Source organism: Zhongshania sp. R06B22, assembly GCF_040892595.1.
In the GTDB taxonomy this organism is placed as follows: domain Bacteria; phylum Pseudomonadota; class Gammaproteobacteria; order Pseudomonadales; family Spongiibacteraceae; genus Spongiibacter; species Spongiibacter arctica.
Genome location: NZ_JBFRYB010000001.1, coordinates 115,343 through 346,028 on the forward strand (window position 1 = coordinate 115,343; position 230,686 = coordinate 346,028).

Consider the following 230,686-nt stretch of genomic DNA (forward strand, 5'->3'; position numbering starts at 1 on the left):
ATCGCTAGATTGGCCTGGATTTCAGGCCCGGTCCGGGGGTTTGGGAAAGGTAGCCCGCCGACCCAGTTCCCACCTTTGTTAGTCTTAACATTGCCCGTCTTATCAAAAACGGCAGATATACCATTATTCATGTTGTACAGCGTTCGCTCATAGAACTCTGTAGGGAACATCGCACTAAAGTCTTTGGTAGTTGGACGAATTTTGATTCGTCTTCCCATTGTCTTAATTTGGTCAAATACGATCGGGTCTAGGAGTTCTTTGGCGTGATCCACATTTTCAGCAGTCAGAAAGTCACCCGTACTTATTTTTCCCTTGGTATACATGTCTATCGACATCAGCTCGTCGGGATAGACTTTTGCTAGATCACCATTTGAAGCAAAAATTTTATTCAAGGGCATTAACACGCCAGCTGCTGCGCCGGCAGCCAGATTTTTCATAAGCTGGCGACGGCCATAATCATGATCGTATTTTCTAATTATCATATTTATTATCTCCAATATTAATTTTTATTCTATCTACATATCACATACTAAACGTCACGCTTCACACCTTCTTTTTAACGAGCTACAAGTACTGCGTCTCCTCCTTGATAGTCGATAATTTCTTCTGATTTCTTCTCAGTATCTTTATCTTCCAAGAATATACTTAGATCAATTCCCTCTCCGATCATAAGGTCATTTCTGCTAGCAAAATGGGGCTTGATCAGCCAAACAAGCAGAGGAAGAACAACTAAGGAGAGAACCATATTGATAAGCATAATTGCGACTAACAGCAGCCCCATATCAGCCATAAACTTAAGGTCAGATAGCAAGTACCAAGGCATTATGCCAATCAACATAATTGTTGCCGTGAACATGATTGCCTTGCCGGTAGTTGTAATTGACCGCGTAATTGCATCGGCCCAGCCAACTTCCGGGGTGTATTCCTCGCAAATCCTGGACATCAAATAGATACCGTAATCGATACCTACCCCGACGCCGAGCACCGCTACCATTACCGAATTTATATCTAAGCCAATACCCAATACATGCATAGTTGCCGATAACATGAAATTTGAGATATTAACCGGGATAAGTATGATCAGCGCTGCCACAATAGACTTGTATGCATATGCAACAACGCCAAATATAGCGATGTTCAAGAGACCGAGAATTAACCAGTGATAGCGGCTTACTACCGAGTTCATCGCCTGCTGAAGCGCGATAGTTCCAGAACCCATTCTGACGGTGAAGTCGGCGTGCTCCACACCTACGCTATCAACCGCACGCTGAGCACTCGCCAGTGCAGCATCAACTGTTTCCTGTTTATTATCTTTATACCAAAGCGAAATGGTTGAGTTTTGAAATTCGAAATCTGAAATGTGAGAGAAGTTTACGGGGTTAGTGCCAAATACCACCGCTGTGCCTGCCGCTCTTACAGCTGCCGCAGTAGGATCTAGCGGCAACCATTTTGGATCGCCCCCGGAAAACAATCGGTTTGACTCCATCATATAATCGGCAAACGACAATGTTGCTCTGGGAGCCAGCACCTCATCCGACTCAACCATAGACTGAATCGCCAAGGAAACCCGAACAGCCTCCGGTGTTCTGACCACGCGATTATTAATATCGCGAGTTTTCGATTCAAGAATTATTTCAAGTGTGTTAACCCCAGGAAAGTGGCTATTCACAGCGCGTATTGCGGTATTAAAGTCCGAGTCCTCCCAAAGGATATTTGAGCCCTCAACAGGATTACCAATTTTAATCTGCATGGCGATACCAATTGCCACCACCGTGGCAACCGTTGCAACAACCGCCGTCACCTTGGCACGCTTTCCGTGAGTAACCTTGGCTATCGCGTTTAGTAATTTAAGCTGAAGACCCTGAACACCCGATGAGACTTCATCCTGGGAAGTCAAAGCGTCAATATTTTTTGGGGTTGGTAAGTACGACAGCACAATAGATATAAGAAACACGCCGGTGGGGATAATGCTAATAGCCCAAAACCCGGTAAACAGCGCAAACCTTTCCATAGCCGGGATCGGCGCCAACGCAATAAATACAATGCCCAATGTATCCGTGACAACGCCGAGAATCGAAGGCGCCATCATGACCCCCATCGTCACTTCGGCCGCCTTCTTCTTATCTTGTAAGTGGGCGTAGATTTCGTAATAACGCTCACTAAATTGAACGCAGTGAGAGAATGATCGAGCCACCAGCAGAAGGGGCACAATCATTAATAGCGGTTCGATAGGTGACGATATCCAACCAACCATACCAAAGCCCCATACTGCGGCAACGGTACTACAGATTATCGGCGTTAATGTACCTGCGATATTGCGCATATATAAGGCCAGCGCAATAATTAGCGCACATACCGTAATACCGAAAATCATATAAGTTTGATTTTGTAGCTTGTACACCCATCCTGTCAGTATTGGCTGACCGACGACGTAGACTTCGTGATTGTCATCTCGATATTCCTTAGCCAGCATTTGCACGGACTTGAACACCACATCGTAATCTAATAGATCTTCTATAAACGCCGCGGTAATCAAGGTGGCCGACTCGTCGCCAGACACATAGAAAGTGCGGACATTGGGGCTCTGCTCAACATTTAGGCGGAATTTGTCTAACTCTTTCTGGCTCGACGGCACCGAGTCGCCCATTAACGGCTTCATATCAATACCGTAAGGCGTCGCCTCCGCGTAACGCGCTTTCTCGGTCGCTATTGAAATCAGAGAGTCGTGGTTTATGCCGGGGGTTAAATCAATGGCGCGGGTGAAATCCCATACCTTTTGAAGGGTATCGGTATTATATATATCGCCATCCTTACGCTTTATCATGACCGTGACGGTTAGTGGATTACCGAAGTTTGGGTGATCCTTAAAAACCTGAACATATGGATCATCTGCCGGCAGCAGATCTGAGAATATCGTCTTTATTGTTAAGCCTTGAATACCAACTGCGAAAAAAACGGTTATAGCAAGAAATATAAGCGCCACCACCAACCTGTGGCGCATTATCAACGCCGCAAGTCGAAAACGATAATTGTCCATTCCCCATCCTCATTTATTATATTTTGGTAAATGCTAGGAATTTATTTCAACCAATTTCTTATTATCGATGCCGGGCTGAAATACCATCCCACATTGCCATATTCTTATCATATTCACTGATAACCGAAGCTCGGTGCTTCTTTCGGTCGACCCGACAAAGCACCGACACAGCGCATTATCAGTAGTGATGACCCAGCTTTTAAGCAAGCCCCAGTCATCGCTCTTGCACACTAATAGAGTTAACCGTGACTCTTTCAGTTGCTCAGATACGCATACCTAGCCTTGGCTTTATAGTTGCACATCAAATTACGCGGCGCCCAAACCTTTTGATGGGGTATTGGTGAAAACTTGCTATGAGAGCACCTATCTAATGATAGGTATTTGAAGAGAAATACAGAAAAGAAGCTTATCGCAGCTTTTATCCTTGCATTATCACGGAAGAGACATTAAACATAATATTCAGCGCCGTGCAGATTACAGCGACCGCAGTTACCAAAAGACAAACAATTGTCCCAATAAGATAATATGATTTTTTGTTTTTAGTATTTACTAGGCCCATGCACTGACCTGCGTTTACTGCATAAAGAAGAATAGTTAGATTTAAAAAATTTCCATATAAGGGTGGCCCGCTGTTGAGTATCTGACATCCTAGTTTTCAGCTGTGATCAGTTATTATTTTTTATAACACGCCACTGAATTCTGAGAATTGAAGATGATTAGTCTCATGGAATATTTCTAGTGATACTTATTAGTATCATTTCCTCAAGACTGAGTTCACTAGAACCACTTTCACTTACAGGACGATTATGATGATAAAAATAAATTACATTGATCACACCGGCTCCACATTTGAGATTGGCGCGTCTGAAGGCGAGACATTGATGAGCGCAGCAACGAACAACCTAATCCCAGGCATTGATGGTGATTGCGGGGGAAACTGCGCCTGCGGGACATGCCATGTCATTATTGACGAAAATTGGACTAGCCGACTTGATAGCCAAAATTCCGAAGAAATCTCATTACTGCAAATGACCCCAGATTTCAACGAACGCTCAAGACTTGCCTGCCAAATAGTCATCACCAAAGAGCTGCACGGAATTGTCGTCAACCTCCCAGAACACCAAATGTAAAAGACTTTCCAAAAGGAGCATAACATGAACATCCCTATAAAAACTCCGCTCGTGCCAGACCCCTATTCATTGGATTTGGAAGAACTCGATTTTAGTAGCGGCCGCCTCTTTGAAAGCGATGCATGGCAGGCTTACTTCTCACGCCTTCGAGATGAAGACCCAGTACATTTTCAGAACGAGAGTCCATTTGGGCCTTTTTGGTCGGTTACTCGTTACGAAGACATTCTATATGTCGACAAACATCATGAGATATTTTCTTCTGAGCCGGGGATACTTATCGGCGACTTTGAGGATGAAATACCGCTCGAAATGTTTATCGCTATGGATCCACCTAGACACGATCAGCAGAGAATGGCCGTGCAATCCGTAGTGGCGCCTAAGAATCTCGCCGCAATGGAATCATTAATTCGGACTCGTGTTTGCAAGATTTTAGATGACCTACCATTAAACGAGGAGTTTAACTGGGTAGATAAAGTATCTATCGAGTTAACCTCGCAGATGCTAGCCACTCTGTTTAACTTTCCATTCGAAGACCGCCGCAAACTAACCTACTGGTCGGACTTGGCGACAGGCACACCCGAACTTACAGACGGAGATTTTACTACAGAAGAACGCGCCGCTGGCTTAGGTGATTGCTTAGAAACCTTCCAGAAGTTGTGGATGCAGCGCCTGGCAGAGGATAAGCCCGATGGCGAAACTGGTCTAGATTTGATTTCATTAATGCAAGCAAACGATGAAACCAAAGATATGATGGACCGGCCTATGGAATTACTCGGCAACTTAGTGCTCCTCATTGTAGGCGGCAATGACACTACCCGAAATAGCTTAACCGGTGGCGTTTTTGCGCTAAATAAATTTCCTGATGAATTCAAGAAACTTAAGGCCAATCCATCCATCATCCCAAATATGATTTCAGAAATCATCCGCTGGCAAACACCGCTGGCCCACATGCGCCGGATAGCCAACCATGACGTTACCCTTGGCGGTAAGTCGATTAAAGCGGGCGACAAGGTGGTCATGTGGTACGCGTCGGGTAATCGTGACGAAAGCGTTTTCGAAAACCCCAACGACCTCATCATAGATCGTAAAAATGCGCGTAGCCATCTGTCTTTCGGCTATGGTATACACCGCTGCATGGGTAACCGACTAGCGGAAATGCAATTGCGAATTGTCTGGGAAGAGATCTTGAATCGGTTCTCGAATGTTGAGGTGGTTAGTGGGCCCGTAGGCATAAAATCGAACTTTGCCAAAGGTTATAGTTATATGGGTGTTAAATTGTCGCCTCTTAGCTAGACGGCGGCCATGGTCTCTGTGCACGGCCCAGCTGCGCGCAGAGACTAACTATTTTCCATAAAAATAACGATGTGCCGTATTTTATATTGATTCACTAATTTTTACTTCTCTCAGGCTTATAAGTAAATGGCCAACACACTCACAGTAGTTGACTGGAAGTATGAAAATGGCCTCTGAGGCTAATTTAGGTTTTCAGTGCTAACGGTTCACGAGCATCTTATTTCACGCTCCGGACTTGTAGAAAGTTTTCCATTTTATCCATGGAGTTAATAATAATGACCCTAAAATTTACCCGCTTGCATGGGGGCACTATCGCACTTAGTCTGTTCTCACTGCTGCTGCTTGCCTGCTCTTACGTTCCCTTTCCAAAGCTTACAACTGAAGCGTCTGAACCCGCTGTGGAATGGAGTAAACACGGGGGCGGCGATGCCGAACAGCGTTTTTCGCCCCTACAAGAAATTACCCCTGAGAATATTTCCGATCTTGGCCTGGCATGGTCTTTCGATCTTGGCGTTAGTCGCGGCATCGAATCAACACCGCTGGTCATTGACGGCATTATCTATGTTACGGCGACATGGAATATCGTGTCAGCTCTGGACGCCAGAACCGGCACCATGCTCTGGCAGTTCGACCCCAAAGTCGATCGTAGTAAAGCCGCAGATGCGTGCTGCGACGCGGTGAATCGCGGCGTAGCCTATGCCGACGGAAAAGTAATTACCGGCACTATTGATGGCCGCTTGCTAGCCCTAGACGCCAAAACTGGCGCTAAATTATGGGACGTGGTGACGGTTGATCAAAGCAAGCCTTACACCATTACCGGGGCACCCCGTATTGTTAAGGGCAAGGTCTTTATTGGCAACGGCGGCGCAGAATATGGCGTACGTGGATATATGTCCGCCTACGATATTAACAACGGCAAGATGCTTTGGCGCTTTTACACTGTACCCGGTAAGCCGGCGGACGGGTTTGAGAACGCTGCCATGGCTAAAGCGGCCGAGACGTGGACGGGAGAATGGTGGAAGTTCGGCGGCGGTGGCACGGTGTGGGATTCTATGGCCTACGACCCGGAGCTAGACCTACTGTATATCGGCGTTGGGAATGGCTCGCCTTGGAATCAAAGCATACGCAGCCCAGATGGTGGCGATAATCTCTATCTGTCGTCGATCGTTGCGCTACGCCCCGATACCGGTGAGTATGTTTGGCACTATCAAACCACGCCGGGTGATTCTTGGGACTACACCGCCACTCAACACATGATTCTTGCGGATCTAGAGATCGACGGCAAAGCCCGTAAAGTTATTATGCAGGCGCCTAAAAATGGCTTCTTCTACGTGATAGACCGGGCCACTGGCAAATTACTGTCGGCGGAAAATTACGTGCCGGTGAATTGGGCAACTCATATTGATCTAGCGACCGGTAGGCCGGTGGAGAACCCCGACGCACGCTATGGAAGTCAAGCACCACATACTCAAATGCCCGGTCCATTTGGCGGACACAACTGGCACCCCATGGCCTTTAGTCCCGATACCGGTTTGGTATATATACCAGCCATAGAAACGCCGTTCGTATATGCCAAAGATGAGGATTTTAAATACACAGAAGGTCGCTGGAATACCGGCGCCGACATGACTAAGACATCGCTACCCTCGGATGAAGCTGACTTCAAGGCTATTAAAGCGCTGCTCAAAGGGCGCTTGATCGCTTGGGATCCAAAAAAGCAGCAACGTGCCTGGCAGGTTGAGCACGATAGTCCCTGGAACGGCGGCGTGCTTGCCACAGCCGGGGGGCTAGTATTTCAGGGCAACGCCGGTGCCAAGCTAGTCGCCTATCGCGCAGACAATGGCGAGCCGCTCTGGGACTTTTTTGCACAGACTGGCATCGTTGCACCACCGATCAGCTATGAACTGGATGGCGAGCAATATATCGCCGTTGCGTCGGGCTGGGGCGGCACATTTGCCTTGCTGTATGGCGGAGTACTTCCCCAAGAGGAAGCCACACCCGGTGTTAGCCGAGGAGTGGGGCGATTAATGGTCTTCAAACTGGGAGCAAAAGCCGAACTGCCAGCCCTGCGAAATTTAGTGGTCAACAAACCAACACCACCAAAGTCTGAGGCTGACGCCGCAACTATTGCGAGTGGCAAACAACTTTATGATGTTAACTGCGCGGTCTGTCACGGCGATCACGCTATTTCTAGTGGCCTAGTACCTGACCTGCGCTGGACACCTTATCTTAGTAGCGATCAAGCCTTAGGCCTTGTTGCCCATGAAGGTATCTCAAGTGCCAAAGGTATGCCGTCATTTAGTAATGTACTTAACAAAAATGACCTAAATACTATACGAGCGTATATTGTATCTCGTGCCCACGAGAGTTTTGAGGGTAAAGAAAGCACAAGGCAATAACGTAGATCCTTAGTCCTTATCCCAACTATTGCTCTGCATGAGACTTCCACCTTCCATAAGAAGGATGGAAGTCTCAGCACAGATAGATATTGCAAAGACTATCAAGACCCTGATTTGGTATTTCACAGTCAATATCGGGCTCCGACCTTCCTTAGTCCTCAAGGTTTCCGTGCGTCGCCCGAGACATGTATTCTCTCGGCGAAACACCAAACCACCTCTTAAATGCTCGGTTGAATGAACTTTGCTCGCTGTAGCCAAGCGCTCCGGTAATCTGCGACATCGGAATATGTTGAATCTTCAGTAATTTCTCGGCTTCTTGCTTGCGAACTTCATCGACGAGGGAATCAAAGGTGTAACCTTCCATTTGAAGCTTGCGGTGTAGCGACCTACCCTGCATGTTCATTTTCTCGGATACCAACTCACGGGTAACATGCCCCGTTGGCAGCAGCTTTTTAATTAAATGACGCGCTTGGTGGCTTGCGAGCACGATCGGGCGGGAGATGGAATCAGTCTCTATTTCCACCATCGACAAGTAGTTGGAGACCAGTTTGTGAAGACTTGGGTTCTTAGAGCTAAGCTTTAACTCCAGACATTGGGTATCTAGTTCAATTTCATCATGGTGTTGATTGAAAAAAACAGGACAATTGAAAATCGCTTGATACTGCTCTTGCGTTGAAATCATAGCGTGGCGAAAATTCACTGTGATCGGCTGTAAAAGACCACCCGTCAATAACGAAATGATGTTATAGGTACAGCCCACAGTGTGCTCAACCACTTGCTCATGACTGGAGGCATGCAAGCCGACAAAATCAAGGCAGGCATAACTCCTCTCACCCTCTTTTAAGGAAAGTACGATCGCTGGCGTATAGTGATAAAGAAACTGTCCAACGCTATTTATAATTTCTCGCACGTCAGCAGACGCCAAAGCAAGAAACGCAACCGGACCGAGGATTTCTTGATCCTGAATAGCCGCTAAGCGTAGTCCGAAGTCACTGCAATTTAGCTTGCTCGCACTATCAGAAAGTAGGCGAGTAAAATCGCCAAACGGGAAAAAATAATCCTCATCGGATAAGCGGCTACAATCGATCCCCGCGCCCGTTATGAGAGATTTATCGTCTCCGTTTAACTCACTGACAAGAGCATCAAACCCTTTTAGACAGCTACTTCTTATGCGTGCAGTCATCAGGCCTCTTACAAATCATTATAACTATTTTATTGAAACCGCTATACAAACGCCTGAAACCCATAGTGCCTGAACGACCATATTGATAGGCGCAAGTTACGGCCCTACAGGCCAATACTTTCGCTCAGTATACTTACATGGCCACTTGTGTACTAGGATCTTTGCGCGTATTAATAGTCGTGCTCCCAATAGGATTTAGGTGCTTATTCATTGTGACCTTGGCTTAGGAAGATGCATTGGGCCGGCTCTTGCTGGACTTGAATGCGCAAGCATTTTCAATAGCACGCCTCATTAAAGGACGAACATAATCAGGGGGGATACGGCCCCTGCTACGCAGATAGCAATCTAGCTCAAACTATGCCAAGCCAAGGAATAGCGACGAAATTTCTGCCCTTAATCATCGCTTCGGCAGACTTATAAATATCACCTAAAATATGCTTTAGCGATGAGTATTTAGAATCCGCTTTTCAGTCATACAAGAACTGATTTTAGCGCCGACACCTAGGCTAGACTGATGCTACTATAAGCAACAAATACAGAACGTTTATACTTTTTAGCTAATAATATATAAGGTTTTTTATCGTGAGCGCTATTACTCGTCTGGCTAGCCAATATCGCTTGATAGAATCGAAGCTGAGACCGCCGTTTCTTCGAAATGCTATTCTCTACCGCGAGCAATTAACACGCTCTATCATGCACGAGCATTCCACTTCAGGCGTGCTGACATTAGTTGCATCTGCAGGTTCTGGCAAGACCACATTGATGGCGCAGATTTTCGAGGAGAGCGAGAAAGCGGGCGAACAATGCTTCTGGTTAAGTTTAGATTCTGACGATAATGAGCCAGCGATCTTCGCCAAGTATATACTCGCCAGCAGCTGTGATATCGGCCAGAATTTTCAGGAAAGCGAGTCCGCCTTCCGCGATGCAGGACAGTCCCGAAACTATGAGCAATTTTTGGATATATTATTAACTAGATTAGTCAATGTTCAGCTTGAGACGGCGATCTTTATTGATGATTTTCAGTTCATAACAAATCCCACCATTATCAAATTCTGGAATAAGTTGCTGCAGTACTCTACACCCCTACTTCGAATTGTAATAGGGAGCCGAAATCAGTTATCTCTAGACCTTGGCCGAAAAAAGATATCTGGAATGATCACTGAGGTTAATCAAAGCGATCTCAACCTTAGCGCTAGCGAAGTTACAAGATACTTGCGTGAAGTTCATGAGACAAACGTTCCTGAACACGCAGCCGCACTACTACAGTCACTTACCGAAGGTTGGATTGCCGGCATTCAACTTGCAGCACTGGCAATTGGTCGAGATCGAGTCGACGCCGTGAGTTACATTGAAAGCTTTACAGGCAAAGATAAAATTTTAACCGAGTATCTTCTACAAACAGTTTTGCGCGAACTTCCTGTGCCAGTTCGCGAATTCTTACTCGATACTGCACCGCTAACGAGATTCACCGCAGATCTTTGCAACCATGTCTGCAAACGCAGCAATGGCAGGGAGATGCTTGAATATCTTAATCAGAGCAACTTATTCATTGTTCCAGAAGATAATGTTGAGCATTGGTATCGCTACCACCATCTATTTTCTGATTTTTTAAGGAGCGAGCTAAGGAAATCCAATCTAGAAAAATACGACATGATTTGCATCAGCGCAGCGACGTGGTGTGAGAGTGAAGACTTACTTAATGAAGCGGTTCAGTATTGCCTATTAGCAAGGGATTTTAATAAAGCAGCTGGGCTAATAACCAAAAGAGGACCAAATTTAGCCCAGCTCAGTGGCGATCACTCTACAGTACTTGATTGGATGCGCAGACTTCCTGAGGAATACCATACCTCAAGCCCCCAATTACTGCTGGTGCACGCATGGTCAAGCACCTTCTCTCGCGACCCAAAGCTGGCCGTGACTCTGTGCAGAAAAGTCTTTGCGGGGATACACGACCCCGATCTTTATGGCTGGACGTTGAATAAAGATCAGAGCGACGATGCTTTCTGGCTCGCCAAATCAATAGAGGCCATTGCAACAGTCGTATCAGATGAATTAAGTAAAAGTATAATCTTGTGCGAATCCATAATAGAAATGGCACCACCGCTGCAGTTACTCGCACTGGCGACAACTTATTCAGTGATGGCCTATGCTTGCCTGGGGCTTAGGGAGTATCAAAAAAGCGTTAATTACGCCGCAGAAGGGTATAAATATAGCATTCAGGCCGGCTCTAAATTCGCCGCAGTCTGGGCAGACTTTATTTCTGGCCTTGCCAATATTGAATTGGGCCGCCTACATAGTGCACTTGAGGATGCTGATCGCGCTTCCGCTACCGCTGGGATTGAGCATGCTCACAATGCGTATTTGCGCGCAATGGCTGACTTTATTCATAATGAAGTTAATGTTCAAAAATGCAATTTTGATGTGTTGCAACATCGATTAAAATTTACCCATACCTTTACCTCGCTATACGGGCCCGCCGAACCGCTCCTCACATCGATACGAGGGGATGCTAGACATCTCTTTTGGGTTGGAGAATTCGATAGTGCGCGCAAGATTTTGCGCAATGGTCAGGATCTCGCGCTTAGTACTAATCAATTTCGACTGCACTTTGCTTTACTCGCAGAAGAGATCGAGTTGCAACTTAGATTTGATGGCATTGACTCGGCCAAAGAAACAATCAGAAGGGTGAATTTCTATTCGTCCGATCACATCAATCTACCTATCGAATTTAAACCTTGGATCGAGGAAACAATTGCGGTTATCGAGATCCGCGTCTTGATGGCTGGCGGTAAAGTCGATGAAGCACTTGAGAGAATAAGTAATATTATTAAATCGACCATACAGACCGGCGACACAAGGGTTCGATTTTTACATAAAATGCGGTCACTCAGAGCACTTGGACTATGGCGAAACGGCTCAGCAAGAGAAGGCGTGAGGGAATTGGCGCGAGTAGTAGACGCCGCTGCTCCGGAAGATCACGCCTATGAGATAGTGATGGCTGGAAGTGAAATTCTCGCAATTCTTAAGGAGATTCAGCCTAAGAGGAAAAACCCACTAGTAGATAAGGATTTATCAGTGAAGTACGATTTTATCGAAAGGATCATATCCTCTATCAACGGTGATCTAGATACTCCCAAGCGTAAAATGGTGCTCGAAAACAGCAATATCGATGTTACCAAGTTACTAACTGGTAGGGAGCTTGATATTTTAAAACTTATCGTTCCTGGGCTTGATAATAATCAGATCGCCGGAGAGCTGCAATTATCGGTCGCCACCGTTAAATGGCATATCCACAATATATTTCAAAAGATTGGTGTTCGTAGTAGAACTGCTGCCGCTGCCTATGGACACAATGCGAACTTAAGATAGATTGACCTTCGATGCTTACTTTTAACTATGCGTATTTACTTGCGCGAATACTTGCAAGCACGCCAGTCTGGCAGCACGCTAGCCATGCTAGTTTGGACTTACCCCGCCCCACTGACTCTCGAAGGTGCTTTAGACGACCCAAGCAGGGCATAGCTAAAACCTCCGCCTGAGTGATCGTTATTGTCTTTGCCTAATTAAAGAGATCGTGTAGTTAGCAACAACTAACCGTCAAAATTATAAGTGAAACTAATACCTGCGGCATATTGATACATATGTATCATTAAGGTCTGCCCAGGCCCCAGTGGGTTGGGAGCCTTCAAAACGCCTTTTTCGACAAAATATAAAACACCGTTAATTTTCCATCTTGGCGATAACTGCTCACTGATACCCAGGGTGTAATGCCACTCAGTAATAGCCGGAGACATCAAATTCAAGAAAATCTCGGAGTCGCGAACAAAATGCTCACCATAATTCAAACCTGCTCGTAAGCTGGTAGTAGGGCGCACATCCCACTGGTAACCCAGTTTATAAATTGTCATATCTTTCCAGCCGAAGCCCGCACCACCGTCGTCGCCCAGCCGACTCGCCTTTAAGTTTGGCAAAAACCGATTCCCGGTGGATTTCACATCAGAGTAAGCGATTCGCTGAATATCAAAAACCACATTATGACTACCGCCCCGCCATGCTATGCCCACTATCAAGTTTGCCGGGATATCACGACCACCTTGCTCCGCTAGTAGCCCCGAATATTTACTCAACTTTCCCATGCGAATTTCTGATCGATAGCTGGCGCCGGCGTGTATCGACTTACTTAAACTCCCCTGCCATCCGACAGCAAGACCGTAGCCCCAGCTTTGATCTGGGCCGCGATCACTCATTTTATCTCCATTCGAGGATAATCCCGAAAATTGGGACACGCCACTGAACTCGAAGGTCTGATAGGCTAGAGTAGGAGATACACCAAAAGCATGATTTTCATTCAGGCGCCAAGAGTAGGTAGGTACAACAAATATCTGGCTCAAATCAATCCCCGCATCACCGCCGGAATAGGTGTTACTAGAATAATCCGTATTATTGCCGCTCATATACACAGAGACCCCAAGGGACGAGCCGCTTTCAAGCATTTTATTGTATCCAAAGCTTGGGATAATAAAGTATAAGTTCTTACTTCTTTGACTACCCTCAGATAGATAAAATGTACCCTCACCCGGCGACTCCACAGCGCCACCCGTGACCGTGTAGCCGCGGTGAGACGAGAATATTTCGGTACCGAAATCTAGTTTATTGCCAACCGAATTCATACCTGCCGGATTTGTTGCCCCCGCCAGGGAGTCCTGAGACCAGGCAACACCAGCACCACCCATACCCTTGTTAACAATGCCATATCCATGGGATGACAAGCCATTTGTTGCATAGCTCTCCGGAACCACAAAAAAGCACATCAACGGAATCACTATTCTAAGCCACATAACACTTATCTCAAGTTTAAGCATATAAGAACGCCAGATCTTATTTAGGGTACAGCTAGGAAAATATAGTCTTTTACTAAAGACCCTAGGAGGGTGCACTTCGGCAATTCAAATAGCTTGCCTGTAGAGGACAAGGTTTTATCATCTAAAGACATGCATTAAGATGATGCTTAACTCCTAGCTAAATTTTAAAAATAGAATTTAAATTTAAATCGGCTTTCTAATATGAGTATTGAGCAGTTATACTCATTGTGCGTAGACATTCCTGCTGCCACTTAAAACCGACAATTATAAAAAGACGGTTATTACGGGGATGCAAAGCAGAATTTTCAGTTAAAATTATCTCAGACGTACGATCTTATACGTCATCAATTACTTGCAGAGATTATTTATGGGTATCGGCGGAATCAGTATCTGGCAACTACTTATAGTTTTAGCCATAATTGTTTTACTATTTGGCACAAAAAAAATTGGCACCTTGGGCAGCGATCTGGGCAGCGCATTACGGGGTTTCAAAGACGGCATGAAAGGATTTGATCAAAAAACAAAAGAAGATGACGAGCAAATCAACTCGGCGGAAGTGTTAAGCGAGAATAAGAATCGTCCAGAATAGCAAGCTACTCCTCTGCGTCACATTTGGAACTAATCAACCATGTTCGATATGAGCTTCCTTGAGCTAATAGTCATCGCCGTAGTCGGCTTGCTTGTTCTTGGCCCGGAGCGACTTCCAGGCGCTATTCGCACCGGATCGCTCTATATTGGCCGAATAAAGCGCACCGTCAACAAACTGCGCTATGAAATTGAACATGAAATTGGCGCAGGGGAAATACAGAGTACATTAAAGAATGAAGCAACAAACCAAATAGAGTCCGACATTGCAGAGCTAAAGAAAAACTTCCAGCATACTATTTCCTCAGTACAAGGCGATATAGCAAAGGACAGCACGCAAATCCTAGAGCAAACAGAAGCCGATACATGTATAGCTGAAAATCAGACTTCCACAAAAAATGACCCTCAATCATTATGACTTCAAATACCGCAGGCACTAGTAGTAGCTCTAATCTGACGAACCGCGTAACCGAGCTAAGAAACCGACTTCTACGTGTTTTGGCGGCAATGTTAATATCATCGCTGTGCTTAATACCATTTTCTGACGATATATATAGTCTTGTTGCCGGGCCGCTTCTGCAGTACCTACCAGAGGGAGGAAGTATGATCGCTACCGATGTGACATCCACTTTCATGGCACCCTTGAAGCTAGTACTTTGTGCAGCCTTCGCCCTATCTATGCCTGTCTTTCTGTTCCAGCTGTGGAGCTTTATCTCCCCAGGACTCTATCGTAATAAGAGACAACTTGGCATTACGCTATTAATATCAAGTGTGATCCTGTTTTATATTGGTATCGCCTTTGCGTTTTACGTGGTCTTTCCACTAGTATTTAGCTTTTTCAGTAGCGTCACACCTGACGGCGTATCCTACACGCCAGATATTTCACTATATCTAAATACCGTGCTGAAATTATTTCTCGCTTTTGGCCTAACCTTCGAAATCCCCATAGCTACCGTGCTTCTAGTAAGCAGTGGCATAACAAGCAGACAGGCATTAAGTGAAAAGCGCCCTTACGTCATTGTTGCCTGCTTTATCGTAGGAATGATTTTGACTCCCCCCGACATAATATCCCAAGCATTGCTTGCAGTTCCCATGCTAATACTATTTGAACTTGGTCTACTCTTTAGTTTTTTCATTACAAAAATAGAAACGCAATAATTCTAATTGCGCTTAATTCCAAGATAATATTCACGCTTAGGGGCGTGGGCTTAGATTAGCATTTAAAGTTCTGCCCAGAGATCGCGCCAAGCAAGCAAACGACATTTGCGGCCTTTGTATTTGCGCCCCGCACTATCTTCATCGGCATCAGCCTAAAAAGTCATTGGCTGATCTGCTTAAATAGCGGACGTAAGCGACAGCGACCACCATACCAACATTGCCACCTGCGCGAGGAACGCGGGGAAGCGCACCACGAAGATCATCAGGTGGTGAACGGAGATGATGTGCGAGACCGACTGTATTATACGAGCGCCGACATACGTCATTGCTAAACCATCAGTTACTGCTGATTGATCACTAACATTGGCAAGTAGAATAACACCAAAGAATAACGGCGCAGTTTCCAAACTATTGCTAAGTGCATCACAAACTCGCTTTAATAGCGGGCCATCTTGAGTTTCACCACCACGCGTCCAAGCATCTGCCTTGCGCTTAAAACTCATTACCATAAATCCGCGATAGGCAATAATAGTAAGTAGTAGCAGTAGTACCCAGCCAGTATAAGCGGCCATTGCGATTAGGGACGTTGTCATTTTATTATCTCCATTAGGAAGCTAAGTACATCAAGGTATTATTATCATTGTTCTAAAATATCGCTTCGGCGTGATAGCAAACTCCGAAGCATTCAAACATATCAGTTCATTCGATTTGAACGACCACTCATAAGCCTTTCTATAACTTCCGCATCCAATCGGCCAGGGCTTCGCCGATCTCATGTGGGGAATCTTCCTGAACAAAATGGAGACCCGAAACAGTTACTTCCGAGATATTAGGCCAAGATCTGACAAGATCCCTGACCGGACCAGCGAGAATTGCACCTGGCTCGACGTTCACGAAAAGCTTAGGAATATGCGTTTCCGATAGCCAAGCACTGTATGCAGTAACAATGTCTACTACGTCCTCTGGCTCGCCCTCAATCGGAAGTTGACGTGGCCATGTCAACGTCGGCCTGCGCGACTCCCCGGTCTCGGTAAACGGTCGACGATATTCCGTCATTTCGACGTCGGTTAATACTCTCAGTACTTGGCCTGGCAGAACCTTCTCAACAAACAGATTGTCCTCTAAAATTAATTGCTCTCCCTCAGAAGACCGGAATCTTTTGAAGATATCCTGCTCACTTTCGGGAAACAGATCCCAGCTGGGGATTGGCGCCACGATCGCCTCCATAAATGCGATACCTTTTACCGCGTCTTTATGAGTGTGCGCCCAATGAAATCCCAATCCAGATCCCCAGTCATGAATAACCAAGGTCACATTCTTATCTGCACCTATAGACTCCAGTAGAGCAAATAAATACTTGCGATGCTCCACATAGGTGTAGCTCTGAGGGCCACTATCATCAAGCTTTTCGGAATCACCCATGCCAATTAGGTCCGGTGCAATTAGGCGGCCAGCCCCCTCCAAGAAAGGCATAATATTTCGCCACAGATATGAGGAGGTAGGATTTCCATGAAGGAAAACAATTGGATCACCACTGCCATGTTCGACGTAGGCCATACGTTTTCCGTGAATAATTTTATACTTTTTTTCGTAAGGGTGTTTATCTGATAGAAGCGTCATTTTATATTTCCCAGCTAATTTCAAGTCGGACGTAGATTATCTAAAGTTCACCCCAATAAAATGGCGGATAGCTAGCACCTCGAAATCATACTTTATCAAGACGAATTACTATCTCACTACCGCTTTATTGAAACTCGTACGACACAGATAATCCTTCGCGCCATATTTAGAATCATATTCAGGCATAGCTTATGCGCTATCCCAGCCTGCATAAGCTATGCACAATGACTTCATATCGCATCTTATTACACTCACACTAATTCTTATTCTAGATAGCGACATCAAGCGTTTTCCGAATTTAATTTTAAGATTGTGGCACCTTTATAGGTTTTCTACTGAAGATACCGAGAATTGGCGTTCCATGGGCTCGGAGTATTGGTTCAATCTCGCGGTGAAGAGCATGGTAGCGATAGAACGGTACCCGTGGAAATAGGTGGTGGATGGAATGGATATTCTGCCCCAACCAAAACCATTCAAAAGGGCGCATCCAAGAGGGCATGATCAGGCTACTGGTATTCTGATAGCGTTTAGTATTGTCATAGGGGAAATGTGGTCGATAGGCAAACCAGTAGCTCACACACCACGCGCCAATAAAATAACCAAGGATCACAACGACAGAAATACCTGGCCGGTCAACAATTGCGATAATTAGACCGCGCCAACCAAGCGACACACACAACTCAGTTACGTAAAGGACACGATCTTTTAACTTAGCTGAGTGCCAATTGTTTTTTGCAAAAAAAGCATTCTGCGCGAAGAAAAACCACAGTACGGTTAACACAGCCCTTACAGGCCCCTTACCCATTCCACTTATACGAAAATCCGGATCTTTGTCTTCAACATTAGTGAAACGGTGATGCGTGAAGTGCTCATGTTTATGAGAGGCATAAGCGATACCAATTATTGGCGCGACAGCGTAGCCACAAAGTCCATTGAGCCATCGTAAGTGCGGTTTATTACCACCGATATTGCCATGCACGGCCTCATGTAAACTTGTATATGAAATATAGGTGAGTATGCCAATTAGAAGTGTGGCAAGCCAAACTGACATGTAGCCATAGGCGAAAAGTACTAAACAGGGAATAAAAAGACTACAAACTAAAAATGTAAGTACCAATGTCGGCCACGCAACTTTTCCCATATGTCCTATGGCCGCGGCAATCGCCTGCTTGTTTAAATCAGCTAATTCTTCCTGCATATTCATTCCCTTATCCAGATTGACAACTTGAATTATTTAACAGTACATTAGCGCTGAACAAATAAAAATAACACCGCAGATATGTCCTTTTACACAGCACTTACGGCCATATTCAATTGACGACCAAATCGAGCTATCTTAATGCTAGAAATAGAAAATACGCTTCGACCCGTCGCTTTCAGCAAGGTAATGATAAATTTCGCATCCGGGCATGGTGTCGATATAGAAACCTGCTTATGTGGTACCGATATTTCTGAGCATAAACTAAACGACGGCGGCGCACTTATTCGCCGCGAACAGGAAATGCGGCTTATTGAAAATCTAATACTTGCTCTTCCAAATGTGGCGGCGCTCGGCTTTAAAATTGGACTTTGCTATAACATAGCCACATTCGGAATTTGGGGATTCTCTCTACGAACTTGTAGAACATTAAGAGATGCTCTTCAAACTGCATTACGATTTTTGCCCTTAAGTACCGCGTACTGCGAGATCAACTCCTTCGAACAAGGTGACTATTTTGGTTTGCGCTTGAACCCTCAGTCGACTCCCACTCATCTCCGCCAATTTCTATTGGAGCGCGATATGGCGACCAGTATCGCCGTTATTAAAGAGCTTAGCCTGAATGAAATTCAAAATTTAAAAACCAACTTCACTGGGCCGCCTACCGCTGATACAAGCTATATCGAGTCGATCTGCGGCATCAAACCGAATTTCCGAAGCGCATACAACGCCATTCGTATACCTCTAAACTATGTTGATAGACCGCAGCCTACTTACGACGCCAAGCTGGCCCGCGCACTGGCGGATCAATGTGCTCGGCAGCTACGGCAACGTCAACCCGGCGGAATATCAGATCGAGTTCGGCAACAAGTTTTGGGTCCATTAGGACTAATGGCGTCACTAGACGATGTCGGTGCCGCACTTACAATCTCTAGCCGGACGCTACGGCGCAAATTAGATCGTGAAAATACCAGCTTTCGCATATTAGTTGAGGAAGAGCGCAAGCAAATGGCGTTTCAACTACTAATAGATAGCGATATGAAGATCGAGGAGTTGGCAGCACATTTAGGCTACACCGACACAAGTAGCTTCACTCGCGCTTTTAAACGCTGGAGCGACTGCTCACCAAGAGATTATAGGGACAACTCAAGCGCAGGCCAGGCTCCATCAGATTTCATCGTAGACTAGTTATTTAGTCGCTAAGTGCGATTCCAAAATCGCCTGCAACTGCCATCACATCATAGTAATTTTTTATTTTCACTCCACGACTTTTATTTTTATCCCGTCAAATTGTTTTGTGACAGCTATCTGGCATCCTAACCTTTGACCTGGATCCCCGTCGGCTGCGAATTCAAGCATATCCAGCTCCATTTCTTCGGGATTTTCAAGTAGGCCAGGAATACTCACATCAGCAAATATTCGACAGGTACCGCATGCACAAGATCCGCCACAGTCACCGTCAATGCCTACCACCATATTATTGGTGGCAACCACCATTAAACTTTCTCCAATTTTTGCAGTGGTCACTTTCTCAATACCGCTACTTTCTATGAACGTGATTGTTACGTCTCCAGCACTCGCTACCACTATATGTATTTCCTATATGTATGTTTTTATATTACTTTCCGAAATTCATTATTTCAGCCAGTCGCTGATGGTTTATCTCTAGAACGTCTGCGCCAGCGCGCTCAAATCGACGCCATGCGATTTGAATCGGATTTTGCTTGGTGGTGACCATAGGATGTCGCCGCGGATGATAGTCTTTTTTGAACACCGGCAAAGCGGATTTCAGAAACCGACTTAGCATTAGAAGACAAAACCCCACCTTTTTAACGGCAGTAAACGGATTTCTAGTCCAGCCTTCTACTTTTGCCATTATCCAATAGCTCTGAATGGTTTCTTTAGCAATATGGCTAAGTGCGAATAAAACCATCCACTTGCGATACCACTCGTGTTCGCCATACAAGTGCTGATAGACATCAAACGCCACAGCACCATGCTCAACTTCCTCAACTTGATGCCATATCCACAAAGCGGTCATTACGCCATCGCTGTCTTTAAACCACTTCTCATGATTATCAAGAACGATCATCCCCCCCAGGAACGTAAATGTTTCATATCCTGCAGTGAAGGCAAGCAAACGCTTCATGTCATCATTTTTAGCGTGCTTTGCGAAATAATCTTTAGCCTGCTTATCCTTACTAGCAATTTCAGGATATCGCTTTGACAGCCAACGATTGACGCTAATAAAATTCTTTGCATGATGACCTTCTTGGCCAATGATATGAGAAACGTCGCTCAGCAAGCCCTCATCGTTTATGAGCTTTTTAGCGCCGGATAGGGCTTTGATTAAATATCGCTCAAAGTAGGGCACGTGAACGCCAAGAGCATTGATGAACATGGAAAACTCTGGCTTAGTCTGACTCCACAGTGGGTCCTGGAACTGCACATTGTCCAAATTGAATTGAAGTGCTCTAACAGGAATCTCGTCCATTGGGTGAATCGAAGGAAGTGTGTTCATAGCTACTATCTCCAACTAATATATTGTTAGGATCACACACTCGCTCCTTGTCAGAGCCGATCTATAGGTTGGGTTTCGCAAGTTTTTTACTGGGAACCAGTTAAAAGGATGGCCCACCAGTATTGCGGGCATTTATTTTTTATGTATTTAAATCAAATCGTTAGGACAGGAAGATATCAGCGCCAATGGTATCAGCACGGTTAATGCCAAAGACTACTGGGTGGCGGATGGCACCAACGGGTAGTCGGCGGGAAGATTCTGCGTTTCACTCACGACCTTAGAACGGCACTTGCACGCCAGCAGGGCCTAGGATCTATATCAAACTTATTTTACGCGCATAAGCCGCAGCAGCTGTTCGACTTTTCACATCAATTTTTTGATAAATATTATGTAGATGCCACTTTACGGTCGCTATAGAAATCACCAGCTCGCCAGCTATTTCGCTATTCGCCATACCAGCTCCTATCAGCTTAAGTATGCTGATTTCTCTACCGGTGAGCTCATATCGCCCGGCAACATTGGCATTAGTAGGCTTAAGCTCAACGACTGACTCAGCAGCTTCGCCGCTTAATAGCAGGAGCAGTCGATTAACAAAGTTATTCTTAACTTTTAACTCGTTGCTATCTATACCCTGGTGATGCCTTGATTGAATTTCTTCCAGAATAGGCAAAAGCTGACGCCCAGACACTAAGATTGGATAAGCGTGGTCCTCCTGTGCGGCATCGTTGATGACCTTATCTAATTCCCGAACACCCTCTTTCTTTTGATTGTTGTTCCATAGCGCAACCGCCTTCATGGTTGCCAGAGCTCGCAGTAGCCGAACACGGCTATCATTTTTTATTCTTGTCGCATTGATAAGTCTTACAATGATCTTAAGAGCTTTTTCAGCTTGATTTTCAGCCAAGAGGACTCTTGCCAAGATCAGCTGTGTCGTGTCCTGAATCGCCGGAATTAACTCTGCAGACAAATCACTGGTATCAAAAGTAAAGAAATGCGTTCTCGTTACCGTTTCCTTAGCCTCAGCAACTTGGCCACTCCATATTTGAAGCTCGATCTCCTCAGCAACAAGCCCAAAATGTAAGCGCCCCTGATTAGTCGACAGCGCTATCTCTTGACCGTGATGCAAAACCTCCCAGGCTAAATTAAGTTGCCCCCCCCAGACCAATTTCCTAGCTTCATTTCTAATTGCAGCTAGCAGCGGCTCGACAGGACCATACAAGGATATAAAGGAGCGTCCCAGACCGGAGCTTTCAGCTGGAACATTAAAGTTACACTTCTGAACATTTATTTCCGAGCGTATAAAATCAGCCATAGCACATAGCGAGATATTATTGTCGCTTGCGGGGCCGGCTTTTTGGGAGGCTTTACTGGCGTTCTCTGAGGCAGCCCTCAACTTTCCCATTTCGACATTAGCTAGACCACCAAGAAACTCAGCCCAAACTGATCCATAGTTTGATCCAGACTTAATCGAGAATTTGTATGCTTCCGCGGCGTAGTGAGCACTCTGTACATATTCTCGCTGGCCAAGCATTGAGTAAGCCAAACAGTTATATATAGATGAAATATCAAATAGCTCGGTCTTTGGTATTGAATCTAGGATTTGCTTACATTTATCCGCACTTTTAATCAACTCATCAGAAGCGACTATCGCTATTACCTCGGTGGTCTTCGCCTGCCAGTAGCATGTTTCTATCGTAGCCTTATCTAAATCCCAAGCAAATAGAGTGGCGTCCTCTAAGCCAGCAAGCGCTTTGTGACAAAGTTCGATCGCTCGCTCAGGATCTCGACTAAACGTACATGACCACGCGTGATTTAATACTAACTGGGGCTGACTAGTGTGATACTTCTCCGGCAACCTCCGCATCCAATCCAATATCGTAGAGTGATCTCCTCGCAGCAAGGCAATATCTGGCGCCCTAGCGGTAATCAAGTCGGCGGCCTTGTCAAAATTGTTGGCCGTTAAATAATACTGGATTGATTCTGTTAATAAGTCTTGCGACTCCCACCACTGAGCAGCTCTAATACAAATTTCATTATACCGAAGGGGATTTTGTTTTTTTAACTCTGAACGAAGAAAATCCTCGAATAAATGGTGGTAGCGATACCATATTCCGTCGCGATCTTCAGGAACGACGAAAATATTGTTTTTATCCAGATACTCTATTATTTGATGCCCATTGTCTGCTTCGTTTATATGATCGCAAAGAACGGCGGAAAATCGAACGAGTGGCGATGAGGACAGTAAAAATGCTCGCACATCGGAAGGTAATTCACTAAGCACTGTTTGCAGGAGATATTCAGTCAAAGACTTGTCTTTGCCAGTGAACCCCTCTACAAAATCTGCCGCAGGCGTATTAGAGCTTGATATTGCCAACGCTGCCAACTGTACACCGGCCACCCAGCCCTCAGTTGAATGGTGCAGAACCTCTGCGGATTTAATTTCGCAAGGTATATTGTGCGCTTGATCCAAGTAACGCTGGATTTCAGTGGCCGTCAAATTTAGATCATTTTGGGTAATATCCGTAAGCATTCCGGAAATCTGACGCCGACTTAGATCCAAAGGCAGTCTATTTCGGCCGGCGATGACGACACACATGGTCGGCGGCGCATGCAATATCAAACGATTCCAAAATCGAATAATCTCTGGATTACTAATATACTGAAAGTCATCGATGAAAATCGTTATTTCTATGCCGATGGAAATTATTCTCGCTAAAAGCGTATCAAATAATGCACTGTAATCTCTGTTCGAGCTGTATTTAAGAAATGCCAGCTCACGCTCTGCACTTTTAATATCGAGACCGTAGGTACAAGCTATAAAGTACTTTGAGAAAATAGCCGACTCATTATCATCAACATCCAAACTTAGCCAGCAACAATGCCGCCCACTGCTTAGCGCGCCATTATATAGTTCTGCCATCAAGGTACTTTTCCCCGACCCTGCGGGAGCAATAAGGGTAAGCAAGCGCGTCGCGGCAGCCTCAGCCTCAACACGCCGGGTTAAAGACTCTCTCGCAAACGCTTGGGCCCGCAGATACGGCGGCTTTAACTTTGTTTCCAGTATTTGAAATTGGCTAAATATTGATCGAGCGGTGTCCACTGCCGGAGAATCCTTATTATTATTTTCAGGTATTTAAATCTGTCGAAAGGCATGACAATAAAACTATTTGAGATATTTATAACTGTCAATACCAACACTTTGATTGGGTTCACAACACCCACAATTAGGTAGCATATCGCTGTTAAAGCGAAATTCAGTATGTAACAAAAACCTTACTATGCATGAATTTACGCTCGAGCGCCTCCTAACAATAATATGTGGATCAATAACCATGCAGAGTTACTACTCTAACAAGCTAATCCGCCAAGGATTTTTCGGCATCTTAGTCTCCCTAGTATCGGGATTCATTCTTATTTTCTCTATGATTGGCGGCGCTTCACTCAGTCCAATCCCGCTGCTTATCGAATTCGACGTGCCTGGCACCGCCGCCGGCTGGCGTGGAGTACATATAGGCATGATGATGAACGGCATAATGGCGATAAGCTTTGGGGCCGCTATGCGAGCCTTTTATCTTAATGACACCCAGGCTTTCCGTGTATTCCTGGGTACAGTAATCGCCGTTTGGGGTAACTTCATGTTCTATTTATTTGGCATGTTTGCACCCAATCACGGACTCACTCTAGAGGCGAATGCCATGGGTGAAGCCAGCCTAGCCGGGGCCTTCGCATTTTTTCCCGCTCTTGTGGGAGCTATCACGCTGTTTTATGCGGTGATATCGATGCTTAGGGCAGAATCGCTAGATTAATTTCACCATTGCACAGAATCGATGAGATACCGGATTACGGTCTTATAAGGGAGGAATTATGAGTATTAGTCAAGCACACGATTTAGTTCGCGAGCTACCATCCAACGCTAATTTCAATGCTATTTTTGAAAATCAAAAAGCCGCCTTTGAAAGCAATAAATTTCCATCTCTGACACAGAGACGGCAGCACCTGAAGGCACTTAAGAATCTGCTAACAGACAATAGTGATCTTATTATCACTGCATTATGTAAGGATTTTGGCAATAGATGTACCGAGGAGACTCGCCTCTCTGAAATCAGCAATAGCATTAACAATATCGACTATGCCAGTCATAAGCTAAGTACTTGGATGCGGCCTCACAAACGAGGCACTGGAATTTGGTTTTTACCCGGAGAGAATCAAATAGTGCCACAGCCACGAGGCGTAGTTGGCATTATTGTACCGTGGAACTACCCTATTAATATCGCGGTATCCGGCCTGGCATCTGCCATAGCCGCGGGAAACCGGTGCATGGTGAAAATGTCGGAGTGCACCCCGGCAACAGAGAAATTACTTCGCGAACTTATTGCCAGTAAGTTTAGCCCCGACCATATTTCAATAGAAGGCGGTGAAGCCGACGCCGCGGCTACTTTTTCGGCGCTGCCATTCGACCACTTAATGTTTACCGGCTCCACCCGCGTTGGCCATTTTGTGATGGCGGCCGCCGCAAAGAACCTAACACCCGTCACCCTTGAACTTGGCGGCAAGAGCCCCGTTATTGTTGACGAAAAATACCCGATTGACGAAGTTGCAAAACGCGTACTTTGGGGAAAGACCTACAATGCTGGTCAAACCTGTATAGCACCGGACTATGCCCTTCTACCGACAGGAAGTACTGAAAATTTTATCGTGTGGATTTCCCGCCACTTTCGGGCGCATTTCCCAAATGGGGTGGCGTCCAATGACTACACCTCAATTATCAACAAGGCACATTACGACAGGCTAACAGCCCTAGTAAACGATGCCGAGGCCGATGGCGCTCGGATCGTCAGGCTAGAAGAGCCTAGCCCTGAACACGTAAAAAATCGTAAATTTCCGCTGACACTGGTTATTAATCCCTCACCTGGCAGCCGGGTAATGAAGGAGGAGATTTTTGGCCCAGTATTACCAGTTTTAGAGACTAAGTCAGTGAATGACGCAATCAATTTTGTCAACGCAAGAGCCAGACCGCTCGCCCTGTATTTATTCTCGAACTCAAACCGTTTGCAAGACGAAGTGCTTAAATCCACCCATGCAGGTGGCGTCACTATTAACGACGTTTTGATGCAATATTTGCAGGCCGCGCAACCCTTCGGCGGTATTGGTAGCAGTGGCTTTGGGTCTTATCACGGCAAAGAAGGCTTTTTGACTTTCTCGCATATGAAGCCGGTGTTTAAGCAGCGTGGTATAGGACGATTTACTGGGGTCAAATTACTTTACCCTCCCTACGGCAATATTGGTCGACGCCTTATTTCCCTAATGGGGGGTTAGTACTACGATGCAAATACATCCATTTTCAGCTATTGACTACCAATGTGATTCCGCACCGGAAAGCATTGCTATTATTGACGATAACAACGCATACACCTTCGCAACATTGCGCCGGAATGCCTGGCAAGCAGTAAATGGTTTCAAGGCTCTAGGTCTGAGCTCTGAAGATCGCATTTCACTGGTATGTAAAAATCGCTATGAAGTTCTCGTACTGCTTACTGCCGCCCTACTGGGCGGCCCCGTTATCGTCCCTATCAACCGGAGACTTAGCCAATCAGAGCTTATCTGGATAATCGGTGACGCCAAATCTCAATGCCTCATTATGGACGTGGAAACGGCGGCTACACTAGGCGACATTAACCTTAGTCAGCACTTTATTCTCAAGGACAAGGGCAATACAAAAGACTTAGCAAAACATGAACACTGTTTTTCCGATTGGCTTGAGCAACAGTCATCCGTGCCGGCTGCGATTAGCTTTGCTGCCGATCGCGGCTATTTACAAGTCTACACCTCTGGCACCAGCGGCTTCCCAAAGGGGGTCGTGTTAACGCAGGGCAACTGTGTATCTCAGCTAGTGGCAGTAACACTTACCCTCGACGTTTCGATCTTAGCCGGCGAAAGCATGTATCAAGCTTTACCACTTTTCCATGTTGGTGGAATCTTCGTTTCACTAATGTGCTTGAGCAGAGGCGCCACGCTTCAACTGCGAAGTGAGTTCAACCCCGAAACGACACGCCAGCTATTGAGTTCTGGACAAGTAGAGCACGCGGCTCTAGTACCGGCAATGATTCAAGCTTGTACGACGCTGGAGTCTGCTAGCGACACTCACTACCCTAAATTAAAGTCTATCTTTTACGGTGCGTCACCAATATCCGAGTCTGCACTGCGTGCAGCATACCGACACTTCGGCTGCAATTTCGTACAGATTTACGGTATGACAGAAACCCACAGTGTTATTTCCATACTTGGCGCTAGAGATCACAGAGCAATCTTCAGCTCAGAGGACTCGCCGTTAATAGGATCAGCAGGCAGACCAATAATCGGAACCGCAATCAAGTTGACAGACATCGATGGCAATACCGTTACTAAAGGTGGCGCGGGAGAAATTTGCGTTCAATCTGACCTAGTCATGAAAGAGTATTGGAATAATCCTAGCGGTACTCAGGAAGCCATCCAAAATGACTTTCTACTTACTGGCGATGTCGGCCGAATCGGTGATAGCGGGCATCTCTTCGTTGTCGATAGACTAAAAGATATTATCGTTTCTGGCGGCGAGAATATTTCGTCACTGGAAATTGAATCAGTGCTTATGCAACACCCAGCCATCGCAGATGTAGCCGTCATTGGATCACCCGATGAAAAATGGGGCGAAATTGTGGTCGCCGTTATCGTCGCCAATAGTGCCGTCGATACAAGCGAAATTGGGGACTTCTCCAGAAAGTATCTCTCTGGATTTAAACTCCCCAAGAAGATCCTATTTACCGATACTATTCCACGCAATGCCGGTGGAAAGATACTTAAGAAACAACTACGAAAAATGTATGCGGAGCCTAGTCTGGGTTGACTATCTGTTATAAACACCCAGAAGCACCCCATCCCTTGAATATGGCTGATGCGGCGCTTCTAATATTTACTCCCGCTGGTCTGGCAACGCTAAAAATATAAGAGTGGGTCGCCGCCACACACTCACAGACAATTACTATTTTATTACTTTAAATTCGATGTATTGCCGATAAGTTTCAATAAGTATATTCATGATGACGTTGCGCAACGCTAAGGAAGCTCGCAACGCCAATCAAAACTTATATTAATCAGACGCCCGCAGGGAGCGATACGCTATTACTAGCAAGATATACATAACCATAAGAATGCCGACGTAAAACAGGAAAAAAGCAATATTATTAGTTAGTGGACCACCATATGCGAGTCCCCGGCTATCTGTAAATAGGGCGTCCATTGATGAGGCAATAGTGAACATCCAGCCAACCGAGATCATGGCGACGCTCATTCTACGGATAGTTTTTATAGTGAATGGCAGCAAGGGCAGTAGCAAGGCAAAAATCCAATGAATTACCCCACCTAAAACTCCTTCTAAATGCGTCATTCTCCACGCTTTTACGGAACCCGGCATCTGATATTCAATAGTCGGGAACGGCCACAAGCGAATTTCACCCAGCAGATAAAATAGAAATCCAAACCCGGCAACCCCAGCAAAGAAGATTAGCAAGGCACCACTTGCGATTAACATTCTTTGAGTACCTATTAATTCCTTAGACGACTGCATGGTTTACCTCTGTTTTTATAAATTTCATTTTTGGCACTGGCATGGCGGGAGTGCTGGTATCGACAAGCGGTGCTTCGGCAAGGGTCATTTCTGATGGATAGCTTCTCAGCCACTCTTTAACCCACTCGGAATCTTTTTCGGAACGCGGCGTATGCCCCGGCATCATGGATCTAGCGATGTAGGGAAGAACGTATTTTAAGAAACTTGCCACATATTTATAAAAGTTTAGCCGTGAGCGCCAGTTATACCAAAGACCGTCCTTTTTTAGCATAAGCGCTGCAGCTTTTATTCCCGGCCAGAAGACACCCCATGTCCCATGCAAAACACCAAAGGCTCTAGTGAAATAACCTCCGCACGCAGCTTGATAAGCGTCGTAAGCACAGTTTTTATGTTCAGTTTCCTCAACCATATGCCACAGCCAAAAAGACGCCACTCGACTGTCTGCATTGAGAAAGTTTTTTGACCGCTCTTCTATAATAAAGCGCGTCGCCCCTAGGGTCATCGATTCGAAGCCAGCGCTATATGCCATTCTATGCGCAAGCGATTTCTTACTCAGTCGCGCATAGTATTTTTCCATCCCTTTTTCAATTTCAGCTAATTCCGGATAGCCATTATTTTTTAGCATATCGTTGAAGCGCTGATGAACTTGATAATGCTGACCTTCTTGGGCAATAAACGCAAAGCCATCAGCGAGCACCGCAGGGTCGTCTACCCGTTTCAGGCCTTCACGCATTGTACGAATAAGATAGGGCTCTAAATATGGCATGGTTAGCGATAAACCATTCCACATATGTGCAAATTCTGGCCTATCTGGCGTCCAGTGTGGGTGTATATCATCGGGGAATTCAAAAGGAACTCGACGAGTGACAATGTTAGATTTTATTTTTTTATTCATAACGATACCTCTTATTATGCCCTAGCTCTCAAACTCATCGGATAGCAACAGGCACAACAGATAGTAATCAACTTTTATCTAGATCACCCCAACCGAAAGGATAGATTTTTCCGGGGACCGACTTTGAAACAAGATCACATTTTGATAGCGTAAGATCCGCTAAAGTAAAATTACTTTCGGCCATTGGCTTCTAAGTCTTATTAAGTATTGGCCCTTGCGTTGAGCCTTGTCATGACCGCTGCCGGAAATTTTGTCTTCAAGGGCCATAGTGTTTGTTTCGTACCGTAATTATTGGCCAGATAAATCCCAATCAACGCTCCCGCTTTTGCCTCCCCCTATACCTCTAGTAATATCACCAACATTTTTAAGTAATATCCAGCCAGCTTGCAGTAACAGCCGTACCTTATTTTTACCGAGTTCCGGCAATCTCCGCTCACCCGAACTGAAGCGGTGAATACGCCTCAATCACCCAAGGAATTGATTCCGCGTGAGGATTACTACTCTACGGTGAGTGGCAAATAAGGCGATGCCGCAGGTATCGTCCAGTGAGACCCACCTCACAGCAACTGTCCTCATACGCCACTCATACTGTCGCCTTAGATCACAATTGCGCGCCAGCGAACATGCAAATGCCACTTCTTAGTGCTACATTCAATGCTTGTAAAAGCTATAGCTCTATAACCATTGAGATTAGCAAGTTCACAATAAAAATGATGGAAGGTATACGATGCCCCAACGGAACACTGCAAAAGCACATTTTCTCAGCAAGGCCATCAGGTATTTCAGCACGACAGCACTTGTCGCGACTGGTGCCGGCCTACTTAGCAGTCCGCTCTATGCGGCGCCACGTATTATTGAAGAAGTCATTGTAACCGCCAACAAGAAGGCCGAAAGCGCGCAGGATGTGCCGTTGTCGATCTCTGTCATCGGAGCCGATTTCATCCAGGAATCAGGCTTATCGGATGTCGGTGAGATTACCCGCTACATTCCCAACGTGAGCTTTGATTCGTCACTTGCGCTGTATACCAGTATCACCATTCGCGGTTTTGGCACCCCACCACTGGGCGTTGGGTTTGAGCCGTCTATTGGCCTTGTTATCGATGATGTTCCCTATGGTCGATCTACCTTTGCGCAAGATGCGGTATTTGATATCGACCGCCTAGAAGTACTGCGAGGCCCACAGGGAACGCTATTTGGCAAAAACACGTTGGGCGGCGTACTTAATTTCCACACTATGGACCCAACCTCAGAGCCAGAGGGGTACATCAAGTACGGTCACGGTGAGAATATTGAAAGCAACAATATAGAAGGGGCAATCTCTGGCCCACTGTTAGGCGAGAACTTTTTAGCTCGATTGGCATTTCGCTACAACGATGCCGACACGCTTGAGTACAACAGCACCCGGGATGAACAACAAACTCAGGAAGATAAGGCTCTCCGCCTTAAATTAAGCTGGTTTTTAAGCGACACGCTTACTGCAAATTTCACCGGGCTCTATGCAGAATCACTGACCAAGGGTTATACCCAGTCGCTCTTTATTGCCAGCGATCGCAGCCTGCGGGTATTCCGAGAATTTGATCCGCAAACCGAGGCCGATGCCTACAACCAAAACACCTCGACCGATGCGCCAACACGTTCAGACCGCGAAGTAAAAGCCGCATCTTTAGCCTTAATTTGGCGCCCCGATGACATGATGGGCATTATCGCCCCCGAACTCACCACCATCGCCTCGTGGTCTGAAGTTATTACGCCCTACTCACTAGATGTTGACTATTCGCCAGTGCCACTGGTGGCATTTAACGAACCACCAGAAGGTAACCCCTATTCAGCAACGGCGATAGAAGTGCGTTTGGCCGGCGGCCTTGATGCCCCCTTCGACTGGGGCGAAGGTATGGATTTCGTGTTTGGGGTGTTCGCACAAGAATCAACTAATGATGTTTTCCAAGATATTGATGTCAGCCTGAATGGCCTTATTGCCTTCGCCCGGGCTGGCGCTATTGTGCAAAATATTCAATTGCCCTTTGACCCATTACTTATTGATCTGCCAATCTCGCTACCCGATTTAATTCCGGGCTTTATTGATCGTGAACGCTATATTTCTGCGACCGAATCAACAACCCAATCCTTTGCAGTTTTCTCGCAATTTAACTGGATATTAACTGACCGCCTGACGGCAACCGCAGGGATTCGCTATGGCGAAGATGAGTCAGAAGGTTCATCTTATTCTGAAGTGGCCGCAGGTCTCAGTATCTCTGGAGGCTCACTCAATCAACGTGATTTTGACGCGCCCAATCTAAGTATTAAAGAAAGTAATGTGTCGCCCAAGGTGGCCTTTAATTACGAAATACTGCCTGACATTAATGTATATGTGAATGCGGCAAAGGGCTTTAAAGCCGGCGGTTTCGACCCCGCGCCACTCAACGACGACAACCTTACTTATAAAGGAGAGGAAACCCTCACTTATGAAGCCGGTGTGAAGTCTCGCCTACTCGGCGGTTCTCTAACCTTGAATATGGCCGTATTCGACAGCGACGTAAAGAATCTGCAAATTCGTACATTCTCCGGTGTCACCCTGACCACATTTAACGCACCTGAGTCGTCTAGCCGCGGCGCCGAAATGGACTTCTTTTGGCTACCGCCCATTGACGGTGTTAGCTTGGCAGGTAGCCTTGCCTACCTAGATGCGAAATACGACAGCTTCACCGAAGGCCCACCGCTTTTCACCTCTGAGCAAAATGAGACGCAAGATCTAAGCGGCAGGCCGCTCCCTTATGCACCGCGCTGGTCTGGCTCACTGTCACCACGCTGGGAATTCCCGATATTTGGAAGTGCAGACATTTTAGGCAGTGTTCGCATGAATATTTCCTACAGCGGTCAGCGCTATCTTGACTCAGATATAGACCCAAACACCCTGCAAGAGGCGATCACCCGCATCGACGCCGGCTTGGGACTGCGCTCCGAAATGAACGGCTGGTCAGTGAACTTCCAGGCCCGCAATCTAAGCCAAGAACAGGATGCGGTTCTAATCCTCGATCAGCCTCTTATTCCAGGCAACTACACGAAAACGCCTCATCCAGATCAAACAACCTACCAGCTTGATTTTAGAGTCGGTTTTTAAAGACAAAAAAACGGGGCTTTCGCCCCGTTTTTTTATACCTTAACAAATACTAATACCGCTGGCTTTAGCAAGGTCGGCTCTAGCAAGGCGGGTTCCAGTAAGGCAGCCTTATTTAATAAGGCACTTTCTGAAACAACACATCGGTGATTTGAATCGTTCCCGCCAGACGCTGATCGAAGGCGACATTAATATTAGTCAGCTTGCTTAAGTCTAATTCAGAATCAAACAAAGCTTGAGCATCCAGCCTGAATGGCACCATATTGATTACCGTCTTCGCGCCGGTGTCCCGCGCAGCTACTGTCAGCCCCGGTGGAAAATACAGTGCATCGGTAAAGTCACTAGCCAATAAGCTGACTGACACCCCATTTATATCCGTCAAGGTCAACGTGAAGTCCTGCCCAAAGGCATTTTCGGGCGTCACACTAACCCCCACGCGCAGGGTTAAGAAATCTTTATCACTGACATCGAGCCCCTCAGTAGGCAGCGCATAATTAATACTTGCAAACCTACCTACATAACCACCAAAAATCTGTGGCGCCTTAGAAATTGTTGCGACTGACGGGCAACGGTCAGGATTCATACCCAGCAGGTCCTCAAGACTGCCGCCGTTGGGCGCACACCAACCTGTAAAGATAAATCCATCAAGACTATTGGCAAGACCAAACTCGTTCTCGGTCAACGACTTATCAGTAAGGGTGGTATCGACAACCGTGAGGTTTTCCTTAGACTGATGAAACGACATATGTAGGCGTTCATCGCAGGTGTCTACGCCCTCGGGACACGCACTGCTAGGCGCGCGCTCATAGCCGCTCCAATAACCGGCGAACTGCGACTCGGCTCCAACAAACAAGCGCAGAAAGCTCGCAATTAGAAATTCACCGTGACGTTTTTGGTCTGTACGAGAATAGCGGCCAGTGACCGGCGACGCCTCAGTACAATAAGGGTCAAAGCCATTGAGCGTAGCGTCATCATTAAACCAAAAATCATTGTAGTAATTATGATTTGCCCCCATCGAGGTCACCATAAATTGCGGCTGAGATACATCATTGGCGTTGTAGCGAACGTTGTCGTACATATACACCCCATGCAGGGTAGATACATCGCCATCGCAATACGGTGACAAAGTCACCCACGCGGTATTCAAGGGCAATTCAGAATCAAAATCGGTCGGCGCCAAAGAGAACACCGCTTTGATTTCATGGGGCAAATCAAAGTTGCTACTACTGCGGAAGCGCGCATCCTGATTATAGGTAATCGCTTTAGCAACACCGTTACCGCCCCGGGAATGGCCCATCAAACCGATGCTTGAAAAATCCATAAAGCCATATAATGAGCTGAAATCATTGCCATTCGCGTCTACAGCAAAGGTAGACGCTGGGTTTTCCGCAATATCTCGAAAGATATCGAGATGGTGCAGAATCACCTCAGCGCGCGCGGTAATACCTTGATCATTTGAGCCCGAGTCCAGCGCATTAATGTCATTTACATCAATGGAGATAACTACATAGCCATTTGAAGCCATGGTCTCTGCAATATAGTCGTAGCCTTTATCCGACCGTATTGGCACCAAGCCATTGGCTTCGCAATCCGTACCGGAGGACTCATCGCCGTTGGCATCGCCTGTCGTCGAGCAAGTGGAATGACGGCCATGCTGAAATAGAATTATTGGGAATCCCGCCATCGGCGCCGGGGTATCTGCGCTAACTAGCGGATAGTGAATCACACCAAGTACATCGATCAGGTCGTCAAAGGTGCTTACTCGCTCGCCGCTACTTCCATCCACATTTTTTGTGGCTGGAATGGCCGCGTATTTGAAATCAATTGCACCGGAAACGGCATACGGGCCCTCTGCGTCTGCATCGGCCGCGGTTGCATCGAAGCGCTCTGGCGCTCCTTTGGGTTCCTCTCCAGTATCTCCACCGGTATCTCCGCCGGTATCTCCACCGGTATCTCCGCCGGTATCTCCACCGGTATCTCCACCAGTATCTCCACCGGTATCTCCACCGGTATCTCCACCGGTATCTCCACCGGTATCTCCACCGGTATCTCCACCGGTATCTCCACCGGTATCTCCGCGGGTATCTCCACCGGTATCTCCACCGCTATCTCCGCCGGTATCTCCGCCGGTATCTCCGCCGGTATCTCCACCGGTATCTCCACCGGTATCTCCGCCGGTATCTCCACCTGTGTCACTATTCTGACTGGGCCCAGTGCGCTCCACTGAATTACCACCACAAGCAGAAATCACGCTTAGTAAACCGGCGATCAGTAATATCCTGAAAATAAATCTCACATTCACACTAAATCGCATAGAAAATCCCTACCTTGTAAAACGAATTGTGATGCCAAACGAGAACACGACTTGGCCGTACACTAAATATCAAGGGAGGGAATTGCAGACTTGATGCCAACTACACAAAAGCATCAATATGTTACCTTATGTCACAACATTGTGTGACTCAATCGACCTATGTTGTTCACGCAGGAGCACGAAAATGGTGCGCAAACATAATAACGACCCAAATGTGTTCGGCAACCACATCGCATAAAAACACTTCACTATGTCGTATTATTGCAAATTCAAAGACTGACCCTGTCATCTTTTTACTCACTATAGACAATGTAAGCGCAGGATTTCGCTAACAAACAGTCCCAAGCGGGAGGCAATCGCCGCCTTAAAAACTGCACTGAGTTTCAGTTGACGCGAATCGTCACACAAAATGCACCGCAATAGAGTGCCTCTCATCTTGTTATTTCTAAGCGCAGCTCGCCCTTATACAGTCTTGCTATATCAAAACCAAACTCGCAAAAACATCGTAAACTGAGCCATAGTGGATCGCTGCAACAGCTACCAGCGCTTCTCTATCATCATTGAAGCACTTAATAGAGGGAACGATTATGTTAAATAGCAAGGATGACGCTACTTTGAAAAACACCCTTAACACCCATCTAGCGATACTGGTCAGCGTGATGGTGATACTGAGTCTTTTTATTATAGATATCAGCTAGTTACCAATCCGCACCGGCGCAATTATTAGACGTAGGCATTATCCCGAAGCCGCGCCGTTTAACATTCTCAGCGAAACCTTGGAGCCACATTCCTCAGGGCCGAGCGAGGCAGTTCGCGGCCACACACCACTGATCTGGAAATCATATGAGTTCGTAAGTAGCAGGTAACGCAAAGGCAATAGTGCCCCAGCGAACAACCGCACAGTCCATTTCGACGCTAAACTAATCAGAGACATTATCCCGATGAAGTACACTCTCCACGAGAAGATTATTATTAACCGCCCCATCGAGGAGTGTTTTTCCTACCTAAAAGACTTTTCAACCATCGAGCAGTGGGATCCCGGTGTGTATCGTTCGAGCAAGTTGACCCCGGGTAGCCCTCAGGTCGGCGCAGAATATGAAGTTATACTCAAATTACCAGCCAACAAGCTGTCGGCGATGCGCTACACCCAAGTAGCGATCGACGAGCCCAATCAGCTAATTTTACAAGGCCAAGGCGACAACTTCACGGCGTTCGACACCCTTAGCTTCAGCGCAATAGACGATGCCAAAACCTGTATAGACTATCGCGCCGAGCTCGACTTGGAATGGCTACAGCCGCCATTCGCGTGGATGTTCAAACCACTGCTAAACCGTCTTGGTAAAAAAGCGGTAAGCGGCTTAGAGCAGGCGCTTACTAACCCCAGCTCTCCCGCAGACCGCCGGCTTAAAAACGATCTCTGCGACAAACTTATTGTGCCCGCAACCCTTTCTTTTGGTAAACGCGGCTATCTTTCGATGCCCCGTAAATCACACAGTAATAGAATGGATGGCAAAGTTGTTGCCATTACCGGACCGACCGCCGGCATAGGCTTAGACGCTGCCTGCGAGCTTGCACGCTTAGGTGCCACCCTGATTTTAATCGGCAGAGACACTTCAAAACTCCAGAAGGCCGCCAAGCAAATTGAAGATTTCAGTGGCTGCGATCCACATGCGCTGCGCGTGATTGAAGCTGACATAAGCTCACTGCAGGCGACAGCTGCTGGTGCTCGTAAAATAGTAGAAACTCAGCCCCGCATTGATGTATTAATAAACAATGCCGGTGCCTTGTTTTCATCAAGAGAAGACACTGAGGAAGGCTTTGAACGCGCTCTCGCGGTAAACTTTCTCGCCCCCGTTCTGCTAAGTAAATTACTTCAGGGTCACCTAAACGACGCCAGCCGCATTATTAATGTGGTATCTGGGGGCTTGTATTTTCAAGGCCTTAAGCTAAATGACATGCAGTTTCTAAAAGAAGCTTACGATGGCAGCAAAGCCTATGCTCGCGCCAAACGCGCCCTAGTGTATATGAGCCAAGAAAGCACTGCCAAAACGAATTACTACACCATGCATCCCGGCTGGGCGGCCACACCCGGAGTCGCTAAATCCTTGCCCGCCTTCGACAGAAAGTTAAAAAACTTTATGCGAGATGGCCGCATGGGTGCCGACACAATGATTTGGCTGGCTACAGCACCTGAGCTTAAGGACTACCAAGAACCTCAGCTATGGTTTGATCGCCACCCCCATGCCTACGACGTATTGCCTAACACCAAAGCTAGCGCCAGCGAAAGACAGCAGCTTGAACGCTGGACACAGCAAACCTTATCTCCCTTTGAGGCTAGCGTCACCAGTGAGTCTATATAACGGGGGGCACCTATGGTGGGGCAAATCGCCCGTGCGCTTCGTCTCACGCGTTATGAGAAATGTCTTACACGCACACTAGCTAATCGCGACTTCACAACAGCGCAGAAAAAACTAAAATAAAGTAAGTTAAGGATGGCTATGGTGCAACAGGGATGTGCTGCACCGCTGATCAACAAGATATAAAAAAGGCCCCGATGGGGCCTTTTTTTTGCTTCGCGAAGTGACGAATTTACTTCTCGTCGTCGCCCGCAATACTAATTAACTCAACATCAAAGATTAACGCTGAGTTAGGGCCGATCATTTCGCCCGCACCACCTGGGCCATATGCTAAAGCGGGTGGAATAAACAATTTCCACTTAGAGCCTACTGGCATCATTTGCAGGGCTTCAGTCCACCCAGCGATAACACCACCAACTGGGAAGCTTACCGTTTCGCCGCGCTGATAAGAGCTATCGAAGACGTTACCGTCTAACAATGTGCCGTGATAATGGACTTCTACAGTGTCGTCCGCAGTAGGTATTGCTCCATCACCCTTCACCAACACCTGATACTGCAAGCCAGTTTCAGTGGTTTTCACGCCTTCCTCAGTACTATTTTTAGCAAAAAACGCGTCGGCTGCTTTTTGGTTCACTGCGCCCGCCTGTTGAGATTCTTCCTGGCGAACCGCCAACTGCTTCTGCTGATAAGCTTGCAGCGTGCTCATAATATCTTCTTCACTCATCTGCAACTCACCACCGGCGAGAGCATCGCGCACACCCGCGCTGAACGCGGCAACATCTAAAGGAAGATCATCGCCAAACCGAGCGCCGATATTAGCGCCAATACCGTAGCTAACCTTAGAGATTTCGGTATCAAGATCTGCTTTAGACGCAGTATCACCGCCGCAAGCTGTTAGCAGGCCACTCATTACCACCGCACAAACCAGTGTCTTATTCATGTAACTACCTTATTTATTGATAAAAAATACTGCCGCGAATTCGACATGCATACTCAGACCATAGTCTGCCACAAGCGTTCCTAGAGACACAGTGCCACAGGATATAAATCCATTATTGATTGGGGAGATAGATTCTCGGCGGCAAGTTTGTATAATGAAGATTGATGGTTTTTTGAACATTCCTAGGGTTGAATCTCATGTTTGGTAATAAAAACAAAAGTAAAACCGCCAAAACACCACTTGCTGAGCTGCAAAACCTGCAATCGGAGCTGCACTCACTTAGGGAAAAACACATTGCGGCGCTTGATCAAGAGCTGTTACTCCTTGAAAAAGAAGAAGTTTCTCAAAAATCGAGAATAGATAAAACTCGCGACCAGCTGGCTCAGGCAAAACTGCGATTGAAAGAGCAAAAAGACGCCAAGCCCAGCATCCAAGCTCGCACCCAAGCAAGTATCGACACTCACCAAGCGCATTTTGATAATCATCAGGCCGAATTAGCCCAGCTGCGCAGTAGGATATTCGAGAAAAAACTGGAAAGCCGCAAAGAAAAGGCAGTTCTAAAAGCGATTGTCGATGCGGAAACCGCGCTAGCAAGACCAGAAAAAACCCGACCTGCGGCTAAACAGGCAGCCGCTACCCCCGCTGCCAAAAAAACCATACCGAAGGCCGCCGCGGCAAAAACAAAAACGCCAAGTTCCGCCTCACCCCAGCCGAGCCCAAAGGAATCGGCAGCGCAAGCGCCAAAGGATGATGACAAACCAATTGCAAACAGCGCGACAACTGCCGCCAAAGACAAGTCCCCGACTCCCACCGCCGTCAAAACAACGCCAAGTGCGGTAACTGCGTCACCACCGAAAGCCGTCGAGAAAGAATATAAAGCTCCCCGGCGACGAGTGCGACGCATGAGCGACATCCCCAGCCACCCAGACAAGCCGGGCGATCGACTTGCCAGCCTTTTCGATGACTTTTAACGAATTTCGGCAAACTTAAGGGCTAAGTCTCGACATACAGACAGGAGCTGACCTTGACTTACATCCGCGTGCACCGCAGCGTAGGCCAATAGATTTTCTAAGTAGCTGTCGTCATCGTCACTTACAGCTGTTAGCCCTGCGATCCCGTTCGCCAACAACGCCACCTCCGCGCGCTCAGCTTCAATCTCTGCCGTTTTTAGCGCCCCATAAAGCTCGCCACTTCCCTCAGCCTGACGGCGCAATGCCCTCAGGGGAATGACGTAAGTCTCCCGAATAGGGGCCACCAAAGTAATCAGCTCCTGACAAAAAGGTGAGCTCCAAAGCATGTTTTGCTGACCGCAGAACCCTGCCGCTAACAACATATTTACATCCATTTGGTAATGGTCCTGCAAATACAAGCAATGCCGTTGTATTATGGGCTCCGAATACGCCGCTAGGGCAAACTCCCACATTTTACTTAGCGTCTTAGGTGGTTTCCCGCCGGCACTATATTTTCCATTCATTACTCGGTACTCACGCTATAATCGCGCCCCATCATGATTGAATTCCAGAACCTCAGTTTACAACGCGGCGGCAAAGCATTGCTCGAATCAGCTGACCTGCGCGTAAATCCCGGCGAACATATCGCCCTTGTCGGCGCCAACGGCACCGGAAAATCTAGCTTGTTCCAGCTTATGTGCGGCAAGCTAGTACAAGATAGCGGCGACCTGAGCTTCCCCGCTCAGTGGCAAATAGCCCAGATGCGGCAGGAGGTCGATGCCAGTGATCGCCGCGCTATCGACTACGTTATTGACGGCCATCATCGCTTTCGCGACATTGAAGCGCAAATAGCCAGCTGTCAGGATGATCATCGTCTCGCCGAATTACATGGCGAATTAGACCTCATCAATGCCTATCAAATACACAGCGATGCCGAGCGCTTGCTCACCGGCCTAGGTTTTAAACTTGAAGAATTAGAGCGCTCCGTCAACGACTTCTCCGGCGGCTGGCGAATTCGTCTAAATTTAGCACAAGCGCTCATGTGCCCCTCGGATCTGATGCTATTAGATGAGCCGACAAATCACCTCGACCTCGATGCCAGCCTTTGGCTGGAGCAGTGGTTAAGCCGCTATGAAGGCACTTTATTTTTAATTTCCCACGACCGCGACTTTATCGATGCCTGCTGCGACCACGTCGTGCATTTAGACCGCCAATCCCTAATGCGATATCGCGGCAACTATACGGCATTTGAAAAGCAACGCGGCGAGCGCCTCGCCCAACAGCAGCAAGCATTTGAACGCCAGCAAGTCGTTCGCGCTCACATGGAAGACTTTGTACGACGCTTCCGCGCCAAGGCCACCAAGGCCAAACAAGCGCAAAGTCGATTAAAGGCGCTGGAGCGGATGGCCGACATCGCCCCCGCGCATATCGATTCACCATTTAATTTTCGCTTCTATGAACCCAAGCAGTTTTCAGACCCGCTGCTGTCTTTATCTCAAGCCACGCTGGGTTATAACAGCCCCATCCTCAACAAGCTCAATATCAGCATTCACCCTGGCACTAGACTTGGGCTGCTGGGCGCAAATGGCGCGGGCAAATCGACATTGATGAAGACCCTCGCTGGTACTTTGCAACCCCTAAGCGGTGAGCGTCAGCAAGGCGAACATTTGCACATGGGTTATTTCCATCAGCATCAGCTGGAATCTTTGGATTTAAGCGCCAGCCCAATAACGCAACTACAAAGACTCCGTCCAGATGCTCGCGAGCAGGAAATCCGCAATTTTATCGGTGGTTTTAATTTTCATGGCAAGCACGCCGAGCAAAGCTGCGAGAATTTTTCAGGCGGCGAAAAAGCCCGCCTCGCCCTAGCCATCATCGTGTGGCAGCGCCCGAATGTATTACTGCTCGATGAACCGACCAACCACCTAGACCTTGAAATGTGTCACGCGCTAACCAGCGCCCTGCAAAATTTTGAAGGCGCGATGATATTGGTCAGCCATGATCGCCACTTGCTGCGAAATACCGTTGACGAGTTTCTACTCGTCGATAGCGGTCAAGCCCAGCCCTTCGATGGCAGCCTTGAAGACTATCGACACTGGTTGCTAAACCGCGATAAAAGCGCGCCGAGCGGAAATGAAACGGCAGCAAGTAGCAGCGTACCTCTGGTCGACAAAAAGCAAGCTCGCCAACAAGCCGCAGCACGCCGTGCGCAACTCGCACCACTGACCTCAAAGCTCAAAAAGTTAGAACAGAGCATGCAAAAGTTTGCCGAGCAATTGACGCGCATAGAAAACCAGCTCGCCGATACCGGCCTTTATGAAGAGAGCAATAAAGAAAAACTCAAGAAACTACTTGCCGAACAAGCAAGCTTACGCGAACAGAATGACGACACCGAAGAGCAGTGGTTGGCAATTCAAGAAGAGCTAGACGCGCTGGAAACTGAGTCTTAAAAAAGTGGATCAAGGCGGCAAATGACTGCCGCCTGATAAACGAATACTTAGGCTTTAGCCTTTACGGCTTCTAAAAATGCCCCCATCCCTTCTTGCATGGCCGAATCTAGTTGTTTCGAAATATCCGCCGACGCCATCATCTCATCCCATGCACGCAGACCAGGCACTTCTGCCAATACATCCCACTGATAAACTGCCCCTGTGGCCAACTTACAGGTGAGCATGCAATAACGTAGCACAACATCTGCCATGGTCATCGCATCACCAAACATATAGGGCGAAGGCTTAGCGAGCTGTGCCAAAGCCTGACAACCCTTGGTAATGGTTTCGCGCACTTCGGCTTTAATATCGTCACTTACCTTCTTACCGGCGAGCACTTCAGGGAATAAGCGACGCGCAGGCAGTTCAAAATACAGCTCCGCCATTTTCATCAGCTCACTAACCTTTGCCCGCTGCCATTCATCTGCGGGTAACAGTGGTTTAGCCGGATAAGCGGCATCAATATAATTTAAAATAACACTAGTCTCGGCCAAGCAGCCGTGTTCGGTCTCTATGCAAGGCACCTTACCCATCGGGCTTTTATGGTTATAAGCGGGGTCCATACCGGGAAAGGTCAACACTTCCTCGAACTCTATACCCTTGTATAGCAGCACGTGCTTGACCATATTGAAATAATTGCTAACTGCAAAGCCGTATACTTTGAGCATAATTGCCCTTCCTATTTACTGTTATTGTGATGTATCTAGCAGTATAACCAGCATTGAATTGCTGGCACCAGCGCCAAGATCAATCAACTGTATCTAATAATAAAACACACCACCCGGCAAAGCTGACAATTTCGTAAGTTGCCGTGAAGGCCTAATTTGGCTACTGTTCGCGCTCAGATTTTTGCCGCACGAGAAAGTTATGGAAATTGCGCTTCCCCCTCACATAAACGACGTTAAAGGCTTTTTAGCCGACGATGAAGCAAAGGCCCTGTATGAACAGGCCCTTTCTGTGGCAGAGCGCGGACCAGTTTTAGAGGTTGGCAGCTATTGCGGCAAATCGACCATTTATCTAGGCCTAGCCTGCCAGCAAAAAAACAGCGTGGTTTATGCGGTAGATCACCACGTTGGCTCAGAGGAACACCAACTGGGCGAAATGTTTCACGACCCTGATCTCTACGACGCAGGCGAAGGACGCTTCGACACCTTCAAAGAATTTCGACGCAATATCCGCCTAGCCGGATTAGACGACACCGTTGTGCCCATTGTTGCGACATCAGAAGTCAGCGCGCGGCACTGGCACACACCACTCGCCATGGTCTTTATCGACGGCGGTCACAGCCTCGATGCCGCACTGTGCGACTACCGCTGCTGGGCAGGTAAAATCATCACCGGTGGCGTGCTCGCCATTCACGATTTATTCCCCGCCCCAGAAGAAGGCGGCCAAGCCCCCTATGCCATTTATAAAATGGCGCTAGCTTCTGGCTTATTTGAACCCATCGCGCGGGTGAATACTTTGGGTTTGTTACGGCGGATTTAGGCTAAGCCACAACTCTATAATGTCCCGGCATACCGCCGAAGATTTGGATTCTTTAGTATCTCGTCATACCCGACCCCGATCAGGTATCCATATGAGCGCAGCGAACGCCTTTGGCTCTAACAAAGCACGCAGCGGTTCAACGTCCGCGGTCTATGGATCCTCAATCGAGTTGAGGATGACAGAATAAAGTGGGGCGCAAGCAAAGACCTCCGTCATACCCGACCCCGATCGGGTATCCATGTGAGCTGATTGATTGCCTTTGGTTCTAGCGGAGCACGTCGCGGCGCAAAGTCTCCGGTCTATGGATCCTCAATCGAGTTAAAGATGACAGAATAAAGTGGATCGCAAGCAAGGACCTCCGTCATACCCGACCCCGATCGGGTATCCATGTGAGCGCAGCGAATGCCGTTGTTTCGATATCTGATCATCGGAATGTTTTTTGCGCCGACTGCTAGCCTCGATTTCGCCCAGCTGGGCGACTCAATTTATTTTTGCTTGGCCCAAAAATAAAGCAAGCAAAGAAAAAGAACACCCTGCATCACCGTCGATGGCTAAAGACGCCATTGATGTAGCTCGGGGCATCCTGCCACTCGGCCTAAAGGCCGCCCCTACGGGCGTTCAAAACAGCTATTCTGCTGTTCTGTCTTGCGCGCTTCACAAGTAACGGCGCGGCCAACGTGCCCCGGAAAAAACTCGCCTTCGGCTCAAACAGTTTCCCGCTTAAGCCGTTACTTGCTGCAGTGCTCAGCGGCGCTGAAGGGAGATGGCGTAAGCTGAGAGTTTCTTATCAAAAACAACCAGTAATCAGATGCCAGATTGCAGGACGATTTTAAGTCACACTTTCGAACTCACCGAGCATCGCAGAAATTCAATGGGATGCTTTTAGCGAGGACTGTCTGAGCCGAAGGCGAGTTCCGCAGCGATCCCATTGGATTTTTGCGAGGTGAGGGTACCCGAAGGGAGAGTAATAGCGGGCGAATTTCTTGCTTACTTCTTTTTCCACAAAAAGACAATTCGCTTTTTAATTGATCGCCGCTTTTTGGCGACTCGTCGGATGAGGCACCTAGTGCCAAATAACTATGTCACCCAGCGAGAGCCAAAAAAAATACATCGAAAATCCGCAATTGCGATAGCCACTACAGCACTTATTCGATCAGCTTGAAGTCAATTAGCACCTTGGATATATTGACCACAAGTCGATAGAACTGAGCGCTTTAGGCAAAGTTTATTCAGTAGTTCCCAATACACAGCAGCGCGCATCACTTATTATTGCTACTAATAAAAAAGACCAACTAATATGTTTTATGCATAGCTTTCACGCTTTTCCCTTAATTCATAAGCTATGCTACCATTAAGCTGTCTAACAAAAAAAACAAGGTTCGAAATCACTACCCAAAACCTAATTTACCACAGCTCCTTTCAACGAAATCGATATATCAGATTTCCTAGCTAAGTATAGCAGTGTATTAACAAAGAGACGTGCAGCGAGTCTGGACCAAGCCAACTCCGAACTATCTCTTTTAAACCCTCAAGAAAGGCATATTAATTGTGCATGAAATCCGCATGATATCTATCGCATTATTAATCACAATGACACTGCTTGGCTGTACTTCTCAAACCATGAGCACCCAAGTTCAGTTCCAAGATGTGGGCAGCATTCCTCCACCGCGCAATGGCCCAGTGTATGTTGGCTTAAAAGGCCAAGCTACTGAGTTAACAGATGCGATCAATTCCAGCGCACACTTAACTACGCTCCCCCCTAGCGCTAACTCAACGCCAGTATTCTACATTAACGCTGAACAGCAATTTTATGCACGCAGTGAAGATGACTTCATATGGATTCCTGCCTTCCTTGCGATGATTATCCCAGCATCTGGAGTGCAAAGTATCGAGTGGCAGATTGACTTACAATCTAGTTCGGATAAATATCCTTCGCGAAGCACATACCTTTTCAAAAGAAGGTGGTATCTATCTTTTTTCCCCCACGTCTACCTCTTTGGGAAATACGCAAAATTTGGCGAGAGCTCTCAGATCACACCAGATGCTATAGTTAAAAGTGAGAAAGCTCATGTCGTTAGTAATATTATTTACGAAGCAAATAGGAAAGGCTTTCTAAATATAAACAAATAACAAACTGGAGTGGACTCAGTGTTCGGAGCGATAAAAAGATTAACCGTATTATGCTGCGCCATAGCACTTTTTGGCTGTGTTTCGCAAAACATGAGCTCCCAAGTTAAGTTTCAAGATGTTGGTAGTATTCCACCGCCTCGCAATGGTCCTGTTTACGTTGGTTTGATAGGTCAAGCAAAACAACTAGAAACCTCCGTAAACTCCAGCACTCATTTAACAACAATCCCCCCTCACGCGAATGCGGCCCCAGTATTCTATATCGATGCTACACAGCGCACGTACGAACGCCGACAGGATGCTTTTGTATGGATTCCAGTATTTGTCGCTACGATTATTCCAATTTCTGGAATTACAAATCAGGAATGGGAGATCGCCATAAAATCTGAACAGGAACGCTATCCGTCGCGCTACACGTACACGTTCAAAAGAAAATGGTATCTGTCCTTTTTCCCACATGTCTACCTCTTTGGAAAATACGCTAACTTTGGAGAAACTTCTCAAGTAGCGCCTCCCGCAATAGAGGAAAGCGAAAAAGCTCATGTCGTTAGCAATATTATTTATGAAGCGAATCTAAGGGGTTTGTTAAACACAAATAAATAGCGAGAGGCGGGGTTAGATTCAATGTTCAGCTCTATCAGAAAATCAACAACAATAGGATTCGCCTTGATGCTTTCCGGCTGTGCAGCTCAGAATATGAGCACGCAAGTTACATTTCACGATGTCAGAGATATTCCAGCACCTCGTAATGGAGCTATTTATGTTGACCTCCGTGGCGATGCAAAAAAATTGGCGCCACTTATAAATTCCAGTGGCCATTTAACCACCTTAGCTCCCAATGCCAACGCCGAGCCAGTCTTCTATATCGACGCTACGCAGTCAAACAGAAACCTGCGGCACGAGTCCAATGTGCTCGTGCCAGCATTATTGCTCACTATTGTTCCTGCATCCGGCGTAGATCGTATCGATTGGGATATTAAAATTGCGGCTGAGGGTGCACGAAACCCATTGAGGTACTCCTATTCATTTCGACGCAAGGGCTATATATCACTTCTGCCACACGTCTACCTCTTCGCTCGCCCGCTCTGGGTAACCAATGTCAAAAAAGGCGGCGAGACTATAGTACAAAGCGAAATGGCACACGTCGTCAGTAATATTATTTATGAAGCAAGTCGGAAAGGACTTCTCAACCAGAATAAATAGGCTACTCAATGTTAAAATTAAAAATATCCCTAGCTCTCGTCGCCACTATTTTAATAAGCGGCTGTGCTTTGAAGTCCTACGAAACTCAACTTGCAGCACCAAATAGTAGTGGCAGCGCCTCTAAAAATAACGCTGCCAATGAGATCATTTACGGAAACGGCGATAAATACACAGGGGACATTGTAGCAGGCCGTCCCCATGGCAACGGCAGCCTAAACTTTGCCAATGGTGATCGCTATCAAGGGTCCTTCGCGAACGGGGCAATGTCGGGACAAGGTATACTTACTTACAAAGACGGCACTGTTTTAAGCGGTGTATTCATTGACGACGCACCGTCTACAGAGCACGCCTTTAAACTTGCAGGGAATCGCTCCTTTAAGGGAGAGTTCAAGAACCGTCAACCTTACAAAGGTGAACTTACCGTCAGTAATGGCAATCGCTATACCGGCGAGTTCAACAACGGCCAGCTTAGCGGCCACGGCCAATTAATATTCAAGAATGGTGAAAGTTATAGCGGCCGCTTTGCCGATGGCGTACCCGATGGGATTGGTGTGTCAACGCGCGGTAATTCAGATTTTGTACAAGGCTGGAAAAATAGCGAGCTGATTTACGAGGGGCCAGGGCCGCTGACAGTCGCGAACGCAAAAGACGCAGCAATATGCCAGCCACTTAAAAACATTCCATTTAAAGACTATATCCTTGTCAATGGCAACTGCGACAGCGGCACATTACAGGGGCCTGCGATTGTTGCCAAGCAAGGCAGTTCCGCCTACGTAGAGGGCGATTTCAAAGATGGCATTCTGACCTCCGGTCTTCTGGCCCGAGCAGACGCCGGCACTATTTACGAAGGCAGCTGGAATCAGCAAGCTGCATACCATGGTCTTGGTGCGGCGTACGCAAACAACGAGATCGTATATCAAGGACAATTTGTCAACGGTGTCTCGCACGGCAAGGGCTACTGCCTTCACAACATGGTTTTAGAACCCTGTGAAACTAAAAATGGTGCGCGCTCAGATGAGCTTCACCTTATGCGTCTTGAGCAAAAACGAATTCAGGCTTGGGAAAACAGCTGCAACAATGCACAAAGGAACTTAGATTCCTACGCGCAAAAAATGGTTGATGAGCTAAATAATTTTTGCAGCGAAGCGTACGCAAATATCGACGATACTGTCGACTGGGTGTTTAAGTTTGAAGACACTATGTATTACTCCACAATGGACGGCGGCTCTAAATGGATAGAAGCAAAGGTCGATGAGGCCCGCGATTGTAAGCGTGCGGTCATTAACAATATACGCTCATATGACCGCTCTATGGCCAATGCCGAAGCCACCCTCAAGCAACAACAGTGCCCAGGCCGCACGCAAATAAGCCACTATCAAAATCTGCGCCGCAGTGTTGTCGACGATGCAGAACGTCAAGCATCGAGATACGCTTCCAGTGAGAGAGAATACATTCAATTAGAGCGTAAAACCCGCGGGAAAGTGCTCAGGCGTATACGCCAAGAGAGTGCCCAAGTGTGGACTGATGCCATTAGTCAGTTTCAAAATGAGATGCAACAATTCTCACGTGAAATGTCGCAGATAAGCTCCGAAACCGCCCGTTTAACAAATCAAGCCTATAAAACATCCAATGCCCGCAAGCAGGAACAGCAGAGAATTCAACAGCAGGCCTACCAAGCAACGGTTCAACAGTTTAAAACCGGCTATGCCGCCAATCAGAAGCGCAAGCTAAACACCATAAATGCCCAGGTAGCCGCCAAGACAAAAATGATCGATGATCGTATCGCCGCAGAAAAGGCGAGTTGCATACAGCGTGGGCATAGCTGGAACGATGGCGGAAACAACTGCCTGCAGCAACATAACATCAAGGTACAAGGTTGGGGCAATACGGAGTGGCAGGCAGGCTCTGCAGAGACCGGTATTTACCAAAAACCTCGCGGCACACAGGTGGCGGAAGGTGGCTCAGCTGCCGGCTCGCGTACTGACGCCACTGCTAAAAGCACTGTTAGCGGCGGCAGGTCGCGTGATCCCAGTTCGTCCAACTCTAATAGCAAGCCTGACTGTAATGGGCAAGAAATGGAGAACTGTACTCGACTAATCCCGGTATTTGTTCAGGACTATGAGAACCCCCAAGCTTGGCAAACCGAAGACGCGGCTTGCAAATATGCCACGGCAGCCGCAATCCGTGTCGCCGAAAAACAGTGTCGAAGCGAGTTTGGCGGCAGAAAAGCTTACAGCAGTGAAAGTAGCCTGCCAGTAAATGCAAGCTGCACCTCATGCCGAGACATAAAGTCCGGCTGGAGCAAAGACATTCTAGAATACAAATGCATGAGTAGCGTCAATATGCAGTGTAAATTGCCCTGAAACAATCAGTCCCACTACTGCGGCGGGTCAATATGCGGCCCGAGCGTGGCGTTAACCCGAAACCAGCCAGCAATGCTGTAACGCAGACGGCTGGCGGTGGTGACTTCGTGGGGAAAGCGGTCACTTAGAAAAACTACCAAGGTGCCCATTAAGGGCGAGATTTTTGCGATGGGCTCAATACCTTCTTCGTACATGAGGAGATGGCCGCCATCCGCCAATGACCAATTCGGATTTAAATAGCAGACCGTAGAAAGCACGCGGTTAGTGCGGCCCTTAAAAGCATCTACATGCTTTTTATAAAAAGCGCCTGGCGCATAGCGGGCAAAATGGGCCTCGTAATCGAATAGCCCCATGAACAAGCGTCGATTCAATCCCGTGCGGAGTTTTTCCATCCACGCCAAATAGCTCGCCTCAACCTCATCAGTTGGTGCCAGCCAGCGGATTTCGTCATTGCGTACAAAGGGGTTTAATTGAAATTCGCCAGCGCGACCAACACCAGCCGGTCGAAATACCTCGTCTTCAAAACTGGCAATGCGCGTAAACAGAGTGTCGCTCATGACGGCGGGTAAGGCAGCGGGCAACACAACGTAGCCATTTTCAGTTAAGGCATCGGCGATACGGTCAAAAAGTTGCTCGGTATCCAGCGCAGATAACAGTACTTCAGCTTCCACTGTGGAGCCCCTGAGAAAACTGCATATTTACCCTTAACCGCGGCGCTGTCACCAATTAGTTTTAGTTAAGAGCGACATTTTGTAGCAGAGGGTATTAGCGGAGGTGCCGCAGGGTCATCACCAAATCCGGAATAAACTGCAAATAGCTGCCGTACTGCCATAACTGCGCCGATACCGTCGGCCGCATTTCGCGTTCAACCTTATCTATTAAATTATGTAGACGACGACGCCCCTGCACGCGATTTACCCCAACTTCAATAAGGGGAGCAAGTAGCGGTGTCGCCAAAAACATCACCGCAAACCCAGCGATTGCACCACTAACCGCTACCCACGCAGGCACACCAAACCATCCCGCCCACAGGGCCGCCCACGCGCTTTGCTGACTGAGATACACCGTGCTTGCCGCCGACATACCAATCATCGACGCGCTGCCAAAGGCAATTTTGTCGCTCACACTCCGGCCCAGCAAGCCCACACCCAAGAACATTAATACATCGCGACTGCTGTCATGATGTAAGCCCATTTGCGCCACCGCCGCTTGCAAGCGTTTTGCGGCGACGTCACTGTCGTAGGGTGCTAAAACCTCACGCAATTTTTCGATATCACCTTGCTGATAATCCGGATGAGCACGCAGCTGCTCGAACAAAAGCGTCTGTAAGGCGGGCAGGTCTAGAACCTGCTCCGCCAAAATATCTGCTATCGCCTGTTCCTTACCCGTTAACGATCTATGTACTGACTGGCCTTGCCGCCCAAGGCCGCGCAACAAGCGCCATAGTGCTCGGGGAATATTCATTAAATCTGCGGGCACATCGCCTTTATTCCGCCAGTGCCTGGCCGCAACCGCAGAGAGGGAGTGGAAGTAACGAGACTGTACATCGTCTACCCGCGCGTGGGCGGCAGCGAAATGCGCAGCGATCGCCTCGCGTAGCGCCGCCTGCCATTGCGCCTCGGCATCGCTGATTTCGACTTCTTGCTTATCCACACTCACAAATCCCTACTCCGCAGAATGCGCGCAAAAATGGCTTGTAAGCCTATGACATTACACACAAAATGAGGGCTCAAACTCATAACACACACTGCTGCCATGTCAGAACATACCGATTACGTAAAATGGTTTCGCAACTCTGCACCGTATATTAACGCTCACCGCGGCAAAACATTTGTCATTATGTTTGGCGGCGAGGCTGTTGCGCATCCTAATTTTGCCAACATTGTGCATGATATTGCACTTCTCAACAGCCTCGGCGTAAAACTTGTACTGATTCACGGTGCACGCCCGCAGATAGAAGACCGGGTACGCGACGCCGGCATCGAAAGCCGTTACCACAACGATTTGCGTATCACCGACGATGTCGAATTGCGCTGTGTCACCGATGCAGCGGGTTCGCTGCGCGCGCACATTGAAGCGCTGCTATCGATGGGAGTCGCAAACTCACCCATGCATGGCGCGGCAATACGGGTGTGCTCTGGCAATTACGTTACCGCCAGGCCCATTGGCATCGTGGACGGAGTCGACTTACATCACACCGGTATCGTCAGAAAAATTGACGCCCACGCAGTTCAGCAACAGCTGAATAATCAACATATTGTTATGCTATCGCCACTGGGTTACTCCCCGACCGGGGAAATTTTTAATCTCACCGCTGAAGATGTCGCTGTGCACACTGCGGCGGCATTAAAAGCCGACAAGCTCATTTTATTTACCGCCGACGCCGGCCTGCTCGATAGCGAGCAGCAATTAATACGGCAGTGTGAATACCGCGATGTTGATCGCGAAATAGCGCAGCAACTAACACTGCGTAGCGATAGTATTGTGCAAGCCGTTGTTGACGCCGGTGACCTTGGTATCAATCGCTGCCACATGATTTCCTTCCAACAGGACGGCGCGCTACTGCAAGAGCTGTTTAGCCGCGATGGCTCCGGCACGCTTATCACCCAAGAACATTACGAACAGTTTATGACCGCCCGCATCGATGATGTTGGCGGCCTGCTCGCTATTATTGAACCGCTAGAAACTAAGGGCGTCTTACTAAAACGCTCGCGGGAACTATTAGAAAATGAAATTGACCATTTTAAAATTCTGGTCCGCGACGGCATGGTCATCGCCTGCGCAGCGCTATACCCCTACCCAGAACAAGGCAGCGGTGAAATTGCCTGCGTGGCCACCCACCCAGACTACCGAGGTGCCGATCGTGCCGAACGGCTATTGGAATTGCTGGAGAAAGAAGCTCGCAAGAAAGGCTTAAATTCGGTCTTTGTACTCACCACACAAACCGCACACTGGTTCCAAGAACAGGGCTATGTGGAATGCCAGATCGACGATCTACCGCCGACTAAAAAGCAGCTTTATAATTTCCAGCGTAACTCCAAAGCTTTTATAAAGAACTTAATTTAGGTCAGACACTAGCATTATGCGTGTACCGCGAATTTATGTAGAACAAGACCTAGCAACCGGCCAAGCGCTAAGCCTAGACGAACGCGCAGCCCACTATGTTGCTCAGGTACTGCGGATGCGTGCCGGCCGTGAACTCATTCTGTTTAATGGTGACGGCTCAGCGTATCCGGCAGTCATTACTGAAGCGAGTAAGAAATTAGTTAGCTGCCAACTTGGCGAAGACCTCCTTGCGTCATCGCCACCCTCGCCCCTCAAAATTGAGCTTGCCGTGGGTATCTCCAAAGGCGATCGCTTCGACTGGGTTATTCAGAAGGCCACCGAGCTTGGCGTCAGCAAAATTACCCCGCTCTTTACCGAGCGTTGCGACGTGAAACTAAGCGGTGAACGGCAAGATAAAAAGCAGCGGCACTGGCAGCAAATTATGGTCAGCGCCTGCGAACAAAGTGGCCGCAACGATTTAGTCGACATCCAAAACGCCTGTCGCTTGCAAGAATGGTATGCCACCGTAAACAGCCAAGTTAAATTGGTTTTATGTCCCAGCTTAAATGAAGAGATTGCCGTCGATGGCCCTGTAAATCACATCACCTTGCTGGTCGGACCAGAGGGTGGGCTCAGTGATGACGAGATCGCTTATAGCATTAAGCAGGGGTTTTCCGCCCTGCAGTTAGGGCCAAGAGTGTTGCGCACAGAGACAGCGCCCGTCGCCGCCATTAGTATTGTTCAACATCGCTGGGGAGATATGGCGTGGTATTAATCCAAGCGCTTTACTATTAGAAGCCAACTACAATACGGCGATAATTTCTTCTTCAAACCTGTCCCAATCAGGAATCATTAGTTTTAAATCTACCGCTCTAACCTGGCTGTGAATCAGTGGGTTAGCCTCGGTCTCCATAGGCACAATATCACTGTCGCGCAAGCGCACAAGACGCGGCACCGCGCTTAAAGCCAAGGCAAAAAATGGCATCTTTTGCCTGTCAGTAATTCCGTGCAAAATCGCCATTTGGCGCAGCGCCAAACCTTCTGGTAAGTGGCCATCCAAAAGACCTTCAAAACTAACAACCGGAATCTCCTGCTCGCGCCACACCATATAGCCCAGTAAAAAGGGTGACGACACCGCTGAGTTCAGCTGCCCAGCTAATACCACTTCTGCCACTGCGGCATTGGGAACCAATAGGCCACGGCTCACTAAAGGCAATACAATATTTGCTAATACTGAAGACGGCGCTTCTGCCACTGTATTCATGCATCCACCAAATTAGAGGTCACGTCATCAATCGCCTTTAATAATTGTATCTCCTGATAGGGTTTACCGAGGAAATTATGCACACCCAGCGCAAACGCCCGCTGTCTATGTTTTTGACCAGTACGAGAGCTAATCATAATAATGGGGATATCTTTGGTCCTCGGGTTGCTGCGCAATCTGCTCGCTACTTCGAAGCCATCCATACGTGGCATTTCGATGTCCAGCAGAATCACATCCGGCAAGCGCGTGCTGTCTTGCAACTGATTCACCGCATCGAGTCCGTCGCGCGCGAGTGCAACCTCCATATGCTGACGAGCAAGTAGCCGCGAGGTCACCTTTCTCACTGTCACCGAATCATCGACCACCAACACTAAGCGGCTGTGTTTTCTGGCGACAACGGATTGCGAGAGCGGCGTGCTACCCGCCAAACGTCTGGCAACATCGGCGCGAATGCTCGCCAACATATCCAAAATAACCACAACACTGCCATCGCCCAATACCGTCGCACCCGACAAGCCCGGCACCGCAGCAAATTGTGGTCCTAATGTTTTTACTACAACTTCACGCGAGCCCAGCAAGGAGTCTACTTGGATCGCCGTAGGAGGCTCCGCGTTCCGGATCAATAATACCGGCCGCGACTCCAGCTGCCCCTCAAGATTGGGTACCCGTCCCGCATCGAGTAAATTACCCATATAGCGTAATTTATACTGCTGCCCTGCGTATTCGAAATCTGGCCCCCCCTCTTGATAATACACGTCTAGCTCGTAGGGACTGACCCGCACAATACCCTCAATATTGTTCAGGGGTACTGCAAATATTTCACCGCCCACACTCACCATCAATGCGCGGTTTACCGACACCGTAAAGGGCAGTCTAATTTCAAAGCGCGAGCCACGGCCGAGCTCTGTTTTAATCTCAATCGCACCGCCCAGCTGCTTGATCTCGCTGCGCACCACATCCATGCCAACACCGCGCCCGGAGATTTGAGTAACATTCTTTGCGGTACTAAAACCGCCATCAAATATATATTCTAATAACTGCCGTTCGCTAAGCTCAGCATCAACCGTTACTAGCCCCATTTCTTCCGCTCGACGGCGCACGGCCTGCAAATCAATACCGCCGCCATCGTCGCTGATAATAATGACAACATCGCCGCCCTGGCGGTCAAACCGCATATTAATTTCGCCAACCGCAGGCTTGCCCGCCGCCTCGCGTATTTCCGCCGATTCAATACCGTGATCTATGGCATTGCGAAGCATATGCTCTAGGGCGGGGATAATCCGCTCCAACACCCGTCGATCCATCTCACCTTCGGCATTATAGACATTGAACTCAACTTGCTTATTCAGCTCACTGCCAATCTGTCTAACACCGCGCCGCAGCCGCGGCACCATCCGCGAGAAGTAGACCAACTGCGAGCGCATCAAGCCTTCTTGTAATTCAGTATTCACTCGCGACTGCTGAACCAACAGCGTCTCCATGTCGCGACTTTTCTCCAACAAGGTGCCGCGCAAATCGACCAAATCAGACGCAGACTCTAATAGGGATCGCGACAACTGCTGCAATTGCGAATAGCGGTCAAATTCCAGCGGATCGAAACCGTCGGCGCCTTCACTTTCAACTTGTTCTTGACGGAAAATAATTTGTGCTTCGGTTTCTATGTCCATGCGCCGCACTTGGCCTTGCAAGCGCTCGACGGTAATTTCCATTTCTTCCAGAGAGAAATTGATTTCACTCACCTGCTCCTCAACCCGGCCGCGAGCGATAGACGTTTCACCAGCAAGATTAATCAACCGCTCAAGTAGAGGTGATGGCACCTTAATCATTTCTTGGGGCGCGACTCGCGCCATCGACGACGCCAGCGAAGCATCTTCACGCGGCGCCGCAGCGCTTGGCGTTAGCGGTGCTAAGGCTTGATCCGAGCTTAAGACCTCGGTAGAACTTTCTGTGCGCTCTGCAAGCTTATCTATAGCAGCATCACTGCTGCCAACCGGATTGACGGCGGGCATCACAAAGGTCGGATCATCTATTGCCGCAATGGAATTGACGAGTTGATCCTGAAACTGCTGAACCTGATTAAAGAATACTTCACCGCCGGTATCGCGATGGGCAACTGCGGTCGAAATAGCGGTTTCAAAATTATGACTAAGGTCGCCCACCGCCATCAGGCCCGACAGGCGAGCCCCCCCTTTTAAGGTATGCAGATAACGTTGAATATTGTCGAGATGAAGCAATTCCTCACGCTCGCTAGACCATTGATGGATAGATTCATCGAGACCTTCTAGTAAGTCTGCGGCCTCTTCTAAAAATATTTCTAGTATTTCAAGATCAATACCGTCATCAAGCGGCTGCAACTCCGCGGCAGACGTATCAGCGCCCACTGCATTCTCGTCATTGCTACTGCTTATACCCGCCGACTGATCACTCTCAACACGGTCATTCTCAGCCAAGCCAACAGCGCTATCTTCACCGTCTATAGCACTACTATCTTCAGCAACGGCGACACTAAGATCGACGTTGCGAAGGCGATCAATCAAGTCGGTATTCTCTAGCACTGTTTGTTCGGCAGCTAACTGATTCAAATAATCCATCAGCTGCTCTAATGCCTCGTTAACCAAGACCGTATACTGGCCTGGTAGAGGGTCCTGCGCATGGCTGAGGAAAACCTGCAGAGCCTGGGCAAGTTCGGCCACCGGCTCACAGTTAATATCTTCGGCTCGCTGAGCAAATACGCCCATAATTTGAGCGTGCTCAACCAAGGTAGCGGCGCCAATATTGGTATCATCACTGAGAAGATCCAACAGGCCCGAAATGCTGTCGCTGTGATTTGCTAAGAACGAATCCAGTGCCCCCGGTGCCAATTCACCACGCGCGGCGCGATCAACTGCGAACTCGGCTTCATGAATAAGCTGGAGAGATAAAGCATTAATGGAAGACAGCAGGGTAGCAGGGGTATGCAGCGACGACACCGGAGTGTCAGCCAACTGTTTAACCATAAGTCGAACTTGGCGCACCACATCGGAGATCAAGGCAACTAAATTCTCCCCCGCAGCAACCCGCATCGAACGCAGCTCTTTTACCAAGCCCTCCAGCGGCGTAATGATGTTCGCGACTGGCCATACCTCAGCCATTTTTGACGAGCCCTTGAGGGTGTGCAAGGCGCGCTGCACTTCATCATTTAATTGCGCCGGGTAACTGTCTACCGACTCAACATAGGCTTCCAATACCCGCAAATGGGTATCTGCCTCACCCATAAAAATTGCCGTCAAACCATCTTCGTCGGCACTAGAACCAAGATTTGATTGTGGAATTTGCTCCTGCGCCAAGGCCCCCGCAAACGTCATCAAGCCATCGACCGAGGACGCAGGCAACTCTCGCCCCGCAGCGAGCTCTGACACCATATCAGGCAGCAAAGCAGTGACATTCTCAATTAATTGCAGACGGGCATCGTCCATCACAAAGTGGCTATCCACCACCTTATTTAGCATAGCTTCAACTGACCACGCGAGCTCGCCAATTTGCATCGCCCCAACCATCCGGCCACTGCCCTTGAGGGTGTGAAAAGCCCGGCGCACCACCGCTAGGTAATCCTCAGAATCAAGACGCTCCTGCCAGATTGGCAAGGTCTCATTCAGCAGCGCCAAGACGTCTTGAGATTCCTCAAGAAAGACATCAATAATTTCTGGGTCTAAGTCGACCTTGGCACCGATATCAACAGGCTCAGGGACGGTGGAATTAGCGACCTTACTCGGCCAGTGCAATATATTCGCATCTTGCGCACCGCCGCGCAGCGGATAACCCAAGCGAGCCACACAGGCTTCCGCACCAGCTAACAAAGCCTCGTCATCATATTTGCGGCCATGACTGCTGCGTTCGAGATAATAATCTACTGATGTTAGTGCGTCGGCTAAGGCATCAAGGCTTTGCCAATCGGGCACTAGCTGCTGGGCTATAATATCGTTGGCAAGGTAGTCGGCGCAGTGTTCCAAAATCGCTGCCGGCACAGCAAACCCCACCGGCGCCAACTGCGCGGCTAAGCCCCGCAATTGCTGCGGAACGTCCTGTAGATGTGCGCTCTGCCACTGCTCGGATACATAGGCAATAACCGCCTCTTGGGCATCAAATAACACCGAGCGACTTTGCGCTATCACCCGCGCCACACTCGCTTCTACCTCAGCTTCACTGCTGAGCAAAGCGTCTGGACGCGAAGAATCCGCCATCTCTGCAAGCCGCTCGGCCAAGCGCTGCAACGATGTCGCGACCGCCTGCATCTGCTGGCCAGCCAAACCCTGTGTTACCTGTTCAATAATCGCCTTTAGAGGATACAGCGACTCGACCCAACCCAGCACTGCCAAGGCATCCCCAACATTGGCGCAGCGACTAAGCAGTTGTTCATTGTCGGTCACAGCCCTTGAGGCTAGCCGCAATTCAGCAACCACCGCTTGGCGCGCCAAGTCAGCAAATTCACTGTGATTCGCGACACTATCAAATACCGTCGCCAAACCGTGTTTTTCGCGCTGATCGCTAATGTAGCGTGACGACGACGGACTACTCGCGATGTAAAACAAGATATCTTTTAACAGTGGCAAGGCAACCGCGTTTCGCGCTCCCGCCTGACCATGCTTAACCAGCGCCTGTAACTCGACACCCAAACGACTGAGTAAATTACGCACAGCAAAATGGTTGGCGATTGACTCGTTGAGCAGGCCTTCTAATAACGCAAGTGCCGACAACCACAGCACTTGCTGAGCTTGACCAGTGCAGAGCTTGGCTGCGCGTCCCGACACCTTGCCGAGATACACCAAATTTTGTTTATCATCATCGCGCAGCAAATATGCCTGAAACGCGATTTGATACATCTTGAGCAACTTGCCAGCCAGCTCATTAAACGTCTCTGGTGCTAAACTCGATACCTCCCCAGCGCTGTCTGGAGTCAAATTTATTTGGGGATTAAACAATACCGACGAGGATAGTAAGGGCTGGTCGTTGGCTGCCCGAAGGTCGTTAAATATCATTATTAGCGACGCCGGTAATTCGTTCTTACTATCGCCAACGCGTCGCAGATACGCCGGCAATTCGTCGGCACAGGTCTGCACGGCCTCAAGCACATTGCGCTCCCGTCCGTCCCCGTACGAAGCGGCGCTGACAGCGGCAATACTGCGCTCCATTTCATCAACTAACAGGGCGGCGCCACTAAACTCAATCATTCGCAAGCTGCCCTGCACCTGATGCAAGAGCATACCTGCCCGGTTTAACGACATCGGGTGAGCATTGTGAAGGTAATCGTCTATCAGCGGCACACACTGAGCTAGGGCGTCGGATATTTCTCCGGCGACCCAGTCAAGCGCAATATAGTCTCGGCGATCAGTCATATGATTGGACTCTACATTCCCTTCTCATCGCGATGTCCGCAACGCCGCCAAACCCCGCAATGGCTGCGCCCTTCAAATAGGGCCGCAGAGTTACTGGCTCGATGACGCGATAACCTGGCAATCAGCCCTGCTGTTTGGGCAGGGTGAAACCTGCCACAGAACTGCGCAAATCGTTAGTCATTTCCGCCAAAGCACCAATAGATCGAGCTGTCTCTGTAGAACCGGCTGACGTTTGCGAGGTGATTTTCTGAATGACCTGCATCGTTGAAGATATTTGCCCCGCAGAGACGGCCTGATCGGCAGCGGCACTGGAGATATTTTGAATCAGCGCCGCCAATTCCTGCGAAACCGTTTCGATTTCGGTCAATGCAGTACCTGCATCCTGAGCTAGACGGGCCCCGCGCACCACTTCAGAGGTGGTCTGTTCCATCGATATAACCGCCTCATTGGTGTCTGATTGAATCGTTTTTACCAGAGCCTCAATCTGCTTGGTCGCACCCGATGAACGCTCTGCTAGGCGCTGAACCTCATCGGCAACCACCGCGAAACCACGACCGGCATCACCCGCCATCGATGCCTGGATCGCCGCGTTCAAGGCCAAGATATTAGTTTGGTCGGCAATGTCATTAATCAGCGAAACAATATCGCCAATCTCCTGCGAAGATTCACCCAAGCGCTTGATCCGCTTGGACGTTTCCTGAATCTGCTCACGGATATTGTCCATGCCTTTAATGGTGTTCTGCACCACCTCAGACCCCGTATTAGCGATCGTCACCGAGCGCTCTGCTACCGCCGCCGAATCGCGAGCATTAGACGATACCCTATCGATAGTTTGAGCCATCTCTGAAATGGCCGCGGATGCCCCTGCAATTTCTTTTGCCTGACTTTCCGACGCTTCTGCCAGAGTTAAGGCCGTTGACTGCGAACTCTGCGCCGCAGACGACACCTCTACCGCGGTTTCGTTAATCTGCGATACCAATACCCGCAATTGGTCAATCGTGTAGTTAATCGAATCGGCAATCGCCCCGGTGAAATCTTCGGTCACTGTTGCCGACGTGGTGAGATCGCCATCGGCAAGATCCGCCAATTCGTCGAGTAAACGCAAAATCGCGGACTGGTTTCTTTCATTGGCATCGGCGGTTTCACCCAAACGCATCTGGGTATTGCGTATTGACTGCCACGCCAATGCAGCTAGACCAATTAATATCACGGCGACAAAAATCAAAGCGCTGGCAAAAGACAGCGGGCGCTTCTCAGGTAACTTGCTAATTGCCGACGACAAACTGCTGGTCACTTGGGTGATTTCAGGAACCCTTTTAGCAATCAAAATAGCAGCTTGCGATGAATTTAAGAGCTCAGGCGAAACCTCAAAGATACTTTCCATTGAGCCACTCAATTGCTGAAAAGAAGCGGCAATCGCTCTCAAAATTTCAGGCGCCTTGCCCGTGCTTACCCGCTCGACCCCAATGGCGCTGTTTCCCGTGAGCATGCCATTTAACACTGTCGCAAATTCGCTAGCATCAATAGTGAATCGCTCTGCAGCCAAGGTGGCAGCTTCGCCGCCCCCAATCATGCGATCCACATGGCGACCGATACGCTCGGCCAACCAAGACTGACGCTGAGCCATGGCAACCTGTTTAGCAGAAGCGCCACTTTTCAATAATATTTCGACAACCCGATTGTTGTTTTGCTGCAGCTCAGGGAGCTTTTGATTAAGGCTTTCGGCAACCTGATACAAGAAAACAATACGCTCACTATTGCTGGTAATCGTATTCGCGGCGCTGTCTACCTGAGCCCACAAAACATTTAAGCGATCAATATCCGAGCCCAGCATGTCCGCCGGTGATGGCAGCCCCTTGCTTCCGTCTACTAATTTACTGCGCGCCTGTTCAAAATTTCGCTGCGCTCGCGCCAATGCATCAAAACTATCTTGATCGCCTAAGGCGGCCTCTCTGGAGGTATTCGATATTTGCTGCGCGTAAAGGCGCATTTCACTGGCCAGCTCCAAATAGCGCTGGTCATAATCGGCATCGCGCAAAATAATAAAGGTATTTAAACCGGCGCCAATAAAACCCGCCAATATAATTACAACGAGAACGCTCACTACACGGCTGGTTCGCAAACGTGCGAGGGCGCCTTGATTACCTGCTTTCATTTACCCGAACTCCCGGAACTCTTATTTAGGTATTGGTTTAAATTCCGGGCTTATGCTGCCACGGTATAAAAATTATTATCTTCAATTAATCGCTCAGGACGAAATACCACCCAGTACCGCTGGTCTTGTTGGTATCCGCCCTGAATATAGTTCGCCATAGCGGCAACATCCAGGCCACCATCAAGCCGAAACGTGTCCACATTAAAGTGCTGCATACCAAACACGTCATCCACAATAAGACCGAGGTAGATCTCACCTTTCTCAATAACCAGCACCCGTCGCTGGCTTTGCTCTGGCGCTGCCTGCTCACCAAGAAAAGCGCTTAAATCCACCAGTGGCAGCAAGCGCCCACGCACATTGGCCACGCCCCTCACCCAGGGCTTAACACCCGGCAGACGAGTGGCAGCAGGTTCAGTTAACACTTCGGCAATATCATCCATTGCTGTTACACAATACTGCCCGCCGATACGAAAGCCGACACCATTCCACACAATCGCGCGATTATCACGAGCACTTGGCAACACCGTAAACCCCGAACGGCATCTAGCGGCGAGGCTTTGCAAATACTCAAAGGACGAGATCTTAGACATAACTCACTCAATTCCGCGACTAGTTAAGTACGGCGTCAATGGCCTTGAGCAGGCCCTTACTATCAACCGGCTTCGTTAAATAGCCCTTGGCACCTTGGCGCTGCCCCCACAGACGATCGGTTTCCTGATCTTTGGTGGTAACAATAATAACTGGGATACCGCTGGTGTCGGGGTCACGACTAAGCTGCCGTGTTGCTTGAAAACCATTCAAGCCAGGCATAACAATGTCCATCAAAACTACATCCGGCATCTTCTGTTTTGCAATATCTAGACCTAGCTCACCACTTTCGGCCGTTAAAACGTCATAGCCATTTTTACTCAGAATCTGAGAAATTTTAAAAATCTCAGTCGGTGAGTCATCAACAATAAGAACCAGTGGCATTTATCTTCCTCATTCAAAGTACCGCAGCCGCGGCACACGGCAGAGCCTTAAACCGATCTCCACGACCGATTCTGCAATTTATTCAAGTGGGTAAATACGCGAATTAAACGTTTGTAAGCTGCACATGATTCTGAATTGCTTCAAGCAACTCACCCTTGCTGAATGGCTTAGTCAAATACTGGTCTGAGCCAACAATACGGCCTTTCGCTTTATCGAACAAACCATCTTTACTGGACAGCATAATGACTGGCGTCGATTTGAATTCAGTATTATTTTTAATCAAGGCGCAGGTTTGATAACCGTCAAGCCGCGGCATCATAATGTCGACAAAAATGATGTCGGGCTTAGTATCGGCAATCTTTGCCAAGGCGTCAAAGCCATCCACCGCCGTGACGACGTTGCAGCCTTCTTTCGCCAATAGGGTTTCCGTAGTGCGACGAATTGTTTTGCTATCGTCGATAACCATTACTTTTAGATCGGAATAATTAACTGCCATAGGAGCTGATGACCTTAAGAAGCTTATAATGATGCGCCAACAATCCGATGTCTCTTCGCAGTGTGTTGGTTTTTTACCACGTAAAGACCGCTGACACCATCATCTAGTCATATCAGTAAAGCAAAATTGCTGGAATAGGCAAACTTTGGCGGTTTTTGCGGTATTCTATCAGCGGTAATTATTAAGCCTACCTGGCTATATAATATGACCTATTTACACCGTTTTAGACACAGGTAACAAAATGACTATTCGCCTTGGCGTAGTGATGGATCCCATCGAGCACGTCGCTTACAAGAAAGATTCGACCCTAGCCATGCTCTGGGCAGCTGCAGACCGCGACTGGGAACTTAGCTATATGACGCTCGCCGATCTGCATGTGACGGGGGGTAAGGCGCGGGCCTCAGTGAAAGCGCTGAAGGTGTTTAAAGATCCCGAGCACTTTTATGAGCTCGGCGACAGTATTGATATCGACCTGGGCGATCTCGACGTTATTTTAATGCGCAAGGATCCTCCTTTCGACAATGAGTTTCTCTACGCAACGCATATTCTTGAATTAGCTGAAACCCAGGGTGCCTGGGTCGTTAACAAACCCCGCAGCCTGCGTGACTGCAACGAGAAGCTGTTTGCACTGCAGTTTCCGCAGTGCGGCCCAACACACCTCGTCAGTCGCGACCAAGCCCGATTGCGGGCCTTTCACGCCGAGCACGGCGACGTCATCATGAAGCCCTTAGACGGCATGGGCGGCAGCTCCATATTCCGACTAAAACACGATGACCCCAATGTGGGCGTTATCTTAGAAACCCTCACCAACCACGGCCAAATCAACATCATGGCACAGGTGTATTTACCCGAGATTCGCGACGGCGACAAACGTATCTTACTGATCGACGGCGAGCCGGTGCCATATTGCCTGGCCCGCGTACCCGCAAAAGGTGAAACCCGCGGCAATCTCGCTGCCGGCGGCACCGGCCGAGCACAGGCACTCAGCGACGATGATCGTCGTATCGCGGCAGCAGTGGGCCCCATCGCCAGGGAAAAAGGCCTGTTGTTTGTGGGCTTGGACGTTATCGGCGATTCCCTTACCGAGATTAACGTGACCAGCCCAACCTGCATTCGCGAGATTGACACCCAATTTGGAACCGACATTGGTGGTCAGTTAATGGATTGCATCGCCGACAAACTCGCCAACGCGAAGCACCGCGGTCAATGACGGCATCGGCGACCCCGCTCATTGAAGACCAAGCTCCACCCGAAAGGCTGGGGTTTATCGTAGCGGTCGCCACTGCCATGCATCTCGCGGTCATTTTGGGCATCACTTTTGTGCCGCCAGACCCGCGCATAAAAATACCCAGCCTAGAAATTACCTTAGCGCAGTACCAAAGCAACAAGGCCCCAGACAAAGCCGACTATCTAGCCCAGTATGATCAGCTTGGCAGCGGCACTCTGGCAGATAAGGCCGAGCTCAGCACGACCACTGAAAGCGCCTTCCACGACAACACCCTGCCGGATGAAGAAGCGCTTAAAATCGCCAAATCCGTTCTAGAACAAAACAGCTCGTCACTGCTTAGCACCACCGCCGCGTCTGCGCACAGCACTAATACCAAGCAAACTCGTATGCTACACCAGCAACAGCAATGGAATGGCAGCGATAGCAGCAACCAACTCAGCGACAATATTTCTGCCTTAGAGGCGCAGCTGGAGAAATACCAGCAAAATTATGCACGTATGCCGCGACCGAAATTTATTACTTCAGTGGCCACCAAAGGCTCGCCAGACGCCCTGTATTTAAACCGCTGGGAAAAGCGAGTCGAAACCGTAGGCAATGCCAATTATCCCGAAGAAGCCCGCCAACAGGGCATTGAGGGGGAGCTACGACTGCTGCTTATGCTGATGCCCGATGGCCGTATAGACGAGGTGCGAATACTCAGTAGCTCTGGCAGCGCCATACTAGACCGCGCCGCACATCGCATTGTGCGCTTAGCTGCGCCTTATGAGGCAATTCCCAGCGACGTACTAGATGGCAAAAATCGCCTCGGCATCGTTCGTACCTGGCGCTTTGAACGCCAGTCACTCAAAACTAATCAAGGTTGAATTCGGCCCTATTATCAGCAAGCGCCTTGTGTTTGCGGTAATTTCGCCGATACTTACCAGCATGACAAATACTGCGTTCGTATCATTTAAAAATCACTTTCTGATCGCACTTCCTGCGCTCAAAGACGGGATTTTTACCCATAGCATTACCTACCTCTGCGAACATGACGAGCACGGCGCCATGGGTATTATTATCAATCATCCATTAAACATGGATGTCGATGAGATACTTGAACAACTGGAGCTCGACGGCTGTAGCTATGACCACCAACAACCGGTATATGCCGGCGGCCCCATTCACACCGACCGCGGTTTTGTATTGCACCGTCGCGACGGCAAACAGTGGGAGTCCAGTATTGACGTCACTGACACCGTTACTCTTACCACCTCGCTAGACATTTTGGATGCGATCGCCCGCAATTGCGGCCCCAGTCAAAGTATCATCGCATTGGGCTATGCGGGCTGGGACGCGGGTCAACTTGAAGAGGAGCTACAGGACAACATCTGGCTTACGGTCGCCGCCAGCGATCATGTTATATTTGAAGTGGAAGCTGAAAAGCGCGTCGACGCCGCCCTCGCCAGTCTTGGCATCGATTTCTCCCAAATCTCCCCCCACAGTGGTCACGCATAATACCGATGAACGATAAACCCCAGACCCTGCTCAGCTTTGACTTTGGCCTGCGCTGGATCGGCTGCGCCATTGGCCAAACATTAACCGGCACTGCGAGCCCCCAGGCGTCGCTACAAGCCAAAGACGGCATTCCCCGCTGGGAAGACATCGATAAACTACTGGCAACCTGGAAGCCAGATGCCGTAGTGGTGGGGCTGCCCTTGAATATGGACGGCAGCGTATCGGAGATGTCATTGCGAGCGCGCAAATTTGGCAACCGCATTCATGGCCGCTTTGGCATTGCCGTGCATTTTGCAGATGAACGCCTAAGCAGCTTTGAAGCCCGCGGCGACATCATTGAGGACACCGGTTCCCGCGACTTCAAAAATCAATCCGTCGACAGCCGCAGCGCCGCCATCATTCTCGAAAGCTGGATGCGCGAATAAGATTCACACTTCGCAACCGACCTAAATTAGCGACGATATCCTCCCGAACCTGGCTTGCCCTTAGTCTCTTCTTGCATGGTCAAGCCACCCGCCATTTTCTGGGTATGCTCGGGGTTATTATCTGCCCCCAACTTAATCAGCAAGCGCAAATCATTGGCAGAATCGGCGTGTGCGATAGCATCTTCGTAGGTGATTTCGCTATCCACGTACAAATCGTATAGCGCTTGATCGAAGGTCTGCATACCCTGCTGACTCGATTGCCGCATCAGGTCTTTTAGACCCGCCACATCACCTTTGCGAATTAAGTCTGAGGCCAGCGGCGTATTCAGCAAAATCTCTACGCAGGCGCGGCGCCCCTGACCATCGCGGGTTGGAATTAGCTGTTGCGCCACCATCGCCTTGAGATTTAACGACAAGTCCATCCACAGCTGCGGATGCCGGTCAGCGGGGAAAAAGTGCAGAATACGGTCGAGAGCCTGGTTGGCGTTGTTCGCGTGCAGGGTACACAAACACAAATGCCCGGTTTCAGCGAAGGTAATCGCCTGCTCCATTGCCTCCCGGGTGCGGACCTCGCCAATCATAATGACGTCAGGCGCCTGCCGGAGCATATTCTTTAATGCTACTTCAAAAGACTCGGTATCAATGCCAACCTCGCGCTGAGTAACTATACAGCCGCGGTGCTGATGCACGAATTCGATCGGGTCCTCTACGGTAATAATATGACCGCGTGAATTTTCATTGCGATGACCAATCATCGCCGCCAAGGACGTCGATTTACCGGTACCGGTGGCGCCAACAAAAATAATCAGCCCTCGCCGAGTCATCGCCAGCTCTTTCACCTGCTCCGGCAAGCCCAATTCATCGGTTGTCGGAATATTGGTTTCAATCCGCCGCAGCACCATGCCGACCAAATTGCGCTGGTAAAATGCGCTTACCCGAAAGCGACCAATTCCCCTAGCACTGATGGCGAAATTGCACTCTTTGTCGCGCACAAACTCGCGCCGCTGCTGCTCATTCATTACCCCAAATACCACTTCACGGGTTTGCTCCGGGCTCAAAGCATTACTGCTCATCGGCGCCATCTGACCATTAATCTTGATCGACGGGGCCACCCCGGCGGAAATAAACAAATCCGAGGCACCTTTTTCTTGCATAACACGCAATAGTTTTTCAATTTCCAAGGTGTTTCTCCCTAGCGCAAACTAGCAATGTCAGGCGCATCAGAAATTCTCAGGAAAACGGGCTTTAAGACGGGCCGCATCGCGGTTTATCAGACGTTTTTGCAATAGCGTTTTCAAACATTGATCCATGGTTTGCATACCCAAGGCAGCACCAGACTGGATTGCAGAATACATTTGCGCCACCTTGTCTTCCCGAATCAAATTACGGATAGCCGGGGTCCCTATCATGATCTCGTGCGCCGCAATCCGGCCACCCTCCGGCTTTTTCAGCAGCGTTTGTGAAATAACACCCTGTAGCGATTCCGACAACATGGAGCGCACCATCGATTTTTCATCACCGGGGAATACGTCCACCACCCGGTCAATGGTTTTTGCTGCTGATGTCGTGTGCAAAGTACCAAACACTAAGTGCCCGGTTTCCGCTGCCGTTAATGCCAGCCTAATAGTTTCTAAATCCCGCAACTCACCCACCAGAATAATATCGGGGTCTTCACGCAGCGCCGAGCGCAATGCTTCATTAAAGCCGTGAGTATCACGGTGGACTTCACGCTGATTTAGCAGGCACTTTTTAGACTCGTGAACAAATTCTATGGGGTCTTCAATGGTGAGAATATGCTCAAACTTATTGTCGTTAATAAAATCAATCATCGCCGCAAGCGTGGTTGACTTGCCCGACCCAGTAGGCCCCGTCACCAAGACCAAGCCGCGCGGCAGCATAGAAATATCTCTAAACACCTGCCCCATGCCAAGGTCTTCCAAGGACAAAACCTTAGAGGGAATAGTACGGAATACCGCACCGGCGCCGCGATTGTGGTTAAAGGCGTTAACCCGAAAACGCGCTACTCCCGGCACTTCAAAGGAGAAGTCAGTTTCTAAAAACTCTTCGTAATCGCGGCGCTGGCGGTCATTCATGATTTCATAAATCAAACTATGCACTTCGCGATGTTCCAAGGGCGGCAAATTAATGCGGCGCACATCGCCATCTACCCGAATCATGGGCGGCAAGCCCGCAGACAAATGTAAATCTGAGGCATTTTGTTTGGCGCTAAAGGCCAGTAATTCTGTGATATCCATGAAAATCCTCAAAGGCATCAAAGCGTCGGTGGGCAAAACCCCGACTAAAAACCAACTTCACACCAAAATAAGCAGTAGATATAGCCAATGGCGCATTTAACAAGCCGAATTAATGTCGACTCAAAACTGTATAACGCGCCGTCACTGCCGTACAGCACAAAGTTTTATTTTAAGAGCCTGCAGCAGACCAGAGCTCCATCAGGCATAATCTTAACCATGAGCAATCAAACCAACATACTAGCCAATATAGCAGCTATTCAGGCGCGGATAGATGCTGCCTGCCAACTTTATCAACGTGATACACCACCAACCCTGATGGCAGTCACCAAAACCCGCAATGCGGCAGAAATCACTGCCGCCATCGACGCGGGTATCACCGACATCGGCGAAAACTACCTTCAAGAAGCCCTTAGCAAACAAGCGGAGTTGTCGACCCAACCCGAGTACTGGCATTTTATCGGCCCCATTCAGACCAATAAAACCCGCGCCATCGCCAGCCATTTCGACTGGGTACACAGCGTCGACCGCGCCAAAATCATCACCCGTCTCAACGACCAGCGACCCAATGAGCTACCACCATTGAATATTTGCCTGCAAATTAACATTAATGATGAAAGCAGCAAGGCAGGTGCGACTATCGACGATATTCCCGCCCTTGCCGAGTTGGTAAACAGCCAAGCCCGCTTGAGGCTGCGAGGCTTGATGGCTATTCCCGCGAATACCAGTGACATCCAACAACAGCGACGTAATTTCGCTGCCCTGCGTGGCATTTTGACGTCCCTGCAAAAACAATTTCCCAGCGCAGCCATAGACACCCTGTCTATGGGTATGTCCGGAGATATGGAATCTGCCATAGCCGAAGGCGCAACTATCGTCAGGATTGGCAGTGATATTTTCGGCCCTAGACCAACACCAAAGCCATGATAGGACGCTTGCCGACTGCCAGTATCAAAACGGGACTGATATACTGCCCGCGGATTTTACAGCCCGCGCTTCATTTACGAGGCGGCGGGTATAGAGTAAACGGGGACATAAAGTGGAAGAGATGAAAATTGGCTTCATTGGCGGCGGAAATATGGCCTCCAGCATCATCGGTGGCTTAGTTGCCAGCGGTGTGAGCGCGTCAAATATCTGGGCCAGCGATCCCAATGCCGACAGTTTAGCCAAGCTCAGAGAGGTCGCAGCGGTTCATACCGGCAGCGATAACAACGCCCTTATATCCCAAGTAAACGTGGTGATTCTGGCGGTGAAGCCCCAGCTTATGAAAGTGGTTGCGCTCGACATTGCCGCCGCAGTCCAAACACACCAGCCACTAATCATCACCATTGCAGCTGGTGTTGCCAGCGCCAGCCTCGCGACATGGCTGGGAGGCAGCCCTGCCATTGTCCGCTGTATGCCGAACACCCCCGCACTGGTTCGCAGCGGCGCTACCGGCTTATACGCCAACGACCAAGTCAGCGCAGCGCAGCGCCGGCAAGCAAGCACCATTTTAGAAGCGGTGGGCTTGGCATTATGGGTAGATAATGAAGCCCAACTCGACGCCGTCACCGCCGTATCAGGCAGTGGTCCGGCATATTTCTTTTTGGTGATGGAAGCCATGCAAGCCGCCGGTCGAGATATGGGCCTAAGCGCCGAAATAGCCCAACAGCTCACCCTGCAAACCGCATTGGGCGCAGCCAAGATGGCAGTAGCCAGCGATGTCGACGTCGGCGAATTGCGCCGTCGGGTAACATCGCCCAAGGGCACCACTGAACGCGCTATTAACATTTTAGAAGACGGCGGCCTACGCCAACTATTTGCACACGCACTCGAAGGGGCCCGCGTCCGCGCCGAAGAACTCGCTATTGAACTCGAAGGAGAATAAGCCGCATGTCAGCCGCTGCCGAAATCACCACCATGTTACTAAATACTCTAGTCAGCTTAGCGATTGCCGCATTTCTGTTACGGATGATCCTGCAATTAGTGCGCGCCGATTTTTACAATCCGATCTGCCAATTTTTGGTTAAGGCCACTAACCCGCTGGTGATACCGCTGCGCAAAATTATTCCCAGTGTTGGCAAAGTCGACACCGCCTCACTGCTACTGGCGCTCATTGCCCAAGCTATCGGGATCACCCTGTTATTCCAAATATACGGTGGCGGCTTTCCCAACCCCATGCAGCTAATAATATGGTCCGTCATTGGCCTGTGCAGTGCGGTACTAAATCTGTACTTCTTTGCCATTATCGGCAATATCATTTTGAGCTGGGTTGCCCAGGGAACCAGTAATCCCGGCGCTCAAATTCTGTATCAAATCACTGAACCGGTAATGGCGCCATTCCGCAAACTGCTGCCGGCAATGGGCGGCCTAGACTTATCACCGATTTTTGTTTTTTTATGCATCAATGTACTTGAAGTCATGCTCCGTCATGTCGCTGCCAGCGCCGGCCTGCACCCTGCCTTAGTTATGGGGCTGTAAATCGTGGCTGAGCTGCCCGCGTTTTTTCGCTGGCATGGTGGTAATTTAGTGTTGCTCTGCCATATTCAGCCGGGCGCAAGCGCCAATGAGTTTGCCGGCCAGCATGGTGATCGCTTAAAAATCAGGATTCGCTCAGTGGCGACAGACGGCAAAGCAAATGCCTGCTTAATCGCATTTATAGCCAAAGAGTTTGGTCTTAGTAAACAGGCGGTGGAACTCACCGCGGGCGCGCAAAGCAGACAGAAAACACTTAAAATTTCAGCGCCCGTAAACATACCAAGCGCGCTGAATATAGTGATAACAGCACAGTAAGTCCGTTTTTAACGGCCGACAAAAGCTCAACCCGCCGGCGACACGCAAGCCCATGCCGGTTAATAAGGATATCGGTGCAAATGACAGAAGCTCCGCCCAGCACACAAAATGCGGATAACAATAGCGTTGGCATTGTTACGCCACAAACGCTGCACTTCGACCAGCCCCTGCTACTGGCCTGCGGCCGCGCCCTGCCAGAACACGATATTATTTACGAAACCTATGGCACATTAAACGCCGACAAATCCAATGGCATATTAATTTGTCACGCCTTGAGCGGCCACCACCACGCCGCGGGCAAACACAGTGAAAAGGATCGCAAAACCGGCTGGTGGGACAGCTGTATCGGGCCCGGCAAGCCCATAGACACGAATGTCTTTTTCGTCCTTAGCATCAATAATATTGGCGGCTGTCATGGCTCTACCGGCCCCACCTCCATCAACCCAGAAACCGGCCAACCCTGGGGGCCAGACTTTCCACCACTGCGCTGCAGGGACTGGGTAGAGAGCCAGTTTTTGATGATGCAACACTTTGGCATCAGCCAGTGGGCAGCAGTCATTGGCGGCAGTTTGGGCGGCATGCAAGCCATGCGCTGGGCACTTGAACATCCCGACGCCCTGCGCCACTGCATCGTGATTGCCTCTGCCATGAAGCTGTCGGCCCAGAACATCGCCTTCAATGAAATTGCTAGACGCGCCATTACCTCAGACGCCAATTTCCATGATGGCCGCTATCTTGAACACAACACTCTGCCCAAGCAGGGCTTGGGACTGGCGAGAATGGTGGGTCATATTACCTATCTGTCAGAAGACGGCATGAAGCAAAAGTTCGGCCGCGATCTCAAAACCGGTACTCTCTCCTTGGGTGCTGGGTCAGAAACTGCAGTGGAGTTTGAGGTAGAAAGCTATCTACGCTATCAAGGCGAGGCCTTCTCAGGCAGCTTTGACGCCAACACCTATTTGCTCATGACCAAGGCGCTGGACTATTACGATCTGGCTAGGGAGTATAACGACGATCCTGCTGAAGCCTTTAAACACGCCAAGTGTTCCTTTATGGTCATTTCGTTTACAACTGATTGGCGTTTTGCTCCTGCGCGGTCACGGGAAATAGTTGACGCCCTGGTCGCCGCTAACAAAGCTATCAGCTATGCAGAAATAGCTGCGGATCACGGCCACGATGCATTCCTCATTCCCATTCCGCGCTATATGGACGTCTTCCACGGCTATATGAAACGACTCAAACAGGAGCTTGGCCATGCGATTTGACCTCACCCTGATTCAGCCGTGGATTAATGCCAATAGTCGCGTTCTCGACCTCGGTTGTGGCGATGGCATGTTGCTGGAAACCCTGGGTAAAGAAAAAAATGTATCGGGGGTGGGGCTAGAAATAGATCCTGACAATATCACCCTTGCATTGGCACGCGGCGTCAACGTCATTGAGCACGACCTCAACGTCGGTTTGGGCAACTTTCGTGACGACAGCTTTGACATGGTGGTCATGACCCTAGCTCTGCAAACCCTGCGCTATCCGCATTTAGTCATAGACGAAATGCTGAGAGTGGGCCGGGAGTGCATTGTTACCTTCCCAAATTTCGGTCACTGGCGCAGTCGCTGGTACTTGGGACATCGGGGTAAAATGCCGGTATCCAAATATCTTCCCTATACTTGGTACGACACGCCAAATATTCACTTTTGTACGGTCAAGGATTTTGAAACCCTGTGCGCCGACAAAAACATCCGGGTACTGAACAGCAGCGTAATAGCTGCTGACAATAGCCAATCAGCATTAGCCAATCGCTTCCCCAACTTACTGGGTGTCACGGCGGTTTATCATATTAGTAAATAATACTGCGCATACAGAGCATCACTATGAAAGTACATTTGAACTACGCCGCAATTTTCACCTTGGTTTTCACTAGCTTACTTAGCTTAGCAAGCCAGGCCCAAGACGCACCGCCAGTCACTGAAACCAGCTCAAGCTTCGGCAAAGACACCGTGCATTACAGCGTCTTAAACACCACTTTTATTAGCCCACAGGTAGCCAAAAGCTACGGCATTGTTCGCGGCGAAGATAAGTTTTTAATTAACGTCTCGGTTCGTCGCCAACTCGATACCAGCAATATTGCCGTGCGCGCTGATGTAAAAGGCACTAGCTCTGACCTGATCTACGTCAACACCTTGGAGTTCCGAGAGATCATTGAGCAAGACGCCATTTACTACATTGCCGAGTTTGATATCAGCAATGACGAGCGCCAAAACTTTCGCCTGTCTGTGAGCGTGGACAATCGCCCGAGTTACGACATCCAATTCAATAAAATGCTGTATCTCGACAAATAAGAGTAGGCACCGTGTCCTCATCGTCTGAAAATATTGTTGTACTGGCCAGTGGCAACCGGGGAAAGCTGCTTGAACTCGGCCAGCTGCTTGAAGGCGTGGGTATAACGCTGCGCAGCCAAGCAGATTTTGAGGTAGTAGAAGCAGAAGAAACTGGGCTCAGTTTTATAGAGAACGCTATTCTCAAAGCCCGCAATGCCGCTCGCCAAACTGGCTTTGCCGCGCTGGCCGACGACTCCGGTCTGTGCGTAGACGCACTCGGCGGCGCACCCGGTATTTACTCGGCGCGTTACGCTGGCGCCAATGCCAGCGAAGCCGACAACAATGCCACCCTGCTCACGGCGCTAGCGGATCAAAGCAATCGCCGCGCCCATTTTCACTGCGCACTGGCTTTTGTTCGCCACGCCGACGATCCGGCGCCCATAGTATGTGAGGGGCTTTGGCAGGGCGAAATTCTCAGCGCGCCACGGGGCAGCAATGGCTTTGGCTACGACCCGCTGTTTTATGTCGCCGAGTTAGCACTGTGCTCGGCAGAACTCAGCAAAGCCCAAAAAAATCAGCTCAGCCATCGCGCATTGGCACTGAAGCTATTGCTGCCCAGATTACACTCTGAATATCTCGGCAGTTAGTCGTGGCCCCACCAAGACTCACCATTGTCGACGCCGCCCTCAGTCTTCCCATTCGCCATGATCATACTCTGCTGCAACACTGCCTAGCCGCAGAGTTAGCCGTCAGCCGCAGCTGCCGCAACGGCAACTGTGGACGCTGCGACAGCAGCTTGCTAAAAGGTCGGGTAAAACTTCGCAATGGCAATACTGTGGAGGCGCCGGCGACAATCCCTCTGTGCATTGCCTTTGCATTAGATGAGGTTGAAATCAGTAATTTACCACTCATCAAACTGCCTATATTTTGGCGCTGCCAGTGGCAAAATTCGCGAGTATTGGTCCTGCCTGCTGGAAGACAAACTCCACCGCACGAAGGGGATATTTGCGCGGTTCTCTTTGAAGGCTCTGTAGAGCTTAATGAAATAGCTGAGGTCAACGGCCGCAACATAGTGCTGCTCAAACCTGCGGCCAACACCCCCGAGGTAAACAGCGTCAGCCTGATCACCATAGACGCTGAGCATGAAGGTCAATATACACTTTGGCGCGAATACAAAAGCCAGCGCCAAGTGGTGTGGCAAGGCATTAATCATGTCACCGCCCGATCTGCCCAAACGGCGTATCAAGCAAATACATGCAAAGGCAGCTACCACATTATTCACGACGCCAGTACAAAGAAGCCATAGTGTTTCTGGCTTTAAATCTAGACTCACCAAATTGCACTAAATACCATAAGCGCAGTCTGAACCGCATGCGGTTTATGTGACTCAACTACACGTTATAATGACTCACTAGCGCTAAGCTGAACGCTAAATTATGGCGGCTAAGTATTACGAATAACCACAGCGCCACATCATGAAAGTTGTTCAGTGAAATAATTTTCTGCAGGTATCCGCGCCTTCCGCGTTTACCTGCTCACAAAATCTGGAGAAGAAGTCTCATGTTCAAACGGATTATGCAGGGTATTGTCGTCCTGCTAGTAATTGCGGTCGTCGGTGTTGTTTTTGCCCTTGAGCCCATCGCCAAGTTTATGATTGAACGCGAAGGCAGCAAGCAAGTTGGCGCCCGAGTCGATGTCGATAGTGTGGATATAAGCTTCTACCCCACCCACGTTGCTCTCAATGGCCTGACCGTTGCCAACCCGCAAGAACCTATGCGGAACCTGCTGCAAAGCGAGAAAGTCTCCGCTGATGTAGACGCCAAAGCCCTCTTTAAAATGCAGGTGATTGCAGATCAAGTTCTGCTATCCGGCCTGCAAATGTATACCGAGCGCAGCACCCCAGGCACCTTGGACGGCAGTATGCCCCCAGCCAAGGACGAAAGCGCCAGTGGTATGCCCAGTATTTCCCTGCCCGACCCCAGCGCATTACTGGCCGAGGAGAAAGCCACTATCCAAGCCGAAGTAACTGACATTCAAAACGGCTTTAGCGAGATCGAATCACGCTGGAAAATCAAGTCAGAAAAAGTGCCCGACCAGGCCCAATTCGATCAATATAAACTGCGATGGGATGAACTCAAAAATAAAAATGTTATTGAACGTATAGCGGGCGCCAAAGAATTACGTGACGATATAAAGGCCGAACTGCGTCAATTTGATAATCTCAAAGACGACCTTTCAACAGACTCTGCCGCGGTTAAATCACTTAGTGCGCGCGCCGCTAACCTCCCCGCCGACCAATCTAAACGTATGATGTCTAAATACGGCCTAGATCAGGGCAGCGAAGGTATGCTGCGCTTTCTACTCGGCGATGAAGTAAACGCTCTCGTGCAGCGTGGACTCAGCCTATACCAAGAAACCATGGGTAATATAGCGAGCAAAGAAGAAGCCGCACCCAGCAGTGAACCCGCAGCCGAATTACCTGTGAATATTTTAATTCGAAAAATTCTCATTGACGGCTACCAAGTTATCGGCGGCGAAAAACTGGCCTATTCAGGCGAAATTAACGACGTCACTGACAAGCAAGATTACTGGAACAAACCGATCACCATGGCACTGCGTGGTGGTATGGAACAACAATCGCAGCTGGTAATTGATGGCATTTTTGACCAGCGCAATGACACCGTTAAAAGTGTGTTCAATATGGCCCTAAAACAGCTGGCGCTGTCTGGTGTGTCGCTATCACAAAGTCCTGAGCTACCCCTGCAACTAGAAAAGGGCATTGCTGATATTGCCGCCAACTTCTCAATTGATGGCGACAATCTAAAGGGATCGGTGGCCGGTTTGGTAAACCAAGCCAAACTATTAGTCGCCCAAACTGCCACCAACAATAAAACCGCCACCCTGCTTGCCGCGGCATTAGAAGACGTCTCCAAGCTGGTTATGGACCTGAGTGTTAACGGCACCGTCAATGAACCTGCCATTAAACTAAAATCCAATCTCGACGGTATTTTGGGTGATGTGCTCGGCGCCGAGCTCAAGTCGCAACTTGGCGATGTGCAAGAAAAACTCAAAACCAAACTCAGCGCAGACTACGGCCCACAAATTGCTAAATTTCAAGATAAGCAAAACATGCTAGGTCAATATCAAGATCTGCTCGGAGATCGTGAGGCGGCACTAAAGGCCTTAATGAAGGAAATGATGTAAGCCAAGGGTAAGCCATGGCAATGAAAATCTCTTCGTAAAGCTCCCTAGACACTTAGGGCTTTAAACAACAATAAGGGTCACATGAAAGCCACTTCCATGTGACCCTTATTTTTTTACAATTGCGCTCACCTGCGAAGGGGCTACACTTCGCCATTCGAACACCATCCTTCTGGCAACGCTCTCTCACCGGTATGCCCGCACTGCCATCACTCACCCACGCCAGTACTCCGCTTTTGTTCAGAATAAATAGCGGCATTCAGCTGGCATAGTTCACTTATGCGTTTAGCCATTTAATCAGGAAGCAGTAATGACAGATTTACTCGTCACATATCCCTATTTATTAGCGCCGGTGATATTCTTTGCCCGCGTTACCGATGTCTCACTTGGCACCTTTCGAACGATTGTGGTGTTTCGCGGCCACAAGTTTTTAGCCGCAATTATTGGCTTTTTTGAAATCATGATCTGGCTAGTGGCGGCGTCACAGGTACTAACAAACCTAAACCAGTGGTATCTAGCCTTGGCATACGCCGGCGGTTTTGGCGTGGGCAACTATGTTGGCATGTGGATAGAAAGCCGGTTCGCTATTGGCAATGAGCTTATTCGCTGCATATCATTCAATCGCGATGTCTTGGCAGAAAAGATCAGAGAAGCGGGGTTCAAGGTCGTTTCAATCGATGGCGATATGGGCAATGATAAGGCCGTCGAAGTGTTATACATTATTGAAAAACGCCGCAATATACCTACGCTTATCCAGCTGATTAAAGCTTTGGATAAAACCGCCGTTTACTCGGTGTCCGATGTTAAAAGTGTTTATGACGGTGTCGACCTTTTGCCGAGGCGCAGCTTTTTTGGCAGCGGCCAAATGCATTAACAACGGCATTGTAAGGGTGACTTACATAGCTGAAGACCCAAAACCGCTAGCGCGAATAGCGTGGTACTAGCTGGCTATTAATTTCACACTCCATCAAGACCTTGTGCTATCGTCAACTTAGAATAAAAAACATGTTCTCACTGTCATGTATTGTTCACAGTAACAACCTACTCTCGACTCAATTTATTTGAATTATCGGCTGATATTGATCGGCCATGACCGTGGTAGGAAAATATGTCACAAAAAGTAATACTCGTCGTGCTCGATGGCTTAGCTTATGAAACAGCCGAGCAATGCATGGGCTTTCTTCAGGGCTTAAAGGCTCAGGGCAGCACCACACTTTATAAGTTGCAGTGCGAGCTACCGTCTAAGTCGCGGCCACTATATGAAACCATTCTCACCGGTGTTCCCCCGGTTCTGAGCGGTATCGTACACAACGATGTCATCCGCAATTCCAATCAGCAAAGCGTCTTCAGCATGGCCCATAAACAAGGCCTGACCACCGCTGCTGCCGCCTTCCATTGGTTTAGTGAACTCTATAACCGCAGCCCCTATGATCCTATACGAGACCGATACACTGACGACCTCGAACAACTGATTCAACATGGCTGTTTCTATCATGGTGATCACTACCCGGATAACTATCTCTACCTAGACGCAGAAACGCTGAGACGTCGTTACAATCCAGACTTCTTATTAATACATCCTATGAACATCGACAATGCCGGACATAAATCGGGCGTGGACAGCGCTCACTACCGCAATACCGTCAGAGTCTCAGATGGCGAACTATCCAAATATGTCCCCACCTGGATTGATGAAGGCTATCAGGTACTCATCACCTCAGACCACGGAATGAACGCCGACAAGAGTCACGGCGGCACTCTCCCTGAAGAACGTGACATCCCCTTATTTGTGATCGGTGAGCACTTCTCCCACCAGTCCGCCTGCGCGCCAAAACAGACGGAAATCTGCGGCTCCATCTGTGAACTGCTAGGTATTACTGACCACAACAAGCCGGTCACCAAAGATCTATTGCTGGATGCCCAAATAGTGCATAAAAAGCATATGGCCGCGGTTAGCTAAGAAGCAGGCGGCAAACCCTATATCTTACTGTTTGCAGAAAGGGGCTGGGGCAGCGACTAAGCTATAAACGCTTCAGCCTCACTTTTTGAGTTTTTTCAAAAAGACCGTAATTTCTTTTTCAGTTTGTTTATCCGCTTTCCGCGTAGCCACTTCCAAACCTGTTTGCCACACAGTTTCTGCCGAGGCTTTATCACCTAATTGCAGATGCGCTTTGCCGAGTAAATTCCAGGCCGCGGAATAGTCTGGATCAATATCGACACAGCACTGTAAATGTTCGCGGGCAAGATCTAGATTTTTATCGTCGAGGTAGGCTTTGCCTAAGCCGAAACGCAGCATGGCGCTGTCATTTCCCTTGGCAAGCATTTTTTCTAGGGCGGCGACATTCACATTAACTTCCCATTATTTTGCCGCGTCTTGCCTACAACCAAGCAAACAAACGCGGTGATTGATTTTGCTCATTACAGCCGCTCAGAATATTAAGCTCCGCTCACACGAGGCTGTGGTAATTCCGGTAGCGCTTGCCCCTGAATTTGCAGAGCTTCTCGAGTATAGCGTTCAGCGTCGTTATACTCGCCCAGATTGCTGAGCAAGCGACCAAGTTCAAAGCCAAGTTCAGCACTGGCATTGCGGCGATAAGCTTGTTCAAAATACTCTTTAGCCTTTCCCCATAATTCATTACGCAATGACAAACGCCCCAAAGTTAATAATAGCGCGCTATCGTCACCGTGATCTTTCAACCACGACTCTGCAACACTGAGCTGACGCGACAGATCTGTACCGGCAATATAGCCATAAAGCAGCACCAAGTTGCTAGACCAGTTCTGTTTTATGGCTTGGCGCAATACTTTCTCTGCGCTTGCTTGATCACCCAGGGCAAGCAAGGTTCGGCAATAGGCCAGCACGAGATCGGCGTCATGCTGCCAAGCGCGAGAAACATGCTTCCACCACTGCTGCACCACCGCCACGTCAGACTGCATAGCCGACTGCTCCAACTGCCCCATGAGCGCCTCGCGCTCTAAGATATCAATTCTTTCTACAGGGAGAATATTGTGTTTACGTAAATCTGGTAGCAGCGCTAACAAGGAGGTCCAATCGCGCAAACCGGAATACACTTTTTCCAATAAACTCAGCACTGAAGGATGGCGTTCGGCATTGCGACGAGCGCGGGTCAAAGTGGCTAACGCTTCTTCAAGGTGGCCATTGTCAATCTGCATTTGCGCCTGAGTTAGTGCCACCGCGATACTCGCTTTGGCGCTGGTACCCTCAGCCAAACTGAGATAGTGACGACTCGCCTTGGCATCACCTAGGGCATGGCTGGCACGGGCAGCCAATAAGTAATTGATTAGCGGTGCGTCACTCCCTTTTAAAGCATCGGTTAATAAGCGCCGCGACTTTTCCCAATTACCTTCGATAAAAGCGATCATTCCCAGGGTGGTATGACTGCGGCCGCGACTAGCTTGGCGGTCGCTCCAAAAGCTGCCAATCTTTTGCGAGACTTTGGCGCCACGGCGCAAGCTAAGAAAAAGCACGATCAATAGAAACAAAAAGACAAACAGTAGCGCCAAACCCACCCACATCGTCATTTCGACGGTGGTTTGGCCATAGGCAATCAAAATATAGCCGGGGTCTTTTTCAATCGCCATCGCCAAGCCGGCGGCTACAATTAGAGTAAGCAGAACCGCAATGAATATTTTCATTGGCGAGCCTCTTTCTGCCAGCGGTTACTTTTCAGGTACTCTTTCAGCATGCGCAGCGAGCCAGAAATATCGGCTAGTTCGGCATCTACCTGAACTTCCGCAAGGGTATTTATTTGCGCAAGCAAGGCGTCGCGCTTTTCATCAAGCTGATAATAACGATTTAACCACGCCGCGGCTTTTTCCAAAGCGCGCTCATACAATACCGGTTGGTTTGCCAGCAGCGCTAACTGTGCTTGCTCGAACATTAGTTGCAAACTTGCCCGCAACACGGCTTCTTGCTCAGGCGCCAACTGCGCGCGGAAATTGTCTTGATGATGATCAATACGAATATAGCTGCGGAGTTTTTCCCATGCTGCAGTCAAACCACCTTGTAAGCGCTGCTGCCAAGCGGACTCTTCTACCTGAACAGGTATGGGCACGTAGCTCGGCGCTTTGTATATCCTGAGTTTTTCGACTTCGCTAGCCAGCGCTTGCAAGGCCAAATAACTGCCCTCAACATCGCGCTCAGCGCTGTTTTGCAAGGCGCCAATCTCTCTTGCTAATTCGGCGCGCACTGGCAGTAGAGCCGGCTCGTCTAGGTCTCGCAATATTTCATCGGCACTGCCCAATAGCTGCGCAGCGGAGCGCGCATCATGACTGAGCTGGGCGCGCTGATTAGCGAGTCGCAGCAAGTATTCAGCCTCTGCCAGCAACCAATCTTGGCGGTCTACGGTAGCCAGCGACTCCACCGTGACTTCTAGGTTCTGACTGCGCATAGTTAGGGCGTCTAAGCGTGTCCCGACATCGCTGCGCAGCTGAGATAGCGCTTCGCGCTGGGCGCCGATCAATGCTTTAAACTCACTCTGCGAGGTGCTGAGCGCGCGTAATTCTGAGTCAAAATCCGCATTGGCATTTTGTTTCTGCGCAGCCAGCAGCTGGTCTTGTTGATACATCCAGCCAGCCAAAACCAGAGCAGCAAGGGCGATAAGCAATGCCAGCAAGCCCAGCACATTACCACCGGACTTTTGTTTTACTACATGCTTCACTGGCGGTTTGTCTGCCGGTTTATTGACTTTTTTATTCGCGCTGGGTTCGGGCACATTGATTACCGCCGGCTTTTGCTCTGGAGTGGTAATTGCGTCTTTATTATCTTCCGGTTTATCGCCGCTCATTATGCTCTCTCAAGATCCATTTAATGATGTATAGACGGATTGTTCTGTACATAGTGCTTTAGGGCTGTAAGGCTTGCTGCAGTGGCGGCATTATCAGCCTGTATCACTGTTTGATAGCCCTGAGCCTTCGCAATGTCTGCCACCCGCGAACTTGGCACCAGTACCGGGTATGGCAATGCCGCCGCACCCATCAGCTCAGTAAAGTGGCTGAGGGTTTCGCCGCTATTTAATGCAACCATATTTATCTTGTGTTGTAACAGCAATGCCTGCAATTGACCACTGTCGATATCAGGTTTGCAGCGCTGATAACACTCTGCATAATCAACTACCGCACCGCGCTTCCTCAACTCAGTGGCCAAAAACTCCCGACCACCGACGCCACGGATAATTAATATCTTAGACTTATTGATGTGTTGAAGGTCGCCGCAGGCCAGCAGACTCTCGCTATTCATTGCTTGAGCACTATGGCGGACGGTGATGTCACGCTCGGCGAGCGCCGCTGCGGTGGCCCCTCCAATTGCATAGACATCAATATCCATTGGCCACTGCGGCCAGTATTGCTCTATTTGATCTAAACCATGATGCACCGAATTCACGCTGATAAATATTAAGCTTTGGTAGCTATCGAGATTCATCAGCAGACTGCGACATTGTTTAATTTCGGCCTCATGCTCCGGTAAAGACAGCGGCGCGATATTTAGCAAGGGCTGCAAGACCGACACCGCACCCGCCGCCGTTAAGGCGGCCGCAAATTCGGCACTGCGATCGGCTGGTCGCGTAACCAATACCCGTAAATTATTCAGCTTTACTGTCGCCATATACTGCCTTCAATATTGCGCCGGCACCCTGCTTCAGCAACGCTTCTGCCACCGCCACACCCAAGGCTTCAGCTTGATCACGAGGACCACAATGCTCGGCGGTTAAAACCACTTCACCACTGGGTGCGCCCACTAAACCGCGCAGCCAAAGTTGCTTAGGGTCTTTAGGGTCAGCAATTGCATAACCGGCAATGGGCACCTGACAACCGCCTTCAAGACGGCGATTCATGGCCCGCTCAGCCATCACTTGCTCTGCGCTTACGACATTGTGTAGCGGCTGTAATAGGCCAATGACTCTGGCGTCGTCCAAGCGGGTTTCAACACCAACCGCACCTTGGCCGCAGGCAGGCAAACTAGATTCAACCGACATTAGGGAGGCGATGCGATCTTCTAGTTTAAGACGAATCAAACCCGCCGCAGCCAGAATAATGGCATCAAATTCGCCTTCATCGAGCTTGCGTAAGCGGGTTTGCACATTGCCGCGCAAGCTGGAAATTTGCAAATCTGGACGCTGCGAGCGAAGCTGACACTCGCGACGCAAACTAGATGTACCAACCCGAGCGCCCTGGGGCAAGGCATCGACTGAAGGGAAGTGATTACTCACAAAGGCGTCACGCGGGTCTTCCCGCTCGCAAATAATCGCCAAGCCCAAGCCTTCTGGAAACTCCATTGGCACGTCTTTCATAGAGTGCACCGCAATATCGGCGCGACCATCCACAAGCGCCTGCTCAAGCTCTTTAACAAATAAGGCTTTGCCCCCAATTTTGGATAGCGGCGAATCTAGCAATTGATCGCCTCGGGTGGTCATTCCCAGTAATTCGACCTCTAAACCGGGATGGGCAGCCTGAAGCTCTGCCTTGATGAACTCCGCCTGCCAGAGTGCCAGCAGACTTTCGCGGGTAGCGATGCGGATTGTATTGTCAGACATGAATATTTCCGTAGAACTCCGTGGGGTCCCCATGATACTGCAGCAAGCGCGCCGACAAAACCGAAAACCTAGAGTGTTTGGATCACTACACACCTTTGGCAAGACGGGCGCGCACCACCGGCAAATACCGCCGACTAATTTGCGGCCCCTCGGCGACACCCTGTAATTTGACCCGATATCCGGTCACGCCGTGACGCTCAATACCCTGTAAATACTGCAGGGCAACCAGGGCATTGCGGTGAATGCGCAAAAACTGGCTAGCAAATTCTTGCTCAAGCTCCCGCAAGCTATCATCGATAAGCAGCTCACCACCAGGGTGCACTGCGCAAACGTATTTATGATCGGCGTGAAAATAACGCACTGCCGACACCGCCAACAAACTAATACCCTGCGGCCCGGTTGACGATAACTGACTGCGCTGAGCTGGCGCTTCCAACTCGGCAAGCGCGGTAATTTGGGCTTTGTTGAGCCGCGACAAACGACCAAACACCGCAGCCAATTTATCGCGTTGAATAGGTTTTAATAGGTAGCCCACGGCCTGCGCGTCGAATGCGGCGATCGCGTATTCATCATAGGCGGTGCAAAAAACAATCGCCGGTGACGACTCTCGCTCGGCTAATTCACACGCGAGCTCAATACCACTTTTACCCGGCATGGAAATATCCAACAGCAGCACATCTGGTTGGCTGCGTGCTATCTCGGCCAGCGCCTGCTCGGCATTGGCGGCCTCGCCAAGCAGCTCAATATTGCCAAGCTCTGTTAATAGCCGTGCAGCGCGATCCCGCGCCAAGGGCTCATCGTCAACAATTAAAACTTTCACAGCGAGTGACCCGGACTGAATTTTTTAATTGGGAACACTAAGTTCACCCGGTAATAACCCTCTGACAACTGGCACTTAAAACTAGCCTCGTCACCAAATAGGGTTTGTAAACGAAGGCGAACATTGTCGCTGGCCATGCCATTGCCCACCCCCAAGTCAGAGGATACTAACACCGGGTTTTGTATTTCGATATTGATCATGCCGTCGCTGGCGACAGCTCTTATGGTCACGACGCCACCGGCTTGCAGCAGCTGAATACCGTGGGCGATAGCGTTTTCTATTAAGGGTTGCAGCAACAGCGATGGTACGGCCACATCATCGTCTATGCCGGTATCTTGCCAGTCTACTTGGAGCCGATCTGCTAGGCGCGCACGCTCAATGCGCAAGTAGCGCTCACACAAGTCGCGCTCATCAGCCCAGCGCACTACACTCATCCCACTCTGTAAGTTTGCTCGAAATAGCGCAGCCAAATCCTCCACCGCCTGCTCAGCTTTTTCCGGCGCGGCACTGATTAAACTACTGATGCTATTTAAAGTATTAAACAGAAAGTGCGGACGAATTCTGGCATGCAGCGCTTCTAGGCGGGCATATAAGCTGCTTTGCTCACGCAGACGGTATTGCAAACTTAAATAGGCGTAACGCATACCTACACCTAGCAACACACTGGCGACCACCAGTGTATCCGCCAAGGCCCAGCCATCCAGCAGCCAAACATTGTCCCGCAAACCGCCATTGGCAAACCATTGACCCAGCACGGTCACGCAGGCAACCCAAGCCAGACACACCATAAAACTAATGCCGGCGGCGACGGCAGCACTCATGTTAGTAAATACCGATTTTAGCGACTGCAAAATCGCCGCTGCCCCCAGCACACACCAAATGGTGAACATGCCGGACATCCCTAGCAATACCCAATCAAAATTCTGCAAACCAGACTTTAACAGGGTAAACATAATGGCGAGCAAAGATGCCAACAACACCATTAGCAGCAACGCATAGGGGCTGGACAAATTGCCAATAAACGACAACTGCGGCTCTTGTTGCTGCTCACGCGTGGTTCGCTGAGAATTAAGCTGCGCTTTGCTTTGCCAACGCGACACGATACTCACCCTAGAAATATTTTATAAAGCATAGCAGGCTGGTGGCAGAGCGGATACGACTAGCAGGACTGACCATCGCGGCATTAACCATCAGCACCTTCGCCAATGTAGAAGCGCGATTCAGACTAAAACTGTTATAATGGCGGCCTTTTAAGCAGTGGCTGGCAAACACACCCACGCTAAGCCAATCAGCAAAATAGGAACACAAGGCAATGAGTGATAAAGAACCGAGCATCAAACCCTGGGGCGGCCGCTTCAGCGAAGCCACTGACCAATTTGTGGAGCGCTTCACGGCCTCGGTCAGCTTTGATCAACGCCTTTATCACCACGACATAAACGGTTCATTAGCCCATGCGGCAATGCTAGAAAAAGTAGGGGTATTAACCACCGAGGAAGTTGCGGAAATTCAGCGCGGCCTAGAAGAGATTCGCGCTGAAATACTGGCTGGCACCTTTGAGTGGTCAGTCAGCCTTGAAGACGTGCATATGAATATTGAGGCACGTCTGACCGATAAAATCGGCATTACCGGCAAAAAGCTCCACACCGGCCGCTCGCGCAACGACCAAGTCGCGACCGATATTCGTTTGTATGTGCGCGACGAATTAGTGCTTATTTGCACAGAGTTAAGCCGTTTGCAGCTGGGACTGATCAATCTTGCCAGACGCGAAGCCAATACCATCATGCCCGGCTTCACCCATTTGCAGACTGCCCAGCCGGTCACCTTCGGCCACCACATGCTGGCCTGGAACGAAATGCTGGAACGCGACTACAGTCGCTTTCAAGACTGCGGCGCACGCTTGAACCAGTGCCCACTGGGCGCAGCCGCACTGGCGGGAACCACCTATCCAATCGATCGGCACTACAGCGCTGAATTACTCGGCTTTGACCGCCCCACTGAAAACTCGCTGGATTCGGTCAGTGACCGCGACTTCGCCATTGAATTTGCAGCCGCCGCTAGCCTGCTAATGACGCATATGTCGCGCTTCAGCGAAGAGTTGGTGTTATGGACCTCAGCGCAATTTAAATTTATCGAGCTGCCCGACCGTTTCTGCACTGGTTCATCGATTATGCCGCAGAAGAAAAATCCCGATGTGCCAGAATTAGTGCGCGGTAAAGTGGGCCGCGTTAATGGTCATCTTGTCAGCCTATTAACCCTGATGAAATCGCAGCCGCTGGCCTACAACAAAGACAATCAGGAAGACAAAGAACCGCTATTCGATATTATCGACACGGTCAAAGACTGCCTAAAAGCCTACGCCGATATGGTGCCCGCAATCACCGTCAATAGCGATGTCACCCGTGAAGCAGCGATGCGCGGATTTTCCACCGCAACCGATTTAGCTGATTATCTGGTGCGCAAAGGCCTGCCTTTTCGCGACGCTCACGAAGTGGTCGGCAAGTCAGTTGCCTATGGCATTGCCGAGAATAAAGATCTGTCAGAAATGACACTGGATGAATTACACACTTTCAGCACCGATATAGACGCCGATGTCTTTGATGTTCTCACCCTAGAAGGTTCGGTCAACGCCCGCGACCACATTGGTGGTACCGCGCCTAAGCAAGTGCTAGCCGCCGCTGATCGAGCGCAAAACCGGCTGACGGAACGCGCATAATAACCCTCAGTCCGCTGACGCACTTTGCGTCGGCGGATGATTGCCCTCAGCGCCATCGTATTTATTCTCGCAAAAGAATGCTTGTCCACTGATCAAGCCTTACATTATTGTTCGTATACCACCTCGCTTAACGAATACTACATACCTTGAAGTTAATCACGGAGTACTGTCTTGATAAGCGCAAAACACAAACTGCTGCTAGGCGTGGCGATGGCAAGTTTACTTATTGCATGCAGCCCTGCAGACACCCCCGCTGCTGGCGGCAGACCAGCGCCCGCGGTAAAAGTAAGCACCCTAGCCACTGAAGTTGTGCAAAAACGCGTACAAGCCTTGGGTACTTTGCTAGCGCAAGAATCGATTGATATCAGCAGCAATGTCACCGAAAAAATCACCGCGCTCCATTTTGATGATGGCGACAGTGTCACCAAGGGGCAATTGCTAGTGACTCTGCAGCAAGATGAAGAAGCGGCGCAGCTCAGCTCTGCCCGCGCGGACTTAGCCGAGCAAGAACGCGAGTTGGCGCGCCTAGAGGGCCTGCTTGCCAGTCAATCTGCGGCTCAAACCGAATATGATCAACGTCAAACAGCCAAGCTCCGAGCCCAGAGTAAAATTGCCGAGATTCAGGCCTTACTTGCAGAGCGCACTATTCGCGCCCCGTTTAGCGGTGTTATTGGCCTGCGCCAACTTAGCCCGGGTGCCCTAGTTAGTCCTGGCACCAGCATCACCACCCTGGATGATCTGAGCGTAATGCGCCTGGACTTTCAACTGCCCAGCCTGAGTATCAAGGCCATTGCCCCAGGCCAAAGGATCGTTGCGCACAGCGACGCCTTAAACGACGACTTTGACGCCACTATTTCTGCCGTTGCCAGCCGCGTAAATCCGATTGATCGCAGCATCACCGCCCGCGCACTAATAAAAAACCCAGATCAAAAATTGAAACCCGGTATGTTGATGCTGGTATCGATTACCACCAGTGAGTACGACGCCATTATGGCACCTGAATCGGCACTGCAAAGCGTTCAGCTGCAGCACTACCTTTGGATTATGAACGCCGACCAAAAGGCCGAGCGCCGGCAAGTGGAGCTGGGGATTCGCAAACCGGGCTTTGTTGAAATTCGCAGTGGCGTAAGCGTCGGCGAGCAACTTATTTACGAAGGATTTGCCTCCCTTCAAGCCGGTAGCACTGTCGCGCCACAGGAAGGTTAAAGTATGCTTCTCTCCGATACCGCGATAAAGCGACCCGTATTCGCTGTAGTCATTAGTCTTTTATTAGTGGCATTTGGGCTGCTAGCCTTTGAGCGCCTGCCACTGCGTGAATACCCTGATATTGATCCCCCCGTGGTATCGGTGCGCACCGTTTACGTCGGCGCATCGGCCGAGGTCATCGAGTCCAGAGTTACCCAAATTATTGAAGACCGTATCGCCGGTATTGAAGGCATAAAAACCATTAACTCCACCAGTCTCGATGGTTTCTCCTCTATCAGTATCGAGTTCAAATTAACGAGGGATATCGACGCTGCCGCCAATGATGTGCGTGATCGAGTATCAGGCGCGCTGGCCGAGTTACCAGAAGAGGCCGATCCGCCAGAGGTACAAAAGAGTGACGCCGACGAACAAGTCATCATGTGGCAAAACTTAACGTCGGACACCCTCAGCGTATTAGCCTTGGCCGATTACGCCCAGCGCCACATTGTCGATCGCTTTGCGGTACTCGATGGCGTTGCGCGGGTGCGTATTAGCGGCGGCCCAGAATATGCCATGCGCATTTGGCTGGATCGAGAGTCCCTTGCCGCAAGACAGCTGACCGTGAGCGATATAGAAGATGCCCTACGACGAGAAAACGTCGAGCTTCCCGCCGGCACTTTAAAATCCATAGACCGAGATTTTGTGGTAAAGATTAATCGCCACTTTCTCACCCCAAGTGACTTTGAGGCTTTGGTGGTAAAGCGTGACGAGCAAGGCTATCTCACTAAGCTCAGTGACGTTGCTAGGGTTGAGCTCGGCGCCGCCGAGCACCGTCAATATTTCCAAGGCAACGGCGTGCCTATGGTCGGCATAGGCATAGTAAAACAAAGTGTTTCCAATACCCTTGCCGTCGCCGACGCTGTTCGCGCCGAAGCGGAGAAAATTCGCAAAACCCTGCCCGAGGGCATTCAGCTGCACCCCAGTTACGACAGCTCGGTTTTCATCGCCCAAGCCATCTCCGAGGTGTACAGCACGCTGTTCATCGCCGCCGCGCTAGTGGTGTTAGTGATATTTTTATTCCTAGGCGATTTCCGCGCCATGCTGGTTCCCGCAGTGACGGTACCCGTGTCACTTATCGCAACGTTTACCGTATTGTATGCACTGGGTTATACCGTCAACTTGCTCACTCTACTAGCTCTGGTATTGGCCATAGGACTGGTTGTTGATGACAGCATTGTGGTGCTCGAAAACATTCATCGCCGCCTACTTAGCGGCGAACCGCCCTTGGTGGCAGCCTATCGCGGTAGTCGCCAAGTTGGCTTTGCCGTTATCGCGACCACCGCCGTACTGATTGCGGTTTTTGTCCCCATCAGTTTCTTAGAGGGCGATGTCGGACGTTTATTCGGTGAATTTGCCGTCGCGATGGCTGTCGCGGTGTTTTTCTCCAGCATTGTCGCACTTACCTTATCACCCGTTATTTGTTCCAAGGTATTGAAACGTGATGCCATGCATGGCGGTCTCGCTACCTTTGTCGAAAACCTGCTCCACCGCATGGAGACTCGCTACGGCAAGATATTAGCTAGCAGCATGAAACATCCGATCTTGTCGGCATTGGCATTGGTAATGACCGTGGGTGCCTGCGTCTTTTTCCTCCAAAAAGTACCTGCCGAATTCGCGCCCAAGGAAGACCGCGGTGTGGTATTTATGATTATTCGCGGCCCTGAAGGTGCCTCTTTCAATTACGTGACCAAACATCTAGCAGAGGTTGAACAGCGGCTCATGCCCATGGTAGACGCCGGCACGATCAATAGACTGTTACTGCGCGCGCCCGGTGGCCGCGGTGGCGCCGACGTTTACAACCAAGCCGTCGGTATTTTGGTGTTAACCCCCTGGGCAGAGCGTGAGCCTATCGCCAAGGTGGTCGGCGAAATACGACAGCGGCTTGCAGGCTTTACAGCCTTAAGCGTTTTTCCAATTACTCCCCAGTCACTAGGTGGTGGATTCAGTAAACCGCTGGAGTTTGTTATTGGTGGCAGCAGCTATGAAGAACTCGCCGAATGGTCTGATCTAATAGTCAAAGAAGCGAAATCAAATCCCGGCCTGCTAGGTGTCGACAGCGATTTCCGCCAAACCAAACCACAGCTAGCCGTCACGATTAATCGAGACCGGGCCGCCACCCTCGGCGTTAACGCCAGTGAGATCAATCGCAGCTTAGAGACTCTTTTGGGCTCGCGAAAAGTGACGACGTTTATGATGGGGGGCGAAGAGTACGACGTCATTGTCGAAGGTGAGCCCGACGCTCAACGCAGCCCACAAGACTTAAGTAATATTTATGTGCGCTCGGAGACCAGCGGTAATCTCATTCCCCTTGGCAATCTGGTGACCTTGCAAGAGCGCGGAGATGCTGCAGAGTTAAATCGCTATAATCGCGTGCGCGCTATCACCATCGACGCCAACCTCGCAGAGGGTTACTCACTGGGCGAGGCGCTCAGCTACTTTGAAAATCTGGTCGCCGACAAGCTCCCCGACGCCACCGTTGATTACAAGGGGGAATCGCTGGATTATCACGAATCTGGCAATTCGGTTTACTTCACTTTCGCCCTGGCACTGCTGGTGGTCTATTTGGTACTTGCCGCCCAATTCGAAAGCTTTATTCATCCCTTCATTATTTTGCTAAGCGTGCCGCTAGCGGTAGCCGGCGCTTTAATCGGTCTTTATCTGACCGACCAAAGTCTGAATATTTACAGCCAAATTGCGCTTATTATGCTGGTGGGCTTGGCGGCTAAGAACGGTATCTTACTAGTGGAATTTGCCAACCAGTTACGCGACCAAGGCTTGGAATTCGATCAGGCGATATTGCAATCGGCTCAGCAAAGACTGCGGCCCATCGCGATGACAGCTATCACCACCATTATGGGCGCGGTGCCGCTGATACTCTCTTCCGGACCGGGCAGTGAATCTCGTTACGTCATCGGCATTGTGGTGGCGTTTGGTGTTAGCTCCGCCACAATATTAACGCTATTTGTTATACCCATGGCTTATCGACTACTAGCAAGAAACAGCAAATCACCCCTCACCGTCACACGACAATTAGAGGCTCAGCTTGCTGTGAATGAGGACAAAGAAAAGTACTCCTAATGTGGTCAAGGTGTACTAGGAAGAACGGACACGTTCCTTTTCTGGCAGACTGTAGGCCGACTTGACGTCCAAGAGACGGACCTCATTGAACAAATGATGGGCGGCGGTGTACTCAGTGAGTGCATCTGCCGCTAGTAAAATAGCCGCTGCCGTCCATGTTGGACGCTCATCTGGCCATAGCAAATCTTCAACAAACTGATAACCCGTCCAGTATTCGCCATTGCTGTCGCGCCACTGGTGCAACCAGCTATACACCATCACCGCGCGGGCATGATCGCCTGCCGCCAATAATGCCATTGTCAGTTCACAGGATTCCGCTACGGTTACCCAGGGCTCATCTGACACGCAGCGACACCCTAAGCCTTGTTCAACAAACTCATCCCAGCGCTTTTGCAAATGCGCACTTGCTTTGGTGGTCGGCACCGCGCCGGTCAAGACCGGATAAAACCAGTCCATGGAATAGCGCGCCTTGCTCTCCCAAGTACGATCAAAGCGCTCAGGCTTATTACGCAAAGCCTCACCGAGAGCCGCCCTTGCCTCACGCCAATCAGAGCGCGGATCACCGATCACGACCGAGATATTCACGGCGCATTCGAGGCTTTTGTATATTGAGGAACATCCGGTAATTAATGCGTCAACCATTGGCTGGCCATGAGCATCAACCGCCCAGTTTATTTCGCCGTGGCGAGACTGCTGAGCCAGCACAAAGCCAATTGCGCGCCGAACACAGGGCCACATTTCACGCAAAAATGGCCGGTTTTCAGTGATTAGATAGTGATGCCAAACGCCGGTAGCAATATAGGCAACAAAGTTAGTTTCGCGTCGTTCACGATTATCAACTTCCCCGCCACGATAGGCCGCCCACCAACTACCATCTTCCAATTGGGCGTTTTTAAGCCAGCGGTAGGCATTTTCTGCAGCAGCGTATTCTCCACCAATACTTAAACCCATGGCCGATTCCACGTGATCCCAGGGATCACAGTGGCCACCATCAAACCAGGGGATACTGCCATCAGCTTGTTGAGCACGCAGCAAAAACTCCACCGTCGGTTTAAAAAACTCTTGTGGGAAGAGGCCTTTGCTTAAAAACAGTCCGCTCATGCCACCTTAGCCTTTTCAAAATACATCACAACTGATTTACCCAACACTGGATTCAAGCTTGCTTCTAAGGTTCTGGTAAATAAAGGTCTATCCATTAAATCCCACACTAAAAACCGATGGTATTGCTTAATGGCAACATTAGAGTCCTGGTTTTTCCAAAACGCGCACTTCAACCACCAATAGGGGGAATGCAAAGCGTGTGCCCAATGGCGGCGGTAAAAACGAAAACCCAAATCCTGTATTTGTTTCCGTAATTCACTGGCCTTAAATATACGCAGATGGCCGCCCTCGACCTTGTGATAAGCCTCGCTCAACGCCCAGCATATTTTTTCTGGCCACGCTCTGGGGACGCTGGCGCAAAACAAACCACCGGGTTTTAGCACCCGCTCAATTTCTTTCAATACCGCCTGGTAGTCGGGGATATGCTCTAAGACTTCAGAGCAAATAATTTTATCGAAGGTATTGTCCGCAAACGGCAGCTGCATGGCATCGCCGTTGGCCAGACCAAAGGCTTTTTCTGCTTGGCCGTCGCCTTTAAAATCTGCGAAACGACTTTGCGCCGTTTGCAAATCACCCAAACACAGATCAACACCAATAGCGGTTACGTCCGCCTCAACATAGGCCGAGATAACATGACGGCCTTCGCCGCAGCCCAGATCTAAAACTTTATCACCCCGATTTAACTCGAAATGACGAAAATCAACCGTTTTCACGTTGTATCACCTGCCAGTAGTAGTTCGTCATTTGCTGCGCTGCCCGCGTCCAACAAAATAGTTCTTCAATTCTTGCGCGACCGGCCGCTGCCAGTTCATCACGCCATGCTGGCGACGCCAATAAGGTATCTAATACCTCGGCAATGGCCTTGCTATCGCGAATAGGCACCTGAATCGCCGCATCGCCAACCACTTCAGGTAAGGCGCCACCATCGGTAGAAATTAATGCCGTGCCACACGCCATAGCTTCTCCAGCCGGCAAGCCGAAACCTTCATAAATAGAGGGCACAACCACCACCGAGGCTTCGTTATAGTATTTCACCAGGTCTTCAGTGCTGATACCGCTCACCGCGCGAATGTGTTTGCTCAGGCCTAATTCGCGGATAAGGCGACCGCTTTCACCGTCTTCTTTGGGTGTACCGACTAATAACAGTTCGAGATCAGGGTAACGCGGCACCACCGCCGCCACCGCTTCAAGTAAATAGCGCATACCCTTTAGCGGTTGATCCGACGACACCGTAGCCATAATGCGATTGGGGTTTTTTACGATATGCTCCAAAGGTCGAAACTCTTCGGTATCAATACCATTATGCACCAAGCTAATGCCCGCGGGCTGAATATCGAAGGCGGCGGCAATGTCAGTTCGAGATCGCTCCGACACCGTCACCACATGATGAAGCTCGCGGGCGACTCTGCGCTGCATAATCAAAAAGCTGTGCCAGCGGCGAATCATCAAGCGTTCCATCCAGCTCTTGGCGGCACTCAGCGCAATACTCATATCGCTGGTTATCGGGTGGTGAATCGTTGTAATAAGCGGAAAACCCTGCTTTTGAAGATCTAACATGCCGTAACTCAGGCACTGGTTATCATGGATAATGTCGTAATGACGACCGTGTTGTTTCAGGTATTTAAGCACCCGTCGGCCAAAGCAGTAGGGCTCAGAAAACGCACCGGTTAGCTTGCCAGTCCATTCATATATATTGGTGAGCGAGCGAAGATGATGGGGGCGAATTGAACCCAAGCCGGTTTCAAATAAATTCATCCCCGGCATTTTGATCAAGTTAACCCGCGGATCAAGATGCGGATAGGGCTGCCCCGAAATCACGTCGACTTGATGACCCGCTTCAACTAAGGCCTTACTTAGATACTTAAGGTAAATTCCCTGACCACCTCCATAGGGCGCGCTACGGTAGCCCAATAAGCACACCCTCAAGGCGCGCCGCGGTCTAGCATCGCTCAATGGGGTTACGCTGGCTTTAACCGGTTCAATAGGTGAGGGGCTGGCGATAGTAGCTGGATCTGACGGCATAAGACGAGGTCGCTGTTATTCGGATTACTGTTGTTCGGACAAATACCGTGGAATTCTCCTCAGCCTGGAAACCTGTTAAGGCTGCCGAGGTCAAACCACGCGTCATTTGAATGCCGCGAAGCCGAAATAGGATGAATGCCGCTCGTGTAGTAACAGGATTCTAACCACGAGGTGAGGAGAAATCCACCTGCGATTTTTAGCGATGCCCTAATCTGGCATTAAGACTTTGTCATGTTAAACTCGCAAACGCCCCAAATTCGCCCATAGAGAATAAGCCACTCATGCGTATAAACGCTATTTTTAGCACGTTATTTTGTCTGAGCCTCACCGCGGTTGCACTTAACGGCTGCGCCAGTGGGCCGACAAAAAAATCGCCTAGGGGCGCATTTGAAACCACAATAAAGGCCGGTGATATTCGCCTGTTTAGCTACAGCCAACCCCTATTTCGAGAAAGAGCCCGGCCGATAACGTCCGCCAATAGTCGAGAAGACGGCACCAGTAAACCGCGCGAAGACAGTGAATCACAACTAAGAAGAACCGTACGCGACCTTGAACAAGATCCGCGACTCGCAGAGTACTGCCCAGCTGGCTACACCTTGATTGAGCAATACGCGGTATTAAACGACGTGGTCATCCGCGGAGAATGCAGATACCAGCAAGAACAAAGTAAACAATAAGCGCCGCAACAATAACCGCCACGGCGCCTTATACAGAGCACTTAACTAATTGGTGTCAACCACTCGGGGAACTCTTCACGACGCCCCTTCACTTGATCGAAATACATATTTTGCAGCAAGTTAGTCACCGGCCCACGTGAACCCGACCCAATTTTTCGGCCATCTAATTCACGAATCGGCAGTACTTCCGCCGCGGTACCAGTAAAGAAAGCCTCATCTGCGATATAAATTTCATCGCGGGTGATGCGCTTCTCTTCCACCGTCAAACCCAGCTCCTTGGCAAATTCGAAAATGGTGTTACGAGTAATACCATCTAAGCAGCTCGTTAGCTCAGGGGTGTACAGTTTGCCATTGCGAACAATAAAGATATTCTCGCCACTGCCTTCTGCCACATAGCCTTCATTATCCAGCAACAGCGCTTCTTCACAGCCGCTGTCTAACGCTTCGCGCAAGGCCAGCATCGAGTTAATGTAGTGACCGTTGGCCTTCGCCTTACACATTGAAATATTGACGTGGTGGCGGGTATAAGACGAGCACCGCACTTTAATGCCCTTGTCGCGAGCCTCAGGGCTCATATAGCTAGGCCAATCCCATGCGGCAACAATGACATGCATTTTTAGGTTGTCGGCGCGCAGCCCCATGCCCTCTGAGCCGTAGAAACACATTGGCCGCAGGTAAGCTTCATCTAAACCATTTTCACGGACAACAGCGCGCTGCGCTTCATTGACCTGTTCTTTGGTGACACTCATGTCCATACGCATAATATGTGCAGAGCGGAATAAGCGGTCGGTGTGTTCCTGCATGCGGAAAATACAGGTGCCACGGTCTTTGGTTTGATAGGCGCGTACGCCTTCAAAAACACCCATCCCGTAGTGCAGTGTATGAGTCAAAACGTGAACTTTGGCATCGCGCCAAGGAACCATTTCACCGTCGAACCAAATCAGGCCGTCACGATCAGCCATAGACATCGTGTGTTACTCCTCAAAAAAAGGTAAATACCATTATGGAGACAACATCAGTTGCTGCCAGAAACGGCTGACAATTTCCCGCTCGGTACCTAATGCCGTTTCGGCTATCAACCCTTTTTGCTCTTGTAAGCTTAGGCGATGCGCCTGACTGCGGAACGCCTTGTAAGCGTCAATCAGTGTCCGGGTATCCGCTGCCGAAATCAGGCCTTGTTCAGCCAAGGATTCAAGTATGCGAATGTTATCAGTGTAATGAGTAAGCGGTGGGTGCTGTTGTGACCATGCTAAAACGGCATATTGCACCATAAATTCAATATCAACGATACCTCCAGAACCCTGTTTAATATCAAATTCCGCATTTTTATCGCTAGCGGACATAAGATGATCACGCATTTTCTGGCGCATATTTACAACTTCATCTCTCAGCATTGCGATATCACGCGGTTTACAGAGGATCTCCCCCCGCAATGCTTCGAATTTTTGTGCTAATAATGCATCGCCAGCCACCGCCCGCACCCGCACCAAGGCCTGATGCTCCCAAGTCCAAGCTTGGCTGTTTTGATAGTCTTTAAACGCCGTAAACGACGACACCAATAAGCCCGAATTACCCGATGGCCGCAAACGCATATCGACCTCATACAAGGGGCCGAGACGAGTCGCCGCCGTCAAAATATGAATAATACGCTGACCAAGGCGGGTAAAAAACGTGGCGGCGTCCAATGGTCGCTTGCCGTCACTTACATAACTAGACGGCAGATCGTGCATAAACACCAAATCTAGATCTGAGCCATACCCGAGTTCAAGCCCCCCCAGTTTGCCATAAGCCAAAATCACAAAGTGACGCTGATCATCACCTGCCGGCACGGGGCTGCCGTATTTATCAAGTAAGTTCTGCCACGCAACATCTAACACCGCGTCTAAAACCACCTCAGCGATATAAGTTAGGTAATCACTCACTTTCATCAACGGTAAGCTACCCGTCACTTCGGACGCCGCAACACGCAGCACATGGGCCAAACGGAAATGGCGGAGGGCTTCCATTTGCGCTTCCAAATCATCGCTATCAATACGCAATAAGCGCTGCCTAAGCTCGCTGCTCAGACCCGCTTTTTCGGGCACCGAGAACAAGCTATTTGCGTCTAGCAGCTCATCCAGCAGTACTGGCTGAGCTGCTAGCTGCCGCGCGATCCAGGGGCTCGCTTCACACAGCACTACCAAGCGCTTGCGCGCGGCAGGGTTCTCCATTAACAACACTAAATAAGCAGTACGGCGAAGCACCGCTTCAATAAGCGGAATCAAGCGCAGCAAGGTCTCTGCAGGCGAGTCAGCATCGCACAAGTCTTCCAATATAAGCGGCAAAAACTCGTATAAACGATCTCGACTCCTACCCTGCATACGCAATACGCTAGCGCCATTGAGTAACGCAACCAATAGGCGGGCAGCCTCGTCGGCGTCATCAAAGCCAGCTTCCTCCAGCGTTTGCCGCACTAGGTCGCGGTCGAGATCATCGAGCATAGCTCGCCAACGATTCTTGCTCAGATGCTGTTGGTCATCGGGCTCGACCTCTGGCGGGGCAATAACATGGCCAAAATGCGCAGCGACGCGCTGGCGGTGCAGAGCTAAAACATCCTGAAAGGCGGCAACGTCACCGCCAAAACCCATAGCGAAACTTAAGGCAAGCAGCGCGTTGTCGGCATCCGGCAACTGTTGGGTCTGCTCATCGCGCCAAGCTTGAATGGCATGCTCGGTATTTCTTAAAAATTTATACGCCGCCTGCAATTCATCAACCACAGGCTCGGGAAGATAGGCCATGCTTCCAAGCTCAGCAAGAATCACTTGCAACTGTAATGCCTGCAAATTCAGCTCTTGGCCACCACGTATTAATTGAAAACACTGGGCGATAAATTCAATTTCACGAATGCCGCCAGAGCCCAACTTTATATTATCTTGAAGCTGACGCCGCACGACCTCGCGCTGAATCATCAGTTTCATATCGCGCAGCGACTCGACGGCAGAGAAATCCAAATAACGACGATAGACGAAGGGACGCAAGAGCTGAAGCAGGCGGTCGCCCTCTTTAGTATCGCCGGCGATACACCGCGCCTTAATGAGTGCGTAACGCTCCCAGTCACGCCCCTGATCTTGGTAATACTCTTCCAAGGCATCAAAGCTGATGACCAGCGGCCCACTCTGCCCATAGGGCCGCAGACGCATATCTACCCGAAATACAAAGCCATCGGCGGTACGAGCATCTAAGGCCTGAATTAAACGCTGCCCGAGCCGAATGAAGAATGCTTGATTGTCATCGCTGCGCGGACCACCCACGGTGCTGCCCGGCTCGGGATAAGTAAAAATAAGATCAATGTCAGAAGACAGGTTTAACTCCCTGGCCCCCAACTTACCCATGGCAATAACGACCAGCTGTTGCGGAATACCCTCAGCCGAGCGCGGTTCTCCTCGTTCGGCTACTAACTGCTGATGCAAAAATGCCAGTGCCACCTCGACGCAGGCGTCCGCAAGCGCAGATAAATCCCGAACCGTCTCTTCCATCTCGGCCAGACGATTAAGATCGCGCCAGACAATCCGAAGCCAGTGACGATTACGAAAATCTCGCAAGACTGTCGCCAAGTCCTCCGCACTTTCACATTCAGCGCATAACTCGCGCAGCTCTGTATGCCAGGCATCGTCAGGGAGATGTGAGTGGAGCTGCTTATTCAACACAAAATCGGCAAGCCAGGCTGGCTTGCGCAGGCATAACTCTACCAAAGCCGGACTACAGGAAAATGCGACAAGCAATTCCTGGCGGTGCTCAGATTCGACAAATGCACGATACCAATCACGCTGCCCTTGATCGCAACGCTCATACAGACTTTGCCATTGTATTTCGACATCAGCCGCTAAGGCGGGCGGGAGCTCTTGAGCCAAAATATTAAGACTACGATATTGGCTGGGCAGCGGCATTGCTTGATCCTTGATTACTTATTATTAAGCTCAGCCAGTTTGCACCGGCGGCGCTACTCGCAAGACTTCGGCGATGGTGGTTTCACCGCGCGCGACTTTTTGCGCCCCACTCAGCCTAAGGGTACGCATGCCGTTTTTCATGGCCATGCGGCGCAATTTATCCAATTCCACATCATCGGCTATCGCAGCTTGAACCTGGCCCTCAACCGGCAATATTTCGTATATACCCTGCCGGCCATAAAAACCGGTATTGCGACATTCCAAACAACCCGGTGCATGATAAATATGTGCCGGTGGACTGACTTTCCAGGGCGCGGTTAAGGTTGTCCACGCGGTTTCATCGAGCGCCACAGTCTCTTTACAATGTGGGCATAAACTTCTTACTAAGCGCTGCGCCATCACGCCCAGCACCGTGGCACGAATCAAATACGCGGGCACGCCAAGTTCCAGTAAGCGCGTTACTGCCGAGGGGGCATCGTTGGTATGTAGCGTCGAAATAACCAGGTGTCCCGTCAAGGCAGCTTGAATCGCCATCTCGGCGGTTTCTAAATCACGGATCTCACCAATCATGATGATATCCGGGTCTTGCCTGAGCAAGGCGCGCACACCGCCGGCAAAATCCAGATTAATATTGTGCTGTACCTGCATTTGATTAAAGGCGTCTTCCACCATTTCAATCGGGTCTTCAATCGTACAAACATTTACTTCGCTGGTGGCGATCTGTTTCAGGCTAGAGTATAGGGTGGTGGTCTTACCCGAGCCCGTCGGCCCCGTCACTAATACAATCCCGTGGGGAGAGCGGATCATACCGTCCCAGCGCTGGCGGTCTTCACCGCGCAAGCCCAGCTCTTCAAAGCTGCGCAATAGCACTTCGGGGTCGAATATCCGCATCACCATTTTTTCACCGAATGCGGTGGGTAGCGTCGACAGCCTTAACTCGATCTCGTCACCGCCAGCATTTTTGGTTTTTAAGCGCCCATCTTGAGGTCGACGCTTCTCCGCCACATCCATACGACCGAGTATTTTTAAACGGCTCACCACCGCCGTCAGCACCGACGCGGGCAGCTCATAGACGTTGTATAAAACACCATCAATACGAAAGCGAACATTGCCGTGTTCACGGCGCGGCTCTATATGAATGTCACTGGCACGCTGGTCGTAGGCATACTGCAACAACCAGTCGACGATATTAACAACGTGACCATCGTTGGCGTCTAGATCTTTTAAATTGCTGATTTCGAGTAATTGTTCAAGATTGGTATTAGCCTGGCCGCCGCGACGACTGTCACCACTTGCACCGCGCACTGACTTTGCCAGACTGTAAAATTCGACGGTAAAACGGTCTATAGCGTCGGGATCGGCAATTACCCGCCGAATGGGTCGACGCAACACTTGCTGCAAATCCTTTTCCCAGCCGCTAACAAAGGGCTCGCTGCCAGCAATGACCACTTCCTGTGGAGAAACTGCCAAGGCCAATATCCGATGACGCTGTGCAAAGGCATACGACATCACCCCAGTGACCGCCGGTACGTCTATTTTCAAGGGGTCGATACGCTGCGGTAGCTGGTCACAATGCCCCGCCAACCATTCCAGTAGTCGATCCATGCCAAGCACACGTCCGGAGCGGCTGGCATCCGGCAATTGCTCTGCAGCAAGATAATTCAGTACATGCTGGATTCGGTCGCCAATACGCGGTGGATTCGGGCGTACCCGCTTAGCGACGGCAGCGTCCAAGAGCCCGTCGTCCACCAGCTGGCGAATGATTGGGGCCGCGTCAAGTGGGCCGGTTTTACTGAGATTACTGTGCATACTAAACATAAACCCTGTGATGATCATCGACACCATTAATAGCTAGTCACAATAACGTAATAACTCTGTGATTATATAGCTCGGCATTTAATGTCTGGTGAGGCTCAACGGAGGCCAGTATAATCCCGACCACCTAAAAAGAACGCCGTAAGGAGTCGCACCGTGCCCGTAAATTCACTTGGTAGCTTGTTTGGAAAATCTCCATTTGCGCCGATTCAAGAGCATATGCAGCGGGCCCAAGCCTGCGCCGCCGCACTAAAACCCTTCATTCATGCCGCCCAAGAGGGTGATTGGACCAAGGCCCAAGAGGCACATCGACTCATTGTTCACCTTGAAAATGAAGCCGACAAGCTCAAAAAGCAAGTCCGACTGCAATTACCGAGTAATCTTTTTCTTCCCGTCCCGCGTCCAGACTTACTCGACTTGGTAAGAATGCAGGATCGTATTGCCAACTGTAGTAAGGATATTGCCGGGCTGATGCTGGGTCGGAAAATGAAATTTCCTGACTCACTCACCAAACTCATGAGCCAATACGTCGATTTGGCTATTGCTACCTCGGCTCAGGCCATGAAAGCCATTGAAGAACTCGATGAACTACTGGAGACCGGGTTTCGCGGCCGCGAAGTCGCCCTAGTCGAGGTTATGATCGAAGAACTGGATCGTCTGGAGCATTCCGCCGACAATCTTCAAATCGACATACGCGCAGCTTTGTACGCTATTGAAAAAGATCTACCTCCTGTTGACGTCATGTTTCTGTATCAAACTATTAACTTGATCGGTGAACTGTCTGATAGATCACAAAAAGTTGGCTCGCGACTACAAATCGTCATTGCCCGCTAGATTCTGCCTATAATTAAGGAATTACTATGTCAATTATTGCTGAACACGGGCAACTATTGCTAATTTTAGCTTGTTTGTTTGGTTTCTTCATGGCCTGGGGTGTTGGCGCCAACGATGTGGCCAACGCAATGGGAACCTCGGTGGGAGCCAAGGCGCTCACCATCAAACAGGCGATTTTGATCGCAATTGTATTTGAGTTTTGCGGTGCCTATTTGGCTGGCGGTGAGGTCACCGAGACCATTCGCAAGGGCATTATTAATCCAGAATATATCGCTGATAGCCCCGATTTGCTGGTCTTTGGTATGCTGGCCTCCCTGCTCGCCGCTGGAATCTGGTTGTTTGTGGCAAGCATGATGGGCTGGCCGGTGTCTACTACCCACTCGATTGTCGGCGCCTTAGTCGGCTTTGCCGCTGTAGGGATAGACACCGACGCTGTCGCTTGGGGCAAGGTCGGACAGATTGTTGCAAGCTGGGTGGTCTCGCCGGTGCTCGCAGGCACCCTGTCCTTTGGTTTATTCCTCAGCGCCCAACGATTTATTCTTAATGCCCCCGACCCCTTTGCCGCCGCTAAAAAATACATCCCGTATTATCTGTTTTTAGTCGGTTTTATCATCGCCATGGTTACCATGACCAAGGGACTCAAACACATCGGTTTAGGCCTGAACTTCAAAGAATGCATAATACTCTCCGTGGGTATCGGCATATTAGTATCCGGTGTCGGTCAACTTTTTCTGCGTCGCATCAAAGATGTGACGGCAGGCGATGGTCGCTCACGCTTTGCCAGTGTAGAGAGTATGTTTGCGGTACTAATGGTCTTTACGGCCTGCGCGATGGCCTTCGCCCACGGTTCAAACGATGTGGCCAATGCGATCGGTCCAGTAGCGGCTATTGTCAGCGTTATCCAATCTGGCGGTGAAATTGGCGCCAAGTCCGGACTACCAAGCTGGGTATTGCTGATTGGCGCCGGCGGTATTGTTTTCGGCCTAGCAACTTACGGCTTTAAGGTTATAGCCACCATCGGCACCAAAATTACCGAGCTAACGCCTAGCCGCGGCTTTGCCGCTGAACTCGGTGCGGCCTCAACCGTGGTGCTAGCGTCCGGTAGCGGCTTGCCCATTTCGACGACCCATACATTGGTTGGTGCGGTGCTTGGTGTTGGTTTAGCTCGCGGTATTGCCGCCTTAAATCTAAGCGTTATCCGCAATATTTTCATGTCGTGGATCATCACTCTGCCTGCCGGCGCCGGACTATCGATCGTGTTCTTCTTCATCTTCAAAGCAATTTTTAGCTAATCACTAGATCTCCACCCTCGCGCAAACAAATCCACTGGTTTTGTTTGCGCGACTCGCTACAATGGCCCGTTACCAGCGACCTAGCGCGGACTCATCGTGGCAAACTCAAATAGCACTCCCAGTGTTCTGTCTATGATGACAGGGCTTGTTAAACTTCCCTCCGTCAGCTCAACAATGCCGAGCTGTGACATGGGTAATATCCACGTCATTGAACAGCTCGCCGAATGGCTTGAACCTCTGGGTTTTCAGGTCCGCATCCAAACCATTGCCGGCAACAGCAAAAAAGCCAATTTAATTGCCACTCTCGGCAGCGGCAGCGGGGGCCTAGTCTTGGCCGGACATACCGATACCGTGCCGTTTAACGAGTCGCTCTGGCATAGCGATCCCTTTACGCTCACCGAGCGTGACAACAAGCTTTACGGCCTTGGAAGCACTGACATGAAGGGCTTCTTCGCCATTGTCATCGAGGCACTCAAACCCTTCTTAGGCAAGACACTGCGCGCGCCCTTAATTATTTTGGCGACCGCAGATGAAGAAAGCAGCATGGATGGCGCACGCTCACTGGTTCAAGCCGACGTTTCTGGCGCGCGTTATGCCGTGGTCGGCGAACCAACTGGACTTAAACCCATGCGCGCCCACAAGGGCATCGTGATGAAAGGAATTACGGTTACCGGGCGCTCCGGCCACTCGTCAAACCCCTTATTGGGCAACAACGCCATGGACGCCATGCACGAAGTCATGAGCGGGCTCATGGAACTGCGGCAAGAACTGGCGCAGAAATATCAGCATCCCGGCTTTAGCGTGCCCACACCGACGATGAATTTCGGCTGTATTCACGGTGGCGACAACCCAAACCGTATTTGCGGCCAATGTGAACTGCATTTTGATATCCGCACCACCCCGGGGATGAACAACGACGAACTCGACGCCTTAATACAAAAAATACTCACGCCTGTGGCCGAACGTCGCGCTATCAATATTGGTTTACGCGCATTGATGCCCGGCTTAGCGGCCTATGAAGAACCCGCCGATTCAGAGCTCGTTACCCTTGTCGAACAGCTCACCGGGCATACTGCCGGCACCGTCGGCTTCGCGACTGAAGCGCCATTTTTTCAGCAATTAGGCATGCAAACTATTGTGATGGGGCCGGGTTCTATAGACCAAGCCCACCAGCCCGACGAGTATATGGCGCTAGATCAAATACAACCGACAATTGACGTTTTACAGAAAATGATTGAGCGATTTTGTGGCACCCCAATTGTAAATCCCTAAAACCCATCCCCAAGGGATATTGCGCCTCATCACAAGCCGAGATGCCAAGTGAGAATGAAGCACTAGCACATGCCTCATTCTTGTATTGCGCGCCGGTGGTATGACCTTATTTATTAACGTCTACAACCACTCGACCGCGTAAGGTGCCTTCCATCATTTGCGTTGCCACGCCAATGGCATCAGACAGGTTGATGTCTTTCACAATCAGCTCAAGCAAGTTGACATCCAAATCGCGCGCAAGACGCCCCCAAGCCAGCATTCGTGACGCCTTCGGTGCCATCACACTATCGATTCCCAGCAGTGAAACACCGCGCAATATAAAGGGCATGACGGTAGCGGGAAAATCATAGCCCTGCGCCAGGCCGCAGGCGGCAACGGCGCCGCCGTAACGGGTTTGTGCGCAGGCATTTACCAAGGTCTGGCTACCCGCGGCATCAACCACCCCGGCCCAGCGCTCTTTCTGCAAAGGCTTGCCGCGCAAGCCCAGTTCTGCGCGATCAATAACTGAGGTGGCACCAAGCTGTTTGAGATAATCTGCTTCGCTAGCTTTCCCCGTGGCCGCAACCACGTTAAAGCCGGCTTTGGCCAACAAGGCGATAGCAACACTACCTACGCCGCCGGTTGCCGCAGTGACAAGCACTTCACCCTGCTCTGGCTTAACACCCTGCTTGATTAATGCCTCTACACACAGGCTGGCGGTATATCCAGCAGTACCAATCGCCATTGCCTGTCGCGTGGTGAACTCAGAGGGTAGCGCCACCAGCCAATCACCATTCAATCGCGCTTTTTGAGCCAAGCCACCCCAGTGGCCTTCACCGACACCCCAGCCATTCAAGACCACTTTGTCGCCTGTTTTATATTCTGCATGGCTGCTTTCTGACACCACTCCGGCTAAATCAATACCGGGAACCATCGGAAATTTACGCACCACCGGTGAGCTGCCGGTAATTGCCAGCCCGTCTTTATAGTTCATCGTGGAATACTCCACATCGATCGTCACATTGCCCTCGGGTAATTGCGCCTCGTCAATTTGGGCGACCGCAACCGACTGATCAGCTTCGTCTTTATTAATGACAATTCCAGAAAACATAAGCACCTACTCCCCGTTTATTAATTCAAAAATTAGGGCTTACCGACTTACCTCGAAAACAGGCGGCAAACCACTTAACGATAATTTCCGCTCGACATAAGAAAACGACCACTTCCCCAGCAAAAAGGATGACGCGAAGGGGTGAGCTTACCGAGCGACCATACCAAGACCACCATGCAACCGTCGCGGCAATTGCGCAAGGTAGACAAACGTCGCATTCGATCATCACTTGGCCACTATGATGGCTGCTGGATCGACAATATCACCGGTCAATCCAAGCCATTCTGCAGCTGCAGTGTACTTAGTATGTGCAGATTTGGCGGCGAACCCCCACGCCCCTATAAAATGGATTACTATAGCAATGCACGACGACATATTTTCTATCTGTGTAAGGTCTATTAAACAGCTACGCAAATATATTTGGCGTAGCAGAATTCTCACAAATACTATGTTGGAAAAGATGACAAAAGGAAAAATCTACTTTGTTCGCCACGGCCAAACCTACGCCAATATAGACAAAGTGTGGCATGGCCAAACAGATACTGAGCTAAGTCCTGACGGCTACGAACAAACACGTAAGTTAGGTGCCTATTTTTCCAACTATATACACCCAGATGTAATTTACTCTAGCCCTCTTCAGCGCGCTCGTATTACCGCAGAGGCAATCGCAACGTCCTTTGGCTTAACGGTGACTCATGACCCGAGACTGATGGAGCTGGATCTTGGCGACTGGGAAGGGGTGACGTTTGAGTCGCTGAGGCAAGAAGATAATAATGCGATGGCTGAATTAGTGAACAACCCGGATTATTGCTCACCAAACGGCGAGTCCCAAAATGTTGTAAAACTGCGGATGGTGGAAGCAATAGACGATATCACTGCAAAACACCAAAATGAAAATATTATTATTGTCTCCCACGGCGTTGCCATCAGTATTGCTATAGCACATTACTTAGATAACGATACGACTCAATGGCCGAAATACAGTAAAAGTAATACTGCTTTTTCAGAGTTATGCTTAAGCACCAAGCAGCTTTTGCGCTTTAACGAAACCCACCACCTTGAACCATAAGCAGGTTTAGTTATGCCGCTACGCATCGCCAGAAAGCGATAAATGCGCAAGTAAAACAATAGACATAAAAAAACCGCGCAGTGCGCGGTTTTTTTATGTCAGCAGTAAATCAAGCCTACTTAGAAAAGCAGAATTACTTGATTTTAGCTTCTTTGTACATCACGTGCTTACGTACCACTGGATCGTATTTTGAAAATTCAAATTTATCCGGAGTGTTACGCTTGTTCTTAGTGGTCGTGTAAAAGTGACCAGTACCCGCACTAGAAACCAAACGGATTTTGTCGCTCGCGCCTTTCTTAGCCATGACCAGTCTCCTTAGTATTTTTCGCCGCGGGCAGTAAGCTCTGCTAACACAGTCTCAATACCTTTTTTGTCGATGATACGCATGCCTTTGCTAGAAACCCGCAAAGTAACAAAACGCTTGTCTGCTTCAACCCAAAAACGATGGCTGTGCAGGTTTGGCAAAAAACGACGACGAGTGCGGTTTTTTGCGTGTGATACATTATTTCCTGTTACCGGACGCTTGCCAGTAACTTGACATACTCTAGACATGATAGTCGCCTCTTCAACCTTTATCCGTGGTGACGGTGCAAAAGGTTTATAAAATCAGGTTCAAACCGGGCCGCCGCGTGTTTCTCACAATACTCGGGTGCCCTGAGGAAATGTAGCATCCCGGACACGGCCCAAATGGAGCGCGACTTTATATCAGAACGACGAGCAGCAAGCAAGTTTTATCGCAATATTTCACCTTAGATCAGTCCGCGTTCGGCCAGCGAAATCACCTCGGGGCCCGCTACAACACAGTGATCCAGCAAGCGCATATCCAGCAGTGCCAAGGCATCACGGATACGACGGGTGATCCGAATATCGGCATCGCTAGGCTCAGCAATACCCGAGGGATGATTGTGCGCCACAATCAGCGCCGCGGCGTGCAGCTCTAAGGCTCGCCTCGCAATTTCGCGCGGGTAAACCGCCGCGCCGTCGATAGTACCGTAAAATAGCGGTTCGTAGCGGATCAGCTGATGTTGATTATCTAAATACATCACAGCGAACACTTCGCGTATTTCTTGTCGCAGCTGCGCCAACAGAAACTGCCGGGTGGACGCCGCACTGCTAAAGACCGGCCGCTGCTGAAGCGCCTCTGCCAAATACCGACGAGACATTTCTACCACCGCCTGTAATTGCACAAACTTGGCATCACCCAAACCATGAGACGCACAAAACTGCTCGCGACTGGCAGCAATCAAGGCGCTAAGCCCACCATGCTCCTGCAATAGATCACGGGCAAGATCCACCGCAGACTTACCAGTAACGCCGGTGCGCAGGAAAATTGCCAACAACTCGGCATCTGCCAGCGCGGCGGCACCCCGCTGCAGTAGTTTCTCTCGTGGTCGCTCGTCCGCAGGCCAATCGGTAATCGCCATAACACCCTCCTTGGTGAGCATGGAATATTGCAGCCAAAAACTACGCGGTAGTCGGCAGCGTCGATAAGCTTCATAATAACCCGATACTGAGCTATAGCGACAAGGCGATATGAAACAACTAAGCAACCGTCACATTCTTCTCGGCGTTACCGGCGGCATTGCAGCATACAAAAGCGCCGAACTGATCCGACGCTTAAAAGATCACGGTGCCGATGTCAGGGTTGTCATGACTGCCGCGGCAATGGAGTTTATTACGCCGCTGACCCTGCAAGCCCTATCCGGCAATCCGGTTCACACCACCCTGCTCGACCCTGAAGCAGAAGCCGGCATGGGCCATATTGAATTGGCGAGATGGGCAGATCTTATTTTAGTTGCCCCGGCCAGCGCGGACTTCATGGCGCGGCTTGCCAACGGACGCGGCGACGACTTGCTCACAACGCTGTGCCTTGCCACCGCCGCCCCGATCGCCTTAGCACCTGCTATGAATCAGGGTATGTGGCGCGATCCCGCCACACAAGCCAACACCGCAACACTCACGAGCCGCAATATCGCCCTGTTTGGCCCCGCAGCTGGAGAACAAGCCTGTGGTGATGTTGGCCCAGGCCGTATGCTAGAGGCCGAAGAACTGACCGCATGTGCCGCCAAGGTCTTTAATAGCCGCCTGCTGGACGGCATACACATGACCATTACCGCGGGACCAACCCGCGAAGCCATTGACCCAGTGCGTTACATTAGCAACCATAGCTCAGGAAAAATGGGCTATGCCCTAGCCGCCGCTGCCGCCGACGCTGGCGCTATCGTCACGCTAATAAGCGGCCCCACTAATTTGCCCTGCCCCGAGCGGGTAACACGGGTAGACGTGATTAGCGCCCAAAATATGCTCGAAGCCACCGAGGCGACTCTAGGTAAATGCCAGCTCTTTATCGGCTGCGCCGCCGTGGCCGACTACCGGCCCGCCAATACTGCCGAACAGAAGATCAAAAAAGACGGCGACACCATGCGCATTGACCTGGTTCGCAATCCAGACATTGTAAGTACGGTGGCTCATCACAGCGCTCGACCGATCACCGTCGGTTTTGCCGCCGAGACCCAAGACCTCATACGCTATGCCAGAGGCAAATTGGAAAATAAAAAGCTCGACTTAATCGTCGCCAATGACGTCTCGAATACTGCGATAGGCTTTAACGCCAACGACAACGCCGTGACCGCAATTTGGAAGGAGGGCCAGCTCGCGATTGCTCAAATGGGCAAAAATCAACTAGCGGCGCAGTTAGTGGCCTTGATCGCCAAGCAATTCTTTACTGCGAAAAACTAGACAGCGTAAGTAAGCACTACCATTATGGTCATATAGAGGTCAGTAACACCTAAACACCCTCCACTGCAGTCAAGGACCAGATTACCGCCACCATGACAGAAACAACGCCCACTAAGTCCTCAAGCAATAAAGTAAAAGGCGGTCCGCGATTTTCCTCGAATCAACGCGATATCGTCCTCTCCGCCTTAGCGTGCATCGGCATGGTTTTCGGCGCGTTCTATTGGATCCAGCATTTTGAAGAACCCAGAGCCTTAAAACAGCGCATCGACACCGTCACCGCCAATATTGCCGACCATCAGCGCGGTATCGTTCGCGACGTGATCACTCAGCTTGGCGAGCGCGTAACCGAGCAAACCACCAACGCCGAACTCACTAACGCCCTCAGCCAAGGCAATATCAGCGCCGACAATCTTTTTACCCAAAGCCTTAAACGCGCATTTCCAGAAGCACTGGACACCAAGATTATCTACATTGGCCGGCAAGGTATTGCCGATGAGCGCAGCGACACCTTAAGGCTGCGCAATAATATCGAAATCGATATGCTGCGTAAAAGTATTGAAAATAACGCTCTCGTCATCGAAGCCTACCAACACGATCGGCAGTGGCTAATCTCATTCGTTAAAACAGCCGGCAAGCACGGCGCAGTCTACGTCACGTTTAATGCCCAGTACTTTGAAAAAATGCTTAATAGCCTAGCCGGAAACACCGTTAGCATTGAGCTGATTCAAACCTATAAAAGCCGCCGCGACGTTGTCATCAAGCCGCCTATTATCAACTACCCTGATGCCATGCAAAGTCGGGGCTTATCGGTGCCAGGGTGGACCTTGCAGGTTTACCCGCAGGAGATTACGGTGCAAAGCCTTAGTTCTGACAGCACCTTGCTATGGCTAATCTGTGTACTTTGCGTTGCCCTTATTGCGGGTAGTCACGCCATCTTCTTCGTCCGCAGCTATCAAATTCCCCCTCCTCCCAAACGCGCAACAACAAACTCCAAAGGCACAGCAGCACCCCAAGCTGAAGAAACGCCGAGCCTAGAGCAGGCGCTGGCCAAAAAACTTGCGGCAAATCGACAAAGTAGCCTGTCAAAACGCGACAACTTCCCAGCGCCGGACAGCGCACCGCCACTAGCAGAATTGAGTACCGGAGAAGCGACCCACAAGAAAAAAGCCAATGCCACCCGCATTGCCGCAAACTGCTTCCGCGCCTATGATATCCGCGGCATTGCAGACACTGAGCTAAACGACAACACCTGCTTTGCCATTGGCCGTGCCATTGGCAGTGAAGCACTCGATCGCGGCCAATCTAAACTGTTGTTGGGTCGCGATAGTCGTCTAAGTAGCCCCAGAATCCATCAAGCCCTTCTCAAAGGCTTGCTCAGTACCGGTATCGATGTCACCGACATCGGCATTATCGCCACTCCAATGCTGCACTTCGCCTGCCATAACCTGAACGTTGGCAACGCCATTATGATTACTGGTAGCCACAATCCTAGTCATTACAACGGCATGAAAATCAGCTTAGAATTTGCAACCCTTAGCGCCAAAGACATCCAAGCACTTAAATACCGCATCGAGACACAAGAGTTTGAGAGCGGCCAGGGAAATCTTGATACTGACAGCATTGAACAACGCTATATTGACCGCGTCACCGGTGACGTGGTCATCGCCCAAACCCTTAAAGTTGTGATCGATGCCGGCAATGGCGCGACATCGAATATTGCGCCAACCCTCTTTGAAGAGCTGGGTTGCGAAGTCATCCCCTTATTTTGCGAGCTCGATGGCAACTTCCCCAATCATGCGCCAGACCCCACCATTGAGAGTAATTTAAGCGCACTTAAAGCAGCGGTCGCCGAGAATCAAGCAGATATTGGTATCGCATTTGATGGCGACGGCGACCGGCTTGCCATTGTCACCGCAGAGGGCCGCTGCCCACCGGCAGACCAATTACTCATGGTACTTGCCAGCGATATGGTAGCGCGCAATCCCGGCGCCGAAATTCTTTTTGATGTGAAGTGCTCACGCCTGCTCTCAGAGCTTATAGTCGAGGCTGGCGGCCGCCCAACTATGTGGAAATGTGGCCACTCTTACATGAAACAAAAAATGGCTGATACCGGCGCCTTACTGGGCGGCGAATTCTCTGGACATATATTTTATAAAGAGCGCTGGTATGGCTTCGATGACGGCATGTATACCGCTGCCCGCCTCCTAGAAATACTGACGCTATCCGGCACTACTATGGACGAAGCCATCAACAGTCAGCGCAAGCTCGTCAGCAGCCCCGAAATATTGATACCGGTTGCCGATGAACGTAAATTCGCCCTTGTCGAAACTTTTGCAGAAAATCAAAAATTTACCGACGCCGCGCTCATCAATATTGATGGCCTGCGGATAGAGTTCCGACACGGCTGGGGCCTGATTCGGGCGTCGAATACCGGCCCAGCCATCTCCATGCGATTTGAGGCAGATAGTGAAGCCTCACTTACCCGCATACAAAATGACTTTAAGGATTTGCTGCTAAGGATTGATCCCACACTAGTAGATAGTCTTTAATAGGCGTCCTTTTTAACCACCGACTTTACGAGAACCCGTCATGTCTATGAGTCGCGCCGCCGCCGGTGATGTTGCCCGCATTCTCACCGAAGCTTTGCCCTATATTCAACGCTTCACCAACAAGACCATTGTGGTTAAGTTTGGCGGCAACGCCATGATCGACGACAAGCTAAAAGAACAGTTCGCCCGCGATATCGTCCTGATGAAGCTAGTCGGCATGAATCCGATTGTTGTGCACGGTGGCGGCCCCCAAATTGGCGCCCTGCTAAAGCGTTTAGCGATAGAGTCGCACTTTGTGGACGGCATGCGTGTCACCGATACCGCGACTATGGACGTGGTAGAAATGGTACTTGGCGGCTCAGTGAACAAAGAGATTGTGTCGCTACTTAACCGCAATGGCGGCAAAGCCATTGGTCTGACCGGCAAAGACGGCCAGCTCATCCGCGCCAGAAAACTCAAGGTTACCCAGCGCACGCCAGATCTGGCTAAAACTGAAATCATCGATATTGGCCACGTGGGCGAAGTCGAAGAAATTAATACCGAAGTCTTGGATATGCTCATTAACAGTGACTTTATTCCAGTGATCGCCCCTATTGGGGTCGGCTCGGACGGTGCGTCTTACAATATCAATGCCGATTTAGTAGCCGGTAAAGTGGCCGAAGTGCTAAAAGCAGAAAAATTGATGCTATTGACCAATATCGAAGGCCTGATGGATAAATCTGGCAAGGTATTAACAGGATTAAGCACCGAGCAAGTCGACGCTCTGATCGCCGACGGCACAATTTATGGCGGCATGCTGCCGAAAATAGGCTGCGCACTGTCTGCCGTTAACGCCGGCGTGACCAGCGCTCATATTATAGATGGCCGCGTACCCCATGCCGTATTATTAGAAATCTTCACCAACACTGGCGTAGGCACGCTCATTACCAACTCCAATGCACTACTCGATTAAGCATAATACTAAGTACATCACTAAGCACCGGCCCCGAGCCCGCTAAGGTCAGCTATACCCTATGAACAAACGTCCCTCACGACGCGATGAAATTTTAAACGCCCTGGCTACCATGCTGGAAAGCCAGCCGGGCGCCCGCATTACCACCGCAAAGCTGGCTGCCGAAGTAGGCGTGTCGGAGGCCGCCTTGTATCGGCACTTTCCCAGCAAGGCCAAGATGTTTGAGGGGCTTATCGAATTTGTGGAAGAGGCCATCTTTAGCCGCGTCACCCTCATCATTAAAGAAGAGACCCAGAGCATCGCGCAACTTGGCAATATCCTGCAGCTATTACTAGGATTCACCGAACGCAACCCGGGCATCACCCGTATTTTTAATGGCGACGCCCTCGCCGGTGAGAATGAACGTCTGCGCAACCGCGTCGTCCAGTTCTATGACCGCCTAGAAACCCAGTTAAAAACGATTTTACGCGAAGCAGAATTGCGGGAAGGATTGCGCACCGTCATTACCGCCAATAGCACTGCCAACCTTCTGTTATCCGCCGCCGAAGGTCGCATCGGCCAATTTGTTCGCAGTGATTTTAAGCGCCTCCCCACCGAACACTGGGATGAGCAATGGCAGCTACTTAGTAAAACTATCTTCCGCTAAATACCCCTCAACAAAGTAAATTAGTCCCTAACGAAACGGGCCCCGGTTAACCATGGGGTAATCTACGTTAGCTGGGCGCTTGCGCGCCCTAACGCTGCGCGTATCAATCGGCTCAGCGCAATCCGGACAGGTCAAAATCGGTTGTATATCGTGACCACAAGAGGTGTGCTGACGAAGAATCGGTGGACCCGCCGCATCCGAATAGTATTTATCGCCCCAGTTCAGCAGCGTCGAAATGACGGGATAGAGATCCCGCCCCTTCTCCGTTAAGCGATATTCATAACGCGCGGGCTTGCTTTGGTAGGCGCGGCGCTCGAGCACCCCATGAGCTTCCAGCTTTTTCAAGCGCTGGGTTAAGGTAGTACGCGATATCTGCAGTCGCGCTTGCAGGTCGTCAAAGCGTCGCACCCCCAGAAAGCAGTCACTCAGAATAACTAGCGTCCAGCGATCGCCCAACACTATGGATGAACGTGCCACCGAACATTGCTGCGTACTCAACTCGTCCCATTGCATTTTGCTCACCTTCATTAACCGCGCATGTAAGAGTGTTTTTCGTCACACAGTATATACAAAGTCCACATTTTGGACTAACTTTTACACTTGAGTCCATTTTATGAACTAACAATCATATAAATCACATGTCTAATCAGGAGTAAGTCATGCCCGCCCCCGTTCCCTTTGATCCTGACGCTATTGCCTCTGCCAAACTAATTGTGCGCCCAGCTAAAGATGGCGTCACCATTAAGCGCACTATCTGCTCTACCTGCGATATCGCCTGCAGCGTGGTAACAGAAAGTAAGCAAGGTCGGGTGGTGAAGGTGCGCTCCTCAGACAATCCGATTTTCCGCGACAATATCTGCATGAAGGGAATTATTGCGCCCAAGGCATTCGCGCACCCAGATCGTATTCTGCATCCATTAAAACGCGTAGGTGAACGCGGCTCGGGCCAGTGGGAGCAAGTCAGCTGGGAAGATGCCATGAGTGATATCGGTCAGCGTCTCAAAAAAGTCATTACTGAACATGGGCCAGAGGCCTGGGCCGTTTCCACTAGCCAATGGAACACCGCCACCGATCACGGTCTTGGGCGGCGTATTATGAACCACGTTGGCACACCCAACTGGATCAGCGGCGTCGCGCTCTGCGCGGGTAACACCGCCGCCATAAACCGGCTTACTTATGGCTGGTTTCCGATGGGTGACTTTAACAATACCAACTGTATTGTACTGATGGGTCACAATCCACGCCGCCATAGCTGGACACCAATCTACAACTACATTCGCTCCGCCCAAGAACGGGGCGCGAAGTTAATCGTCTGCGACCCACGCAAGAGCTCGAGTGCCGAGCGGGCGGACATCTGGCTACCGCTAAAAGCCGGTAGCGATGGCGCCATGATGTTTGGCTGGCTCAAGGTTATCTTCGACGAAGGACTTTACGACAAAGATTTTGTGGCCAATTGGACGGTCGGATTTGAGGAATTACGCAAGCGCGTCGACGAGTTCCCCCTAGATCGCGTTGCCAAACTCACCGGCTGCGACCCCGACATGATCGCCAAAGCCGCGCGCATGTATGCCACCTCAGGGCCCTCAATTATTCCCTGGACGCCAATCACCGATATGCAGCGCAACAGTACATCGGCGATTCGCCTACAAAGTATTCTGCGCTCCGTCTGCGGTTACGTAGACGTTGCCGGCGGGGAAACCCTGCAGGGCTTCAACCCTGACATCGTCCCAGAATCTACCATTGAGATGCACGAGGTGCTATCCGAAGAGCAAAAGGCTAAACAGCTTGGTTCCGACACCCACCCGGCCTTTACCTATCGCGGCCAAGCAGCCTTGCGAGAGCCGCTCAAACGCGTATGGGGCCACGAATATGTCAATCAAGTAACTGGCTGTTACATGGCAAATCCGTCCGCCACCTTCCGTGCAATGGCCGGCGAGGGCAGCTATCCCGTGAAAGCATTTTTTGCCCTGGGTAATAACACCGTTATGAGCTACGCCAATATGCCATTGATTCTCAAAGGCATGATGAATCAGGATCTTATCGTTGCCCACGAGCATCATATGACGCCCACGGCGCAATTAGCCGACTATGTATTGCCCGGCGATAGCTGGCTGGAGCGACCTTGGTTGACCGATGCTTTTGGCTGGATGTCAGCTTATCGCCCGTCTGAGCAATCAATGGAACCGCCTGGCGAGGCGAAGAGCACTTGGGAGTTTTGGAAGCATATTGCCAATGCCCTAGACCGGCCAGAGCTGGTGCCATGGGAAACCCTAAATGATTTCTATGACGACCGATTGAAAGGCACCGGCATGAGCTTTAAGGAGCTTTCCGAAACCACCGAGATCTATTTCGACAAACCGGTATTTCGCAAATACCTCAAAACCGGCTTTGCGACACCTAGCGGCAAGGTCGAGCTGAAGTCATCCATTCTTGAAGACTTGGGCTTCGACCCACTCCCCTACTTCCGCGAAGACCCGCCGGCGGATCCCGACTACCCACTGCAAATGTTTACTGGCGTACGTGAAGATGGCTACTTTCAAACCGCCCAGCGGCAAGTACCTGAAATGCGTAAACGCGCGCCGGAGCCACAAATATTTGTCAGCCCAGGTACCGCCAGCGAGTATCACCTCGGCGAAAATGAATGGGTCACCATCGAAAACCAAATCGGCAAAATCTCTGCTCAAGTTGCCATCAAAGAGGCTATGCCTGACGGCTTAGTAAGAGTACCGCATGGCTGGTGGAAACCGGAGATGCAGCAAGGTGCAGGCCACTTGTCTGGCGCGCTCAAATACAGCGATGCCCAACTTTGCCGCGACGATGAAGACTATCTAGACCGCGAACAGGGGATTCCGCACCTCAAGGGCGTACCTTGCCGTATTATTAAAAGCCCAAGCGGAAACGCTACCAAGACAGAGGCCAAAGTATGAGTCCGTTTTACAGCGATGATAAAAGGCGGGAGCTGTCCGCAAAACTGCTGATTTGGCTGGCTGCCCGAGCGTCCAGAAACCAGTCGATGCTGGATCGGCTTTGCCTGTGGCTCGTTGACCGGGCAATGCGTCGCGACCCCGACGAGGATTTCATGCGCGACCCGATTATAGACAATGATCAGGGCTTTGATCCTGAAGAACTGGATCGCTACCAGCGCGGTGAGAAATAGCGCACCGCGATATAAGGAAAGAAGCGCGGCGATTTGCGGTTGGACATACGACTAGTCGTCAGAGGAGTAATACTGCAGCCGTTTTTCAGCCTGAGACTGTAAAAGCGCAAAGCGGTCTTTATCGCGCTCATAGTCCCTAGCAACCTCATCAAGGTCTTGTAATCGACCGCTGATATGTTGCTCTGTTGTTGTGACCTCTCGGCGTAACGACGCCAAGGTATTCATCAGTGCGCTGGGAACCTCTTCCCCGCGCCGCTCCAATTCCGCCGCCTCACTCTGATTACTCAAGATCTGCTGCTTAATAACCGATAAATTACTTTTCAGAATTGAAATACGGACCTTAATATTATTAATGGCACGCTCTTTGGCAACGTCTATATCTAGCACACTGCTGTAGCGCAGCAATAGCGACTCATCCCACTTACGATTTTTCGCATCCGCTTCCGCCCTAGCCGCAGCAACTTCTAACTCCAAAGCCCGCGCCTTGCGCTCAGCGCCGCTAAGCTGAGGCGCCACCGTTCGAACAACCGAGCCATCCACGCGGATAACGTCGTAGCCCCGGGGCACGGCCTCAGGCGGCACACTACTGTCGATAACTACGGTGCCATTGGTGCTAGGGTAGCGATAATAGAGGGTCCCCGCCCACAACTCGGGCGCTCCTATTACAATCATTGCCACCCATAAGGCCCAGCGACTTACAGCCACAATACTCACACACTCCTTAACATACCTTCTGATACAACTATATTTTCTACCGACTTATACCTCAACACCATAGCGATCACGATACGCATTAATACGCGCCACAAGTGCGTCGTCAGTCTTAGCTGTAGACAAGTAATCGACTATATCATTCAAACCCACAATACTAATTACCGCCAGAGAGGCGTCTTGCTCCAACTCCTGAATGGCCGAGCGCTCACCCTGGCCGCGCTCCTGACGATCTAAGCCAATTGCCACACCCGCAACCTCAGCCCCAGCTTGTTCAATCATGGCAATGGCTTCACGAATCGCTGTGCCTGCTGTAATAACGTCATCAATAATTAAAATTCTACCGCTCAAGGCGGCACCAACCAAGCTACCGCCCTCGCCATGATCCTTTTTCTCTTTGCGGTTATAGGCAAAAGGCACATCGCGCTGATGATAGTCCGCTAATGCACACGCCGTCGCCGCTGCCAAAGGAATACCCTTATAAGCAGGCCCAAACAAAAGGTCAAACTCTAGCCCAGAGGCGACAATCGCATCGGCATAGCAACGTCCAAGAGCGGCCAGCGCACTGCCGGTACTAAAGCGACCCGCATTAAAAAAGTAGGGGCTGACGCGACCTGATTTAAGCGTATATTCACCAAAACAAAGTGCTTCACTGACAATAGCCTGCTGTATAAATTGCTGCTGATACTTCTGAATGCTCATTTGCACCCTCATTTAAAACTCGGTGAATGTTTCGGCGACATTTTACGCGCCAGTTTTAGAATGCTACTACTAAAAACCGCAGAATTAGCGATAAATGCACCCAAATGTCATGATCTACGCCGGCCATGATGACAAATTTGGAGTTTTTTGCGAGATATTAAGCGCTGCGATTGTTGTCATTAGGGTTTCATTGTAGTCTAAGCTATTGTTAATCTCTAAAACCCAGAATAACCCAATATAATAGACTTCAAGCGTCTTAGCTTGGCTCACACTGCCGCTGAGACTGCTCATCCTTAAGCCAAATATATTGGCACTGGTCGACGCGATAGGAAACACATGAGAATCATCAGTTTTTGCGCTGACAGCATTGTCGATGCAGCCAAAAAAGGCTTTTTTGACTGGGTCGTAAAACAAGACGCAGACATTATATGCATTCAAAACCTTGGTATTGCAGAATACAAACTCCGCGACGACGTATATTTTCCTCGAGACTATAACCCCTACTTCTTCGATGCTGCCGATGGCAAGCACAATGGCGTCGCTATTTATTGCCGCCAATTACCTAAGGCCATCATGACTGGTCTCGGCTTTTTAGACTTTGACATGGACGGCCTCTATATTCAGGCTGACTTTGACAATATTAGTATTGGTAGCTTATTGGCACCCACCGCAGAAGAAGGTGATAGCGCCGGTTTAATACGCAAAAATCAGTTCTTTGAACAATATTTGAACCACCTGACTAAAGTGCGCAATAAACGCCGCGACTTTATCATTTGTGGCAACTGGAATATCGCTCACCGCGCCATAGACATTCAAGATGTCCGCGGCAATCACGGTAAGCCCGGCAGCCTGGCAGAAGAGCAGCAATGGCTAGATCGCTTATTCCGTGAACAGCAATACTCAGACGCATTCCGCTTAGTAAATAATGACTCCGACGAATTTAGTTGGTGGCCAGACGGCGAGCCCGGCACCAACGGTTGGCGGGTAGATATGCAGATAACATCAGAGCACATGACGCCAAGAGTAGAATATGGCGCCATCTATAAAGTGCAGGCCTTTGGCAAGCACGCGCCCGTCATTATGGATTATGACTTTGAACTACCAGAGAGCCCATTCTAGGGCTCTCCTATTTAGGCATTTAAGCCAAGGACTCTCGCTGAGCCGTCACTAGCTCGGCAATACCTTTTTCGGCCAGATCCATCATCGCGTTCATTTCAGTGCGACTAAAAGTTGCACCTTCAGCAGTACCCTGCACCTCGATAACACCGCCCTTATCATCCATCACCACATTCATATCGGTTTCGGCTGTCGAATCTTCGGCGTAATCTAAGTCTAATACTGGCACACCTTGATACACACCAACTGAAATTGCCGCGACCTGCTGCAACAGCGGATTACCGCTAATCAAGCCATCTGCGCGCAATTTAGCAATCGCATCAGCTAGCGCAATATACGCACCGGTGATGGACGCGGTTCGCGTGCCGCCGTCAGCCTGAATGACATCGCAATCCAGATAAATGGTGTTCTCGCCCAACATAGTCAAATCAACCGCGGCACGCAGCGAGCGACCAATAAGACGCTGAATTTCTTGGGTGCGGCCGCTCTGCTTGCCCCGCGCTGCTTCTCGATCCATACGACTACCAGTGGAGCGTGGCAACATACCGTACTCCGCGGTAAGCCAACCTTGGCCCTTACCACGCAAGAAACCGGGCACACTGTTCTGCACCGACGCAGTACAAATAACTTTGGTATCCCCCATTTCAATTAAAACGGAACCCTCTGCGTGGCAGGTAAAATTACGACTAATCCGCACAGTACGCTTTTCATCGTAGGCGCGCTCACTCGGCCTTACTACAGTCATATTGCTCTCCTTTTTGAAGCCCACAGTATAACCGCTAGGCGTTGCCAACAGGTTAAAACACCGCACCAAGGTCAATATAAACTCGTCAATGCTTAGGCCCCCGCTAATATCCACACACTTGTTAAAAGCACGCCTAGCAGCACACGAATGACCGACATGTGCCATTCTAGTAGTGATTTATCCCAGTATTTCCTGCCAGTAACTTTTCGCCTTCGCAGGCCATTTAGGCTTACACTATCTAAACTAAAATCAAAAAAAGCAGGGGAATCCTTTGACTACCAGCAGTATGACCGCCTTTGCCCACCAACGTTTTGACTACCCTTGGGGCAGCGTCACTTGGGAACTACGTTCGGTTAATCACCGCTACCTAGAGCTATCATTTAAGTTACCAGAGAACTGGCGACAACTAGAACCCAGTCTGCGCGACGCACTTCGCAGCAAACTCCAGCGCGGCAAAGTTGAATGCGCATTGCGGGTGCAACAACACAGCCAGCAGCAAGATCTGCAACTCAATGACGAACTCGCCAATCAAATTTTAACCGCGGCAAACGGCCTTAAAACTCATATTGCCCACACCGCCCCCATTAACGTCTTGGAATTACTGCGCTGGCCCGGCGTACTAGAACCACAAACCCTAGACAACGACGCCATAAGCAAACAACTAGTGGACGGCTTTAATACCGCGCTGGACGAACATATTGCCACCCGCCAGCGCGAAGGCAGCGCACTCGCCCAATTAATCGAACAACGCCTAGACACCATTGGAGATATCGTCACCGATATTCGCAGCAAAATGCCCAGCATTGTCATCGCCCAGCGCGACAAACTGCAGCAACGCCTCGCCGAACTCAAAGTTGAGCTCGACCCCAACCGCCTAGAAGCAGAAATTGCATTAATAGCGCAAAAGGCTGACGTAGATGAAGAGCTAGACCGCCTAGATACCCACGTCAAAGAAGTGCGACGAGTCATTAAAAAAGGCGGCGCCAGCGGCCGACGCTTAGATTTCTTTATGCAGGAACTCAACCGCGAAGCCAACACCTTGTCATCTAAAGCGGTGGTAGCGGAGAGCACACAGGCGGCGGTAGAGCTGAAGGTTTTAATAGAACAAATGCGAGAGCAGATCCAGAATATTGAGTAAGATTCTTGCTCAAGGGCGGACGGCCATTTGGAACGATGAGCTACCTGACGTTGCGCACCAGAACCACGCATTTAAGGCCATTATATTCTTAAAAGAGCAAAGTGACGTTTGGCTGGAGTATCTCAACACTCCTTTTGCTCGTGACTATTTTGCGGGGTCGAACAAGCAGACAACCAACTTGGTATCCATTAATAAGACCCAGCTCCGAGGGCGCTTGATTGCCATACCACCAACAGACGAAAAACAGCATCGTCGCCAAAGTCGATCAACTGATGACCCTATGCAACCAGCTCAAAGCCTGCCTGAAACGCGCCCAGTAAACCCAACTACATCTGACCGATGCGATGGTTGAAGAGGACTAAACCGATGAGTAAGGACGAGAAGTCAGACAAACAGCCTGCCGCGGAGGATCAACAACTTCCGCTGTTTGAATTCGATGCAAAAATCAAAGCACTAGCGCATCCACCAACAGCTGACGAGATCGCCAAGGCTGAGAGGAGTCCGTTTAGCAGGCACATCGTCTATGTCGATGAGAGTGGCGATCACAACTTGCAAACCATCGATCAGAGTTACCCCATTTTCGTGCTGGCTTTTTGTGTGTTCCACAAACGCCACTACAGCGAAGCCATCGTACCGGCGCTGGAGAAATTCAAATTCAATCACTTTGGCCACGACCAAGTAGTGCTTCATGAAAACGAAATTCGGCGGCGAAAGGGGATGTTCAATATCTTCCAGAGCAGAGAGCATCAGCAGTCCTTCATGGATGAACTGACCGAAATTATAGAGTTCAGCAACTTCATTTTGATCAGCGCTACGATCGATAAACGCTCCCTCAGCAAGCAAAGTGCATCCGACAACGCCTATCACATAGCTCTAAGAATGTGCATGGAAACGCTTTATGAGTTCTTGCAGGAAAAAGGCGAACACGAAAAGAAGACCCATATCGTCGTTGAGTGCAGAGGTAGCAAGGAAGACGCCGAGCTGGAGCTAGAGTTTCGCAGAATCTGTGACGGCAACAACCGTATGGGTATCTCACTACCTTTCGAGATTCTCTTTGCCGATAAGAAGGTGATGTCTTCAGGGCTGCAGCTCGCCGATTTAGTTGCTCGACCGATTGGCCTCAAGACATTGAGGCCAGAGCAAAACAATCGAGCCTTCGAGGTACTGAAGAAGAAATTCTACTGTGACGGGGGGCGCGAAGAGGTGGGTAAGAACTATGAAGGGCTAGGCATGAAAATTTTCCCTACCCCAAACAGCGAAAAACCCCGATGAAACCACCGAGGTTGTAACGCCGACCGGGTCTGCCCAATCCACTTGCGATGAATTATAGAGTATTTGCCCTCTATTGCAAGTTTAAAGCCCGCAAAATCTTTATCCTTCTCCTTCGGAACTACTCTCAATCCAGGTATCAGTTAAGTTAGGAGTCGCACTCTGTCGGGCGATATTAGCCTAACTGGCAGACCCAAGCTAATCGGTGGGCATAGAGGGACTCCAAGTAAAAAATCACCCATAATATCCTGATATATAATTATACTAAGTTGTGCTCTATGAGCAGATTCAGAATATTGAGTGATGCTAAAAGGGAATGCTTTTAAAAATAAAATCGACAGAAGGTTTCAGCTCTATGCCGCTCCGCGCGGCAAGGAGTTTGGCATGAGGTCTTCTAATAGCTCGAAATTCTGTCCTTAAATCGCTTGAAAGTCTGCCAAAGGGTGGCTGGCAACAAAAACAGAAGGCGAGCTTCAGCCGGTCTTTGGCCCGAAGATTAACCGACACCGAATATCTCCATCTTCCCAGCGTGAACCGTCATATTCCGCCAGCAGATGACAGCAAATGAAATTAGCCCTAAAACGCACGGCCAGATCAGCGTGTAAAAACGCCTAAGATCAAACATCGTCCTTCAATTTGATAGACCGTGACGGCCCTTCAATCAGGTCGTATAATCCCTAGCCTACATCGCGGCCACCACCGCGAACTCGATAAAAGGACGCCCTTTTCGCTATGCACAGTCAAGGTACGCTCTATACCATTTCAGCACCGTCCGGCGCAGGCAAAACCAGCTTAGTCGCGAAGTTACTAGCGCAAACTCCTCGGCTTGGAGTGTCGGTCTCCCATACCACACGCGCTATGCGACCCGGCGAACAGGATGGGGTGAACTATCACTTTGTGTCCCATGCAGACTTTCAGTCCATGCTAGATAAAGCGGCTTTTCTTGAACACGCGCAGGTGTTTGATAATTTTTATGGCACCTCACAGCAGTGGGTTGAGTCCCAACTAGCCACTGGCGAGGATGTGATTTTAGAGATCGATTGGCAGGGCGCGCAGCAAGTTAGGCGCTTAATGCCGGATACAGTGGCAATTTTCATTATGCCACCGTCAAAAGAAGCCTTGAATGAACGTCTCACTGGCCGAGGTCAAGATGGCAGCGATGTGATACAGCGGCGCATGGATGCCGCCGTCGCGGAAATGTCCCACTATATTGAAAGCGACTACCTGGTGATTAATGACGATTTCGATACCGCACTGGCAGATTTAGAGGCCATTGTTCGCAGCCGTCGCCTAACCTTGGCGAGTCAGGAGCTCCGTCATCGAGTTTTACTTTCTGCGCTACTGTCATAAGCGCTGGCTATTTGTTAAACTAAGCCCCCATTAACAGCGCGCGATTTGTGCGCTGATTTTATTTAGTCCGCAGGATACACATCATGGCCCGAATTACTGTAGAAGACTGCCTACAAGCCGTCGATAACCGCTTTGAATTAGTTATGGTTGCAAGCAAGCGCGCCCACGCACTGGCTACTGGCGGCAAAGAAGCACGGGTTCCAGAAGAGGGCGACAAACCAACTGTTATTGCCTTGCGTGAACTGGCTGAAGGCAAAATTACTCGCGAAGAAGTGATGGCGGCGAATCCTACTGCAGAAGACCAGGAATTAGATCTGAGCGCTGAGCTAGGCGCTAGCTCACTGTAACTCTGCGTCTATAGGGGCGCCAATGCATCAATACAGTTTTTTCAATCCAAGTTACGGCAAGAAAGAGCCGGCCGGATCGATTGACGCCCTTGCAAAATCTCTTGCCGACTACCTCTCGCCTGACCAGATAAAGCAGGTTAAGCGGGCCTATTATTACGCTGAACAAGCCCACGAAGGTCAAAATCGCCGCAGCGGTGAAGCCTACGTCACCCATCCATTAGCTGTAGCCACTATCCTGTCTGAAATGCATATGGACGCCCAAAGTTTAATGGCGGCCATGCTCCATGACGTCATTGAAGATACCAGCGTGACCAAGCAGGGCCTCAGCGATCAGTTTGGCGATGTGGTAGCAGAGCTGGTTGACGGTGTATCTAAGCTGACCCGTATCGAGTTTCAATCTAAGGCCGAGCAACAGGCAGAGAACTTCCAGAAAATGGCTTTGGCCATGGCGAAGGACATTCGTGTCATCTTGGTAAAACTCGCAGACCGCCTGCACAATATGCGCACCCTCGGGGCGATGCCCGCCGAAAAGCGCCGTCGCATTGCCCGCGAGACCCTCGAGATTTACGCCCCCATTGCGCAACGTTTAGGCATGCACAATATTCGTGTTGAATTTGAAGACCTGGGTTTTATGTCTACGCATCCCATGCGTGCCCGGCGTATTCGCAAAGCGATTACCACCCGCTTCGGTGATCGAAATAAGACCATCTCAAGCATTCGCGAAAACATTGAAAATTGCCTGACAGAGGAAGGCCACACCGCCAATGTGATTGGCCGTGAAAAACACTTGTTTAGCATTTACACCAAGATGCGCAACAAACGGAAGTCCCTAAAAGAGATTATGGATCTCTATGCGTTTCGCATTGTGGTTGACTCCGTTGACTCCTGCTACCGAGTTTTAGGTTGCGTACACAGCCTATATAAGCCCGTGCCGGGACAATTCAAAGACTATATCGCTATTCCCAAGGCAAACGGCTATCAGTCTTTGCACACGGTGCTGTTCGGTATGGAAGGTGTGCCCATTGAAATTCAAATCCGCACCCACGATATGGAAGAAATGGCCAATAACGGTATTGCCGCACATTGGCGATACAAGTCTAACGATCAAGAACCAAAGCGTAATTCCAGCCATGCCCGCGCTCGTCTATGGGTACAAGGCTTACTGGAAATGCAGGAGCGCGCTGGCGACTCCCTGGAATTTATCGAGAACGTCAAAATCGATTTATTCCCCGATGAGGTCTATGTCTTCACCCCCCGTGGCGACATTATGGAATTACCTGCAGGCGCCACCGCGGTTGATTTTGCCTACGCAGTCCACAGTGACATTGGCAATAGCTGCGTGGCCTGCCGCATAAATCGCCGTTTAGCGCCATTGTCGGAAACCCTGGAAAGCGGGCAGACCGTTGAAGTGATCACCACACCAGGCGCGCAGCCCAATCCCGCGTGGTTACAATTTGTCGTTACTGCCAAGGCCCGCACGGGTATTCGCCACTACCTTAAATATCAGCGCAAAACTGAGGCGGTTAGCCTTGGCCACCGTATGCTAGAGCGCGCCCTAGCCAGCATGGATGAAAATCTAGCTGATCTAGACGACAAGTACTTAATACAACTGGTGGACTCCACCCACGCCAAGTCGACCGACAACATATACGAACAAATTGGGATGGGTAACCGCGTTGCGTACTTAACTGCCCGCCAATTGATTAACTTGCGTGATGAAATTCGCGATGGCGACGAAAAGTTGCGTGCGCCACTAACCCGACAATCCATGGTTATTCACGGCACTGAAGGATTCCTGGTTAACTTTGCTCGCTGCTGCTACCCCATCCCCGGCGACCATATTGTCGGCATAGTCAGCTCTGAAAAAGGCGTGGTGGTGCACTGCGAAAACTGTCACAACAGCATTGAACTTAGCAGCCAACCAGAACGCGTGGTACCACTGAGCTGGGCCGAAAATATCGACCGCGACTTCTCTGTGGAAATGAAGGTCGAGATTTCCAAACAGCGCGGTATTATTGCGGTGCTGGCAACCCGCGTAAATGGCGCCGACGGCAGTATCGAGAAAATTAGCGTAGAAGAAGAAAACCCAAAAATCAGCACGATCCATCTTATCGTTGGGGTGCGCTCGCGGGTGCATTTAGCCAATGTGATGCGCCGAGTTCGCAACATCCCAGCCGTTATCAAAGTCACCAGAGAGCGCAATTAACACCATCAAGCCGCCTCACTCCCATTTTATTACACCTTGTAAGGACAACACTGTGAGTAACAAAGAAATCATTGCAACGAATAATGCCCCACAAGCTATTGGCCCCTACTCCCAAGCCGTTAAAGTCGGTAACACCGTGTATTTATCCGGTCAAATACCGCTTATTCCCGACACCATGGAAATGATTGAAGGCGGTATTACCGAGCAGGCAACACAGGTATTTAAAAACCTGTCAGCCGTGGCCGAAGCTGCGGGTGGCAGCTTAAACGATGCTGCCAAAGTGAATATTTCACTAACGGATCTTGGCGAGTTCACGCAGGTAAACGAGGTCATGATGCAGTATTTTAGCCACCCTTACCCAGCTCGGGCCTGCGTGCAAATTGCCGCGCTACCGCGCGGCGCGATGATTGAAGTGGAAGTGATTTTAGCGCTGTAAGTAATGCCCGCCTGATTAAGCTCCACAGTAGCGCTGGCCGATAACACCCTCGGCCAGCTCCCACTTTACTATGCTTTTAATTTACGCCATTCATTTAACACCGGCACAAAGCCCTGTCTGAATGTTGGATATTTCATTTGGTAGCCGCTGTCGCGCAAGCGTTTATTGGAACAGCGTTTACTGCCGGCACGAGTCACTGGCTGACCGTTACCCGCGTAAACCACGCCCAGCTCCGCCGCCAACCACGCTTGAACATCTTGGATACTTGCCGGCTCGTCATCCACACCAACGTAGCAGCTTGCTATCGACGCTTGATCTTCAACTAGATCGATCAAGTGGCTAAGAAATCCAACACAATCGTCCCGATGAATTCTATTACTGTAATGCAGCGGCTCCGGCGGCGCGCAATCCCCATCGATTACCTTGTTCAGCATCTGCAAACGCCCAGTGCCATAAATACCACCAAAGCGGATATTCGAATACGGCCATCCAGTGGCTGCGACGGCGCGCTCGGCACGCAGCAGACTCTGCCCCGAAAAACGACTGGGCTCAGTGGCACTTTGTTCATCTATCCATTCATTATTGGCTTGCGCGTACACCCCGGTACTGGAGACAAACAACACCAAACGCGGAGGCTCAGCCATCGCCGCGAGTAAATTATTAAGCCCTTCTTCAAATATCGCCCGGTAGCCTTCCGCGCCATTGCCTGCGGGCGTTAAGGTAATCACCACATAGTCTGCCCGCAAGGGAGCCAAGTTTGCTAAGCTTTGCGGACTGCACACATCTGCCGCCAATGGCGTGATACCGGCCGCCAGCTTGTCAGTATTTCGGCGCATACCCTGTACACACCAGCCACGCGCCAGATAGATTTCTGCCAAGCCATTACCAATATCACCACAACCCACAATTAAAAGTGATTTTTGCTCATTCATGCCCAAGTGTCCTCTGCTGTGAATGCCGCCTCGAGTCGGTCATAATCGATGTTAAGAGGCGGATCATCGCCGCTTTATAAATCCTGCGCCGATCTTAGCATTTTAATAATCACGAGGACGACCATGACTACGCCCGCGACCCGACGAATTGTTAGCGTGAACAAAGAAGATCACAGCCTGAGTATCGCCACGGAAGCGATGCCCAGCCCAGCCGCAAATGAAGTCCTAATTAAAGTAACGGCCGCGGGCATAAACCGGCCCGACCTTATGCAGCGCTACGGCCTATACCCAGCACCTAGTAATGCTAGCCCGGTATTGGGCTTAGAGGTCGCGGGTGAAGTCATTGCCGTTGGCAGCGATGTTCGCCGCTGGAAAGCCGGCGACCTAGTTTGCGCCCTGTGCAATGGCGGTGGCTACGCCGACTATACCGTCGCACCGGCCAGCCAATGTCTACCGATTCCCCAGGGTGTCACAACTCGAGACGCCGCGGCATTACCAGAAGCGCTGTTTACGGTTTGGCATAATGTGTTTCAACGCGCCAATTTAAAGGCCGGTGAAAACTTTTTGGTTCACGGCGGCAGCAGTGGCATTGGCACAACCGCCATTCAACTTGCCAGCGCCGTTGGCGCCCACGTTTACACCACCGCAGGTAGCGCCGAAAAATGCGCGGCCTGTGAAGAGTTAGGTGCGATTAAAGCCATAAATTATAAAACTGACGACTTTGCCCTCGCACTGGCAGACACCCCAAACCGCAAAGGCATGGATGTCATTTTAGATATGGTGGGCGGCGATTATGTGCAGAGAGACATTAACCTCGCCGCCGAAGATGGCCGCATCGTATTTATCGCCTTTCAAAGCGGCTTTAGCGCCGACATTAATTTCCTGCCGGTACTAATGAAGCGGCTTACCATTACTGCGTCTACCCTGCGCGCGCAAAGTGGCGAGCAGAAGGCAAAAATGGCAGCCGAAATTGAAGAGCGCGTTTATCCGCTAATCGCAGCAGGCAAATTTTCTCCGCTCATAGACAAGGTGTTTCGCTTTGAGGACATTACTGAGGCCCATGCACGCATGGAGGGTGGCGAACACATCGGAAAAATTCTGATCACGTTTTAAACGACGCATCAGAGTGCTCAGCTAGCATTGCCTTTCGCAATCGAGAATGTACTATTAAGCGCCATAGCGCTTGGCTATTGAACTGGATAATTTATGACCTTGACCGAATTGCGCTACATTCTCGCCTTAAAAGATACCGGCCACTTTGGTAGAGCCGCCGAGAAGTGCTTTGTCAGTCAACCCACCCTCAGTGTCGCTATTAAGAAGTTAGAAGACGAACTCGATATTCCACTGTTTGAGCGCAGCCGTGGCCAAGTACAGACCACCCCCGTTGGCGAGCAGGTTATTCAGCAGGCAAGAATTGTCCTCGAACAGGCCAATCATATTCGCGAGCTGGCCAATCAAGGCAGGGACCCTCTAGGCACACCCTTGGCAATAGGCGCCATTCATACCGTTGGTCCCTATCTGTATCCGCGCTGCATTCCTCTGATTCGCGAACACGCGCCAGAGATGCCGCTGTATATAGAAGAGAATTTAACCGCGGTACTACGGGAAAAATTACGCGCCTCAACATTAGACGCCATTATTGTTGCGCTGCCGTTTAACGAAAGCGATGTGGTCACCCAGCCACTGTACGAAGAGCCCTTTGTGGTGTTGTTACCCAGCGACCACCCTTTGGCCAAAAAATCTGCCTTGCATCACGATGATCTCGTTGACGAAAATGTGCTGCTATTGGGCGAAGGCCACTGCTTCCGCGACCAAGTCATGGCCGCCTGCCCTGGCCTGAGTAAAACCTTTGCCAATGGCGATCGCCTGCTGCAATCGGTTGTAGAGGGAAGCTCATTAGAGACGCTAAAACACATGGTGGTGTCTAAACTTGGCATTACAATATTACCGCTGTCGGCGGCACAAGTTGCACCCTATGGCGACGGCGTATTGTGCACGCGGCCCTTTGCCAATCCGCCAAGCCGCACTGTTGCGCTGGCGTGGCGCGCTAGCTTCCCTCGTCATCAGGCCGTCGCTGTTATTAGCAAGGCGATAAAAGCCACTGCGCCCGCCTTCGCGGCCAGCGCAGACTAATGACTCAAGCACTAGATCAGATTAGCGTAAATACCCTTAAAGGGGTGGGGCCACGATTGCAGGAAAAGCTGGCGGCGCTGGGCGTCACCAGTGTGCAAGATTTACTATTTCATCTTCCGCTACGCTACCAAGACCGCACTCGCATCACGCCCTTAGGAGCCCTGCAACTCAATACCGACGTGGTGTTCGAAGGCACCATATTACTTTCAGACATTGTATTTGGTCGGCGTCGCAGCCTCGTTTGCCGGCTGCAGGACAGCACCGGCACCACCACGCTGCGGTTTTTCCACTTTAATGCTGCACAGAAAGCCCAGCTCATCCCCGGCACCAAACTGCGCTGCTATGGTGAGGCGCGCCGTGGTAGTGGCGGGCTGGAATTTTACCACCCCGAATACACGGTTATAAGCGACGACACTCCAATTGCAGTAGAAGAGCGACTGACACCGATCTACCCCAGCACCGAGGGGTTTGCCCAAACGAGCTGGCGCAAACTATGCGACCAAGCACTGCAATACCTAGACCGCCACCCAATTACAGAATGGCTGCCCAGCAACGCCTTAGCGACGAACATCGGCGACAATCGATGGACATTGGCTGAGGCGCTGCGCTATTTGCACCACCCACCCAGAGACGCCTCAATAAGCCAATTACAAGACGGACGCCACCCTAGCCAGCGGCGCCTAGCCTTCGAAGAATTACTCGCTCACAATCTTGCCTTGCAGGAATTACGACGCGAAACCCAGCGAGCAGGGGCTCCCGCATTAAACGGTCCGAGCGCAATACAAAAGGCATTTCTAAATCAGCTTGGCTTTACCTTAACCGGCGCCCAAAAACGCGTCGCGACAGAAATTGCCAAAGACTTACGCAGTGAAATTCCTATGCTGCGCTTAGTGCAAGGGGATGTTGGCAGCGGTAAAACCGCCGTTGCCGCCCTGGCCGCACTGCGGGCGATTAGCAGTGGATATCAAGCAGCAATTATGGCGCCAACTGAAATTCTAGCCGAGCAGCATTATCAGAATTTTAGTGATTGGCTTGAACCCCTGGGCTTAAACGTTGCGTGGCTAACCGGCAAACTCAAGGGTAAGGCACGCCAAGTGCAAAATGACGCCATTGCTAATCATGACGCTCATCTCGCCGTGGGCACCCACGCCCTGTTTCAAGCCGATGTAGAATTTGCCAAGCTCGGCCTAGTTATTATTGATGAGCAGCATCGCTTTGGTGTTCATCAACGACTGGCCCTAAAGCAAAAAGCAGCCGCTAATGTGGGCCAGCCCCACCAGTTAATCATGACCGCCACCCCAATACCCCGCACTCTGGCCATGACCGCCTATGCCGACCTCGATACCTCCGTTATTGATGAACTACCCCCTGGCCGCACGCCGGTGAATACCGTGGTGCTCGCCAATGACCGCCGCGACGACGTGATGGAGCGCCTGCGCGCAGTGTGTGCCAGCGGCCAACAAGCGTACTGGGTGTGCACGCTAATAGAAGAATCTGACAAATTACAGGCCCAGGCAGCTGAAGCTAGCTGGGAGCTCTTAAAAGAAACCTTACCCGAGCTAAGCGTAGGCTTGGTGCACGGGCGCATGAAGCCAAAAGAGAAGGCCGCGGTGATGGCAGAATTTAAGGCCGCCAAGCTTAATTTATTAGTCGCCACCACGGTGATTGAAGTCGGCGTAGATGTACCCAATGCGTCGCTGATGGTAATTGAAAACGCTGAGCGCCTTGGCCTGGCCCAATTACATCAGCTGCGCGGCCGAGTTGGCCGTGGCAGCCGTCAGAGCTTTTGTGTGCTGTTATATCAGTCACCGCTGTCTCGCAATGGCAAGCAGCGTCTCACGGCGCTCCGCGACAGCACCGACGGCTTTGTTATTGCCGAGCAAGACTTGCAACTGCGCGGACCAGGTGAAGTGCTGGGCACGCGGCAAACGGGCTTAATGACCTTCAAAATTGCGGATTTACAGCGCGATGCAGATTTACTTGATGAGGTGCGAGCCCAGGCCCAAAGCATCATGCAATCCCATCCCAGCCACGTAAAACCGCTGATACAGCGCTGGCTGGCAAACCGCACGGTGTATGCTTCGGTTTAAGAATTACCGATAAGGGCCGATATAGACTATATACCAGCTGTGTATGTGCACATCCGACTTCTGCTATGCTCTACCCATAACACGGCGGCAAGATTACTAGGGGAAAATAGCTTAATAATGAGCAGCGATAAAGACATTCAAAGGCGACGATTCTTTCGTTTGCCTTACCCCAGAACCGCCCAGCCGCCGCTGCGCAGCGAAGACGGCAGTTCGTATAAAGTACTAGAGATCTCTGAAAAAAGTGTGGTGTTAGAACTACACCGCGGCGAACCCTTCGAAGTAGGCGAAGCCGTGTGCGGAAAAATTATCTTTCACGACAATCAATCAGAATATATTGAGGGGATGGTTTACCGGCTTGATCCACGTGGTGCGGTGGTAACCTTGAATAACAACATCAGTTTTCATAATGTTATGCGTGAGCAATCCTATATCAACAGCCACTTCCCCTTGTTTTTCAGGCAAAAAATGGCGGGAAAGCCCAACCCTGAGCACAGCTCTGACGATCAGTAAAACTCATACTCCAGCATTAGGCGAAAGGTATAGTCTGCGCTGCTTTCATCTAAACCAAACACTGTGCCGACTTCCCAGCGCAAGCTATTCGCATCTTTAAGCCGCATCGAACCCACTAACACAGGGCCAATACCGCGATAGTCTTCTGCTGCATAAAACTCCAGGGCTGGCTCCAACATTGGTCGATAACGATATCGCGCCTGAAGGGAGAGCGCAGTTTCAAATTCATCACCCGTTGACTCGCTAGACTCATAAATAATACTGGCATTCATAGTACCGACTATCGCGCCCCATTCTTTTAAGGCAATAAGAGTGCCGGCAAGTTCTTCAACGTCGCTGTCTCGACTGTGCTCATACTCAATAAGAGCGCCCCAATCGACCGCGTACTCACCCTGCTCTGTCATTTGCCAGCGCGCCTCTAATTCATAGCCGCTCAAGCGCTGTGCATCATCTTCCCCCTGAGCGGTGAGATACACCTCGACCGCCACGCTGTCATTAACTGCCGCGCCAAAACCCAGGCGCTGAATGATAAATCCGTCGGGCGCTTGCAGGCCGCCCTCGGCGTGACTCAGCCTATATTCCAGTTCTTTTTCCAGCAGATTTACATAGGGTTCGTAAATTTTGTCGACCGCTAAACCGTCGGCATGCCCTAGTGTCACCACGCTCATCAGCAACGCAAATAAGGCGCCATATTTATACATTCTAAGACTCATTATTTGATCACTTCCGCGATGGTTTGACGACGTCGACAATAGCCATAATAAGCTAACATCAATCCGCTCATAGAGACTGTGCCAAACACATACAGAATTAACTGCGCCGGTGCCGGGGTCGCCTCGTAGCCAGCAAGGGCATACAATATTTGTCCCGTAAGCCCCTCTTCAGAGAGAAATCGGGTGGTATCCCAGAGCTGACCATCCGGCAGCAAGTCTGCCTGAATTAACATCTTGCCAGCCTGCAACATCATCCCACTGCCAACCATTGTCAGTAAAACACAGCTGATTAGTAGCGACCGCGCCAGTGAAAAGCTTAACAGCCAATAATACAACAGCGCGCAGCAGCTCATGCCAATACCGAGACCTATCAGCGAACCGCTATACAGACTTAGACTTGCGTGCGGCACACTTCGGAACGCCGACAAGTAAATATAAATCTCTGAACCTTCCCGCGTCATGACGCAGGCAATAATGACAATCAGTATCGCCCGAAAAGTATGACTAAGAGCCTGTCGCTGATAGTAGTGCCGTATAAACTCCACGCAGATGTATAATAGGCAGATATAAATAAATATTTGTAAACCAGCATCGACGACCTCCTGTCCGATACCGTCAAACAAATTGGAAATAAATCCCAGCTGACTACCGATGCCGATGGAGCCTAGTAAGCCACCTAACACTCCCCACTTAAACCACTTACGCGCTATACCAAGCTGAAAGCACAGCGACAGTAAAATACTAATGAGCAGAGCCGCCTCAAGCACTTCCCGAATCACAATGATCACACTGGTTAACAACATTCAAAACCACCTTTTAAAACCGCGTCGGCCTGCCTTTTACATCTATTCAGCAATGATTTTACCCTGTGCACTTTTCGGATTAAATTCACCAAAAAACGGATATTCCCCCGGAGGCAAAGGCCCGATAAAAATGACGGCACGCCGACCACCCAGTATCACTTTTTCACGATTTAGCTCGTAACTTTCGAACTCCTCTGGGGTTGGGTCTTCATTTTTCACCCATAATTTAATTTTGATATTAGCGGGTATAACCACCACAGCAGGCTCAAATAAATGCTGTCTAATAACTAATTCAAATTCCGGCTTACCGGCAAAGGCAGGCAAACTGCTAAGCAGACAGAAGACCAAAAATACCGGCGGACTTATTCTCATCATTATTCCTCGCAAGCCAGTCACTTCCGCTCTCCGTATCTACCGAGTGTTAAACTTTTTTGGGTCTTGATCGCGGGCGTACCTATAGGGAAATCAACGATGACGGCGAGACCACAACCATTGTCGCCGACCGTCATGGAAATACTTGCACTGTGTAGCTCCGCAATATGTTCCGCAATAGAAAGGCCAAGACCGCAGCCACTGACGCCGGAGTTGTGACGGTCACCACCGGCGCGATAAAAACGCTCAAACACCCGAGTTTGAACATCCGCTGGAATACCGGGTCCGTTGTCGACAACCCTGAGACGGGTACCAGCTTGTAGGACCTCAATATCGACCTTTATAGAACCGCCGCGCTGGGTATATTTGGAGGCATTGCTGATTAGGTTTTGAATTAATATACCCAGTGCAAAGCGATCACCATTTACCTCGCCATCAACGCCGTGTAATTCAATCGTCTGATCCTTGGCTACAAAATCCGGATATCGATCAGCAATGATTTCTCGGCTTAAAGCCGCCAGAGACAGGCGCTCAAATTTGGCGGGATAATGGTCTGGTGTCGTGCGATGCAATAACAACATTTGCTCAACTAAATGGGCCAAGCGGTCAACATCGTGTTCTAAACTGAGCACCGACTCATTGTCGTCGCCATACTCATCTCGTAAATTATGCAAATGGATTTTAATCGCGCTAATCGGGGTACGCAGTTCATGGGCGGCGTCGGCGGAGAATCGGCGCTCGCGTTCAAAAGAGGCATTCAGTCTTCGCAATAGGGAATTGACCGACTCTATTACCGGCATCAATTCACCGGGAGCGTGGCCAACATCCACAGCACTTAAATCATCGGCGGCTTTACGCCTTAATATCCCTGCCAACACCGCGAGACTTTTTAAACCGTGGCCAATAATCAACCAAATTAATAGGCCAGCAACCGGCAGCACCACGATTACCGGTACAATTGATTCCAGAATAACGCTCTCTGCCAGTCGGTAGCGAAGATCCAAACGCTCCGCAATCATTATGCGATGACCATTCACAAAGTTAAAATAACTTAGCGTGCGCCAGCGGTAACCATTAAAATTATTTTCACTGAAACCTTCGTTAGCGGCTATATATTGATCCGGGGCATGAACAGAGTGCCAAACCAATTTCCCCTCGGCATTAAACAACTGAAAGACCATATTATCGTCGTCTGGCGCCGGCGCATTATTGCTTGTCCGCAAGGGCACTGACGACAGCTGTAGCGCCATCGACGCCAACTTTTGATCAAATAGATTTTCTGCTTCTGCCATGCTCGAGCGATAGCCATGCAGTGCGGCGATAAAATTAAGCAGCATTAACGCCGACAGAACACTGACCAATAAAAATCGGCGCAGTGAATTCACTCAGTGCTCCCAAGAATGAAGCCAACACCGCGAATATTTTTGATTAGTGTGTGGCCTAATTTCTTCCGCAAATTATGAACATGTACATCCACCGTATTGCTTGTTACTTCATCTCCCCAGCTATACAGTTTTTCTTCTAACTGCTCCCGAGAAAAGACTTGGCCTGGACGGTCAGCCAGGGCGCGTAAAATTGCGAATTCGCGGCGAGACAATTTTTGCACTTCGCCATCTAATCGCACTTCGTGACTCGCAATATTAATTAAGACATTGCCAATTTTAAGTTCTGGTTCGCGCACTGGGGTATTGCGACGCGATAGCACGCGAATACGCGCTAGTAATTCTTCAAAGGCAAAAGGCTTAGTGAGATAGTCGTCTGCACCCGCATCCAAACCCGAAACTTTGTCAGTGAGCGCATCTCGCGCAGTTAAAATAAGTACCGGTATACCGGTCTGCAATTTGCGCAATTCTCGCAGTAGCACCAAGCCATCGATGTCTGGTAGACCTAAATCTAATATCAGCAAATCTAATTGGCCGGCTTCAAAATATCGCCGCCCCTCATTGCCGCTGGCCGCGTGGTCAACCGCATACCCTGCACGCCGCAGGGCTTTCACTGTGCCATCAGCGAGCGATATATCATCCTCAATTAACAAAACTCGCATGAATCGACTACACCACCTTTACTAAGTCATTTTCGTTTTTGTTGTTCGGTAATTAATTCCAGCACTTCTCGACGACGTTCTTGGTCTGCGTAAGCTCGTCCGATACGCCTTGGCGCAGCGTGCGCCAGCTCTAAATACTGCCGCGCCTTACCGAATTCGCGCTGATCTAATAAATACAGCGCGTAAAAATAATTACTATCAATATCAGCTGGCGCCATGGCCAAACCTTCAAGTAAGTAGGCCTCGGCCTTTTTATCACTGCCAAAGGCAATTGGCCACGGTGGAACTTGAAAATACAAGGAGCCGAGACTGGTGCGCGCTGCAGCCTGCAGTGAACCGCCCCCTAATGCTATAGCATGCTCTAAATCGACTTTAGCTTCTTTTACCAAGCCCAGCGCGCCTAAACCACCTTTGACGCCGGCATAGCTTGCTTTAATTATGCCTCGCCAAACATAAAGGTCCGGATCAGCTGGCGACGCCTGCACGAGGCTATTTGCCCGCTCTAGCAAAACATCGAAGTCCTTCTCCTGCGACTTCTTATCTGCGGGATACTGAGCCTGCGCCCATGCTGTCTGCAGTTCGGCAACGCCGGCAGACGGCATAAGCTGGATAACGGCTTCTGAACTGCTCACTTCGACGTCATTACAAAACCCCGGCGAGGCTCCCATCAATAACAGCATTGCTAGGGTATAAGCACCAGTCATTTTTTTCATCAATAGCTATCCTATTTGATGGGCAAGCTATCACTAATGAGCGACGGTTTGGCATAGCGTAGAATAATCGCCAACTGTTTTTTCAGCGCTCCGGATACCACTGCCGGAAATAAAGCATTAAGACGGACAAAAAACCGCTCTGGCCACCCCAAATAACGATTACTGCTGTTGCGGCACGTCAGGAGCTTAAGTGCCGCTTCTGCCACCACTTCTGGTTCATCGGCCGCGTTACCCAGTTCGGTATTCATGGCCACCACTTTGTCTGAGTTCATAGCGGTCTTTACCGCTCTAGGCGCCAAGTAGTGCACCGCCAGCGGCTTATTAGCAAATTCTCGCTGCAGTGCCTCTGTAAAGCCCCGCAAGCCAAACTTGCTGGCGCAATACGCCGTAAAACCCGCGAAGCCAATACCCCCAAAACTAGAACCGACATTGATCACCGCTGCATTTTGACTGCGCAGTAACAAGGGCATGAGTTCTCTGCACAGGCGCATTGGCGCCAGCATATTTAACTGTAGCATCTGTTCCATTAACGCGTCGCTGGTGTACGCTAACAGGCCAAACGATGATACCCCTGCATTATTTACCAGCACGTCGATGGCCGGACCATCAGCAATGTCCGCACACAGCTCAACAATAGCTGCCGCCGAGGCTAGGTCTGCGACCACATAGCGATGACTTCGCGATCTGGCTAAGCCGTCTCTCAACTCAGCTAGGGCCTCGGCACTTCGGCCCACTAATACTAAGTTATGACCCGCCGATGCAAAGGCGACAGCCATCGCGCGGCCAATACCACCACATGCACCAGTCAGCACAATTGTTAACGCTGTCATTGACTTTTCCCCTTGTCACTCATTATGCTCATGCAGCGTCTTTAATATCGGCGCTATGCCCTAGCTCGCGGAATATATCGCCATATAGACTATAGAACATAGTGGCGCTGTGAGTAATTTGCGCCTGATCAGCCTCGTTTTCTATGCGATTCATCAAGCCCTTGAAAAACTCAACATGCTCAACATCCAATGCGCCATGGGAAGTGAGATAAGTGAACGCGCGCTTTGGCAAACCCAAGCTGCCGCGAATAGCCTCTGCGGCGCTATCGGCAATCGCGATACTGGTACCTTCAAGTACCTGTACCATCCCGAAAAAACCCAGCGGATTAACCCGGTTAATCATGTCGTAAGCGTAAGACACCATCAGCTCAGTAGCTGGAGCGGGACGACTATTGCGAACTAATTCGGCATCACCACCACAGGCGGCAATATCGTTTAGTATCCACTCCTGATGACCAAGCTCCTCTTCGATATACTCGGCAACGGCGTTGCGCAGCCACTCATGCTGTCCATCTAGACGGCCGCCGCAGGCCATTAATAGAGGCACGGTGTGTTTTACGTGATGGTAGGCCTGGGTTAAAAAGGCGATGTAATCGTTCAAGCTTAAAGCGCCTGCGACACCGCGCTGAATAAAATCAATGGTGTATAAAGACTCTCTAGCGGCAGTCGTGTCTGTTTGAAGTTGCTCGTAAAATCCCATTGCTTACTCCCTAACTAAGTCGATGTCCGCGATGTCTGCGGCAGTGGATGAAGATATTGCTAATGTTAAATTGACGGATTGAGGATCAATCACATCGCTGAAGCACGCTGTTACTAAATCGTCGTAGTGCGCCAAAATATCCTGACGACGCAGACGACCATTGGCGGTTAAAAGACCATCCGCGGTGGTAAATGGTTTGGGTAAAGCGACCCAGCGACGAATCTGTGCATAGTCGGGTAATACGGCGTTGCAGCGACTAATTTCACGGTTAATTTGCTCGCGGCTGAGACCGGCGGCTGGATAAATAAAGGCGCCGCAATATGGTTGCGCATCGCCGATCACCATACATTGAAGAATACTAGGGAGCGCCGACAACTCACTCTCTGGCCACTCCGGCGATATATTGCGTCCGTAGCTACTTACCAACAGGTTTTTACTTCGGCCACGGAGCCATAAAAAACCATCATCATCGAGCTCACCTAAATCGCCGGTTACGACCTCGGCACGTTCCGGTGCGCCAGTATCTAACTGCAAGTAGCCTTGATAGGCATTGCCGGCAACCATCACTTCGCCATCCACAATTCTGACACTACAATGAGGTAATACCTTGCCCGCAGACCCCGGCTTATCGGCGCCAGGGGAATTCACACAGACCACTGATCCACACTCCGATAGACCGTAGCCTTCATACACCGGCAGCCCAAATAAGCGCGCCCGCGCAATCAATTCCGGAGCCACCCGCGCCCCGCCAACAGCGAGAAACTGCAGGCTAGACGGTGCCTGCCACTGACCCTCATCACGGCACGCGATCAAGCCTTTTAAAATTTGCGGCAGCAACACCGCGCTATCGGGCTTGGTGATGGTTAATATTGACGCCAAGCCCTGAATATCCAAACCGGAGCTTCCAGACCAGCCCAGCGTAGCCAAGCTTGGTAGCATGACTTCGGCACCACGCAATAGCGCGCTATAAACACCGGCAACGTTTTCGAGGAGGGTCGCCAATGGTAAAACCGCGAGATGCCGACTAAGTGGCATCGCCTTTAATGCATCATTAAGAGCCGTCGCTGTTGCATATTGGGCCGCTACGGAAAGACACACTCCCTTGGGATTACCGGTAGAGCCGGAGGTATAGGTAATTTTTGCGGTGTCATAAGGTAGTGGCACCCGATCTATTGCCGCTGGCATGACGCGATAAGCCTTAATCGTCGATAAGCCAGAAAATGGCTGGGACCTCTCTAAAAAACGACTCCCAAATAAAGTCTTGCCAGTTACGCCAAACCCGCCCTGATCACTGAATAGCGCGTCTACGCCACTGCTATCAACCGCGTGACTTAACTGCTGAGGCGTAAAGAAAGCCGGCAGCGGAATAAGGGGTACACCGGCACACTGGCACGCTAAATCCACAATAATCCACTCTGGGCCATTGTCGGCCGCCAGACCGACGCGCTCTATACCCTGCGCCCCAAGCTCTGCGGCAATAGCATCTATTGCTGCCAGCATCTCACGGTAGCTTACAGAGCTGACGTCACCGTGAAGCGCGGTGCGATCACTAGACTCTGAGGCAAACTTGCGCAGCACCGCAATGATCTTACTCATACAGCGCTCGCAAACCTTGGCTATGATTACCTTCTGACAGCTGCGAATCGCAGGTGCTAAGTAACATGGCCGTCATCGGCTGCTTGGCAAAAATCTCAATTGCATTGCGGGCATTAACTGCGACCACTGCTGGCCGAGTGTCGTAGTAACTACCCCAATCAGCCAACTGCACACCTAGGCGCTCACCATTGGCCTCGCAAAGGGTGTATTGCTCCACTCGCAGGCGGCGCAGTAATTTCTGTACTTCTGGTGTTGCGGTAAATACCGCCCATTCGGCATCAGCGCGGCAAATCAATGAGGCGAGGGCAATAAACAGCATCTGACTGCTGCCGCGCCAAGTAGACACCAAATTACCTATCTCTACCAGACTGCTGCGCTCCACCGATCTACCGAGGATATCCCCCAGCAATATCTCGGCGGGCTTCTCCATATACTGCTCGACGAACAAGGCGTGACCATGAATACCGCGACGCATTCCGAGAACACCCGCAATACCAGGACCTGCCCGCATCAATAGTAGAAAAGGCAGAAACTCACGTAACTTGGCGCCATAACTGGCGGAGAATTTGTTAGCAATATAGGTCTCAAGCTCGGCACGCTCTGGCGCGTGGCGATTCACAATACTTAATCTCGGCGACATATCCAGCGCCTCATTGAGTTGAGGATTGGTATATACAGCGCCACGGAATCCCTGGGTAACCGCGTTAATCTGAGTCGAATGCATCTTTATGCCCTCACATGGAAATTTCATGCTTGTAGCGTAAAGGCCTATCGTTAAGAGAAACTTAAGGAAATTAGCTTGCTGTCAATAATTTGAAAGAAATCGGGCCCATTGAATAAGCGGCTCAGACCGCTTGCGGTATCCAGAAACAGACCTACAACCCGAGAATCACAGGAGATAGAGTCCGCTCATCAGGGGAGGTGTTAATAACCGCAAGGTCTTTATTCGAGCAGGGCGGGTGCCTAGATTGAATGGAGCGCGGGTGAGCATTACCGCAAGGGGATGGTATCGTGCCGTCGAGAAATTACGCCGCTAATAAGCGGCGTATATAGAAACATCTATTTTTGATTAAAAGGCTATCGAAAGAACATTTTAGCGCCTAGGCCAATAACATCGACATCCACATCATCTAGTTGATAACGGTCAAAAGTTGCCGTAATTTGAAAGGCTGGGCTGGCATTAAATGCAGCGCCGAACCCAAAGTAAGCATCCCTTCCGTCATCGTCACCGCTCGCCCCACCGCTGGAATCGCTGATCGAAAATTCGGAGTCCCAGCTTAGAAACCCCAATCGTGCGGTTAATGCAAAACCTGGTGAAAGAGCTTGCGAAAATAGAAATCCGGCAAAAACACCATCGGTTTCAATTGATGACTGAACCCTCCCTGGCGCGTAGAAGAAGGTGCCATTAGAATTACCGTCGCTGGTGACTTCACCTAAATCAATATACCCACCTTCAATCGCCAAATTATTTGTGAAGCGATAGCCCAAACCGAAGGCAAAGCCCTCCCCCTCGTTATCGAAATCAAATGAAGTTAAGCTGCCATCATCTAAAGATCCGCGCATTTCATTCTCTGAAACATCATAGTCGGACAGTAATACTTGAGCTATTAAATAACCGGCGGACTGGTCAGCATTAGACGTCATAGAACAGACCGCAAGCACTACCGCGCTTATAATATTTTTTGCTTTCATCATGGTTTTCTACCTATTAATTAGTCAAAGGGAAGTGCTATACCTGACACAGGTTTTTTTACTAGGCTTGGAGCTTTTGGTTTAGACGCGGGTGTTGCCGTCGGACGAAGTATCATTCCCGGCTCAAAATCACCACCAGTAATTTTTATAGCGTGTGACATTTTTGGCAGCACTTTGCTAACTGAAATAGTCCCGACCAATGTCTCTTCTGAACCTAGTGATTCACCTGTATAGGGATCAAACAAAACTTCGCCCGGCCGAAATACATTATATCTTTGACCTACATTTATCGATCGTCCGCCTGCGTTAATGATTACGCCGGAGGATGAAGCTTTAATTATTCGCTTCGGGTATATTTTCTCAACAATATCTGTAACCGCATTTTTTGCGACACTAGAAATCAGGCCACGACTGTTCTCTGCCGTAGTTGATGCGCGATATTGCTCTGCATACTTAACTTCACCCGTTGCGACGGCAATTACTTTGACGCCAACCACAATATTGCCGGCGGACCATGTTTCGGTTTGTCCTGTTATTTTAATGATCTTGCTCTGAGTTGACCCTGTCGCATTGACAATCTCAGGTATTAACAAAAAGTCTGCGCCGAGCATACGTCCTAGCTTTGCTTTTTCTTCACGGGATGTAGCTTCAGAAGAAATTAAATTTAGTTCAGCGCTAATTTCCGCAAGGTTATCTCTACTTAACACAGCAAATTTCCGTGTTTGTACTAGCTCTTGCTCCATTGCTGTGGTGACCAAGTCGGCAAGGTCTGATCCGGAGTAGCTCCGAAAAACAAAATACTTAGCGCTTTTCGCCTTTGTTTGAAGCAACGCCATACGTTTTCGTGCAGAAGACGCCGGGGTGTCATAGCGATAAACACGAACACGTAATTTTGCTTCGTAGCCAGATTCAATTTTAGTAAGGGAAAGCACGTCATAGCTATGAATATTACCACTGGTTTGGGTACGTGCTGATATTGACGCTGAAAGAGTGACGTCTACTTCTTCACTTACGCCCTCTTTATTACTTACAGCGCCGGTGACATTGCTGCTTGCTGTAACTTGATCGGCTTGCAGTGAAGTTCCGTTCACTTGCGAAACCGCTGCGGCTAATCCTGAGCGTATCGCCTCCTCTTGTGTTCCACCAAAACCGCTGGCCTCTACCTCTACCTGCCGCGTGCCAGTTGGTTGCGCATGTAATGACAAAGGTAATAACAAACACACCGCAAAAGCGCTTAGGCTTAGCGTCAATTTTTTAAGTATACTTTGCATAATATCTACCAATCTTCGCTTATCACCGGTGCAGATTGCGTGTTACCGACTGCCTTACCTTGGCTAGGCGCACTTAGATTCCCACTGGTTGAGTTGCCTTTATCAAATGCTGAGCTGCTCTCTTGCCGAAATTGCTGAGCAGCAGAAAGCATGCTGGGGCTCCATGCATAGGCAGTAAGGTAAAAGCCTACGCCAGATCCGTCATCTGAGTATTTTTTCGCGTATATTTTTGATGCGCCCTTTAAACGCAATGTAGTCTGGGTATTATAGGCTTGCGTCAACTGGCTCATAATCACATTCTTTTGCAATTGACTAACACTCGTATTGCCATCTTCAATATGTTTTTGTACGTAGGCATGTGTATCGTCTTTAGTTGACTGATCCACCTTATGCGCCACTGCCATATTTGAAAACCTTGCTAGTTCTCGAATGGCATTGGTTTCCGATATTTTCCGCTCTGACTGCATTCGACTACTATTCATGACATTTGATGAAGACGGCTCGCTTGCCGGTGCGATTCCGAAACCGACAATAGCCCATTCACCGTTAGACAGCTTAGTCATTCGGGAGCCGACGAGTCCTAATACTGATCCCGTTTGCGCATCAAGCTGAGCGCGCACCCACTTTTGAATTTCTGTTTTAGCGCCGAGATTGGTCGTTGCGCTAGATTGTTGCGCACTTAAAATACCAGCGACTTCTGCAGTTTCAGCAGATAGCCCGATAATAATGCCAAGTTGTCCTTGGTGAATTACCGATTGCACAATTCTAGCGCCAGAAAATGAATCATTCACTGAGCGAGAAACAACATCGGTTATCAGTCGTCGATCTGTTGTGGATGTGCAGTTGATCACGGACTCCAGCTTAGATTTTTCGGCCTTTTCTTGATCAGTACTAGTGAATGAGCGAATTGCGCCTTTAACAACATCCATAAGTGACTCGTCGGCTTTAGCGCTCTCTTGCGCTGTTTTATGCTGCTGCTCACAATCCGCAACTAAGGCCTCTGCTGGCCCACCTGTACTGGTTACGTTGACGCTGGTTTCTGCTGAAATCATTTCTGCACCCAGCTCGCTAGCTAGTTGGGCGTATGCCTGCGCTAGTGCAAACTGGTAGGCAGTGTTAACACTGGTAACGTAGGCCGTCGTGCCCTGAGCACCTGCTATACCCGCAATACCGTATGCCATATGGTATTTTTTACCGCGCGCTAAAAGTTGCGATTCCATTTGAAACTGATAGTCTTCTATGGCGTCAAAGAGAGACGTGTTGTCGTCTATCGTCAATTGCGCAGCTGACGCGGCAGATGCTCCCAGTATTACGCTTAACGCAAAGCCTAAACTTATCTTAGTTACGTTGATCATTAAGAGTTCCTACCAGCTTACTGTGCTTGCGGAGCCACGTTTTATAATTGGCGTTTCGCCTTCCCAAATTGCTAATCCACTGTTTATATCGGTTAGTGTAAGTTGGAAGAAATACTCAACTTGTTGTTTGCCGCGCGACATATTGTGATTCCGCTGAAGAATTTTTCCAGACAAGGATAGATCGGGAGCTTGTAATTGCCCTTTTGCGGCGACTCGACTTTGGTTGAATTCTCCGTTGCCGCGCAATTCGCGTGCAGCCATCGTCATCTGATCCTCGGGGCCGTTCAAGCCTACAGCTGTCGTTACCACAACCTTGCCGGAGTTAAGTAGTTCAATACGTATTTTTTTGACCAGTTGATCGGTATCAATACGCTGCATGGTGTCGTTTATCATTCGACTTATAGCTAGGACATAGCGACCACCGTTAGGGTTTGTTACGGCTCCAGTTGCCAGCATGGATTGGACCGACTCACTGGCGGCCTTTTCAAAGTCGCGATACTCCAGCCCCATTACACTTTCAGCAGTATCATTATTGGTGTCGACAATTTGTACACCACTAGCACATCCGGTCAGTGCGATTGCCAATATGCACGTCGAAATAATTTTGTTCATTTTAAGCCCTCAATTTATTTTTCAATGATTTCAAATCGATAGTCCGCCGCACGAGGTCCTGGAGAAACCTGCACAAGCTCTATAGTTTGGCCGGGCGAAACAACTCGTTCCTGCCATTTCCCAAGCACAGTTTGGATTGGTTGGCCATCAGCCGTATACCAGTTAACGCGAAAGGAAATTCTAAGGTCTGTCATTGCACTTGATTCGGCGCGCAACATAACCTTCATGCCCTTTTTGTCATCGACCCAATCCCGAACGTCTAATACATTGAGATAGCGACCCTCATAGGATATGTGCGCAGCCCAAGATGGCAGTGTGCTTTCCTGTGGCTTTACTAATCCACAAGCTTGCAGTGCAAAGATTACAAAGATCGTAAGAGGAAGCGTAATTATTCTTTTCACCGAATATTCCTTTTATAAGTAAAATAATTCAACTAGAGGTGCAGCGTACGGAGTCGGTTGCTTTATATAAATCAAGGCATTCTGATTTGCTGGCAACATGATTTCTTTATACTCGCCATTTCCATATGGCACTCGTAAAGACACTTCTTGAAGGGCCGGGACTTTTGCCAATGACCATTGCTCTGGCATAGCATGCCAACCGCGCGTGTCTGCGGAAGCACTCGCATTTGCGTAAACCGTTCCGGCGAGGTTTCCTAGTACGCCAAACTTTCGTCCCATTTGATCTTGAAGAACCGCTTTTGTAGCTGCAGAAATCACTGCACGAGATACGGTGGCCGGCCATCGCTTCTTAAATTCCGTTCGCATGACCATATCCATCCTGGCGAATGGTAATAATTCTATAGCTTGATTGTCTATTGCTACACCGTTCACTACCATGCCGCTGGGCCGGTCAATCAACTCGGGCAGCGCTACGGTTACTTGAATAAGTGCATTTGATGTTATCCAAGGTATTGAAAACTTCTTTTCTCCATACACTGGGCTAAGGCCGCTTTCAAAAATAATCCACCGCTGGGGGTGGCCATTCGATAGTCGACCATACTGACGAAGACTCAATAAATCCTCATTGATTATGTCGTTATCGCCGATCATGCCGCTAACTCGTTGCAATAGCGTTTCGGCTTTCTCTATGTCTGCGCCGGGGCCCTGGGCTAAAAATATGGAATTAATATAGGCGACTGCTGGATTTACAAAACTGTCAAACACTTCCCAGTATTCAATATTCGGAAAATTTTGAGAAAGTGCATTTTGTACGCCATCTGAATGTAGGTTCTTCTTGTTGCTACTATTTTCTTCGCTTTTCGCCTGCTCCTTTTCTATCATTTTTTGATAGCGCTCGACGGCTATACGAGCTCGCTCATTAGCACGATTGAATTCAACGCGCGCATTATCAAGCTCTCCAGATGACCAAAATGATAATGCTTTATAGAAATTGGTGAGTATACGTTCAGCCGGCGGAGGCTCGTAAGAACGTACACCATCGTTGACAAACGCGGATCCGATACTTTCAGCTATTTTTTTCCCATAGCCTTCGGTATCCTCATCTTTAAAGAGGGTTTCGATTACGTCGTAATGTTCTATGGCTCGTTCTTTGTTTCCGGTTAATCGCCAACTTTCCGCAGCTTCCAAATGCAATAGAATATTACCACTGGGGGTTACGGTGGCTAACTCTCCTGTTTCTGAATCGAGGAGATTGAGCTCTTGCTCAATCGATTCCGCAAGCAAAGTATAATCTCCAGCTTGATAGCGGAGATCCATACTTTTAACCGAATCTGAGGTTTGATAAGTAGCGCAACCGGTTGCAAAGAGACTGAATGCAACGGTGACAGTGAAGCGGCGTACAATTTTTTGAGTAACTATTAAATACGGTTGAAATCCTTTCACCGATTCTCACTCCATGAGATTTTATTATGCGCAACTTCTTGTCGCGAGCTCTTCCTTGAAGCCGTAAGTTAACCAGCTTTTGTAGATATTTCCACTCTTTTAAAGTAAAAATAAACTAATTTCACTTAGTAATGCCTCTTGCCACCATTTAATAGTACGCCAATCGATAGCGGATACTCACTCTTTAATATCCGTACGCAGTACCTGCAAACCTTTCTCGATGGCTTTTAAATGATCGCGAACACCTGCTTTGCTGCGCGATATTCCCACTGCCAAAATATCTAAGACCGCCATATGCGCTAGGCGCGAAGGCAGTGGCGTGTAGTCGCCCTCGTCAGCATCTACGTCGATGTATATGGCAAGATCTGCGGCGGCTGTTACCGGCGAGCTACTGGGGGCCAGTGCAATAACTGGCGCCCCATTTTGCTTTGCCAATGTTATTGCATCCAGCAAGGCGCGAGTGCGACCAGATTGCGATATCACTATCACCACATCTTGGGGTGTTAACGACATCGCCGACATCGCCTGCACATGTGGGTCGGAATAGGCACTGGCAGATATTTGTAGGCGGAACAGATTGTGTTGGGCATCAGTGGCCACCGCCGCCGAGGCGCCAAAGCCATATAGCTCAACACGGCGCGCATTACTCAGCAGCTCCACAGCCCGCTCGATAGCCGCGACCTCGATGCTGTCGCGCACTTTTTTCAGCGCCTCCATGGTGGAGTCGAACACTTTAAAGGTGTATTGGCGGGCCGAGTCTTCGTCGCCAAAGCTAAATTCTTCGTATTCTGGGCTGTGAGCAATGTGCTGGGCCAGCGCGACTTTAAAGTTCTGAAAGCCGTCGCAACCCACCGCGCGGCAAAAGCGCACTACCGTTGGCTCGCTGACGTGAGCTTCTTGCGCAAGATCCACAATGCGCATGTGAATCACTTCTTTGCGATTTGCCAGAATGTAGTCCGCCACCTTACGTTCAGATCGACGCATTTTTTCATGACAGGATTCAATGGCGCGGATGATATTTCTGGGTCTCAAATTACTGTCCACCGGCTGACTATTATTGGTATCTCGCATTTCATTGTAACGCAGGATGCAGATATTGGGCTTTAGGGGCAATCAAATTAGTACTCAGTTGAGATTAGCGGTGCCAGCGCCGCCTATTCCCAGTAGAATATGGCGCCATGGACGTATCTTATATTCTTGATGATCTCAACGACGCGCAGCGTGACGCAGTCACCGCCGATAGCACCGGCACGCTGGTACTGGCGGGCGCCGGAAGCGGCAAAACTCGGGTATTGGTTCACCGCATAGCGTGGAAGATTAAGGTCGAAGGCCTTTCTACCTACAGCATTCTAGCGGTGACCTTTACCAATAAAGCCGCCCGCGAAATGCGCGGCCGAATTGAAGCTCTAATGGGCGGCAATTTAAACCACGGCATGTGGGTAGGAACATTCCACGGCCTGGCTCATCGCTTGCTCAAAGCCCACGCCAGCGAAGCTGGCTTGCCAGACAACTTTCAAATTCTAGACAGTGACGACCAATTTCGTCAGCTAAAACGTATCCATCGCGAGCTAGAGCTAGATGACAGTCGCTGGCCACCGCGCCAATCCCAGTATTTTATTAACGGCCACAAAGACGAGGGCCGTCGCGCCGCCCATATTGATGATTTTGGTGGCGATCTGTATTTATCCACCATGCTTAAGGTCTATCGCCGCTACGAGGAAGTCTGTCGCCAGCAGGGCGTTATCGACTTCGCCGAGTTACTGCTGCGGGCACTGGAACTGTGGCGCGACAATCCCGCGATTCTCGACCACTACCAACAGCGCTTTAAACATGTTCTCGTGGACGAGTTTCAAGATACCAACGCGGTGCAATACGCGTGGCTGCGCCTGCTGAGTAGCAAGGGCATGGCCATGACCGCCGTGGGTGACGACGACCAGTCTATTTACGGCTGGCGCGGTGCGCGCATCGAGAATATTCAACAGTTCTCTAAAGATATTGCCAATACCCAAATTGTGCGCCTAGAGCAGAATTACCGCTCGACGAATAACATCCTTAAGGCAGCCAATGCGCTGATCGCCAATAACAGTCAGCGCCTAGGCAAAGAGCTCTGGACCGAAGGTGAAGACGGCGACAAGATCGCCTTGTTTGCGGCCTTTAACGAGCAGGATGAAGCGCGCTTTGTTACCGATCGCATTGATGAGCTGCTGCGCGATGACTACCGTCGCAGTGATATTGGCGTGCTTTACCGCAGTAACGCCCAATCTCGGGTACTGGAAGAGTATTTAGTTCGCGCCGGTGTGCCCTATCGCATCTATGGCGGCCAGCGTTTTTATGACCGCTTAGAAATTAAAAATGCCCTCGCCTATTTACGCATTATTGCATTGCGCGACGACGACACCGCGATTGAGCGCGTGATCAATACGCCCACCCGTGGCATTGGCAATCGCACCGTAGAAATACTGCGGGAATATGCGCGCGAACATCAATTATCGCTATGGCGTTCTGCAGTTGCAGTGATGGAAAACGGGCTCCTGACTGCCCGCGCGGGCAATGCCCTGCGAGGGTTTTTGTCACTAATTGAAGAGCTAGCCGGCGAGTGCCAAGATTTGCCATTGGACGAGCAGGTTAGCATTGCCATCGATCGCTCAGGTCTAATCGCCTTTCACGAAAAAGAAAAAGGCGAAAAAGCTCAGGCGAGAGTAGAAAACCTACAAGAACTGATTACCGCCGCCCGCGGCTACAGCGCCGATGACGACGAGACTGAACCTCTGCGTGCCTTCCTTGATCAAGCGGCACTAGATGCCGGCGATCAACAAGCCGACGAACACGAAGACAGCGTGCAATTAATGACCCTGCATTCGGCCAAGGGCCTCGAGTTCCCTGCGGTATTTATTGTCGGTGTAGAAGAGAATCTCTTCCCCCATAAAATGTCGATGGATGACCCCGAGCGGCTGGAAGAGGAGCGGCGCCTAGCCTACGTTGGTATCACCCGCGCTGAGCGCAAATTGTACTTAAGCTACGCAGAGTCACGCCGCCTGCACGGTCAAGAAAGCTTTAATAGTCTGTCGCGCTTTGTACGCGAAATCCCCAATGAACTCATTGATGAAGTACGCATTAATAATACCGTTACCCGACCCAGTAGCTATGCGCAAAGCACAACCAGCTCACAGCAAGCCGCCGCGAGCTCCATCGGCTTCGGTTTAGGACAGCGGGTATTACACAGTATTTTTGGTGCCGGCGTAGTTATTAGTTTTGAAGGTCAAGGTGCCAGCGCAAGGGTACAGGTTAATTTTGAGGACGAAGGCAGTAAGTGGTTAGTGCTGCAGTACGCCAATTTACAGGCTTTGTAAGACAGGAAAAATAATAATGAATCAGGCGACGAAAGCCAATTACTCACCGCTTGTTATCTTGGCGCTGATCGCCGCATTGATTGCCATGAGTTGGCTATATGTGGGTGAGCGCAGCAAAGATCACAGCGTCCAACAACAGGAACGCAGCGCAGCCGGCCAGCAAGTTTTTCATTGGAAATTAGTCACCACCTGGCCAAAGGGGTTTCCCGGACTCGGCACCGCGCCTGAAAAATTTGCGGCGATGGTCAATAAAATGAGCCGAGGTCGTCTACAAATAAAAGTCTATGGCGCCGGCGAGCTCGTCCCCGCTCTAGGTGTTTTTGATGCGGTGTCTACCGGCAGTGCCGAAGCGGGTCACGGCGCCGCGTATTACTGGAAAGGTAAATTACCCTCATCAATCTTTTTTACCGCTGTCCCTTTTGGCATGACCGCGCAGGAGATGAACGGCTGGCTATACCACGGCGGCGGCTTGGAGTTATGGCGTGAAGCCTATGCTCCCTTCAATTTAATACCCATGGCCGGCGGCAATACCGGCGTCCAAATGGCTGGCTGGTTTAACAAGGAAATTAATTCAATAGCTGACGTAAAAGGCCTAAAGATGCGCATACCCGGCTCCGGTGGCGAAGTCTGGAATCGCCTCGGTGGCACCTCGGTTACACTGCCCGGCGGCGAGCTTTATACGTCATTGCAAACCGGTGTCATCGATGCCACTGAATGGGTTGCGCCCTATAACGATCTCGCCTTTGGCTTTCATGAAGTAGCAAAATATTATTACTATCCAGGCTGGCATGAACCCGGCTCTACTCTGGAACTCATTATTAATAAGCAAGCCTTTGAAGCACTGCCAGAAGACTTGAAAGCCATGGTGGAAACAGCTGCGCGCTATGCCAATGCTGACATGCTAGATGAATACACTGCACGCAATAATGCCGCTTTACACCAACTGGTTGATACTCATGGTGTGCAGCTACGCAAGCTACCCGACGATGTTATTCGCGGGCTTCACAAAGCCTCTGACGAATATTTAGAAGAGCTGGGAAATAGCGACCCCATGACCCACAAAGTGTATACCAGCTGGAAAAGCTTTATGGAGGCCGCCAAGGAATACCATCATATTTCTGAACAGGCCTACATTAATGCGCGGGACCTATAGGCAGTAATAAAGTAGCTTACGCGATTTTTAAATAATCCTTACTCACCTGCCACAAACGCTCGGCGCTGTCGTCATCCTTTGCCCTGGCCTTGACGGGCTTTACTTTGCTATCTGAAAAATATTCGCCACTCACAGTATCTAGGCTTGGCGAGGTGGCAACAAAAATAGAGGTTGCCGCGCCCTGCATAGGCGTGCGGAAAAATGGCTTCAATATTAAGCCAATAATTTTCCCAATCATCGCGTGATCTTGATGCCCCAACCCGGTATTCACCGGCCCCGGGTGCACACAATTAACAGTGACTCCAGTGCCGTCTAGTTGCTTGGCAAGATGACGCGTCCACAATATATTGCACAGCTTTGAATGACCGTAGACCTTAAACGTTTTATACGGTGTATTCACAAATTCTAAGTCGTCGAATTGCACACCTTTAACAAAGAGGTAGGCCGCCGACGCCACACTCACGATGCGCGCAGGTGCGCTCTGCACTATGCGCTCGCGCAATAACTCGGTAAGCAAAACATAGGCTAAATGATTAACTGCAAAGGTTTCTTCAATACCATCACTACTGAGCTTGCGATGAGTATTCACCACCCCCGCATTGTTCATCAATAAATGTAGCGGCTTGCCGGTATCTAAAAATTGCTGAGCGACTCGGCGAATATCCGCCAGACAGCCTAAGTCCGCAAGTAAAAGAGTCACGACGCAGCCAGGATATCGGCTGCTGATTTCAGATAATAGGGCTTCACCCTTTTGAGCATTGCGGCACACCACAAACAATTCGGCACCTTGGGCAGCCAAGGCCAAAGCAGTTGCTTGGCCAATTCCGCTGGTTGCGCCAGTGATTAAACAGACTTTATTGAGCATCGACATTATTATTCTCCCTTATTGTCGCGAGCTCGCAGTCTGCGTCTTTTTAAGGTGCTTTTATATCGTCTTTCTGCAGCAGGCGGTAGGTTAATCTACTATGCGAGTACGACCGTTGCCATCAATCGCAACAAAGACAAACTCGCCTTCGGTTACTTTCGCTGGCTCGTCCTGATGAACGCTAGTAATCCATACTTCAACACGAACACGAATAGAACTGCGGCCAACATCAAGAATTTCGGTATAGCAGGTAACAACGGCACCAACCCGCACCGGCGTCATAAACGCCATCGCATCTACGGCAACCGTTGCGACTCGACCGCCGGCGCGACGCGATGCAGTAATACTGCCCGCGAGGTCCATTTGCGACATTAACCAGCCACCAAAGATATCGCCGCTGGGATTAGTATCCGCCGGCATGGCCACTGTTTGTAGGGCTAATTGCCCTGTGGGTTTGGGCGTGTCGTCAATGTCACGCATAATAAGTAATCTCTTCAAGGAATTAGTAAAACACGCATAGTTAACGTGTGCTTAGGTGTATTGTCAATATTTCAGCGTCATTACTGACCGCGCACAAAAGCCGGCAACCACGTTGCTAACGAAGGCCAAAACGCCAACAAAGCTAACATAAGTAATTGCAGCCCGATATACGGTATAACCCCTCTATAGATATCTGCGGTAGTGACCGATGGCGGTGCCACGCCGCGCAAATAAAACAAGGCGAAACCAAATGGCGGCGTCAAAAATGACGTTTGCAAATTCAGTGCAATCATAATTCCCAGCCAGATAGGATCTACACCCATAGCCAGTAGGATTGGCCCAACAATGGGCACCACTACAAAGGTAATTTCAATAAAATCGAGAATAAAGCCCAGAAAAAATATAACTAGCATTACGATGAATGTGGCAGTGATCACCCCGCCAGGAAGCTGCGCAAAGAAATGTTCGATTAGGGCGTCTCCGCCAAAACCACGGAACACCAAAGAAAACACCGCAGCGCCAATTAAAATCATAAAGACCATGCAGGTCACTTTCAGGGTTTCTCGCGAGACCTCGCCCATGAGCGCCAAGTTCAACTTACCTTTTGCAACAGCCATCAAAGTGGCGCCCAGTGCGCCCACCCCGGCGGCCTCGGTTGGCGTGGCCGCGCCCACCAATATAGAACCCAGCACAGTAAAAATTAAAACAATGGGGGGAAGAAGGCCTTTAAGTAAGGCGCTTAATGGCGGTGGCTCAATATCTGTGGCTGCCGGCGCTCGCTCTGGCTGACGCATGGCGACAAAGCCCATATACAACAAATAGAGCACAACCAATATTAAACCTGGCACCAGCGCGCCAATAAATAAATCACCTACCGAAAGCGTTTTAGGACTAAACACTCCTAGGTCAAGCTGCGCCTGCTGATATGCACTAGACAAGGTGTCCCCCAGTAGAACGAGGGCAATAGACGGTGGAATAATTTGTCCCAAGGTACCGGTCGCACAAATAGTGCCGGTCGCTAAGCTCGGGTCATAACCACGCTTCAACATAGTGGGTAGCGACATTAAGCCCATGGTGACAACAGTTGCCCCGACAATTCCGGTACTGGCAGCCAGCAACATTCCCACCAGAATTACCGAGAACCCTAAGCCACCACGACGGCGACCAAATAAGGCCGCCATATTGCTAAGTAACTCTTCTGCCAGACGGCTCTTTTCCAGCAATACCCCCATTAAGACGAAGAGGGGAACGGCGATCAGGGTGACGTTAGTAATGGTGCCGTATAGTCGCGCCGACAGGGCCTCCAGAAATGACGCATCAAAATGACCAATACTAATGCCAATGCCGGCAAAAAGCATGGCGGTGCCAGCCAGACTGAATGCCACCGGATAGCCAAGCATGATAACCAAGCAGATGACGACAAACATGAGCAGAGGTAGAAACTCAATCAGCATGGGCGTCGAGCTCCGGACTGATCAAGATCATGGCATTGCGCAGCAACTCGGCGATACCTTGTAGACCAAGATTAATTGCCATCAGTGGCAATAATGATTTTAAGAGATAGACAAAGGGCAAGCCGCCCGGCTCCACCGAGGTTTCTCGTATCGCCCAGGCATTATCGGCAAAATCCCAACTGGTAATTAAGATTAAGCCACAAAGCGGCAGCAAGAAAACGATACTGCCTATACTGTCTACCCAAGCCTTGGTACGAGCTGAGAAACGATGATAAAAAATATCCACCCGCACATGACCGCCATGCTTTAATGTGTAGGCCGCGCCGAGCATAAAGACAGTGCCGTGGAAGTAAGTGACCGACTCTTGCAAGGCCGTCATTCCCTGACCAAAGCCATAGCGCATGATAACCACGGCAGCAGTGCCGAGCATCATTAAGGGAATTAACCACGCGAGTAGGCGTCCAAGTCGCTCGGTCACACTATCTATTAAACAAACACACTGCTTCACTATTTTGGTATCCCTAAATTAGCTGCACATTATAGCTATTCTGTGGGCTCAGATGCCAAGGAGACACCATGCGTTCTATTATTATTCTTACTATGCTCGGTTTTACCGCTACATTACACGCTGGCGGCGCAGTGGCAGACATTGTCGCTCGCTATGCCATGGGTAAAGAAACTCTCGTTCTTAGTTACCGCGACGATCAACATATTCGCGTAGATCGCGGTCAGCTTGGCTACTCCATCATCAATGGCGACCAAGCTATTGCCGTGCTGCAGCAAGGTGGCGCCCGAGTCGTCATGAGCGTGGATCAAATAGGTGACATCATCAACGGCTCGCAACAAGGGCAAGCCGCGCATATACCTGATTCTACGGCGGTGAGCCTAAGACCCACAGGTCAATTCAGTGATGTAGCCGGTATAAAAGGTAGAGTTTACACTGCCAGCGACGGTCGCGCTGAATTCCTTGCCGTCCTCACCGACCACAAAGATGTAGCGAAAGCCAGCGACGGTCTACGCCACTTTTTTCGCCGCTTTGCCAGCTCAATGAAAAACGAGCGCGGCAATAAGCTTCTGGCCTTGGAAGACGCATTTAAAGGCCAAGCAGACTCTGGCGTTTTACAAATCGAAGGCGGCTTTAAATTACTCAGCATTGGACACAAAACACAGTCCCAGGACTTTTATACCCCGCCCCCGATTGGCATCCAATTTCCAGGCCAGTAAATACCCACACTATAAAGCCCGCCGTGCGGTGGGCAGATAAAATCGGTATCATTGTCCACCAACACATCGAATCGCTAAGTAGCACACGAATACCTATGACAGACAACGCGCCCTTTGCCGATCAGGAAACACTGCTGGAGTTATACGCCGGCACCCATCCAGTAAATAATCAGCCTATTTTTGAGAAGGTACTTGCCACGCCACTCCAGAATAGTGGCGATTTTCGTTTACTGAAGTCGCCACTGTTCGTGCGCGGTTTAGCGGCATTAGACAGTATCAATCTCAATGCAGATTCGCGCGGCCGCTTTATCGTAGTTGAGCGCGGCGGCAGTCTATCAATTCGGGTTTTTTTGCGTGAACCCAATGAAGCCTTGGAAATGCAGCTCACCGCAGAAATTGAAAAATTAGCCGGCTGCCTAGACATAAAAACTGAACGCGCCTTGGTCTACAGCATCCATTTCGGCGTAGGATTTAGCAGCATTGAACAACTTATGGGTAAATGGATTAACGGTGAAGCGGCGAGTTGGAACTACGGCAATGTCTACGATCCCGACAGCGGCGAAGCTCTGAATTGGTGGCAAGATTTACTAAAAGCCTAAGCCACGCTCTCTGCGTTTAGCTGCAAGCAAACAAGATTGTGAACAGGCCTAATAGGAAAGCCCTATGTTACTCGTAATATCTCCGGCAAAAACTTTAGACTTTGAGAATGCCTCACACACCGAGCTATTCACTCAGAACGATTTTTTAGAGCGCTCAGAGACGCTGATCTCACAATTGCAAAAGCTCAACCCCGACGATATTTCGGCACTGATGAAGATCAGCCCTAAGCTTGGCGACTTAAATCACCGTCGGTTTATGAATTGGTCGCGGCCATTTACGCCAGATAATGCCAAGGCAGCTGTACTGGCATTTCGTGGTGACGTTTACACTGGCTTAAATGCAGACAGCTTTGCCCGCGATGATTTCGACTTTGCGCAACAGCATTTGCGCATTCTTTCCGGTCTCTATGGCTTGCTGAGACCCCTAGATTTAATACAGCCCTACAGGCTGGAAATGGGCACTCGCTTTGAAAATAAAAATGGTAAGAATTTATACGAATTTTGGGATACCGAGATAACTCAGGCGCTGAACAAGCAACTGACGGAAATCGATTCGCAGATTTTAGTGAACCTCGCGTCAAACGAGTACTTTAGCGCCGTTAAACCAAAAGCGCTAAAAGCAGACATCATCACCCCAGTATTCAAAGACTATAAAAACGACAAGTATAAAATTATTAGTTTCTATGCGAAGAGAGCCCGGGGCCTGATGGCTGCCTATATTATTAAAAAGCGTATCTCGGATGTCGAACAGTTAAAGGCTTTTGATAGCGAGGGCTATTACTTCAGTTCAGAGCAGTCTACCGCAAGAGAATGGGTGTTTTTGAGAGATGCGGCCGTCTAAGCCGGCGAGGTCTAGGCACTTAAACCATCGCCAAAATTTGCTGCCACTCGTCCTTGCTCACCGCCATTATAGATAGGCGGTTGCCCTTCCTAAGCAAAGCCATGCTGCCCAAGGCCGGCGCCGCTTTTAATTCGGCTAATGGCAATAAGCGCTTAAATTTGCGTTCAAATTTTACATCCACCATAAACCAGCGGGGATTGTCTGCACTCGCCTTAGGATCGTAGTAACGCGACTCAGGATTTTGCGCACTGGCGTCGGGGTAGGCCTCTTTAACCACCTTGGCAATGCCGGCAATACCAGGTACCGGACAAGACGAGTGATAAAAAAAGACCTTATCACCACACTTCATCTGGTCACGCATCATATTCCTCGCCTGGTAATTACGAACACCATCCCAGTGCTCAGTGCTATTAGGGCGACTGCGCAAATCCTCCAAACTGAAGGTATCTGGCTCGGATTTCATCAACCAATAGGCCATTGTTGCACTCCCCTCATAAACGCTAAACTGACTTCCCTATACGGACTATTCGCCATCGACCCGGTGGTGCGCAATTTTGGCGACCCTACTATGATCGATGCTAAGCCCTTCTCACAGGCATGCGAAAACAATAAACAAGCGATATTAAATCATTTAAAACCGGCGTTACAAGAATGCCGTAATGTCTTAGAAATCGGCAGTGGGACGGGCCAGCATGGCGTGTATTTTGGCGCTAATATGCCCCAATTAATTTGGCAATGCAGTGACCGCAGTGAAAATATAGCAGGTATACGCAGCTGGCTCAGCAATACCACGCTGCCAGCTCCGCTGACATTAGACGTTCACGATGCCGCGTGGCCGACTCAACAATACGACGCCATTTTCTCCGCCAATACCCTCCATATTATGGCCTGGACGGAGGTGGAGTTATTCTTTAGCAAAGTGAATACACATCTAACGCCCACAGGGCTGCTATGTATTTATGGCCCCTTTAAGTATCAAGGAAAATTCACTTCTGCCAGCAATGCTGACTTTGATCTGTGGTTAAAACACAACAGCAGTGCGAGTGGGATACGCGACTTTGAAAGGATCGATTCCCTCGCTCGCCAGGCTGGATTAAGCTTGCTGGCAGATCATGATATGCCAGCAAATAACCAGCTACTTATCTGGAAGCGCAAAGCTTGGTAAGCAAGCCATTAAATTCCAAATCTGATATTGGAAAAAATACAGGCATAAAAAAACCCGGCCTAGACCGGGTTTTTTCTAAGACGGTGCTAACTGCGTATTCGCAACTTAGTAATCCATCTCGTCCTCAGACATTTCATATGGCTGATACTCTTCTTCCGAAGCAGGCTCATCCATCATCATCTCTTCAGCTGCCGCGTCTTCAACCATTGGCTCGTCCATCATAGCCGCTTCTTCGACCATTGGCTCGTCCATCATGGTGTCTTCAAGCATAGGCTCTTCGTACACCATTGGCTCAGCAACCATCGCCGCATCGCTACCCAATACCTTAAGCTCAACACGGCGGTTTTCTGCACGGCCGTCTTTGGTATCGTTGCTAGCAATAGGCTGCTCTTCGCCGTAGCCAGTGGCCGTCAGACGATTACTGCCAACACCACTGCCAACTAAGTAGTTTTTCACTGACTTAGCACGGTTTTGCGAAAGGTTCATATTGTAGCTAGCGCTGCCCGTGCTGTCGGTATGACCTTGCAGCTCAACATTGAAGCCAGGTGAGCTGTTTAAGGTTGCCGCAACATCGTTCAAGATAGTTTCTGCGTTCATGGTCAGCTTAGCGCTATTCAGCTCAAAGTTAACACCGCGCAAAATTACAGCCTGATCCTGTGCACAGCCATTAGACATTACCGCTTCACCAGCCGGGGTGTCAGGGCATGCATCGTCTGCGTCTACAACGCCGTCGCCATCACCATCTAAGGGACAACCAACCGCATTTACTTCTGCGCCTGCAGGAGTGTTCGGGCACTGATCAAGATAATCAGCAACGCCGTCGTTATCACCATCAAGTGGGCAGCCTACGCTGTCAACTTGAACGCCAAGAGGCGTGCCTGGGCACTGGTCCATTTCGTCAGAAACGCCGTCGCCATCAGCATCTTTTACGCCGTATTGCGCGTCGAAGAAGTTATAACGCAAACCAAGCAAAACACTTTGTGCGCTGTATTCAATCTCAGTTTCAACGGCGCCTGATGTATAACTGGCGTCCTCTGACATGCTGTAACGGTAACCGGCATCAAGCGCCAAGCGCGGAGTCAAGTAGAAAGTAACACCGGCACCTAACTGCCCAATAAGGACGTCATCATCAGCGTCACCAAAATCTAGGTTAGCTTGACCCAAACCAAAACCGACGTAAGGGCGCAGACGCTCACCGGCAGAGAAGTCGTACCATAAGTTACCCATCATCGAGGTCACTTCCAGCGAACCATTGCTAGAAGAAGAGACACCGGCGCCACTTACGCTGTCGATATCATTTTCGCCCTGACGATATTCAAATTCTACGCGGTATGGGCTTTCAAACTTATAACCAAAGGTTGCGCCGTAGCTAAAATCTTTATCGTAACTAGCTTCGATATTGGCACTACCGCCTGCGCCGCCGCCCAACAAACCGTTAAGCAGATCACCGATAACCGGAATCCCACCCAAAACTGGAATGCCGCCAGCAGCAGTCGTTGATACTGTGCCGTCTGCGTCAAAAACTTCATTATAAAAAGCATTACCACCAACGTAGTAACCTTTTTCCTTTTCGGCTTCAGCCATAGCCGCACCCGCTGCTGATGCCAAAATCACACCGGCAGCAAGAGCAGTCTTCCATTGCTTGCTCATAAACATCCCCTGAATCATTTAAGTTATTTCTTATAAAGCGCAAATTACCACGTCAACTCGAACCTTAAAACACACTTTAAGGCATTGCGCACAATAATTGCGTAATTTTTTATTCAAACTGCGTACAGCTTAACATTTGAAAGCCGCGAAATGCTAACCGCTCTAGGGTAAGTAGTAAAGCGGTGCTTGATGGTAGTAGTGACGAAATGCCTGCGCAGATAAGCGCCAATGGCAGGCTATTTTGAGGACCCCGCTCGAATCACGCGCAGGGCAACTCGACGATTAAGCGCGCGACCGTGTTCAGTATTATTATCTGCAATTGGCATTGCCGCGCCGTAGGCTTGGATTTCGATACGTGCCGAGGGAACACCCAGCTCTAACAACACCGCCATCACCGCATTCGCCCTATGCCGCGACAATCGATAATTGAAATTCGCTGAACCGCTGCTATCACTATGCCCCTGCAGGGCTATGCGGTATTGGGGAGAAAGTCTCAATACCTCTGCAACACGAGACAAGCGCTCACGCGCTTCAGCTGATATCTCGATGCCACCATAGTCAAACCGCACGCTTTCTAAGCTGACCGCTTGCCGGGCAGAGCATCCATTGTGCATTACGCGCTCGCCAGCCCTCGTACGAGGACATTGATCCTCGCCATTCTTAACCCCGTCGTTATCACTATCTAAGCAGCCAAATTGATCTACGGCGTTGTCGAGTGGGGTTGCCGGGCAGCGATCGACGGTATCGATGATACCGTCGCTATCACTGTCTGCGCAGCCGTAGCGATCAACACCTAAATCGCTATTTGTCGCCGGACATCTATCCTCGGTGTCGGCAACGCCGTCTCCATCGCTATCCATTGGCGACACTGGAGCAACGGCACACCCCGACAAAAACATTGCTAATAGGAAGAACGCCAACACGCTTGTAAAAGATACTTTCAATATTGTCTTTCCCAACACGCCATTCGTTTACTTGCTAAGTCGAGTGTAACCAAGCCAAGTCGGGACACCAATAGCGCAGAATACCTACGTTTGCGCTACCATACGCACCCCATGTCATTCTAAGGCCCCCCACCATGATTCCCGAACTCCTCTCACCCGCCGGCAGTCTCCGCAATATGTACTATGCCTTCGCCTACGGCGCAGATGCAGTCTACGCCGGTCAACCACGCTATAGCTTGCGGGTGCGGAATAACGAATTCAAAGACGTGGAAACGCTGGGCAAAGGTATAGAAGAAGCGCATCGCCAGAACAAGAAATTCTATCTAGCCTCTAATATTTCACCACATAACGACAAAATCCGCAGCTATCTACGCGACCTCGCTCCGGTAATAGAAATGCGGCCCGACGCCTTAATCATGGCGGACCCCGGATTGATGATGCTGGTGCGAGAAAAGTGGCCTGATATGCCGATTCATTTATCAGTGCAGGCCAATGCCGTTAACTGGGCGGCCGTTAAATTTTGGCACCAAAACGGCATAGAGCGAGTGATTCTTTCTCGCGAGCTGGCGCTGGATGAAATTGAAGAAATTCGCCAGCGTGTACCGGAGATGGAGATTGAAGTCTTTGTACACGGCGCGCTATGCATCGCCTATTCTGGTCGCTGTCTATTATCTGGTTATATGAATCACCGCGATCCCAACCAAGGCGCCTGTACCAATGCCTGCCGCTGGAAATACCAAGCACATGACGCCAAAGAGGACGAAACCGGCGATTTGGTGCCGGTGCAAACCTATATCCCTGAGCCCCAACCCGTGACTGAACCCGTGCTGCTACAACAAGCCCAACGGCCCGGCGAATTTATGCCTGCTTACGAAGATGAGCACGGCACCTATATTATGAATTCTAAAGACCTGCGCGCGGTACAACACGTCGAGCGCCTAGCCGCGATGGGTGTGCACTCCTTGAAAATCGAGGGCCGCACAAAATCTCATTACTACGTTGCGCGCACTGCCCAAGTATATCGACGTGCCATTGATGACGCGGCACATGGCAAACCCTTCGACATGCATCTGATGGACGAGCTAGATACCCTTGCCAACCGCGGCTACACCGAAGGTTTTTACCGACGCCATCCACCCAAGGACTACCAAAATTACGAAATGGGTTTAAACAATGCGCAACAGCAGCAGTTTGTTGGCGAAATTGTCGATGCGCGGGATTCAGTGATTACCGTCGATGTCAAAAACCGCTTTGAAACTGGCGACACCTTGGAGTTAATGATGCCCGGCGGCAACAGCCGTTTCACCCTAAAAACCCTCAGTGACAAGCACGGCAAGGCGATTAGCGCCGCACCCGGATCGGGTCATCGGGTCAAGATCCCGCTGGATCAACCCCTGCCCGAATCTGCGCTAAAATACGGCTTGTTAGTCAAAGATATTCACGGGTAATTGGCAAAGATATAAGGGGGTTCATTATGGAAAGACGAAAATTACGTGTACTGCGCGGACTCGTCAATGTCAGTTTAATTAGCTTGGTATTCGGCGCAATATTGAATTTACTTGCCGGCATATTAGGTAGCTATTATGTGCTGATCATCGGTTTTTTAGTGGTGCTAATCACCTTCTACTGCTATCGCCGAGCCGACAGTGAAGCCGCATCTAGCATGGCCTATTACCTCTGGCGCTACCTGCCAACCTTAATTTTTATCACCATGCCAATAGTGGCGTATTGGTATAGCAGCGGCACCCAGTGGACATTGGAAGACATTATTCACGCCGTTCAAATAGGCTGCAGCTTCCTACTACCCATTATCTGTTTGCTCTACGTTGAGCGCGTCTTAAAAAACGCCCAGCAGTAAACCATAGAGGCCGACGGACTTACGTTCCGTCGGCCTGCTTGAAAGGTAACATTTCGCTAGCTTGGCGCAGATAATCCCCAATATGGAGGTGCTCCTCGTCTAAAAACCGCTGCACCGCTGCTGAAAAATCAGCGTCCACCAGCCAGTGGTTTGAATAGGTCAATATTGGCGTAAAGCCGCGCTGAATTTTGTGTTCTCCCTGCGCGCCAGGATCAAAATGCCGCAAGCCTTCTTGCAAGCAGTACTCGATGCCCTGGTAATAACAGGCCTCAAAGTGCAGGAACTCATACTCCCGAACACAGCCCCAATAACGGCCATAAAGCGTATGTTGATCGCGAAAATTGAGTGCCACGGCCACCGGTTCGTCGCCGTGGCTGGCAAGCACCATTACCAACTGCTCTGGCATCGTTGCCGCTAACTCGGTAAAGAAAGTCTCTGGCAAATACCCGCCGTGACCACTGCGCTTAGCGTAAGTGAGCTGGTAACAGTGAAAGAAGAAGCGCCACTGCTCAGCACTCACTTCAGCCCCCGGCAATACCTGCAAGCTCAAGCCTTGCTCAAGCACCACGCGGCGCTCTTTTCGCAAACCCTTGCGCTTACGCGAACTAAACGCCGCCAAGAAGCCGTCAAAATCGCGATAATTGCGGTCATACCAGTGATACTGCGGTCCAATGCGCTGCATTAAACCTTCTTGCGACCATGTGTTCGCCACTTCTGCCCGCGAGAATAAAATATGCACGGATGACGCGCCAAGTTCCTTAGCATGCGCCGGCAGAGCCTTTGCCAATATAGCCATAATGCTACTGCGTTCACTCTCATCCACTAAGCAGAGCCGTGGCCCGGTCGCCGGTGTAAACGGAATAGCGGATAATAGTTTGGGGTAATACGAGCGCCCATGACGCTGGTATGCATCTGCCCATGACCAATCAAAAACATACTCGCCATAACTATGGGTCTTGATATAAAAAGGCATAACGCCAACAAGCTGCTCACTTCGGCGAATAACAAGATGATGGGGCTGCCAACCTCGGTCTTCAGACACCGCGCCACTTGCTTCAAGGGCGTGTAAAAACTCGTACCGGGTGAAGGGGTAATCACAGCCTGCCGCACTGCTCCAAACCTCTGCGCCGACGTCGGCAATACTGGCAACAAATTCTAACTCAAGATCAAACACCCCTCATGCTCCCATCAAAAAATGGAGCACAATGCCCGCAAAAATAACCATACCCACCCAGTTGTTATTTAAAAAGGCCTGAAAACATTTATCGGTTTGACGATAGCGGATCAGCTGTTGCTGATAGATAAAAAGGCCACTGGCAGCGATCACCCCGGCATAGTAAATAAAACTCATACCAAACCGCGGCCCGGCCATCAACAGCACCACAACAACGCAAACCTGCAGCATCGCCGTGATCACCTTATCGTCATCACCAAATAAGATAGCGGTAGATTTCACCCCGATTTTTAAATCGTCCTCGCGATCTACCATCGCGTAAAAGGTGTCATAGCTCACTGTCCAAATTAAGACACCGATATACAAAAGCCAGGCTGCCGGCGGCGGAAGTTCGCCGGTTTGGGCGGTAAAGGCCATGGGAATACCCCAGGCAAAGGCCGCGCCCAAAACTAGCTGAGGCAAATGGGTATAGCGCTTCATAAAGGGATAAGTAGCCGCCAAGGCGACGGCGACAACGGCAAATCCAACAGTCAGCCAATTGGTGAACAACACCAGAATAAAGGCTAGCGCACACAAGACCGCAAACAGCAGCAAGGCCTCTTTTTCTGTGACCGCGCCAGTGGCAAAGGGCCGATCTTTAGTGCGACTAACATGGGCATCAATTTTCCGGTCCGCATAATCATTAATGACACAGCCGGCAGAACGCATCAAAAATGTTCCCGCCACGAAAATAATCAGCAAATGCCACGCCGGAAACCCCTCTGCCGCAAACCATAGCGCCCAGAGGGTTGGCCACAACACCAGATACGTGCCGATCGGTCGATCTAGCCGCATTAAGGCGCGATACTGAGGAGTTTGCTTTTTTAATTGCTGGAGTAATGCGTTCATAAGCTGACCATTGGGATTTTCTGGAAAAAGTATATCAGCACCACCAAGCTCGGTGAAAAGTTACCAGGGACGAAAAGCCGGTAAAAATATCTCGCTTACCATAATAGGGTGACCACTGAGCAAGAACCGCGATCGCCGGCCCCACAGATCTTCGCTATACGGCGCAAGCACTGACTCATCCAGCGCAGCGGCGGGCACCTTGCATATTTCATAGCGGTCGCGGGACATATGGGGATCAGTAAACAGCAGATGCCCAAGGGGACGACTGTCTAAAGTCCGCAAGCGATCTAAGCGCCCAACCAGCGAGGTGGCCGGTAAAACGCTACGAGCGTAGACCCAAGGCTGACGGTTGCAATGTAAACGCACCTCCCTCACCAAACCCCAGTGGCGATCGCCCATACCCAGCAAGCGGCGCTCTGATAAACGCGGAATCTGCCAGCGCTGAGCGAGCACTTCAACATGGAAATGCCCATGGGATAGGCGCCGTAAATGCGCCGTTAAAGACCCAGTGTCTAGCAGCCAATGCGCGTCTGCAGCCGATAAGGCAGAACGAGGAAATTTCTGACAATCGAGCCACTTAGGCTCATGCGACTGGAATCGTGATGTTTGAAAAGCGTACAATACTCGGCTTCCAGTGTTGAAGGTCACTGAACATAGGTGTTGCCACACAATAAACGCGCAGCAATCAAAACTAAAGTGTGGCGGCAGAATGCGCGAATCACCTGCGAGTTGCAAGCATCGGTATCGGCCAAACAGGCGATGATATCTAACTAAAAATTACACTAAGCTTCCGGTAAAGAAGCACGTGGCTTATGAGGAATTAGGTTAATGAGTAAGTGGGAATGTATTGTTTGTGGCTGGGTTTACGACGAAAAAGTCGGCGACCCTGACTCTGGTATTGCGGCTGGAACTCGCTGGGAAGACATCCCTGACGACTGGCTTTGCCCCGATTGTGGTGTGGGCAAAGAAGATTTTGAGATGATTGAGAAATCCGAAGAAAGCGATCTTCCCCACCACGAAGAACCCGCTTCCGCCAGCAACGAGGCGGCCATTGTTGTGATTGGCACCGGTTTGGCGGGCTACGGCTTGGTTCGGGAGCTGCGCAAACATGACAAAGACAGCCCCGTCATTATGATTACTGCCGACGACGGGCGGGCGTATTCCAAGCCAATGCTGTCAACTGGCTTCACCAAAAATACCGATGCCGACGCACTTGCCCAAAAAGACGCCGGCGGTATGGGTGAAGACTTGAACGCTAGCGTTTGGACATTGACCAAGGTCACCGCCATCGACACCGCAGCGCAAATCATCACCATTGGCGACAAAGAAACTCAGGTTCACTACAAAAAACTGGTCTTGGCGCTGGGTGCTGATGTTATTCGTCCCCCTGTTAAAGGCAACGCCCAGGACTATGTTTACTCAGTCAATGATCTGCTCGACTACGATGACTTCCGTACCGCAGTCGCCAAGAACAATGTTAAGAAAGTCTGCATCATCGGCGGTGGTCTTATCGGCTGTGAATTCACCAACGACCTAATCAACGGCGGCATCGCCACTGAAACTGTTGATCCGCTGGCGTATTGTCTGCCAACTCTATTACCAGAAGCTGCGGGCAAAGCGGTGCAAGCCGGACTGGAAGCCAAGGGCGCGAAATTCCATTTCGGTCAACTGGTCACAGAAGTAAATAAAGCTGCTGATGGCTTGGTGGTTAGCCTGAACAATGGCGACACCATCAATTGCGATCTAGTGCTTTCCGCCGTCGGCGTGCGCCCGCAAATCAAACTGGCACAAGACGCTGGCATCACCGTGAACCGCGGTATTGCCACTAATCGCCTACTTGAAACAAGTGCGCCAAACGTCTACGCCATGGGTGATTGCGCCGAAGTCGCCGGCCACGTTCTGGTTTATGTTGCCCCGCTAATGGCACAGGCGCGAGCACTGGCCAAAACGCTTAGCGGTCAAGATACTGAAGTGAGCTACCCCGCTATGCCGGTTACCATCAAAACCCCTGCTTGCCCGGTTACTGTTAGCCCTGCGCCACGCGACGCCGCAGGCAACTGGGAAGTTGAACAGGACGGCCTCAATGTGGTTGCACGCTTTGTTGGCAAGGACGGCGAATTGCTGGGCTTTGCTCTCACTGGCGAAGGCACCAAGCAAAAGATGGCGCTGCAAAAACTACTGCCAGCAATTATGGCGTAACTAGCCAGCTGTCATGTGCGAAAAACCAAGGGCGGGCTGAATAAGTCCGCCCTTTTTTTCGCCCAATCACCAGCATCGTCGCCTATTTTTTAGCCATTGCGCCGTGGCCACATTCGCATATTAATTGAGCACGGCGACTGAATATTAACTGTCCGTATACAAATCATTCTTAGATTGATAATATTCGCGCGCCCCGATAGTGCCTTATCGAGGGTTCTCAGGGCGGGGTGAAAGTCCCCACCGGCGGTAATCATGCCAAGCATGTAGCCCGCGGGCGCTTGCTGACCATCGGAAAACGATAATGTCAGCGGGGACAGCAGATCCGGTGTAATTCCGGAGCCGACGGTTAAAGTCCGGTTATGAGAAGAGATCGTTACACGCCACAGCGCTTAGTTGCCATCACTATGCTACTGCCGGTCTGTCAGCTCATCTTTGCCCTGCCGTATTCACTTGGGACAAGACCATGACATCGACAGCTACAGCATCATCAAAACCCACCGTCGCCTTTATCCAAGCCTGCTGGCACCGCGATATTGTTGACCGCTGCAAAGACTCCTTCCTGAAAGAAATAGCAGAGCATAGCGACCTGAACGTCGAGTGCTTTGAAGTGCCAGGCGCCTTTGAAATACCCCTGCACGCCAAATTGCTGGCCCAAACCGGTAAATACGCCGCCATCGTGGGCGCAGGCCTTGTCACCAATAGCGGCATATACAAACACGAATACGTTGCCCACGCCGTTGTCTCCGGCCTTATGCAAGTACAGCTAGAAACCTCGACGCCGGTATTCTCAGTTGTCCTTACTCCCCATAATTTCCACAATAGCGAAGACCACATCAGCTTCTTCCGCGAACATTTTGTGGTGAAAGGTACGGAAGCCGCAGCAGCCTGTATCGGCACCCTGAACAGTCTAGCCAAACTTCAAGACTAATACAGACGCTTTGACTTGCCGATACTAGGCTGCCGAAAGCTATGCTAATCTGCGGCATTAGATTGATTATTAGCAAGCACACAGCGCCAACGGGGAAATACCATGGGCTTTTACGATAATAAAATATTGCCAATCATCATCGACAAAGCGTGCTCGATGTCCTCAATTATGGGCCTGCGAGAAAAGATTGTTCCGCAAGCGAAAGGTATCGTCTTAGAAGTGGGGATGGGCAGCGGTATCAATCTCGCACTGTACAATCCCGACATTATCGATTTCGTGTGGGGCTTAGAACCTTCTCACGGAATGCGCAAAAAAGCCCAAAGCAATCTCGATAAATCGCCTGTAACAGTAAAGTGGCTGGACCTGCCCGGCGAAGAGATCCCCCTCGACGACAATAGCGTCGACACTGTCTTGCTGACCTACACCCTCTGCACCATTCCCGACTGGCAGCGAGCCTTAGAGCAAATGCACCGTGTCCTTAAGCCCAACGGTAAACTACTATTCTGTGAACACGGTCTAGCTGAAAGCAGTGCGGTACAAAACTGGCAGAATAGAGTCACCCCAGTCTGGAAAAAGATCGCCGGCGGCTGCCATCTCAATCGGCCTATTGCTGAATCAATCACCAGCTGCGGCTTCACCATTAATAAACTGGAAACCTGCTACGCCGTCGGCGTACCCAAAATCGCCGGTTATATGTACTACGGCGAAGCGGTAAAAAGCTAAACTCTAATCACCTTGCTCTGCATGCCTACTAAGCCTTGGGTATGCAGAATGAAAAGCCAGCCCTAAGATTGCCTCGCGGCGACTCCCGCCGCTCAACTGGTGATTTTTGTTAGAGCACGCTAGAGTAAAGGCAGTATCTTAGCCGCTGTCTATATGACATCTAACACAGCTTTCAACTGTCTAAGCCAAAGAGCCACTGTCACTATGCGAAATATTCCCCTGCACTGGCAAATTATTGCCGCCATCCTTTTAGCTGTCGCAGCGGGTGTTATTGGCGGTCCAGACGCAAGCCTCGGCAGCTTGCAATTAACCGCCGTGTACGCATTTTTGGGCACCTTATTTCTAAACGCCTTAAAAATGCTAATAGTGCCGCTAGTGGTGTCTTCCATCATCAGTGGTATGGCCGGTGTAGGCGGCGACAAGCTTGAAAAGCTAGGTGGTAAAACTCTGCTGTTTTACGCGTGCAGCAGTCTTATTGCGATCCTGATCGGTCTCGCTGTGGTCAACATTATCGAACCCGGCGGCGGCGACAATCGGGCTCTAGCAGCCACGATCAGCACCAGTGACCCTGAAATTAGCGAATCCTTGGCCAAGGTCGAAGGTCGCGGCACTGGCGATATTGTGCAGGTGTTTGTGCGCATGATTCCCAGCAATATTGTCTCAGCCGCCGCCAATGGCGAAATGCTGGGGCTGATATTCTTTAGCTTATTATTCGGTTTTTTCTTAGCGCGGAGCAAATCAGAGCATGCGGCAACACTGATGCACTTTTGGCAGGGCATCATGGACATCATGACCGAGATCACTATGTGGGTTATGAAGTTCGCACCGCTGGGGGTATTTGGCCTAGTTGCCAAAACGGTTGCCATTACAGGCTTTGCGGCCTTTAAACCGATGCTGCTATTCTTTATTAGCGCCTTGATCGCGCTACTTATTCACGCCTTTGTGGCGCTGCCACTGGCACTGCGCTATCTCGGCGGGGTTAGCCCCAGAAAGCATTACGCGGCGATGACCCCCGCACTGCTCACCGCATTTTCAACGGCCTCTAGCTCAGCAACGCTGCCGCTGACCCTAAAGAGTATTCAGGAAGAATCAGGGGTCTCCAAGCAGGTGAGCGGCTTTGTCTTGCCGCTCGGGGCTACGGTGAATATGGATGGCACAGCGCTGTATGAATGTGTTGCGGCCATGTTTATTGCTCAGGTTTATGGGCTAGAACTAGGGTTTGTGCAGCAATTTACCATTGTGATGGTTGCCCTACTCACCTCCATCGGTGTCGCTGGTATTCCAGCTGCAAGCCTAGTCGCTATCTCAGTTATTCTCGGCGCTATAGGCCTTCCTTTGGAAGGGATTGGCCTGCTATTAGTCACCGACCGCATACTCGATATGATTCGAACCGCCGTCAATGTATTCAGCGATTCCTGCGCTGCGGTAATCATTGCCCGCAGCGAAGGCGAGGACACCTTAATCGCCGCAAAACCCTAATCATCGCTCCTTACAACAAGGAGACAATAACAATAAGACGGATTATTTATGAGCGAACGTAAACCTATTCCCCGTATCAAAGGGGATAATTATTCTGAAGCAGCTGCCGCACAGCGACGTACATTTATTGAAGAACAAACCGGTGCCACACTTAAGCACACCGGCCACTACTCCATCGATCCGGCCAGCGTAGAAGGCAACGCCGAAAACTTCATTGGCGTGGTCCAAATGCCCGTTGGTGTTGCCGGCCCCTATCTCATTAACGGCGAACATGCCCAGGGCGTTTTTTATGTGCCCATGGCGACCACCGAAGGCACCTTAATCGCCTCTTACAGCCGGGGTATGCGGGTAATTTCAGAATCCGGCGGCGCCACCGTCACCGTCATTGAAGAGTTTATGCAGCGGGCACCTTTATTTGAATTCGCCAGTGCCCGCGAAGCACGGCATTTTGCAAACTGGCTAGACGAGCAACTCACCGCCATTCGCCAGCAAGCTGAAAGCACCACATCTATCGGTAAGCTACAGCATATCCAAAAGTGGGTTATCGCCAATAAATTGTACACCCGCTTTAACTACACCACCGGCGACGCGGCTGGGCAAAATATGACTGGCAAGGCCACCCATAAAGCCTGCCAGTGGATACTCGCCAACTACCCGGGCGTAATCGAAAACTTTTCACTGTCTAGCGGTATAGAGACCGATAAAAAGCATTCCCATATGAATCTCTTGCACAGTCGCGGCAAGAAGGTTGTAGCGGAAGCCACCATCAGCAAAGACGTTTTAAAAGACTTGATGCGCGCGGACCCTGAACGCATGTTTCGGCTGCGCCAACGCACTATGCTCGGCAGCCTACTCGCCGGCTCTGCCTACAACGGCCCCCACTCTGCCAATGGTATTGCGTCGATGTTTATTGCCACCGGCCAAGACGAGGCCAACGTCGTTGAGTCTCATACCGGCATTGCATTTATGGATCTCACCCCAGCCGGCGACCTGTATTACTCGGTAACCCTGCCTTCAATCATCTGCGCGAGTTACGGCGGCGGCACGGGGCTGGCAACCCAGCGCGAATGTCTCGAAATAATGGATTGCTACGGCCAAGGCAAGGCCCGCAAACTGGCTGAGATTGTCGCCGCCACGGTCCTTGCTGGCGACCTGTCCTTAGCAGCAGCCATTGTTGCCGATGAATGGGTTTCTAGCCATGATCAACTCGGTCGCAACAGACCTTAACTCTCTAGCTCATCTAATTTAAAGAGATCACCTGAGCGCATGAAAATAGAAAACATTAATCCGCAGCTTCAAAAAACCTATCGCTTAATACCCACACTGCCGATTCACAACCCTATTCTTTTGCGGTTTGTGCAATTTATATCAAGATTTAAACTAAAGCGGAAATCCCTGTTCGGCGTTGCCATACACGATTATAAATTAGCAAATAGCGGCGTGCGGGTTTACACGCCTAGCGGCAAAACCTCCGGTGCCGGCTTGCTGTGGATACATGGCGGCGGCTATATTATTGGCACAGCCGTCTTCAATGATCGCGAATGCGCTATCTATGCCAAAGAGTTAAATATCACTGTGGTCTCGGTTGATTATCGCCTAGCGCCGCAGCATCCCTTCCCCGCCGCCTGCGATGATTGTTTTGCCGCCTGGGAGTGGTTTTTAGACAACGCCGACACCCTAGGCGTGTCTCCAGATAGGATCGCGGTATCCGGGCAAAGTGCTGGTGGAGGACTGGCGGCGGGCTTGGTCCAGCGTATTCATGATACCGGCGGCACCCAGCCCGCAGGCCAGGCACTGTTCTGCCCCATGCTGGATGATCATACCGCCACACGCACCGAGCTAGACCTCATAAAACACCGTCTTTGGAACAATAAAAATAACCGCGGTGCATGGACATACTACCTTGGCCAGCCCCCCGGCCTAAAGCAAGTGCCCCTTTACTCAGTACCAGCAAGACGCCAAAACTTAGCGGGCTTGCCACCAAGTTGGCTGGCAGTGGGCGATATAGACCTCTTTTATGAAGAAGACACCCTCTATGCTAAGCGCCTGACAGAAGCTGGGGTTAACTGTGAATTTTACGTTGTTGCCGGCGGACCACACGCCTTTGAATCCTTGGTGCCAAATGCCCCGGTCAGCATCGACCTTCTTAAATCTAACTACCAATTTCTGCGGCGCGTACTTGCCCTTTAAAATATTGCGTTCAAACCATCGATCCTGAGCAAACAAGCCATATGAATAGTGATTCCAAGCCGCCAAAACACGGGCCTCTCAAGGGCATACGTATTTTAGAATTAGGGCAGCTAATTGCCGGCCCGTTTACCACCACAATGCTAGGCTATTACGGTGCTGAAGTGATCAAAATAGAACCCCCCGGTATTGGCGATCCTATTCGGCGCTGGCGCAGCATGAAAGGGGATACCTCGCTGTGGTGGTATAGCATTGGTCGCAATAAAAAGTCAGTGACCGTAGATCTTCGTCACCCAGACGGCCAAGCCATAGTGCGAGATCTAGCCGCGCAATGTGATGTATTGGTAGAGAATTTTCGGCCCGGGGTTATGGAAGGCTGGAAGCTTGGGCCAGATGACTTAAAAGCGGCCAATCCGGACTTAGTTTACACCCGTATTTCAGGCTACGGCCAAACTGGCCCCTATGCCGAAAAGCCAGGCTTTGCCTCGGTATGTGAGGGTATCAGTGGCTTTCGTTACTTAAATGGATTTCCCGGCGAAGCACCGGTACGACCCAACCTCAGCCTTGGCGACAGCATTGCATCGCTGCACGCTGTTATCGGTGTATTAATGGCTCTAAATGCCCGTGAGCGCGGTCTTCATCAAGGCCAAGTCATCGACGTCGCGCTGTATGAAACCATGTTCAATATGCTCGAGTCGGTGGTGCCAGAATATGCTGAGCAAGGAATTATCCGCGAAGCCTCTGGCACCACCTTAACCGGCATCGTTCCCACCAACACCTACCGCTGCAAAGACAATAAGTTTGTCATCATCGGTGGCAATGGCGACTCTATTTTTAAACGCCTGATGACCGAAATGGGCCGCCACGATTTTGCCGCAGACCCCGCCATGGCTGACAATGCCGGCCGAGTCCGCCATCAAAAAGTTATTGATGACGCTATCGCTAACTGGTGTCGCCAACATCCAATACAAACGGTTATTGAGAAACTTGAAGCCGTTAGAGTCCCCGCCGGTCCAGTCTACAATGCCGAGGACATGGCAAATGATCCGCACTTTCAGGCTCGCGGCTTGTTTGAGAAAGTAAATATCGACGCCACTAACACCGTCACTATACCGGGCATGTCACCCAAACTGAGTGGCACACCGGGCGCCACCCAGTGGCCGGGACCGAAGCTCGGGGAACATACCAATGAGATTCTCACCGAACTGCTTGATATATCTCCCGAGAATTTGCAGGCACTCAAAAATAACGCGGTCATCTAGAAAACCACGTCCCTTGGCTTTGTTTTCTAGGTCTAACACGCTTGCCAACTCACATGGCGGCGTATTTAATTAAATCGGTGCCGGCACCAGCCTGCGTCGAGTTGACATCAGATGCCCTTAATACATTCGCGTCTTTGCAGTTTCCACAAGGATATAATTTATGCACATAGACAAGGCAAAAAAGCGTATCGCCAAGCAGATCAAAAAAGGCTTCAACGGCTATCCTTTGATCTCCCTAGAATACTTTGGCGCCACGCCAGACGCGGCAACGGAACTGGTCATTTCGTTTGTGGTAGAAGAAGGGGCGGAACCGCAAGCCCAAACACTTGCCTGCAAACTTGACGCTAGAGAAGACGAAACCATTCAATCTACGGTGGTGAAAATTCTTGAGCGCGCCAATGTTAATACCTTAACGGAGCGTAGCGGAGTTTCTATTATTAGCTAAAATAGTGATTCTCCTGCAGCGAATCAAATGGCGAAATTTACTAATATCATAGAAATCAAATACTTGTCTTAAAATCCGCCGCCTCAATTTAATCGGAGAATTTCGCTTAATATCCACCTAAATACGCGCTATCAGCCCTGTGCTCCCTGAGGTTAAAGACAAACAGCGCGTATTACGTCATAATAACCGACGCGAAGCCGCTTATGGTTCCCACGCCCCATGAAAACCGCTTGGTAATTTAGGGGTTATTTCCCCGTAGGATGAGCATCGCAGAGTTTTCAAATCTCAGTACAGCTTCAGTGATTACCGGGTTTGGCTTACGGACTGACCGTGATTAGATTAAGCCAGACAATATTATCGCTATCAATTTAACTGCCTTTCGCTGCATCTCTAACAGCAAGCTATGGCGGCGCCTACTTTGCAAGGAAATAGTTTGAACATGCAGGATAAAATTACCGCTATATTGAATTACCTTAACGAAAATAAAACCCGTTGCAGCAATAGCGCGGCAGCCGAAGCCCTAGGTGTTACTGCCCCGGAGCTGAAAAAGCTACTTGGTGAGCGTCGCCCAGAAACATCGTGGCTAGTCAATTATGGCACTGGCGAGCCTGCAGGCTACACCGACGAAGATAAACACCCCGATCTGTATCGTACCAAGCGTATTATTAAGTCAGCGGAAGTGTTGACCCGCAACCTCGATTTATAAAAAATTGCTTTGCGGTATCGCTCTTCTCAATTCCTTATATTTTTCAACCAGCAAACCAATGACTGCAGCAGGCGATCAACGCTTGGCAGTTGCGTGTTGGGCGAAAAATATTAAGGGGTATTATCTATAGTTAGAATAGCTATCAACAAAATACTATTCAGTCTATCAAGCAGAAGTCACTACGCTCAAACTAGGCATTTACGCCGCAACAATATTTTCCACCGCAGCGGCCCAATCATCTATAGTCAAGACCGCAAGCGACACACTGGCCGGCAAGCTTTAGCGACGGTCCAAGGACGAGACTTGGTATTCTTGTGTCGCCGCCTTAGTCTAAACAAACAAGAAAGGCACGACGCTGACGCCATGCCTTTCTTATAAGCCGCAATATTTGAAAACTACAATTCCGCTGGCGCCTCTACCAATACAAACTTTAATTGGGTGCCGGCAATTTCCACCAGATCACCACTATTTAATTGCCGTGGCTGTGAACCAATTTCAACACCATTTAACTTTGGCGTGCGGCCGTCTTTAGCTTCTACGTGCTCCAAATAATAGTCCTGCTGGCGACGACTAATTGCCGCAACTTGGAAACCCGCCTTGCCGAGCTTGGCTAAGGGTTTACTGAGCGTCATTTCACGACCAGCTGAAGCACCATTTTGCACCTGTAATTTGCCAATCATTGGAATAGCCGCCGGCTGGGCACGCTTGCTGTCCGGCCGCATTGCGATAGTTTTCTCCACCTCGGCGTCGCTACTGGAATACACTTCACTGTGATAGGTGAGTGAATGCTTACCCATCGTAATATAGTCACCATTGCGCAAGGGATGACGAGTGATGGCATGACCATTCACAAAGGTACCGTTGGTGCTGTCGAGATCAATTAAGAAGCTGTCCTTGAGTATCGTCTCAATGACGGCGTGATGGCCACTAACCGCCAAATTTTCGATGCAGACATCATTGTCAGGCGCACGACCAAGTGATACCCGCTCTTTGCTCAGCGGGAACTCCTCGAGTATTGTGCCCTGAAAGCCGAGAACCAGTTTAGCCATAATACATGCCCGTCATTGAAACATACTCCCTAGCTTAGGCGATGAAATCACCGTATCCACTCTAATCAAACCAGTCTAGCTCTTCGTCTGAGGCGCTTTCCTGCCCAGCGACCACCTTGTCCACACACACTACAATAATCGAAATATTATCATTGCCGCCGGAATTATTCGCCATTCCCAGCAATTTCACCGCGGCCGCTTCTGGTTGAGAGTCACAAGAGGCGAGCACAGCGGCAATTTGGGCGTCCTCGACCATCCCCGTCAAACCGTCTGAACACAGCAAATATAGATCGCCTTCCCGCAATAGCTCTTCCAATAAATCTACGTCGACAATATCTGCTAAACCTAGCGCGCGGGTAATGACATTTTTATTGCTGGAGTTACGAGCCTCTTCTTCTGAATACTCTTTGCGATCTAGCATTTCTTGAACCAGGGTGTGATCGCTGGTGAGTTGCGTCAAATAGCCCTCACGAAACCGATAAAGCCTAGAGTCACCGACATGCGCAACCGCAAGCCTTGCGCCCTCAAAACTAGCCGACACTATCGTGGTGCCCATACCCTTGCGCTCAGTATTTCGCTGGGCGTCCCGGTATATTTTGGTATTTGCACAGTAGATGGCATTTCGCAGCGCCAAGGTCTGGGTCGAAAATTCTGACATTTCCGCCACAGTGTCGTCGCTGTCATGATCCTGAGCTAAAAACTGCGTAAACCCGGCTATCGCTAAGGCGCTCGCCACCTCACCGGCGTTATGGCCGCCCATGCCGTCTGCCACCAAGACGTATCCTTGATCAACCGCCAAGTGAATCGCGTCTTCGTTATGGCGACGCACCCGGCCAATATCGGTCACGCCAAAGGCGCGGATGATCGTCTTTTCGTCCATGGATCCATGCTTATTCAGTGATGAGCCCTGAGTATAGACACCCGCTTTTAAGATGGCCAATATCAGTACCGACTAGAGACACCGCTTGCAATTCGCAGCTTGGCATACTCTAATTTTGTCCAGCCTCTAACTTCCTGTAAAGGGATCGCGCGCTAATACCCGCTATCTCTGCGGCCTTGGCTTTATCGCCATCGCAGAAGGCCAGTAAATCATTTAAATAGCGCCGCTCCTTGGTTTTCAAATCCTCCCAACTTTCAGCTGCGGCGGCCTTTCGAGGCCGAATATCGAGCAGGCAGCGCTCCAATATTTTTACGTCAATAATATTGGAGTACGCAAAAATGATAGCGCGCTCCAAGACGTTGCGAAGCTCGCGGACATTGCCTGCAAAATAACAGCCTTGAAGCAGCTTGATCGCCGATTCGGTCAGGCAGTACATATCTTTCTTACTGAATTTCTCCAGTATCGATTTAGCGATTAAGCCAATGTCCTCCCCACGCTCGCGCAGCGGCGGCAATACAATCGGAAACGCATTAACACGATAGTAGAGGTCTTCGCGAAACGTCCCACTGGCGACATTGTTAGATAAGTTTTCATGGGTGGCGCAAATTAGTCGAAAATCAGCGCGTTTGAGCTCGGTGCTGCCCACCGCACGGTAGGTGCCAGTTTCAATTAAACGCAGTAATTTAACCTGCATACCTAGGGACACATCACCAATTTCATCCAAAAATAAGGTACCGCCTTCAGCACTTTCCAGCAAACCGCGCTTATTAGCTGTCGCACCGGTAAACGCGCCTTTAACGTGACCAAATAACTCACTTTCAAATAAGGTTTCGGTGAGACCCGCGCACTCAACCGTGACCATGGGTTTCGCATGTCGGGTACTGGCGTCGTGAATCGCCTTGGCCGCTAACTCTTTACCGGTGCCAGATTCACCCATTAACAATACCGAGGTATCTCGCGCCGCCACCAAGTTAATCATCTCAACAAGGGTATTAAAGGCCGGACTGCGGCCCACCATATTCTGAGTACTAAGTTCGGCACTGGCGATGGAAACGGGCTTGAGGATTTCAACAAAGTATTTTAGCTCGCCATTGGCGCCCCGAATCGGCAGCATTTCAACATCGACATGCTCCTTGCCCCTAGGCGTGGTGTGAACGTGCAGCACTCGCTCCTTATTGCCGGAACTCTTACATGCCGCCAGCGGGCAACTCTCGCCAGCCTGATCACAGGGCACCTGATAACCATGGGAAACTTGATAGCAGCGCGCGCCCTTGTCGACGTCTATCTCGCCAAAAGTCGTTTGATAGAGCTCATTGCTTGCCAAAATCTCATAGTCCGCAGACACCAATATGGCGGGATAATCGAAGCCATCGAGCATGTAGGCAACATCTCTATCTGAATCTTTAGCTATGAGCTGCATGGCATTGTCATTTTTGTCATTGAGTTTTGCCAATAATGGCAAATACACAGTAACTTTGCCAGCGCAATCTAGTAAAAACGACCTCACCTAAAAAAATAAATTATATAAATCAATATCTTAACGACACACTTCTTTATCTTGCGTGCATGGCACACGCTTTGCTGTATGGGTGTTACGTGGCACAGACATAACGTTCGACAAACGCGTGATGGCAGATCTGACAAGCAGCGCCGTTCACCTTAGGATGATCTATATGGATTTCGACCCCTTTATTTTAGCCCGCATCCAATTTGCGACGAATATTAGCTTCCATATTTTATTTCCCGCTATTTCAATTGGCTTGGGATGGATTCTTTTATTCTTTCGTGTGCGATTTACTCAAACCGGCGACCAAGCTTGGGAGTACGCCTACCTGTTTTGGGTCAAAATCTTCGCCCTCACTTTTGCGATGGGCGTGGTGTCGGGCATCACCATGAGCTTTCAATTTGGCACCAACTGGCCGGGCTTTATGGAGAAAGCCGGCAATGTAGCCGGACCGCTACTCGGCTACGAAGTACTGACCGCATTTTTCCTAGAAGCCTCTTTCCTCGGCATTATGTTATTTGGTAAAGATCGGGTTTCTAACCGCATGCACTTGACCAGCTCGTTTCTGGTGGCGTTTGGCACAACCCTATCAGCATTCTGGATTCTTAGCCTAAACTCGTGGATGCAAACCCCCACAGGCTACTATCTTGAAAATGGCGTGGTCATGGTAGACAGCTGGCTTGAAGTGATTTTCAATCCATCCTTCCCCTACCGTTTTTTCCATATGGTCATCGCCTGCATGCTCACCTCAGCTTTTCTTGTTGCCGGTGTTAGCGCATGGCGGGCATTGCGCAATGTCGACGGTCCCGCCACATGGAAAGTGATGAAAACCGGTGTAATGATGGCGGCGGTACTTGCCCCTGTACAAATCCTAGTTGGGGATTTTCACGGCCTCAATACTCTGCAACACCAGCCTGCAAAAGTCGCGGCAATGGAAGCGATATGGGAAACCGAAAAAGGTGCACCTTTCACCCTCTTCGCCCTACCAGACGCAAGCACTAAGACCAACCGTTACGCGATCGAAATCCCCTACGCCGCCAGCTTGATTCTTACCCACGACCCTATGGGCGAGGTAAAGGGGCTCAATGAATTTGAGGGTGAACATCCTCCGGTCGCTATCGTGTTTTGGTCTTTTCGCATCATGCTGGCGATTGGCGGCTTAATGTTACTGGTGGCCTGGTGGGCCGCATGGCAGTTGCGCGGCAAGAATACTGCCAGCAAGCCTTTGTTATATGCACTATCTGCAATGACATTCTCTGGCTGGGCAGCCGTTTTGGCTGGCTGGTATGTAAGCGAAATCGGCCGCCAACCCTGGATCGTTAGCGGCGTACTCAAAGTCCAAGATGTTGTCGCCGATCACAGCAGCGCCACGGTTGGCGGCACTCTGATCGGCTATATCCTACTTTACGGTTTCTTACTGGCGTCTTACATCGGCGCGATTCGACACTTGTCGGCCAAACCCGCAGCGTCACTAAGTCTGTCGGCAATCCGCAACCCCGCTAGCAAGGAGGTCTGAGCAATGGAATATTGGTTACCAATTATTTACATGGGCATAATGGGGCTAGCGCTACTAATTTATGTCGTTCTCGACGGCTATGATCTGGGCGTCGGCATGTTAGTGCCACTGGCGAACGAAGCCGAAAAAGATATGATGATCGCCTCCATCGGCCCGTTTTGGGACGCCAATGAAACCTGGATTGTACTAGGCGTCGGGGTCTTACTTATCGCCTTTCCCGTTGCCCACGGCATTATTCTTACCAGCCTGTATTTACCCGTCACCATAATGCTAATGGCCTTAATCCTTAGGGGCGTGGCCTTTGATCTACGAGTAAAGGCGGGGGATCACCGTCGCGGCTTGTGGAATAAAGCCTTCTTTGCAGGCTCACTGATCGCATCGTCGGCGCAGGGCTGGATGCTCGGCGCCTACATCACCGGCCTGCAGAGCTCCGCCACAAGCCTACTTTTTTCGGCGCTTATCGCCGTCACACTGCCCGCGCTCTACCTGATTTTAGGCTGCGGATGGCTGCTGATGAAAACCGAAGGCGACTTACGTGATAAAGCCATCAAATGGGCGCGGATGGCAATCTGGCCAATGGGCTTGGGGCTTTTTATGGTCTCTATCGCGACCCCCATAGTCAGTAGTAGTATTGCCGAAAAATGGTTTACTTGGCCAAACGCTATTTGGTTAATGCCAATCCCGCTAGTTTGCATAATTTGCTATGGCAGTATTGTGATGCTGCTTAACAAACCTCGGGCTCTCAGCAACAACAACGGCTGGCTAATTTATGCCTGCACCGTCGCGATCTGCCTCATGGCTAGCCTCGGTCTGGCCTATAGTATTTTCCCCGACATTGTTATTGGTGGCCTCACTATTTGGGAATCCGCGGCATCGGTGAAGTCACTACAATTTACCTTGGTCGGCGTTGTCCTAACGCTGCCAGCTATTCTAGTTTATACATTTTTTGTTTACCGAATATTTCACGGCAAGGCCACCGCGCTGTCTTACGAATAAGTTAAAAAGGATATTTAATCGATGAAAAAATTACCGTTTCAAACCGACTTGACTGCAAAACCCGAGGTGTTGGCATTTTTCGACGAGCCCACCAACACATTCTCTTACATCGCAAAAGATCCGGCATCCAATGCCTGTATGGTCATTGACTCCGTTATGGAGATTGACTATGCCGCCGGCCGATTAAGCCTAAACGGTGCCGATAAAATTATCGCTTATATTCGCAGTCATAAGCTCGAGCTGCAGTGGATTATTGAAACTCATGTTCACGCCGACCACCTGTCAGCGGCGCCCTATATTCAGGATAAGTTGGGCGGTAAGATTGGTATTGGCGCAGAGATTACGACTGTTCAGAAGACCTTTGGCGAAATTTTCAACGAGGGCAGCGACTTCTGCCGTGACGGCTCACAGTTCGATCATTTATTTCAAGATGGCGACGAATACTTGGTCGGCGAGATGCGCTGCCATGCACTCCACACTCCAGGTCACACCCCCGCGTGCATGACTCACATCATGGGTGACGCGGCCTTTGTTGGCGACACGCTATTTATGCCCGATGGCGGCAGTGCCCGCGCAGACTTTCCCGGCGGCGACGCCAAAACGTTATACAAATCCATTCAACGTATTCTGTCACTGCCAGACGAACTGCGTTTATTTATGTGTCATGACTATATGCCCAACGGTCGCAATGTCGAATACCAAACCACCGTAAAACAAGAGCGCGAAGATAATATTCACGTCCATCAGGGTGTCAGTGAAAGTGATTTTGTCACTATGCGCGAACAGCGGGATGCGACTTTAGGTATGCCAAGACTGATCTTACCCTCGCTGCAAGTAAATATGCGAGCTGGCCATCTCCCCAAGCCTGACAGCAACGATGTGGTCTACCTAAAGTTGCCGCTGAATCTGCTGTAAATCACTCACTTTCCAATGTCGTCATCCGGAGTTCCAATGAATATTAAGGCTTTGAGTTCAACATTAAGCGTCTCTGAGCAGCTGCTGCCTAGCGATATAAGTGAACTTGCAAAACGTGGTGTTCGCACCATAATTTGTAATCGCCCCGATGGCGAAGGCTCAGACCAACCACTATTTTCAGAGATCGAAAAAGCGGCAACTGAACACGGCATTCAATGCCATTATTTGCCCGTAACTATGGGTATGGTTCGCGACGAAGAAGCCACCGCGTTCGCCACATTACTAGAGCAGGAAGGCCCCATTCACGCTTTTTGCCGCAGCGGTATGCGCTCAACTACCCTTTGGGCTTTAAGCCAAGCTAACCACCAACCCCTGACGGATATCGTCGCTACAGCAAAACTTGCTGGCTACGACATGAGCGGCGTAGCGGCGCGCATCGCCGGTAAAAGTGGCGAAATGAAAACACTGCGCAGCTACGACGTGCTTATCGTCGGCGGTGGCGCAGCGGGGATATCCACCGCCGCCAGCTTGCTATCACGCGACAAATCACTGTCCATTGCGATCATTGACCCCGCCGACAAACACTATTACCAACCCGGCTGGACCTTAGTGGGTGCAGGTATTTTTACGCCCGAGCAAACGATGCGCGACATGGCCTCTTTAATTCCTAAGGGCGCAGAATGGATTAAAGCCGCCGTCGCCGCTTTCAACCCCGACAGCAATACCGTTACCCTGGAAGGTTGCCGCCTCATTAAATACACCCGACTAGTCGTTGCCGCCGGCATAAAACTCAACTGGGATGGCATAGAAGGCCTTAGCGAAACCCTAGGTCGCAATGGCGTAACGTCTAATTACCGCTATGATCTTGCACCTTATACTTGGGACTTGGTCCGTAATTTAAAGGGCGGCCGCGCCTTGTTCACCCAACCACCCATGCCCATTAAATGCGCTGGGGCGCCGCAAAAGGCCATGTATCTGTCTGGCGACCACTGGTATAGAAACCAATGCTTAGAAAAAATTGATATCGAATTTTATAACGCTGGGGCAGTACTATTCGGCGTCGCCGACTACGTGCCTGCGCTAATGAAATACGTAGAAAAATATCGCGCGGCACTGAAGTTTAACCACAAACTAGTGCGCATCGATGGCGACAAAAAAACCGCCTACTTTGAAACCACCACAGCCGACGGCAATACCGAAATAGTCAGCCGCGAGTTTGATATGATCCACGTCTGCCCACCGCAAATTGCGCCGGACTTTATTCGCAGCAGCCCATTAGTCGATCAGGCCGGTTGGGTAGATGTAGACCAAACCACCCTGCGCCACAAACGCTACAACAATATTTGGTCGCTCGGTGATGTCGCCAATTCCCCCAATGCCAAAACGGCTGCCGCAGCGCGGGTGCAAGCTCCTATTGTTGCCGCCAACATTATTGCCGATATTAAAGGCAAGCATTGCGTTGCCCACTACAATGGTTACGGATCTTGTCCTCTGACCGTGGAGCGCGGCAAAATCGTACTGGCCGAATTTGGTTACGGCGGCAAGCTGTTACCGAGTATGCCAAAGTGGCTACTCGACGGCACCAAACCAACACGTGCAGCTTGGTTTTTAAAAGAAAGGCTACTGCCACCCATTTACTGGCAGGGCATGCTCAAGGGCAAAGAATGGCTGGTAACACCAACAATGACTGATGAAAACTAGGGGAATGTCATTGAAACTGACTGCGCTTAAAAACTATTTGCCCATTCTTACTTGGGCAAAAGAGTACGATCGCGAGGTGCTACTCAGTGATTTACTGGCGGCGGTAATCGTCACCATTATGCTGATCCCCCAGTCGCTAGCCTACGCCCTACTCGCAGGGCTGCCGCCGCAAATGGGTTTGTACGCCAGCATGCTGCCACTGGTCGCCTACGGAATTTTTGGCACCAGTCGCACCCTGTCTGTCGGACCGGTAGCAGTTGTCTCTCTGATGACTGCTTCGGCGATTGGCCATATCGCCAGCGCGGGCAGCACCAGCTATATAGAGGCCGCGCTATTACTCGCCTTTCTATCGGGTGTGTTCCTGCTAGGTATGGGCATATTGCGCATGGGCTTTCTGGCCAATTTTTTATCCCACCCCGTGATTGCCGGTTTCATTACCGCCTCGGGTATTATCATCGCCTTTAGCCAACTCAAACATATTCTCGGTATTAAAGCAGATGGCGAAAGCCTCTTTAGCCTGCTGCACTCGCTGTATGAATCTGTGGGCAGTACCAATCTCACCACGGTGGCCGTGGGCCTACCCACCCTGATCTTTTTGTTTTGGGTGCGCAGCGGACTCAAGCCCCTGCTCGTTCGCGCAGGACTTAGCGACAAAGCCGCCGGTATGCTAGCCAAAACCGGACCAGTACTGGGCATTATTGCCACCAGCTATGCTGCCTACTACTTTGACCTTGGCAGCAAAGGCGTGGTTTTGGTGGGCGAAGTACCGACCGGCCTCCCCAGCTTGCAAATGCCCAAACTGGGTCACGACGCGTGGCGAGAGCTAATGATGTCGGCGGTCTTTATCTCCATTATCGGGTTTGTCGAATCGGTATCCGTTGGCCACACCCTGGCAGCCAAACGTCGCCAGCGTATTACCCCTAATCAAGAACTTATCGGCCTTGGCGCCGCCAATATCGCCGCGTCATTTTCTGGCGGTTATCCCGTTACCGGCGGCTTTGCGCGCTCAGTTGTCAACTTTGACGCTGGTGCTGTGACCCCAGCCGCGGGCATGTTTACCGCCGTGGGAATCGGCGCCGCTGCAATGTACTTCACACCCTATTTAGCGTTTTTACCCAAGGCCACCTTGGCAGCGACCATCATTGTGGCTGTGCTATCACTGGTGGACTTCTCCATTCTCAAAAAATCCTGGGGCTACGCTCGCAGCGACTTTATCGCGGTTATGACCACACTGCTGATTACGCTGTTACTGGGCGTAGAAACCGGCGTGGCCTGTGGCGTGTTTGCCTCGCTGGCACTGCATTTATATAAGACCTCGGTGCCACATATGGCGGTGGTCGGAGAAGTACCGGGCACTGAGCACTATCGCAATATCAACCGTCACAAAGTCATTACCCACAACGATATTTTATCTCTGCGAATTGATGAGAGTTTATATTTTGCGAATGCCGGTTTTATAGAGGATCGGGTGTATGAGTTAGTCGACGCCAACCCAGCGATTCAGCACGTCATTTTGATGTGTACTGCAGTCAATGAAATCGATCTCAGTGCGCTGGAGGTATTAGAATCCATCAACCAGCGCTTGCAAGACAGCGGTATTACCCTGCACCTTTCTGAGGTGAAAGGCCCAGTGATGGACGTGCTCGATAAAACTGATTTCATCAAGCACTTAAGTGGCAAGGTGTTTTTGTCTCATCATCTTGGCATCGCAAAAATACGGGAGCAAGGTAAGGAAGACCACACGGCTAGTAGTGACTGGAATATATAAGCCCCAGCTGTATTTCCTCAGCCTTCGCATTTTCTCGATTGCACAGAAAAAGGACTTTCTGCGCTTGACTTTATAAGCTGGCAATGAGGCAATCTGACATACTTTTCTATGTCGATCCCATCATGATTTTATTATTAGTTTATATATCCATTGCCCTCGGCGTGTCTTTTTTATGCTCAGTATTGGAGGCGGTATTGCTGAGCGTAACACCGTCTTATATTGCCGCGGAAGAAGCCCGCGGGCGTCGTAACGGCCGCTTGTGGCGCGAGTATAAAACCGATATTGATAGACCACTGGCGGCAATTCTAAGTCTGAACACCATTGCCCACACCGTGGGCGCAGCGGGAGCCGGGGCACAGGCAACGGCGCTGTTCGGCGCAGCCTACTTCGGTTTAATTTCAGCGGTATTAACGCTATTGATTTTAGTCCTTTCAGAAATCATTCCTAAGACCTTAGGCGCTTTATTCTGGCGCCAACTATCTGCGCCGTGTGCCCTTACACTGCGGTTTATAGTGTGGTCAATGTACCCCTTGGTACTTATGGCGCAGGGCATTACGCGCTTGCTGTCTCGAGGCGCAGGCACGCACTCAATCAGCCGCGAGGAATTTGTTGCCCTCGCAGATGTTGCCGTCAATGAGGGCATATTAGATCGAAAAGAAGCCCGCGCTGTGGCCAGTTTAATTCGCTTTCGGTCCCTGCAAGCACGGGATGTGATGACGCCTAGACTGGTCATTTTCAGCCTGCCTGAGAACGCCATTGTTAAGGATGTTGTCGATGGCAATACCGCAATTTTGTTTTCCCGAATTCCCGTCTACGCGGGTGAAACCGACAATATCACCGGTTACATCCGCAAAGACGAGCTAATGCTCGCCATGTCACGCAGTCCCGACGCAGCGCTGAGCAGTTTACGGCGCGAGTTATTTACCGTGCCTGAGACATTAGCCACCTCTGAGCTGCTACATAAATTGACAGAGATGCACCTGCAAATCTCATTAATCGTCAATGAATACGGCAGTGTGATGGGCCTTGTGACCATGGAGGACTTAATAGAAACCATGCTCGGAATGGAGATTGTGGACGAGACCGACACCGCGGTGAATATGCAGGCGCTAGCCCGTGAGCTATGGGCGAAGAGGGCGCGTAGCTTGGGCGTATTCGATGACGATAAAATCAGTGCTGCGACCGCTTGGCAAGCACCTAAGGCCGATTAGTAGCTAAAGGTGAGGGGCTCGGTTTCCTTGCTCTTCACAGTTATTGGCAAGCGGAAGTCCGTCGGGACTTTTTTTACCGTGTAACGTTGGTTTCTCGTCAGATGAATATAACTAAATGCGTTGTCATCCAAGCCTTCAATTTTGTAGGCGTCGTAATGATCTGCAACCGTCGGGTCGGCGGGTTTCATACCCTCGACAGTGACCCAGCCACGAAATATGCGAAAGTAAATGTCGCCCGACACCCCCCAAAAACCAACTTCAGATTGTGATCGCGCACTGCCATCAGTATCTACAAATCGAAAATCAACCCGATAGGTACCATCGGCAGAGCGCTCGGTAAGCCACTCTTTTTGGCCACCGTTTTCCATAGTACGAATACCGTACCATTTACCGAGCAGCATATTCCGCGACGCGCTACTCGCTAATATCTGTATGTCGCTGACGTCATCTGGCTGCGAATTGTCGTCGGCCTGCATGGGCTTATGTAAATTAGCCGAGCTCAGCGGCTTAGTGATTTTAAACTGCGAACACCCCACTAATAGCATCGACAATAAAGTAAAACTAAGCAGCTTTTTCATGTAGGGAATCATTCCTAAACCGGCCCACACTGGCCATCGTCTCTTTGTTTGAAGTCACGCCTCGTCCAGTACTAGCAATTGCTGGTGTGCTGGAAAATACAAGGCCGTGCTAATCGGGCATTCTACCCCAGTTGCGCGCAATGCTTGCTGGTAAATCGTCATTTTACTGCGATATCGCTCCGCCTGCTCTGCTAAAAAGCGCTGTAGATTACCCTTGGCCTTAGCTGTCTTGTAATCCACAATCCAACAGCGATCCTGATCGATAAAAACTCGATCTAGAATCAAGGTTTGCCACTGCCCGCCAATCATTCTGCGAATGGTTTGCTCGCTGGCCTGCCACTGGTAACTGGCCAGAATCCACTGACCTTGCTCACAGTTCAAAGTATTCGCAACCAGCTCCATCACTCTCGCCACGCTGTCATCTAGACCCGGCTCAGGATGGCAGTGATGGCGCAAGCGCTGAGTAACTCCACCGCGAAGGCGGTCGTTATCCAACAGCCATTGTTCGCGATCATTACGCCGCCCCAAGCGCTCCATAAGCTCATGAAAAACAATCCCCACCGCGCGGTCTTCTATATTGTCTTCTAACACGGCGTTTTCCGTTTGACGCTGGGCGCGCTGCAAAGGTGATTCCGGCGGCATCGGTGGCTGCCATATCGGCTCGCTAACGATCTGGAAGTCTCGCAGACGCGGCGCAATTGGTACCCGCAAGGGCGCGACAACATCGTCGACTTCAATGACATCAGCGCATTCAAAGCTATCACTAACACTCGCCCACAAACGACTCAACACGCTGCCAGCGGTCGGGGCGACATCACCTTTACCATTTATTTTTGCCTGCCCAAACACATGTAGTTCGCGCCGGGCGCGAGTGAGTGCAACGTAGATCAATCGGTCAATTTCTTCGTCCAAGGCGCGGGCTTGGCAATTGCTCATATAGTCGTATAACTTTCCAGCAGCTGCATCTGCACCGGACCGCTTGGGCTTGGGAGCAAAGATCATGTGGCCGCGCAGCCGCTGCCACGCGAGCAAGTCGCGATCAGCATTGCGACCGGATGCGCCGGTGCCCGGCAAAATCACCACATCAAATTCCAAGCCCTTGGATTTATGGATGGTCATCAGTTCTATATTACTGCTGGGCGGGGTGGCGTATAGGCGCTCTAGGGCACGCTCTAGCACTCTAATGTCTTCCAATAATCCGGCCGGCGCATACTCATCTAGAAGCGCCAATACCCGATCAATATCGCCTTGCTGATGCGGCTCGATACAGGCTGGGCCACCGAGTAAATACCATGCACTGCGTAGCGCCCACCGCAAATCTCGGCTCTGCGGGCAACTTTCCAGCCACGTCACGGTATCTCGCAAGTGAGTGAGTGCCTGCTTTCCGTCGTCGCTGAGCTCGCTGCAGTGCTCAATATTCATAATAGCGTCGCGAAGTAGGCCGCCAGATTCGCGCAGTAGCAGCAGGTCGTCCCAACTTAATCCCACAAAAGGCGCACGCACAACACGGGCCCAGGCGACGTTATCGGCCTCATGCCACAGCGCGCGCAGCAGGCCCATAAAATCCATTACCGCGGGGGTCGCCGTCAAGCTGTCTATGTCTTGGCCGGAGAAGGTAATTCCCGCCGATTTTAAGGCCGGTACAATATGTTTTAAGTGACCGCGGTTGCGAACCAATATCGCCACTGACGAGTTCTTAGCAGTTGCGATGTCGCTGGCTTGGACCTTCTGAATTAAGGCCACAATTTCCTGCGCCTCGGCTTGCCCTACGCTCAGCTTAGCATCGACTTTCTGTCCCAATACTTGGGGGTGAATACACACTTCACCGTCATTATCACGCTGGGGCAGTGCCGCCTCGTAGTAACGGCCGCGATCCGTAAATAGAATTTTGAAGCAATCGTTTACCCAATTCACCAAATCCGGCGACGACCTGAAATTAGCAGTTAGCTGCAAGGGCATCAGGGTTTTACCGGCGAAACTACCGCGCTGCAGCAACTCATCAAACAAACTGACTAGGCTGCCGCGAAAGGCATAAATCGATTGCTGTAAATCGCCACAGAAAAATACACTGCGGCCATCGTCTTCTTCCCAGCCTTGGCATAAGGCCTCAAGCAATTCGATCTGACTAACCGAGGTGTCCTGCATTTCGTCGACTAGAATATGCCGAACACGATCTTCCACCAACAGCGCGTCACCAATCACTTCGCCGTGCTCGGCACTCAGAGCGGTGATAGCACGCTGCGCTATCTCGCCAAAGTCGACACCCCCTTTATGCTCAAAACTCAGCCGCAGATGTGCCAGCAAATACGCGAGGGCAATTCGAAAATGCCCCACCAGCTCGCGGCTACTGGCCGGCAAATACGGCGGCGGCAAGTTGGCAATACTGGCCAAATACAGCGACGCTGTTTCAAATAAACCGTCGTCCTCCAAACCCTTAAGCCAACTCTTGGCCTCAGCGGTGCCAGCTTGACCCGCTTTTAGACCCGCATAATTTAAGGAGCGCGGTTTATATAGCTCACCCTTGCCACTGAGCATGGCCGCAGCCAATTGTTGCAGCAACTCAAAATCTGCAATACCGAGCTGCTCACTACTGCGTAAATCCGCCGCCCAAGCATGCGCTTCATTTGATCCCGACGACGCGACAAATGCCGTTATCAGCTGGTCAACATCTAATTCCTGCAAGGCCTCCCACGCTGGCTCAAACTGAGCTGCCACTTCTTCGGCCAAAGCCGCTTCCATTACATCGAGATCGCCACTAATAACATCTCGCAACCATTGGTCGCGCTTTGACAGCAGGGCCGACAGTAAGGGCAGCAATGTCTCTATGCGATTGCTGCCGTAGGCCAATAAGCTTTGCAGGGCGACGGCAAGGGCAGGGGGGCAATGACTCTCGTCTAACTGCCTAAATAAACTGAGAATTGCCTCGCGATATAATGCCTCGGCATCGGTGACGGGCACCGCCGCGCCAAGACCTGACAGCAAGGGTAAACGCCTCACCAAGCTGCCACAAAGACTATCAAAGGTGGTGATCCGCAAGCGGGCACTGTTCTTGAGTAAGTGCCAATGATTTAGCGCGTCTTTCTCTAGTACTTTAAATACTGCCTCCCGAATATCATGCTCAAACCCGCTAGCAAGCAGAGCGAGTTTCTCGCCTTTTGCCACATTCGCCAGGGCCTCAGCACCGTCTTGTAATGCAGAGATAACCCGCTCTTTTATTTCGCCCGCGGCCTTATTGGTAAAGGTAATTGCGACCACAGTTTCCGGCTGGTCAACCGCGAGCAAGCAGTGTAAATAACGAAGTAATAATACCCCGGTCTTCCCTGAACCGGCAGGCGCTCGCACTAATACCGAGCGGCGGGGATCAACGGCCAGCTCGCGCTGCGCTTGATCGGGCGGACGAGGATACTGGCTCATTGAGCATCCTCCTCAATACTTAAATCTCGCAGCAAAGGCAGCAAAAAAGTATTAAAGCCACGACTGTGATTTTGACTAAAGTCATGTTCAATATTTCCCGCCAAAATACCTACCGCCATATCTTGTAGCGCGGTCGACCAAGCCTCTAATTCCGCCTGCCATTTTTCAGGACTATCAACGTCATTACTATGGGGTTTCTTAGCCACCACACTGCTAGCCCAATTGCTGCGCATATGAATTTTTAAATCATCCGGGCTTTTAAGCTGCGCTAACATCACACCGTCGAGCTTTGCCATCCCGTCCTTCTGCGCCAGCACATAAATGGGAAGCTGAGGCTCTGTTAAATTATCGACACTGAGGGAGCGGCCATCGATGGTGCCGGTTTTGTAATCTATAACCAAACGCTTATCGCCAATCTTATCGACGCGATCCATACGAATTCTGAGCGGAATACCCATCAACTCACTTTCCACTAATTGCTCGGTAGACAACACGTCAAAGTCTTCTATGCGTGGTCGCTCATTTTTATCCATCCACGCGCAAACCAAGGTGATCACTCGTTCTTTTTCAATACTAAGTAGCGACTCGCCAAAACGGGCCACACTGAGCTCCGGATTCTCTAATGCACGCTCGCAACTCGCTCTTACTAATGCCTCTAATTGCAGGTCGCTACAGGCGTCTAAGGCGACTTTAGTCTGCAATTCTTCCCAGACATACTGCATAGTGTCGTGAATCAAAATACCCTGTATGCGATGATCTAAGCCCTCAGCGGCGACCGGAAATTCGCGCAAATTTAATCGATATTTTAAAAACGCAAAGAATGGACTACTCGCATACTCTTTAAATAAGCCCGTGCCACCGCGGACTGCAGCGCGCTGCTCAGGGTTAACTGCTCTGACGTTATCGGCAGCCGGCATAGCCACGCGGCCCTGCGCCATATATTGGTTTGCGCCAAGCCACACATCGTCATCAATATACTCGCTTAACAAGGTACATGGCCCCAACGGACTACCCACTTCATTCTCTCTGCAGTGGCTGACATGCACTTCTGGAGAAGACTTTAACAGGCCGCGCAACACCTGTTGATCGCGCTGTAAGCACAAGCCCGGATCACTATTGGCGTAGTTAGCACGCTGCTGCAGTTCTAGGGGCAAAAACGGAGAAGGCTCTACCCGACGCGGCAGGGCGTTATCATCCAAGCCCATTATCCAAACCCCATCGAACTTCAAGCCAAGCGCATCATCGTAAGACATAACCCGCACTGGGCAAGGCCATTCCCGCGCGACCGAAAATCGCTTAGTACTCAAAATATGTTGCAACCATGACAGGGCGGTGTCGTGATTGATTTCGCCCAGCTGACGATCTAGTGCGCGGAACACATCCATGGCCTGACTAAAACCACGGCGACACTGCTCCACAACCACGTCATCATCACTAGCATTGGGCCAAGAAGCGGTCAGCAAAAGTTGATCGAAGAATCGTACCCAAGAGGAGGGGAGTTGCCGCGCAGGCATACTTTTAAGCATCGCTTCTAGATCATGTAAAAAGTCACTAACGCCGGGCTCCTCTTCCTCAAATTTGCGCGCCAGCGAAATCGCATTGCGCAAACTAGTTTCTGGACTTAGATAATCTCGCCAACGGAGGTCTAAACTAGCCCTTATGCTCCGCGATTCTGGCCAGCCCCGCACGAAACGAGATCGCAGAATGCGGCTAAGTTGCTCTAGCGGCAACGCTCTGCCGCTAAGGGAGATTAAATCCCAGGCCGATTTTATCAGCGGGTAAGACAGCAGTGTTTCACTACCCTCAAATACCCAGGGTTCACGCACCTCGCTATTCGCCGAGGGGAACAAACCACTCGGATAAAATTGACGCTGCAATACATTGTTTAGTGGTGCTTGATAACGATTCATATCCGGCACTAAAATCGCAAACAATGAATCTTGTAAAGGCTTTTGAAGACTGGTGCTTACCTCAAACTTAGCTCTTAACCACGCCGCCACCGCTTCGCACTCTTGACCTATTTGCGCAACAGAACTAAATCTGGGCGGAGTGTCGCCAAGCTGCTCATCAAGCAGTGTCATCAGGCTTGTTTTATCAGCACAGCGCCGAATAAATGCCTGAGCAGCAGGGCTAAGTTCAAGGCCCTCGCTAAGTACTAATTGATCAGGAAGATCAATACCTGAGGTATTAAGCACCTCACTTAAATGCGCTGGCAATTGCTGGCCGCTGAGTGCCAACTGAGAATCTAATTTAGCCTGCATGCTACGCTGCCAATGATAAAAAGCCTGATATTCCGCTGAAAAACGATAATAGTCTTCATCACTACTGAGCTGGTATTGCGCATGCAGCTGAAAGGCGTCCACAAACTGGCGGGTGATCGCCATACTATTTAGGCAATCTTTAGGGAAGAACTCGCTTTCCTCGATGATCTCTCTGGCTAAGGCGAGCAGCTGAATTGGCCGCAACACTTGTTTGGAGGGGAAGGTGGCATCCCAGGATTCTGCCAGCCACTGATCGACAGGCATTACTGTAACAGTCTCAATAAATGCTTGATCATGACTGCCGCGCAAGTGCGCGACCCGGTCCCGGCATTGCCGGGCACTGGCGTCACTAGGCATCAAGACAATGCTGTGCCCCTCACAGCTTAACAGCGTCGCCAATTCTATTGATACCACAGAAAAATCCTTTTACTATTATAAAAAAATTAAAAATAAAATATGTAAAAACTATTTATCTTGCAAACGTTGTAGGCTTCTCAATCTCATACAGTGCATCGCTGATATCAGCCAACTTATCTTCCATTAACATTTTTGCATCATTTAAACCGCGATTATAAAAATACGCTCCTACTTCTTCAGAAAAGAAGTCTGTTAAAAATTCTGCATCGAACTTCCCAATATCCTGATGCAGCTCATCTTCAAAATAGCGTTGCACCTTGGCAATAATCGTGTCTTTCTCTTCTTTAGAAAATTCAATAATGGCCATTCCATCTCCGTATAATTTTTATAAGACTTAACATCGCTAATATTAGCGATGCGATACTATTATTATTCACTAGTGGCTTTACGCGCTAAGGCTGCTTTCGCCGCCCAAACTGCGGTGGCAAAACATGCTGTTAATAAGTAGCCTCCGGTGGGGGCCTCCCAGTCCAGCATCTCTCCCACGCAATAGGTATTTGGGCGCTGCATTAACATCAGCTTATCATCAATGGCGCTAAAACAAATTCCGCCATCGGTACTAATTGCTTCATCTAATGGGCGAATTGCTGTAATCGTCTGGGGCAAATTTTTTATTAGCACTGGAAGGCCGTCTAGATCCGCCATTTGCGCTTTACTAGTTAGAGCCTTGAACATCGCAAGCTTATTTCCGACCAAACCACATTGCTTACGTAGAACATTGGCGAGTGAATCTTTGGGCCGGCGCTTAGCGATTGCTGCCTGTAATTTTTCCAGCGAACGATCTGGGTCAAGGTCCCAATATACTGTGCACTCGCCACGCTGTTCTATCACATCGCGCATGGCAGCGGATATACCGTATACGGGACCACCTTCAATACCGTAGGAGGCGATGACCGCGTCGCCGCGCTGGCGCCATTCCACACCGCGGTTATCACAAACCGATACCGCAATTAATTTCAGTGGTGAGCCACTATAGTTGCTTAGAATATCGGCCGACCAAGGGTATTCAAATCCACAATTGCTGGGTCTGAATTCTTGGCAGCTAGCACCCGCCGCTTTAAATTTCGCCAGCCAATGTCCGTCAGAACCCAGGGCTGACCAACTGCCACCGCCCAAGGCAAAAAAAGTCATCTCTGCTTTTACGGTTAGGAGTTTATCAGGGCCTTGAATGCGTAGATTGCCGCTATCGTCCCAATCTAGCCAACGATGACGACTGTGAATACGTACGCCATTATCACGTAAACGACGCAACCATCGCCGCAGCAACGGTGCCGCCTTTTTCTCCACAGGAAAAACCCGTCCAGAACTACCGACAAAGGTTTCTACATCTAATCCGGCCGCCCAATCGCGCAGATCATTTGCGGTAAAACTATCTAGTATCGGCTTTAGCAAAGGCGCCTTATCACCGTAGCGATCAGTAAAATCCTGCCAGTCTTCATTGTGGGTTAGGTTTAGGCCGCCAATACCGGCCCGCAGAAACTTTCGGCCGACGGTGGGCATTGCATCATAGAGATCGACAAGCACGCCCGCTTTACTCAACTGTTCCGCAACCATCAGGCCCGCTGGGCCGCCGCCGATAACGACAGCGCTGAGGTGGACAACAGAATCAGGCATGCTACAGACTCGAACAAAGACAGAGCCCAAGATTGTACCGCAATCAGGTCGCCATTAAGATCAGCTGGGCTTACAAAGTAATGTCATCGATGCGCGCCGGACCTACGGTGGCTTCTGAACGCCACAAGACACGAGATATTGATAAACCGAAAAACGCGCCGCTGTTTTTGCGGAACAAGGGACTGTCGTTAAATGCCACATCGTGCAGATCGTAATAGCCAAGACGGACCGATGTGCGCCAATTTTGATCCAGCTTCATTGTCACAAAACTACTCACGCCCACACTGCTATATCCGCGCTGGCCCCGATACTCTGGCCGCGTGACGGTAGCAAATTGTGACGCCACCCCATAAAAATGATCGTGGTAGGCCCTGTTTGCGTAGCGCAACTCTAAAGAGCTTCCCAGTATATAGCGCTCGCCAAAGTGACGACGCCAGCGCAGTTCAGGGTTAAACAGCCAGCCTTCATAGTCCAATACTGGGAAATCATCGGTCACCAACAAGGCGCGCAAGTTGAAGCGCAACTGCAGCTTTTGATCTGCCTCGTCGATAAATTTTAAACGCAGTGAAGGCCCAAATTCCACGCTTATACCCAAATCATTCATACCTTCTCGAGCGCGGTTGTCTTCGCTATTAACCGATAGACTGCCTCCCGCAGAAACATCCAAATCCCAACGCTTACCTTTAAATAACATGCCGCGCAAACCATCGCGGCCCGCCCTGATGCGACTACCGCGATAAATCACACTTGGATAAGGTAAGACTAAACTTCGATTTTGATCCGAGCCGGGGTAGTCGGGAAAACTAGCCGCGGCCAAGCCGGCGCCCAGCTCCCATTTTGGCAGGCGCTCAACATCATCCGCATAAGCACTCGTGGATACTAATGCCAGCACCTGTAGTAACAACAGTATTCGCAAGATATATGTCATATACTTTCCTGTGCTCAACGTGATTAGACCAGCGCAAAAAAATTGCAAGGTCGGAGCTAAATTAAACACGCTTTAAAAACAAGTTTAGGGCAACAGGGAATTAAGCCGTATTACCGACGCTATTATCTTGCAGCCACTTTTTCCTTAAAGCTTGCCGGCACTTCACATACCGATTTGCTGCTGTAGTCAAAAAACAGCATAGTATTGCGGAGCCTGGCGGTTTCAATATTCTTACTTACATTAAATAGGCGGAAAACCAAGTCGAAACTCTTGGCGCTAAAGTTTACTGCCGCCACATCAATACGTAAGCGATCGCCGTAGTCGGTTTCAGTAATATACGCAATTTCCGAGTGGGCCATAATCAAACCCGCCTCTTCAAATGCGGTTGCCTGCTCATAACCTAGGGCAATCACGAAGCGAAGCTGGCCTTCAATGGCGATGGCGGGTATGCGATCTGCCGCAAGATGGTTTGCCACATTTACATCGGAATACAGGACCGTATACTCCGTGCTGAACTGGAATCGTTGCGGTAATTCTATGGTTTTTCTGGCCAAGGTAGGCACTTCCAAGTGATGAAGGGATATTGCGCTAAGAACCTCGATTCTACAGAACCGCGACTATATTTGCCTAGTCTACCGGCTTATCCGCTTAGATGTACCCATTGCAAGCAAAGCTAGAGGTTAGTTTTTGCAGAGGAAGAAAAAACTAAGGTTTCATCACCCGCTCGCGCGCTTAGGGCTGCTTATCGAGCTGCGGAATACCACCGGGAATCTAAAACCAATCCTGCTTTTAGCTCAACCAAATATGGGCTTGCGACTGCAGAACACCAGCGTCCGGTAAGTTGCTGGCCTTGTGCTTAGTCAATCTGGACTGATTATGATGGTATTTTAGTCGTCCGATTGCTCAGAGATCGTTTTTTTGCAGCAAGAGCGGCAGCCATCTATATTATTATCTAAGACCTTATTACGAATATATTATGCTGGCGGACAGTTTAAGTCAGACCTTTGTTTTACGCACAGATATTCGTGGACCAGCAAGCCAATTACTACACTTCTTCCAATCAGAGACTATATCCTAGAGTACAGTGAGTTTTTGACAATTTGGTTCCTTAGATACGCTGAAAAAGAAGGTCATGTGTTGGATCATAAAGTTGCAGTCATTTTTGCTGCTAGCATCTTCAGAAAAATACCTTATCCACGCTAAGGTAGAGATAGGACGACCGTATGTTTCGATGGTGTGTGTTAGTTTTTAGCGCAATAGCTGCTTTGAATGTAAGCGCGGCGGAAAATCTAACGTCCTTGAATGATAACGGTATTCTTAGCTGGGAAACGAAAGTCTTCGCAGGTGAATCGATATACACCATAGGCGAGCATAAAGGGCGCATCGCACTAAAGGCACTTAGTCGTCAGTCAGCCTCTGGGCTAGTGCTAAAAAAGCAAATCGATCTCACCAAGACGCCGTACCTGAGTTGGAGTTGGCTAGTAGAGAAGACGCTTCCGCAGTTAGACGAGCGCAGTAAAAATGGCGATGACTTTGTCGCTCGAATTTATGTCGTTATCGATGGCGGCTTACGACTTTGGAAGACCAAATCACTAAACTACGTTTGGTCTAGCAATCAAAATAAAGGCGTGGTTTGGGATAATCCCTTTGCTGGCGCAAAGGTCAAAATGATGGCAATCCGTGGCAAGCAATCTGAGACAGGTACTTGGTACCAAGAAAAACGCAATGTATACCAAGACTTAATTGCGACTTTTGGCGACAAAGGTAGTGAAGAAGCCAACCGCAAAACCTATAGATACATTGACGTCATAGCTATTATGACCGACACCGATAATAGCGGATGGGATGCCGAATCTTATTATGGCGATCTAGTCTTCACTGCTATGTAGTCCAATGTAGAAACCGCATAAGACCTAGAGCGCCGTCAACAGTGGCTCATAGTACATGATGGCGCGTAAGGGATTCAATTTTGGGGCCGTTTCCCTTAGTATTCCGCACGATTCAAAATAAACGAGAAGTTTGGGGAATAGCGAGTGACACAAAAAATGCTGTGGTCTGCGGGGCGCTTAACATTGAGCGCGATAACACTCGTCTTGTTTGCCGGCTGCTCTGACAATGACTCATCATCGCCAGCTGCTAGCGCTACGCCTGATCCCCTGATTTTAGATACCTCATGCGACACCGCAGCGTTTCCCTCACCGTTGTGGACGCAATGTGAACTTGAAAACTGGCCGCGTACCATCGAGGCTGAGTTCGAGCAGCTAGCGCCGGCTTTTGTGCAGCGCTCATTAGCGCAGCAGCTTAGCAATTTTGCCGAGATGACTGCGCGCTTCATCGACGATCCCAGCTGGGGACTGCCACCGGCCTTCGGAAATACACCGTTAACACCACTGTGCTCGGCGGGAATGGGACCCTGTGTTGGCGACCCGTTTCGATATCCCGGCGTCGAAGGGGGAGATGGCCGCGTCTTTTACGAGCAAGAAGCTGAAGTGATACCTGTTGTCTATTATGACCGCGAGTGCGCGCGTATTTCAGGTCGGGTTTGGCGCCCCCGGAATATAAACGGTCGTTTGCCCGCCGTCGTCATTAAGAATGGGTCGGTGCAGGCTGGGGAGCAATTGTATTGGTGGGCGGCTCAAGCCTTGGTTCGCGCCGGTTATATGGTGTTGACCAACGACCCTAGGGGTCAGGGCAAGTCCGACTTAGGCACACCTCAAGGCGGCCAGGGCGGCAACATCAACGGTGCGGTGTTCTTTGAAGGCTTGGTCGATGACATCGACTTTTTACTGTCCTCAGCCGAACAGCCTTACCCCCACGAGGCGAATTGCCAGGGGACCTACCCAACAATCACTGCAGCCTTCAATCCCATGGCCGAAAGCCTAGATGCGCAGCGCATTGGCATTGCCGGCCACTCCTATGGCGCCGGCGGCGTGACTTGGGTTCAGAGCTATGGCGCGACCGGGTCAGATCCATGGCCGGGCCTTCTGAGCGAGCTTAACCCCGTTAAAGTAATTGTGGCCTGGGATGCGCTGGGCAGTAGCAACCAGCCCACCAGCGCGACAATTACCAATCTTATACCCTCATCCTTTCCTCTCCTACAGGCAGTGGTTTCACCAGAAGGTGCACCACCTGTGGTACCACGCGTGCCGGCCTTGGGGTTCACTTCAGAGTACGGCTTTACTCCAATACCCTTTATCTTAGATCCAGATCGAAACGGATTTTTACAAGGCTTCTCTGAATGGCGTGAAGCGTCCATGCCCGTCTATCAGATCGCCATTGCAGGCTCCACCCACTTAGATTATTCCTTGGGACCAGAACTGCCGGCCACCTCGTGGTGCGCAGAGGTCATAGACAATCGCTGTGTCGGCGGCTGGGCAAGACCCGCGATTACCCATTACACCGTTGCCTGGTTTGACCGATGGTTAAAACGTGCAGGCGAGGCTGGCTTTGACAATGCCGATGCCCGCTTGCTGGATGATCAGCAGTGGGCGCCAAGGTTTTCCCGGCATTACAGCAGTGCACGGTATTTTACGACCCGCGGTGGTGAGAATATTGATTGCACGGATATTCGCTTGAATTGTGAGCCGCCACAGACTGAATAGTGCTGTGAATCACCGATTATGCTTAAGCTAAAAATGAGCGCGCCTTAAACTTAAGGCGCAGCATAATAAGGCGATTATCAATGAATAATGTGAAGTGCTAAGTGCAAGCAATGAAGAAGATTATTAGATTGGAGAGTATTTTTTATAAAAATAAAGTATGTCTTTCTAAATTAATTCTTTTCTTGCGGCATAACGCTTTTGTTTTTTATTATCATACATCGCGATATCAGCATCGGTCACTAACTTGTCTACCGTGGAATGTTTACTTGCCTTAAACTCTGCCACACCATAATTAAAGGGTAGCCTATGCTGCCAGTTTTCACGAATATGCAGGGATTCAATGGCAGCCTTAAATTTGGTGACAGCCAGCTCGGCACCGACCGTCGACACACCGATTAGCAAGACCACAAATTGATCCACGCCTATACGCGCAACCAGAGCAGAATGCTCGAGATCTATCTTCAGACTCTCACTAAACTGCAGCAAAATGCGGTCTGACTCCTCATCACCAAGATCAACACCGGCATCATTAACGTTCTCTAATTCGATAAAAACTAAGGACGCCGGAATATCTCTCCGTGCGCATAAATTAAGACCTTTTTCAGCCAATAGCAGAAAACCCTTACGATTACAGGTGTTGCTTTTTTCATCTAATATATTCGGCTCCGCCTGAAGTATTTCGCGCTCTGCCAACAAGGCAAGATCGTGAAAAACGTCAAGATCAATAGCCGATAATATACGCGGCCGTTGATCAATAAGGCACAAGGTCCCTATCGCTGATCCGTCCTTCGCGAATAGCGGACAGCCCGCATAAAAGCGAATATAAGGATCACCTAATACCAATGGGTTGTCTTCGAAACGCGCATCAATACGGGCATCAGGGACAATCATAATACCGGAGCCAAGAATCGCATGACCGCAGAGTGAAACCGCACGAGAGGTATCGCAAATATTCGGCCCTATAGATGATTTAAAGCACAGCGTCTCACGCTCAACTAAACTAAGCAGAGCGATAGGAACGTCAAATAGCTGGCTTGCAAAACGCGTAATGCGATCAAAGCGTTCTTCACAAGGGGTATCCAAAATATTTAAAGCTCGCAAAGAGGCTATACGCGTCTCTTCGTTGTCGGAAATTGCTGGAATATCCACTGCGACGCCTCCCATAATGCTTTACTGAGGACCTACTTGGGAGCCCCGTTTGAAATTTTTAAAGCTCATTAAAATCAACGCTCCTATCATAAAATTCTTAGCAATTTTCGATGTAAAAATCACGTCGAAAGAATGATAGCTGCGCCTATATTCGGTATCGATTATTGTGACGGGACACCACTGAAAGTCCCATACGGGCTTATCCCTATGATGCATTTGCTGATATTACTGTACTGAACTTACAAGTGTGGAAGTCGGGGTTTTGGTTTAAAAAAAGGGATTGTCGTTGCGGATGACTCAAGCACCAATAGAGATTCATCTTTTAAACCAACACCTGTTATCGACTTTTTAAACGCCGCGCTTATCAAGTACATAGCGGTATCACAGGCCTGCTCATAGCTACGCCCGCCGGTGCGAATATTAGAAATACAATTGCGCTCAGCGTCACTGCAGCCGCGCCTAGGCGCAAAGGTCAAATACACGCCCAAACTGTCCGGCGAACTTAGTCCCGGCCGCTCACCAATTAACATAATCACCAACCGCGCTCGCAATGCCTCGCCAAGGTCATCCCCAAGTGCAACCCGCGCTTGGGTGGCGACACACAATGGCGCCAAGCTAAGTTTTTGTGCGCCTAACGCTGGAATGAGTAAGCGTAGTAGACCTAGCGCATTGCCTTGCACAGCAGCGGAAGACAGGCCGTCAGCAACGACGATGGCAACATCACAGCCCTCATCGCTATTTAAAGACTGAAGTAAGCCCTGCCAACTTGACTCCGGCAGACGCCGACCAAGATCAGGCCGCTGCAAATACTGAGCTCTGCTAGTGGCCTCACTTTGCAGAATTTGAGGCTGGGGCAAAGTCGGAAAGGCGACGCAATATTCAGTAACAAATTGCCCGGTATTAAATGGAAGATTGACAGCATCTCTGGCGCGGGCGTGATCATATTGGAACTGTAAATTTGCCGCGGTGGGCAGTGACACGCCACTACGACCTTGGGCAATCCTGGCGGGGGTGTAGGCCCTCAAGGCCCTCCACGCGTCTTTTCCTAGGGTATCGTCATTACTATCCGTCATTAGCCGCCCTCCAATCTCAGGGCTTGCGCAAAAAGTTTGGGCAATTCATCCCCGGAAAATAAAATACCCTGCTTATCCATAATTCCTGATGACTGCAGCCACTGGAAAAATTCCGGTGCCGGCGATAAGTTCAGTAATTGACGGACATATAAGGCATCGTGAAAGGAAGTGGTCTGGTAGTTCAGCATGATATCGTCGGCGCCGGGAATACCCATAATAAAGCTACCGCCGGCAGCTGCAAACTGGGTTAACAACATATCCATATCGTCTTGGTCAGCCTCGGCATGATTGGTATAACAAATATCGCAACCCATCGGCAGACCGAGTAATTTCCCACAGAAATGGTCTTCTAAGCCGGCGCGAATTATTTGCTTACCATTGTATAAATACTCCGGACCAATAAAGCCCACCACGGTATTCACCAGCAAAGGTGAAAAGGCGCGGGCCACCGCATATGAACGGGCTTCCAAGGTTTGCTGATCAACACCGTGGTGGGCATTGGCAGAAAGCGCACTGCCTTGGCCGGTTTCAAAATACATGACATTATTGCCCACGGTACCGCGCTGCAATGAGTGCGCGGCCGACTGCGCCTCTGCCAGTAACGCCAGATTAACGCCAAAACTGCTATTGCTAGCCTGAGTTCCTGCAATGGACTGAAATACTAGGTCGACAGGCGCACCCTGATCAATCAGTTCCAGCGTAGTGGTGACGTGAGTGAGTACGCAAGATTGGGTCGGAATTTCAAAGCGAGTAATAACATCATCTAGTAAATACAGTAGCCGTGACACCGTTTGGGTATTATCTGAGGCCGGATTTATGCCGATCACCGCGTCACCGCTGGCATACAGCAAGCCGTCGATAATACTCGCGGCAATGCCTGCCGAGTCGTCAGTGGGATGGTTAGGCTGAAGACGGGTGGAGAAATGATTGGCGAGGCCGATGGTATTTCGAAAGCGCGTAATCACACGGCACTTCTTTGCCACTAAAATCAGATCCTGTATGCGCATTAACTTACTTACCGCCGCAACCATCTCCGGTGTTAAACCGGGGGCTAGTCCACCTAATACTTCTGTGGATGCGGCGTCAGACAGTAACCAATCACGAAAACCACCCACGGTAAGGTGGGCGACCGGCGCAAAGGCTGGGGCATTATGACTGTCTATTATGAGACGAGTGACCTCATCCTCTTCATAGGGAATAACAAGGTCGTTGAGAAATTGTCGCAAGGGCACATCTGCCAAGGCATATTGCGCGGCCACGCGCTCTTCGTTGCTACTAGCGGCAATGCCGGCAAGATAATCGCCGGAACGTGCAGGCGTCGCCTTGGCAAGCAGAGTTTTCAAGTCCGCAAAGACGTAACGCTGATGACCTAGATTGACACTAAAAGGCATTGATCACCGCTGATATAAGTTAAAGTCTCAAGAGACTTTGACGCTAGCAAGCTTCGCAGGCGCATGCAAAAAGAAATACGATATTACCCTAAACAATACCACCTCGTTTTTAAACAATTAGCATTTAAGCCCCTGCCGTCAAAAGGGTCGCAGCCCAAATCTAACCTCAATTTCAGGGTATATTATTGGAAGTGGTTACTCACTACGCATCATTATATTTTCCGACTATCCACTCAAGGTGGTAGCCGTAACACTCATCACACACACCACATTGGGAATCAATTTAAATCGCTATGCGACGAAAGTAGCGACTATCAACGATTCTCAGAAAACAGCGTATATACTTAGCAGCCACCTCGGCATCGCGCAGGGAAGACAAAGTTTTTACTCTGCCCCAACAATCACATTACAATGGCCAACATCATAAAAGTTACAGATATGAAACTATGCTGACATTTCTTCCCCATTGGTTGCGCGGCAGCCTAATTATGCTGCTTATGATTTGCAGCACACTGCTTCTGGTGCCCATTCTACTCTGCGTAGCAATGCTTAAGTTACTGATTCCACTAGCTATCACGCGACGCTGGTTCACGATTGTCTGCATCGAGATTGCCAACTTGTGGGTAGGCTTTAATAATCTGCTGCTGCAGGTGGTCAACAATATTAGCTGGGATATCGAGGGTGACGAGGGGCTCAATCCTAAAGACTGGTATTTTGTAACCTGCAACCACCAGTCCTGGGCGGACATCTTAGTTGCCCAAAAAGTGTTATTTCGCAAAATACCCATGCTCAAATTCTTCCTGAAACAACAGCTTATCTGGGTTCCAGTTATTGGTTTGGCGTGGTGGGCATTAGACTTCCCGTTTATGAAGCGCTACTCGGCAGCGGAAATTGCTAAAAATCCAGCCCTCAAAGGCAAAGACTTAGAAACAACGCAAAAAGCCTGCGAGAAATTTAAGTACACACCGGTGACAGTTTTTAACTTTATGGAGGGCACTCGCTTTACTCCTGACAAACACGCCAAACAGGAGTCGCCTTATCCCTATCTGCTAAAACCCAAAGCGGGTGGCGCCGCCTTTGTTTTGGGGGCGATGGGAGAACAGCTGCACACCATGCTGAATATTACGATTCACTATCCCAGCGACGATCGCAGTTTTTGGCACTTTCTATCTGGCCGAATAACCAAGGTGATTGTTCGTATTGAACGACAGACTATTCCAGCGCAATTTTTAAGCCGCGACTACTTGAACGACCAGCAGTTTAGGACAGACTTTCAGCAGTGGGTATCTGATCTATGGGCGCAGAAAAACCAGCTGCTAGAAGAGCTTCACAAACCTAGCAAGTAAGCAGGTGTGTATTTGGTGCGGAGCATAGGCTGCAACGCACCGGAGTATAAGTTTATAAATGCGTATCAGGAAAAAGGCGAACTTTTACTTGTATCCCCTTTTGACTTTTTGGCTAGCTTTTTTTCCTTTTGCGTCAGCAACGGCTTTTTCTTCGATTCTTTGTTACTCTTCTTTTCTTTACTCATTAGCCGAACTCCATTCAGTGAGGCGATAGCTTCATTTTGAAATTATCTGCCGGTATAGCGAATAGGTTTTTGGGAACACCACTGCTGTACTAGTGATTCTTGCCAGAGTACGCCGTTTATCTTTATTAGCTATAGGCGACGGCGAGAATACGAAAATAAATATTGAGAGGCGTTCGGCAAGCACCATCGTCAAGCTATGCTGCGAGCTGTGAACTTCGCGAACAAGACCATATAGCTACTAAGTCCCAGCGGATATCCATGTCAGACCTTCACTATTATCAATACCTGCTCATTGGCCTAATTTTCATCTGGAGCGGCTTTGTCCGCTCTGGGCTAGGCTTTGGCGGAGCGGTATTGTCACTGCCTTTCTTGCTGCTGGTCTACAAGCAGCCTCTAGTATTTTTGCCATTAATTTCCGTGCAACTGCTATTCTTCTCGTCCATCACTCTAGCCTTGAATAATCGTAAATCAACGGCGGCAAATCGCAGTCATAAAAGCACCGTCGACTGGGCGTATCTTAGATATATGCTAGCGATCATGATCGTGCCTAAGTTACTTGGGGTCTTTGGCTTAATCACCATGCCTGCCAATATACTGAGTATCATTATTTTTGTGGTAGTGTCGGTCTACGCTGTGACCTACATCGTAAACAAGCCATTCAAAAGTAATAATAAATTTGTCGACGCGATCTTTTTGATGGCCGGCGGATATATCAGCGGCACGTCGCTGATTGGCGCTCCTTTGATTATTGCGGTGGCCGCCCAACACGTCGCTCGTGAACGTCTACGTGACACCTTGTTCGCGCTATGGTTTATTTTGGTTAGTATCAAGCTTGCTGCATTTATATACGCTGGGGTGAGCTTGCAGCTAATTCACCATTTGTGGCTACTTCCTTGCGCAGCTATTGGTCACTTTATCGGTCTGCGTTTTCACCAGCGAATGCTAGACGCTGAAACGCCCCTATTTTTTAGAGTTTTGGGAGTGACCTTGCTGATCATTAGCGCACTGGGATTATGGCAAGCGCTTAAAGGCTAACAGATCATAATCTGCTCTTTCGATGGTTTCGAAAACCAATATCAATGCCCTGCTGACACTACTGATAACGTCGACCGCGATATTCTAACCAACCACCGATATGTCGACCGGCCGGATCGTGGTGCGTCCAGTGCAATACCCCGCCCAGTTTATTCCATTCATACTCGCCGTAGAACGCAACGCTATCGCCTATTTGCAAATCTGGCAAACGAGGGGCTAAATCAATATTGTGGGCGACCAACAGTGTTTGGCCAGAGGCGAGTTTAAGAATAAATTTTTGATGACGACTGCCTTTAGTATCGTCGGGGAGTACTTTAATAACACGACCGCTACCGCCAACTTGAATATCACTGAGCTGATGTGAATAAGCCGCAGATATACGACTACCATCTGCAGTAGCTCCGTTATGCTCAAGCGCTAATTCCGCCGGCAAGGCCGGCTTTAGCTTATCAAGGAACTGCGGATTTTGCTGATAAGCGGTATACACGCCCGTCACTAGGAGGGCGGTTAAAATCCATTTTTTCATAGCATTAGAACTCGATGCAATATTCCACATCGAGTTTATACCGCGCCGACCTAGCCTTCATTGCTTTTATTTATTAAATACCGGCTCGAGTGTAGCCTTTTTAGTAAGTAACTTCGCCAGCCAGTACACCAATACACCCGCTACAATACCCGGCAAGCCTTCGTAAACCATATTATGTAAATCTAGGAAGCGCCAGATCAAGGCCGTTGATATACCCACACAGCTCATTGCAATAGCGGTGCCCTGACTGGGACGACCACCAAAGATCAGCACCGCCAACATGGGAACAAAGGCACTGGCCAAGCCCGACCACGCCATGACCACCATCGCAAAGACACTTTGCGCACTGAGTAGCGCCCAAGCCAAGGCTAAGATGCACACTCCCAGCGTAGCGGCTTTAATCAAGAAAGGACGCTCAATATTATTGGGCATTAAATCATGGGTAAACGAGGCCGACGCACTTAAAATTAAGGAGTCTGCGGTTGATAGGGTCGCTGCGAAAATACCGGCGAGAATCAAGCCAACTAGAACCGGTGGTAGCAGCGTCTGCGCCATCGTTGGCAGTGCCAGCTCAGCATCAAAACTACCAACCTCAGGCAGATACAACCGCGACAAGAGACCCACTGTGGTTGCCATTAAATAAAATGCGACAAACCACAAGTAATACCACATCCTAGCCCGGCTCATGTCGTCGTTATTACTCAACGCCATAAATCGCACCATGACATGGGGCTGGCCAACCACCGAAAGACCGGCAAACAACCACCCTAGCGCAAATAGCAAAGCGCCGAAGGCACCGGGAAATGCGAGATCCTCAGGGAACCAATCCATGTAATTTGGTATATCTTGCAGTGCGCTAATAGTGGAACTAACACCGCCCAAGTTAGCAATCGCCACCCACATAAGGATGGCCATCGCAGAAATCATCACAAAAGATTGTGCCGCGTCGGTCCAAATTGATGCCCGAATACCACCCGCTAGGCAATAAGCGGCAACCAGTACCGCACCACATGCGGCACCGGCCCACATCGGCCAGTCAAACAGAACGTGCAATGCCTTACTGCCGGCAAGTAGCTGTGCGGCAGCGTAGGCGGTCAGTAGTAGTAGACAAATCAGCGCAGCAAGGCGCTGGTAACCCGGCAATATGGCGCCATTCCAGTTTGCTAGTACGCCAAGATAACTAACTTCACCGGTTTGTTCGGTCATACCGCGTAATTTGCGGTGTACGAAGTGTGAGGCAATATAGTCACCCAAAATCCAACCGGCCATCACCCAGAACGCCGACAAGCCCACCGTATAGGTATAGCCAATCACGCCAATAAACATATATCCGCTGTTATTGGTCGCCACCGCCGACAAGCCAACCAACCAGGGCTTAACCGTATTACTGGCCAGATAGTAGTCTTTACTACTATGGGTATTGAAGTACACCGACGACAGGCCAATAAGCACGAAAATACTGAGAAAGGCGGCAAAACTCCAGGCTGTTATCATAATTTATTCCGTGATGTTTGCGATCTGTAGGTGTCAGTAATCTCTCAAGCAGCTACGGCCGCAGGCGCGAGTAACTCAATAAGTAAAGGGTGCTCTCGCAGTTCCGACAGAGCGGGGTCACGATGCAATTCGTCGCGATAAGATTCAGACTGTACTACCGCGTCTGCAAAATAACGCGCGGCCTCATCTAAATTACCCTGACAGGTATGCGCGCAAGCTAGCTGATAAAAAGCGTGTGCATTAGTTTCATCTAAAGCCAGCGCTTGATGACATAAACTGATTGCCCACTGTGGTTCGTTTTGGTCCAGTGCCGCGTCAGCTTTATAGGTAATCGCTTCTATATCGTCTTTTCGCAAGGCGAGAATTTGATCGTAAATAACGATCTTACCAACCGGGCTAGCTTCCTGACTGGCTCGTAACCACAAAGAATGTATTTCTTGGGTAAGATTAATTTCTTCGCGATTAGATTCGATATGAGCGGTCTCTTGCTTCAATTGTTTCTCTATCGTTCGCAAGCGTTTTTCATATTCACTAACAAGGTCACCAACCTGCTCACTGGCAACGTTATGAACCTTCTCTTTAATATCGCGAACTGAGTTCCAGCCGATAACAACCAGTGCAGAACTCACTGCAGCAATAAGATAGAAGAAATAGGTCACTGTATTAGCCGAGTAGGAAATAGCTTTGTCCGCGGCCATTAATTCGCGGTCAACCACTTCGGCAGCCAACTCGCGGTGCGAACGCTCCATATCAATACGCAAGCTACGGATTTCATCGAGCATATAGCGCTCAATGAAAGGGGAGTACAGGGGCTGATTTAGTTCATCAATCCCTGCATCTATATTACCGTCAGTAATACTATTGGCAGGTTCCGCTAAGAGTGTCAGCGGATTAGAAAAAATAATTGTAACCAGAATGCTTTTTACTACGCCGCGCATATCGCCTCGCCGTGATCATGTACTTCAACAAGACAACGGTGCAAACTTGCTACGCCTATTTCATAATCATCTTCGTTAACAACAAACTGCATATCAACTTGACGCATCGACTGATGCATAGCTAATACGCTGATATTTGCCGATGCCAATGCCGATACCGTTTTGGCCAACATGCCAGGTATCTGCATATCACTGCCGATAGCAGAAATTATAGCGACTTTACGAGTGCTTACTTCGGCGCTAGGAAATAGCTCTTTCACCGCACTGACAATACGTTTAACCGTTTTTAAATTAACACCAAGATAATTAGTGATGGTATTCGCATTAATATCTTTGGTTATAACAACACCTTTGAAGCGCTCAATCGCCGCAAGTATCTTCTGCTCGTATTGCCACAGTGAACCCACCATGTCTTGGTCAAATACCTCTAGGGCATAAACCTGCTTCCGGCCGGCGATAATTTCAACACAGGGCTTTTCGCTGCGATAATCACAATCGATTAAGGTACCGGAATGATTCGGCTCAAACGTATTTTTAACTCTCAAGGCGATATTCTGCTGACGTAAGCCTTTGGCTGCTCGGGGGTGAATGGCCTCCATACCCAAGTTGGCCAGTTGATCAGCCACGTCATAATTTGTACGCCCTATCGGTACGACTTTATCGGCACCCACTAAGCGCGGGTCTGCACTGCTAAGATGATACTCTTTATGAATTACTGCCTCACGTGCACCGGTAATCACTGCCATACGACTAAAGGTCATTTCACTATAGCCGCGATCAAAGCTGGCCATAAGGCCCTCTTTGCAATGTGCGTAGCCGGTAACAATAGGTAGCGTCGTTGTTAAATCTATGCCGGCAAGCGCCTCGCGAATATGGTCATCCAGCGGCAAGGCTTCGTCCGCTCGCCAACCAGAGAGATCGACATAACGTGCATTAATACCGTCGCGCTTTAGTAGCGTCGCGGTATTCCAGGCACTGTGAGCTTCGCCAATACTTGCTAGCATTTCCCGCACAGTCAAAAGATGATCTTCAAGGCCAAAGTGACCGTGCTGACACAGACGGTGAAGATTATCCATGCAACGCTCTGCTTCAAACAGGCGACTTTCTATATATTTATTTGCCTCTTCAAGTTGCTCTGCTTCGGGAAACAAACCTGCATTAATCTCTTTAAGCGCCTCACCGACCTTGGTCAAGGCTGCTCGCCAAAGTGTTTCAGCATTATCGTCGGCAAACAAAGCATAGACACCTGGGTGGCTATTACGCTTATTTTCCAACAACAAATCTGTTACTCCACCGTAGGCCGATACAATAAATATACGCCCATAGATCTGGCCGTTTTCACCACCCTCGAGAATGATATTATCTCTGACCGCCTCGTAATTAGTCATCGAGGTGCCGCCAATTTTCTCTACTGTATGTGTCATTTTTGTCTCCGTTGAATAACTGAAATTAACTTCCGGCCTTCAGCAGATTAATCGGCAGGATACACGCCGTTTTCGTCGTGCACTTCCTTACCGCTAAGTGGTGGGTTAAACACACAGGCCATTTGCATGTCTTCACTACCACCGCGTAATAAATGTTTATCGTGCTTATCTAGAAGGTAAATGGTGCCCGCTTCTAGCTTATAAATTTTACCGTCGTTTACGGTTTCAATCTCACCATTGCCAGCCATGCAGTAAACGGATTCCAGATGATTTTGGTAGTGAATCGGCGTTTCGGTATTGGCAAAAATAGTGGTGATATTGAAAGAGAAACCCATGCTGTCATTTTTTAAAATCATGCGCACGCTCTGCCAAGTATCAGTACTCACACAGCGTTCTGAGTTTTTACATTCTTCCAAGGTTCTAACAATCATGCGACTTCCTTTCTAAATACTATGCCGCCCACAGGCGGCATAAATAGACCGTTAATGAGCGCTTCTTCCACCGGTTAAAACCCGCAGAAGAAGCGCTCACATTAAATTATTTAAGATGCTTTTTTATCGACCGCTTTACCCAGTACTTCGGCAATAGCTTCGGTAAGAATATCTAGACCACGCATCAACTCACTCTTTTCAATAGTGAGCGGGCAAAACACTTTGACGACATGGCCATGATTACCGCAGGTCTCAATAACTAAACCACGCTCAAAGCAGGCATGGCCAATCTGATCGGCGGTTGCGCCGTCGCGACACGCCAAGCCCTGCATCATGCCGCGGCCTTTAGGCTGCAACTGGGTAACACCATAGCGGTCTGAAATTTTCTTAAAGCGATGACTAACAATAGCTGACTTCTCAACAATCTCAGCAGCAAACTTTTCATCCGTCCAGTAGTGTCGAATGGCTGCGGAAGCGGTAACGAATGCATGGTTGTTACCACGGAAGGTACCGTTATGTTCACCGGGCTCCCATACATCTATGTCAGGACGAAGCAGCACAATCGCAAACGGCAAACCGTAGCCACTAAGTGATTTAGACATAGTGATAATGTCTGGTTTGATGCCGCTGGCCTCAAAACTAAAGAAGGTTCCAGTACGACCACAGCCCGCCTGAATATCATCAACAATCAATAATATGTCGTGCTTGCGACACAGTTTTTCCAAACCCCGCAACCAATCGTTGTTAGCGACATTTAAGCCACCCTCGCCCTGCACTGGCTCAACAATCATTGCCGCAGGAAGATCAACACCAGACGACGGATCTGACAACAGCTTGTCCATCATTTTGAGACTATCAGCATCGCGACCATAGTAACCGCAGTAAGGCATACGGCTTACATCACCCAGCGCAACACCTGCACCGCCGCGATGATGACTATTGCCCGTCGCGGCAACTGCGCCAAGGGTCACGCCGTGGAAGCCATTGGTGAAAGACACAATAGAAGTACGGCCCGTTACCTTACGTGCCAGCTTCAAGGCCGCCTCTACTGCATTAGTACCGGTAGGCCCAGTAAATTGGAAGGTATACTCCATGTCACGCGGTGCCAGGATATGCTCATTGAAGGCCTGCAAGAAATCGGCTTTAGCCGAGGTGTGCATATCTAAGCCATGAGTAATGCCGTCGCGCATGATGTAGTCGACAAGTGCTTGCTTTAATACTGGGTTGTTATGGCCATAGTTAAGCGTGCCGGCACCGGCAAGAAAGTCGATATATTGTTTGCCCTCGGTGTCGTATAAATGCTCGCCTTGGGCCTTATCGAAGGTCACCGGAAAAGATCGGGCGTATGATTGTACTTCTGATTCAAGTCTGTCAAAGATAGTCATATTAACTCCTAGTATTATTTACTAAGTTAAATTTGTTACTACACGCTTAAGCCTTAGCTTATTCCGGTGCAGAAAATGGCCCTATACGCAGCAATGCTTCGCTGTCGTGCTGGCCCCCAAAATGCGCATCTTTTTCAAACCAGATGCTGTGATTCAATTCTGTTTGCAGATCGCGGGCAAAGCTGCGGAACAGCGCCCACGACGCCTCGTTGTCAGGGGTGATAGTGGTTTCTAAAAAACTCACTCCCTCACATGCCGAGCGCTTTATAATTTCCATCAACATTTTTTTCGCCAGACCACGACCGCGCTGAGACTTATCGACCACAACCTGCCAGACAAAGACCGTATCGCTTTTTTCTGGTGGACGGTGGGCTGATATAAAACCAACCAAGCGACCGCCATCTTCAACTGCGACCGATGTTGCCGCAAAATGCGTACATTGCAGTAAATTGCAGTAGACAGAATTGGTATCGAGTGGGGGACTGGCCGCCACTAACTGATTTAGGGCATAGCCGTCTTCCGCCGTTGGCTGGCGGAAATGGAGCGTAGTAGCGTCGGCTTGCATCGCGCTATTTGATTTCAACACAGTTTATTCGTGTTCAACTTAATTTAATAAGCAAATAGTATACAAAGCGGTGTTCTTATCGCTTTATATCTTATTTAATCACTAAATTGTGAACCCAACCTCCTGATTAATTGCTTAGTGCACGAAGTATTATAGACGATTTGGCCGCATAAGTCCAAGCTAAGGCATTGACAACGAGGTAGTATGCTAGGTGTAAAATCGGCGCCAAGTCACTACCATAGGGCCGCTAAAGGAATCTAAGAAAATTGAAATGAACAGAATGGACGAAGTTTTGATCTCGCTGCGGCGAGTAACCCGGGCTATTGATCTGCACTCCAAGCACCTCATGAAAACCGCAGGCCTTACCGCGCCACAGATGCTTATCCTGCAAACCCTGCGTGATCAAGGCGATGCTATTATTAGCGACGTCGCAAACCAAATTAGCCTCAGCCAAGCCACCGTTACCAGCATTCTCGACCGCCTAGAGAAGCGGGGACTGGTAATGCGGGAGCGCTCTCGGCAAGACAAGCGCAAGGTTTTTGCCTGTTTAACCGAGGCGGGCAATGACTTAATCCGAAATGCGCCAATGCCCCTGCAAGATTATTTTATTCGACAGTTCAGTGATCTTCAGGATTGGGAGCAAACGCAAATCATTAGCGCGCTGCAGCGCGTAGCTCACATGATGGACGCTCAGCATATAGATGCCGCGCCACTGCTAGACGTGGGAGCCATTGATCGACAGAGCGGGGATGAAGGTCGCGGCTTCGGTTTTGATGACGACGGCAGCTAATGTGAGTCACTTGGCGCGTCGCCAACATTTTTCTTTTGAGTAACGACCCCAGTCATCTTATGCAATACCCGCCCCTTTAGCATCGCAATGCCCGGGATGATAAAGACAAGGCCGCATCTTCACAGTTAAACTACCGAGCTCATCAAAGTCACGACGGACGTCTTTTTATGCGCTTTAAAACTAGTATATACGTCAAAATTCTATCCGCCGGCATCCTATTGACCGGCCTCACTGCCTGCACACCCGACCCCAATGCCAAAGCCAGTAGCCCCGCCCAGTCTAGCCGGAGCCTAATGCCCGCCGATCCGGCGATTAAAACCGCGTACATACAGAGCTGCTATGGCTGTCACAGTTCTGGTGCCGGAAGAGCCCCTCGAACCGGCAATATTGCCGACTGGGCTCCGCGCGTGCAAAAGGGCTTTGACGTCTTACTTTACAATACCATCAACGGTATCGGCAGTATGCCCGCTAAAGGGATGTGCATGGACTGCAGTGAAGAAGATTTTACCAAACTTATTTTGTTTCTCGCTGGGCAAAGTGATTAGCTACAAGCATCACAAACGATAACAATGGGTTTATAGCCGTACTCCTGATCTGCGACTAAGCTCAATGCGTAGAATTTACGCAAACAGCACTGAACAAGGATACATCAGCGCCATGAATGATACCCCTGCTGTCCGCATTGGAATTAGCGCCTGCCTACTAGGCGATCAAGTCCGTTACGATGGCGGTCACAAACGACTACCGTTTGCCTCTGATGAACTATCGCGGCACTTCGACTTTGTTAAAGTCTGCCCCGAACAGGCCATAGGCATGGGCGTACCCCGCCCCACAATCCGACTCGTCGGCGACCCTGAAAACCCACGCCTGATCGGCAGCACCGACAGCAGTCTGGACGTTACCGATAAAATGACGGTCTTTGCACGTGATACCGCGGCAAAACTCGATTACCTCAGCGGCTATATACTCTGCGCCAAATCGCCAACCTGCGGCATGACAAGAGTTCCGGTTTACTCCGAAAGCGGCAACGGCCTGGGCAAAGTTGGCGTCGGGCTTTTCGCCAAACAACTAATGGCAGCGCAGCCCTTACTGCCCATCGAGGAAAATGGTCGCCTTAACGATGCTCATCTAAGAGAAAATTTTGTGTTGCGGGTTGTCGCCTACTCACGCTGGCAAGCTATGATGGCCGAAGGATTGTCGGCTAAACGGCTGCAAGATTTTCACCGACGTCACAAGTTTCTGCTACTGGCTCATAACCAGCCAATCTACAGAGATCTCGGGCCCATTGTCGCGGAAGCCGGCGACCTTGATGACCGCGCAGACCGCTATATCGAAAAGTTTATGGAAGCCATACGACATCCAGCCAGCGTTAAAAATCACACCAATACTTTGATGCATATACAGGGCTTCTTTAAAGACCATCTTGATGCCGGGGACAAGGCACAACTTAGCAATATTATTAACGACTATTCTGCCGGGCTACTCCCCTTGTTAGTACCCTTGGAAATGCTGAGTATGTTTTTAAAAAAATACCAAGTCGAATACCTATTGGATCAATATTATTTTACGCCTTACCCGCGTGACTTAAAGCTGCGTATTGGACTATAAAACATGACCGTACTTGTCTGGTTCCGAAACGACTTACGCAGTTTGGATCACCCCGCACTCAATACCGCCTGCAAAGATCAGCAGAACGTTCGGGCGGTTTACCTGCTTTGCCCGCAACAATTAGATGAGCACGTGACGGCGCCGATTCGGCGTCATTTTTTACGCAGGGCGCTAGATGAGCTAGGACAGCAGCTAGCCGCTATTGGCATACCGCTAGACATCATCAATGCCGAACATTTCGAACGCGCCCCCAGGTGTTTGAACGACTATTGTCGAGAGCATGACGTCAGTGCAATTTACGCGCACACGGAGTGGCTGGTCGATGAAATACAGCGGGATAAGGACTGCGCTGCAAAACTTGAATTACCACTGCACTTGATTGATGACAGCTTGCTCAGTCCGCTTAGTATCGGCAAAGCGGACGGGCTGCCTTACAAAGTCTTTACACCCTTCTCAAGACGTTGCCGTGACGCCCTAGCCGCAGAATTTCCTAGGGTGCGGCGCCGCCCAGCCGCGAAGACTCCGCCCCAAATCACCGCCGCGAGCCCTTGTCCAATTTTCGGCGAAGAAAAAGATTCATCCGCCTGGCCGGCGAGCGAAGAGGCTGTGTTGCGGCAACTGCGTGAATTTTGCGCTGAACGCGCCGGAGATTATAAAAGACATCGGGATTTCCCTGAGATCGAAGGCACCTCTCGCCTTTCCGCCGCCTTAGCGCTGGGCTTAATAAGCCCGCGGCAATGCCTGGCTCGCCTCCAGCAGGAATGTGGCGAAGATATCTGGGATTCCAAAAGTGACGCCGGCACTTGGTTAAATGAGCTGCTCTGGAGGGAATTCTATCGCCATGTTGCCTACCATTTTCCGCGAGTGGTAAAAGGGCGGGCCTTTCAGTCGGCAACGGAAGCGATACCCTGGCCAAACGACCAAGCGCTCTACGACGCTTGGCGCGAAGGGCGCACCGGCTACCCCATCGTGGATGCGGCAATGCGCCAGCTCGCTCAAACTGGGTGGATGCACAACCGACTCCGAATGATTACCGCATCCTTCCTATGCAAGGATCTGCAAATAGACTGGCGCTGGGGAGAGCGCCATTTCTTAGAAAATCTCATCGATGCAGACTTCGCATCAAACAACGGTGGCTGGCAGTGGGCCGCCTCTACCGGCACCGATGCCGCACCCTATTTTCGTATTTTTAATCCGACCACCCAAGGCCAGCGATTTGACGCCGACGGCCACTTTATTCGGCGCTACGTTCCAGAGCTAGCCGGCCTGCAGGGAAAGCAAATACACCAACCACCGGTATCGCCAGGCTATCCCGCCCCCATTGTCGATCACAAAGAAAGGCGAAATATTACCCTCGCACTTTTTAAAGCAATACGAGACTAAGCACCCTAAGACAACTTTAATTGCTCCGCAGAGAGACCTAAGCTAGCTAACAGCACCTAGGCTGATCTATTCTATGTGCGCGTGGGAGCACAATAAAATTAAAAGGAGAGACCGTGCGATTTGCCTTGTTTACGCTATTACTGACTAAAGCCATTTTATTCACCGCAACAACTCAAGCGGGAGAATCTGCTCACCAGATATTCGGCTTAAGCGAATTCGTCTATATCGAAGAGTTGGGGGTGGGCTACAAGGCAAAAATCGATACTGGGGCAGAGAGCGCTTCAATCAATGCGATTAATGCACAGGTGGAAAAGGTCAAAGGGGGCGACGACATCGTCCATTTTGATTTGGTGCTACCTGATGAAACCCTTCGATCGGTGAGCCTTCCACTCAGCAAACATATCCGCATAAAGCGTCGCGCGTCTGACTACGACGAAGACGAAAAGGATTATACTCGCCGGCCGGTACTAGAGCTGACACTGTGCATTGGCGGCGACTCGCACAAGGTTGAAGTTAACTTAGCTGACCGCCGACAATTTTCCAAACCTATGCTGGTCGGCTCAGAGCCACTTACCTCATTTAAGGCGCTAGTCGACCCTAGTAAGAAATACCTGCAGGACAAAACACTCTGCGCCAAACAAGATAAGTCCAAGGGGCAAAAAGAATGAAGGGCGTTAAACTGCATGTCAGAGTCTTAGCACTGGCACTACTCCTCATTGGCGCCGCCAGCACCGCATGGCAGATCTTTGTGCTCAATATTCCTATCTCTTCAGATATCACCGAACCGGTGTGGGTGATTGATACCAAGCTTAGCTTTAACGCGCGCGACAACGGTCCGGTGAAAGTACAGATGTATGTGCCGCCGGCGTGGAGCAAGTTTATTACTCTGAACGAAAGCTTCATTTCTAAAAGTTACGGCGTGAATACCGATATCATCGGTGATAATCGCCAAGCAGTGTGGTCCGCGCGCCGCGCCGAAGGTAGTCAGCAGCTTTTCTATCGCTTGATGCTTACCCAGCGCAGCAATTCTCGCTTTTCTGAATCTGAGCCCGGGCCACAGTTCAGCGAAAGCCCCGAACTCATCGGAGTTGAAAAAGTGGCGGTAGACGCCCTTCTAAAACCGATTCGCGAGCACTCAGCCGATATCGAAACCTTTATTCGCGAAGCAATCAAACTTATCAACGAACCCAGTAACGACAATGCGCGCTTGTTATTGGGCAACGTCTACACCCAAGACAATAAATCCAGAGTACTGGAGCTGTTGCTATCCTCGGCCCACATCCCGGTTGAACGTGTTCACACCCTGCGGCTCGTCAGCAGCGTCGCGCAATCTTCTGAATTGTGGATGCGCAGCTACAACGGTAAACGCTGGCTCTACTTCAATCCAGAAACCGGTACCCAGGGACTACCCAGTGACCGCCTGGTATGGTGGACGGGCAATGAACCCATGGCGACGGTTGAAGGCGGTCGCAATCTAAAGATTGAAGTAACTGCCAACCAAAAAACCATGAATTCAATCATGCTGGCGCAATCTATAGCCGAGCGCAAAGAGAACAAGTTTTGGGCTCTGTCGCTATACGATCTGCCCCTGCAGTCACAGCAGACGTTTGAGATCATCCTGATGATCCCCATTGGCGTTATGCTTATTTTACTGCTGCGAAACGTCGTTGGGCTTGAGACTCTAGGTACATTTACCCCGGTACTTATAGGCCTCGCCTTTAGAGAGACCGAGGTTTTCTGGGGCATTATTTTATTCACGGTTATCACCGCACTCGGCCTATCGCTGCGATCCTATCTTGAACATCTGCATTTGCAGTTACTGTCTAGGCTTTCGGTGGTGCTGACCTTTGTGGTGATTATTATGGCCCTCATCAGTGTGCTCGGACATCGGCTGGGATTAGACCGAGGCTTGTCCATTGCCCTATTCCCAATGGTTATTTTGACCATGTCGATAGAGCGCATGTCGATAGTCTGGGAGGAGCGTGGTGGCTTACATGCAGGAAAAGTAGGCATCGGCACACTGATCGCAGCGACCCTGTCACATCTAATGATGACCTATGAACCGTGGGCCTATTTTGTCTTTACCTTCCCCGGCATGTTGCTGGTATTTATGTCACTGATGCTGGCGTTAGGCCACTACCGAGGCTATCGCTTAACTGAACTATTTCGTTTTAACGCCATGATTAAAGGCAAATAACATGTCCTTATTCAGCACTTGGAAAGAGCTGCGCAAAAAAGGCGTCATGGGTATCAACCAACGCAATGCTGACTATGTATTGCGCTATAACCAGCGCCATTTGTATCCTCTGGTTGACGACAAAATTAAAACTAAAGAACGCGCCTTACAAGCTGGCATTCACGTCCCCCCAATGTATGGCGTGATCGACTCTGACAAACAAATCAGTAGCCTGGCCGACATTATTCAAGGCCATCGCGACTTTGTCATTAAGCCTGCGCAGGGCGCTGGTGGCGACGGTATTCTCGTTATTGCCGACCGTTTTGAAGGCTATTACCGTACAACGTCGGGTCGCTTGCTAAGCGATGAAGACATTGAATTCCACTTATCAGGTATTTTATCCGGCATTTACTCGCTAGGCGGTCACCGCGACCGTGCACTTATAGAGTATCGGGTGACCCCCGACCCTATCTTCAGCGCCATCAGCTACGAAGGGGTACCAGACATACGAATCATTGTATTAAAGGGCTATCCCCTGCTGGCCATGCTGCGACTGCCTACACGCCAGTCTGGCGGTAAGGCCAATCTCCATCAGGGCGCCATCGGGGTTGGTGTCGACTTAGCCACCGGTATTACTTTAGACGGAACCTGGTTAAATAAATTTATCAACAGTCACCCGGACACAACCAACCCCGTACGCGGCGTGCAATTGCCGTTCTGGGATAGCTTTATGTCCCTAGCGACTCAATGCTACGAACTCACCGGCTTGGGCTACTTGGGCGTAGATATGGTGCTAGACAAGGATCGCGGACCCTTAATGCTCGAGCTGAATGCTAGGCCGGGATTGAATATCCAGATCGCAAATGACGCCGGATTGGCCGCCCGCTGCCGCAGCGTAGAAAATGAAATTGATCGCCTAGCAGCCAAAGGAATTAAAAAACCCTCACCGGCTAAAAGACAGGCGTTTTGCCAAAGAGTGTTTGCCCAGCCGCTAGTAGTGGCAACGGTAAGTGACGAATCGGCAAATAAAGCGGTAGGCTAAACGGCGGCGCTCGTATTATGAACACCGCGAGGGACTACTGATGGTAGGATTCGGGTAGACGGTTGCTAGATTTGAACCGTCCAATAACCCCTTATTTTGCAGCGCGTTCCTGAGCAATCAAGACTTCAGCTACCTTAAGCATTTCCGAGCGACCGCCGGCAGAACGACCCGTCACTCGGTACTTACCATTAACGATCAATTCTGGTGTACCGGCAATACCGTAAGACCTCGCACGGGCATCAGCCTGCTTCACCTGACTGTTTACTCCAAAAGAGTCGAATGTTTTACGAAATTTTTCCTCGCTAACATCGGAGTGCGTGGTGAACAAGGTCGCCAAGGCATCGGCATCACGCAACATATTGCGATCAACATTAATGGCATTAAAAATTGGCTCGTGCACTTTATCTAATACGCCCAGCGCCTCGGCGGTGTAGTAAGCTTTAGCGTGCACGACCATAAGATCGTTCCACATTGCTGGAGAGCGTTTAAAATCAACATCAGCCGGCAGCTGTTTCTTCCATACTTCTAGCATCGGCTCAAAATCGAAGCAGTGACTACAGCCATACCAAAACACCTCAACAACTTCGATTTTGTCTGGGTTGGCGGTTCTCACCGGCTGCGCGATACGAATGAATCGCTCGCCACCGCTGGCGCTATCAGTCGGCGGAGATTGTGCAGCACTGGCAGCCGGCGGCGTGACTTTCGCCGACACGGGCTCAGACCCATCGCTACACGCCGACATTAATACTAGAAAGCTGAACACACTAACCAGCGAGAACATTTTCTTAATCATGAAGCCCCCTTACTAAAAAAAGGTCTTGCCAATCACCTATAAACTGTAAAAGACAAACCGGTATAAATAAATTGTTATAAGCTGCTTGTGACCCCATTAAACCATAATGATTCCGGTTTGCTGGCATCTACTTTCCCTATTTATAGGTGGATTTTTTTTGCGGCCCACAATAAACAGTCATAAAAAAAGCGGCCTAAGCCGCTTTTTTTATCTGCTGGCAATCAGTTGTGCAAACCCTGAATGAAGCTCGCTACCGCTTCAATTTCTGAATCGCTCATTTTGAAAGCCACCGAACGCATAATTTTAGTATCGCCATCATTGGAACGGCCTTCACGACCATCTGCTGCTGCACGAAATGCCGTTAATTGGGCAACCGTATATGCCGCATGCTGGCCAGCCAACGCTGGGAAACCCGCCGCAGCCATACCCTGACCGGTAGGAGAATGACATCCGGCACAAGCCGGTACGCTGCGATCAGCGATACCACCACGAAAAATCGCAGCACCTTTTTCTACCAAAGCTGGGTTGGCCTGACCCGTACTACTGGTTTTGCTGGCGTAATAAGCCGCGATGTCTGCAATATCCTGATCAGACAAATTGTCGACCTGACCAGCCATCATAGCCACGGGACGGGCGCCAGACTTGATGTCATTAATCTGTTTAATCAAGTAACGCTCGCCTTGGCCTGCCATTTTTGGAAACATCGGCGTAGCACTATTGCCATCTGCACCGTGGCAAGCAGCGCAAGACGCTGCCTTGGCTTTACCCGCACTGGCGTTGCCTTCCAATGCCACAGCAGACCCTGTGAACATTAATCCAGCAATCATCACTAGTAGTGTTTTATTCATTGTAACGTACTCTTTAATCAATATAATTTTGTCGCACTGCTAAGATTTAGGCGTCGCCATATACTCAATCAATGCTTGAAACTCGTCAGTACTGCAGTTAAAACACAAGCCCTTCGCTGGCATTGCATTAAAACCTTCCATAGTATGCTTCAGCAGGGTATCCATGCCTTTTTCTAGACGAGGCGCCCAAGCTACTTCGTCGCCTGTTTTTGGCGCGCCATTCGCACCAAAACCATGGCAGGCATAGCAGGATGACTTGTAACGATCTACAATTGCCTGCTCGGCAGCGCCGGCTGACACACCAGACACTAGAAAGATTAAACCAAAAAGCCATTTATGCATTATCTAAGTCTCCGAGTTTCAGCTATAGAATATGATTAATCAGGAGGCTAGGGCCTTAGTGAATGTCTAAAGTGGCCCCGCACAAAAACACCGGCATTATACACAACTACTTGGCGTAGGGGGCCAGTTATTACCCCATTATGCTACTGCTTTAGCACTTTTTCTCGGATATATTATGGATTCCTCTCCAGCATTAAACTACCGCCGCGCCAGCTATTTGAAAAGCTCACCCGACCTTATGCGCTGTCCCGACGACTCTGGCGCGGAGGTTGCCTTTGCCGGCCGCTCCAACGCGGGAAAATCTAGCGCAATCAACCGCCTGACCGAGAATAAAAAACTCGCCAAAACCAGTAAAACACCCGGTAGAACCCAGCTGCTTAATTTTTTCATCTTGGATGATAGCGGCCGCCAACGACTTGTCGATCTACCCGGCTACGGCTTTGCCAAAGTCCCCTTGGCAGTAAAAAACGAGTGGCAGCGAAATCTTGAGGCCTATCTGCAAAAGCGCGAGTCATTGAGCGGCATGGTTCTAATGATGGATATTCGCCACCCCCTCACTGATTTCGACAGACAAATGGTCAGCTGGGCGACCAAAAGCGCCATGCCCATACATATTTTACTGACCAAAGCGGACAAGCTTAAGCGCGGCCCAGCGTCGGCGACCTTGTTGACGGTTCGCAAAGATCTCGCCGAATACGGCGACCTAATCAGTGTGCAATTATTTTCTGCCCACAACGGCGACGGCCTGCAGGCGCTTCGCAGTCAGCTAGATAAGTGGCTAGATATCCCAGCAATAGAAAACATCGACGGCCCTGAAATCACGGAACCCCAGTCTGATAGTAATATTTGAGTAGCTTGACGATGCAAAAAAGCCCGGCGCGCTGAACTCGCCGGGCAATCCTACTCCTAAAGGAGACAGGGGGAGACAAGTCTCCTAACGCGGGGCTGTTCCTAAATGCATTAAGAGCAACAGCTTTCTAAAAGTAGACGCAGATTAACGTTTATGCAACTTAGTGCGCCTCATCCCAATTGTCACCGGTGCCAACCCCGACTTCCAACGGCACCGATAGCGCAGCCGCGGCCATCATTCGCGCAACAACCTCTTTACGCACTGTATCCAGTGCTGCCGGCGCGACTTCTAAGACCAATTCATCGTGAACCTGCATAATCATTCGGGCATCGATCCCGCTGTCACTCAGGTAGCGATCCACAGAAATCATCGCCCGCTTGATAATATCGGCGGCCGTGCCCTGCATAGGCGCGTTGATCGCAGTGCGCTCGGCGGCCTGCCGACGCATACCGTTGCTGGCATTAATTTCTGGCAGGTATAAACGCCGGCCAAACAGGGTTTCGACATAGCCTTTTTCTGAGGCCAATACCCGAGTTTCATCCATATATCTCAGCACGCCGGGGTAGCGCTCAAAGTATAAATCGATATATGCCTGCGCCTCTTTGCGGCCAATCTGCAGCTGGCGAGCCAAGCCAAATGCCGACATACCATATATCAATCCGAAATTGATAGCCTTGGCATTGCGACGCTGCTCGTCGCTGACGTTCTCGAGCCCAACCCCAAAGACCTCTGCTGCGGTCGCTTTGTGAATATCTTCACCGCGACTAAAAGCGTCAATCAGTCCACTATCACCAGACAAATGGGCCATTATTCGCAGCTCTATCTGCGAATAATCCGCCGCCAAAATGACATAGCCTGGCGGCGCGACAAACGCCTGGCGAATACGCCGCCCCTCAGCACTGCGAATAGGAATATTTTGGAGATTTGGATCGGATGACGACAGCCGGCCAGTCGCCGTTACGGCCTGATGATAGGAGGTATGGATACGACCCGTCGCCGGATCAATAAGTAAGGGTAGCTTGTCGGTATAGGTCGACTTAAGCTTTGCCATACCCCGATGTTCTAGGATCACCTTGGGCAGGGGGTAGTCGTGGGCCAATTCTGCCAAGACCTCTTCGGCGGTGGATGGCGCGCCCTTAGGTGTCTTTTTGATTACTGGAATACTCAAGCGCTCAAACAAAATTTCACCGAGTTGCTTTGGCGAGGCGAGATTAAATTCGCCGCCCGCCAACTCATAAGCCTCTTTCTCCAAAGCCTGCATCTTTAAACCAAGCTCATGGCTTTGCTTACCCAGCAGCTCACGACTCACGAACGCACCGTTGCGCTCAATACGCGACAAGACTGGCACCAATGGCAACTCAATGTCGCGATACACCGCCATCAACGAAGGGCTGGCCTTAAGCTGCGTAGATAGGACGTGATGCAGTCGCAAGGTAATATCCGCATCTTCAGCCGCATAGGGCCCAGCCTGTTCCAGTGCAACCTGATTAAAAGTGAGCTGCTTAGCGCCTTTACCGGCAATGTCTTCAAAATGGATAGTGCTGTGACCAAGGTGCTTGGTGGCCAAGGTATCCATGTCGTGACGACTGCCAACTGAATCCAATACATAGGACTCAAGCATGGTGTCTTCGGCGATGCCGCGCAGAGTAATGCCGTGATTGAGAAGGACGTTGGCATCGTATTTTAAATTCTGACCCAACTTGCGCTTACTGGCGTCTTCTAGAAGAGGCTTTAAGGCGGCCAATACAGCGGCTTCATCAAGCTGATCGGGGGCATCCAAGTAATCATGAGCAAACGGTAAATAAGCCGCCTGACCAGCTTGCACCGCAAAAGACACGCCTACCACCCGCGCTTGCATATAATTTAGGCTGGTAGTTTCAGTATCAAAGGCAAACAGCGTTGCGGCGTTAAGCTTTTGCAGCCACTCATCAAAGTGCGGCTGAGTCAGTATTAGCTGATAATCTGGCTCACCGGAAAAAGCTGGCTCAGGCGCGTCACTGGCAGCGTCGCCGCCCACATCACCGCCAAGTAGGTCCGGCTGCTCCAAAGACTCAGCACGTGCGCTTCGACTTAATTCTTGCACCCAGGTTTTAAATTCAAATTCGGTAAACAAACTGAGCAAGCGCTCATTATCCGGCGCAGACGGCAATAAATCGGGCACCGTCACATCTAGGGGCACATCGCATTTAATCGTCGCCAGTTTATAGGAAAGGAATGCCTGTTCGCGGCTATCTGCGAGCTTCTTCGCGACCCCCTTAGCGCCACGTATCGGTAGTTCCGGAACTTTGTCTAGGTTTTCGTAAATCTCATGCAGGCCACCCAGCGCAAGTATTAGCGCCAATGCGGTTTTCTCACCAACGCCGGCAACACCGGGAATATTGTCTACTTTGTCGCCCATCAGCGCCAAAAAATCGATTATCAGCTCTGGCGGAATCCCAAACTTTTCATTCACTCCCGCAATATCCATCACGGTATCCGTCATGGTATTGACCAAAGTGACGTGGTCATTGACCAGCTGCGCCATGTCTTTATCACCGGTCGACACTAAGACAGGGCGCTCCTTGCCAGCCTGAGCGGCCAAGGTGCCAATCACGTCATCGGCCTCGACACCTTCTATCACCAGGCGCGGCAGACCCATAGCATCGACAATGGCATTTATCGGCTCAACCTGACTCCGCAAGTCATCAGGCATGGGAGGGCGCTGCGCTTTGTACTCCGAATACATATCGTCGCGGAAGGTTTTACCCTTGGCATCAAATACCACCGCGATAGGACTGCCGGGGTAATCCTTTTGCAGGCGCCGCAACATATTAATAACGCCTTTTATAGCGCCAGTAGGCTGACCTGCCGAGGTGTTAAGCGGCGGCAGAGCGTGAAAAGCACGGTAGAGGTAGGAAGAACCGTCAACTAAAACAAGGGGCTTTATGGCTGTCATGGGAGCGAGTTGGCACGTCTATTATTGGGAAACGGCAGTGTACCACGAGCTAGACACGCTTCATTAGCCAATCATCAACCAGTCAAAGTGTTACTAATTTTCACAACCACCACAATGTGAAACATAAACGACATAACACATTAACAGTAAATTAACAAAAGTTAAGCAGACATTATTATTGCATGTGTTACCTTACGTAACACAAGGTAACCTTTATCTTGTCTTGGGCCAAACAAGCCCATATTGCTAGGAGTAACTAAAATGAACAAAACTATCAGTGCCATCCTTATCCTGCTTGCCAGCGCCATGGCGACCGCCGCAGAACCCAATACTGCAGCCACTGAACCCATGGTAATAGCGTACAACCAGATTGAAGATAGCAAACTTCAGGAGCCGACTGTTAAGCTGACTAGCGAGTACTCAGCAGCGCGTTTTCTTGAGAAAAATCTGGATGTTGTTGCGGCAAGCTTAAATCTAGAACTTGACGATAAGATTAGTAGCGCCATGACACCAAGCTTCGACCAATAAGCCCAAATAGCTTATGACACTACTGGTTACTAACGATCAAAACAGGCCAGAAATGCCTGCCCGAGCTGACGGTATAATCCCAAAAACCCGTCAGCACCTTCTTTTTTCCCCGCACTATCTATAGCTAAGCCCATACCCGAACCCATACTGGGGCTTATATTTGCGCCCAAAGGATCGATTTCAATCACCGGAATATCCAGACCTGCAACCAATGCATTTAGCATTGCAGGTGCATACTGCGGCTCGCGAAACACGCAGGAAAATTCACCAGCCTGCAGACGAGCGCGCAATTCAACGATATGTCTCGCCCCCGGTAGGCGATCAGACCCCGACATCACCATTTCACCGGCGGGTAAACCGTAGTGCCGCTCAAAGCGACTAAAGCCATCATGCAGGAGTAGGTAGGGCCGACGCTCACTGCGGTCTATGTCTGCCTGAAGCTCCTTGTCATACTGCCTAAACTCGGAGCTAAACCGTGCGGCATTGGCATGAAAATAAGCGCCCCGCGACGGTATGCGATCGGAAAGTAATCGCGCTATACGCCGCGCTATACTTTGCACTTCATCGGCATCCATCCACACATGAGGATCTTCGTTATTTTTTAAATCAGGGTAGAAGGCGGTAGCGTTGTCTTGTTTACGCAACAGCTTTTGCAGGTAGGTTTCCAGCATCGGCCCAACCCAAAACACAAGATCTGCGGAGCGCACGCGCTGAACGTCTGAGGGCCGCAACTGAAAATCATGCGGTGAGACCGTTGCCGGCGCCAGCAATTCGGCAGTGACTGCATCACCGCCGACATTTTGAACAATCAATTGCAATGGCATAATACTCGACAATACCAGAGGCTTATTACTGTCCGCCCAAGCGACATTACTGAGCATCCAAGCCGTTAATACCATCCACACCACTAATTTCAATTGATCTTCCCCATTGTCTAATACCGCCTTAATGCAATATTATAACATTTTATTTTCCCGCGAATTGGAACTCAATGCAGAATATAGTTGAGCAACACAATCATCAGCGCTGCATTGATGATGCCATGTCTCGCGCAAGAGAATTATGCCAGCGCCGGCAAATAAAATTTACCCCTATACGCGAACAGGTTTTAGCATGTGTATGGGCGAATCACCAACCGATAGGCGCTTACACTATCCTCGACGAACTGGCGAAACATACCGATCGCCGCCCAGCGCCACCCACGGTGTACCGCGCACTGGACTTCTTAGTCGACAACGGTCTGGTTCACCGCATTGCATCACTGAATGCATTTGTGGGCTGTAAAGACCCACACCACCAGCATCAGGGCCACTTTTTGATATGTCGGCTGTGCCGCAATGTGACGGAACTGGATACCGACATTATTAATACCGCCATTAGCACTGCCGCTAAGCAATATGGCTTTGCCGTTGAGACTCCCTGCGTCGAAGTGGTCGGCTGCTGCGCGCATTGCCAGGAGGAGGACGACAATGTCTGATTCCCCGCTACTAAAACTCGACCAGGTTTCACTGAAGCACCAACAGCATAACTTACTTAGCGATATCAGCATCAGTCTTGCGCCGCGCCAAATAATGACCATTATCGGGCCGAATGGCGCTGGCAAGAGCACTTTAATTAAGATAGCACTGGGCTTAATAAAACCGGATAGCGGTAGCGTCTTTAGACGAGCAAATCTTCGCATTGGTTATATGCCACAGCGCCTATCCCTCAACCCCCTAATGCCAATGAGTGTAGAACGCTTTCTAGCGATGAGTCGCACCCGTCAGCAAAATATATCCGACGCCCTAGCGCGCACGGGCATTAGCCACCTGCGGCAGCGACCACTGCATGATATTTCCGGCGGCGAAACCCAGCGCGTACTGCTTAGTCGAGCGCTGTTGTGCAACCCCGATTTACTGGTGCTCGACGAGCCAGCGCAAGGCGTTGATATTAGCGGCCAAACCGAGCTCTATGAACTCATTAATAACTTGCGCGATACACTCGGCTGCGCAGTGCTAATGGTGTCCCATGATTTACATTGGGTTATGGCCCAAACCGATACCGTAATATGCCTTAATCAGCATATTTGCTGTCATGGTCACCCAGAGCATGTCAGCAATGACCCGGCGTATTTATCATTATTCGGCCGCCGCCACGCCGAAGCGATCGCCCTATATCAACACGATCACGACCATCAACACGACATCCATGGCAATGTTGTGGACGGGCACCATCATCATGACTGACATATTACTCAATGCATTAATCGCCGGCCTACTAGTAGCTGCATTGTGCGGTCCACTTGGGGCGCTGGTGACTTGGCAGCGCATGGCGTACTACGGCGACACGCTCGCTCACTCAGCACTACTTGGCCTCGCCCTAGGCTTGGCGCTACAAGTGAATTTACAGTACAGCGTGCTCTTCATCTGCCTGTTAATCGCCACCATTCTGTTTGCTCTGCAGTGGTGGCGAAACATTGCACTGGACAGCCTCCTCGGCATCTTATCTCACAGCAGTTTGGCTCTAGGCTTGGTCTGCCTGTCTTTTTTAGACAATCAACAATTGGATTTAAACGCCTTTTTGTTCGGCGATTTGCTTGCCATTATGCGCGAAGACTTAATCAGTCTCGCGGTAATCTGCGGCCTTATTTTAGCGCTACTGCTGCGATATTGGCCGGCGCTAGTAGCCATCACCGCACACGCCGAACTGGCGGAAATTGAAGGTTTGCCAATAAAGCGACTGCGATTGCTGATGATGCTGATGGTGGCGGCAACGGTGGCGGTGGCCATGAAAATAGTAGGGGTATTGCTGATTACCGCAATGCTGATTATTCCCGCTTCTGCAGCGGCGCGCTTTGCCCGCAGTCCCGAACAGGCCGCGATTCTGGCCATGATATGCGGCGCCATTGCTGTTATTTGTGGCTTAGCCGGCGCATGGTATTGGGACACGCCGGCGGGGCCGAGCATTGTCTTGGGAGCAGGGGTTTTGTTTATACTAGGGCAGCTGGCACCGAGCTATCGACGCGATTAAAGATGGTGAAACAGCAGATCAAAGGAATCAGCGAGGTGAGGGCAGCTCTTTAAACCTAAGCACTGTATAGCCGTCGCCTTAGGTGTTCAAAACACCGCCGACGCTCAAAATTCTGAGCGCAGCGATGAATCAGCGGCGGTTAATAATATTGCCGAATAGATAAGTAGGCGCGCTTCATTTTACTAAGCTCTAAGGGCGCCTTCAAAAAACCAACCGAATGGCCTTTGGGATTCACCAAGGCGACATTGGCGCTGTGCTCAACCAAATAATTACTGCCTCCACCGGGGACCTTGGTAAAGGGAATATTTAGTGAGGTCGCAAAGCGGTGAATTTCCAAAAAGTCACCCGTAATGCCACGAAAGGCGGGATGAAAGAAATCCAAATAGCTATGTAATTGCTCTGGTGTATCGCGGGCAGGATCAACGCTCGCCAACCAAACTTGAGTATCCGCCTGCACCTCAGGGTCCAACTCCTGATAGAACGCTTTTAATTGCGCAAGCGTTGTCGGGCAGATGTCTGGGCAATAAGTGAAGCCAAAAAACACTAAATTCCACTGGCCCTGAAAAGTTGAGGGCGTAACGCGCTCACCCCGATCGTTTTCCAAAGTAAAATTAGGGAGGGTGCGCGGATTTTCGTAGAGATAGGCCCCCTGAGATTTTAACTCCTCAGCGGTCATGACTCTGGCCCGCGTGAAGGAGTAAAAAAATCCACTCACCAAGATAATTCCAACAGATACGATAGCCAGTACGGTTAAGCGTATACCGCGATTACGCTTTGCCGTTGTGCTTTGCTGGGTTTCTTCTGTCATCAGTAACTAACCTCAAAAATAGTCGTTGCCGGCAGTAAATAGTGATCAAGCAACATGATCATAAACAATGCCATCAAGTAGATAATGGAGTATTTAAATGTTGCCATTGGCGCATCTGGATTATTGCCACGCATCAACACGATCGCCCAGTAAAGAAAGCCCGAACCGAGACACACGGCGCCGAGCAAATACAAAGATCCACTCATACCGGTTGCAAACGGCAGCAGGGTAACAACAAATAACAATACCGTATAAAGCAAGGTATGCAGTTTGGTATAACCAATTCCGTGGGTCACAGGCAACATGGGAATGCCTACTTTGGCGTAGTCATCGCGACGGTGAATAGCCAGAGCCCAAAAATGGGGTGGTGTCCAAATAAAGATTATCAGTACCAGTAAAAGCGCATGACCGTCTACCTGATTAGTAACCGCAGTCCAACCCAATAAGGGCGGCGCTGCACCCGCAATTCCACCGATAACGATATTCTGTGGCGTTGCGCGCTTTAAGAATAGGGTATAAACCACCGCATAACCGAGCAGAGAAGCGAACGTTAACCATGCAGTTAAGGCATTTACCTTAATCAGCAACACCGCCATGCCTAGACTACCGATCGCAGCCGCAAATATCGCTGCATCACGAGTCTTCACTCGACCTTGAGCAATCGGGCGATTATGCGTACGCGCCATCACCAAATCTATGCGACTGTCCACCAAGTGATTGACCGCCGCGGCCGCACCCGCACATAAACCAATACCAATATTGCCAAAAACTAGCGCCTCCCATGGCACCATACCCGGCACCGACATAAACATGCCAATAACCGAGGTCAACAACATCAGCAGTACCACATTGGGCTTACACAGTTCGTAATAGTCTCGCCAGCTCGCTGACTCGGCCCGTGGCTGCGTCATACTCGAATTCCCCCGCGGTTTACCGCCGCCGTAAAGATCAGATAAATGGTGGTGACCTGCGTCAGTAACAGCAAGGCCCCGACTAAATTGTGCGCTACCGCCACACTGATAGGAAACTGAAACACGACATTGCTGATACCCAAGCTCACCTGGACAGCAAGTACAGTCAGAATCACATGGGCTAGGGTCTTAGCGGCCGGCAGTTTAAGGCGGTACAAACTTACACATAGAAATACTAAATACGCCGCGGTAACAATAGCGCCAAGACGGTGGCTAAAGTGGATAGCGACGCGGGCGGCGTTATCCATCGTGCCTCCCAAATAATTAGGTCCAATATGCTGAGTAATATTGAAGCCTTCCGCAAAATTCATGGGGGGTAGCCATTCTCCCTGGCATGTCGGAAAATCAGGACAGGCAATATCTGCGTAATTCGACGTGGTCCAACCGCCCAAGGCAATCTGCATAAGCACAATCAACAAGCCAATAACGGCCAGTGGTCGAATCGACCTTAACTTCGCTTCATCAATAGCGGGAATTTGCCAACGCATATTATTGAGTCGCAAAGTGAGCAGCCATAATAAGCTAATGGTAGTGAAGCCCCCAAGAAGATGTGCTGTCACCACTTGAGGCCACAATTTGAGGGTCACCGTCCACATACCAAACATTCCCTGCAGAATGATGAAGGCAAGGATAAACGCGGGCAGCTTAACAGGTTGGCCTGGCTCTCGGCTACGCAGCGAAAATGCCAATATAGCGATAGTAAAAAGACCTAAGCTCGCCGCTAAATGGCGGTGGATCATTTCAGGCCAAGTTTTATCGTGCTCAACTGGCATGTCTGGATATGCCTCATTAGCGCGCTCAACTTCGTGATCGGCGCTGGGCCACAATACGTGCCCGTAACACATCGGCCAATCAGGGCACCCTAAACCAGCATCCGCCAGACGGGTGAAAACGCCCATCCCTAAAACAATTACCGCGACTAAACATGCAGTTAAAGTGAGACGAAAACCTGCTTTACGATTTTCTGGCGTGTTAAATAAAGCCATTGTGTATTACCGTGTTTGCTATATTTACTGCGCCGATTATTTAATCAGGCGCCCCATATCTTTCAGGACGTCCTTGCCTAAACTTGTCAAGGTATGCTGTTCGGTATCACCTGAGCGGTAATACATCATCACCCAGCCCATAGGGTCAACCACATAAAATGCGTGGGGGTCGAAAGGATCAATTTCTAAGCTTTTTAAGTTGTTTAAAAAAGCCGAGCCATTCGTATACAGCACCGAGAGGTCGCTGTGCTCAGCATCAATAAAGTCACGTAAGTTTGCAGACAATGGTCCATCGACGGCGAGATAAACTCGCTCAACTCGATCCATTTTTTTACCCAGCGCGGTTTGCGTCTGACGCGTCAAATACAGCATACGCTCACAGGCATCAATGCAGTCTCGGCCACCAACAACCATAAACACCCATCGCGATTCAGCGCGATCGAACAAAAACTCACCGCCATCTATACGCTGGGGATTTAGGTCACCGAGCTGCATTGGTGGACTGATCAATGTGCCGCGATTTACCGTTCTAAAATTAATAATATCTTCCTTCGCCAAATAGAAAACAGCGCTGGACAATAAGATCACCGCGATGGGAATACCCAATATCAAACTAAGAAGGCGCTTACCGCGCTTAGGATCAATAGATGTTGTCATAGGTCTTTGTTCTCTTCACCCTTACGAAGCTTACGTAGCTCCATTAGATTTGTATTACGAAAAATGAAAATAATGGCCAAAGCCAGCGCCATGGCAAACCACTGCACGGCGTACCCTGTATGCTTTGCAGGCGACACATTAACGACGAGTCGCTCAGTCTGCAATGCCCCCACACTGCTAGCATCAAGCCGCAGACTAACCGGTAGAATCTCGGGAAATTCCTTTCTCTCAGTATCAATATCTAACCACTGCTGACGACGCGGCCAAGTGGTATGAAGCTCGGTCCCCAAACTGAAGTTTTTCTCTTCGCTGCGATATAACTCACCCGTAATCGTCACCACACCCTCGGGAATCGACACCGCAGGCAAGGTCCGACGAGAGGCATCGCCCGCAATCCATCCCCGATTAACCAGCAAAGCACCACCATCACTGAGATTAAAGACAGCCATTATCTCATAACCGAATCGGCCGCGAAAAATTCGATTGTCTAATAA

208 protein-coding genes and 1 riboswitch (2 of these 209 cut by a window edge) are annotated in these 230,686 nt (G+C 49.9%); of the genes, 103 read left to right on the forward strand and 105 right to left on the reverse strand.

The genetic code is table 11. The features are described from left to right. Together AB4875_RS00475 and AB4875_RS00480 are read right to left on the reverse strand one after the other, a co-directional pair. On the reverse strand, positions 1-482 hold the 5' portion of the coding sequence (locus tag AB4875_RS00475; RefSeq protein WP_368374063.1) for a DUF1329 domain-containing protein. The gene continues 907 nt to the left of window position 1, outside the view; only the first 482 of its 1,389 coding nucleotides appear in the window; the start codon lies at positions 480-482; the stop codon falls past the left edge of the window. Between the two features lie 74 nt (positions 483-556). Beyond that, complete coding sequence (locus AB4875_RS00480; protein WP_368374064.1) at positions 557-3,037, reverse strand: efflux RND transporter permease subunit; 2,481 nt, start codon at positions 3,035-3,037, stop codon at positions 557-559. 806 nt (positions 3,038-3,843) lie between these two features. Here AB4875_RS00480 and AB4875_RS00485 point away from each other — a divergent pair. From AB4875_RS00485 to AB4875_RS00495, 3 genes are all read left to right on the forward strand, one after another. After that, positions 3,844-4,167: a 2Fe-2S iron-sulfur cluster-binding protein gene (locus tag AB4875_RS00485; protein ID WP_368374065.1), complete on the forward strand. Its 324-nt coding sequence runs from the start codon at positions 3,844-3,846 to the stop codon at positions 4,165-4,167. 24 nt (positions 4,168-4,191) lie between these two features. Then, the gene (locus AB4875_RS00490) at positions 4,192-5,460 is read left to right on the forward strand and encodes a cytochrome P450 (protein ID WP_368374066.1); all 1,269 of its coding nucleotides are present in this window, start codon (positions 4,192-4,194) and stop codon (positions 5,458-5,460) included. A gap of 275 nt (positions 5,461-5,735) precedes the next feature. Next, on the forward strand, positions 5,736-7,859 hold the full coding sequence (locus tag AB4875_RS00495) for a PQQ-dependent dehydrogenase, methanol/ethanol family (RefSeq protein WP_368374067.1): 2,124 nt from the start codon (positions 5,736-5,738) through the stop codon (positions 7,857-7,859). 151 nt (positions 7,860-8,010) lie between these two features. Here AB4875_RS00495 and AB4875_RS00500 read toward each other — a convergent pair whose 3' ends face one another. Next, on the reverse strand, positions 8,011-9,042 hold the full coding sequence (locus AB4875_RS00500) for an AraC family transcriptional regulator (RefSeq protein WP_368374068.1): 1,032 nt from the start codon (positions 9,040-9,042) through the stop codon (positions 8,011-8,013). A gap of 582 nt (positions 9,043-9,624) precedes the next feature. On the opposite strand from AB4875_RS00500, the gene AB4875_RS00505 reads away from it, so the two are divergent. Continuing rightward, the gene (locus AB4875_RS00505; protein WP_368374069.1) at positions 9,625-12,411 is read left to right on the forward strand and encodes a winged helix-turn-helix domain-containing protein; all 2,787 of its coding nucleotides are present in this window, start codon (positions 9,625-9,627) and stop codon (positions 12,409-12,411) included. A gap of 221 nt (positions 12,412-12,632) precedes the next feature. Here AB4875_RS00505 and AB4875_RS00510 read toward each other — a convergent pair whose 3' ends face one another. Further along, positions 12,633-13,904 carry an OmpP1/FadL family transporter gene (locus AB4875_RS00510; RefSeq protein ID WP_368374070.1) on the reverse strand — a complete coding sequence of 424 codons (1,272 nt, stop codon included), beginning with the start codon at positions 13,902-13,904 and terminating at the stop codon, positions 12,633-12,635. A gap of 367 nt (positions 13,905-14,271) precedes the next feature. On the opposite strand from AB4875_RS00510, the gene AB4875_RS00515 reads away from it, so the two are divergent. From AB4875_RS00515 to tatC, 3 genes are read left to right on the forward strand one after another with little or no spacing between them, the layout of a single operon-like run. Beyond that, entirely contained in the window at positions 14,272-14,493 is a 222-nt protein-coding gene (locus tag AB4875_RS00515; protein ID WP_368374071.1) for a Sec-independent protein translocase subunit TatA, read from the forward strand. Positions 14,494-14,532: 39 nt separating this feature from the next. Continuing rightward, entirely contained in the window at positions 14,533-14,907 is a 375-nt protein-coding gene (gene tatB, locus AB4875_RS00520) for a Sec-independent protein translocase protein TatB (protein ID WP_368374072.1), read from the forward strand. After that, positions 14,904-15,647, forward strand: coding sequence for a twin-arginine translocase subunit TatC (gene tatC, locus AB4875_RS00525; protein ID WP_368374073.1), 744 nt, complete (start codon positions 14,904-14,906; stop codon positions 15,645-15,647). Before tatB ends, tatC begins: the two co-directional genes overlap by 4 nt. A 176-nt stretch (positions 15,648-15,823) precedes the next feature. On the opposite strand, the gene AB4875_RS00530 is transcribed toward tatC, so the two are convergent. From AB4875_RS00530 to AB4875_RS00540, 3 genes are all read right to left on the reverse strand, one after another. Then, a complete protein-coding gene (locus tag AB4875_RS00530) occupies positions 15,824-16,240 on the reverse strand; it encodes an MAPEG family protein (protein ID WP_368374074.1) in 417 nt (138 codons plus the stop codon). Between the two features lie 139 nt (positions 16,241-16,379). Continuing rightward, entirely contained in the window at positions 16,380-17,267 is an 888-nt protein-coding gene (locus tag AB4875_RS00535) for a haloalkane dehalogenase (protein ID WP_368374075.1), read from the reverse strand. Positions 17,268-17,571: 304 nt separating this feature from the next. Beyond that, positions 17,572-18,465 (reverse strand): fatty acid desaturase family protein, encoded by an 894-nt coding sequence (locus tag AB4875_RS00540; protein WP_368374076.1) that lies wholly within the window; start codon positions 18,463-18,465, stop codon positions 17,572-17,574. A gap of 189 nt (positions 18,466-18,654) precedes the next feature. On the opposite strand from AB4875_RS00540, the gene AB4875_RS00545 reads away from it, so the two are divergent. After that, a complete protein-coding gene (locus AB4875_RS00545) occupies positions 18,655-19,653 on the forward strand; it encodes an AraC family transcriptional regulator ligand-binding domain-containing protein (protein WP_368374077.1) in 999 nt (332 codons plus the stop codon). Between the two features lie 69 nt (positions 19,654-19,722). On the opposite strand, the gene AB4875_RS00550 is transcribed toward AB4875_RS00545, so the two are convergent. The 3 genes from AB4875_RS00550 to AB4875_RS00560 form a co-directional block, all read right to left on the reverse strand. Further along, entirely contained in the window at positions 19,723-20,052 is a 330-nt protein-coding gene (locus AB4875_RS00550) for a 2Fe-2S iron-sulfur cluster-binding family protein (protein ID WP_368374078.1), read from the reverse strand. A 31-nt stretch (positions 20,053-20,083) separates the two neighbouring features. Then, positions 20,084-20,986: a metal-dependent hydrolase gene (locus AB4875_RS00555; RefSeq protein WP_368374079.1), complete on the reverse strand. Its 903-nt coding sequence runs from the start codon at positions 20,984-20,986 to the stop codon at positions 20,084-20,086. Between the two features lie 313 nt (positions 20,987-21,299). Next, a complete protein-coding gene (locus AB4875_RS00560; RefSeq protein WP_368374080.1) occupies positions 21,300-24,086 on the reverse strand; it encodes a winged helix-turn-helix domain-containing protein in 2,787 nt (928 codons plus the stop codon). Positions 24,087-24,318: 232 nt separating this feature from the next. On the opposite strand from AB4875_RS00560, the gene AB4875_RS00565 reads away from it, so the two are divergent. From AB4875_RS00565 to AB4875_RS00575, 3 genes are read left to right on the forward strand one after another with little or no spacing between them, the layout of a single operon-like run. Continuing rightward, positions 24,319-24,792, forward strand: coding sequence for a styrene oxide isomerase (locus AB4875_RS00565; RefSeq protein WP_368374081.1), 474 nt, complete (start codon positions 24,319-24,321; stop codon positions 24,790-24,792). A 58-nt stretch (positions 24,793-24,850) separates the two neighbouring features. After that, the gene (locus tag AB4875_RS00570; protein ID WP_368374082.1) at positions 24,851-26,302 is read left to right on the forward strand and encodes a coniferyl aldehyde dehydrogenase; all 1,452 of its coding nucleotides are present in this window, start codon (positions 24,851-24,853) and stop codon (positions 26,300-26,302) included. Between the two features lie 7 nt (positions 26,303-26,309). Then, the gene (locus AB4875_RS00575) at positions 26,310-27,866 is read left to right on the forward strand and encodes an AMP-binding protein (RefSeq protein WP_368374083.1); all 1,557 of its coding nucleotides are present in this window, start codon (positions 26,310-26,312) and stop codon (positions 27,864-27,866) included. A 243-nt stretch (positions 27,867-28,109) separates the two neighbouring features. Here the strand turns inward: AB4875_RS00575 and AB4875_RS00580 are convergent, their stop codons facing one another. Next, positions 28,110-28,550, reverse strand: a complete 441-nt coding sequence (locus tag AB4875_RS00580) for a styrene oxide isomerase (protein ID WP_368374084.1) — start codon at positions 28,548-28,550, stop codon at positions 28,110-28,112. A 22-nt stretch (positions 28,551-28,572) separates the two neighbouring features. Further along, complete coding sequence (locus AB4875_RS00585; RefSeq protein ID WP_368374085.1) at positions 28,573-29,481, reverse strand: metal-dependent hydrolase; 909 nt, start codon at positions 29,479-29,481, stop codon at positions 28,573-28,575. A 727-nt stretch (positions 29,482-30,208) separates the two neighbouring features. On the opposite strand from AB4875_RS00585, the gene AB4875_RS00590 reads away from it, so the two are divergent. Next, entirely contained in the window at positions 30,209-32,599 is a 2,391-nt protein-coding gene (locus tag AB4875_RS00590; RefSeq protein ID WP_368374086.1) for a TonB-dependent receptor, read from the forward strand. 112 nt (positions 32,600-32,711) lie between these two features. Here AB4875_RS00590 and AB4875_RS00595 read toward each other — a convergent pair whose 3' ends face one another. Then, positions 32,712-34,910, reverse strand: a complete 2,199-nt coding sequence (locus AB4875_RS00595; protein WP_368374087.1) for an alpha/beta hydrolase — start codon at positions 34,908-34,910, stop codon at positions 32,712-32,714. Positions 34,911-35,851: 941 nt separating this feature from the next. Between AB4875_RS00595 and AB4875_RS00600 the strand changes: the two genes are divergently transcribed. After that, positions 35,852-37,270, forward strand: coding sequence for an SDR family NAD(P)-dependent oxidoreductase (locus AB4875_RS00600; RefSeq protein ID WP_368374088.1), 1,419 nt, complete (start codon positions 35,852-35,854; stop codon positions 37,268-37,270). Between the two features lie 229 nt (positions 37,271-37,499). Here the strand turns inward: AB4875_RS00600 and bamJ are convergent, their stop codons facing one another. Beyond that, a complete protein-coding gene (bamJ, locus tag AB4875_RS00605) occupies positions 37,500-38,207 on the reverse strand; it encodes a BamJ family beta-barrel-assembly machinery protein (protein WP_368374089.1) in 708 nt (235 codons plus the stop codon). Between the two features lie 197 nt (positions 38,208-38,404). On the opposite strand from bamJ, the gene AB4875_RS00610 reads away from it, so the two are divergent. Beyond that, positions 38,405-39,178 carry a hypothetical protein gene (locus tag AB4875_RS00610; protein ID WP_368374090.1) on the forward strand — a complete coding sequence of 258 codons (774 nt, stop codon included), beginning with the start codon at positions 38,405-38,407 and terminating at the stop codon, positions 39,176-39,178. Here the strand turns inward: AB4875_RS00610 and AB4875_RS00615 are convergent. Beyond that, positions 39,175-39,681 carry a TIGR02444 family protein gene (locus tag AB4875_RS00615; RefSeq protein WP_368374091.1) on the reverse strand — a complete coding sequence of 169 codons (507 nt, stop codon included), beginning with the start codon at positions 39,679-39,681 and terminating at the stop codon, positions 39,175-39,177. The two genes, AB4875_RS00610 and AB4875_RS00615, sit on opposite strands and share 4 nt — an antisense overlap. Positions 39,682-39,714: 33 nt before the next feature. Here AB4875_RS00615 and AB4875_RS00620 point away from each other — a divergent pair, with 33 nt between their 5' ends. Then, positions 39,715-41,607: an ATP-binding cassette domain-containing protein gene (locus tag AB4875_RS00620; RefSeq protein WP_368374092.1), complete on the forward strand. Its 1,893-nt coding sequence runs from the start codon at positions 39,715-39,717 to the stop codon at positions 41,605-41,607. A gap of 47 nt (positions 41,608-41,654) precedes the next feature. On the opposite strand, the gene AB4875_RS00625 is transcribed toward AB4875_RS00620, so the two are convergent. Then, complete coding sequence (locus AB4875_RS00625) at positions 41,655-42,314, reverse strand: glutathione S-transferase family protein (protein ID WP_368374093.1); 660 nt, start codon at positions 42,312-42,314, stop codon at positions 41,655-41,657. Positions 42,315-42,513: 199 nt separating this feature from the next. On the opposite strand from AB4875_RS00625, the gene AB4875_RS00630 reads away from it, so the two are divergent. The 5 genes from AB4875_RS00630 to AB4875_RS00650 all read left to right on the forward strand — a co-directional run bounded on the left by AB4875_RS00630 (position 42,514) and on the right by AB4875_RS00650 (position 48,824). Next, positions 42,514-43,131: a class I SAM-dependent methyltransferase gene (locus AB4875_RS00630; RefSeq protein WP_368374094.1), complete on the forward strand. Its 618-nt coding sequence runs from the start codon at positions 42,514-42,516 to the stop codon at positions 43,129-43,131. A gap of 1,548 nt (positions 43,132-44,679) precedes the next feature. Beyond that, complete coding sequence (locus tag AB4875_RS00635) at positions 44,680-45,261, forward strand: hypothetical protein (protein WP_368374095.1); 582 nt, start codon at positions 44,680-44,682, stop codon at positions 45,259-45,261. A gap of 18 nt (positions 45,262-45,279) precedes the next feature. Beyond that, positions 45,280-45,861 (forward strand): hypothetical protein, encoded by a 582-nt coding sequence (locus AB4875_RS00640; protein WP_368374096.1) that lies wholly within the window; start codon positions 45,280-45,282, stop codon positions 45,859-45,861. 21 nt (positions 45,862-45,882) lie between these two features. Beyond that, positions 45,883-46,461 carry a hypothetical protein gene (locus tag AB4875_RS00645; protein ID WP_368374097.1) on the forward strand — a complete coding sequence of 193 codons (579 nt, stop codon included), beginning with the start codon at positions 45,883-45,885 and terminating at the stop codon, positions 46,459-46,461. 8 nt (positions 46,462-46,469) lie between these two features. Continuing rightward, positions 46,470-48,824, forward strand: a complete 2,355-nt coding sequence (locus AB4875_RS00650) for a hypothetical protein (protein WP_368374098.1) — start codon at positions 46,470-46,472, stop codon at positions 48,822-48,824. Between the two features lie 14 nt (positions 48,825-48,838). Here AB4875_RS00650 and AB4875_RS00655 read toward each other — a convergent pair whose 3' ends face one another. Both AB4875_RS00655 and AB4875_RS00660 read right to left on the reverse strand, forming a co-directional pair. After that, the gene (locus tag AB4875_RS00655) at positions 48,839-49,495 is read right to left on the reverse strand and encodes a 2OG-Fe(II) oxygenase (RefSeq protein ID WP_368374099.1); all 657 of its coding nucleotides are present in this window, start codon (positions 49,493-49,495) and stop codon (positions 48,839-48,841) included. A 94-nt stretch (positions 49,496-49,589) separates the two neighbouring features. Further along, on the reverse strand, positions 49,590-50,477 hold the full coding sequence (locus tag AB4875_RS00660) for a hypothetical protein (protein ID WP_368374100.1): 888 nt from the start codon (positions 50,475-50,477) through the stop codon (positions 49,590-49,592). Between the two features lie 102 nt (positions 50,478-50,579). On the opposite strand from AB4875_RS00660, the gene argA reads away from it, so the two are divergent. Together argA and AB4875_RS00670 are read left to right on the forward strand one after the other, a co-directional pair. Beyond that, positions 50,580-51,890, forward strand: a complete 1,311-nt coding sequence (gene argA / locus AB4875_RS00665) for an amino-acid N-acetyltransferase (RefSeq protein WP_368374101.1) — start codon at positions 50,580-50,582, stop codon at positions 51,888-51,890. A 16-nt stretch (positions 51,891-51,906) separates the two neighbouring features. Further along, on the forward strand, positions 51,907-52,644 hold the full coding sequence (locus AB4875_RS00670; protein ID WP_368374102.1) for a 16S rRNA (uracil(1498)-N(3))-methyltransferase: 738 nt from the start codon (positions 51,907-51,909) through the stop codon (positions 52,642-52,644). A 27-nt stretch (positions 52,645-52,671) separates the two neighbouring features. Here AB4875_RS00670 and AB4875_RS00675 read toward each other — a convergent pair whose 3' ends face one another. The 6 genes from AB4875_RS00675 to pilG all read right to left on the reverse strand — a co-directional run bounded on the left by AB4875_RS00675 (position 52,672) and on the right by pilG (position 62,128). Further along, positions 52,672-53,133, reverse strand: a complete 462-nt coding sequence (locus AB4875_RS00675) for a chemotaxis protein CheW (RefSeq protein WP_368374103.1) — start codon at positions 53,131-53,133, stop codon at positions 52,672-52,674. Further along, the gene (locus AB4875_RS00680; protein ID WP_368374104.1) at positions 53,130-58,505 is read right to left on the reverse strand and encodes an Hpt domain-containing protein; all 5,376 of its coding nucleotides are present in this window, start codon (positions 58,503-58,505) and stop codon (positions 53,130-53,132) included. The genes AB4875_RS00675 and AB4875_RS00680 overlap by 4 nt, the downstream gene beginning before the upstream one ends. Positions 58,506-58,626: 121 nt before the next feature. Beyond that, positions 58,627-60,660, reverse strand: a complete 2,034-nt coding sequence (locus tag AB4875_RS00685) for a methyl-accepting chemotaxis protein (protein WP_368374105.1) — start codon at positions 60,658-60,660, stop codon at positions 58,627-58,629. Between the two features lie 50 nt (positions 60,661-60,710). After that, positions 60,711-61,250, reverse strand: a complete 540-nt coding sequence (locus AB4875_RS00690; protein WP_368374106.1) for a chemotaxis protein CheW — start codon at positions 61,248-61,250, stop codon at positions 60,711-60,713. Between the two features lie 19 nt (positions 61,251-61,269). Next, positions 61,270-61,632: a twitching motility response regulator PilH gene (gene pilH / locus AB4875_RS00695; RefSeq protein WP_368374107.1), complete on the reverse strand. Its 363-nt coding sequence runs from the start codon at positions 61,630-61,632 to the stop codon at positions 61,270-61,272. Between the two features lie 103 nt (positions 61,633-61,735). Continuing rightward, entirely contained in the window at positions 61,736-62,128 is a 393-nt protein-coding gene (gene pilG / locus AB4875_RS00700; protein WP_368374108.1) for a twitching motility response regulator PilG, read from the reverse strand. Positions 62,129-62,369: 241 nt separating this feature from the next. On the opposite strand from pilG, the gene gshB reads away from it, so the two are divergent. The 4 genes from gshB to ruvX are packed head-to-tail and all read left to right on the forward strand — an operon-like array spanning position 62,370 to position 65,275. Beyond that, positions 62,370-63,338, forward strand: a complete 969-nt coding sequence (gene gshB, locus AB4875_RS00705) for a glutathione synthase (RefSeq protein ID WP_368374109.1) — start codon at positions 62,370-62,372, stop codon at positions 63,336-63,338. After that, positions 63,335-64,219, forward strand: a complete 885-nt coding sequence (locus tag AB4875_RS00710; protein ID WP_368374110.1) for an energy transducer TonB — start codon at positions 63,335-63,337, stop codon at positions 64,217-64,219. The genes gshB and AB4875_RS00710 overlap by 4 nt, the downstream gene beginning before the upstream one ends. A gap of 28 nt (positions 64,220-64,247) precedes the next feature. Then, positions 64,248-64,850, forward strand: coding sequence for a YqgE/AlgH family protein (locus tag AB4875_RS00715; protein ID WP_368374111.1), 603 nt, complete (start codon positions 64,248-64,250; stop codon positions 64,848-64,850). Positions 64,851-64,855: 5 nt separating this feature from the next. Further along, positions 64,856-65,275, forward strand: coding sequence for a Holliday junction resolvase RuvX (gene ruvX, locus AB4875_RS00720; protein ID WP_368374112.1), 420 nt, complete (start codon positions 64,856-64,858; stop codon positions 65,273-65,275). 26 nt (positions 65,276-65,301) lie between these two features. Here the strand turns inward: ruvX and AB4875_RS00725 are convergent, their stop codons facing one another. Next, positions 65,302-66,456, reverse strand: coding sequence for a PilT/PilU family type 4a pilus ATPase (locus tag AB4875_RS00725; protein ID WP_368374113.1), 1,155 nt, complete (start codon positions 66,454-66,456; stop codon positions 65,302-65,304). Positions 66,457-66,495: 39 nt separating this feature from the next. Then, positions 66,496-67,530, reverse strand: coding sequence for a type IV pilus twitching motility protein PilT (locus tag AB4875_RS00730; RefSeq protein WP_368374114.1), 1,035 nt, complete (start codon positions 67,528-67,530; stop codon positions 66,496-66,498). 216 nt (positions 67,531-67,746) lie between these two features. Here AB4875_RS00730 and AB4875_RS00735 point away from each other — a divergent pair, with 216 nt between their 5' ends. The 12 genes from AB4875_RS00735 (at position 67,747) to AB4875_RS00790 (ending at position 77,775) form a co-directional block, all read left to right on the forward strand. After that, on the forward strand, positions 67,747-68,454 hold the full coding sequence (locus AB4875_RS00735; RefSeq protein ID WP_368374115.1) for a YggS family pyridoxal phosphate-dependent enzyme: 708 nt from the start codon (positions 67,747-67,749) through the stop codon (positions 68,452-68,454). A gap of 121 nt (positions 68,455-68,575) precedes the next feature. Beyond that, the gene (proC, locus tag AB4875_RS00740; RefSeq protein WP_368377036.1) at positions 68,576-69,394 is read left to right on the forward strand and encodes a pyrroline-5-carboxylate reductase; all 819 of its coding nucleotides are present in this window, start codon (positions 68,576-68,578) and stop codon (positions 69,392-69,394) included. A 5-nt stretch (positions 69,395-69,399) separates the two neighbouring features. Further along, the gene (locus AB4875_RS00745) at positions 69,400-69,987 is read left to right on the forward strand and encodes a YggT family protein (RefSeq protein ID WP_368374116.1); all 588 of its coding nucleotides are present in this window, start codon (positions 69,400-69,402) and stop codon (positions 69,985-69,987) included. A gap of 3 nt (positions 69,988-69,990) precedes the next feature. Then, positions 69,991-70,299 (forward strand): DUF167 domain-containing protein, encoded by a 309-nt coding sequence (locus tag AB4875_RS00750; protein WP_368374117.1) that lies wholly within the window; start codon positions 69,991-69,993, stop codon positions 70,297-70,299. Positions 70,300-70,379: 80 nt separating this feature from the next. Then, positions 70,380-71,564, forward strand: coding sequence for a homoserine O-succinyltransferase MetX (gene metX / locus AB4875_RS00755; RefSeq protein ID WP_368374118.1), 1,185 nt, complete (start codon positions 70,380-70,382; stop codon positions 71,562-71,564). Further along, positions 71,554-72,144 carry a methionine biosynthesis protein MetW gene (gene metW / locus AB4875_RS00760; RefSeq protein ID WP_368374119.1) on the forward strand — a complete coding sequence of 197 codons (591 nt, stop codon included), beginning with the start codon at positions 71,554-71,556 and terminating at the stop codon, positions 72,142-72,144. The genes metX and metW overlap by 11 nt, the downstream gene beginning before the upstream one ends. Positions 72,145-72,167: 23 nt before the next feature. Further along, on the forward strand, positions 72,168-72,635 hold the full coding sequence (locus tag AB4875_RS00765; RefSeq protein WP_368374120.1) for a DUF4426 domain-containing protein: 468 nt from the start codon (positions 72,168-72,170) through the stop codon (positions 72,633-72,635). Positions 72,636-72,646: 11 nt separating this feature from the next. Then, a complete protein-coding gene (rdgB, locus tag AB4875_RS00770; RefSeq protein WP_368374121.1) occupies positions 72,647-73,261 on the forward strand; it encodes an RdgB/HAM1 family non-canonical purine NTP pyrophosphatase in 615 nt (204 codons plus the stop codon). A gap of 2 nt (positions 73,262-73,263) precedes the next feature. Then, complete coding sequence (locus AB4875_RS00775) at positions 73,264-73,920, forward strand: 2Fe-2S iron-sulfur cluster-binding protein (RefSeq protein ID WP_368374122.1); 657 nt, start codon at positions 73,264-73,266, stop codon at positions 73,918-73,920. A gap of 254 nt (positions 73,921-74,174) precedes the next feature. Continuing rightward, positions 74,175-75,818, forward strand: a complete 1,644-nt coding sequence (locus tag AB4875_RS00780) for a TIGR03545 family protein (protein ID WP_368374123.1) — start codon at positions 74,175-74,177, stop codon at positions 75,816-75,818. A gap of 307 nt (positions 75,819-76,125) precedes the next feature. Next, positions 76,126-76,689 carry a DUF2179 domain-containing protein gene (locus AB4875_RS00785; protein ID WP_368374124.1) on the forward strand — a complete coding sequence of 188 codons (564 nt, stop codon included), beginning with the start codon at positions 76,126-76,128 and terminating at the stop codon, positions 76,687-76,689. 234 nt (positions 76,690-76,923) lie between these two features. Then, positions 76,924-77,775 (forward strand): alkaline phosphatase family protein, encoded by an 852-nt coding sequence (locus AB4875_RS00790; protein WP_368374125.1) that lies wholly within the window; start codon positions 76,924-76,926, stop codon positions 77,773-77,775. Positions 77,776-77,853: 78 nt separating this feature from the next. On the opposite strand, the gene AB4875_RS00795 is transcribed toward AB4875_RS00790, so the two are convergent. The 7 genes from AB4875_RS00795 to AB4875_RS00825 form a co-directional block, all read right to left on the reverse strand. After that, positions 77,854-78,162, reverse strand: a complete 309-nt coding sequence (locus AB4875_RS00795; protein ID WP_368374126.1) for a tetratricopeptide repeat protein — start codon at positions 78,160-78,162, stop codon at positions 77,854-77,856. A gap of 89 nt (positions 78,163-78,251) precedes the next feature. Further along, positions 78,252-79,472 (reverse strand): heme biosynthesis HemY N-terminal domain-containing protein, encoded by a 1,221-nt coding sequence (locus AB4875_RS00800; protein ID WP_368374127.1) that lies wholly within the window; start codon positions 79,470-79,472, stop codon positions 78,252-78,254. Beyond that, on the reverse strand, positions 79,469-80,623 hold the full coding sequence (locus tag AB4875_RS00805) for a uroporphyrinogen-III C-methyltransferase (protein ID WP_368374128.1): 1,155 nt from the start codon (positions 80,621-80,623) through the stop codon (positions 79,469-79,471). Before AB4875_RS00805 ends, AB4875_RS00800 begins: the two co-directional genes overlap by 4 nt. A 20-nt stretch (positions 80,624-80,643) precedes the next feature. After that, positions 80,644-81,441 carry a uroporphyrinogen-III synthase gene (locus AB4875_RS00810; RefSeq protein WP_368374129.1) on the reverse strand — a complete coding sequence of 266 codons (798 nt, stop codon included), beginning with the start codon at positions 81,439-81,441 and terminating at the stop codon, positions 80,644-80,646. Next, complete coding sequence (gene hemC / locus AB4875_RS00815) at positions 81,419-82,369, reverse strand: hydroxymethylbilane synthase (RefSeq protein ID WP_368374130.1); 951 nt, start codon at positions 82,367-82,369, stop codon at positions 81,419-81,421. The genes AB4875_RS00810 and hemC overlap by 23 nt, the downstream gene beginning before the upstream one ends. 85 nt (positions 82,370-82,454) lie before the next feature. Next, entirely contained in the window at positions 82,455-83,189 is a 735-nt protein-coding gene (locus tag AB4875_RS00820) for a LytR/AlgR family response regulator transcription factor (protein WP_368374131.1), read from the reverse strand. Then, entirely contained in the window at positions 83,186-84,289 is a 1,104-nt protein-coding gene (locus AB4875_RS00825) for a sensor histidine kinase (RefSeq protein ID WP_368374132.1), read from the reverse strand. Before AB4875_RS00825 ends, AB4875_RS00820 begins: the two co-directional genes overlap by 4 nt. 212 nt (positions 84,290-84,501) lie before the next feature. Between AB4875_RS00825 and argH the strand changes: the two genes are divergently transcribed. The 3 genes from argH to AB4875_RS00840 all read left to right on the forward strand — a co-directional run bounded on the left by argH (position 84,502) and on the right by AB4875_RS00840 (position 90,225). Next, complete coding sequence (argH, locus tag AB4875_RS00830) at positions 84,502-85,902, forward strand: argininosuccinate lyase (RefSeq protein WP_368374133.1); 1,401 nt, start codon at positions 84,502-84,504, stop codon at positions 85,900-85,902. Between the two features lie 171 nt (positions 85,903-86,073). Beyond that, positions 86,074-87,108: an efflux RND transporter periplasmic adaptor subunit gene (locus tag AB4875_RS00835; protein ID WP_368374134.1), complete on the forward strand. Its 1,035-nt coding sequence runs from the start codon at positions 86,074-86,076 to the stop codon at positions 87,106-87,108. A gap of 3 nt (positions 87,109-87,111) precedes the next feature. Next, complete coding sequence (locus tag AB4875_RS00840; RefSeq protein ID WP_368374135.1) at positions 87,112-90,225, forward strand: efflux RND transporter permease subunit; 3,114 nt, start codon at positions 87,112-87,114, stop codon at positions 90,223-90,225. A 15-nt stretch (positions 90,226-90,240) separates the two neighbouring features. Here the strand turns inward: AB4875_RS00840 and AB4875_RS00845 are convergent, their stop codons facing one another. From AB4875_RS00845 to AB4875_RS00855, 3 genes are read right to left on the reverse strand one after another with little or no spacing between them, the layout of a single operon-like run. Next, positions 90,241-91,326 (reverse strand): prenyltransferase/squalene oxidase repeat-containing protein, encoded by a 1,086-nt coding sequence (locus AB4875_RS00845; protein ID WP_368374136.1) that lies wholly within the window; start codon positions 91,324-91,326, stop codon positions 90,241-90,243. Then, positions 91,323-92,039 (reverse strand): class I SAM-dependent methyltransferase, encoded by a 717-nt coding sequence (locus AB4875_RS00850; protein WP_368374137.1) that lies wholly within the window; start codon positions 92,037-92,039, stop codon positions 91,323-91,325. Before AB4875_RS00850 ends, AB4875_RS00845 begins: the two co-directional genes overlap by 4 nt. Beyond that, entirely contained in the window at positions 92,026-93,348 is a 1,323-nt protein-coding gene (locus AB4875_RS00855; protein ID WP_368374138.1) for a glycosyltransferase family 4 protein, read from the reverse strand. Before AB4875_RS00855 ends, AB4875_RS00850 begins: the two co-directional genes overlap by 14 nt. 281 nt (positions 93,349-93,629) lie before the next feature. Here AB4875_RS00855 and AB4875_RS00860 point away from each other — a divergent pair, with 281 nt between their 5' ends. Continuing rightward, positions 93,630-94,025: a hypothetical protein gene (locus tag AB4875_RS00860; protein WP_368374139.1), complete on the forward strand. Its 396-nt coding sequence runs from the start codon at positions 93,630-93,632 to the stop codon at positions 94,023-94,025. A gap of 41 nt (positions 94,026-94,066) precedes the next feature. On the opposite strand, the gene AB4875_RS00865 is transcribed toward AB4875_RS00860, so the two are convergent. The 3 genes from AB4875_RS00865 to tfpB are packed head-to-tail and all read right to left on the reverse strand — an operon-like array spanning position 94,067 to position 99,760. Then, complete coding sequence (locus AB4875_RS00865; protein ID WP_368374140.1) at positions 94,067-94,993, reverse strand: branched-chain amino acid transaminase; 927 nt, start codon at positions 94,991-94,993, stop codon at positions 94,067-94,069. A gap of 33 nt (positions 94,994-95,026) precedes the next feature. After that, on the reverse strand, positions 95,027-97,951 hold the full coding sequence (gene glnE / locus AB4875_RS00870; protein WP_368374141.1) for a bifunctional [glutamate--ammonia ligase]-adenylyl-L-tyrosine phosphorylase/[glutamate--ammonia-ligase] adenylyltransferase: 2,925 nt from the start codon (positions 97,949-97,951) through the stop codon (positions 95,027-95,029). A gap of 30 nt (positions 97,952-97,981) precedes the next feature. Continuing rightward, positions 97,982-99,760, reverse strand: coding sequence for a type IV pilus assembly ATPase TfpB (gene tfpB, locus AB4875_RS00875; protein WP_368374142.1), 1,779 nt, complete (start codon positions 99,758-99,760; stop codon positions 97,982-97,984). A gap of 162 nt (positions 99,761-99,922) precedes the next feature. Between tfpB and AB4875_RS00880 the strand changes: the two genes are divergently transcribed. From AB4875_RS00880 to argE, 3 genes are all read left to right on the forward strand, one after another. Further along, entirely contained in the window at positions 99,923-100,600 is a 678-nt protein-coding gene (locus AB4875_RS00880) for a TIGR00153 family protein (RefSeq protein WP_368374143.1), read from the forward strand. Positions 100,601-100,626: 26 nt separating this feature from the next. Continuing rightward, complete coding sequence (locus AB4875_RS00885) at positions 100,627-101,892, forward strand: inorganic phosphate transporter (protein WP_368374144.1); 1,266 nt, start codon at positions 100,627-100,629, stop codon at positions 101,890-101,892. A 96-nt stretch (positions 101,893-101,988) separates the two neighbouring features. Beyond that, positions 101,989-103,164, forward strand: coding sequence for an acetylornithine deacetylase (argE, locus tag AB4875_RS00890; protein ID WP_368374145.1), 1,176 nt, complete (start codon positions 101,989-101,991; stop codon positions 103,162-103,164). Between the two features lie 106 nt (positions 103,165-103,270). Here the strand turns inward: argE and acuI are convergent, their stop codons facing one another. Further along, entirely contained in the window at positions 103,271-104,254 is a 984-nt protein-coding gene (gene acuI, locus AB4875_RS00895; protein WP_368374146.1) for an acrylyl-CoA reductase (NADPH), read from the reverse strand. 460 nt (positions 104,255-104,714) lie between these two features. Between acuI and AB4875_RS00900 the strand changes: the two genes are divergently transcribed. Beyond that, complete coding sequence (locus AB4875_RS00900; protein ID WP_368374147.1) at positions 104,715-105,323, forward strand: histidine phosphatase family protein; 609 nt, start codon at positions 104,715-104,717, stop codon at positions 105,321-105,323. A 133-nt stretch (positions 105,324-105,456) separates the two neighbouring features. Here the strand turns inward: AB4875_RS00900 and rpmG are convergent, their stop codons facing one another. The 3 genes from rpmG to radC form a co-directional block, all read right to left on the reverse strand. Further along, the gene (gene rpmG, locus AB4875_RS00905; RefSeq protein WP_008252729.1) at positions 105,457-105,627 is read right to left on the reverse strand and encodes a 50S ribosomal protein L33; all 171 of its coding nucleotides are present in this window, start codon (positions 105,625-105,627) and stop codon (positions 105,457-105,459) included. A gap of 11 nt (positions 105,628-105,638) precedes the next feature. Next, positions 105,639-105,875, reverse strand: a complete 237-nt coding sequence (gene rpmB / locus AB4875_RS00910) for a 50S ribosomal protein L28 (RefSeq protein ID WP_368374148.1) — start codon at positions 105,873-105,875, stop codon at positions 105,639-105,641. Between the two features lie 197 nt (positions 105,876-106,072). Next, the gene (gene radC / locus AB4875_RS00915) at positions 106,073-106,747 is read right to left on the reverse strand and encodes a RadC family protein (protein WP_368374149.1); all 675 of its coding nucleotides are present in this window, start codon (positions 106,745-106,747) and stop codon (positions 106,073-106,075) included. A 109-nt stretch (positions 106,748-106,856) separates the two neighbouring features. Between radC and coaBC the strand changes: the two genes are divergently transcribed. The 4 genes from coaBC (at position 106,857) to slmA (ending at position 112,209) form a co-directional block, all read left to right on the forward strand. Beyond that, positions 106,857-108,062 carry a bifunctional phosphopantothenoylcysteine decarboxylase/phosphopantothenate--cysteine ligase CoaBC gene (coaBC, locus tag AB4875_RS00920; protein WP_368374150.1) on the forward strand — a complete coding sequence of 402 codons (1,206 nt, stop codon included), beginning with the start codon at positions 106,857-106,859 and terminating at the stop codon, positions 108,060-108,062. A 92-nt stretch (positions 108,063-108,154) separates the two neighbouring features. Then, the gene (locus tag AB4875_RS00925; protein WP_368374151.1) at positions 108,155-110,611 is read left to right on the forward strand and encodes a phosphomannomutase/phosphoglucomutase; all 2,457 of its coding nucleotides are present in this window, start codon (positions 108,155-108,157) and stop codon (positions 110,609-110,611) included. A gap of 40 nt (positions 110,612-110,651) precedes the next feature. After that, on the forward strand, positions 110,652-111,563 hold the full coding sequence (argB, locus tag AB4875_RS00930) for an acetylglutamate kinase (protein WP_368374152.1): 912 nt from the start codon (positions 110,652-110,654) through the stop codon (positions 111,561-111,563). A 61-nt stretch (positions 111,564-111,624) separates the two neighbouring features. After that, positions 111,625-112,209 (forward strand): nucleoid occlusion factor SlmA, encoded by a 585-nt coding sequence (gene slmA / locus AB4875_RS00935; RefSeq protein WP_368374153.1) that lies wholly within the window; start codon positions 111,625-111,627, stop codon positions 112,207-112,209. Between the two features lie 27 nt (positions 112,210-112,236). Here slmA and AB4875_RS00940 read toward each other — a convergent pair whose 3' ends face one another. Beyond that, positions 112,237-112,722: a winged helix-turn-helix transcriptional regulator gene (locus tag AB4875_RS00940; protein ID WP_368374154.1), complete on the reverse strand. Its 486-nt coding sequence runs from the start codon at positions 112,720-112,722 to the stop codon at positions 112,237-112,239. A 146-nt stretch (positions 112,723-112,868) separates the two neighbouring features. On the opposite strand from AB4875_RS00940, the gene AB4875_RS00945 reads away from it, so the two are divergent. Continuing rightward, entirely contained in the window at positions 112,869-115,136 is a 2,268-nt protein-coding gene (locus AB4875_RS00945) for a molybdopterin-containing oxidoreductase family protein (RefSeq protein WP_368374155.1), read from the forward strand. Then, entirely contained in the window at positions 115,133-115,366 is a 234-nt protein-coding gene (locus AB4875_RS00950; protein ID WP_368374156.1) for a hypothetical protein, read from the forward strand. Before AB4875_RS00945 ends, AB4875_RS00950 begins: the two co-directional genes overlap by 4 nt. A 51-nt stretch (positions 115,367-115,417) precedes the next feature. Here AB4875_RS00950 and AB4875_RS00955 read toward each other — a convergent pair whose 3' ends face one another. Together AB4875_RS00955 and pyrE are read right to left on the reverse strand one after the other, a co-directional pair. Next, positions 115,418-116,080, reverse strand: coding sequence for a hypothetical protein (locus tag AB4875_RS00955; RefSeq protein ID WP_368374157.1), 663 nt, complete (start codon positions 116,078-116,080; stop codon positions 115,418-115,420). 45 nt (positions 116,081-116,125) lie between these two features. Next, positions 116,126-116,773, reverse strand: coding sequence for an orotate phosphoribosyltransferase (gene pyrE / locus AB4875_RS00960; RefSeq protein WP_368377037.1), 648 nt, complete (start codon positions 116,771-116,773; stop codon positions 116,126-116,128). A gap of 342 nt (positions 116,774-117,115) precedes the next feature. Here pyrE and AB4875_RS00965 point away from each other — a divergent pair, with 342 nt between their 5' ends. After that, positions 117,116-117,898, forward strand: a complete 783-nt coding sequence (locus tag AB4875_RS00965) for an exodeoxyribonuclease III (protein WP_368374158.1) — start codon at positions 117,116-117,118, stop codon at positions 117,896-117,898. Between the two features lie 19 nt (positions 117,899-117,917). On the opposite strand, the gene rph is transcribed toward AB4875_RS00965, so the two are convergent. After that, positions 117,918-118,640, reverse strand: a complete 723-nt coding sequence (rph, locus tag AB4875_RS00970) for a ribonuclease PH (protein WP_368374159.1) — start codon at positions 118,638-118,640, stop codon at positions 117,918-117,920. A gap of 271 nt (positions 118,641-118,911) precedes the next feature. Here rph and AB4875_RS00975 point away from each other — a divergent pair, with 271 nt between their 5' ends. The 7 genes from AB4875_RS00975 (at position 118,912) to AB4875_RS01005 (ending at position 125,386) form a co-directional block, all read left to right on the forward strand. After that, positions 118,912-119,778, forward strand: coding sequence for a YicC/YloC family endoribonuclease (locus AB4875_RS00975; protein WP_368374160.1), 867 nt, complete (start codon positions 118,912-118,914; stop codon positions 119,776-119,778). Then, positions 119,771-120,130, forward strand: coding sequence for a restriction endonuclease subunit S domain-containing protein (locus AB4875_RS00980; RefSeq protein WP_368374161.1), 360 nt, complete (start codon positions 119,771-119,773; stop codon positions 120,128-120,130). Before AB4875_RS00975 ends, AB4875_RS00980 begins: the two co-directional genes overlap by 8 nt. 14 nt (positions 120,131-120,144) lie before the next feature. Beyond that, entirely contained in the window at positions 120,145-121,050 is a 906-nt protein-coding gene (locus tag AB4875_RS00985; RefSeq protein WP_368374162.1) for a DUF3800 domain-containing protein, read from the forward strand. 729 nt (positions 121,051-121,779) lie between these two features. Next, entirely contained in the window at positions 121,780-122,397 is a 618-nt protein-coding gene (gene gmk / locus AB4875_RS00990) for a guanylate kinase (RefSeq protein ID WP_368374163.1), read from the forward strand. A gap of 83 nt (positions 122,398-122,480) precedes the next feature. Next, on the forward strand, positions 122,481-122,744 hold the full coding sequence (gene rpoZ / locus AB4875_RS00995; RefSeq protein WP_368374164.1) for a DNA-directed RNA polymerase subunit omega: 264 nt from the start codon (positions 122,481-122,483) through the stop codon (positions 122,742-122,744). 22 nt (positions 122,745-122,766) lie between these two features. Further along, positions 122,767-124,950, forward strand: a complete 2,184-nt coding sequence (locus tag AB4875_RS01000; RefSeq protein ID WP_368374165.1) for a RelA/SpoT family protein — start codon at positions 122,767-122,769, stop codon at positions 124,948-124,950. 52 nt (positions 124,951-125,002) lie between these two features. Continuing rightward, the gene (locus AB4875_RS01005) at positions 125,003-125,386 is read left to right on the forward strand and encodes a RidA family protein (RefSeq protein ID WP_368374166.1); all 384 of its coding nucleotides are present in this window, start codon (positions 125,003-125,005) and stop codon (positions 125,384-125,386) included. A gap of 68 nt (positions 125,387-125,454) precedes the next feature. Here the strand turns inward: AB4875_RS01005 and AB4875_RS01010 are convergent, their stop codons facing one another. Next, on the reverse strand, positions 125,455-126,318 hold the full coding sequence (locus tag AB4875_RS01010; protein ID WP_368374167.1) for a Rossmann-fold NAD(P)-binding domain-containing protein: 864 nt from the start codon (positions 126,316-126,318) through the stop codon (positions 125,455-125,457). 123 nt (positions 126,319-126,441) lie between these two features. On the opposite strand from AB4875_RS01010, the gene AB4875_RS01015 reads away from it, so the two are divergent. From AB4875_RS01015 to AB4875_RS01030, 4 genes are all read left to right on the forward strand, one after another. Beyond that, positions 126,442-127,431 (forward strand): NAD(P)H-quinone oxidoreductase, encoded by a 990-nt coding sequence (locus AB4875_RS01015; protein WP_368374168.1) that lies wholly within the window; start codon positions 126,442-126,444, stop codon positions 127,429-127,431. A 93-nt stretch (positions 127,432-127,524) separates the two neighbouring features. Further along, positions 127,525-128,451: a hydrogen peroxide-inducible genes activator gene (locus tag AB4875_RS01020; protein ID WP_368374169.1), complete on the forward strand. Its 927-nt coding sequence runs from the start codon at positions 127,525-127,527 to the stop codon at positions 128,449-128,451. Beyond that, positions 128,451-130,541, forward strand: coding sequence for an ATP-dependent DNA helicase RecG (recG, locus tag AB4875_RS01025; protein ID WP_368374170.1), 2,091 nt, complete (start codon positions 128,451-128,453; stop codon positions 130,539-130,541). The genes AB4875_RS01020 and recG overlap by 1 nt, the downstream gene beginning before the upstream one ends. 117 nt (positions 130,542-130,658) lie before the next feature. Next, positions 130,659-131,051, forward strand: coding sequence for a hypothetical protein (locus AB4875_RS01030; protein ID WP_368374171.1), 393 nt, complete (start codon positions 130,659-130,661; stop codon positions 131,049-131,051). Here the strand turns inward: AB4875_RS01030 and AB4875_RS01035 are convergent. The 17 genes from AB4875_RS01035 to AB4875_RS01115 form a co-directional block, all read right to left on the reverse strand. Then, entirely contained in the window at positions 131,045-131,764 is a 720-nt protein-coding gene (locus AB4875_RS01035; RefSeq protein WP_368374172.1) for a hypothetical protein, read from the reverse strand. The genes AB4875_RS01030 and AB4875_RS01035 overlap by 7 nt on opposite strands. Then, positions 131,764-132,567, reverse strand: a complete 804-nt coding sequence (locus AB4875_RS01040) for an FTR1 family protein (protein WP_368374173.1) — start codon at positions 132,565-132,567, stop codon at positions 131,764-131,766. Before AB4875_RS01040 ends, AB4875_RS01035 begins: the two co-directional genes overlap by 1 nt. A gap of 42 nt (positions 132,568-132,609) precedes the next feature. Continuing rightward, positions 132,610-132,942: a cupredoxin domain-containing protein gene (locus AB4875_RS01045; RefSeq protein WP_368374174.1), complete on the reverse strand. Its 333-nt coding sequence runs from the start codon at positions 132,940-132,942 to the stop codon at positions 132,610-132,612. A 17-nt stretch (positions 132,943-132,959) separates the two neighbouring features. Continuing rightward, entirely contained in the window at positions 132,960-134,324 is a 1,365-nt protein-coding gene (locus AB4875_RS01050; RefSeq protein WP_368374175.1) for a sensor histidine kinase, read from the reverse strand. After that, positions 134,321-134,983, reverse strand: coding sequence for a response regulator (locus tag AB4875_RS01055; protein ID WP_368374176.1), 663 nt, complete (start codon positions 134,981-134,983; stop codon positions 134,321-134,323). The genes AB4875_RS01050 and AB4875_RS01055 overlap by 4 nt, the downstream gene beginning before the upstream one ends. Positions 134,984-135,009: 26 nt before the next feature. Beyond that, positions 135,010-135,696: a tetratricopeptide repeat protein gene (locus tag AB4875_RS01060; protein ID WP_368374177.1), complete on the reverse strand. Its 687-nt coding sequence runs from the start codon at positions 135,694-135,696 to the stop codon at positions 135,010-135,012. An 11-nt stretch (positions 135,697-135,707) separates the two neighbouring features. Next, positions 135,708-136,526 (reverse strand): SDR family oxidoreductase, encoded by an 819-nt coding sequence (locus tag AB4875_RS01065; RefSeq protein WP_368374178.1) that lies wholly within the window; start codon positions 136,524-136,526, stop codon positions 135,708-135,710. Positions 136,527-136,554: 28 nt separating this feature from the next. Beyond that, entirely contained in the window at positions 136,555-137,226 is a 672-nt protein-coding gene (locus AB4875_RS01070) for an iron-containing redox enzyme family protein (protein ID WP_368374179.1), read from the reverse strand. Between the two features lie 3 nt (positions 137,227-137,229). Beyond that, positions 137,230-138,822, reverse strand: a complete 1,593-nt coding sequence (locus AB4875_RS01075; RefSeq protein WP_368374180.1) for an AMP-binding protein — start codon at positions 138,820-138,822, stop codon at positions 137,230-137,232. Next, the gene (locus AB4875_RS01080; RefSeq protein ID WP_368374181.1) at positions 138,815-139,573 is read right to left on the reverse strand and encodes a thermostable hemolysin; all 759 of its coding nucleotides are present in this window, start codon (positions 139,571-139,573) and stop codon (positions 138,815-138,817) included. The genes AB4875_RS01075 and AB4875_RS01080 overlap by 8 nt, the downstream gene beginning before the upstream one ends. A 326-nt stretch (positions 139,574-139,899) precedes the next feature. Beyond that, the gene (locus AB4875_RS01085) at positions 139,900-140,517 is read right to left on the reverse strand and encodes an outer membrane beta-barrel protein (RefSeq protein WP_368374182.1); all 618 of its coding nucleotides are present in this window, start codon (positions 140,515-140,517) and stop codon (positions 139,900-139,902) included. A gap of 17 nt (positions 140,518-140,534) precedes the next feature. Continuing rightward, positions 140,535-141,785, reverse strand: coding sequence for a CsgG/HfaB family protein (locus AB4875_RS01090; protein ID WP_368374183.1), 1,251 nt, complete (start codon positions 141,783-141,785; stop codon positions 140,535-140,537). A gap of 5 nt (positions 141,786-141,790) precedes the next feature. Beyond that, positions 141,791-143,140, reverse strand: a complete 1,350-nt coding sequence (locus tag AB4875_RS01095; RefSeq protein ID WP_368374184.1) for a hypothetical protein — start codon at positions 143,138-143,140, stop codon at positions 141,791-141,793. Between the two features lie 9 nt (positions 143,141-143,149). After that, positions 143,150-143,752 carry a penicillin-binding protein activator LpoB gene (gene lpoB / locus AB4875_RS01100; protein ID WP_368374185.1) on the reverse strand — a complete coding sequence of 201 codons (603 nt, stop codon included), beginning with the start codon at positions 143,750-143,752 and terminating at the stop codon, positions 143,150-143,152. A gap of 14 nt (positions 143,753-143,766) precedes the next feature. Further along, on the reverse strand, positions 143,767-144,153 hold the full coding sequence (locus AB4875_RS01105) for a DUF1425 domain-containing protein (RefSeq protein WP_368374186.1): 387 nt from the start codon (positions 144,151-144,153) through the stop codon (positions 143,767-143,769). Positions 144,154-144,165: 12 nt separating this feature from the next. Beyond that, on the reverse strand, positions 144,166-145,596 hold the full coding sequence (locus AB4875_RS01110) for a COG3014 family protein (protein ID WP_368374187.1): 1,431 nt from the start codon (positions 145,594-145,596) through the stop codon (positions 144,166-144,168). Between the two features lie 177 nt (positions 145,597-145,773). Next, positions 145,774-146,667, reverse strand: coding sequence for a MurR/RpiR family transcriptional regulator (locus AB4875_RS01115; RefSeq protein ID WP_368374188.1), 894 nt, complete (start codon positions 146,665-146,667; stop codon positions 145,774-145,776). 107 nt (positions 146,668-146,774) lie between these two features. On the opposite strand from AB4875_RS01115, the gene uvrD reads away from it, so the two are divergent. Continuing rightward, positions 146,775-148,946 carry a DNA helicase II gene (gene uvrD / locus AB4875_RS01120; protein WP_368374189.1) on the forward strand — a complete coding sequence of 724 codons (2,172 nt, stop codon included), beginning with the start codon at positions 146,775-146,777 and terminating at the stop codon, positions 148,944-148,946. 16 nt (positions 148,947-148,962) lie between these two features. Next, positions 148,963-150,099 carry a TRAP transporter substrate-binding protein gene (locus tag AB4875_RS01125; RefSeq protein ID WP_368374190.1) on the forward strand — a complete coding sequence of 379 codons (1,137 nt, stop codon included), beginning with the start codon at positions 148,963-148,965 and terminating at the stop codon, positions 150,097-150,099. Positions 150,100-150,115: 16 nt separating this feature from the next. Here the strand turns inward: AB4875_RS01125 and AB4875_RS01130 are convergent, their stop codons facing one another. The 4 genes from AB4875_RS01130 to AB4875_RS01145 all read right to left on the reverse strand — a co-directional run bounded on the left by AB4875_RS01130 (position 150,116) and on the right by AB4875_RS01145 (position 153,406). Beyond that, a complete protein-coding gene (locus AB4875_RS01130) occupies positions 150,116-150,970 on the reverse strand; it encodes an SDR family oxidoreductase (protein WP_368374191.1) in 855 nt (284 codons plus the stop codon). An 84-nt stretch (positions 150,971-151,054) separates the two neighbouring features. Next, on the reverse strand, positions 151,055-151,444 hold the full coding sequence (locus AB4875_RS01135; RefSeq protein WP_368374192.1) for an acyl-CoA thioesterase: 390 nt from the start codon (positions 151,442-151,444) through the stop codon (positions 151,055-151,057). An 80-nt stretch (positions 151,445-151,524) separates the two neighbouring features. After that, a complete protein-coding gene (locus tag AB4875_RS01140; protein ID WP_368374193.1) occupies positions 151,525-152,898 on the reverse strand; it encodes a TRAP transporter large permease in 1,374 nt (457 codons plus the stop codon). Further along, on the reverse strand, positions 152,888-153,406 hold the full coding sequence (locus AB4875_RS01145) for a TRAP transporter small permease subunit (protein WP_368374194.1): 519 nt from the start codon (positions 153,404-153,406) through the stop codon (positions 152,888-152,890). The genes AB4875_RS01140 and AB4875_RS01145 overlap by 11 nt, the downstream gene beginning before the upstream one ends. Positions 153,407-153,474: 68 nt before the next feature. On the opposite strand from AB4875_RS01145, the gene AB4875_RS01150 reads away from it, so the two are divergent. The 3 genes from AB4875_RS01150 (at position 153,475) to yaaA (ending at position 155,562) form a co-directional block, all read left to right on the forward strand. After that, positions 153,475-154,122 carry a hypothetical protein gene (locus AB4875_RS01150; RefSeq protein WP_368374195.1) on the forward strand — a complete coding sequence of 216 codons (648 nt, stop codon included), beginning with the start codon at positions 153,475-153,477 and terminating at the stop codon, positions 154,120-154,122. Positions 154,123-154,217: 95 nt separating this feature from the next. Further along, a complete protein-coding gene (locus tag AB4875_RS01155) occupies positions 154,218-154,721 on the forward strand; it encodes a DUF4265 domain-containing protein (RefSeq protein ID WP_368374196.1) in 504 nt (167 codons plus the stop codon). 64 nt (positions 154,722-154,785) lie between these two features. Next, positions 154,786-155,562 carry a peroxide stress protein YaaA gene (yaaA, locus tag AB4875_RS01160; protein WP_368374197.1) on the forward strand — a complete coding sequence of 259 codons (777 nt, stop codon included), beginning with the start codon at positions 154,786-154,788 and terminating at the stop codon, positions 155,560-155,562. 19 nt (positions 155,563-155,581) lie between these two features. Here the strand turns inward: yaaA and AB4875_RS01165 are convergent, their stop codons facing one another. Next, positions 155,582-156,040 carry an EVE domain-containing protein gene (locus AB4875_RS01165; protein ID WP_368374198.1) on the reverse strand — a complete coding sequence of 153 codons (459 nt, stop codon included), beginning with the start codon at positions 156,038-156,040 and terminating at the stop codon, positions 155,582-155,584. A gap of 90 nt (positions 156,041-156,130) precedes the next feature. Here AB4875_RS01165 and AB4875_RS01170 point away from each other — a divergent pair, with 90 nt between their 5' ends. Further along, positions 156,131-156,727 carry a DUF938 domain-containing protein gene (locus AB4875_RS01170; RefSeq protein WP_368374199.1) on the forward strand — a complete coding sequence of 199 codons (597 nt, stop codon included), beginning with the start codon at positions 156,131-156,133 and terminating at the stop codon, positions 156,725-156,727. Positions 156,728-156,832: 105 nt separating this feature from the next. On the opposite strand, the gene AB4875_RS01175 is transcribed toward AB4875_RS01170, so the two are convergent. Both AB4875_RS01175 and AB4875_RS01180 read right to left on the reverse strand, forming a co-directional pair. Beyond that, positions 156,833-158,377, reverse strand: a complete 1,545-nt coding sequence (locus AB4875_RS01175; protein ID WP_368374200.1) for an OmpA family protein — start codon at positions 158,375-158,377, stop codon at positions 156,833-156,835. A gap of 236 nt (positions 158,378-158,613) precedes the next feature. Continuing rightward, a complete protein-coding gene (locus AB4875_RS01180; RefSeq protein WP_368374201.1) occupies positions 158,614-159,321 on the reverse strand; it encodes an OmpA family protein in 708 nt (235 codons plus the stop codon). A gap of 134 nt (positions 159,322-159,455) precedes the next feature. On the opposite strand from AB4875_RS01180, the gene trhP reads away from it, so the two are divergent. Together trhP and AB4875_RS01190 are read left to right on the forward strand one after the other, a co-directional pair. Further along, positions 159,456-160,769, forward strand: a complete 1,314-nt coding sequence (gene trhP, locus AB4875_RS01185) for a prephenate-dependent tRNA uridine(34) hydroxylase TrhP (protein ID WP_368374202.1) — start codon at positions 159,456-159,458, stop codon at positions 160,767-160,769. Positions 160,770-160,795: 26 nt separating this feature from the next. Then, positions 160,796-161,179 (forward strand): hypothetical protein, encoded by a 384-nt coding sequence (locus AB4875_RS01190; protein ID WP_368374203.1) that lies wholly within the window; start codon positions 160,796-160,798, stop codon positions 161,177-161,179. A gap of 19 nt (positions 161,180-161,198) precedes the next feature. Here AB4875_RS01190 and AB4875_RS01195 read toward each other — a convergent pair whose 3' ends face one another. From AB4875_RS01195 to AB4875_RS01205, 3 genes are read right to left on the reverse strand one after another with little or no spacing between them, the layout of a single operon-like run. Beyond that, entirely contained in the window at positions 161,199-162,353 is a 1,155-nt protein-coding gene (locus AB4875_RS01195) for a GNAT family N-acetyltransferase (RefSeq protein WP_368374204.1), read from the reverse strand. A gap of 3 nt (positions 162,354-162,356) precedes the next feature. Continuing rightward, the gene (ubiA, locus tag AB4875_RS01200) at positions 162,357-163,241 is read right to left on the reverse strand and encodes a 4-hydroxybenzoate octaprenyltransferase (protein ID WP_368374205.1); all 885 of its coding nucleotides are present in this window, start codon (positions 163,239-163,241) and stop codon (positions 162,357-162,359) included. A 60-nt stretch (positions 163,242-163,301) separates the two neighbouring features. Beyond that, entirely contained in the window at positions 163,302-163,862 is a 561-nt protein-coding gene (locus AB4875_RS01205; RefSeq protein WP_368374206.1) for a chorismate--pyruvate lyase family protein, read from the reverse strand. A gap of 207 nt (positions 163,863-164,069) precedes the next feature. Between AB4875_RS01205 and AB4875_RS01210 the strand changes: the two genes are divergently transcribed. The 9 genes from AB4875_RS01210 (at position 164,070) to AB4875_RS01250 (ending at position 173,170) form a co-directional block, all read left to right on the forward strand. Continuing rightward, complete coding sequence (locus tag AB4875_RS01210) at positions 164,070-165,440, forward strand: FAD-dependent oxidoreductase (RefSeq protein WP_368374207.1); 1,371 nt, start codon at positions 164,070-164,072, stop codon at positions 165,438-165,440. 209 nt (positions 165,441-165,649) lie between these two features. Then, positions 165,650-165,813, forward strand: a riboswitch (FMN riboswitch). A gap of 90 nt (positions 165,814-165,903) precedes the next feature. After that, positions 165,904-166,368, forward strand: a complete 465-nt coding sequence (locus AB4875_RS01215; RefSeq protein ID WP_368374208.1) for a 6,7-dimethyl-8-ribityllumazine synthase — start codon at positions 165,904-165,906, stop codon at positions 166,366-166,368. A 102-nt stretch (positions 166,369-166,470) separates the two neighbouring features. After that, positions 166,471-167,091 (forward strand): class I SAM-dependent methyltransferase, encoded by a 621-nt coding sequence (locus AB4875_RS01220; RefSeq protein WP_368374209.1) that lies wholly within the window; start codon positions 166,471-166,473, stop codon positions 167,089-167,091. Positions 167,092-167,295: 204 nt separating this feature from the next. Continuing rightward, a complete protein-coding gene (locus AB4875_RS01225) occupies positions 167,296-168,570 on the forward strand; it encodes a dicarboxylate/amino acid:cation symporter (protein ID WP_368374210.1) in 1,275 nt (424 codons plus the stop codon). Positions 168,571-168,618: 48 nt separating this feature from the next. After that, entirely contained in the window at positions 168,619-169,797 is a 1,179-nt protein-coding gene (locus AB4875_RS01230) for a hydroxymethylglutaryl-CoA reductase (protein WP_368374211.1), read from the forward strand. 39 nt (positions 169,798-169,836) lie between these two features. Further along, on the forward strand, positions 169,837-170,760 hold the full coding sequence (locus AB4875_RS01235; protein ID WP_368374212.1) for an alpha/beta hydrolase: 924 nt from the start codon (positions 169,837-169,839) through the stop codon (positions 170,758-170,760). A 41-nt stretch (positions 170,761-170,801) separates the two neighbouring features. Next, positions 170,802-172,019, forward strand: a complete 1,218-nt coding sequence (locus tag AB4875_RS01240) for a CaiB/BaiF CoA transferase family protein (RefSeq protein WP_368374213.1) — start codon at positions 170,802-170,804, stop codon at positions 172,017-172,019. Positions 172,020-172,179: 160 nt separating this feature from the next. Beyond that, positions 172,180-172,464, forward strand: coding sequence for a hypothetical protein (locus AB4875_RS01245; protein WP_368374214.1), 285 nt, complete (start codon positions 172,180-172,182; stop codon positions 172,462-172,464). Between the two features lie 439 nt (positions 172,465-172,903). After that, positions 172,904-173,170 carry a hypothetical protein gene (locus tag AB4875_RS01250; RefSeq protein WP_368374215.1) on the forward strand — a complete coding sequence of 89 codons (267 nt, stop codon included), beginning with the start codon at positions 172,904-172,906 and terminating at the stop codon, positions 173,168-173,170. 395 nt (positions 173,171-173,565) lie between these two features. Here AB4875_RS01250 and AB4875_RS01255 read toward each other — a convergent pair whose 3' ends face one another. The 3 genes from AB4875_RS01255 to AB4875_RS01265 form a co-directional block, all read right to left on the reverse strand. Then, the gene (locus AB4875_RS01255) at positions 173,566-174,219 is read right to left on the reverse strand and encodes an FHA domain-containing protein (protein WP_368374216.1); all 654 of its coding nucleotides are present in this window, start codon (positions 174,217-174,219) and stop codon (positions 173,566-173,568) included. A gap of 61 nt (positions 174,220-174,280) precedes the next feature. Beyond that, positions 174,281-175,099 carry a Stp1/IreP family PP2C-type Ser/Thr phosphatase gene (locus tag AB4875_RS01260; protein WP_368374217.1) on the reverse strand — a complete coding sequence of 273 codons (819 nt, stop codon included), beginning with the start codon at positions 175,097-175,099 and terminating at the stop codon, positions 174,281-174,283. Between the two features lie 109 nt (positions 175,100-175,208). Then, positions 175,209-176,567, reverse strand: coding sequence for a sigma-54 interaction domain-containing protein (locus AB4875_RS01265; protein ID WP_368374218.1), 1,359 nt, complete (start codon positions 176,565-176,567; stop codon positions 175,209-175,211). A 205-nt stretch (positions 176,568-176,772) separates the two neighbouring features. On the opposite strand from AB4875_RS01265, the gene AB4875_RS01270 reads away from it, so the two are divergent. The 6 genes from AB4875_RS01270 to AB4875_RS01295 all read left to right on the forward strand — a co-directional run bounded on the left by AB4875_RS01270 (position 176,773) and on the right by AB4875_RS01295 (position 184,710). After that, entirely contained in the window at positions 176,773-178,119 is a 1,347-nt protein-coding gene (locus AB4875_RS01270) for a cytochrome ubiquinol oxidase subunit I (RefSeq protein ID WP_368374219.1), read from the forward strand. 3 nt (positions 178,120-178,122) lie between these two features. Next, positions 178,123-179,115 carry a cytochrome d ubiquinol oxidase subunit II gene (locus tag AB4875_RS01275; protein ID WP_368374220.1) on the forward strand — a complete coding sequence of 331 codons (993 nt, stop codon included), beginning with the start codon at positions 178,123-178,125 and terminating at the stop codon, positions 179,113-179,115. A gap of 21 nt (positions 179,116-179,136) precedes the next feature. After that, positions 179,137-180,030 (forward strand): MBL fold metallo-hydrolase, encoded by an 894-nt coding sequence (locus tag AB4875_RS01280; protein ID WP_368374221.1) that lies wholly within the window; start codon positions 179,137-179,139, stop codon positions 180,028-180,030. A gap of 36 nt (positions 180,031-180,066) precedes the next feature. Then, complete coding sequence (locus AB4875_RS01285; protein ID WP_368374222.1) at positions 180,067-181,731, forward strand: bifunctional protein tyrosine phosphatase family protein/NAD(P)/FAD-dependent oxidoreductase; 1,665 nt, start codon at positions 180,067-180,069, stop codon at positions 181,729-181,731. 4 nt (positions 181,732-181,735) lie between these two features. Then, on the forward strand, positions 181,736-183,499 hold the full coding sequence (locus tag AB4875_RS01290) for a SulP family inorganic anion transporter (protein WP_438273512.1): 1,764 nt from the start codon (positions 181,736-181,738) through the stop codon (positions 183,497-183,499). A 122-nt stretch (positions 183,500-183,621) separates the two neighbouring features. Beyond that, on the forward strand, positions 183,622-184,710 hold the full coding sequence (locus AB4875_RS01295; protein ID WP_368374224.1) for a CNNM domain-containing protein: 1,089 nt from the start codon (positions 183,622-183,624) through the stop codon (positions 184,708-184,710). Here the strand turns inward: AB4875_RS01295 and AB4875_RS01300 are convergent. The 7 genes from AB4875_RS01300 to AB4875_RS01330 all read right to left on the reverse strand — a co-directional run bounded on the left by AB4875_RS01300 (position 184,707) and on the right by AB4875_RS01330 (position 194,476). Next, positions 184,707-185,288, reverse strand: coding sequence for a hypothetical protein (locus AB4875_RS01300; RefSeq protein WP_368374225.1), 582 nt, complete (start codon positions 185,286-185,288; stop codon positions 184,707-184,709). The genes AB4875_RS01295 and AB4875_RS01300 overlap by 4 nt on opposite strands. Before the next feature lie 54 nt (positions 185,289-185,342). After that, positions 185,343-188,702 carry a UvrD-helicase domain-containing protein gene (locus tag AB4875_RS01305; RefSeq protein WP_368374226.1) on the reverse strand — a complete coding sequence of 1,120 codons (3,360 nt, stop codon included), beginning with the start codon at positions 188,700-188,702 and terminating at the stop codon, positions 185,343-185,345. Beyond that, positions 188,699-191,377 carry a PD-(D/E)XK nuclease family protein gene (locus AB4875_RS01310; protein ID WP_368374227.1) on the reverse strand — a complete coding sequence of 893 codons (2,679 nt, stop codon included), beginning with the start codon at positions 191,375-191,377 and terminating at the stop codon, positions 188,699-188,701. Before AB4875_RS01310 ends, AB4875_RS01305 begins: the two co-directional genes overlap by 4 nt. A 55-nt stretch (positions 191,378-191,432) precedes the next feature. Then, positions 191,433-191,687: a DUF2164 domain-containing protein gene (locus AB4875_RS01315; RefSeq protein WP_368374228.1), complete on the reverse strand. Its 255-nt coding sequence runs from the start codon at positions 191,685-191,687 to the stop codon at positions 191,433-191,435. Between the two features lie 62 nt (positions 191,688-191,749). Beyond that, a complete protein-coding gene (locus tag AB4875_RS01320; RefSeq protein ID WP_368374229.1) occupies positions 191,750-192,994 on the reverse strand; it encodes a TIGR03862 family flavoprotein in 1,245 nt (414 codons plus the stop codon). A gap of 70 nt (positions 192,995-193,064) precedes the next feature. Beyond that, positions 193,065-193,922 (reverse strand): MipA/OmpV family protein, encoded by an 858-nt coding sequence (locus tag AB4875_RS01325; protein WP_368374230.1) that lies wholly within the window; start codon positions 193,920-193,922, stop codon positions 193,065-193,067. A 122-nt stretch (positions 193,923-194,044) separates the two neighbouring features. Then, a complete protein-coding gene (locus AB4875_RS01330; RefSeq protein ID WP_368374231.1) occupies positions 194,045-194,476 on the reverse strand; it encodes a thioesterase family protein in 432 nt (143 codons plus the stop codon). A gap of 669 nt (positions 194,477-195,145) precedes the next feature. Here AB4875_RS01330 and AB4875_RS01335 point away from each other — a divergent pair. After that, on the forward strand, positions 195,146-195,811 hold the full coding sequence (locus AB4875_RS01335; RefSeq protein WP_368374232.1) for a DUF3047 domain-containing protein: 666 nt from the start codon (positions 195,146-195,148) through the stop codon (positions 195,809-195,811). Positions 195,812-195,955: 144 nt separating this feature from the next. Then, positions 195,956-197,524, forward strand: a complete 1,569-nt coding sequence (locus AB4875_RS01340; RefSeq protein WP_368374233.1) for an acetylxylan esterase — start codon at positions 195,956-195,958, stop codon at positions 197,522-197,524. A gap of 165 nt (positions 197,525-197,689) precedes the next feature. Here AB4875_RS01340 and AB4875_RS01345 read toward each other — a convergent pair whose 3' ends face one another. The 3 genes from AB4875_RS01345 to AB4875_RS01355 all read right to left on the reverse strand — a co-directional run bounded on the left by AB4875_RS01345 (position 197,690) and on the right by AB4875_RS01355 (position 201,137). After that, entirely contained in the window at positions 197,690-198,673 is a 984-nt protein-coding gene (locus tag AB4875_RS01345) for a sensor domain-containing diguanylate cyclase (protein ID WP_368374234.1), read from the reverse strand. Between the two features lie 239 nt (positions 198,674-198,912). Further along, positions 198,913-199,746: an ethanolamine ammonia-lyase subunit EutC gene (gene eutC, locus AB4875_RS01350; protein WP_368374235.1), complete on the reverse strand. Its 834-nt coding sequence runs from the start codon at positions 199,744-199,746 to the stop codon at positions 198,913-198,915. Then, a complete protein-coding gene (locus AB4875_RS01355) occupies positions 199,746-201,137 on the reverse strand; it encodes an ethanolamine ammonia-lyase subunit EutB (protein ID WP_368374236.1) in 1,392 nt (463 codons plus the stop codon). The genes eutC and AB4875_RS01355 overlap by 1 nt, the downstream gene beginning before the upstream one ends. A 446-nt stretch (positions 201,138-201,583) precedes the next feature. Here AB4875_RS01355 and yihG point away from each other — a divergent pair, with 446 nt between their 5' ends. Both yihG and AB4875_RS01365 read left to right on the forward strand, forming a co-directional pair. After that, positions 201,584-202,483: a 1-acylglycerol-3-phosphate O-acyltransferase, YihG family gene (gene yihG, locus AB4875_RS01360; protein ID WP_368374237.1), complete on the forward strand. Its 900-nt coding sequence runs from the start codon at positions 201,584-201,586 to the stop codon at positions 202,481-202,483. A gap of 443 nt (positions 202,484-202,926) precedes the next feature. Next, positions 202,927-203,703: a TSUP family transporter gene (locus AB4875_RS01365; RefSeq protein ID WP_368374238.1), complete on the forward strand. Its 777-nt coding sequence runs from the start codon at positions 202,927-202,929 to the stop codon at positions 203,701-203,703. A gap of 58 nt (positions 203,704-203,761) precedes the next feature. Here the strand turns inward: AB4875_RS01365 and AB4875_RS01370 are convergent, their stop codons facing one another. The 7 genes from AB4875_RS01370 to ectA all read right to left on the reverse strand — a co-directional run bounded on the left by AB4875_RS01370 (position 203,762) and on the right by ectA (position 210,487). After that, positions 203,762-204,229, reverse strand: coding sequence for a DUF3465 domain-containing protein (locus AB4875_RS01370; protein WP_368374239.1), 468 nt, complete (start codon positions 204,227-204,229; stop codon positions 203,762-203,764). Between the two features lie 66 nt (positions 204,230-204,295). Next, positions 204,296-205,723, reverse strand: coding sequence for a sodium/proline symporter (locus AB4875_RS01375; protein ID WP_368374240.1), 1,428 nt, complete (start codon positions 205,721-205,723; stop codon positions 204,296-204,298). Positions 205,724-205,767: 44 nt separating this feature from the next. Further along, the gene (locus AB4875_RS01380; RefSeq protein ID WP_368374241.1) at positions 205,768-206,661 is read right to left on the reverse strand and encodes a TPR end-of-group domain-containing protein; all 894 of its coding nucleotides are present in this window, start codon (positions 206,659-206,661) and stop codon (positions 205,768-205,770) included. Next, complete coding sequence (locus AB4875_RS01385) at positions 206,649-208,085, reverse strand: aspartate kinase (protein ID WP_368374242.1); 1,437 nt, start codon at positions 208,083-208,085, stop codon at positions 206,649-206,651. Before AB4875_RS01385 ends, AB4875_RS01380 begins: the two co-directional genes overlap by 13 nt. Positions 208,086-208,132: 47 nt before the next feature. Further along, on the reverse strand, positions 208,133-208,516 hold the full coding sequence (locus tag AB4875_RS01390; protein ID WP_368374243.1) for an ectoine synthase: 384 nt from the start codon (positions 208,514-208,516) through the stop codon (positions 208,133-208,135). A gap of 110 nt (positions 208,517-208,626) precedes the next feature. Further along, entirely contained in the window at positions 208,627-209,901 is a 1,275-nt protein-coding gene (gene ectB, locus AB4875_RS01395; RefSeq protein WP_368374244.1) for a diaminobutyrate--2-oxoglutarate transaminase, read from the reverse strand. 58 nt (positions 209,902-209,959) lie between these two features. Further along, positions 209,960-210,487, reverse strand: a complete 528-nt coding sequence (gene ectA, locus AB4875_RS01400; protein ID WP_368374245.1) for a diaminobutyrate acetyltransferase — start codon at positions 210,485-210,487, stop codon at positions 209,960-209,962. 250 nt (positions 210,488-210,737) lie between these two features. Between ectA and AB4875_RS01405 the strand changes: the two genes are divergently transcribed. The 7 genes from AB4875_RS01405 to AB4875_RS01435 all read left to right on the forward strand — a co-directional run bounded on the left by AB4875_RS01405 (position 210,738) and on the right by AB4875_RS01435 (position 217,465). Next, the gene (locus AB4875_RS01405; RefSeq protein ID WP_368374246.1) at positions 210,738-211,256 is read left to right on the forward strand and encodes a MarR family winged helix-turn-helix transcriptional regulator; all 519 of its coding nucleotides are present in this window, start codon (positions 210,738-210,740) and stop codon (positions 211,254-211,256) included. Between the two features lie 167 nt (positions 211,257-211,423). Continuing rightward, positions 211,424-211,801 carry a c-type cytochrome gene (locus AB4875_RS01410; protein ID WP_368374247.1) on the forward strand — a complete coding sequence of 126 codons (378 nt, stop codon included), beginning with the start codon at positions 211,424-211,426 and terminating at the stop codon, positions 211,799-211,801. Between the two features lie 112 nt (positions 211,802-211,913). Further along, complete coding sequence (locus AB4875_RS01415; protein WP_368374248.1) at positions 211,914-212,864, forward strand: YbgA family protein; 951 nt, start codon at positions 211,914-211,916, stop codon at positions 212,862-212,864. Positions 212,865-212,867: 3 nt separating this feature from the next. Beyond that, positions 212,868-214,247, forward strand: coding sequence for a deoxyribodipyrimidine photo-lyase (phrB, locus tag AB4875_RS01420; RefSeq protein WP_368374249.1), 1,380 nt, complete (start codon positions 212,868-212,870; stop codon positions 214,245-214,247). Between the two features lie 113 nt (positions 214,248-214,360). Next, on the forward strand, positions 214,361-214,915 hold the full coding sequence (locus tag AB4875_RS01425) for an ATP-dependent zinc protease family protein (RefSeq protein WP_368374250.1): 555 nt from the start codon (positions 214,361-214,363) through the stop codon (positions 214,913-214,915). Beyond that, a complete protein-coding gene (locus AB4875_RS01430) occupies positions 214,912-216,444 on the forward strand; it encodes an inactive transglutaminase family protein (protein WP_368374251.1) in 1,533 nt (510 codons plus the stop codon). The genes AB4875_RS01425 and AB4875_RS01430 overlap by 4 nt, the downstream gene beginning before the upstream one ends. A gap of 1 nt (position 216,445) precedes the next feature. Continuing rightward, positions 216,446-217,465 (forward strand): alpha-L-glutamate ligase-like protein, encoded by a 1,020-nt coding sequence (locus AB4875_RS01435; RefSeq protein ID WP_368374252.1) that lies wholly within the window; start codon positions 216,446-216,448, stop codon positions 217,463-217,465. 91 nt (positions 217,466-217,556) lie between these two features. Here the strand turns inward: AB4875_RS01435 and AB4875_RS01440 are convergent, their stop codons facing one another. From AB4875_RS01440 to AB4875_RS01450, 3 genes are all read right to left on the reverse strand, one after another. Next, positions 217,557-218,258 carry a thiol:disulfide interchange protein DsbA/DsbL gene (locus AB4875_RS01440; protein WP_368374253.1) on the reverse strand — a complete coding sequence of 234 codons (702 nt, stop codon included), beginning with the start codon at positions 218,256-218,258 and terminating at the stop codon, positions 217,557-217,559. 221 nt (positions 218,259-218,479) lie between these two features. Beyond that, complete coding sequence (locus AB4875_RS01445; RefSeq protein ID WP_368374254.1) at positions 218,480-219,106, reverse strand: c-type cytochrome; 627 nt, start codon at positions 219,104-219,106, stop codon at positions 218,480-218,482. A 39-nt stretch (positions 219,107-219,145) separates the two neighbouring features. After that, positions 219,146-219,448 carry a c-type cytochrome gene (locus AB4875_RS01450; protein WP_368374255.1) on the reverse strand — a complete coding sequence of 101 codons (303 nt, stop codon included), beginning with the start codon at positions 219,446-219,448 and terminating at the stop codon, positions 219,146-219,148. Between the two features lie 175 nt (positions 219,449-219,623). On the opposite strand from AB4875_RS01450, the gene yihA reads away from it, so the two are divergent. Next, complete coding sequence (gene yihA / locus AB4875_RS01455; protein ID WP_368374256.1) at positions 219,624-220,298, forward strand: ribosome biogenesis GTP-binding protein YihA/YsxC; 675 nt, start codon at positions 219,624-219,626, stop codon at positions 220,296-220,298. Positions 220,299-220,458: 160 nt separating this feature from the next. Here the strand turns inward: yihA and polA are convergent, their stop codons facing one another. Next, positions 220,459-223,233: a DNA polymerase I gene (gene polA, locus AB4875_RS01460; protein ID WP_368374257.1), complete on the reverse strand. Its 2,775-nt coding sequence runs from the start codon at positions 223,231-223,233 to the stop codon at positions 220,459-220,461. A 261-nt stretch (positions 223,234-223,494) separates the two neighbouring features. On the opposite strand from polA, the gene AB4875_RS01465 reads away from it, so the two are divergent. Continuing rightward, positions 223,495-223,761, forward strand: a complete 267-nt coding sequence (locus AB4875_RS01465; protein WP_368374258.1) for a hypothetical protein — start codon at positions 223,495-223,497, stop codon at positions 223,759-223,761. A gap of 29 nt (positions 223,762-223,790) precedes the next feature. Here AB4875_RS01465 and AB4875_RS01470 read toward each other — a convergent pair whose 3' ends face one another. Continuing rightward, positions 223,791-224,669, reverse strand: coding sequence for a metal ABC transporter solute-binding protein, Zn/Mn family (locus AB4875_RS01470; RefSeq protein WP_368377038.1), 879 nt, complete (start codon positions 224,667-224,669; stop codon positions 223,791-223,793). 83 nt (positions 224,670-224,752) lie between these two features. Here AB4875_RS01470 and AB4875_RS01475 point away from each other — a divergent pair, with 83 nt between their 5' ends. The 3 genes from AB4875_RS01475 to AB4875_RS01485 are packed head-to-tail and all read left to right on the forward strand — an operon-like array spanning position 224,753 to position 226,770. Beyond that, entirely contained in the window at positions 224,753-225,238 is a 486-nt protein-coding gene (locus AB4875_RS01475; protein WP_368374259.1) for a Fur family transcriptional regulator, read from the forward strand. After that, positions 225,231-225,986 carry a zinc ABC transporter ATP-binding protein ZnuC gene (znuC, locus tag AB4875_RS01480; RefSeq protein ID WP_368374260.1) on the forward strand — a complete coding sequence of 252 codons (756 nt, stop codon included), beginning with the start codon at positions 225,231-225,233 and terminating at the stop codon, positions 225,984-225,986. Before AB4875_RS01475 ends, znuC begins: the two co-directional genes overlap by 8 nt. Further along, positions 225,979-226,770: a metal ABC transporter permease gene (locus AB4875_RS01485; RefSeq protein ID WP_368374261.1), complete on the forward strand. Its 792-nt coding sequence runs from the start codon at positions 225,979-225,981 to the stop codon at positions 226,768-226,770. The genes znuC and AB4875_RS01485 overlap by 8 nt, the downstream gene beginning before the upstream one ends. A 139-nt stretch (positions 226,771-226,909) precedes the next feature. Here the strand turns inward: AB4875_RS01485 and AB4875_RS01490 are convergent, their stop codons facing one another. The 5 genes in view from AB4875_RS01490 to AB4875_RS01510 are tightly spaced (at most 36 nt apart) and all read right to left on the reverse strand, a layout consistent with a single transcriptional unit that may run on beyond the window. Next, complete coding sequence (locus tag AB4875_RS01490) at positions 226,910-227,578, reverse strand: SCO family protein (protein ID WP_368374262.1); 669 nt, start codon at positions 227,576-227,578, stop codon at positions 226,910-226,912. Next, positions 227,578-228,489, reverse strand: a complete 912-nt coding sequence (gene cyoE, locus AB4875_RS01495) for a heme o synthase (protein ID WP_368374263.1) — start codon at positions 228,487-228,489, stop codon at positions 227,578-227,580. Before cyoE ends, AB4875_RS01490 begins: the two co-directional genes overlap by 1 nt. Further along, positions 228,486-229,535: a COX15/CtaA family protein gene (locus AB4875_RS01500; RefSeq protein ID WP_368374264.1), complete on the reverse strand. Its 1,050-nt coding sequence runs from the start codon at positions 229,533-229,535 to the stop codon at positions 228,486-228,488. The genes cyoE and AB4875_RS01500 overlap by 4 nt, the downstream gene beginning before the upstream one ends. Before the next feature lie 36 nt (positions 229,536-229,571). Further along, a complete protein-coding gene (locus AB4875_RS01505) occupies positions 229,572-230,192 on the reverse strand; it encodes a redox-active disulfide-containing membrane protein (RefSeq protein ID WP_368374265.1) in 621 nt (206 codons plus the stop codon). Continuing rightward, on the reverse strand, positions 230,189-230,686 hold the 3' portion of the coding sequence (locus AB4875_RS01510; RefSeq protein WP_368374266.1) for an SURF1 family protein. The gene runs 249 nt beyond the window's last position; 498 of the gene's 747 nt are visible here — the last part of the coding sequence; its start codon lies beyond the right edge, outside the window — the gene reads right to left on this strand; it ends in the stop codon at positions 230,189-230,191. Before AB4875_RS01510 ends, AB4875_RS01505 begins: the two co-directional genes overlap by 4 nt.

Bases quoted from the DNA above. Each gene is read 5' to 3' on its own strand.
- AB4875_RS01365 (WP_368374238.1), top strand. From the start codon at position 202,927: ATGTCAGACCTTCACTATTATCAATACCTGCTCATTGGCCTAATTTTC.
- AB4875_RS01505 (WP_368374265.1), bottom strand. From the start codon at position 230,192: ATGACAACATCTATTGATCCTAAGCGCGGTAAGCGCCTTCTTAGTTTG.
- AB4875_RS00580 (WP_368374084.1), bottom strand. From the start codon at position 28,550: ATGTTAATCGCAAGTGGTGCCTTGCTAATCTTCTTTGCTGGGGTTGCC.
- AB4875_RS01280 (WP_368374221.1), top strand. From the start codon at position 179,137: ATGAAAAAATTACCGTTTCAAACCGACTTGACTGCAAAACCCGAGGTG.
- AB4875_RS01475 (WP_368374259.1), top strand. From the start codon at position 224,753: ATGCAGAATATAGTTGAGCAACACAATCATCAGCGCTGCATTGATGAT.
- AB4875_RS00840 (WP_368374135.1), top strand. From the start codon at position 87,112: ATGCTTCTCTCCGATACCGCGATAAAGCGACCCGTATTCGCTGTAGTC.
- metW (WP_368374119.1), top strand. From the start codon at position 71,554: ATGCGATTTGACCTCACCCTGATTCAGCCGTGGATTAATGCCAATAGT.
- AB4875_RS01010 (WP_368374167.1), bottom strand. From the start codon at position 126,318: ATGAATGAGCAAAAATCACTTTTAATTGTGGGTTGTGGTGATATTGGT.
- AB4875_RS00675 (WP_368374103.1), bottom strand. From the start codon at position 53,133: ATGAATACAGTGGCAGAAGCGCCGTCTTCAGTATTAGCAAATATTGTA.
- AB4875_RS01220 (WP_368374209.1), top strand. From the start codon at position 166,471: ATGGGCTTTTACGATAATAAAATATTGCCAATCATCATCGACAAAGCG.
- AB4875_RS01085 (WP_368374182.1), bottom strand. From the start codon at position 140,517: ATGATGAAAGCAAAAAATATTATAAGCGCGGTAGTGCTTGCGGTCTGT.
- AB4875_RS01485 (WP_368374261.1), top strand. From the start codon at position 225,979: ATGACTGACATATTACTCAATGCATTAATCGCCGGCCTACTAGTAGCT.
- AB4875_RS00515 (WP_368374071.1), top strand. From the start codon at position 14,272: ATGGGTATCGGCGGAATCAGTATCTGGCAACTACTTATAGTTTTAGCC.
- gmk (WP_368374163.1), top strand. From the start codon at position 121,780: ATGCACAGTCAAGGTACGCTCTATACCATTTCAGCACCGTCCGGCGCA.
- AB4875_RS00570 (WP_368374082.1), top strand. From the start codon at position 24,851: ATGAGTATTAGTCAAGCACACGATTTAGTTCGCGAGCTACCATCCAAC.
- AB4875_RS01410 (WP_368374247.1), top strand. From the start codon at position 211,424: ATGCGCTTTAAAACTAGTATATACGTCAAAATTCTATCCGCCGGCATC.
- AB4875_RS01325 (WP_368374230.1), bottom strand. From the start codon at position 193,922: ATGACATATATCTTGCGAATACTGTTGTTACTACAGGTGCTGGCATTA.
- AB4875_RS01080 (WP_368374181.1), bottom strand. From the start codon at position 139,573: ATGAAATTTCCATGTGAGGGCATAAAGATGCATTCGACTCAGATTAAC.
- AB4875_RS01300 (WP_368374225.1), bottom strand. From the start codon at position 185,288: ATGAAAAAGCTGCTTAGTTTTACTTTATTGTCGATGCTATTAGTGGGG.
- AB4875_RS00845 (WP_368374136.1), bottom strand. From the start codon at position 91,326: ATGAGCGGACTGTTTTTAAGCAAAGGCCTCTTCCCACAAGAGTTTTTT.
- uvrD (WP_368374189.1), top strand. From the start codon at position 146,775: ATGGACGTATCTTATATTCTTGATGATCTCAACGACGCGCAGCGTGAC.
- rpmG (WP_008252729.1), bottom strand. From the start codon at position 105,627: ATGGCTAAGAAAGGCGCGAGCGACAAAATCCGTTTGGTTTCTAGTGCG.
- AB4875_RS00615 (WP_368374091.1), bottom strand. From the start codon at position 39,681: ATGAATGGAAAATATAGTGCCGGCGGGAAACCACCTAAGACGCTAAGT.
- AB4875_RS00855 (WP_368374138.1), bottom strand. From the start codon at position 93,348: ATGCCGTCAGATCCAGCTACTATCGCCAGCCCCTCACCTATTGAACCG.
- AB4875_RS01060 (WP_368374177.1), bottom strand. From the start codon at position 135,696: ATGAAAAAAATGACTGGTGCTTATACCCTAGCAATGCTGTTATTGATG.
- AB4875_RS01465 (WP_368374258.1), top strand. From the start codon at position 223,495: ATGAACAAAACTATCAGTGCCATCCTTATCCTGCTTGCCAGCGCCATG.
- AB4875_RS01490 (WP_368374262.1), bottom strand. From the start codon at position 227,578: ATGACAGAAGAAACCCAGCAAAGCACAACGGCAAAGCGTAATCGCGGT.
- AB4875_RS00625 (WP_368374093.1), bottom strand. From the start codon at position 42,314: ATGCTCAAAGTATACGGCTTTGCAGTTAGCAATTATTTCAATATGGTC.
- AB4875_RS00925 (WP_368374151.1), top strand. From the start codon at position 108,155: ATGACAGAAACAACGCCCACTAAGTCCTCAAGCAATAAAGTAAAAGGC.
- AB4875_RS00495 (WP_368374067.1), top strand. From the start codon at position 5,736: ATGACCCTAAAATTTACCCGCTTGCATGGGGGCACTATCGCACTTAGT.
- AB4875_RS01215 (WP_368374208.1), top strand. From the start codon at position 165,904: ATGACATCGACAGCTACAGCATCATCAAAACCCACCGTCGCCTTTATC.
- AB4875_RS00645 (WP_368374097.1), top strand. From the start codon at position 45,883: ATGTTCAGCTCTATCAGAAAATCAACAACAATAGGATTCGCCTTGATG.
- AB4875_RS01255 (WP_368374216.1), bottom strand. From the start codon at position 174,219: ATGGCTAAACTGGTTCTCGGCTTTCAGGGCACAATACTCGAGGAGTTC.
- AB4875_RS01445 (WP_368374254.1), bottom strand. From the start codon at position 219,106: ATGAATAAAACACTACTAGTGATGATTGCTGGATTAATGTTCACAGGG.
- AB4875_RS01135 (WP_368374192.1), bottom strand. From the start codon at position 151,444: ATGCGTGACATTGACGACACGCCCAAACCCACAGGGCAATTAGCCCTA.
- AB4875_RS00685 (WP_368374105.1), bottom strand. From the start codon at position 60,660: ATGAAAGCAGGTAATCAAGGCGCCCTCGCACGTTTGCGAACCAGCCGT.
- AB4875_RS01115 (WP_368374188.1), bottom strand. From the start codon at position 146,667: ATGCGAGATACCAATAATAGTCAGCCGGTGGACAGTAATTTGAGACCC.
- AB4875_RS01040 (WP_368374173.1), bottom strand. From the start codon at position 132,567: ATGTTGTTAACCAGTGTGATCATTGTGATTCGGGAAGTGCTTGAGGCG.
- AB4875_RS01190 (WP_368374203.1), top strand. From the start codon at position 160,796: ATGGAAAGACGAAAATTACGTGTACTGCGCGGACTCGTCAATGTCAGT.
- AB4875_RS00555 (WP_368374079.1), bottom strand. From the start codon at position 20,986: ATGAACACACTTCCTTCGATTCACCCAATGGACGAGATTCCTGTTAGA.
- AB4875_RS01305 (WP_368374226.1), bottom strand. From the start codon at position 188,702: ATGAGCCAGTATCCTCGTCCGCCCGATCAAGCGCAGCGCGAGCTGGCC.
- AB4875_RS01405 (WP_368374246.1), top strand. From the start codon at position 210,738: ATGAACAGAATGGACGAAGTTTTGATCTCGCTGCGGCGAGTAACCCGG.
- rpoZ (WP_368374164.1), top strand. From the start codon at position 122,481: ATGGCCCGAATTACTGTAGAAGACTGCCTACAAGCCGTCGATAACCGC.
- AB4875_RS00800 (WP_368374127.1), bottom strand. From the start codon at position 79,472: ATGAAAATATTCATTGCGGTTCTGCTTACTCTAATTGTAGCCGCCGGC.
- AB4875_RS00480 (WP_368374064.1), bottom strand. From the start codon at position 3,037: ATGGACAATTATCGTTTTCGACTTGCGGCGTTGATAATGCGCCACAGG.
- AB4875_RS01155 (WP_368374196.1), top strand. From the start codon at position 154,218: ATGACAGACAACGCGCCCTTTGCCGATCAGGAAACACTGCTGGAGTTA.
- AB4875_RS00860 (WP_368374139.1), top strand. From the start codon at position 93,630: ATGCGTATAAACGCTATTTTTAGCACGTTATTTTGTCTGAGCCTCACC.
- AB4875_RS00680 (WP_368374104.1), bottom strand. From the start codon at position 58,505: ATGACTGATCGCCGAGACTATATTGCGCTTGACTGGGTCGCCGGAGAA.
- AB4875_RS01435 (WP_368374252.1), top strand. From the start codon at position 216,446: ATGTCCTTATTCAGCACTTGGAAAGAGCTGCGCAAAAAAGGCGTCATG.
- AB4875_RS01315 (WP_368374228.1), bottom strand. From the start codon at position 191,687: ATGGCCATTATTGAATTTTCTAAAGAAGAGAAAGACACGATTATTGCC.
- cyoE (WP_368374263.1), bottom strand. From the start codon at position 228,489: ATGACGCAGCCACGGGCCGAGTCAGCGAGCTGGCGAGACTATTACGAA.
- AB4875_RS01045 (WP_368374174.1), bottom strand. From the start codon at position 132,942: ATGATGAGAATAAGTCCGCCGGTATTTTTGGTCTTCTGTCTGCTTAGC.
- AB4875_RS01165 (WP_368374198.1), bottom strand. From the start codon at position 156,040: ATGGCCTATTGGTTGATGAAATCCGAGCCAGATACCTTCAGTTTGGAG.
- AB4875_RS01320 (WP_368374229.1), bottom strand. From the start codon at position 192,994: ATGCCTGATTCTGTTGTCCACCTCAGCGCTGTCGTTATCGGCGGCGGC.
- AB4875_RS00900 (WP_368374147.1), top strand. From the start codon at position 104,715: ATGACAAAAGGAAAAATCTACTTTGTTCGCCACGGCCAAACCTACGCC.
- AB4875_RS01270 (WP_368374219.1), top strand. From the start codon at position 176,773: ATGGATTTCGACCCCTTTATTTTAGCCCGCATCCAATTTGCGACGAAT.
- AB4875_RS00785 (WP_368374124.1), top strand. From the start codon at position 76,126: ATGACAGATTTACTCGTCACATATCCCTATTTATTAGCGCCGGTGATA.
- AB4875_RS01035 (WP_368374172.1), bottom strand. From the start codon at position 131,764: ATGAGTCTTAGAATGTATAAATATGGCGCCTTATTTGCGTTGCTGATG.
- AB4875_RS00810 (WP_368374129.1), bottom strand. From the start codon at position 81,441: ATGGCGACAGTAAAGCTGAATAATTTACGGGTATTGGTTACGCGACCA.
- AB4875_RS01440 (WP_368374253.1), bottom strand. From the start codon at position 218,258: ATGATTAAGAAAATGTTCTCGCTGGTTAGTGTGTTCAGCTTTCTAGTA.
- AB4875_RS00620 (WP_368374092.1), top strand. From the start codon at position 39,715: ATGATTGAATTCCAGAACCTCAGTTTACAACGCGGCGGCAAAGCATTG.
- bamJ (WP_368374089.1), bottom strand. From the start codon at position 38,207: ATGAATAAGACACTGGTTTGTGCGGTGGTAATGAGTGGCCTGCTAACA.
- AB4875_RS00530 (WP_368374074.1), bottom strand. From the start codon at position 16,240: ATGACAACGTCCCTAATCGCAATGGCCGCTTATACTGGCTGGGTACTA.
- AB4875_RS01130 (WP_368374191.1), bottom strand. From the start codon at position 150,970: ATGTCGATGCTCAATAAAGTCTGTTTAATCACTGGCGCAACCAGCGGA.
- tatC (WP_368374073.1), top strand. From the start codon at position 14,904: ATGACTTCAAATACCGCAGGCACTAGTAGTAGCTCTAATCTGACGAAC.
- AB4875_RS01095 (WP_368374184.1), bottom strand. From the start codon at position 143,140: ATGATCAACGTAACTAAGATAAGTTTAGGCTTTGCGTTAAGCGTAATA.
- AB4875_RS01370 (WP_368374239.1), bottom strand. From the start codon at position 204,229: ATGAAAAAATGGATTTTAACCGCCCTCCTAGTGACGGGCGTGTATACC.
- argH (WP_368374133.1), top strand. From the start codon at position 84,502: ATGAGTGATAAAGAACCGAGCATCAAACCCTGGGGCGGCCGCTTCAGC.
- AB4875_RS00610 (WP_368374090.1), top strand. From the start codon at position 38,405: ATGTTTGGTAATAAAAACAAAAGTAAAACCGCCAAAACACCACTTGCT.
- AB4875_RS00885 (WP_368374144.1), top strand. From the start codon at position 100,627: ATGTCAATTATTGCTGAACACGGGCAACTATTGCTAATTTTAGCTTGT.
- AB4875_RS01175 (WP_368374200.1), bottom strand. From the start codon at position 158,377: ATGAGCAAGCAATGGAAGACTGCTCTTGCTGCCGGTGTGATTTTGGCA.
- trhP (WP_368374202.1), top strand. From the start codon at position 159,456: ATGATTCCCGAACTCCTCTCACCCGCCGGCAGTCTCCGCAATATGTAC.
- ubiA (WP_368374205.1), bottom strand. From the start codon at position 163,241: ATGAACGCATTACTCCAGCAATTAAAAAAGCAAACTCCTCAGTATCGC.
- lpoB (WP_368374185.1), bottom strand. From the start codon at position 143,752: ATGAACAAAATTATTTCGACGTGCATATTGGCAATCGCACTGACCGGA.
- phrB (WP_368374249.1), top strand. From the start codon at position 212,868: ATGACCGTACTTGTCTGGTTCCGAAACGACTTACGCAGTTTGGATCAC.
- AB4875_RS00690 (WP_368374106.1), bottom strand. From the start codon at position 61,250: ATGTCTAAGATCTCGTCCTTTGAGTATTTGCAAAGCCTCGCCGCTAGA.
- AB4875_RS00940 (WP_368374154.1), bottom strand. From the start codon at position 112,722: ATGCAATGGGACGAGTTGAGTACGCAGCAATGTTCGGTGGCACGTTCA.
- AB4875_RS01000 (WP_368374165.1), top strand. From the start codon at position 122,767: ATGCATCAATACAGTTTTTTCAATCCAAGTTACGGCAAGAAAGAGCCG.
- AB4875_RS00710 (WP_368374110.1), top strand. From the start codon at position 63,335: ATGACGGCATCGGCGACCCCGCTCATTGAAGACCAAGCTCCACCCGAA.
- AB4875_RS01250 (WP_368374215.1), top strand. From the start codon at position 172,904: ATGCAGGATAAAATTACCGCTATATTGAATTACCTTAACGAAAATAAA.
- AB4875_RS00780 (WP_368374123.1), top strand. From the start codon at position 74,175: ATGTTCAAACGGATTATGCAGGGTATTGTCGTCCTGCTAGTAATTGCG.
- AB4875_RS01430 (WP_368374251.1), top strand. From the start codon at position 214,912: ATGAAGGGCGTTAAACTGCATGTCAGAGTCTTAGCACTGGCACTACTC.
- AB4875_RS00595 (WP_368374087.1), bottom strand. From the start codon at position 34,910: ATGCGATTTAGTGTGAATGTGAGATTTATTTTCAGGATATTACTGATC.
- AB4875_RS00575 (WP_368374083.1), top strand. From the start codon at position 26,310: ATGCAAATACATCCATTTTCAGCTATTGACTACCAATGTGATTCCGCA.
- AB4875_RS00950 (WP_368374156.1), top strand. From the start codon at position 115,133: ATGAGTCCGTTTTACAGCGATGATAAAAGGCGGGAGCTGTCCGCAAAA.
- yihG (WP_368374237.1), top strand. From the start codon at position 201,584: ATGCTGACATTTCTTCCCCATTGGTTGCGCGGCAGCCTAATTATGCTG.
- AB4875_RS00565 (WP_368374081.1), top strand. From the start codon at position 24,319: ATGCAGAGTTACTACTCTAACAAGCTAATCCGCCAAGGATTTTTCGGC.
- AB4875_RS01500 (WP_368374264.1), bottom strand. From the start codon at position 229,535: ATGGCTTTATTTAACACGCCAGAAAATCGTAAAGCAGGTTTTCGTCTC.
- AB4875_RS00765 (WP_368374120.1), top strand. From the start codon at position 72,168: ATGAAAGTACATTTGAACTACGCCGCAATTTTCACCTTGGTTTTCACT.
- AB4875_RS00490 (WP_368374066.1), top strand. From the start codon at position 4,192: ATGAACATCCCTATAAAAACTCCGCTCGTGCCAGACCCCTATTCATTG.
- AB4875_RS01140 (WP_368374193.1), bottom strand. From the start codon at position 152,898: ATGCTGATTGAGTTTCTACCTCTGCTCATGTTTGTCGTCATCTGCTTG.
- yaaA (WP_368374197.1), top strand. From the start codon at position 154,786: ATGTTACTCGTAATATCTCCGGCAAAAACTTTAGACTTTGAGAATGCC.
- AB4875_RS01385 (WP_368374242.1), bottom strand. From the start codon at position 208,085: ATGACACATACAGTAGAGAAAATTGGCGGCACCTCGATGACTAATTAC.
- radC (WP_368374149.1), bottom strand. From the start codon at position 106,747: ATGGCGATTACCGATTGGCCTGCGGACGAGCGACCACGAGAGAAACTA.
- AB4875_RS00735 (WP_368374115.1), top strand. From the start codon at position 67,747: ATGAGCAATCAAACCAACATACTAGCCAATATAGCAGCTATTCAGGCG.
- proC (WP_368377036.1), top strand. From the start codon at position 68,576: ATGAAAATTGGCTTCATTGGCGGCGGAAATATGGCCTCCAGCATCATC.
- AB4875_RS00865 (WP_368374140.1), bottom strand. From the start codon at position 94,993: ATGTCTATGGCTGATCGTGACGGCCTGATTTGGTTCGACGGTGAAATG.
- AB4875_RS01335 (WP_368374232.1), top strand. From the start codon at position 195,146: ATGTTTCGATGGTGTGTGTTAGTTTTTAGCGCAATAGCTGCTTTGAAT.
- AB4875_RS00985 (WP_368374162.1), top strand. From the start codon at position 120,145: ATGAGTAAGGACGAGAAGTCAGACAAACAGCCTGCCGCGGAGGATCAA.
- AB4875_RS00545 (WP_368374077.1), top strand. From the start codon at position 18,655: ATGATAAATTTCGCATCCGGGCATGGTGTCGATATAGAAACCTGCTTA.
- argB (WP_368374152.1), top strand. From the start codon at position 110,652: ATGTCTATGAGTCGCGCCGCCGCCGGTGATGTTGCCCGCATTCTCACC.
- tfpB (WP_368374142.1), bottom strand. From the start codon at position 99,760: ATGCACAGTAATCTCAGTAAAACCGGCCCACTTGACGCGGCCCCAATC.
- AB4875_RS01030 (WP_368374171.1), top strand. From the start codon at position 130,659: ATGAGCAGCGATAAAGACATTCAAAGGCGACGATTCTTTCGTTTGCCT.
- glnE (WP_368374141.1), bottom strand. From the start codon at position 97,951: ATGCCGCTGCCCAGCCAATATCGTAGTCTTAATATTTTGGCTCAAGAG.
- rpmB (WP_368374148.1), bottom strand. From the start codon at position 105,875: ATGTCTAGAGTATGTCAAGTTACTGGCAAGCGTCCGGTAACAGGAAAT.
- AB4875_RS00590 (WP_368374086.1), top strand. From the start codon at position 30,209: ATGCCCCAACGGAACACTGCAAAAGCACATTTTCTCAGCAAGGCCATC.
- acuI (WP_368374146.1), bottom strand. From the start codon at position 104,254: ATGTTTTCTGGAATTGTCATTAATAAAGACGAAGCTGATCAGTCGGTT.
- AB4875_RS00535 (WP_368374075.1), bottom strand. From the start codon at position 17,267: ATGACGCTTCTATCAGATAAACACCCTTACGAAAAAAAGTATAAAATT.
- yihA (WP_368374256.1), top strand. From the start codon at position 219,624: ATGGATTCCTCTCCAGCATTAAACTACCGCCGCGCCAGCTATTTGAAA.
- AB4875_RS01285 (WP_368374222.1), top strand. From the start codon at position 180,067: ATGAATATTAAGGCTTTGAGTTCAACATTAAGCGTCTCTGAGCAGCTG.
- AB4875_RS00585 (WP_368374085.1), bottom strand. From the start codon at position 29,481: ATGAATAAAAAAATAAAATCTAACATTGTCACTCGTCGAGTTCCTTTT.
- AB4875_RS01015 (WP_368374168.1), top strand. From the start codon at position 126,442: ATGACTACGCCCGCGACCCGACGAATTGTTAGCGTGAACAAAGAAGAT.
- AB4875_RS01260 (WP_368374217.1), bottom strand. From the start codon at position 175,099: ATGGACGAAAAGACGATCATCCGCGCCTTTGGCGTGACCGATATTGGC.
- AB4875_RS00650 (WP_368374098.1), top strand. From the start codon at position 46,470: ATGTTAAAATTAAAAATATCCCTAGCTCTCGTCGCCACTATTTTAATA.
- metX (WP_368374118.1), top strand. From the start codon at position 70,380: ATGACAGAAGCTCCGCCCAGCACACAAAATGCGGATAACAATAGCGTT.
- recG (WP_368374170.1), top strand. From the start codon at position 128,451: ATGACTCAAGCACTAGATCAGATTAGCGTAAATACCCTTAAAGGGGTG.
- AB4875_RS01090 (WP_368374183.1), bottom strand. From the start codon at position 141,785: ATGCAAAGTATACTTAAAAAATTGACGCTAAGCCTAAGCGCTTTTGCG.
- AB4875_RS00630 (WP_368374094.1), top strand. From the start codon at position 42,514: ATGGAAATTGCGCTTCCCCCTCACATAAACGACGTTAAAGGCTTTTTA.
- AB4875_RS00540 (WP_368374076.1), bottom strand. From the start codon at position 18,465: ATGCAGGAAGAATTAGCTGATTTAAACAAGCAGGCGATTGCCGCGGCC.
- pilG (WP_368374108.1), bottom strand. From the start codon at position 62,128: ATGGCAGTTAATTATTCCGATCTAAAAGTAATGGTTATCGACGATAGC.
- AB4875_RS00485 (WP_368374065.1), top strand. From the start codon at position 3,844: ATGATGATAAAAATAAATTACATTGATCACACCGGCTCCACATTTGAG.
- AB4875_RS00600 (WP_368374088.1), top strand. From the start codon at position 35,852: ATGAAGTACACTCTCCACGAGAAGATTATTATTAACCGCCCCATCGAG.
- AB4875_RS01225 (WP_368374210.1), top strand. From the start codon at position 167,296: ATGCGAAATATTCCCCTGCACTGGCAAATTATTGCCGCCATCCTTTTA.
- AB4875_RS00945 (WP_368374155.1), top strand. From the start codon at position 112,869: ATGCCCGCCCCCGTTCCCTTTGATCCTGACGCTATTGCCTCTGCCAAA.
- gshB (WP_368374109.1), top strand. From the start codon at position 62,370: ATGACTATTCGCCTTGGCGTAGTGATGGATCCCATCGAGCACGTCGCT.
- AB4875_RS01065 (WP_368374178.1), bottom strand. From the start codon at position 136,526: ATGACAGCGTTAACAATTGTGCTGACTGGTGCATGTGGTGGTATTGGC.
- AB4875_RS00670 (WP_368374102.1), top strand. From the start codon at position 51,907: ATGCGTGTACCGCGAATTTATGTAGAACAAGACCTAGCAACCGGCCAA.
- tatB (WP_368374072.1), top strand. From the start codon at position 14,533: ATGTTCGATATGAGCTTCCTTGAGCTAATAGTCATCGCCGTAGTCGGC.
- AB4875_RS00510 (WP_368374070.1), bottom strand. From the start codon at position 13,904: ATGCTTAAACTTGAGATAAGTGTTATGTGGCTTAGAATAGTGATTCCG.
- AB4875_RS01290 (WP_438273512.1), top strand. From the start codon at position 181,736: ATGTCATTGAAACTGACTGCGCTTAAAAACTATTTGCCCATTCTTACT.
- AB4875_RS01070 (WP_368374179.1), bottom strand. From the start codon at position 137,226: ATGGGATTTTACGAGCAACTTCAAACAGACACGACTGCCGCTAGAGAG.
- eutC (WP_368374235.1), bottom strand. From the start codon at position 199,746: ATGACGGATAGTAATGACGATACCCTAGGAAAAGACGCGTGGAGGGCC.
- AB4875_RS01170 (WP_368374199.1), top strand. From the start codon at position 156,131: ATGATCGATGCTAAGCCCTTCTCACAGGCATGCGAAAACAATAAACAA.
- AB4875_RS01055 (WP_368374176.1), bottom strand. From the start codon at position 134,983: ATGCGAGTTTTGTTAATTGAGGATGATATATCGCTCGCTGATGGCACA.
- rph (WP_368374159.1), bottom strand. From the start codon at position 118,640: ATGACTGTAGTAAGGCCGAGTGAGCGCGCCTACGATGAAAAGCGTACT.
- slmA (WP_368374153.1), top strand. From the start codon at position 111,625: ATGAACAAACGTCCCTCACGACGCGATGAAATTTTAAACGCCCTGGCT.
- AB4875_RS01450 (WP_368374255.1), bottom strand. From the start codon at position 219,448: ATGCATAAATGGCTTTTTGGTTTAATCTTTCTAGTGTCTGGTGTGTCA.
- AB4875_RS00730 (WP_368374114.1), bottom strand. From the start codon at position 67,530: ATGGATATCACAGAATTACTGGCCTTTAGCGCCAAACAAAATGCCTCA.
- AB4875_RS01230 (WP_368374211.1), top strand. From the start codon at position 168,619: ATGAGCGAACGTAAACCTATTCCCCGTATCAAAGGGGATAATTATTCT.
- pilH (WP_368374107.1), bottom strand. From the start codon at position 61,632: ATGCCACTGGTTCTTATTGTTGATGACTCACCGACTGAGATTTTTAAA.
- polA (WP_368374257.1), bottom strand. From the start codon at position 223,233: ATGACAGCCATAAAGCCCCTTGTTTTAGTTGACGGTTCTTCCTACCTC.
- coaBC (WP_368374150.1), top strand. From the start codon at position 106,857: ATGAAACAACTAAGCAACCGTCACATTCTTCTCGGCGTTACCGGCGGC.
- AB4875_RS01415 (WP_368374248.1), top strand. From the start codon at position 211,914: ATGAATGATACCCCTGCTGTCCGCATTGGAATTAGCGCCTGCCTACTA.
- AB4875_RS00500 (WP_368374068.1), bottom strand. From the start codon at position 9,042: ATGACTGCACGCATAAGAAGTAGCTGTCTAAAAGGGTTTGATGCTCTT.
- AB4875_RS00790 (WP_368374125.1), top strand. From the start codon at position 76,924: ATGTCACAAAAAGTAATACTCGTCGTGCTCGATGGCTTAGCTTATGAA.
- AB4875_RS01375 (WP_368374240.1), bottom strand. From the start codon at position 205,723: ATGATAACAGCCTGGAGTTTTGCCGCCTTTCTCAGTATTTTCGTGCTT.
- AB4875_RS01125 (WP_368374190.1), top strand. From the start codon at position 148,963: ATGAATCAGGCGACGAAAGCCAATTACTCACCGCTTGTTATCTTGGCG.
- AB4875_RS00805 (WP_368374128.1), bottom strand. From the start codon at position 80,623: ATGAGCGGCGATAAACCGGAAGATAATAAAGACGCAATTACCACTCCA.
- AB4875_RS01380 (WP_368374241.1), bottom strand. From the start codon at position 206,661: ATGCGCGGCGTAGTAAAAAGCATTCTGGTTACAATTATTTTTTCTAAT.
- AB4875_RS01275 (WP_368374220.1), top strand. From the start codon at position 178,123: ATGGAATATTGGTTACCAATTATTTACATGGGCATAATGGGGCTAGCG.
- AB4875_RS01210 (WP_368374207.1), top strand. From the start codon at position 164,070: ATGAGTAAGTGGGAATGTATTGTTTGTGGCTGGGTTTACGACGAAAAA.
- AB4875_RS01245 (WP_368374214.1), top strand. From the start codon at position 172,180: ATGCACATAGACAAGGCAAAAAAGCGTATCGCCAAGCAGATCAAAAAA.
- argA (WP_368374101.1), top strand. From the start codon at position 50,580: ATGTCAGAACATACCGATTACGTAAAATGGTTTCGCAACTCTGCACCG.
- AB4875_RS01235 (WP_368374212.1), top strand. From the start codon at position 169,837: ATGAAAATAGAAAACATTAATCCGCAGCTTCAAAAAACCTATCGCTTA.
- AB4875_RS00745 (WP_368374116.1), top strand. From the start codon at position 69,400: ATGTCAGCCGCTGCCGAAATCACCACCATGTTACTAAATACTCTAGTC.
- znuC (WP_368374260.1), top strand. From the start codon at position 225,231: ATGTCTGATTCCCCGCTACTAAAACTCGACCAGGTTTCACTGAAGCAC.
- ruvX (WP_368374112.1), top strand. From the start codon at position 64,856: ATGAACGATAAACCCCAGACCCTGCTCAGCTTTGACTTTGGCCTGCGC.
- AB4875_RS01150 (WP_368374195.1), top strand. From the start codon at position 153,475: ATGCGTTCTATTATTATTCTTACTATGCTCGGTTTTACCGCTACATTA.
- AB4875_RS01355 (WP_368374236.1), bottom strand. From the start codon at position 201,137: ATGCCTTTTAGTGTCAATCTAGGTCATCAGCGTTACGTCTTTGCGGAC.
- AB4875_RS01240 (WP_368374213.1), top strand. From the start codon at position 170,802: ATGAATAGTGATTCCAAGCCGCCAAAACACGGGCCTCTCAAGGGCATA.
- AB4875_RS01390 (WP_368374243.1), bottom strand. From the start codon at position 208,516: ATGATTGTTAGAACCTTGGAAGAATGTAAAAACTCAGAACGCTGTGTG.
- AB4875_RS00965 (WP_368374158.1), top strand. From the start codon at position 117,116: ATGAGAATCATCAGTTTTTGCGCTGACAGCATTGTCGATGCAGCCAAA.
- AB4875_RS01020 (WP_368374169.1), top strand. From the start codon at position 127,525: ATGACCTTGACCGAATTGCGCTACATTCTCGCCTTAAAAGATACCGGC.
- AB4875_RS01075 (WP_368374180.1), bottom strand. From the start codon at position 138,822: ATGAGTAAGATCATTGCGGTGCTGCGCAAGTTTGCCTCAGAGTCTAGT.
- ectB (WP_368374244.1), bottom strand. From the start codon at position 209,901: ATGACTATCTTTGACAGACTTGAATCAGAAGTACAATCATACGCCCGA.
- AB4875_RS01295 (WP_368374224.1), top strand. From the start codon at position 183,622: ATGATTTTATTATTAGTTTATATATCCATTGCCCTCGGCGTGTCTTTT.
- hemC (WP_368374130.1), bottom strand. From the start codon at position 82,369: ATGTCTGACAATACAATCCGCATCGCTACCCGCGAAAGTCTGCTGGCA.